This is a genomic window from Vibrio sp. S457-15, from assembly GCF_000960545.1.
GTDB classification, from domain to species: Bacteria; Pseudomonadota; Gammaproteobacteria; order Enterobacterales; family Vibrionaceae; genus Vibrio; species Vibrio parahaemolyticus.
In genome coordinates, this window is sequence record NZ_JYOQ01000065.1 from 1 (window position 1) to 193,698 (window position 193,698).

The following is a 193,698-nucleotide window of genomic DNA, read 5'->3' on the forward strand; positions in this document are numbered from 1 at the left end:
ATGCTTGCTGTCCGTTGTACACTTAAACTTGCGTGCCGCTTTCGGCGTTAAATCCTGACGCTTCATGCTGGCTGCAATGGTTTTCACATTATGGCTATTACCGTTCTCAGCGAGTTCTTTCTGGATAGGCCTTGAACCATCTCGCCCCTTACTGTTGTCAAAAGCATCTTTAACCTTTGCATCAAACTCTTGGCGAGTTGCTTCGCGTTGAATACCCTTGTGGCGATGCTTAATCCAATAATAAAACCCACTTCGAGAAACCTTGAATACCTTAACCATGCGGACAACACTGAAGCACAGCAGGTGTTCAAGCATGAATTCATAGCAATCTACTTTAGATTTTTCGCGAAGTAGGTGGCGGTCTTTTTACGATATCTAGCTCTTCTGCTTGTTCTGCTAACTGCCTTTTGAGCTTGGCTACTTCAGCGGCTAGCTCTTGCTCTCGCTGACTGGTCGTGGTGTCTTTCTTTACAGCCTTACGCCAACCGTAGATCTGAGATTCATGCAAGGAGAGCTGTCTTACTGCCGCAGCCACTCCCACTTTCTCTGCTAGCTTCAGGGCTTCGGCTTTAAATTCAGGAGAATGGATAATACGTTTCTTTTTGTTTGTCATGGTTCACCTCGTTAGTGATTGTACTCACTTAACTCGGTGTCCAAAACTGGTGGTGCGGATCACTGTTCAAATTGCTTTGCTTTATTTAACCCGCATAGGAGAGCTTGATTGACTCGGCAACGCGCGGTTTTGAGTCGAGAGAGTTTATTGGGGACGGTCTAAAGTAATAGTAACCTTGAGTTAATGAGTGGCTTGTCTTTAACATATTATGATGTTCGATGTACTCAGCACCCTCGAAGATCAATCCGTGTAAGCAGAAAGGGGCTAAGAAGTACTCTAGTGCTTGTATAGACTCTTGGTCGGCGTGTTTTAGAAAGCTTTTGTCAATCTTGATACGATCCCAAAGTATTTTGCCAAGTGACATGTTAGCCAGCTTGTTGTTACGGTGATAGTCATCCAGCCAAATCTCGATATTGTTCGCTTGTAACACTGATAAGTTTTCGCGTATTTCTTTTGATTCGGTATAACAATCAAGCTCGCTTATCTCAAGAGCAAACTTAGCACCATTGAAGCTTAAAAGCTCACGGACAAAATCTTCGTCAGCTAAGCAAGAGAGTTTAATATTAAAAGAGTGTAGTTGGTGAGGGTATTTTTCAAGAGAAAATCGAATTTGTTGTAAAGCGAGAGTTTGAATAAACGTGTTGTCTATAATGGAAAAGAATACGTCGTTGTTTATGTTGCTTTGAGCAAAAGTGCTTATCTTAGACAAAGTTTCGTAATATTGAATCTCTTGGCTTCTAGGACAGAGGATAGGTTGTACTAACGTTTTTATGTCAAAGTCAGTCAATTTGAAGCTAGGTAGGTAAGGCATATTCCTTTTCATATTATCCACTTTATCAGTTTACTATTACTATGTTTGACTCACACTTAAACATCGTTTCATATTCTATATCTAAAGTTATTACGTCAGGAAATTAAGAATTATAATACCTTTATAAATAATATTTAATGTTCATTAAGCACCATCGAGAAAACAGGTGCCTAATGAACGATGATAGAAATTTATTTCGCAACAACAGACAGTTCTACGTCGAATTCTTCACGACCACTGATGCTGAAATAGTATTGTCCCATTTTGCTCGACCCGTCTTCATTTTTTGGGATTGAAATCGTTTCGTTACTGCCATGGGTGTAGTTCGACCATTCGTACTCGAAGTAGTGGCATACTTTGTCGTAACAAGCGTATAGATCGGCATCACCAGTGCCGGAGATAGACACTTCTAGTTGATTATAACTTTCTGAAACATCGACAAAGAAGAGCGTTTCAGAGAACTTTTTACCGTTTACTTGGATGCTGGTATTGAGTTCGATTTTCTTTGGCTTCTCTTTCGGTTTTGGTTGAGAAATATCCGAATCGTCAATGTCTTTCGTCACCTCATCCAGCCACGAATGAAACTCAGTATTGTAAGCAGGCCCTAATCGTTCAAGCAGTTTTACCCACTCTTTGTATTGGCCGGTACGCGAGTAACCTAACAGTTCAGTAACGTCTTCAGGATGCTTCTCTATCATGAAGCGCACAGCTAAGTAGCCCCAGCGGTACACACGGTTTAAACCGTCGCTGTAATTCGTACTGAACACGTCTGCTAGTGTGTGCGTCTTTTCTTTGCCGAGTACTAGAGCAGCATTGTAGCCCTCTTTGTAGTACATGTATTCAGCAAAACCTTCCAACCACCACACGATACTGCCTTCGCGCATTGTGTCGTGGAAGTCACCGTATTGGTTGAATCGACCATCTAAATAATGCACATATTCGTGCTCTAAGTTTAGAATCGAAAAGTCGTCGTCCCATCCGTTTTGATAAGCGACGAATCGAGGTACATTTCCTTGTTTTGATGGGTCTCGCTCAAGGAACTGTCCGCCGTTGTCGGTTGTGTTATCAAAAAGGAAGCTGGAGTAGGTCGAGTAGTCACTTTTGGTTTTAAAAACAATAACATCGACACTATCGCTATGATCATCAGCGACAGGCTGATATCCGGTGTTAAAAGTTTGGTGGAAGTCATCTTCTTTGAGGTTTAATGTTTCGCAGCTTGTAATTGCTTGAGCTTCTGTCATCTCTTGAGCAAGAATTCGCGCGGGTCCGCGACAATCATAACTGAATGTCATTATTCGCTGTTTTAATACGGATTTTGAGTTACTTAGCCCTAGCTGCTCAAGATAATCTGATGCATAAGCGTCAACCATTTCGGCGATGCCAACCCAAATTCTGTCTGACTTACCGCCTAGCGGGTAGCGCTTTAACAAAGAATCTAAAGTGTCGACAACGACTTTTTTTGTCTCTGCATCTTCAGTTTTTACCAGCCTAGCGAGCTCTCGTGCGGCATTGCCAAGTAGTTGTTCAGAATCCGTGCCTATCGCCCATTCGTTGTTGGTAATAAAACTACTCAAACGATGGATATAACTTGAGTCAGATTCAATCACATCGTAAAACGCTTTGGTTTGTGAGTGTCCAGCCATAGCGACAAAGATATTGTTGATGGCTTTACGGTAGTAATAGCTGTCGCTTTTATCCGCTGAAAAGCTATCAAGAATCGCGAAAACATCGGGTGCGGCGATGGCGAGTTGTCGAATACTATCAACAACAATCAACATGGATGCGAGCGCTTCTTGCTGTTCGCGACCGTCAGTTAGAGCGTATGGCGAGCGCAAAAATTGTTGAATGGTATTGGCAATATCTGCGCTTAATTCGGATGAGAAAGGTTGTAACTTTTTGGCAAAGGTATCGTGTCGGTTTTTGTAAGCTGCCTTAATGAACTCACCTAAATAGTATATTTGCTGAGCTTGCTCTTTTGTTCCTTTATAAGCTTCAATTGCCTTTTTTAATCCGCCAGTAATTCGACTCACGCTCATGGTACTGAAGACGACGTCTGCTTGCTCTAACGATGGAGAAAACCACGTTCTCATACATTCGTAGTCACTGTTTGCGACTCTTGATTCGATATTGACTCGGTCAACCGTAAAATCTTCAACAGTACATTTTCCTTTGTGTGGGAAAAGCTCAGTTTCGTCATCTACCACGGTGTCATCGTCAGTGGTATCGTCGTCTTTCGTGGAATCATCATCGACGGTACTGTCATCATCTGTATCTGTATCGTCATCCACAGTTGAATCTACGTCAGCGTTGTCATCGTTTTTGTCGCCAGAATCTACGCCAGCGACGGGAACAGTCTTGACTCCACCGGAAGAATCATCACCACCACATCCAGTTAAAACACCAAGCATGGATAATAGAAGACATGCAGTTTTAATATTTTTCATAGAATTAGTATTGTATTTGAAATGGGCGTCAAATATATATTTTTACTGATGCATAGTTAAATAATAGAATTTAATGGCTAGATAAAAATGTATTATGCTCAACACGCCTATTTTTATGTGATATTGAACAAATAACTATTATTTATAAATTCAGTAGAAATGTTAATTGGGAAGGAAAAATTGATTTTGATATACATAACGCTTGGTTTTTATTTTAGTCGACGGGTATATGAAAAAAATATATTTTCCAATCATCAGCACTTTGATGGTTTCCTTTGCTCATGCCAATACGCTGCCTGCGCCAACTTGGCATCAATTTCAGTTAAATGATGGTTCAAAGAAAGAATTAAAACTTTATGGCGATCAAGAATCTTTCTGGTATCAAGATAGAGAAGGCATTATTTATGTCTACGATGAAGAGACAGGGTGGTTTTATGGTAATCATGAAATTGTTGATGGGCGTTTTGTCGTCACTTCTCTTGGGGTTGAAGCCAAATTAGAAATGTCACAAGCAGTGAGAGAGTTGTTAAAAGAGCGCGTCACCCCGACGTCTTCTTTATTGCATTCTGAGCACGTTTATCCAATGAATGAGCCATATCTTGAGCAAACTCCCATTCGAGCACTAAACGCAACAAATGAGCCCACGCACCAACCTTTGCTCGTTGTTCAGGTGAGCTTTAACAACCAAGATTTTGTGAATGACTTCACCAATGTGATTTTTGGTGATAATCAGCAAAGTGTAAAAGACTACTTCAGTAAGAATAGTTACGGACGTTACATCGTAGAGCCTGCGAAAGAAACGGAAGGTACGGCGAACGATGGTGTCATCGACCTTACGTTGGATATCGCTCATCCGAATTGCCACTCAAAAAATGATGCGACTTGTGACAGTAAGTTAAATGAGGCTTTTAAAGCCGCTTACGACAAGTTAGACCGTTATGTGGACTTGTCTACTTACGATTTGAATAACGACGACAAAATCACACCTGACGAATTGTCTGTGATGTTTGTATTTGCGGGGTATGACAAATCTGCCGGTTCGGTAAATACGCCGTACATTTGGCCTCATCGTTATAGTCATAATGCGATTGAGATCGATGGAAAGACCATTCGAGATTACTGCTTGTTTGCTGACTTCCAAGGTGACCATCAATCTACGATGGGCGTGATTGCCCATGAACTTGGACACTTGATGCTTGGTCTACCTGATTTGTACTCCTACAAACATTCCGGCTCTGTTGGCCAATGGGGATTAATGGGTGGCGGAAGCTGGGCAAGTAAACAAGGTGATACATATGCAGGGGAAACGCCGGTCAATATGTTGGCATGGAGTAAGGAAGCTGCTGGTTTCATCAAGCCGAAAGTGATTGAAGCGTCGGGTTCTAGCACGATCGAGACTCGTCAAGGCGAGGGTGTGGTGTATCTCGATCCGTACTTGAAACAGCAAGGTCCAAGAGCTTACTTCGAGAACAGAAGAAAAACGGAATATGACCGTGCGTTGTCAGGTGAAGGTCTTTTGATCACGGCCGTAAGTATCGACAACCGTTTTAATGACACAGGGCCAATGCAAGTTCAGGTATTCCAAGCGGACGGTCTGGATGAACTACAAACTCGTGGCTGGTCAGATCAAGGTGATGTGTTCCCGGGTTCAAGCAATGTGGTAACTATTTCGGATGATACAACTCCTTCTTTGAAACTCATCACCGGTGGCCGGGAAACCAATATCTCGATTAATGACATCGCCAGTACAGATCAAAGCGGCACGTTACGAGCGTCTATTCCGTCATCGACGAATAAATCGGCTTGGATAACGTCACTTTCAAGAACGTACGTGTATGAAGACAGCCGCAACAATACGATAGGGTTTGGGTTAGAAAACAACGACGGTTACCAATCTTTGGTTGGTTTCTACTTATTTGCTAAGCCAATCCTACCAAACTCTGAGATGCGTTATCGCATGTTTAAATATGACCTGACTACAAACCGTTGGGGGAATGCTTCTATTAATGTTGACACTCAAGTTGAAGTGTCATCGGGGGTGATTCCTACGTTTGGTGGTCGAGTTATGTTTGCATCGCCATTTGATATCGATGAAGGTGAGCAGTTGTTGGTCATTGAGCTAGAAAACGCTAAGCCAGAATACAGCTATTCATTCTTGGACGCTTATTTGTCTAACGGAGAGAAAAAGAAGCAGTTCTATGGAAATGCCAGTTCGTACAAGACGAGCGGATTAAGCGAAGGGCGTGGCCGTAACTATCCTTTTGCTGCTTTGTTAGAAAAACCTCAGGCGAAACCTAGTATTACGGTTGAAACGGATTCCGTCACCGTATTAAGCGGTGAAAGTATTACGATTGATGTACTGGCGAATGACCACTCATCGGATGCGAATAGCACATTGAAGCTAGATAAGATTACATCAAAGCCTTCGATTGGTAGCGCTGAAATCTCAGGACAAAAAATCCACTATTCTGTTCCTGTTTCGGACATTCCAGAACAACGAGCAGTAATGAAGTATCAAGTGTCTGACGATTTTGGGACGACAGCAGAAGGTGAGGTGGTCATCACGATCAATTCTCCAGTAATCACCGCCAATAGTCTTCAATACAAAGCGCTAGAAGATACGCCACTGGAACTTAACTTACATCAGCAACAAGGACTAGAGAAAGGGGACACCATCGTCATTAAAAAGCCGCCGATGCACGGCAAGATTGATGGGAATACCTACCAAAGTAAGGAAAACTACTTTGGTAATGACCAGTTTGAGTTTTCTATTGTGAAAGAAAACGGACGTGAATCTAATACAGCTATGGCTGTAATTACGGTCGAAGCGGTTAATGATGAGCCGATCTTCGCTGTTGAAGCGAGTCGTAAAGAAGGCCTATCAAACGAAAAAGTCACACTATCTGTACTTGGCTTAAAAGACGTTGATTCAACGGATCACTCATTCAAATGGCGTCAAGTTTCTGGGACTAAAGCTCAGTTTGCCACCACGGATACGGCAAGTGTAGAAGTGACGTTACCAAAAGTGAGTGAGAAAAGTGAAAAGCTGACGTTTGAAGTGACGGTAAACGACAACGATGGTGCAATTATTACTAAGAGCGTTGTTATGGTCGTTAAGCAAGAAGTCGTTGTGGAAAATGATCCTGGCAAGAGTGAAGAAGGCGGCTCTATGGGGCTGTGGGTCACTCTATGTATGATGCTGATTAGCCTAAGAACAAAGGTTAATAATTTGTATAGATTCGTAATAAGAAATGATATTTGGTAGAAAGATATTATAATTCATCGTCTTATATTCGCAGGATGAATGAAGATTGAAGGAAACCAATAAGAAAAACCTCCGTGTCGTAGCGCTTGCTCCGACAGGGAGGTATTTTGCATCAATAATAAGCTCATTAGAGATCTTGGAAACAGCAGCTGAATTTGCAGAGTTCCAAGGTTTCATGACACACGTCGTTACGCCAAACAATCGGCCGTTAATTGGTCGAGGGGGGATCAGCGTTCAACCCACCGCACAATGGCAATCATTTGATTTTACAAACATATTAATCATTGGCTCAATTGGCGATCCTTTAGAATCGTTAGATAATATCGATCCTGCATTGTTCGATTGGATCAGAGAGTTACACCTAAAAGGCAGCAAAATAGTTGCAATTGACACTGGTATTTTTGTCGTCGCGAAAGCCGGTCTTTTGCAGCAAAACAAAGCTGTAATGCATTCTTACTTCGCCCACCTCTTTGGCGAACTGTTCCCTGAGATAATGCTCATGACTGAGCAGAAAGCACTCATTGACGGAAACGTCTATCTTTCGTCTGGACCTTACTCTCACTCAAGTGTGATGCTGGAAATAGTAGAAGAGTATTTTGGAAAGCACACTCGAAACCTTGGTAACCAGTTTTTAAGTACAATAGAGAGCAGTGGAAACTCTCATTCATACTGTGATGTTTTCCGTTACATGCAACACAGAGATGAGCTGATTCTAAAAATCCAAAAATGGATTCTCACCACGGATCTAGACATCGTATCTATCAGTGATTTAGCGAATGAAGCTTGCTTATCAGAACGGCAGTTAAAACGCCGATTTAAAGAGGCAACATCCATCAGTCCGCTAAAGTTTATTCAGTTAGGGCGTTTATCTTTTGCAAAAGAACTGTTGAGGTCAACAAAGTTGTCAATAGATGAAGTTGCAAGTCGATCTGGTTATGTTGATACACAGTTTTTCAGGCAGATATTCAAACGAGAAAATGATTGTTCTCCGCTTGAATATCGCAAAAGAAACCAAATTAAAGCTTAATGATAAGCAGATCTCATGGCCAGAATCATGAGATATGCAACATTATTAATTGAATAGTCGCATTTACATTCGTTTTAAATCCATATTATGGTTCGAACGAAAATGGCAAACGTTTGCTATTTTCGTTCGAGTATAAATGAGTTAGTCTTGAATTGATTTTTAATAACGGTAACTTATACTTATATATACGTATTCTTATAATTACTTAATTTCTATTAATAATATTGTCGTTCATATAATGTATACTGTTTGTTATGAAATAAAACAATATAAATATTATTAAGTAATTACTTAAAATTAAAGGGGGATTTAGACCTTATAAAGGGGGTGATTAAGACACAATATTATAAAGTTATCTTTTTTTAATTAATTATTTCGCAACATGAAATAATAGTTAAAACAGATATTTACAATGTTTTTTATCTTGTCGGATCAGTGGCAAACTCAATGGGTAAGCAATTGGTTTCTTATACAACTGTTTAATGCTTAGACGTAAAATAAGACACTGAGTTATAGAGGGGAGCTATTTATTAACTGGCTTCATCTGTAGCTTTATGGATTTATAAAAATTATAACTATCGGAAAATTATTGGGTCTTGGTGTTATTTAAATGAAAGCTAATAAACGTACCATCGATGTAAAGTACTTGCGCACTTTTTCACATGTTGCAAGGCATAGAAGTTTTACTGCGGCAGCAGAAAGTCTATATTTAACCCAACCAGCCGTTTCACAACATATTAAAAAACTTGAATGTACTATAGGGGCTGAAGTCTTCGATCGAAAAGATGGATTCAATCTGACTAAACATGGCCAAATATTGCTTAGTTATACAGACAGAACAATGTCTTTATATGACCAATTATTTGACGAATTGGCTCAAGTAGATATGTTTGATCGGTACTCTATTGCGATATCTGATTCATTTGCCCCTGAATTGGTCGCGAAGGTAATTAGCTCTTTTAGAGTGTATAACGACGTCGAGTTGGCTATTACAAGTTATAGCGACATGAACTGTGTTGATAAAGATAACCACGATTTAGTCTTCGCTATTGGTGACACCACTTCCGTGGAAGGTCGCGTTTTCCCCCTAAATAGAGAGCAATACATTTTAGCTTGCGACTGTGCCGTCAAACCTGAGGAGTGCTACCCTGAGCGAATCGTCTTTTGTAATACTTTGACTAGGCGAGATGCCGAGGTATTGCTCGATTCTTCTGGAGTGGATATTTCTAAGGTAAAACATTGGCTTACCACTTCTTCCTCTCGATTGATGATCAATGAACTGCAAGCGGCAAATACTTTTGTTATCTGTCCAAGTTGGACATTAGGTGATTACAAGTGTAGCCAATATCCGTTATCCAAGTATATCGAGATGTACGTATGGTGTAATGACTCTGCTGCGAAGAAAATTGACCAAGAACGTTTGAGAAGTTTGATTACCGAAACATTCCGACTTACTTCTAAAGGCGTGGTTGGTAGACCACCTACGGGTCGCTTGCTAACCAGTTGTGAAGTGATGTAGAGAAACGCCATGGCTATTGAATAAATAGACATGGCGTTTGTTTTAATAATGATTAAATTAATGACATGTAGAAGAAAAAGAACCCACTTATACCAATTGGTATTGTGTAAGGGATACCATTCTCAAAAGGTGTTTTTTTTCGATAAACAGACATTAACCACATAACCAATATTTGAATCCCACCCAGTAATCCTATCGCTACTATTGCCGCTAACATATATTCATCGTTCACTCCTAAGAAAAGTGCGCCAATGAGTTTTACATCTCCGCCGCCTACAATGTTTATCAACCAAAGTATAAAAAAACAAATAAAAACAGAGGAACTCACTGCGAGCTGAGTTAGTGGTTCTGGAGTAAAGAACAAACTAAGTAGAGAAGTAATAAAGATAATAAGAAGAAATCGATGTTTCACAATCCTATATCGAATGTCATCATAAAATATGAGCAAGACATTAACCAGGCAAGTTAGCCATAAAGCAAAATTTATATAATTCATTTTACTATTTTAAATGTGTTACTTCTAAATTCAAATCATTTTGGATAATAAAAAATTATGTAATGGATTTCATTGCTTTTATAACAACATCTTATATGTAAATAAAAAAGCTTAATTGGTGTGATTGTTTCTGTTGATGTAAATTTTCTTCGTTCACGAAATGAGTGATTAATTCAAGGGAAATAGAGGTAAACATGCTTTTAAATATCAATTCTAAACTTCGTAATATCCGCAACAAATTTAAGTCTGACAAACGTGGTGTCACTGCTGTGGAATACGCAATCATCGCTGTAGCAATGTCTTCGATTATTCTATTTGTATTCAAAGATGGCACTTTGAAAACAACGTTAAATGATGCAATGGGTAAGATCTCTACGTCGATGGATAGTGCTAATTCAGCCGGTGGCAGTGGTAGTAAAGGCGGTACTGCCAACGGTAAACAAGGATAAGTTAACCCGTTATAAATTTAGAGAGAGGGGAAACCCTCTCTTTTAAGGTTTTTATTCTATGAGTAGAGCATTAATTTTTGTATTTGTTGCCATCACTATGTTTTTGGCCTTTTTTTACGTCAGTGATTTCTTTGACCAGCCAGAGCCTGTGGCCGTCGTGGAAAATGAAGTGTTTGTACAAGTCGCATTTGTTAATCGAACTGTGAACAAAGCTGATCCCGTCAATATTGATGCAATTGATATTCGAGAGTTTTCAGAGTCAGAAGCAAAACAGCATTCTTATACCCCTTATACGAGTATCAAGATTGAATCTGGCGCTCTATGGGCAAAAGATGTCACCGAAGGAACTCAACTAACGTCAAACTTGGTTTCTAACCCAGGCGAAAAAGATTATATGTATCTTTCGCTTAAAAAAGATCAGGTCCCTTATTACTACCTTTCTCAAGGCAGTAGCATTGTTGAGGCGTTACCAATACAACCTGGCGACCGCGTCAGCTTTGTCGCTACAACCTCATCTCAATCGAATTTATTAGAAAGCGGTTATTCCGATATCGATAGCTTAACAAGCAACGTCATTATTGATGGCGCATTAGTTTTACAGGCGATGAATGTGTCTGAAGATGATGATTCGTCAAACGAAGACTATGGCTTGATCATCGCGTTGACCGTTAAACAAGTACTTAAGCTTGAAATGGCACAAAAGATCGGAGCTATTACGTTGGTTCCTGCAAAGATGGTTCATAAATACTTATCTGTGAAAAGTAGCGATTTAATTGAGCATCGATTTGGCGTTCGACAGCTGAGAGGGAATTAAGGGTGTTCAATAAAAATATACTATTAGTCACATTAGGAGTGGCGCTATTACTCCCAGCTTCAGTCTCCGCAGGGGAGCTATTGAGCTTAGATAAAGGCGCAGCAAAAACCATTAACGTAAAACGTAACATCGACACAGTATTTGTCGCAGACACTCAAATTGCGGATTACAAGGTAATCGCAAATGGGAAGCTCGTGATTTACGGTATCGGTCGTGGTGCAACGTCGATCATTGCTTATGACCGAGCCGGAAACGAAATTTATAACGCAGAAGTGGTAGTCAACAAGAGTCTAAGACTTTTAAAGCAAACCATTATTGCGAGATATCCAGATGAAGACATTAAGCTGACCAATATTGGTGAGCAAATAGTCATTGATGGTGTTGTTAGCAGCGAAGAGATCAAAGACAAAGTTTACCGCCATGTTGGCGAGATGCTGAAAAAGAGTAAGCAAAGAAATACTTTTGAGCTGTCTGGCGCAAATGGAGAATCCGTTGATCCGCTTGACTATACAGCTACTTACGTTTTCGAAGATATCATCAACAACCTAAAAGTGCTCACTACCGATCAAATCAATGTGAAGTTGACGGTTGCAGAGGTTTCGAGCTCATTCTTAACAGAACTCGGCGTGTCATACGCAGAGACGAATGGTAAGTCGATTGGCGGTGCTGGTCAGTTCGTCAACAAAATTCTGGACTTTACGGCAGAAGATATCGTTGCGGTGATCTCGGCGAGTGGCAACGACAGTATCGGCCAAGTGCTGGCTGAGCCAAACTTGTCGGTAATTTCTGGCGAATCGGCGAGCTTTCTTGTCGGTGGTGAAATCCCAATTACCGTCCGAGACAACGATGGTATTTCCGTAACTTATAAAGAATACGGGGTAAAGCTGTCTATGGTTGCTAAGGTGACAGATTCAGAAAACATCCGCCTGTCACTGCTACCAGAAGTGAGCTCGATTGATAAAACCAATGGTGTGAACTCTGGTTTAGTTAGCGTCCCTTCGCTACGAACTCGAAAAGCTCAGACAACGGTTCAACTGAAAGACGGCCAAAGCTTCGTGTTAGCTGGTCTTTTAACGTCTGAAGAGCAGGAGTCATTGGCAAAAATTCCTTATCTAGGCGACATCCCAATTCTTGGTGCGTTATTCAGTAAGACCAATACCGAAAGAAGAAAGACGGAGTTGATCATCGTCGCAACAGTTAATCTTGTTGACCCTGTCAAAGAAACCGACATCAAGCTGCCGAAGTTTGAGCGAACGAGTGACCTTGAGCGCTTGCTGAAGCTCGATCTTTCGAAAGTTGATGACGAAGAATTGGAAAATACGATAAAGGCGGGAGGCTTTAACTAATGAAGGCAAACCTATTATTGGTCGTTTCCGTTTTGCTGACCGGTTGCTCGGTATCGGTAACCCCAAATAAAACGACGGTAGACACCATTGTGGAAACCTTTGAGTTTCGAGTCACCAACAAAGACGTGGCAATGGATAAGTCGGTTAACTTTGTTAATCAAATCAATAGCCAATACCCAAAGTCTACGTTTGCAATCAATTACGACACCGAAGAGAGTCAATTTGTTGATGGTTTTGTAAAAGAAATCAAAGCCAAAGGCGTAAATAAACTGCGATACACACTGAACGCAAACAGTGAGGGCAAAGGTGTAAAAATCGTCGCGAAGTATCACAAGATTCAAGAACAAGCCTGTGGTGCTGTTTCATTCAATACTCTTAAAAATCATCCATTTGGATGCAGCTTGGAATACAACAGACGTTTGAGTATGACGAATCCTGTCGTGGAGTAAAAAATGGATTTAGATAACCTATTCAAAACGACTTCATCGAGTAAAGACAAAAAGAATAACACCATTGATCTGGTTGTTTCAGATGATATGGCTTTTCTGCAAGCGATCGATGAGCTCTATGCGATCGAAGGTTTTGCTTCACCTCTTAAAGTAGATGATATCGATGATGAGAGTTGGCACAAAACAAGCGCAGAAATAAAGCATGTCGTTCTTGATTTGCGAGATTGTGGCGAGCTTGTTTCGGAAGTGGCGGAAATATCTTCAAGATTAGATGTGAGCATCTCTCTGATTGTGTTGAGCAACACGGACTCAATCTTGATGCGTGACAAAGTGCTGTCGTTAGGTGCGAACTACATTCTTTGGGATCCGGAACTTGATGGCTTGTTGGGCGCATTAAAAGAGTCTGGTAAAGACACATTTTCGCCAACGGTGAAGAAAAAGTCGCGAATCGCTAAAAGAGTCTTGATGCTTGGTAGTAAAGGCGGTGTTGGCGTGTCAACCATCAGTGCTTTTTTATCCCATAGCTTGAGCCAGCAAGCGAGCTTAAAAACGTTGCTTGTTGAACACGATACGCTGGCATTAAATTCGGATATTTTCTTGGGTTTAAAAGGACTAAAGGCGCAACAAAATAGTATCGATTTAAACCAATCTGAGCTCGATGCCGCAATTGCTGGGAGTTATGTACACCCGATCAAAGACAAGCTTGATTTCCTTGCCCTTGAAAAGAACATTGCATGCATAAGCGACCATGCAGACTCTCTATTTAGAATTTCTAATGAGCTGGTGGATCAGTACAACTTCATCATAGATTCATTGCCTTTAAATGCGATAAACGAACTGACTTCAGAAGACATTAATGAAAGATACAACCGCATTTTTGTTGTCTGTGAACCTTCTGTTGCCTCGTTGCGCGCTTATCACTCGATAAAGAAAAAATTAGGAAAGGCCGAGCATCGAATCATTTTTTCTATGACTCGATCGCAGAAGGATTACATGATGCCTCTCCAAGGCGCCAAAGAAAAAATTAAAGCGAAAGACACCATTGATTTCGTTTATGAAGCCAATTTGGAAAAGTTGATCATCCAACAGGGCATTCACAACACGGCGAAAATTAAGTTCACCCCAGCTATTGCAAATATGGTGAATTCGCTGACTGGTAAAAAAGTCAAAGTGCAGAAAAAGTTCGCGTGGTTTAAGAAATGAATCACCTAAAAGAAGTTTATATTGACATAAGAGACGAAATCTTTGACGCGCTTGATGCCGCTTCTTTAGTCGATGTCGAGCCATTAGAGCTTGAAAGCCAATTAAAAGATTCCGTCAATATTCTTATCGAGAAAAAGCAACTGCAAATCAGCAGTTTGAAGCGTTTAGATCTCGTCAAAGCACTACTGGATGAACTTAAAGGCTTAGGGCCGCTTCAAGCGTTGGTTGATAACGATGATATCTCGGACATTATGATCAATGGCCCGTCAGATATTTTCATCGAAATCAACGGCAAGGTAGAGAAGTCGCCAATCCAGTTCGTCAATGAAAAGCAGCTCAATACTATCGCCAAACGCATTGCATCCAATGTAGGGCGTCGAATTGATGAATCGAAACCGCTCTGTGATGCGCGTTTAGAAGATGGTAGTCGTGTAAACATCGTAATACCACCTCTTGCGATTGATGGTACTTCAATCTCAATTCGTAAGTTTAAAGAGCAAAAAATCAAGTTGGAAAACTTGGTTCAGTTTGGCGCGCTGTCCGTTGAAATGGCGAAGCTACTTTCCATTGCGAGTCACTGCAAGTGCAACATTCTTATTTCAGGTGGTACTGGTTCTGGTAAGACAACACTACTGAACGCTTTGTCAGGCTTTATCGGCAGTGGTGAACGTATTGTCACCATTGAAGATGCTGCCGAACTTCAATTGCAGCAGCCGCACATTGTGCGTTTGGAAACGCGCCAAGCAAGCGTCGAAGGTACTGGTGAAATTACCGCCCGAGATTTGGTGATTAACGCCCTTCGTATGCGACCAGACAGAATCATCGTCGGTGAGTGTCGTGGCGGTGAGGCATTTGAAATGCTTCAAGCGATGAATACCGGTCACGATGGATCTATGTCAACACTGCACGCGAACACCCCTCGTGATGCAATTGCGCGTGTCGAGAGTATGGTAATGATGGCTACAGCAAGCCTGCCGCTTGAGGCGATTCGTCGCACTATTGTGAGTGCGGTCGATCTGATCGTCCAAGTACGAAGACTGCATGATGGTAGTCGTAAAATATTGTTCATCAGTGAGATCGTTGGCCTCGAAGGGGACAGCGTGGTGATGGAAGATATTTTCCGCTTTGAGAACAATGGCGTAGGTGATGAAGGAAAAATCTCAGGTGAGTTCCGAACGCCAGGTCTTTCTAAACGCTCTGTGATTTATGAGAGAGCTAAGTTCTTCGGCTTAGATGGGGCACTTCAGGAGTTGTTCTCATGATGCTGATCGTCATTTCACTATGGGTTGCTGTCGCGTTATTCCTGTTTATTGGTCATGTGAAAAGACAAAAAGAGATCACATCTATCATTGAACAGTCCAATACATTCGAGGGTGTTACTGGCTCCCGAGCGGTTATCGACTCGGAGAGTTTTGATGTTAGCTATAAAAAGAAAGTAAAGGACAAATTTAAGCAGCTGAAAAAGCTGCTGAGCCCAAATGCGGGACTAAAACTGATCGGCTTTTTCGCTGCGTCTTCGATAGCTGTTTACTGCGTTAATGATTGGTTTTTTATGTTTGAGTACTGGAAAGTGCTGCTGGCGTTAGAACCAATATTATTTGTGATGTTTATCCTCAAATTAAGTGGTATCCAAGCGCAGCGATTCAAGGACAACTTTCCAGATGCACTAAACATATTGTCGGGTGCACTCTCCTCGGGACAAAGTATTGTCCATGCGTTCGAATACGTAGGAACTCAGCTTGATAATGAAGTTGGCGAAGAGTTCAAAAAAATGTCAGAACGACTTCTGATTGGTGAAGACCCAGACGATGTATTGGCACGAAGTGCAGCTTCGTTTCCTTACGTTGAGTACTTTTTCTTTGCCGCAACAATTCGAATCAACTTGAGTCGAGGTGGGCAGCTAAAAGACGTGATTAACCGCATCAACCGAATCATGTTTGAAGCGAGGGCAATCGAGAAAAAGAAAAATGCGTTGACGTCGGAAGCGCGTGCATCAGCAAAAATCATCGCGGCGTTGCCAGTTATCTTTATCATGATTTTGAAAGTGACCAGCCCGGAAAACTATAACTTCGTAATGTTTGAAGAAGGGGGAAAACCCATCTTTTATTACGTCTTGGTTAGTGAAGCTATTGGGTTCTTCTTTATCTACATGATATTAAGAGGAGTTAGGTAATGGTTGATATTAAGTTAATCTTCTTAGCGCTCGGTTTAATTATCTCGTTATCTGCCGCGTATTACTCGTTAAAGGTGTTTGATAAAACCAAAGCAAATATTTCAACAAAAAAGATTATTGATTCAACCCAAGAAAAAACGCCTTTTGTTGACAAATTATCGTTACATCTTTCTCGATTATCTTTTAATAAAGAAGAAACAAAAAATAATCTGGTTAGAGCAGGTATTCATAGCGAGTTTATTGCTCAAGCCTATTATCTATTGAAAATTATACCCTTGGTTTTTTGTTTGGCGTTTATTGGCTACTCCTACATTCAAGGAGAGATGGAGTTTTCATCCGCGTTTATTTCATTCTCGCTTTCTATGCTTGTTTGTTTGATCGCGCCGGATATGTATATCTCATCGCGAGGGAATGCAAACGTGAGACATGTAAGTAGTCGGCTGCCTTTCTTACTGGATTTGATGAACGTTTGTGTACACACGGGGATGACGTTAGAAGCGAGCTTGGATTACTTGTCGAACGAGCTAAAAACGGTCGATGAAAACCTTGCTTATGTCGTTAAGAAAACGTCAGAACGGGCCAAAATTGTTGGGTTAGACCGAGCTCTCACCGAGTTTTACGACTTAGTCCCAACGACGGAAGCACAAAGCTTCGTCATGACGCTTACTCAAAGCTTAAAGTACGGGTCATCCGTGGGTGCAGTGTTAGCCTCTCTTGCTTCTGACATTCGAGAAATAAACATGCTCGAACTGGAAGAAAAAATCGGCAAGATGGGGGCAAAGATGTCGATCCCAATGATCGCTTTTATCATGATTCCTATTGTTGTTCTAATCGCAGCGCCAGGGATAATGAGGATGCTAGGATAATGAATATAAAAAACTATTTCTCTCTTTTGGTGTTACTTTTTTTAAGTGGTTGTTCAACTATTAATCAAGAATTAGTAACAAAAGAAAAATTACTGACTAACTCTGGTCAAACTGAACAGCTTATTGAATTTTATAAAGCGAACTTGGTCGAAGTCCCGAGTTATAAGATAAAACTGATCAATTTATACTTGGATAATAAAGACCAAAAATCCGCTGAGTTATACATAAACACTCTAGAGAAAAAGGATCTTAAAGACCCAGATATTATTTATATCTTAGCTAAGCTCGAATATTTAAAATCCAATTACGATGCGAGTGAACGTTACTTAGAAGAGTATTTAGATAATGGCGGTCCAGAGGGTGATTACTACCTTCTAAAAGGCAAAATACTTGCGCGTAAAAAAGACTACGATGGTGCAATTTCTCACTTCAATGACAGTAAGAAGAATGGCGCATCAGACCGTGAGGCAAACAACAATATTGCAGTAGTGATGATGTTGCAAGGCAGACCAGAGCCCGCGATGGAGCTGCTCTATGGCTTGTTTGCTGCCAATCCAAATGATGAAAAGGTACGTTCAAATCTCCTTTTGGCGTCGACTCGGTCGAATCGTCCGGATGTGGCGTTGGAGGTTTTGAAACACGACAGTAGCGAGCAAGACGCACGAGTCAAACTGAAAAAGCTCATGAAGAGCGTTAAACCTCTGAATAAAAGAATAGATACAAAAGTTCCACCCAAACAGGTCGCGAAGTCAAAGGAAAAGAAAAATATGGAAATGGATACGAAATCTGTCGATTTGAAACCAAAGTACGTAGCGCGCTCAGTATTAGACCCGCAAAACTTACGTCCTAAAGCGCCGTCAATTTATCGAATTCAAGTATTAGCAACCTATAAAGTCATTCCGTCAGATTACCTAAATTATCTGAAAGGCAACTATGGCAAAGTGTATTCCTACACTCACGGCTTATGGAAGCGTTATTGCGTTGGTGAGTTTAGCGATATAGATGATGCAAAGAAGTTTCTTGAAAACATGAATATCAAAGGTGCTTTTGTCGTTGATTACACGAAGAAAAGGTACGTTGAATTATGATCAAGTTTCAAAAAGGAAGTTTGACGGTCGAAGTTGCGATGGGCTTACCCGTTTTGATCATGGTGCTGTTTACCTGGTTTGACTTGTCTGTACTTACGTACTCGATGGGGGTAACCGACCATGCGCTGACGACAGCAGTGATGAGTAGTAAAAAACAAGGTAGTTCTAGCAACTCGGAAAAAGTGGACTATCAAGATGTGGTCAAAACCAAACTAGAATCTAGCGGTGGTGCCTTATGGTCGAAGGTTGTCGACCATTCATCGGTATCGGCATCGGTCTATTACTTTAAAAATTTGTCTGATTTTGTGCAGTGTAACCGTAGCGGCCAAGCCTTAGATGATTGCCCTAATGTCAAAAAAGGCGATGCAGTGGCGAACTCAGTCAATATGCCGATAGCCATCTATCAATTGAGTTTCACTTATCACCCTTTGTTTAACTTTGTTATGCCAAGCATGAGCATTAATCGAGAGATGGTCGCAGTTCAAGAATATGAACGATGCACTTTCAAATTAGGTGAGGAGATCACTTGTGGTGGCTAAGTCGAAACAAACCGGAGCCTTTATCGTTGAACTCGCATTGGTATTACTCTTTTTTGGTTCAATCATTGCCATGCATATCAACTACACGATCGCAGTAAACAAGAAAGGGCAGTTGGATAGAGTGGTTTATTCCATCGTAAGCGTCATAAGCGAGCGTCGACAGTTGTTCGCCAACGAACTTAATATTTGTGGTGAGAACGGTAGACATTGTGAGGCACAAGTAAATAACGCGTTTTACATGGCGAAAGGCATGCTGAAACGTACGTTACCAGATTTTGATGCCAGCGAATTAGGCATGAGAATCACGGAGCTCTCGTTAGAAGAAAAGGACACTAAGCTCGTTACGTTTACCAACTTCAAAGGCAAAACAGAAGATTGTAATTTTCCAGATCTGAAGGAAATCACGGTGGCAGAAGCGAAGAAGCTATTACCACTGACGACACAGAACCGACGTCTTCCGCTTTATCACGTATCTCTATGCTACAAAACACCTTTCAATATCATCGGTGTAATGCGTGGTGAGCCGATCAAGGTTGTGACCAGTTCATACTCATTTGCAAGGATTTAATATGAAGGGCTTCACTAAGCAGAAAGGAGTGGCTGGAATCATATTTGTTTCGTTTCTCCCTATATTAATCATCACTTTCTCATTTTCTGTCGGTTACACACAACGTTTACTTGCGCACTCAAAAATCGAAGAAGCGGCGGAAGTAGCAAGTCTTGCTTTGATCGCAAGCCCTGGTAAAGACAATAAAGACGATCAGGACTATGCGCAGAGAATTGTTGATTTATACATTACTGACAACATCAGCGATATCGAGATCAGCGTATCCACTAAAAAGTGTGAATACAAAGATGGCTGTGTTCAACGGAATAATGAGCTATCACCATTTGCTGACTTCACCGTTGTCGCGACTGCGGAGCATGACTCGTGGATCTCACACAACGAAATTGGTGTAGAACCCAAGTTCAAGGTCTCTGGTGACTCGATTACGAGAAAATACCTACCTCAGCCCGTTGATATCTACTTCATATTGGATACCAGTCAATCGATGAGTAACCCATGGTATGGTGAAAGAAACAAGACTCAAATGCAGGTCGTAAAAGATACGATTACCAGAGTCGTTAAAGAGTTGGAGAACTTCAAAACCGGTCCGGATAAGAAAAGTCGAGTTGCGCTTTTAACTTATAACGCCTACAACGCAAAGTTCGATAAAGGCGCTGGTCGAGTGAAGTTATACGATTATGCAAGTGAGTTTTCTCACACTGAAGCGTCATTTGAAAGCATCGTCGATAAGATGTTTGATAAGTCTGTAGTAGAGCAAAAGCCGCACTATGCTAGTGATTATAATAAGTCGCAGGATATCCCTCTGACTGATAAATATCAGGAATTTATTGATATTCTAAACTCCCACAAAGTGATGCCAGCAAGAGGTGGTGGTACTCAATCATGGCTCGGTTTAATTGCTGCGGCGAAAGAAGCGGATAAAGTTAAAAAGGAAGATCGAAACCCAGAGCAAGTGTTTATTATTCTTTCTGATGGTGCAGATACAGATGTGCAATTTCCGATGGGACTGAATAGAAATAGATATTATAGAGATAAGTATGACGTCGTGACTAAATATTACGTAGACCAGTATGATGGGCGAACTTATTATTATCAGGTTTATGACAAATTCTTAAAGTCATTAGTGGGTGAGCATGGTTTGTGTGAAAGCCTTAAGAAAAGAATATCTAGTAAAGAAAATAAGTTTCAAAGTGAACATGCGAAGCTAGAGGGTGAAAAAACCAAGGTCACCATGGGCGTAATAGGTGTTAACTACAACGTACAAAAAGATGATGGTTTCGGTGAGTGCGTTGGTGAGAAAAACATTTATCATGCGAAAAGTGGTAAAGACGTTTACAAATATATATTAAATCTGATTAACGAAGAAACAGGACGATTAAAAGATTAAAATGAAAAAGTTAATACCATTTGCGATTATTTTTACTTCAAATGTCGCGCTCGCTAATTGTATCAACCACAGTGAAAACTATGTTACTTCAAAAGTTTTGAAAAGCTCTGATACAAAAATTACTCAGGTGGATGGAAAACTCTCATCAGTAATTAATGAGGATCTTTCCATTGTGCAAGATGAAAAAATTGAAAAGGTTGAAGCGACAAACGCCACGGAAAGTTGCACATTTGATAAGAACTCAATGTCGTTAGTTCTACACTATGATACTAATGAGCACTATCTAACAAACGTACATAAACAAGCTATATCAAAGTATTTAGAACTGGTTAACGAAGACAAACGTATTCTCGTTGAAGGGCACACGGATGATGTCGGAAGCCAGGCTTACAACAAAAGTTTATCCCTTCGACGTGCAAGCACTGCCTCAAAGTATTTAAAGAAAGATCTGGGGCTTGGCAACAGAATCGTGGAAAAGGCCTTTGGGGAGTCTGCACCTATATGTAAGGTGAACGAGAATAAGCTGTCAGGCTGTAACCGTCGAGTTGTATTAACTATAGAGTAATGAGCAATCCACTATTTGCTGTTGTAATTTTAATATTCATGTGCTCAATCTTATGTGGTATTTAAAGCTTAGTTTTTACTAAGCTTTTATTTTTGTGAATATTATTTCTGTAATGTATAAATTAGTTGTCTCAATCAATGAAATGTAAACATATTTTCGTGTCGATATTTTTGTTTTTTGGTAACGCTTACCATTCCTATGCTGAAGTAGAAAAACCAGCGATGAGCGCCCAACTAGAGGAGTATGTATATAACCCTCGTATACTCAAAGATGTTTCTGACACTTTATTAGGCATCGACTTAAATAAAAATAATATCAGAGATGATGTCGATAAAGTCGTTAACCACCTAGAAGTAACAGAAGCTGATAAAGAGTTTATGTTACGTTATATCCAATATGCGACAAGTATATTAAGTTATGATTTCGCAAAAGATAGGTTAGAAAATCCGCTGATTGCTAGCGAACTCTACAAAGAACTCAATTATATAAATAGCTGCTATAAAGAGTCAGGTGTTGATGGTAAAGATTTATATGATTCAATAAATGCATTAAACGTATTGATGTTTAATACAGACGCTAGAATCATTGCCTATCTACATTATGAAAAGTACTTGGATATTAGAAATACATACGAGTTGCTAAGCTATGATTGTAAAAACAAAAAATATCATCAAGTTTAATCGCGATATCTTTGCCATTTAAAAAGCTCTGTTATTTAAAAACGAATTTAGCCACCATCGCTTTTGTTCTGTCTATACAATTATTATCAGTACACGAGGTAAAGCCGCTAGATAACCGCGCCTAGCTTACCGATACAACTGTATGGTTCTTGGCATCGGGAATAAGCAAAGAGCTAAGATTTGTAAAATGGTTTTAGCGTTTCTTTGATGTTGTTTCGAATACGCTTGTGGTGCAGGTTGTTTTTTTCTCTTTTGTGATAAATGAAATGGTAGCTGACAAGGTTTGACTCAATGGGCAAGTCAATCACTTGTAAGTCTAGTTGTTCCTTCCATTTCATTGCAAAAGAGTGGGGGATTATCGCGATATTGTCACTCTCAATCACGTTTAACACGACGCCAGAAAGAGAAGATGCCACGGTTTCGACTTGTACGTTATTTAGGTATTGGCTGTGATTGGTCGTTTGACTCACAGTCCATTCATCAGTCAGCACGCAGTGTTTTTCTTTAAAAAACTGCTTGGTATTGATTTGTCCATTTATTCTCGGATGTGTTTTGCGGTATACGACGACATTTGGCTCTTCGTGAATCACCTCATTGACCAGTGTAGAATCATCAGACTTGATTGAATCAATGATTAACGCAATTTTCTGCTGATGAAGCAGTTCCAGTAACAAGTTTTTTGTCGCGACAGCTTCGTGAATAAAAACGTTGTTAATCGACGATAAACTACCCGAAAATACCTCTGAGCAGTAAACCTTAAATTGAGGCGAAATGGACAATGCATTCTCTACCATACACAGTGCTTGCCTTAGTTTGGGGAGCAAGTTCTGCCCTCTAGAAGTCAGGGAAATTGAACGTCCTACCTTGGTGAAGAGTTGGTATTCAATTAGTGCTTCCAAGCGCCTAATTGAAGCGCTTACTGCTGGTTGCGTCACGCCAAGGTGCTCAGCTGCTTTGGTGTATGATTGATATTCTGCAGCAATTAAAAATGTTTGGATTAAGTTTAAATCCAGTTTTTTATTAGTCATCAAAGTTATGGTCTGTTGTTATTTTAATATTGATTGCTTAATCAATATACCTCTAAACCAAAGATCAATTAACTTCGTTGATGTTATACAGAATATATCAAATATTAATATCTCACCGGTAAATGAAACGTTACCATTGAGAAGAATCGAAAGGCTTTAAAAAAACAACTAATTATCGTTAATGGATGAAAGTATGCTTTCAATTATTGGAATCAGCCATTTATAAATAGGACTATTGCGATGGCGATAGTGCATGTATAGGTAAATATCTTGAGACTCGCCTTTGAAGGAGGCTTTTAGTTGTGGAGAGAGTGACAAACTTTTGAGTCCGGAAAGATGCTTTCTTGAAAGAAACGCAGATGTGGGGAATAGAGCATCTGTCTCAGAAATCACTTCTAATAGAGACAAAATGGAACTGGACCTAAAAGCGGTTTTGGTTTCAATGTTTTCACGCTCTGCCCAGCACTCAATAAGCGTTCTGTTCTCATTCCAATCTGGGACGATTGCAGTGACAATTGGATATAGACTTAAGTCATTACAATCGATCGCTTGATCCGATAAAGGGTGTGCATCTCTCGCTAATATCTGAAATTCATCGGTGGCAAGGTGCTTGGTTTGTAGTTCTTTAGGGACATTGTTTAGAGGGTAGTTGATTCCCAAATCTAACTCACCATTAATCAGTTTACTAATGGTATTTGAGCTCCAACTTTCTGTTTCTATTGTGATATTAGGAGCGATATCTAATAACTTTAAATGTAATTTCGCAGGGAAAGATACGCCAAAAAATCCATTAAATGCGATTTTTATATTCGCGGAACTGCTTTCTGGCGAAAATTCATCAAGTTCTAAAATGAGATTCGATAAATCATCCATTATTTTAGGTAAGCTATCGGAGAAAAGTTGTCCTTTGTCCGTCGGCTTCAATCCATACCTCGTTCGCACAAATAGTGGGTCGTATTCCAGGCTTTGGTTAGCGTTACTTAGTAACGTATCAAGATAGTGATGGTAATTGGCTTTCAGGTGAACATACCTACAAACTGCATGTTCCAGCGAATATCCCTGCGTAAAACTTCTGGTCGACGACGGTTTACGATGAAAACAATCGTCTGATGATCATCAACGATGCAGGCTCACCAGACATTTCTTCTCATAAGAATTTAAAAGTTAACTCTGACGGTTCGATTGACGTTTACTACGGCCCAAAGCCACTGAAAGGTTATGAGAGCAACTGGGTACAAACGAACCCAGGAGAAGGTTGGTTTACGTATTTCCGCTTCTACGGCCCAACAGAGAAAATGTTCGATAAGAGCTGGACGATGGGTGATATCGAACTCGTCAAATAAGAACGTTGGTATGAATATAGGGAAACACGCGTCTCCCTGAGTTATAACACGGCACCTCAAAACTGAGATTGTCTGTTGTAAAATTAAGCTCGGCTACAGGACTGTTTTTTCCTGTGGCTGAGCTTTTTACTAAATAAACAAGACTTATCAACTGGCTAAGTCTTGAGAATAATCTGATGGCGCGTTTTCCAACTTTCCAGTTGTTTATTGGCTGAAACACAGAACATTTACTGTTGAGATATTGAACGCAAATATCGTGTAGTCAAAGGTGGAATGTCTTGTCAGAATGTCCTTACTTATTTTCAATTAGTCAATTAAAAACATATAGTTAATTGTCATTTCGTTAAAGTTCGAAATTTGACATTTTTGCTGATCAATTTAGTCTGGCTTTCCAATTAGAGGAAGCATTTATGTTCAGCATTCTAAGAAAAATAATCATACTTACCGCAACCGTAACCAGTCTTGCGGTTTCCTTTAATGCGCTTGCGAAAGAAAATACAAAAGATAGCATCGTAGTCGGCGTTATCACACAAAACGACTCTTCAAATTCCATTGTAGACAGTGTTGGTCCATTTTACGGCATCAACCTCGATTATCTCTCTAACATCGCGAAGGTTCTTGGGTTCAACCTAGAACTGCGCGCTTATCAACACATTCCGCCATTGCTTGACGATGTTGAAAACGGTGTGATTGATGGCGCTGTGGGTTTTAGCAAAACGCCAGAAAGAGAGAAGCGTTTTCTGTTTTCGAAACCCTTTTTCTCCAGCACCATCGCTGCTTGGTATCGCGATGCTAGCTATAAAGATCGTGGTATTCGCGATATCAAATGGGTGTGTGTGGAAGGTAGCGTGTACTGCGACAATCTAACCTCGCAGGGCATCGACAACATTATCTATGTGAAAACGCGTTTAGAAGCCTTTGATGACGTTCGACGTGGTAAAGCTAACGCGTTGATTTACACCTATGTGGGCATTACCGAATACCTTGATGCTAATGATATTGTGAAAGGAATTGTCGATATTCCGAATTGGCTGCAGGAAGAAGAGGTGAGTTTTATCGCCTCACTAGACAACCAGAAACTGATCGACAACATCGACAAAATTCTTGAATGGGAGCAGAGCGGTAAAAACATTCGTTCTGTGGCATCAAAAAACCCGTATCACATCAACGACAAGTTGCTAGTGGCGTACCGTCGTAATCATAAAAGTAACTTGACGATCACGTACAGCAGCAGTGATGAAGCGTATCCATTTCTCTATCGAGATTCGCACACGGGTAAGCTGGACGGATTCTTCCCAGACTTTATCGACTTAATTCAGTCGCGTACGGGTTTGGCCTTTAGTTATGTGAAACCGACGTCGAGTCTTTCTAATGGGTTGACGGCGTTTGATGCCGATATTGTCCCGGTATCTTATGTGGGCCCAGTCCCTAAGTCAGACTGGCTGATCACTAAACCATTCATGCACAGCAATTACGTTTCTATCCAAGCAGAAGAGAGCGAACGCGACAAGTCATCGCCAGAAAAAGCGGGCATTCTACTGAGTTTAAAGAAACAAGGGTTGGTGCACTTAGGTGTGTGGCAACAGGACCGTTTTGACCGTTATGACGATTTAAAACAGTTGCTTGCGGATTTGAAATCAGGCGTTTTGGACGTGGCTTACATTCCTGATGACGTTGTTCATAGCATGATTGCACAAGATCAGGTCGATGGTTTGGTGATCAATGAGCAAGACGTTCTGACGTTCTCGAATGCGTTTGCAGTTGCAAAACACAATACGCAGCTCCAACACATGCTCAACAGCATCATCGAAACCATTGACTCAAATGAGATAGAAAAACTTCTGCGCTCGCACCGAAGCTTCAATCTAGTTTATGGCTACGACGATGAGCAAATGGCAAAATTTTTCTTGGCAGGTGCGGTCGCTTTTTCTCTGATGTTTGCTGCCGCGTATTTCATTCTTGCGCACCTACGTCTAAAGGTGAAATTAGCTGAGCTGAATGCCAATAATGAAGAAGCGGAAAAACAATGGCTGATGGGCATCATTCAAGAAATTAACAGCTTGGTGTTTATTCACGGTGAAGATAACCAGTTGGAAATGAGCAACTGTGCCAACTACAAGAGCAAGCAATGCCAAGAATGTAAGCTGAAAAGCTGCTCGACTAATGCGCCTCTCGTGAACAACTCGGATGAATTGGCCACTGTAGTTGGCGGACAACGCATCTCGGAAGAGGTCGCGTCTGCGGGGTGCGAACTCGGTATTAAACATGTGTATCGTGAGCGAAAAACCATCGCGTCTCCAAGTGGGAAGAAGAAGTTTGTGCTGACTGTGATCCAAGACATTACTCAGCAAAAAGAGCGTGAGCAGGCGTTAATTGATGCGCAAAAAGAAGCACAAACTGCAGTGCGCGCTCGTGAAAACTTTTTAGCGACCATGAGTCATGAGTTAAGAACCCCATTATCGGCGGCGCACGGCATCCTCGATTTGCTGAATCGCCAAGTGACGGCCGATTCAAATCGCGAGCTGATCGCTCAGGCCATGCGATCACTCAATCATTTGAATGTGCTAGTAGACGAAGTGTTGGATTACTCAAAGCTGGAAGCAGGACAGTTAACCGTTGCTCCCGCTAAAACCGACTTACTCAAAACCTTGTGCGATGTGTTTAGAAGCTTTGAGCCAAGAGCGCTTGCGAAAGGTTTGGATTACAAAGTTACGATCAAGCCGTTTTCGGATGCGTTCATTGAAATCGATGCACTGAGATTAGTGCAAATTACCACCAATCTGCTCTCAAATGCCGTGAAATTCACAGCAGAAGGCGAGATCGGAATCAGTGTCATCCTGCACGAAAAGCAGCTTATTTTGAAAGTTGCAGATACGGGCATTGGCATGACGGATGGCCAACTCGAAGGCATTCTCAACCCGTTTGTTCAAGCGGATGACAGCATTACACGCAAATATGGCGGTACGGGGTTAGGGCTGAGCATTGTTGACCGATTGATCGACTGTATGGGCGGCGTGCTCTGCATCGATTCACAATTCGGCTTGGGTACGACGATAACTGTCAAATTGCCAATTGAGCGTTGTGATTCAGAACCAGAAGTGTGTTTGAACTGGACTTACAGCGAGGCATTGCCACTCAGCATTCGTCAGTGGTGTGACGCATGGAAAATGCAGCCAGCAACACTGGCAAGAAGTATGGCGAACCTTTACGCCGCACAAGACAACGAAGCGGGCTTTGATGGTGTGATGCTGCGCGATGATCGAGAAATTCTCGGTAGTCTCACGTTGCGAGAGCTTCAATACCCAGATGCGCTGTTCAACTTGCTTAGCCAAACGCAGCAAGAGACCAAGTTGGACGAACTTAAGTCCGAAGAAGTCTCGTGGATTCTCGGAACGGTATTAGTTGCGGAAGATAACCCAATCAACCAAAGCGTGATTTCAATGCAGCTGCGTGAGCTTGGTATCGAACCTGTGATCGTGAACAACGGCCGTGAGGCTTGGGAGTACATCAACCAAGATGAAAACGTCGTGTTGCTGCTGACCGATTTTCACATGCCAGAAATGGATGGCTATGAACTCATCAAACATGTGAGGGCGTCTGGTTTCAAATCGCTGTCAATCATCGGTGTGACGGCAGAGGATGCTCGCCTTGCCAATGAGCGCACACAAGACATCGGTATTGATGATGTACTTTACAAGCCTTACGACCTCAACAAATTGAAAACCGTTTTGGTGCCATTTATTGGCAAGAAAGAAAAGACCCGATTACCGGATTGGATTAAGCGTTTTAAAACGCAAGACGCAAAAGAAATTGCGCGTGTGTTTAGCCAATCTATGGCAACGGATATTGAAAACCTACAAGCAGCCTCGACTGAGCGAGATAAAAAACGGGTTATCCACGGCATCAAAGGTGCGGTTGGGGCAATTGGAATCAGCATGCTGACTGAGCTTTGCATTGAGGCAGAGCGAGTCACCGCGGCGGAGTTTGACAGGCGAGCAGCGGAGTTAATTTCACGAATCGAGCAGGAGATCGACAATATAGACTATTGGGCAGAGATGAATGAATACACAGCTTAATGTGATGGTGATTGATGACCATCCACTACAAACCACAATACTCACGCAGATATTGAATCGCTATTGCGCGCAAGTAACGTCCTTCAACGGTGTCGATGATGCGATTCAATGTGCGCAACGTCAGCATTTTGATGTAATTTTTTGCGATATCCAGATGCCAGGAAAAGACGGCATCGACATGATGGAAATGCTCGATCAGATTCAATACCAAGGACAAGTTGTGTTAGTCAGTGCGATGGAGCTGACCATCATCTCTGCGGTGCGTGCCATGTGCGAAGAGTTTAGCTTTGAGGTGTTAGGAAAGCTGCCTAAGCCGTATGACGAAAACCAAGTGGTTGAACTGCTGAGCCTAATGAAAGGTGAAAAAACCAAAAAGGCGACGTTTATTCAACCCATTGAAGTGCAGGATCAAGAGTTCTTATTCGCGTTGGGTGAAGGGCGAGTGAAAAACTATTACCAACCGCTAGTGGATGCGCAAAGTGGAGAGGTGCTTGGGTATGAAGCGCTCGCGCGTTGGAGTCATCCGATTTATGGCGTGTTGTCGCCTTACCACTTTCTGCCGATTGTTGAACGTTGTCATCTCTCTGCCGAGTTGTTCCAAGCCGTCTTGAATAACGCGATTTATGACATCAAGCATCGGGGTTTGACGCAAAAAGTATCCATCAATGTTGATCATGAAAACTTGGAAGATCCGGAGTTTTCACATCGCTTTTTGCAGCAATGCCTTGAGAACGAGATTGAACCCTCTCAAATCACCATTGAAATTACAGAGCGCGACACGTTCCAAACCAGTGCATCTCTGTACAAGAACCTACTCAAGCTAAGAATGAACGGCGTCACCGTCTCAATTGATGACTTTGGCACTGGCTCATCGACGTTTGAAAAACTGGCTCAACTGCCGTTCAACGAGCTCAAAATAGATCGCTCGTTTGTGCAAGGCGTCGAGTGCGATATGAAAAAACGCAACATTGTTGTCGCCATCTGTGCGCTGGCGAAAAGTTTGAACATACGGCTCGTCGCGGAAGGAATTGAAGATGAAGTCACGCTTCAAGTGATGCGTGAATACGGAATTGACCTTTGCCAAGGTTTCTACATCGACAAACCCATGCCTTTAGAAGCAATAACCATACTGAATGAAAGATATGAATAAAATGAATTGTTTGATCTTTGATGATCACCCTCTAGTTTGCGTTGCAATCAAATCCTTACTGAAAGAGCTGGGGATGACCAATGAAGTGTTTACCGCAACGTCTGCTAAGTCTGCATTTAAGACATTAAAAGAAAGCAACATTGAACTGCTGATTTTGGATGTGAACTTGGCCGATTGCGACGGCTTTGATTTCTACAAACGCATCAAATCCCACGGTTATGAAGGCAAGGTCATTTTCTTCTCGGCGGAAACCAGCCAAATGTACAGTCAAATGGCGTTTCGATCTGGCGCAGATGGTTATGTGTGCAAATCGGAAAATCACGACATTCTGAAAGACGCTATCGAAGCGGTGGTGAAGGGCTATACCTTCTTTAAATTTAAGCAAGTCGCGAACGAAGTCAGAGAAATGCCGCAACTTTCGAGCAGAGAAAGTGCCGTGATGAAGTATTTGCTGCAAGGCAAGTCCAATCGAGATATCGCATCTGTGTTGTCGATTAGCGATAAAACCGTCAGCACTTATAAACGCCGCGTGCTGGATAAATTTAACGTAAAGAACATTGTCGAGCTAACGAGAGTAGCGGGGACCTAAGGAGACACCATGACATTTAAAAGCATCGCGCTGTCTTTCTTTGTGGCGACGTTACTGTTTGCGACTTCAACAATGATGATAGGCGCTGTGTTGATTTCTTATGAAGTAAAGCAGTTCAACACCTACGCAAATAACCTAGCCAAAATAAAGCAAAAAGTCATTTTAATGGGGCTGCTGACGGAAGCGAAGCTCGAACAATACAAAGGCTTGAGCGTGGATGAAGTAGAAGCTCAAACTGAGTTCAGCTTCCAAGACGCGATTTACTCGCTGTCACCGTACGAAAAGCTGAATTACGTTGAAGCCGTCGCGCGCAAATCGCTGCATCAAGCCGAAGCGTATTTATCGAATGCGTTTAATCGACAAAATGCCATTATGTACTTTCGCTCTTATACTGGGAGCAAGTTGATTTTAGAGCGACCAATCAAAGCGTTAGAAGGTGTGAAGGCCACATTCGATGTCGATTGGTGCAAGAGCAACTACTCTTGCGTTCTGGCTGCGTGGAAAGAACAACTGACTGATCGCGTGTTGTTTTCTCTGCCGTTTAAAACCACCTACTCGGATGACATGGCAATAAGCATCATGAGCCCGGTTTATTTCCAAGGTGAGTTAGTCGGCGAGTTTTCAGAACAGCTCTATCTTTCATCACTTTATAACGAAGGGAAAGCCGTCGACGTACAGATCTCCAATGGTAACAAACAAATGGTGATCTATTTTTCAGGTTATCCGTGGCCATCGTTCGCGTACACTCAATCTTTTGTGGCAGACAACAACAACTTGATTGTCTACATGTACCCGTTTAGTAAAGTGATGGTGGATTACAGCTTTCTGTTTGTTATTTTCTTTTTGGCAACCTTGGCGTATTACAACAAAGCGCATGAATCCAAAGAGAGCAAACTTCGTCTGGCGACGGCACTGACGAATGTGACAAAAGACGATTTAACTGGGTTACTTAACCGCAGGGTCTTTAAAGATAGCGAATTCAAACGCCGCTTGAAAACGGCCCCTTATTCCGTCATTGCCATTGATGGCGACAGGATCAAGCGAATCAATGATCGCTATGGTCATCACGTTGGGGACGAGGTTATCGAGATCATTGCCGATGCGATGCGTAAAGTGTTCAGAACCAGCGATTATCTCGTCCGAACTGGGGGCGATGAGTTTATCGCAATCTTGCCGGGGTGCAGCATCAGTCAGTCTTCGATGTTGGCGAAAAAGTTACGTAGCGTTGTCAAAGACAACCGACTTAAAACGTTAGACATTGAAGTCAGCGTAAGCACTGGCGTTGCGGCAAACGAATCACACGAATCACTGCAAGATGTTATCGTTCGAGCGGATGAAGATCTCTATGAGATGAAAAAACGCAGACAACAATCACAGTAAGTAATAGTTTTATTGATAAAAATGCCAAGTGATTGGACATAACCATGACATAACTGTTTGATTAATTTGACCAAACAGAAAGAGTGGTCTTTTATATTAGAGCAGCCGGCAAACAATGGCTGCTCTAATTATTTTCTGACCTTACATCTGGTGTCGCGTGTGAACAAAGATCTCGACTTAAACCTACTCAAAATTCTTGTCTTATTGGATAAGCACCGCCAACTCAAGCCCGTTGCAAAAGCGATGGGGAAAAGTGAAGCGTCTATCAGTAAATACCTTGCCCGATTACGACTTCAGCTTAACGATGAGCTGTTTATCCGACATCCTCACCACATGGAGCCGACGGACTATTTAAAGCGTCAACTGCCTAAAATTGCCGACGCGTTGGAAAAGCTTGAAACCTGCTTAATTAGTGGCGAGTTTGAGCCAGAAAACTACGAAAAAGACATCACAGTCTGTTTACCGCAAACCGCTCAATACTCATTTGGTCACTTGCTCGCAATGGATTTGATGGAGCTGTTCCCTAAAGCACACATTTCAGTGGCCACCATTACTGAGTACACGGTTGAAGAGATCATCCTAGGCAAGGTGGATGCGCAGCTTCATTACTTTAACGATGACTTACCGAAATCTGTCCATCAGAAATTCATTGGTTATGCACCCGCAGTGGTTGTGGTTCCGGAAGAGTTGGGGATTACAACTCTTGAAGAAGCTGCACAATTACCATTCATCATGTTAGAAATCATCGGCTGGAAAGAGAAAGAGCAGCTTGCCAAGCGCGCAATGGAGAGTCACGGTATGGTGATCAACCGAATTGCAGCGTTAGATAATGTCAGCAGCGTGTTGAAGCTAATTAAGCAAAAGAGTGCGGCAACGGTGTTACTTGAGTATCAAGCGCCAATAGAAGGGTACAACTTTATACGAGTACCGGAATCTTACTACCCGAATGGTTGGCCCAAGATTGTGGTGCAAATGAAGCAAAGTCATCGGCATGATGCAATGCACCAGCTGTTAACTGGCGCCATTGCAAAATACATGAGTGCTTAATTCTCAGTGCTTAGCGGCAAAACTGAATGTTTTCTGACTGAGGGATAGTATGCAGCAGCTCAATCAATGAGTCTGCATGGTACTTCTTCAAGATACGTGTTTTGTAGGTACTGATCGTTTTAGCGCTCAGTGAAAGCTGCTCAGAAATCTTCTTATTTGAGTAGCCTTGCGCTAAGTAATGGAACACCATAGCTTCGCGGTTTGATAGCGTCACATCACCCGATGATGGCGTGTGAGTCGACTTAAACATCGAGTAACCGCGAGACACACTCACAATCGCATCGGCGATAGTTTCTCTTGCTTCATTCTTGTTTAAGAAGCCGTTAGCGCCCATTTCGTAAGCGGCTTTAGAAAGGCTAGAGTAGTCACGTGAAGAGACAAACAACAGTCGTCCACGATAGCCCGTCGCTAAAATGTTTTTGGCTAAACGCATACCATCTCGGTCGCCAAGCACTACGTCTAATATAATCAAATCAATCCTTTGACTTCGAACGAGCTCCATTACTTCCGCACTGTCAGTGGTTTGGATTACTTCAGCTGTGTTGATTGCATTTTCAACAAGAGAAGCAAGCGCTTCGCTGTACAATGGCTGGTCGTCGATAATAAGAACGTTATTCAAAGTGAACCTCATCTAATATTTCAACTAGTACGCTGTCAGGCAACAGCTCGATTGGATGAGTAGGATTGTAGGAAAAACCTTGCTGAGAGGAAGGAAAATGACTCTTTCCAAAAATGAAAATCAGTGTCTTATTTTTTGGAATGTTGGCGGCAGCCATTGAAACACTTAACGATGAGAAAATTGTGTAAAAACACGCTCTGACAGAAAACTAACAAACAGAAAACGTTAATTCATCCACTGCTGACCGTGATGTTCTGTTTCGCATATTGATACATGTTGTTGTATTTAATGGATTGTAATTCTCGGTTATCACACAAGTTTCGTATTACGCGGTCACAATGCTCGAGCTTACGATAAATTGCGTATTCGCCGCGATACTCAAATGGGCGAAGTGAGGCTAACCTCACAATCGCTAAACAGATTTTCTTAGAGTGAGGAAGAAGGTCGTGCAGTTGAAAGTAGCGATCAAAGTGCGGTGTGATTGAGGAGGTAGAAATCGACTTCTGAGCGGTAATTTGTCTTCGGATTTGCTCGATTTTGGTCTGCGATTCTTGCAGGCGCACTTCCAGGCTTTTGAGCATGTGCACTTGGCTTCGGAAAATACTTGGATGTTGCGCCTCGGCAATGGCTCGGCGAGCACGTGGCAACATCGATTTCATTTCACTTAAAAATGAACAACGTTCGAGCAGTACACACAGATGGTAAAGATCATAGAAGTGCGACAGTTGATTGCTGGCTAGTACCGCTCTGACTTGAGAAATAGCGGCTTTTAAATCACCACGAATCAGCGCGATGTGCGCGTCAATCAATGCAAATTGAGCTTTGAATTGTGAGTTCTTCTCTATTTCACCAATCAGTGGGTTTAATCCAAACAGGAGGTTTTCAAAGCATTGATTTGAAGGTGCATTGAGCGCTCTATATAAGTGGCAGCGCACAAAATTCAGTTTGGTGAAGATGCCGCCTCGGAAGGTATTTTCGTAGTAGCGCTTAATGTAAGTGACCGCGTCATCGTAAGATTCGCTGGCTAAAGAGAGGTTGGTGATCACCAGTTCACGCTCAGAACCTGCATCCAACAACATAGTCGATTGCTTAAGGTGTTTGATCGCTTTAGGAATGTCTTCACTGAGCACCGCCATGTTAGACATTTCATCGTGATAGTAGGGGTTCTCTTTTTTACTGCTCAAGCTTTCCAGAACTTCTTGTGCTTTTTCTAAGTCATCGGTCTCAATTAGCGTGTTGGCGAGAGCAGTTTTAATCCAGTCAAAATTGTCTTCTTTGAGTAGCTTTTCGTATTCGCTACGGGCGCTAGAAAACTGTTTGTTTTGCACCATTGCATGCGCACGGTAACGTCTGATCAGTTTTGAATATTCGGGATGAAAGGGAAGAAGGGTATCAGTGGCTTCAATCACGCCTTCAAAGTCCATCTCACGCAGTTTTTCGTAAATCGGTAGTAGCACGCTTCTGCGTTTCATGGCTGACAGCAGTCGGTTGCGAAAAAAGGTGTGATTAAACGGTTTTAGCAAGTAGTCATCAGGGTCGCAGTCCACTATTGAACGAACGATTTTGTGATCATTTTCTCCGGTCAAAAAGACGAACGTTGTATGTGCAGGCAGAATCTGCGCGTGCTTTAACTCTTCTAACAACTGAAAGCCATTGAGCTGAGTTTGAAAGTTGTAGTCACAAATCACCAAATCAAAATGCATTTGTTTACAAAGATTGATGACCTCAAAAGGTTTATAAGCGTAATAGATGTCACTTAAATCGAGTTGTCGAAGTATCGCGGTCACGCTACTCGTAACCAGTCTGGAATCGTCAGCGACCAGAACTTTACACAGATTACGGTCAAAACTCATGGGTCAATCCTTGTGCAGTCAAAGCGTGTAATAAAATTCAATGCAGCGGAAGCTTAAATGCTTCTCTTGAGGTTTTTTTGAGGGAAGAGAATCGCTTTATGTATGTTGAGTAACCCAATGATGGACGTCATTAACGCTTAGCTCTAGATCGGTGATGAGTTTCTCTAACGCCGTTTGATAAAGGGGGGAATGAGATCGGCCCAATTGTTCGGTCAATAAAGCGGATTGATGAATACGCTCTAAGCCTATTTGTGCGAGCCCGCCTTTAATCTTGTGCACGGTCTGGAGTGAATGTTTTGGTTCGTGTAGATGCGCTTTTAACACTTCGAGATCTTCTGTCATGGTTTCCAGATACACCGTTGCCATGTGGTGTTGCATATCGGCTGGAAAGTGAGTTAACCATTGAGTATGTAGAGAAGAGTCTGAATTCATATAAGTGGAGCATCGTTTGTTATTGATTAAGAACAGATAAATAGTTATTAATTTTAAGAAACGGGTCAAGTATAGGGCTGTTTTTAAACTAATTCTAAATTATTGATATCTAATGTTTTGTTGTAGTTGTGAGGCTTTTCTTACATCAAAATAGGAAGCCAATAAGGGAGAGGTTGCTGCACTACACTCGATAGCTGCGTTTCAAATTTCTTCATGTTAGAAATGAGTGGCATTTTATTGCTATCTTCTGCGTTGTAACTTTGCTTGTGGCATAAAGCATTCGCTCAAATTATTCCTAAACTTTTCAGTGTTATGGCCGCTATAGAACGTAACGAAGGTGGGAGAGTAGAATCTCTACCGAAGTCTTGTTCAAAATTGAGACATATTTTCACTGTTTGAGATGGAAGTGTGCAGTAATCGTCCTTTTGAAGGTTTACAAACACAGTCGTAAAGACTAAAAAGGACGCTTGGATTTTTTGCCGTAGGAAGAAGTTCTTTACGGTATTGCATCAAGCCTTTTCTTGACGCGTTTTTTGGATATTGGGTCTATGAGTAACGTAACCAGCACCATTTTGACTGAAAGTGGTACCAATGAGCTCGAAATTATTGAGTTTCACCTAGAAAAACAATTGCCAGATGGCAGCACCAAAACCTGTTATTACGGTATTAACGTTGCCAAAGTACGTGAAGTGATTCGCGTGCCAGAGACGACAGATTATCCGAACGCGCAACCTCATATGATTGGTGTGTTCTCATCTCGCGATGTCCTAACGCCTTTAGTCGATTTGGCTGGTTGGTTAGGTGTACCTACGCGACAAGATCTTGAGCGCAAGTTTGTTATCGTTACCGATTTCAACAAGATGACCAATGGCTTCCTAATCGACAGCATTTCACGTATTCACCGTATTTCATGGAATGATGTGGAATCGCCAAGTCAGTTTTTAGAAGCCGGTGAGCAGGATTGTGTTGTGGCGGTCGTTCGCAAAGATGGCAACCTGATTATGATCCTCGACTTTGAAAAGATCATTGCAGACATTAACCCTGAGCTGAGTATGGAAAAATACGACGTGAAAGTGGATAAATCTGTTGATTTGAACCAGCGCATGGTTGGTAAGCGTAACGCGAAAACCATCATGGTTGTGGACGATTCCGCGTTCATCCGTTCTCTGATTCAAGATACTTTGGCGTCGTCAGGTTACAACGTTATCACCTGTAAAGATGGTGGTGAAGCGCATGAGAAATTGATGAGCCTGATTGAAGTTGCGAAAGAAGAACAGCTACCAGTGCGAGAACTGCTGGATGCGGTTGTGACGGACGTAGAAATGCCTCGAATGGATGGCATGCACTTAGTGAAAAGGTTGCGTGAAACCGAAGCGTTCCGCCAAATGCCAATTATCATGTTCTCGTCACTAATGAGTGAAGATAACCGAGCAAAAGCGCTGTCGCTTGGCGCTAATGACACCATTACTAAGCCAGAAATTGGTCGTATGGTGAATATGATGGATAAATACGTATTCGCTTAATTTGCGTATCGCTCATCAAGCACAGAGTTAAAAGTAATAAGGCTGCCGATTGGCAGCCTTATTTGGTTATGGGCAAGGAAGAATTTCTAATTTATAGCTTTCGTTTGATGTAGTTGGCGGAGCATACAAAATACCGCACTGGGTTAAGCTACTATTTTTGTCGTCTCTAGCGGAAATTACGACTTCAATTTTTTCCTGTGATTGGGTTACTTTCCAATCACTTGTTCCATACTGATTATCTAGCTCAGCAACGAGTACGGCTAAGCTAGTTTCATCCGCATCTGGGTATCCATATCTAAATGTACAGCTCTTAGAACCATTAAGATTGCAACCTGGGAAAGGAAGACTTTCTGGGCCTTTACCTGATCCCGCGTCTGTGTGTTTGTTTGAAATGTATGGATAATGCTCTAATCCTACGATCGCCATTTTTCCATATCCGATCCCCAACGCCGACGCAATTGCGCCTTTCATACCTTCTAAGCGGGCTTCGCGAGCATCGTTTTGTAAGTTTAAAAAACGTGGTGCGGCGGTGACAGCAAGAATGCCGAGTATCACAATCACCACTACTAACTCAATCAGAGTAAATCCAGTCTGTTTTTTCATATTATTTTCACAGCAAGTTAAAGGTAAAAAAGTAAATAACTGTACGCTTTTTTGTTGTGGAAATAAGTACAGTATTGATAAAAGGGTCAGCATTATAGAGCGATGCAAAATAAAGCGCTAGAGCTCGACATCAATCATTTTGATGATTTTATCAACGGCATATGTGTTGTTTTGGTGTACAGTGCATTCAGTTTTCTGTAAGAAAAGCCTTACGTTAGTAGTGAGGTTAGCGAAAATGAATGTTGTCTAAAAACAGACAAATAGATTGTCTTTTCATGGTCATTGAGGAATGCTACGCAAGGCGGGGTTAGGCAACTATCTCGAAATGCGATAAGTCTAGCGCCCTTATTGATCATCTGAACATAAGAACAATCTAGATGGAATTTGATTCGGTTAACTTGCTTGCGATGGGACTGATTTTTCTCGGTTCTTTTGTCCAAACTGCGATTGGTTTTGGCTTAGCCATTGTGGCCGCGCCGTTGCTCATTCTATGGGCGCCCGAATATGTGCCTGCACCTATCTGTTTGGTCGCGTTGTTTATTTCGATCATGAATGCGCTGAAACACCGCAGTAGCGTCGAAATCGGTGGTTTAAAAATGGCATTGATTGGCCGAGTTCCCGGTTCTATTGCTGGTGGCTTCATGCTGTTCTTTGTCTCCACTCAAGCACTGACGTTGTGGATCGGTTTACTCGTTCTATTCGCGGTTATCGTCAGTGTGCTTCCGTTTCGTATTGAACCTACACCTCAGCGTATGACGTTAGCTGGATTTTTCTCCGGTTTGTTTGGTACCAGCTCGGCAATCGGTGGCCCTCCGATGGCCTTGCTATTGCAGCATCAAGAAGCGAACCAGTTACGCGGTAACTTGTCGGCATTTTTCGTATTCAGTTCTATCATCTCTTTGGTGGTTCAAATCCCAGCGGGCTTCTTTACGTTGCACCATCTTGTGATTACGATTCCGTTGCTACCAGCTGCCGGGCTTGGGTATTGGCTTGCGATGAAAACGACGCAATCGCTGCCGAAAGAAAAGATTCGTTTTGGTGCGTTACTGCTGTGTTTTGTTAGTGGCTTTACGGCAGTCGTACAAGGGCTGAATCTGTAACAACTAGGTGCGATGATAATCACTTTACAAACGCCTTTTGCGCTATAAAATCGCGTCACTTTTTCTTCATCTCAATGAGCAATAGCCTATGAATCATCGTCACTACGGCAATTTTATGGCTGCGTTATCCTTCGTTATTTGGGGATTACTGCCGGTTTACTACCGTTTTCTTCCTAATGCTGCAATGGATGAGTTGCTGGCATGGCGCATTATTGGCTCGGTACCCGTAGGGATTCTTATCGTCTACGCGGTGACTCGCCATTGGCCAAATTGGTCACAGGTGTGGCGAGATAAAAAGTCTCTTTGGTATACCTTTGTGGCAAGTAGCCTAATGTGTATTTCTTGGAGTGCATTTACGTGGGCGTTGACTCACCATCGAGTGATTGATGCAAGCTTGGGCTTTTTCATCGGGCCACTTGTGTCTGTCGCTTTAGGTGTATTTGTTTTGGGAGACAAGCTTTCTAAGGGGCAATTAATTGCAATATTGCTCGCAACTTGTGGCGTGTTATACCAAGTGTTTCAATACGGGCAGCTACCGTTTGTTGCCTTAACAATGGGGCTTTTCTTTGCGCTTTATGGACTCTACAAAAAGAAAATCAACTACGATTGGAGCACAACATTGTTTATTGAAGCACTTGTTCTTGCGCCGTTTGCGTTGGGATATTTGCTGTTCAAACAATGGACGACAGGCGAGCTTGCTTCTTCCGTTGATACGACAACCTTATTGCTTTACTTCGGCAGCGCGCCAATCACGATTCTGCCTTTGATCTTCTACTCAATCGCGATTCGTATTACAAACTTATCGACGGTTGGTTTGATGCAATACATAGAGCCGAGCTTGCAGTTTATTCTTGCTGTCGTGTTCTTTGGGGAGCTGTTCGATGACGTTAAAGCGGTTACGTTTGCCTTTATCTGGGTGGGTTTGTTGCTCACGATCTTCGAAGGCGTTGCGAAAGGAATAAAGCGCAAAAGGTTGGCTAATCATTCTGTGTAGGTTGAATCCGGTTTAAACCAAGTTTGGGCCAAACCAAGTTCGTTTTAATTCATCGTGCATCCAAGTAAAACCAAACATAAAAGCGCTCAGTCGAGCGCTTTTTTATCACTGAAATTCAAGTTATGAATAGCGATGTTTTTCATTATTCGGCATCTTGAAGTTACTTAGGTATAGTGGATAGGTATCTGAATAGAAAGGACTCAACATGATCACTGCACTTTATGCTAGTATTCTGGCTCTACTTTTAGTTTGGTTAGCGTTTCAAGTCATCAAACAAAGGCGCCTTAACAAGGTTGCGTACGCAGATGGCGGCGTAGAAGCACTGCAAATTGCCCGCAGCGCACAAAGTAACGCAAGCGAATACATACCCATTACGCTAATTCTTATGGCGTTGTTAGAGTTTAACGGCGCAGCACCCATTTGGATTCATCTTACCGGTATTATCTTTGTAATTGGCCGCATCATTCATGCCAGAGGTATCCTACAAGAGAGTTTTAAAGGAAGAGTGAAGGGCATGCAGCTGACGTTTCTCGTGATTGTGTCTCTTGTGGTTTTGAATATGTTTTACTTCCCTTACGGAAAATTGTGGTAAGTCTAAATAAGTTCCTACAGTGCGAATCTGTTTGCGAATTGCTAAATCGAGTTTGCAAATTGCAATGAAAACTGTGAGCAAATAGTCGCTATTGATGAAGTTTTAATGAAATTGATTAAATATCAGCCTGTTTCTATGCGCTTTAAAGTTGGCACGCCTCATGCTTTAGTACTATTGACCCTTTCTAAGCCGAGGGTCACCTAGCCAACTGACGTTGTTAGTGAACCCAATTGTTCACAAGTATATACAGCCAATCACACACCTTGTGGTTGGCTTTTTTTTATCTTCAGGTTTCCTATCTCTACACGCTATTAGGGTGTTTGCCTTATCGAATAAAACCAACAAGTGTGATAACTTGCGCGCGGTTTAAATGTAATTGGTTGTATTAATGAAGAAAACAATACGTGTAGTAGGTGTGGCATCTTTACTGTGCTGTCAGTCGGTTAATGCGATGAGCGAAAAAGACTGGGACGTTCTAACGGATATTGGCACTTACGGTTTAGTGGCAACCGCTGCCGCTGTGCCAGCTTATAAAGGCGATTGGGAAGGGTTCTGGCAAGCAGGATTGAGCATTGGCACTGCTTCTGGTGTTGGTTTGATTGGTAAAAAGACCATCGATGAAGAACGCCCAGATAAAAGTGACAACGACAGCTTTCCATCCAACCACACGGCAAACGCATTTGCTTCTGCGACCAACCTTTACTTGCGTTATGGATGGGAAGCCGGACTTCCTGCATACAGCATGGCAGCGTTAGTGGGCGTCGGCCGTGTTGAAGCCAAGAAACACTACTGGCGAGACGTGTTGGCAGGCGCGGCTTTAGGCACGTTGAGTGCTTATATTTTTACTGATGCGTATGACGAAAATGTACAGCTTGTACCTTGGGTGACCAGCGAGGATGCGGGTATCTCCATCACTTATCGTTGGTAAGGGTATGAGTTAGATATGTGAATCAAATGAAAAAAGCCTCGGAAATGTCCGAGGCTTTGTTGTTTATGAAGTTACTTAGAACTGCGCTTTAATCCAGATCATGCGGTGGTCAGATGAAACATCTTTACCATTACCGTATTTGCCGATGCGCGAATCGTTAAACAGTTTACGACCTTCTTCATAAGATGCAGACCAGTAAACGCCGGAATCAACCACGTTTAAGTTTGCAGAAGGCAAGGCGTAGTCTACACCTAAACCAAATGTTGAAGTGATACGGTTCGGGTATGGGTGAGTTGAGCTCTTTTCAACGGCGTGTTCAGCTGCGCCAAAGCTTGTTGGGTACAGGTTGCCGTTCATCACGTCTTGGTTAACCAGCGGATCACTATGCAGATCTTGCATGACAGAGCTAATACCATCGCCAGCAACTGGATCGAGGTTTTGGTCGCCCATCATGACGAATTTAGCACCGTTCGCCAAGCCACCTTGTTTACCTGCATCGTCGTAGAAAAATTCTTTTCCTTGGATGTAATGGTGCCAAAATTCCACTTCCGCTGCGTTTTGCGCTTGGTTTTTACCAGGATCGAAAACTGGTGGTGTAGGGTGCGACATCAGAAGATGAACAACCTCATTACCATTGCTGGTCGGGATGATAATTGGTGCATCTACGTGGTTTTTAGAAGAGAGGCGTACTTGAGCCCATTCCTCTGCAGAGTACCACTCATCGCCACACTTCATGTTGTCTGGAATTTTTTGTGAGCCGTCACAGATAGTAATGGTTGGGATTTTCGCGCCTTCTAAATCTTTCCATTTAAACTCTTGGAAGGTTCGTGTATTTGCCGTATCAATTTTGTACTTAGACATTAGGGCAAAGGCGTATTGGCCGTGGTACATGCCAAAGCCCCATGCATCCCCCGGTATTTGGCCGGCAGTGCCGTTGTTGTCGAGGTCAAAATCGCTCAACAAACCTGTGTTGGTAGAGTAAGACTCCGCGTAAGGGTATTCGATAGGTTCGAGGTTTGCTTCTCCGCCCGCGCCATCGAGACTTTGTGCAACAGACAGGTAGTTCTTTTGGAAGCCTTCAAGGGCTGCTTTGTCTTCGCCTGTTCCGTCGTTGTTGTATTCCGCCATCATCAGTACATCAGGGCGATTCTTTTGAATGATCGCAGCAACGTTGCGAATTTGAATGACTTTTTCCGCAGTGGTTTTGTTTTCAGCTGCGATGGAGCCGTCTAAATAGGCTGTAACCAATGCAGCTTGCTGCGCTGGTTCAATTTGCATTTCATTTACTAAAGCTTCGAAGGTCGCGCGGTCAAAAGAGAGGTTGTAGGTGGCAATCTTTACTTCAGTTGGCTGAACGTTTACGTATTTCGTGTCGTCGTCATTGCAGCCAGTCAGTAAAGCGGCACCGATAAGGAGAGCGAGAGAAGTTTTAATTGTTTTCATGGGTACGTCATACCTTATAATTGATTCGGGCAAATATTAATAACATCAGTAATATTTGTAAGCGATATGGGTCACACAAACGTTTGCATAATTACATATACAATCAATTTTTGTGTGATTTGTGCAATAAATGCGACAGTTTCAACATCAAAAGGTTATATGCAAATTGTTAAAAGCATGTGTTGAGAGCGTTGAATTGCCATAAACTCATCCATAAGGTCTATAAATTCCTGTGCTAGACTCAATGAACAGAATGAGATCAATAAGCCTAACGTCCTGTTAAGGGATTATTCGGCGCATAAAATCTGTCAGTTTGGCTTTGCTATTTGTGCAAAATAGGGGACTTACCGATGGATCTAGGATCAAAATATCAGCGCAAGCTCGCAGTTGGCTTGGTGTTGGTGTCACCACTTCTTGTTTCACCTTCTCTCTCTGCCGCTCAGTTGGAGCGATTAGAGCCAAATCATGGACGTGTGGTTTCTCTCGAAAAGCAAAACCTTGCCGCGACCCAAAATGTCGCCAAAGCGCTTGGATTAAAGCCGGACAATAATGTTCAAAAGCTTAAAGCCAACCAAGACAAAAATGGTGATGTCCACGTCCGGTATCAACAAACCTACAAAGGAATTCCGATCTGGGGGAAACAGATCGTTTTACACCGGGATAAACAAGGGAAAATCAAACGCTTTGGCGGTACGTTAGTTCATGATATCGAGCAAGACGTTTCTAACACGACTCCTCAGCTCAGCCTTGAAAGAATAAGAAGCAAAGTACAAAAGCCGTATTTGGATGTTGGCTATCACATCGAAGATCAACAACAGGGATTGCGTATTTATATCGATGACAAAGACGTTGCGCATTTAGCCTATGAGATCCAGTTTTTTGCCGATTCTGAACAAGCGGTAAACCCCACTAGACCAACTTATCTCGTGGATGCTAAATCAGGTGAAGTGCTGTTGCAGTATGAAGGATTAGCTCATGCAGAAGCAGATGGCCCGGGAGGCAATCAAAAGATTGGTTTCTATGAGTATGGTAAGGAATACGACCCGCTACTTGTTCAGCAGTCGGGGAGCACTTGTATCATGGATACGCCTAATATCGTCCAAACCATCAACCTAGATGGCCGAACTTCAGGTAGTGTTCACACCTTTACTTGTCCAACGAATACGGTCAAAGAGATCAATGGCGCGTACAGCCCATTAAACGATGCGCACTACTTTGGCAAAGTGGTATACGACATGTACAAAGATTGGTTGAATACTGCTCCCTTGACGTTTCAGCTGCAAATGCGAGTCCATTACCGCAAGCGATATGAAAATGCCTTCTGGAATGGATCGAGTATGACATTCGGCGACGGAGCGAGTTACTTCTATCCGTTAGTGAGTTTGGATGTCTCCGCGCATGAGGTCAGCCACGGGTTTACAGAGCAAAATTCTAACCTGATTTATTCAGGTCAATCTGGCGGTATTAATGAAGCGTTTTCGGATATGGCTGGCGAAGCAGCAGAGTTCTATTCCCGAGGTTCAAACGATTGGAAAGTCGGATTTGATATTCGTAAGTCTCCAACTGGCGCATTACGTTACATGGACAACCCTCCGTTAGACGGACGCTCGATTGACCACGCGTCTCAATATGTCAGTGGTATGGATGTTCATTACTCTAGTGGTTTGTTTAACAAGGCGTTTTATCTGTTAGCCGTCGATTATGATTGGGGCACTGAAAATACCTTCAAGGTATTTGCCCACGCGAACCAAAACTATTGGACACCAAGCGCGACGTTTGATTCAGCTGCTGCTGGTGTATTGGCGGCGGCGCAAGATTTAAGCTTACCTGCGAGTGATGTGACGGCGGCTTTTGCCCAAGTTGGCGTGTCGACGGATGGTGGTGTAGTTGAACCACCTTCAAGCGCTTGTGATGCTGTGTCGTTGAGTAATGGGACATCAAGCAATATCGAATCTGCTTCGACAGGGCAGTGGCACTGCTTCACTATTGATGTGCCAGCAAACGGTTCAGACTTAACCATCACGACCGCAGGTTCAAATGGGGATGCCGACCTCTACGTTAAGTTGGGCAGTGCGCCAAGTTTGTCAAACTACGATTGTCGCTCTATCAGCTCGAATAGTAACGAAGTGTGCAGTTTTGCTACGCCAAGTGAAGGGACGTGGCATATTGGGGTTTACGCGTATAGCGGTATCAGTAACGTGAGTGTAACCGCGAGTTATACAGAACAAGAAGCCCCACCACCTTCTGGCGGTGTGACAACACAATCCATCAACAATGGCAAAACGTGGACGGCGATTGTCATGGGCTCAGGATTGCTTGGTGGCGTGTGGAACAACAACCCTAGTGATTCATGTGGCAATGATAGCGAGTGTAGTAAATCGGGTATTGATAAAAAAACTGGTTCGGTAAGCTTCACGCTGAGTGATGGGCAAACTTTTGTCATTCTCAAACCATAGCGACTAAGCATATTTCCTAAGGCTCTGAAATTCTCAGAGCCTTATTTTTCTCTTACGAATTTTTGATTATACTCGAGGGCCACACAGAAGTGAGGACGACCTCACCGCTCTATCTTTTCTCGGGGACGACCCCAATCTCGTTGGGAAATATGACATGGCTTGGGGAATTCTCTTCATTGCGGGCTTGTGTGAAATCGCATGGGCTGTCGGTCTTAAATATTCACAAGGGTTTACCAAATTTGGCGCTTCGGCGTTCACCATCGTTTTTATGTTGTTGAGCTTTTGGCTGCTTGGTATCGCGTTAAGAACCTTACCTTTAGGCATCGCTTATGGCGTCTGGGTTGGCATTGGTGCAATAGGCACGGCAATCGTCGGTATCTACTTGTTCAATGAGCCAGCAACGCTAATTAAAGCACTGAGTTTATTGATGATTGTGGCAGGTATTGCAGGGTTAAAAATCTCTGCTTAACGCCGGGTTAAACATAAAAGAAAAGCCAGAGTCGACTCTGGCTTTGTTGCATTTAAATATCTTGCCCGTTTGGTATGGAAGCGTTAAGCACTGCGCTTAATAAAAGGCAACCGTAAATGATGGCCGAACACATTGATCAATGCGCCCGCTACAATTAACGCGCCGCCAATGTATGTCCATAGTGATGGAAGCTCGCCAAAGAACACAATGCCTAACAGTACCGAAAAGACAATCTGCACGTAAGAGTAGGCTGATGCTTTACCTGCTTGTTGAGTTTGCATCGCCTTAGTCAGCCCAAGTTGACCAATTTGAGTGAACACGCCGACCAATACCAACATACACGTCAGGTAAAGATCTGGCATGACAAAGTTATCTCCCATAAACAGGATGGACGTTGGTAGCGCCACAAGTGGGAAGTAGAAAATGATCACCGAGCTGTCTTCGGTTTGGCTGAGCTTTCTTACAATGACATAAGCAATAGAGCTACCAAAAGCACCTAAAATAGCAATCATTACACTGAACATCGGAAGTGTTTGTGCAGATTCTACGCCGGTTTCTGGTCGAACCATGACGTAGACACCGAGCAAACATAGCGCAATACAAATGAAGGTTGTGGGCTGAATTCGTTCTTTCAAAAAAATGACAGCGAGCAGCGCCGTAAATACCGGATGAATGTATTGGAAGATGGTTGCTTCTGCCAAAGGTAACGTGGTCACCGAATAGTAAACACACATCAGCGCGAAGGTGCCCACCGCGCCACGCGCTAAGAGTAGTGGTTTGTTGTTGCCCCAAACAGAGATTCGTTTTCGTTTCACATCTAAATAACTGATCACTAAAGAAACGAGTGCTCTTGCTGCAACGATTTCAAAGACAGGGATACCATGAAGACTGACATGCTTTACCGTGGCCGACATTAGCGCGAACCCGAAAGCGGAGAGCACCATAAAGCGCACACCAATGGGAACCATAGCGTTGAGTGAATTAGACATTTTACTGCTCATTTGTTGCGACAGATCGCACTTTAGCATACTCAACAGACAAAATGATCGGCGGCATTCAAACATCTCTGCCGAGAGAAAGAATAAGCGGTAGACTGTGGGTTCTCAATCAACCTATCTTTCTTTCGCGCATGGAGCGCATCTAGGAAATATCTAGATATTTAAGGAGCATACATGATCCCAATACAAGCGACGCATGTCTCTGGCGTTGTCATCTCTCGAATTGATGGCGTAGATAAAATTCTGTTACTCAAACGCGTTAAAGGCGGGTATTGGTGCCATGTGGCTGGTGGTGTAGAGGCTGGTGAAACAGGATGGCAAACCATTCTGAGAGAGCTAAAAGAAGAGACGCAGATTGACGATGTTGAGTTACATAAGGCGGACTTTTTAGAACAGTTCTACGAAGCGAAGGAGAACCGAATCTTGGTCATCCCATGCTTTGTGTTATTTTGTCCGCCAAACCAACCTGTGGTGCTTAATGAAGAACACACGGAATATCGCTGGTGTTCGCTGGAAGAAGCAAAGCAGCTTACGCCGTTTGCCAATCAACATCATCTCTATGATCATGTTTGGCAATACTATGTTGATGTGGAGTCGCTGACACCGTATACATTGATCGAGCAAAACAGCTAGGAAAGGGCTACAAGGACGTGACTCATAAAATTTCTGTGCGAGCAGCACAAAAAGCAGGATTCTGCAACCATCTTAAGATTTGTTAAAGAGTTAGCTCGTTACGAGCATTTAGAACATGAAGTTAAAGCCAGCGTCGAAGACGTTGATCGAGCGATTTTCGGCGAAGATTCGACGACACACGCAGTGATTTGTTATGTGAACGAAGAACCGATAGGATTCGCCGTCTACTTTTTTAACTACTCAACATGGCTTGGAAAGAACGGACTCTACTTGGAAGATCTATATGTTTCTTCTGAGTACCGAAATGTTGGTGCTGGGAAAGCGTTGTTAAAGCATTTGGCGAATATTGCCGTTGATCGTGGTTGTGGCCGTTTTGAATGGGCTGTATTGGATTGGAACCAACCTGCCATCGATTTCTATCAGTCAATCGGTGCAGAGCCTCAAGATGAATGGAAGATCTATCGACTGGCGGGAGATGCATTGCAGCGCTTTGCTAAAGGATGATGTGAATGGGAGATTCGATGTATCCATACGACTATCAAGGGAATGGCTCGCAAGCGCGCTTTTCCGTCTCGGAAAGGGTCTCTATTGAGCCTCTAACCACCAAGCATGCGACGGTTTTACTGGAAGTGGTGAACACGTATCGAAACAGCCTATCTGGCTATTTACCTTGGACGGACTTTGTGACCAACCGCAGAGAAGCAGTGAACTACATCTCTCAGCGCGTGAACAGCAAAGCGTTAGATGCCCACTGGTGCGCGATTTATTTTGATGAGCAGTTTACGGGTGTTATTGGCATCAAGGGTGTGGATTCGCACACACACGTTACTGAGATTGGCTATTGGTTGGCGAACAATGGGCGAGGACACCGAGTGATTGACCAAGTGCTTGCGGTTCTGATTCCTTTTTTAAAACAGAAAGGGCATGCGCAGTTCATCCAATTCCACTGTATGGAAGATAACATTGCCAGTATCAATATTGCTGAGCGTGCTGGTGCCACATTAAAAGAATACGTTGATCACGAGTTCGAGACGCTTGACCGCTCTCAACGATTAGGCATTTATGAATTGCGTCTGACTTAGCTCCAAACCCACCGATATTTTAATCAGAGTCCGAACTCTAATTTCGCGAGCGCTACAATAGTAACATTGTTGCGCTCGTGTTAATTTGGAGCGTCATTGATCGAAACTAGGCTAGGAGAAGCATCATGAACGCAATCGCAGAGGTTGAAGTGGACAACTCGTTACAGCAAAGCCTCGACCGCTTAAAAGCGGCGTATGCTGCCGAACCTTATCCTAGTTTGGATGAACGTAAGCAGCGCCTTATTATGCTAAAACAAGCGCTTATCGTGAACAAACAAGCATTAGTGGAAGCGCTGAGTGACGATTTTGGCTATCGTTCAGAATTTGATACCGCAATGACCGACGTTTTGCCGACGGTCTCGCACATCAATTACACCCTCAAGCGGCTAAAAAAATGGTGCAAACCTAGTAAACGTGAATCAGGCCTGTTGCTTGCTCCGTCGAAAGTGACCGTTCAATATCAGCCACTCGGCGTTGTCGGGATCATTTCGCCGTGGAACTTTCCTGTCATTTTGAGCCTTGCGCCTTTAGTGACTGCTTTGGCCGCAGGCAACCGTGTGATGATGAAGCTCAGCGAATTTACGCCCAAAACCAATAGAGTCATCGTCAATATTTGTCGCGAGCTGTCGGAATATGTCGAAGTATTTGAAGGTGAAGCAGACGTTGCACAAGCATTCAGCCAACTGCCATTCGATCATCTCTTGTTTACTGGCTCGACAAATGTTGGCCGCGCTGTGGCAAAAGCAGCGGCAGAAAATTTGACTCCAGTGACGTTAGAACTGGGTGGGAAATCTCCGGTGATCATCGCAGAAGATGCAGACATGAAGAAAACCGTTGATGCAATTTTGTTTGGTAAATGCATCAATGCGGGCCAAATTTGTGTGGCGCCTGATTACGCGTTTGTACCGCAAGAACGCGTCGAAGAGTTCATCACGCAGTTCTTAAAACGTTTTGAAAAACTCTATTTGAAATCCAACAAGAATCAAAAGCTGACCCATATTATCAACCAACGACAGTATGAGCGTTTGACTGCGCTGCTTGAGGATGCCAAAACCCAAGGCGCAAATCTCCATACCGTTGAAGCGTCACCTCAACAGGAAAGGCTTTTGTACCCTCATTTGGTCACAAACGTGTCAGCGGATATGCGAATCATGCAAGAGGAAATTTTTGGGCCACTTCTGCCCATCAAGCCATACAAAAGCTTAGAAGAAGCGATTGACTACATTAATCATCACCAGCGACCACTTGCGCTGTATGTTATGTCGGACGACAAATCGACCATCAAACATATCGTGCACAACACACACAGTGGCGGAGTCGGCATTAACGATACGGTATTACACGTTGGCGCTGAAGATGCACCTTTCGGTGGCATTGGGCAATCGGGCATTGGTCATTATCACGGAGTGGAAGGATTCAGAACCTTTAGCCATGCGAAAACCGTACTCCACACGCCGAAATGGCTGCCAAGGACGGGGGCTTTAATGCGTCGCAGAGCAATGGCGATAAAAGCGATTCAAAAGATTTTTGTTCGATAGTAATTGGATTGATAAAAAACCGCCCAAACGGGCGGTTTTTTGGTTTCTATGCGTTCTAAACTGCGGATTACCAAAGGCCGAGAAGCTTCCACCACGCACCGCCAACAAAAACAAAGATTGGAATGACGATGAGTGAGAAGATAAAACCGATTTTCCACCAGTTTTGCAGAGTATGGAAACCAGCACCAAACAAGATTGGCGCAGGGCCAGACGAGTAATGCGTGGTCGACATATACAAGTTACTGAAAATACCAAGAACAATCGCAGCAAGCATCGGAGGCGCGCCAGCAGAGATCGCAATTGCCAAGAACGCGGAGTACATCGCACTGATGTGTGCCATTGCACTAGCCATCAAATAGTGGCTGTAGTAGTAAACCAAAAGAAGCACGACGATGGTTGTCACCCAGCCAAAGCCGGACAGTGATTCGGCCATAGACTCGCTGAACCAGCTGATGAATCCGAGTTTGTTGAGTTGCGCAGCCATCATTACCAATACAGCGAACCAAGTTATGGTGTGCCATGCTTCTTTTTCGCCAAGAACGGCGTCCCATGTGATGGTGTGAGTGAGAAGCAAGAAAACTAACCCTAGTAAAGCCGTAACCGTTGCATGAATGCCTAATGTTGGGCCCAATACCCAAAGTGAAACCATACCGATAAAAGTGATACAAACCATCAGCTCGTCACGCGTCATTTTGCCCATTTCAGCCAGCTTTTGACGCGCAATTTCACGCATTTCTGGTGTCTTCTTCAGCTCTGGTGGAAACACCATGTACATCACGAGTGGGATGAGGAACAAACACAACAAACCAGGGACGATCGCCGCGGTTGCCCAGCCAGCCCATGTAATTTCAACGCCTTGTTCTTTTGCGAAGTTAGCGGCGAGTGGGTTACCTGCCATAGAGGTCAGGAACATCGCACATGTAATCGCGTTACATTGGAAGATACATTGCACCAAAAATGCGCCGATTCGGTTCTCAGTGCCTTTTTCTGGGTCGGAATCATAAGCACTCGCAACCGAGCGAAATAGCGGAGAAATAATACCGCCACAACGTGCTGTGGTACTTGGGGTTGCAGGTGCAAACAGCAAATCAGTCAACACTAAGCCGTAAGCAAGCCCTAATGAATTGTGACCAAGTTTAGAGATAAACCAGTATCCGACGCGTCGACCAAAGCCGGTGGTAATAAAACCGCGAGAGATAAAGAACGCAGCTGCAATCATCCAAATCGTTGGGTGCGCGAAGCCAGTCAGTGCGGTTTTGATTGGCAGTACGCCAAGCAGTGTAGCGAGCGTCAAGCCCATCAAGGCCATCGCGCCAAGAGGAAGTGGGGCGAGGATCAAGCTTAGTACGGTGGTGACGAAAATCGCCATCATTTGCCAAGCTTGATCGGTGAGTCCTTCCGGGGTTGGGATAAACCATAAGATGCAGCCTATCGCGACCAGTAGGAGCATTTTCATTTGGGAACTATTCATACATCCATCTCCAAGTTATTTTTCTTCATCATAGGGTTTGGAAATGGCAAAAAACTGAGAGAAATCAATTTCATCAACGACGTACTTGAGCTCTTTATCAATTTGCATGTCACGACAAAATCTGTTTGAAAAATAATTGAGAATAAACGCATTAAATTAATAAAAGTCATAAAAATCACCACTGAGATCCGCGTCAAAATTCATGGTGAGAGCCCCTAAGTCGAATAAGTAATTGCGGTAAGCTTAGGGCAAGTCATCTCTTGGAATCCTATCGTGCCGTTTGCTTCCTTTTCTTTTACTAAACAACTGGCCGTATTGCTCAGTGGTGTAATGCTATTGGGCATGTTGAGTTGGTGGAGTTACAGTGCTCATCAGTTGGACGACATCCTCACTCATCAAATCAGCCTGCGTGCTCAAGTTCAGTCGCAGCAGCTCTCGCAATTGTCTAGCCTTATTGCCGCTGTTGGGTCTGGTAGCGCAAGCAAAACGTCAGAAATCATCAATGCGGTTCAGGCGGTGAGTGATGCGGACTTTATCACTGTGAGTGATCGCGCAGGAATTCGCCTAGCACATCCTGTCGCTGAACGCGTTGGTCTGCCTGTATTGGGAGGTGACATTGAAAGAGCGCTGGAAAACGGTGAGTCCTACCTTTCTTATGGCGTGGGATCTTTAGGGCCATCGGTTCGTTACATATCTCCCATTTTTTCCAATGAAGGCGATGTGATTGGCATGATCAAAGTTGGCTATTTGATTGATACTTTGGATCTCTGGACAAGCGAACGGTTATTGCCCTTGATATCGTTCGGAATCATTGCCGTCGCTATTTGTATTTGGTTGTCTTGGAAGTTTTCTCGCTATGTTCGAACTCAAATGCAAGAGTTAGAACCTTGGCAGCTTAAGCAGGCATTAAAAACGCATCAAGGCGTGCTGCAAGCGACGTATGAAGGATTGGTCGCGATAAACTCCGAGGGAAATTTGTATCTTATTAATGATTCCGCACGCGCTATGCTCAACTATCATCAAGAGCTTGGCAACGTATTTACCGACGGGATAGATAACCCAGAAAGTTTTTCGCTGAAAGGTGACGATTACATTAATGGATTGATTCGCGTGAATGGCAAAAACTTGGTGATGAACCGAGTTACGCTTCGTACGTCGACAGGTGAACCTTATGGCGCGGTGTTTAGCTTGCGTGACCAAAATGAGATGCACGTACTCTCGGAGAAAATCAGTCAGGTGACACAGTACATGGAGAACATGCGCGTTGCGCGTCACGAGTATCAAAATAAGCTTTCGACTATCTCGGGCCTCTTACAAATGGGGGCTTACGATAACGCGCTTTCAGTTTGTTTGTCGCAAGCGAAAGCCAGTCAATCACAACTGGATTCGCTACATGCGCTCAATAGCAGACCGGCCTTGTCAGCCTTGATTTTGGCAAAGGCGAGCAAAGCCAACGAACTGGGTGTAGCACTGAGCATTGACTGCCAAAGTGATTTGAGCGCGCTGTCTCGCCGTTTGTCAGAAGAACAATTGTGTGGGTTGATTGGCAATTTAGCTCAAAACGCTTTGGAAGCGGTGAAAGGACAAGAGAACGGTCACGTACACATCGGTATTTCAGAGTCGGCTTGTGAGTACACTATTCAGGTTTCGAACAATGGCCCGCTGATCGAGAGTGAATTTGATGTGTTGTGCGAATTGGGCTTTACCACTAAGCAAAACAAAGCCGATCATGGAGTAGGCATGTACCTTGTACGTTCCATCGTTGAGCAAGGCAATGGGCATATGGAGTTGGACAGTGACGAGCAAGAAACCGCGTTTACGATCTATTTCCCCAAGGAGTTAGGATGATAAAAGTAGTCATAGTGGAAGATGATCCCAACATTGCAGAGCTTCATCACCATTTCATTGAGCAAGTGGAACAATATCAAGTCGTCGGTATTGCCGGCAGTATTCACATTGCCCAGCAGCTAGTTACGCATACTAAGCCGGATTTGGTCATCGTCGACAACTACTTGCCAGACGGGCAAGGTGTCGAGCTGGTTTATCAATGGTTAGAGAGCGACCAGAAACCAGAATGCATTTTGGTCACGGCGGCCAATGACGCATCTACGGTTCAAAAAGCTCATCGTTTCGGCGCATTTGATTACCTCGTCAAGCCCGTTGATTACTCAAGACTAACCGAAAGCTTGCTCCGTTTCGCAAAGGTCAAAAACCATATGCGTAGCCAAGAGAGTTTTCGACAATCGCAGCTTGATGACTTGTTCCATCTTGGAAAAGGCACGCCAACGGATTTGGCTGGTTTAGATCCTTTTATGTTCCGTCAGGTGGTGGATCTGTTTACGCATGTGCATGTCGAGCACACCGCATTGAGTGTGTCGGAAAGCTTAACCATCAGTAAGAGCACGGCGCGTCGTTATTTGGATAAAGCCGTTGAACAAGGTGAGTTGGTGGCATTTTTAGAACACGGGAAAGTAGGGCGACCGACTCGGGTTTATCGCAATAAGTTAGTTTCAGAAAGCTAAGTGTTTGAGATAAAGCACAAAGAAAGGCTCTTGTTGAAAGAGCCTTTTTCACGAAATGTCGACATATTTTGGCAAGTTTAATGCAGAACTTCACTGCTGAATCTTAAGTATTTGCAGTCGTTCATCAAATCTTTAAATGCCTTTCTATCCAGCTTAATCAGAGTTTCATGATCGCCGGCTTCGAGATAGACATGTTCCAAATTTGCTAACCTTTCATCGCAAACTGTCGACATGTGGTAAGGGCTACCAATTGGCGGAATAGCGCCGTGTTCGCAATCGGTGAAGAGTCGATAAACCATGCGCTCTTTCACCAAGTGGAAGGTGGCGTTAAATTCGTCGTTTAATCTCGACAAACTGATTTTGTTGTTGGCAGGTAAGACCGCCATCATATGACGCCCTTCATGATCCTCAAGAATCACACCTTTTGCGATATTCATTAAAGGCACACCTGCGGCAACACCACTTTGTAGCGAGCTATGACTGTGGCTGTGATTCACGGTTTGAAAGTGAATGTTATGCTCAGTCAAATATTCATCTAATCGGGTTGCAATCGTCATATAGCCTCCACGTGTATGAGACCCATAAAGAGTATAGGAGAGGACGGTCGCAATCGCGCATTTTACTCCGCTTGCACTGACGCTCTTTGGCTCCTGTTCTACGCTTATTTGAAAGCCAGCGACAAAGCATGGTGAAAAACAATAACTAGGGGGCAACATGAGCAAGCCAATCATCGCCGATAACAAGCCGATCAAAGTCGAATTGAAGGCCGGGCAAGAATACTATTTTTGCCGTTGTGGGCGATCAAAAAAGCAACCTTATTGTGACGGCTCGCATTCTGGAACTGGGATGAAGCCAATGAGCTTTACTGCGGAAAAAGATGAAGATGCTTATCTCTGCCAGTGCAAGCACACCGCCAATGCGCCTTTTTGCGACGGTACGCATAAACGATTTACCGCCGAGCAAGTGGGCAAAGAAGGCCCCGATCAAAAACGAGAGAAAAGTGAAAAGCTCGCCGCTGCCAATACTCAAGAGGAGCCAACTCTAGAGTTTATTCACCAACTTGCCAGAGAAGGGCTCTCTAAGCTCGGTCATCATGGGCCGATGGCTGCAATGGGCGTGCCTAGGCACTTGTTACCACATTGGGATGCAATACAAATCATGGTGGCGCAAATGGCGACACAACCGCTGTTGGAAGACGTTCCCGTGTCTACCGAGTTGATTGTGGGGCCAAACGCACGTAAGCCGCTCAAGCTCGCTATTCCTTTATTGGTGTCGGACATGAGTTTTGGTGCGCTTTCGGAAGAAGCGAAAATCGCGCTGGCAAAAGGTGCGGAGTTAGCTGGAACTGGGATTTGCTCTGGGGAGGGCGGCATGTTACCAGAAGAGCAAGCTGCTAATTCGCGGTATTTTTATGAGCTAGCCAGTGCGAAGTTTGGCTACGACGAATCCAAGCTCCTAAAGGTTCAAGCATTTCACTTTAAAGGCGGACAAGGTGCGAAAACGGGGACAGGAGGCCATCTTCCTGCCAACAAAAACGTTGGTAAGATCTCTCAGGTGAGGGGCATTCCTGAAGGGCAACCTGCAATATCGCCACCAACCTTTACCGATCTTCATACTACTCACGATTTCAGAAAGTTTGCCGACAGAGTTCGTGGCATTACTGGCGGTATTCCGATTGGCTTTAAATTGAGTGCTAACCATATTGAGCAAGACATCCAGTTTGCGCTCGATGCGAGTGCCGATTACATCATTCTCGATGGCCGTGGTGGTGGCACGGGCGCGGCACCAACCATGTTCCGTGATCACATTAGCGTACCGACCATTCCTGCGTTAGCCCGCGCACGTAAATACTTAGATGAAAAAGGTGCAAGTGACCGTGTCACGTTAATCATCACTGGTGGACTTCGCGTTCCTATGGATTTTGTCAAAGCGTTAGCGCTCGGTGCAGACGGCGTGGCGATAGCGAATAGCGCGATGCAATCAATTGGTTGTGTCGCAGCTCGCATCTGCAACACCAATAACTGTCCGGCAGGCATTGCGACGCAAAATGCCGATTTGAGGCAGCGTCTCGATATTGAAAAATCGTCTCAACAACTGAAAAACTTCTTTGAATCATCGGTTGAGCTCATGCAAGTGATGGCAAGGGCGTGCGGTCATCATTCACTCAGCCAATTCAATGTTCGGGATTTAGCGACGTGGGATCAAAACATGGCGAGATTGTCTGGCGTTAAGTATTCAGGGGTAAATCCAATCTGATCTGAATCCATATAAAACGCATATATGTACATGTTTGGTAACAGTAAAAGCTTGTAAACAGCGTGCAAATTTTGAAGAAAAAGACTTCTTTCTAGCGTCAAGTGGACTACGCTGTTTTGGTCAGGTATTCAATGTTTTTCGCATTGAGTAGAGAATGAGTAGCCAAGGAGGCTACAAAATAAAGGAGTACAATATGAGCAATACAAACGGCGGTTCAGTAGGTAAATGTCCAGTTATGCATGGTGGACAAACATCTACAGACAAGTCGGTGATGGATTGGTGGCCGAATGCCTTAAACTTAGACATCCTGCATCAGCACGACTCCAAAACGAATCCATTTGGTCCAGATTTTAATTACAAAGAAGAACTTAAAAAACTGGACGTCGACGCACTCAAGCAAGACTTAAAAGATCTAATGACAAACAGCCAAGATTGGTGGCCAGCAGACTGGGGACACTACGGCGGTTTGATGATTCGTATGGCATGGCACGCGGCTGGTAGCTATCGTATCGCAGACGGACGTGGTGGTGCCGCAACCGGTAACCAACGCTTTGCCCCTCTCAACTCTTGGCCTGATAACGCCAACCTAGACAAAGCACGCCGACTTCTTTGGCCGATCAAGAGAAAGTACGGCAACAAATTAAGCTGGGCCGACCTGATTATTCTCGCAGGTAACATGGCTTATGAATCGATGGGCTTTAAAACCTTTGGCTTTGGTTTTGGTCGCGAAGATATTTGGCATCCAGAAAAAGACACCTATTGGGGTTCTGAGCAAGAGTGGCTTGCGCCAAGTGGCGCGAAAAACAGCCGTTACTCCGGAGAGCGTGATTTAGAGAACCCACTTGCAGCAGTAATGATGGGCTTGATCTATGTGAACCCAGAAGGGGTGGATGGCAACCCAGATCCATTGAAAACGGCGCAAGACATGCGAGTGACATTTGCGCGTATGGCAATGAACGATGAGGAAACTGTTGCACTAACGGCTGGTGGTCATACCGTGGGTAAATGTCACGGTAACGGTGATGCTGCCAACCTTGGTCCAGATCCAGAAGGCGCTGACGTGCATGAACAAGGCCTTGGTTGGATGAACCACAAGACTCGTGGTATTGGTCGTGACACGGTAACAAGCGGTTTGGAAGGGGCTTGGACAACGCATCCGACTCAATGGGATAACGGTTATTTCTATTTGCTCTTCAAATACGATTGGGAACTGAAGAAGAGCCCTGCTGGCGCTTGGCAATGGGAGCCTATCGACATTGAAGAACAAGACAAGCCTGTTGATGTAGAAGATGGCTCTAAGCGCTATAATCCAATCATGACCGATGCCGATATGGCACTCAAAATGGACCCTGAATATCGCAAAATTTCAGAGCGTTTCCAACAAGACCCTGCATACTTTGAAGATATGTTTGCTCGTGCGTGGTTCAAACTGACTCACCGTGATATGGGACCAAAATCGTGCTACCTAGGCCCAGATGTACCTAGCGAAGATCTGATTTGGCAAGACCCAACGCCAGCAGGCAAAACGGACTACAACGTCGATCTTGTGAAAGGCAAAATCGAAGCGAGCGGCTTGTCTATCGCTGATTTGGTCGCCACCGCTTGGGACAGTGCCCGTACTTATCGTGGCTCTGACCGACGTGGCGGCGCAAATGGCGCGAGAATTCGTTTGGCTCCGCAAAAAGATTGGCAAGGTAACGAGCCTGAGCGTCTAAGTCGTGTTCTTGCTGTGCTAGAAAGCATCGCAGCAGAAGAGGGCTGTAGCGTTGCTGATGCTATCGTGCTTGCTGGTAACGTAGGTATTGAACTGGCTGCGCGAGCGGCGGGTCATGATGTGTCTGTGCCTTTCGCACCAGGTAGAGGCGATGCTTCTCAAGATATGACGGATGTGGAATCGTTCGAAGTGCTTGAACCTGTGGCTGACGGTTTCCGAAATTGGTTGAAGAAAGACTATGTGGTGAAGCCGGAAGAGTTGTTGCTCGACCGAGCGCAGCTTATGGGTTTGACAGCACCAGAAATGACGGTACTGATTGGTGGTTTACGCGTTCTGGGTAGCAACTACGGTGGCAGTAAAGATGGCGTCTTTACCGACCGCGTGGGTACGTTATCGAACGATTTCTTCGTAAACCTCACCGATATGGCTTACACATGGAAGCCAACAGGTGAGAACCAATACGAAATTCGTGATCGTAAAACAGACCAAGTGAAATGGACGGCGACTCGAGTGGATCTTGTCTTTGGTTCAAACTCGATTCTACGTTCGTACGCGGAAGTGTATGCGCAAGATGATAATCAGGAAAAATTCATCCATGATTTCGTCGCTGCATGGACGAAAGTCATGAACGCGGATCGTTTTGACTTGCAATAAGTGAAACGATGTTCGTCGATAGATGCGTAAACAAAGTTGTGAATAAGTAAGAGAGGCGGGCGCAATGCTCGCCTTTTTCTTTACGTGGCTTTTTACTTTGTTTGAAAGTTAAGCTCATTTGAGCTATAATTGCCAGACCATATGAACTAAAGGGGCTTGATATGGCAACTGCAGCATTAAAAAGCTTCAAACCTAAACAACCTCATAAAGCCAATTTCTGGTTTATGTTGGGTATTGAAGACGCCGAGACAGGCCGCACTGATGCGGTTCACAAAGGTTTTGAGCCTAAGGTGTATCGCAATATTGTTGAGCGTGTGAAGCTATCTCAAAATGAGTTTCAAAACGTCACATTGATACCTGTCAGCACAATCAAGCGTCGTCTAAAAAACGATGAACGCTTCAATACGCAAGAAAGTGATGCGATTTATCGATTAGCGATGTTATTAAAACTCGCGACAGAGCTGTTTGACAACGAAGAACGCGCGCTCGAATGGATGAAAGAGAATGTTTACGGCTTAGGTGGAAAAAGGCCGCTAGACATGGTCTCGACCACGGTGGATTTTGAAATCGTGAAAGATTTGATCGGCCGTTTAGAGCACGGGGTATTCTCGTAATATGAAGCTCTATCGTCTCACACAAAAGAAATTTGCTGACACGCCGTTTAGCCCCATTGGCGCAAAGTTATTTGGAGGGCGATGGAACTCAAAAGGAACCGAAGCCCTCTACTTCTCTGAATCGGAATCCCTTTGCTCGTTGGAAGTGTTTGTTCACGTAAACAACGATCCTGCCATCACCAAGTTGTACGATTTATATCGTATTGAAATGCCAGAATACCTCATCGCCACCTTAGATGAAGAAGATCTCCCAGTGACGTGGCGAGCAATACCGGCGAGCGAGTCTACGCAATACATTGGTGATCAGTTTCTCAATGATCCTCATCCTGAGTTTGCCGCGCTGCAAGTGCCTTCAACGATTTCACCTCGTGATAAAAACTACGTGGTGAACCCAAATCATCCCAAAATGAAAGAGATCATCAAGAAAGCTGAAAAGCTTGATTTCGCGTTTGACCCGCGCATTTTCAAATAGAGGCGTTGGTTTTCTCTTGCTCTAAAATATTCAGCGCTTACCTGAGATAAGCGCTGAAGCATAAAGCTAATTCCTTGGTTATTGTCGGTCGTAAGTGAACTGTTGAGCTTCATTCGTACCGTTGTGGTAATGCCCCAGCACCAACTCAGCACCTTTGTAAGATAAATGGCTGTCATCGGTATACATGGCGTTGTTCGCACCAACTTTCATTCGACATACACCATTTCTGCAAATGGCATCGGTCAAGTCGACAAACTCAACGTGCTCAAATTGATCAAAGTAGTTCACTAACTTCGCCACGTTTTGAGGGTGATGTCGCTTGGGGGAGAAATCGCATACAGACTCTTCCTGCTCGCCAAACAAACGCGCTTTCCAAAGGCATTCTCCTACCGCAAACGGTGCAGAAGGCGTTGGGCCGAAAACGACCACTTCTTTCCCTTCCAGTTCATTCAACAATCCAGTTAATGATGCCTCATAATCTGCTTGTGAAAGCTCTTTATTGAAGTTGGAAGAGATAACGACGCGACGAATAGAAGGGGTACGCAAAATGGTATCGACTGCCTGTTTGAAGAACTGTCGGCAAGACATTGAGCCAGCAGCTTCGAGGATGTCGACATAACCGACCGCACAGGAATCTTGAGTAAGTTGCACCACGCCAGTTGGTGTGACTTCGGACAGACGCTTTACGTAAACCATGCTGTGACTATTACCTAACACAGCGATGGTAGGCTGCGGCGCAGACGAGCACACATCGTTAACGTCGGTGTTGCCGTTGCAATCTAAACCGTAACCGTTGTTAACGCGCATAGCCTCGAAAAATGCACTTCTTTCTGGAAAACCACCGTTTTGATGACCAATAACGCCGAACGTCAGCAAGGGTAACGTCAACACCACAACAACCGTAGACACAGTGCGCATGCTCATGGCTTTGCGGCTGCGGAACGGCTTTTCAACAAAGCGCCAAGTGAAGTAAGACAGTACAAAAAGAGCGGCAATGTAAAGCGAGATATTGACGTCTTGAGTTGCATCCAGCATGTAGCGGTAAAACACAAATAGCGGAATATGCCACAAGTACAAGCTGTAGCTGATTAAGCCGACGAACACGACCCATTTTAGGCTCAGTAATCTACCGCAGACATTGTCTTTTGAGGCAAACAAAATCACTAACGCGCTACCGATGACTGGCACCAGCAAAGTGATACCCGCGCCATATTGCGATTTTTCAAACAAAAGTGCAGAGGCCAATATCAAAACGATGCCAATGGTTGCCAGCGTATCGTTGGATTGAACTTGGTTTTTTCTCATTACTAATGCGAGTAATGAACCGGTTGCCAGCTCCCAAGCACGAGAAAAGATCATGTAGAAGGCGAAATCAGGATCGTTGCTCGCATAAACAATAGTCATCAAACTCAGCGCAAATACCGCGATGAAAAAAGTCAGGTAAAACGCGTTTTTGCCACGAGCGAGTAGCATGAGTAGCAAAGGAATGACAATGTAGTATTGTTCTTCAACGCCCAAGCTCCAGGTGTGAAATAGCGGATTGGCTTGATCTTCTAAACCGAAGTAATTGTGGCCTTTTAAATACAGAAGAATGTTGGATGAAGAAAGAATAGAAGACACTGCGAACTGACCAACGTCTTTGTGTGCTTGTGGCAAAAATAGCCACCAAGACATCAAATAGCTGACGGCAATCACCACCAGTAGCAGGGGAAGTATGCGGCGAATGCGTCGCTCATAAAAATCACCGAGGCTGAACTTCTGGTTTTCCAAATCGTTAATCACGATGGTGGTGATCAAATAGCCGCTGATAACAAAAAATACGTCGACGCCAATAAAGCCACCAGCGAATTGCTCAACTCCTGCATGAAACAAAATCACTAACGTGACAGCAATCGCCCTTAATCCGTCTACTTCCGCTCTGTAAGTCATATTGTGTCCCTCCAACATTCCGTTTAACGAAGTAGAGCAAAATATGAACCAGAAATAATATTGCTTTAAATCAGTACCTTAAATTGATTGTCAAAATGAAAAGGCTGGGGGAAATAACGAATTCCCAAATTGAATTTCAATATGGAAATCCCAGAAAGAGTGATGTTAAGAAGCGCTAAATCAAAGAACGTAAAGCGCGAGGCTCTTAGACTTCATTGAAAATGATAACGCTAAAGAAACAATGACAGAGAATACGATTCAGGAAAAAATTGCCAGCTTTACTTGTATCGAAGAAGCGTTGGATTACTTCGAAATCGAGTTTGATAGCCGATTTATCGAAAACAATCGAACCGAATTGGTTAAGAGGTTTAACGGCTACTTAATCCTCACTAAACCGGATGATTGGTTTTCATGCCGCCGCGCACTCAAAAACGCCTACTGTAAAGTACAACGCAGTTTACTAAGTAAAACGACGCGCTCTGCGTGTCGAGGTTGTACATCTTGTCAAAGACGTTAATTCTTGGTGGCTTGCCTAAAAAAGAACCCTGCATCTTGGCGTCACAGGGGGAAGAGCAAGGTTCTTTTGGGTTAGCTGTTGGTTTGTCGCGAGTTGCGAATCAGCTTTACGCAGATGAATTAACCCGCGTGATACGCAGGGTAGTCCACTAAGCCTTTTTCATTGCCGCCGAACAATGTCGTAGGGTCATGTTCTGCCAGCGGATAGCCATGCTTGATGCGGCTTGGTAAGTCTGGGTTTGCAACAAACGGACGACCAAAACCGATCATGTCGGCTAAACCACTTTCAATCGCGTGTTGCGCCTTTTCTGCGTTGTAACGACCGGCATAGATCAGTTTGCCTTTATACGCCTCACGAACTGCGGTTTTAAAGTCGTGCGGAGTGTCTGGTGCGTCGTCCCAATCCACTTCTGCAATGTGAATGTAAACCACATTGAGTTTATCAAGCAGCGCAGCAGCAGCGGTGTAGGTGTTGACAGGTGTGCTATCAACGGTGCCGTTTAACGAAGTGAATGGTGCAAGGCGAACACCAACACGCTCTGCGCCAATGGCTTGCGTCATTGCTTCGACCACTTCACCAAGAAAACGCAGACGGTTTTCAATTGAGCCGCCGTATTCATCGGTGCGGTTGTTCGCTTCAGAATCGATAAACTGGTTAACCAAGTAGCCATTTGCTGCATGAAGTTCGACACCATCAAACCCAGCTTTTATCGCGTTTAATGCGGCTTGGCGGTATTCTTCAATAACATTCTTGATGTCTTGTTTGGTCATTTCACGTGGCTCAACCACGTCGACAAAGCCAGGTTCGTCTGTGCCATTGTCGATAAATACTTTCACGTTTTCTGCTTTAAGCGCAGAAGAAGAAATAGGTTGCTCGCCGCCGATGTTGTCAGGATGAGTCACACGACCTACGTGCCATAATTGCGCGAAGATAACGCCGCCTTTCTCGTGCACTGCATCAGTTACTTTTTTCCAGCCAGCAATTTGCTCTGGGCTATAAATACCCGGAGTCCACGCATAGCCTTGACCCATTGGTGAAATTTGCGTGCCTTCAGCAACGATTAATCCCGCTTCGGCGCGTTGAGCGTAGTAGGTCGCCATCATGTCGTTGGCAACATTACCCGGTTGAGAGGCTCGAGAGCGCGTCATCGGAGGCATAACGATGCGGTTTTTTAATGAGAGAGAGCCAAGTTGAATCGGTTGAAATAATGCGTCTGTCATAGGAAACCTCGTTATTGTTTAGTTTGAATCAGTTCGATTGGGTAGCCGTCGGGATCTTTGATGAATGCGATGTGCGTTTCTCCACCTTTCATTGGACCGGGTTCGCGAGTGACGTTGCCGCCAAGCGCTTTGATTTTTTCGCAAGCTGCGTAAATGTCTTCACACCCAAGCGCTATGTGACCGAATGCGTTACCTAAGTCGTAACTGCCGGAATCCCAGTTGTAAGTTAGCTCGATGGTCGCGCCATCTGGTTGATCAGGGCTACCAACAAACACCAGTGAGTAACGGTATTCTTGGTTTTCAAAACGATCCAAAACGCTCATTCCCAGAACGTTTGTATAAAATTCGATAGATTTGTCTAGGTCAACAACACGGATCATCGTGTGGAGAAACTTCATAAGTCGCCTTTCATAACGTTGCGTAATCACGGTGCAAACCTTATCGCTACTCTAAATTAACTGGAAATTATCGTTAATTATGAAAATGATTATTTAACGTTATGGGCAATGAGGTTATTGGCCCTACAACATGCAAACAAAGATTACTCGCCGTTTCTTTTTAATAATTGGCATATGCTAATTACTCCTTTTACAAGCCGAGTACTTATCATGTCCACAAACAGCCACTTTCATTACACTCACGAATCTCATTATCAATGTGCGGTTTGTTCTTCAATCGATGCAAATCCGAACTCTTTGGCTGTGAACTACCAGTGCCTAGCCGATGGTTCTGTTGTCGGAGAGTTTCACGTTTTACCGCGTCATCAAGGTTACACAGACCTGTTGCATGGTGGCATTGCGAGTTCGCTGCTCGATGGTGCAATGACGCACTGTTTGTTATTTAGAGACATTCAAGCCCTTACCGCGCAGTTGGATGTGCGCTACCATGCACCTATTGAGCTAGATGAGCATGTCTCGATTACTGCACACTGTGAAGGTGAACGCCGCGGTATATATCAACTGGTGGCTCAATTACTGGTCAATAATGAAGTTAGAGTGACGGCAAAAGGGAAGTTTATTCGTCCTAAAGAAGCGTAAATAAAAACTCGTTCTACGGAGAGATAATGAAGAAATTTGATGAGCTGTACGCAATTGCGACGAGAAAATCTCAATATGACCAAACCAACACTTGGTTTAAAGGCGTAGAGACTTATCTGGAGGCCATTGGCAAAGAAGTCGATGAAGTCCGTGAAGAGATTCGTGAAGATCGCCTTTGTCATTTGGAAGACGAGTTAGGCGATGTGTTGTGGAACTATCTTAACGTATTAAAAGCGTTGGAAAGAGAAAAGGGCATAGATCCTGAGAAAGTACTCGAAAGAGCCTGCGCCAAATACGAGCAGCGTGTATCTGCCATTGAATCGGGACGCAGTTGGGATGAGGTTAAACAGCAGCAGAAACAAGCCTTGAAAGCGGAACATGAAGCCACGCAGTTAGAGACCATGAAGAGCCAATAACTGCGCGTGATATTATTTAAGATGCGGCAGAATGGGGAAGTCTGATCAACCCTTCGTGCTATTGACCAACAGCAGGTCACAAGGCGGTTGATCAAGTAACGTGTCTACAGTGCTGCCAGACCAAAATTGGGATGACATGCTTCGTTTACACGCGCCCATAATCAGAATTGCCGCTTGTGATTGCTTAACTGCTTTTGGTAACGCCGTTTCAGGGTTTCCTTCTGGCAGCAGTAGTGGTACTCGAGTTAACTTTTGCGCAGTAATAAAGTCCGTAATGCCTGCTTTTTGGTTGCTCAAAATCTCTGCACGATAGCGAGACAGATAAGGCGCAACGTAGCGGCAGTAAACTAACGTCATTTTTCCGCCCAAGGTTTTTTCTAGCTTTGAGCCTCGCGATACGATGGCTTTATCTACGACTGATTTTGCATCTCCGCGATGAAGCGGATCTATCGCGCAAAGCATGTTGGCGTGAGAAGGCCATGAACGCTCACTTAATAGCAATAAATCACAATCGTTTTTTGCTAGCTCGGTGAGTAAGGTTTGAATGTCGTACTTGTTAAAATGCCCCACGAGCAGTAAATCTGTGTGGTCGACAAGCCGTTTCGCGACTTGAGTAATCCAATGACTCCCTTTGAAATGCTCGTAAGAGAGTGTTGGCGTTTCAACTTCCTCTTCTTCACAAAGTTCGATAACGAAGTCTTTAAATTTTGATGTCCAAGCTTCAAACTCAGCTTGTCTCTTTTCTATATGGTCAGAGTTGAAACTAAGGAAATGCGCGAACGCGTGATCTTCACTCCGGCGGTGATCTTCCACCAATACCACGATGGGTTGGGCCAGCGCTGTCGCAAACTGAATCACTTTACGAAGCACCTTACGACTTGGTAAGGCGGCTTGCTGAGTCAGAAAAAATACTGGTGCCATTGATTACTCCATTATCAAACGAGGCAAATGCGCCTAATGCACACTAAAAGTTTATACCATCCCCTTATGCAAAGACGTTCTGTTTCTGCGAGCACAATATAAATTCCGCAATTGTGCGTGCCATTGCCTAGAATTTTAACATCAGGATCTCATGCCTTTAGGTAATAGACATCGTGTTGACACTAACGTGATGCCCAAGGAAATCGGTGACAATGATGATAGATTCCAGCCAATTACAAATTAATCGCAAAGTGCCCCATTTGCTTGCCGAGATCATTAAAGCGATAGAGTCGACCGAAGACCTCAGTTTTTTGAAAGACTATCAGGAAGCGCAAATCGCGAACATTTTGGAGTCGGTCAACATTGCTTATCGTAAACGCGTGATAGAAGCGGTGCCGCCAGAGAAGTACTGGACGGTATTAAATTTGCTGCGATACGATACCGCCAAGCACATTCATCAATCACTCAACAAAGAGCTGCAACATGAACGCTTAGCGTACATCACGGATTCGGAACTGATCATCTTTGCAGACTTTCTACCGACCGAGTTTGTGGATGAGTACCTTATCGACCAAAGTGAAGAGTCGGTCGCGTACATTCAACAAGCGCTGTCGTATGAAGATAACAAAGTGGGGAGATATGCCGAGCCGCATTTTTTAGTCGCAAATCCTAAAAACAGCGTAGGAGGCATCAAAACCGAGTTGTTAAAACGTGGACAAAGCCCGGTGCGATTGATCATCGTGCGTGATGTCGGAGGCGTTATTGGGACGATAGAACCTCAAACCCTGTTGCTGCATGAGAACCATACCAAACTCACAGACTTGACCGTAGTCACGCCAATTCTGGAAGATATCCAAACGATTCAAAGCGTCAGTAAACAGGTCTCGATTGATGGTGGAGCGCATTGGTTTCCTATCATGGCTGGTGGCAAAATTATGGGCGTTTTGTCGATGGCGACCATCGCGATTACCTTGCGTGAACTCAGCCTACAAGCTGTAGTGGCAGAAAACGTACGAAGTGAAGAAGATTTGTTCACACCATTAACTGTGGCGACAAGGCTAAGAGCACTTTGGTTGGTGATTAACTTGCTGACCGCTTTTGTTGCCTCTGCCATCATTGGTATTTTTGATAATGTGGTCGAGCAAGTCGTTGCGCTTGCTATCTTAATGCCCGTTGTGGCGAGTATGGGCGGCATCGCAGGTAGCCAAACCTTAGCGGTGGCCATTCGGGGTATCGCATTGAACCATTTGCACCAAAGTAACTTGAAGCTATTGGTGAATAAGGAATTAAAAATCGCCACCATTAATGGCTTGATCATGGGATTAGTCATCGCGGGTGTCGTTTACATGGTGTTTGACTCTTGGCCATTGGCGCTTATTATCTGTTGTGCAATTTTCCTCAATAGTTTGGCGGCCGCGGCATCGGGGACGTTGATACCATTCACGTTGAAGAAGTTTAACATTGACCCCGCCGTGGCTGGCTCGGTAGTATTAACAACCGTTACCGATGTCGTCGGTTTCTTTGCGTTCTTAGGCTTAGGTGCAATCTTCTTGATATAGAAAGCCAATTGACGCGTTAACCTGATGATCCAATCTCTCCATTTCCCAACCCAATATTTTGGGCAAGTTTGATTCGCTCAAAATTCCTCCGTTTTCATAAACGCTGAACACGTCGTTTAAGCTTTCATTTCATCAATATTTTCCACTGCTCATTTCTATCCCAAAACTTTCCATTGCCGATCTCGCTTAACGCTGGTGTGCCAAATGCCATGCCAATTTTCTTGGCCGTACACGCATTACTTCACTCAAACAAAAAATAAGGAAAAGATTTTGAACAAACTCATCGTATTCACTGGTGGTCCCGGTGCAGGAAAAACCTCGGTTATCGAACAACTAAAAATACAAGGCTTTATCTGCGCGCCAGAAACAGGTCGTCACGTGATACAAATGCAGGTTGCGAATCACGGTTCAGCATTACCTTGGAATGACAAACAAGCCTTTAGAGACGAAATGACAAAAGAAGAAGTGGGCAATTACCGATCTTTCAATGCCCACCAAGGGGACGTATTTTTTGATCGCAGTATTGTGGACGTATATGGCTACAGCAAGTTGGAGCGTTTGCCAATTTCGCATGAGCTCATCACGCATTGCCAAACGCTTCGTTATCATTCTCAAGTATTCATTTTTCCACCGTGGGCATCGATATTCAGCAACGATGAAGAGCGAAAGCAAGATTTTTCTGAAGCGGTCGCCACATATCAACAGATGGTCGATGCATACCACAAGTTTGGTTATCAATTGATCGAAGTGCCCAAAATGTCAGTCGAAGACAGAGTGGCGTTTATTCTCGACTCAGTCATCGAATAAGGCAGACAGGTGAATAATGCAAACAAATGCGTAAGGCGATTGTGACCACGACGACAATATGTGTAAAGGGAGTTATTTATACTGGATAAAATTCAATAACTTAATTGAGTATTATGTCTTTTAAATATCTTACCTTATTGCTCGCAACGACGAGCATAAACAGCTTTGCTGATGTGGACCTGCCTTCGGGGGATGATTGGTTAAACCATGTGACGAATGGTCTAGCGCCATATTGGATGATGGAAAGTGCGCATGGGCAACCTGCGGGGAATTTTCCGACATTTCGTTGTGATAACGGTGTCATTCTCGACCCACAAAAGCCGTGTGAAGAATTAAACAAAGGGTGGATTAGCCCGCACTTCGATCGCGAATACACACGCATGAAATCGCGCCAAACTTACGCTTATGGCGTGCTTTTTCATCTTACGGGTGACAAACAAGCATTAGAGCTAGCCAAGAAAGGGGCTTATTACCTGATTGATCATCTACAAGATGAGAAAAACGGCGGCTTCGTGAGCTTTACGCGTAGTGGAAAACCGGGGATGGAGTGGCAACAGCGAACTTCTCAAGACCAAGCTTACGCCTTGGTGGGCTTGGCGATGTACTACTACTTGACGCAAGATCCAAAGGTTGAACAAGCACTTATCGACCAGCAAGCGTTTATATTTAAACAATACCGACGAAGCGATGATCGCGGTCTGGCGTGGGTTTTGAAAGATGGTGATGGGGAAAGTGAGAAGCAGCAAGAGTTAGTCGCTCAACTTGACCAAATTAATGGCTATCTGTTGCTAACGGCGCCACTTTTACCAGAGCCAGCGCAAGCCAAGTGGAAGCAAGATCTGCAATGGCTGACGCAAGTGATGCTGGATAACTACCACTCCGACAAAGAGCAGCGCTTTTATGGCGCGATACACCACAAAGCGGTAATGATGCCTGATGCAAAACACAATGATTTTGGACACACCATCAAAGCGTATTGGATGACGTATCTCACTGGTCAGTTGTTGGAGAATTCCAATTGGACTGAGTTTGGTTTCAAAGGAATGAAACACACGCTTAAACAAGCGCAATACCAGCAAAACTTTGAGCAAGTCAAAGCGCTCTTCTCTCCAGAATGGCAGAGTAAATGGAGAGAAGAGAGCATTCCTGCTTGGCAATCAAGACCGCACAAGCATTACAGCTCGTCTTGGGAATGGGCAGAACTCGATCAAGCGGCGATGACGGTTTCTCTTGTCGATGGTTCGATGAAAGAAACGCTTCAATATACATTACCCACCTTTATGGACGTGTGGGTGGATCATCAATACGGAGGTGTTGGTCTGAATCCTAAATCAACCAAAGCGTTCCATTGGGGAAATGGTTACCACCAGTTTGAACATGCGTTGGTCGGGTATTTGTACGCGCAACAAATGGCAAAACAGCCTGCCAAGCTTTACTACGCGCGACCAGCCGAGAGTAAAATGCCACTTAATCCATATTACTTTAACGCGGATATAAAAGCGCTTTCGTCGCAAAGTGATGGAGTCACTACTGCAACGTTCACTAATATTCGACCATAACTTGGTCGATGGTGGTGTGGTGGTTAAAGTCTGCGTGCAAACTAACAAAACCCAATGGTAAACTGCGAGTCTGTTTTACATAGTATTTAAAGGTAATTTGATGAACCCGATTCTTGCGATGTTGAAAGAAAACAATATTAGCGACGAGCAAATCAACGAGCTATTTCAGGCGTTAACTCAAAACCCTCTGGCTGCAATGGCAACTATCAGCCAACTAGGTCTGCCACAAGATCAGCTTCAAGCGTTAATGGCGCAGGTAATGCAAAACCCTGTACTGATTAAAGAAGCAGTGGAAGAGCTAGGCCTAGACTTCTCCAAAGTAGTAGAAGCCAAAGCGAAGCTACAGCAGTAATCGAGTTTTCGATAAAAACAATAACGCCAGAGCCAAATGGTTCTGGCGTTATTGTTTTCTCTTCCTTTGTGCCTCTTTGGTCTCAAGCAAAATCGAATGTTTTAGACGAAACGGTCTTCCCACGAAAACTCAACATGTTTATGTCTGCCCAAACGTGTGTATAATTCGCCGGAAATTAGGATTTACAGATAACGAAAGGTAAGTATGGCAGTCCTCGAAATTCTCTCCATTCCAGACCCAAGACTTAAAGTAAAAGCAGAAAAAGTCACTGATGTATCGACAGTACAAACGTTGATCGACGATATGCTAGAAACACTTTACGCAACGGGCAATGGCATCGGTTTAGCTTCAACCCAAGTGGGCAGAAAAGAGGCGGTTGTTGTCATTGATATCTCTGACGAACGCAATGATCCTTTAATCTTAGTCAACCCAGAAGTGGTGAGCGGAGAAAACAAAGCGCTTGGCCAAGAAGGGTGCCTATCTGTTCCCGAATACTACGCCGATGTAGAGCGTTACACATCAGTTGTTGTGTCTGCATTGGACCGTGATGGCAACCCGATTACAATCGAGAGCGATGAGTTCTTGGCGATTGTGATGCAGCATGAAATCGATCACCTATCTGGTAACTTGTTCATTGATTACCTTTCACCGTTAAAGCAAAAAATGGCGATGAAAAAAGTGAAGAAGTACGTAAAAGCGCAAGCTAAGTAAGATGGGAGGAAGTAACTCACAACCGCGAGTTGCTTCCTTTTAAATCAAGGATAAGTAGAGTGGTTTATCTCGGTTTTTTGGGGACATAACGCTTTACGACCTTCATAAGCCTCTGAAATGAAGAGCAGTCCATATGTGACTCATGAGGGCAGGAGGCAACATGGTTTAGGCTGTCTCGCACCGCTTTCAAACGTGTTATTTGCTCATCAATCTCAAGCGCCTTTTTCGCCAGTAAGTCACGATCAATGTATGGTTTTGAACCTTCTGAGTGATTCAACATTTCTGCCATTTCGTTAAGTGATATTCCAGCGATACGCCCTAAACTAATTAAGTTGAGTTTACTGAGTACCTCTGGCGAATATTGACGTCTCAATCCATTCCTTCCTATTGAGCGAATTAACCCCAATTGTTCGTAGTATCTGAGTGTTGAGGTCGGCAATCCTGATTTTATAACCACTTCTGCAATATCCATACTATTCCTCATTGACTTCAAGTTGGCTTTAAGTTGTAGCATGCAACTAAGACCTTAACAAATCAAAAACTTGAGGAGAGAAAAATGCTGTTTTTAATAGGATTACAAGCGGCGCTAATAGGGATTGGTGCGACTTTGATAATGGATTTATGGGCTTGGTTACAAAGGAGAGCGTTTGGTATTCCCTCATTAAATTATGCATTGGTTGCGCGCTGGGTTTTGTGCATGCCAAAAGGGAAGCTTGTGCATGCGCCAATTATGTCAACAGACCCGATGCCGGGAGAAAAAGCACTCGGTTGGTTTTTGCACTATGCCATTGGCGTTGTTTTCGCTTTGGCTCACATTGCTGCTTTTGGTCATCATTGGTTGGTAGAGCCTAGTCTAGCGCCTGGCTTAATTACAGGTGCGGTAACGTTGGTGTTCCCATTTTTGGTCATTCAACCTTGTCTAGGATTTGGTTTTGCTGCCAGTAAAACCCCAACACCTTGGAAAGCTCGTTTTCTTAGCACATTGGCGCATTTGGCTTATGGATTGGGCTTATTCATTACCGCATTCGCTATCAAAGGTGTGAGTCAGTATTTTATGTAGTGAGCATGAGCATCATAAAAACGTGCTGTTTTCGGTTTGGATTTATGATGCTCAACTCTTGGTTGTTTTTTGGCGCTCTGTTCATAGTGAGCAGATATCTTTTAAATCTGTCGTATCAATCCAAGACGTAAAGTCGGCCAACATTTAACATTACCTTAACTCCGTTATGGCAAGTGATTTACCGATAAAAATTAGAATTGTCTGGTTTGACATCAAGATTATTGAGGATTTCAGATGGCTTCAAAAGCGACAGGGATATCGATACTGAGTTTATTAGTAGCTCCGGTGGCGATGGGAGAGACCGCAAGCGCATACGATTTATGTTTGCTAGAAACAATCAAAAAAAGCAATGGCGAAGAAACGATCGAGAGCATTCGCAAGCAGTGTGAGTTAGATACCGTCACGAGCACTGTGTCTGTCGAATCAACAACGAAAGAATCAGAAGAACCGCAGGAAAGCTTGATCGATAAACGTTTGGAATCAGAAAAGCAAACCGCGTTCGAGCCTTTTAGCTTGGTTGCACATCGAATTAACTACATTCTTCCGTTTACTTATAGTGACCGCGTAAACAAACGTGCGTATGCCGACACCAAATACGGCGATGAACTGCGTAAGGAAGAGGCAGAGTTTCAAATCAGCTTTAAAGTACCAATGAACTACGACGATTTGTTGTTTGACGGCGATGGTCTGTTTTTTGGTATGACGCTCAAATCGTTCTGGCAGGTATACACGGGGGATGCGTCGCGTCCGTTTCGCGAAACCAATTATCGCCCTGAGCTGTTTTACTTCACTCCTACAAGTTGGCAGCCGCTTGGTGGCTCAACTTGGCTGGGGTTTGGTATTGAGCATGAATCAAATGGTCAAAGACAAGAGCTATCGCGCAGTTGGAACCGCGTTTATACCAACTTAACCTTTGCGAAAGACAATTTTGTCGCCTCTATCCAGCCTTGGTGGCGCATACCTGAGGACGAAAAAACCTTTCCGAATGATCCTAAAGGTGATGATAACCCAGATATCGAAGATTACATGGGGCATTTTGAGCTAACAAGTGCCTACAAATGGGACGATTACGAGTTGACGTTCTTGGGGCGCGAGAACTTCAAAACGCATAAAGGCTATGCTGAGATAGGTTTGTTGTTTCCAATTTGGGGAAAAGTTAGGGGATATGCTCAATACTCGACTGGATACGGAAAAAGCCTAATTGACTACGACCATAATCAGCAGCGCATTGGTGTTGGTATCGCGATCAACGGTGTTCTGTAGTTTTTCGATAGTCCAATAGAAATAAACGCTGGCAATTGAGATTTCAGTATTTAGAATGCGTGGCTAAAATTGATTTCCAACCTAGAGTGATTTTATGCTTCGTGATTACACCTTCGATTGTCTTGTAACCATGCCTCGCCATGAACTGGAAGAGTTTAGTGCTCGCATGATCAGTAAAATGGTGCCAGAAGACGTGATGAATGAGCTGTTTACTTTTGATCAAGAAGAAGTGGATAGCGAAGACCGTATGTTGTCTGCACGTCTTGATGCAATGCTACGCATGACAGCAATCGCACTGAGTGAAATTCAACAAGCGTTTGATGACTCAGACAATGCAAAGCAAAATAGCGAGCGAATGACGCGATTGGTGCTTTGGCATTTCTATGCGATTTCATTCCATTTGGAAGAGGCAATCACGTTAGAAACACACTGTGAACTAGTGGAAAAACTACTCGAAAATACACCTTCGGATGTTTTTGCTTGGGTGAAAACACTGACAGAGCTTCTGCATACTTACGCTGAAATTAACGCGAAAGAAAACCCTCAAGACTAAGGTTTTTTGTCGTTAATCGTTCAGTAAACAAGGCGAGCTATCTGGTTCGCCTTGTTTTATTTTACGTCTGTAAAATCCGCCGTTTTGGACTTCTGACGTACACCACGATCCTCGCTTCAGGTTCGCTTCTCATTAGCGAATAGGGAGATTCCTTCTTACACTAAAATCAAAGCATTTGTTTTCGAACACTTTAATGCATCATTAAGCCGTGATTTCCAATCCACTTAAATACGGATAATTTATGTCGGATAACGTTCTGGTTTTTAAATTTGAACCGATTTTGAAGCGCATATGCCTTCTCTCTCGCCTACGTTATCGTGGTGGGCGTAAATAATGGACCCGTTAACGCAAGGTTTACTAGGCGCTGCTTTGCCACAGTCTGCAAGTAACAAGCGGCATATTATGGCTGCTGGCGTATTAGGCGTGGCCTCTGGGATGGCTCCGGATTTGGACATACTTATCCGTTCATCAAGTGACCCATTACTGTTTTTGGAATATCACCGACACTTTACCCATTCATTGTTGTTTATCCCTTTTGGCAGTTTTCTCTGTGCTTTAGTGTTGTATCCGTTGTTTGCAAAAAGACGAGAGCTAAACTTTCAACAGAGTTGGTTTTATTGTGCCCTTGGTTATAGCACCCATGCGCTGTTAGATGCTTGCACCAGCTATGGGACTCAGCTTTTTTGGCCGATAAGCAACACACGCTATGCCTGGAATACGATCTCGGTTATCGACCCCGCTTTCTCACTTCCGATTTTGATCCTGCTTTTGTTTGCCGCACTGAAGCGAAATCGAAATTACGCGCGTGTCGCATTTCTATGGTCTCTGGCTTATCTGACACTTGGTGTTATTCAACGAGATAGAGCAGAAGCGGCCGGATGGAAGATTGTCAAAGAGCGACAGCACAGCGCTGTGCAGCTAAAAGCAAAACCAACCTTCGGCAATCTTTTGGTCTGGAAAGTGATTTATGAAACGGAAGATAACTACTATGTGGATGCGGTAAGAGTGGGGCGCTCAATAAAAATCTATCCTGGCGAATCCACACCAAAGCTCAATGTAAAAACACAATTTCCATGGCTCGACCCACAATCTCAGCAAGCGAAAGATATTGAACGTTTCCGTTGGTTTTCAAATGGTTTTGTAGTGCAAGACCCGGATGACGAAATGCGAATTGTTGATGTGCGTTACTCCATCGTGCCAAACCAAATTAATGCGCTGTGGGGCATCAATCTATCCCCGAAAGCCAGCGCGGACGAACACGTCGAATACACTGCTCATCGAGGTAGTACAGCGGAAGACCGCCAAACTTTTCTCAATATGCTTACGGACTTTGACTGAGCGTTTACTTGGGTTACATGGGGAGTGACTCAGTGACTATCAAGCCGATTGAAAGTCCTTCACCAGCGTCGGCTTATTAGCAAAGAAGATCTTGCTAAACAGAGATTTGTACTTCCATCCAAGAGACAACAGTCGTTTTGCTAAGCTTTTGTTTTCAATGATAGCGACTTCAACGCCTTGGTAATGATATGGATGGCTTTTAATGTAGTCGATAAATGCAGTAAGCACACCTTGCCCGCGAACGGAGGGCGCAAAGTTGACTGCAACAATGGAAAAGCGCTGACTGCCTACAGTGCAACGGACAAAGCAGTGTCCAAGCGGATGAGTGATGGTCTCGGAAAACTCAGGAAACGCGCGAGACTCTAAATCTTGAGAGAGCGCATCGTATTGCTGACATAAATGATAAAAAAGTTGTTTCGCTTCGCTGTTCATATCGGTGCCACTTTCTAGTAATTTGGTTTAAAGGCATTGATTTCACAAATATTGTAACCATAGTCAGCAAGACAAAACGCGGTGAACTTTTACAGTGGTGATTTCCTATTTTGAAAACAGATTGGTTACGAGTGAAGTTGTTCGTCTTCTAAGTGGAGTGGTGGAGTAGTGAAATAGTGGAGTGAGGTTTTTTAGATGAGCGAAAGGATGTTTGGATTGCACAAAGTTCACGGAAGTGAATGAACAGAAAAAGGCGAACCGTTTGGTTCGCCTTTGCTTGTTTTAGGGGCTTAACTAGGCGCTACTCTAAGTGCTTAAATTGCAACGCCACAAGTCGCTGATACAACTCACAGCTTTGCATTAATGATTGGTGGTTACCAACATCGACTAACTCACCATTGTCCAGCACCGCAATTTTATCCGCATGTTGGATAGTCGAAAGACGATGAGCAATGATCAGCGTTGTGCGTCCTTTCATCAGTGCTTCAAGTGCTTGCTGAACGTGATGTTCACTTTCACTATCAAGGGCGCTGGTGGCTTCATCCAGCAGTAAGATTTTTGGATCTTTTAGAATCGCGCGAGCAATAGCAATGCGCTGCTTTTGACCGCCTGATAGCCTAACGCCGCGCTCACCTAAAAAGCTGTGATAGCCTTCGGGAAGCTTCTCAATAAACTCATGGGCATGGGCTTTTTTGGCGGCTTCGATGACTTGTTCATCCGTGGCTTCTGGATTGCCGTAACGAATATTGTGAAACACATCATGGCTAAACAGCGCTGGTTGTTGAGGTACGAGTGCCATTTGGCGTCGAAGCTCGTTTGGATCGAACTGTCGAATGTCTTCGCCACCAAACAACACTTGCCCCTGTTGTGGGTCATAAAAGCGTTGCAGCAGTTCGAATAGCGTTGTTTTACCTGCACCGGAAGGGCCAACCAACGCCAATACTTTGCCTTGTTCAGCGGTTAGGTTTAATCCTTTGATAGCAGGTTGATTTGGGCGAGAAGGGTAGTTGAAATTCACCGACTTAAAGCTAACTTCAGCAGACATGTCTGAGCGGACAGGCAAATGGTTGCTTGGTGCTTTAATATCGCTTTCTACTTGAAGGATCTCAATCAGTCGCTCGGTAGCGCCAGCGGCCCTTTGCAGTTCACCCATGACTTCAGAAATGGTTGCAGTCGATGAGGCAACCATAATGGCATAAAACACAAACGCTGCTAGGTCTCCCGCAGACATCTTTCCGTGAATCACATCGCTGCCGCCAACCCAAAGCATGCCCGCAATTGCGCTGAACACAATCACAATAACGCCAGATATCAGGATCGCGCGTTGTTTTACTCTCTGTCTGCCCACTTCATATGCTTTTTCCACCTCGACAGCGAAAGCCGCTCGTTCGTACGGCTCTGAGCTAAAACTTTGCACGGTTTTAATATGTTCTATCGCTTCACCTGCGTAGCTGCCGACATCGGCCATTGAGTCCTGACTTTGGCGAGAGAGCGCACGCACGCGTCGTCCATAAAACAAAATCGGAACCAAAACCAAAGGCACAGAAGCTAGCACAATCAGCGTGAGCTTAACGTTGGTGGCAAACAACATTATGATGGCTCCAAAACACATCAAAGCGCTACGCATCGCCATCGAGAACGATGAACCAATAATGCTTTGCAGCAGCGTGGTATCGGTAGTCAGGCGCGACATAATATCGCCGCTACTGTTGGTCTCAAAATAGCTCGGATGCAGCGTAATCACATGGTTAAACACCGCAAGGCGAATATCCGCACTGACACGCTCACCCACCGAAGATACAAGGTAGAAGCGAAAGAACGTCCCAATGGCAATACACAGTGTGACACCAACAATAAACTGAATCGCATTGGTAAGCTCTTGCAATGATTGCTGTGCAAACCCTTGGTCGATAAGAATACGTATTCCATAACCAACGGATAACGTTAAACTTGCTGTTGCGACAAGTGCAACCAAGGCTGCTGCAACCCGCCATTTATAAGGCGCAATAAAGGTGTTGAGTTTAAGAAGAATGCTGAGATTTTTGTTATTTTTTCGGCTCATGAGTGACTCACAAAGCGTTTTAGGTAACTGGCATAGTAAGCCAGTTTGGTAGGGGAGACCAGTGAACTGCTGTTATCGGAGTAGGAAGTTCACTGGGATGCTCAATATCTTATGTCTATCGAAAATTGCTTAAATGCCTAAGAGACTAGAACCAGATTTTAGTTGGGAGGGAGTTAAGCTCGGCTTTTGGCGAGTAGCAGGTCGACCTTTCCTTTTGCTGTTTTACTAACTGTTTGCATCAACTGAAAACTTGGCTTAACGATACCTGAGTTTTCTAATCCTTCGACCATTAAGAGCCAAAGCTTGGCCGTCATTTGTGCATCGGCTAGTGCGCGGTGGAAAATACCGTCGTTGTCGATATTTTTATAGCGAACAAGTTCACCTAGTTTGTGTGATGGAGCATCTTGAATGAGCCGTCTTGCCACCAGTAAGGAGCAAGCAAACTCACCTGAATAACCACAGTTGATTCGCTCAAGCTCTGCATCTAAAAATCGTTTATCGAATGAAGCGTTATGAGCGATAAGGTTCTCGCCAGCAATGAACTCACTAAATGATGCCATGACCTCTTCGCAGCTTGGTGCCGTTCGTAACATGTTATTGGTAATGCCGGTGTAGTTCTCAATGAAGGAGCTCACTCTGAAACCGGGATTCATGAGTTGCTGAAAACTATCGACAACCTCGCCATCGACTAACTTTACCGCACCAATTTCTATTGCGCGGTCACCCAAAGTAGGAGAGAGACCAGTGGTTTCAAAGTCGAGTACGACCACAGAGTTTGCTTGAGGCATGAAGTTTTCCAGCTGAGTAATATTGCGCAAGAGTATTATTGAAAGCGACAGAAAAAGAAAGGCGAATTCAACGGTGCTCCTTTGTCTATTTGGATTCTACAAAGTCAGCCTTTCTGGTTCACAATGTATGGACAGTAACAGGTAAGTTTACGGCTTTACCCACTTGCTTCGTTATTCGCTTGGCGTTTTAAGTGCTCGATAAACGCCGGGATCTTCTTGGCTAAGTGTTTTCTGGAAGCGTAAAAGGCATACAACACCAAATCTTTTGGTTCATATTCCAGTTCGATCACTTCCAGATCTCCTGATTCGATTTCTTCATGGCAAAACTCGATAGGTAGAATCGCAAAGCCGAATCCTGCTAACGCGCCGGCTTTAGCAAGTTGCCCACTGTTGACCTTAAATGCAGATTTTACTCGTTGAGTTATCTGTTCTCCTTCTGAGTTTTTGAAAACCCAAGGTGTACCTTTCAATGCAGTGAAGCTGCTAATACAAGGAACGTGCTTCAAATCGGTAATTTTGAAAGGCCTCTGACGTGTGTGCAGTAGCTTAGGTGACGCGACCACAACACTCGGCCAACGCTTGATCTCTTTTGCAATCCAATTGCTGTCTTCAAGCTTGCCGCGGTGAAAACTCAAGATAACGTCAAACCCATCGAGCAAGTCCTCTTTAGGGCTTAGGTTCGTCTCGCAATTCAATGAAATAGCAGAGTACTGAGCACAAAAAGAGACGACGGCTTTAGCTAGTTCTGGTGAATCTGGCATGACAACGTTGAGTTGCCCCATGACCTCACGAGAGTGTTGCGTCACTTCTTCAAGCGCATCATTCAGTTTGTCTAACAAAGGCTGTGTGCGTAAATAGAGCTGTTCTCCAGCGTCTGTTGCACAGATTCGTCGAGTCGTTCTGTCGAATAAACGCACATCAAGCTGTTCTTCAAGTAACGCAATGTGGCGACTGACATTTGATGTCGGCAGAGATAAAAACTCGGCGGCTCTTTTGAAGCTATTGTTCTCGTAGACACAATGGAAGCTTTTTAGCCATTGCTGATCAATTTTCTCAAGCATCTCTATTAATCCCATTTTGTTGAACTATAAAACCAATAAGTTGCACTTTATTACTTAAAACGGGTTTATACAATGCAAGTTACTGTTGTTTGGGCATAAAGGTTTTCCAATGAGTTGGCTAGAAAAACTATTAGATAAAAAGAACATCATCAATACGCGTAAAGCGTCGATTCCGGAAGGCGTATGGACTAAGTGTCCGTCTTGTGACCAAGTGCTGTATCGCATCGCGCTCAAGGAAAACTTGGAAGTTTGTCCCAAGTGTCAGCACCATTTGCGAATGTCTGCGCGACATCGTTTAGACAGCTTTTTGGACAAAGGTGAGCGTATAGAGCTTGCTAGCGAATATGAGCCGAAAGATCTGCTCAATTTTAAGGACAAGAAACGCTACAAAGAGCGTCTTGCTCTGGCTCAAAAGAGTACTGGCGAGAAAGATGCGTTGGTCGTAATGAAAGGCGAGCTGTTGGGCTTACCCATCGTGGCTTGCGCGTTCGAGTTCTCTTTCATGGCTGGCTCGATGGGGTCGGTTGTGGGTGCTCGTTTTGTTGATGCCGTGAATACGGCGATAGAGGAAAATTGCGGGTTAGTTTGCTTTTCTGCGTGTGGTGGCGCACGTATGCAAGAGTCGCTGATGGCTTTAATGCAAATGGCCAAAACCAGCGCTGCGTTGGAGCGTTTATCCAATGCGCGCTTGCCTTATATCTCGGTATTGACCGATCAAACCTTTGGCGGCGTCTCGGCAAGCTTGGCAATGCTGGGGGACATCAATATCGGTGAGCCAGCAGCAAGAATCGGGTTTGCAGGACGTCGCGTGATTGAGCAAACTGTACGAGAAAAGCTACCGGATGGCTTTCAACAAAGCGAGTTTCTGCTTGAGCATGGCGCTTTAGATATGATTGTGCAAAGGCACGATATGCGCGCGAGAATAGGTGGGTTGATAGCAAAGCTCACCAATACAAGCATCCGACTAGAAGTTAAGTAATTGCGGTTGGCTCATGCTTTATATGTTCTTTAAGATACTCACCGCTATGCAATCGATTGATTTGGTGGCGTAAAAGGCGGCTTTTCGATTCATTTCAATTAAGCATTAACTTTCGATACAACATACTGATTATAAATTGATTTTATAAATCAACTTCGGCATCATTCACGGCTTGATTTTGAGGATGAATATCATCACGGCAAAAAATTAGAACAACTTATAATGCGAGGCTAGGGAACGATGGAACCAATGGAAAATCACTATTTAGAGATACCTGAAGAAAGAAAATTGCGTATTTTTCGTAAAGAAGACGAACGCTTCTACACCTTTTGGGAAAAAATGCTTGATGAAGAGCAATCCTTTTACCAGCAACCTCTCAAAAGAATGAGTGGCGATGCTTGGCAGTCACTTCATGCATTTTTTATGGCCTCCGAATTCGGACAACATCAGGCTTCGCCAGCTTATATAAAAAGGGCGCTCGAGCTACTGAATAACGTGTACTTGTTGGCCAATCATTCAGACCAAGTGGTTGAATTCTCCGTCGGGCACCGACACTTTTCGGAAGTGGGTAACCGTTCTATTGCAGAAGGAACAATGGATGCATGGTTGGATGAAATCTGTTTAGCGATGGCCGCGAGAGATTGGCGTTGCGTAGAGCTGATGACCATCATGGATGAGTCGTTAGTGCGTTTAAAAGATCCTTTCGATATTGCGCTGGTCGAGTTCGTTAACGGTGTATTTAGCAATTCATCCGCGTTACCTGAGTTATTGCAAACTGTGATGGAGAAATCCTCCCCGCAATATTTAGAATCAACCAGAGTGCCATATGTACATTCTCTGTTTATACCATTTGTGAATGTGTTTGTTGCCATTATCGATGGCGATGAGTCACATTATCAAGAAGCACTGAGGGGGGCGTTAGAGGCGCATTACCAGTTCTATATGAATGAAGATGTTCGTTATTCGCCAAAAGGAAATGTTTCTCTGAAACTGACTGGTCTTGCTGCATTGGCATACGATAAGTATGGCTGGACGATTCCAGAAGCCGCATATTTGCCGAAATGGCTCGTTTACGGTGAGCATGATCTCTGTTCTAAATAAATCATTAATAGAACACCTTATGTAGTGTCTGCGGCAATGGCGTTCGATGAAAGGTTGGCGCAGCTGCGGGCTCTGTTTGAGCGAACAAAGCAGATCTACGAGATCATCGAAGAGTTCCCATCTTTGGCGGTGAGACCAACCCAGCCTCAAGCAAACATGTTGCACCTTATCCTGCCTTTCAGCTGTGAAAAGTTGAAAGAACTCCAACATACTTTTGCTACAGAGAAGGGCATTTGGTTTGGTAATCCGCAAGTCACGGCACATCCACATCAATCCATCGTTGAGTGGTATGTCGGTGACTACCTGCTCAACCTTGGTGACGAAGAATTAAGGTCATTTTTCAACCAGTTACTCGGTGATAAGGCATAAACTTATCAATATGCGAGCTTACTAACACGCCATACGTGACACTTCATGTATTCTTAATTGAAGCGAAGAAGAGGATTTATCAATGTCAAAAAGCTCCAAGCTTCACAATGAAGACAAACTGGTTAAGAAGGCACTAGAGATTGGTGGAAAGATGGCGAAGCTACAAGGTTTTGACCTTCCTCAGTCACTACAGCCTCTAAGAGTAAAAGCGATTTACCTATTCTTGGTCGATGCAAAACAGATCACGCCACTACCGGAAAGCAAGCTAGATGGCGCAAGCATCAAACACCGACTGGCAGTATGGATACACAGTGCGTTGCCAGACAACGACCCTCTAAAGTAAAAACCTCAAGAAGTTACATAGGTCATTAATTCACAAGGCGAGCCAGATGGTTCGCCTTGTCTGATCTTGGCAAGTGCACCGAGGCCTTCTAATGTTTCGTTATCATTGATTTACAAAACAGCATCAAAAGGGCTAAAGATAAAGCCAGAGAAGCGCTACAATGCACGTGTTGCAAGAGTGCAACCAAGAATACTCATTTACAGAAACCTTAAAGTAACCATACATGTCTAAAGATTTCGAATTCACCACAGAATACACACTCGACAAGCCATTTTTTGCTGAGTGTTATGATCAAACTAGCCAGCCAACGAAGTTCCCACAAGCGTATTTGAAAGGGATTCTCTTTCTAATTTTTGGTGTGGTTTTATTGGAGTTTGAACTGCTACCTAACGGTTATGTCGGTTGGTTCTTTATCGTATTGAGTGTGATTGAAGCGTGCAGCGTTTACTTCAAAAGAACCTGGTGGCTATGGCGTCAAACCATCAGTTCAAGCCGTGGCAGCAAAGTGGTGTTTGACGTGAATGCAGACGGAGTGCGCTATAAAAGCGGTAAAATCGATCGCAGCCTCGCTTGGAGTGAAATCGACCAACTTGAACAAACTGATTTGGGCTTTATTCTTCACCTTGGTAAACAACGCCAATACATCAGCAAATCTTGCTTAAACGAAGAAGTCATCACGTTTATGGTAGAGCAGCACGCCGCATCAAAAGCGAGCTAACAAATCTCTATTAACAGAAGAGGCGAGCCAATGGGTTCGCCTTTTTTGATCTTGGCACATAGTTTTAAAAAAGAATCGCTAGGAAGAACCACTACGCTGGCTAATTCGTTTTTGCCCCAAAGCTTGCTAGAAGCAGAGGTGCATGACCCTTATGCTCATCTTTCTGATGACAATAACGCTAAATTCTAGTTAAAAAACTTGGCTGTAGCATAGAACGAAAAAAGGTTGCTATCTGGCAACCCTTTATAAACTGTATCTTCAAGTTGATAAAAATTTATTAGTGTTTGATTCGCACTTTTTCAACTTAAACCAAATTTTCTTTCTACCATTATTTCTCAAAGTAATTCCTCCAAAACAACACCAGTTTGACCATTGGCAATCCTTTGAAGAAGGCTATTCATGTTTACTTTCTCATTGATTGAAGTTTCAGTATTTTGAATAGCTTTATTTTTATTAATTCTATTCTCATTATTAACATTTTGATTAGACATATTATGCCCCTTATAAATTTAAAATTAAGGTGCACTGAACATAGGTATTATTTTTAAGATAGAGAATTAAGGGAGATTACAGAGAGAAACTTGCTAGGGAGTACACTGGAAAACTTTCTTTATATTTTATCTTGAAACAACTCTTTGTCAGAGCAACTACCTTGCCACACATATGACAAGGTAGTTAAAATTCAACTGTAAGACTAAATAGTCGTTACATTTTCAGCTTGAAGACCTTTTGGCCCTTTGCCTACAGTAAAAGAAACCTTATCACCTTCAACAAGCTTCTTAAAACCATCGCCTAAAATGCTTCGGAAATGAACAAATAAATCATCGCCATTTTCTTGAGAAATAAAACCGAAACCTTTAGTTTCGTTAAACCACTTTACTGTACCAATTGCTTGATTAGACATATTATGCCCCTTATAAAATTAAAATCAAAATTAAGGTGCACTGAACATAAGTATTATTTTTAGGATATAGAATTAAGGAGATTACAGAGAGAAACTTGCTAGGGATGACGCTGAAAAACTTTCTTTATATTTTATCTTGAAACAACTCTGTGTCAGAGCAAGGGCCACTATACAGACTTACTTAATTAAAGATACCTTTATTTTCAATTTTTATCCTTACGAGTTTAAAACTGTTGTAACAAAGTGCTAAATTATTCATGATAACAAGCGCTTACTACAAGTGATGTGCCAGTAACCATTCAGATGAAAGACTCATTCAAAATGGTTTTGTTGCTTTAAGCAAGCTTTTGTCCAGAACTTTCACAGTTGGCACTTCGTAACTCAGAAGTGCCCCAAAGTCGTTTAAAGTGACCACTCTATACGACTGAGGCAGTATGTGTTTGCCCTACTAAAAGTTATCCATTGCCCTAATCCTGTTAGCTGAATCCCCGTGATGTATCACGGGGGATATTCGACCAAGCATTCGTCTATAGCTAAACTTGTTCTAAGATCTTGTTCAGCAACAGTAACTCGCTATTAGCTCGCTCAAGGCGGTCTCTGCAATTTTGAACAAGCTTCTGATCAGCATTATCTACAAACCCTTGATTTGCTAATTGACGGATAGTTTGTTCCCTGATTCTTTCATGTTCTGCTTTTTCACTATTCAACTTCTCGACAGTTTGCTCTTGATTTAACTGAGCCTCTAATACCCATAACTTCTCATAGATAGTCTGAACTTCTAAGCTAGTCGTTGCATGAGAAAAGTTATAGTTATACTCATCAAATGCGTGATGTTCTTGATTCTGACCACCCCAGTTTATTAGATCGTTTTTCAGGTAGTTAAAGGTGCTGACATTACCGTTCAATGATTTCGCAAACTCGCGATAAGTTTCCTCTAAGCTGACTTCCAACCAATTGTCTTTTTTGAGTTGTCTGCTAGAAAATGTTGTCGTTATTTCGATTTGATTTCTAACACAATACTCATTGACCATAGTCTCAAACCAAATTCGTGAGTAGACCAGTGCTTGACGAATGTCGTATACCTCAAGTGCTTCTTTAACCTTTTGAGAGTAATTCACACCGAAGTTTTGTATAACTATCCCCTTTGGTGTCGATTTCAATATTTGACTTGAAAATGTGTCCGCATCAGTTGCTCTTTTATGTCTGTTCGAAATCTTCTCCCAGAACATTCTATCATGCGTTGTAATTATTCTTTGAACTGTTTTTAGGTAAACATCATCACTAAACATATCTATAATATTTGACCTATGTTCAGTATCAATTGCATTGACTACATCATCGAAAACAATCACTGGATGACTGTTTTTCTTTGCTACAGATAAGAGTAAGGCAAGTCCTAACCCTCTGAGGTGTCCTTCACTTAACACACAAAACGCGTCATCTTCACTACCATCTTGCATCTTAAGAATAATTCTATATGTTCCGCCTTTTTGCTGAAATTTGACTTCCGACACTAGTTCATTCGGGTTGTCATGTTTATTGATTTGGTTGTAATAGCTCAGTGTTGATAGTTCTATTCCATTTATATTTGTAGACTCTATTCCTTGCTTGTACTCATTAAGTTTTGAAAATAATTTCTTGTAACTATCTTCAAGCTGCTTTGCAAAGTCGTTAAACTTCTCGTCAAGCAGTATTTGACTCGCATGAATTTTACTTTGTTCAAAAAGACGAATTATTTCTTTTTGTGTTTCCAGTAATAGCTCAGATTTCACCTCAATATTTGTCTCAAAAACTGTAGCAGAATCGAGTTTTTTCTCGATGTCGTGAATTTTAGCGTTAAGAGACTCGAGGCGTTTAGCTTGATTTGCTACTCTCTTGTTTCTTGCTCTAATATCATCATTCAGTTTTTCAATTTCAGTTGTGAACCCGTATAGTGCCGATAACTGTTTTAAATACTCGGCTGGATTAGATGTGTCTGATGATAAAACATTGTTGATAGCTGAAACCAAGCCTTTCGTTAGGGTATCTCGGTGTAGCTCTAGGCACGCTTGTATATAAGCAACGGAAACAGCTATTCGTTCTTTTAATTGATGCTCTATCTTTTCGCAGGTTATGGATAATTGTTCTAAGAACGCTAGCTTTGGTAGCTCGTCTTCAACTACTTTTTGTGGATGTTTTCGAACCTCTTTAATAGGGGTTTCACAAGTTGGGCAGATTTCAATTTCGGACATATCACCGAAGTTTTTCATAGCCTTATACAAATCTTTGTAGTTAACTTTACTAGCGTTGTTTGCTAAGACTTTTCTTCTACTTGCTAACAAATCAATTAACCAAGTGATTGACTCGATATATTTAGCTAAGGAGTTTAGCTGAACTTCTTCACTAGTAACTTCAAATTTCTGAGTACTTAGCATTAGGTATTTTTTCAACCTATCGAAGTAATTCTTCCTTGTTACTATATGAGCATGTTCATATCTTTCTAATCCAAATAGTTCAGCTAAGAGCTGCTGCTCTTTTTGGATGTCGTCGTTCTTTGTTTTTCTCAAGCGCCTTTTTTCAGCGAGTTGTTGGGTCACATCTTCATAACTGTCTTGACCAGACGTTCTAAAAAACTCAATCGCTTTGAATGAAGCTGGCTTAACCATTCCATTTACAATGTCGTCAATTTCTTCAAGCTCAAACAATGTAGCCAGAACATCCGCTTGTCTGACGTTCGTATCCTTCGAACCCAATAGCGAGAATTCTTGTAGTCTGTTTCTATCAATAAAGCAGCTATTCCAAAAGGGGGATTGGGAGACGGTTCCATTAACCAATTTGCAGTTAATGCTTGGTGCCCCACCATTCTTTATGTAGCTTTTTAACGGTGTATTTCTTCTACTCGCTTCTTTTACGTTATTAGTAAGGCTATATTCTATAGCTTCACATAATGATGTTTTGCCTCCACCGTTTGGTGCAAAAAAGACATTAACACCCTTGCTAAATGGGATTAACGTCCCTTCATCATTGTCGTTAAGTGAAGAAAACCCTCTAAAGTTTTTGACTTGTATTGATTTCAAAGGTGTCAGGACTAAATTGGAGCCATCACGTGCTAAAGCCATACTTTGGTTTACAATTCGCCTGTACCTTTCTACATTCTTTTTCACTCTTCTCTTTATCTTATCTATGTCACCAAGCTCCGAAAAAATCACTTTTGTCAGTTTCTTGTCTTTTTGATTTTTAATGAGGGACAATAGATATAGATAAGAGACATCATCATCTAGAATCTGACTTTTTAGAAAATTATTTAAATGATAACTCATGAAAGGTACACCAGTGCAACTGGTTGTAAAGGAATGCTACCATTGATAGTAACTGCATGTTACCCAATGTTTTATTCTTAAACCGTTAGATTGATCTATGTAGTTGTCAGAGTGTTTTGAAAAAAAGCGAACTTAATGAGATCGGCTTCTTTCCCCTTGATATGACCAAATCGGAGTAGTTAACGGCTTTCCATATCTGTAGTTATCCATGAATGTCTAATTTAGGAAAGCCACTGACAAGCTTTTGTCCAGAAGTGAGTTAAAAACAAAAAGGCGAACCAAACGGTTCGCCTTTGTCTATTTAGATTCTACAAAAATTAGTCTTCGTAGTTATCGATGCTTGGGCACGAGCAGATTAGGTTACGGTCGCCGTAAACGTTATCTACGCGGTTTACTGTTGGCCAGTATTTCCAAGATTTGGTTGCTTTAGAAGGGAAGCAGCCAACTTCGCGTGAGTATGGGCGATCCCATTCTTCAGCAGAAAGGTCAACTTGCGTGTGTGGCGCATTAACTAGCGGGTTGTTCTCTAGTGGCCATTCGCCGTTTTTCACTTTCGTCATTTCTTCACGAATAGAAATCATCGCATCACAGAAGCGGTTTAGCTCTGCTAGGTCTTCAGATTCCGTTGGCTCAACCATTAGCGTGCCAGCAACTGGGAACGACATGGTTGGCGCGTGGAAACCGTAGTCCATCAGACGCTTCGCGATATCTTCTTCGCTAATGCCTGTTTCTTCTTTCAGCGGACGGATGTCGATAATACATTCGTGCGCTACGCGGCCATTTTTACCACGGTAAAGAACAGGGTAGTGAGGGCGTAGACGTTCCATCACATAGTTAGCGTTTAGAATCGCGACCTTGGTTGCGTTGGATAAGCCTGCTTCACCCATCATTGCGATGTAAGCCCAAGAGATAGGTAGGATAGATGCACTACCAAAATCTGCAGCTGATACTGCGAAGTCTTCGCCTTCTACACCGTTCTCGATGTGACCTGGTAGGAAAGGTGCTAGGTGCGATTTAACACCGATAGGCCCCATACCTGGACCGCCACCACCGTGAGGGATACAGAAGGTTTTGTGTAGGTTTAGGTGAGAAACGTCTGAGCCGATAAAGCCAGGGGACGTTAGACCAACCTGTGCGTTCATGTTCGCGCCGTCTAGGTATACTTGACCGCCTGCGGCATGAACCATTTCACACACTTCTTTCACTTTCTCTTCGTAAACGCCGTGCGTAGAAGGGTAAGTGATCATGATGCTGGATAGGTTGTCTTTGTGCTTCTCGATTTTCGCTGCTAGATCGTCGATGTCGATATTGCCTTCGTCATCACACTTAACAACCACAACTTTCATTGACACCATAGATGCGGTTGCAGGGTTAGTACCGTGCGCAGAACTTGGGATCAAACATACGTTGCGGTGACCTTCGCCACGGCTTTCGTGGTAGCGTTGAATCGCGATAAGACCTGCATACTCACCCGATGCGCCGGAGTTTGGCTGTAGTGAGAATGCGTCGTAGCCTGTGATTTCACAAAGCTTCTCTTTTAGATCTTTCGCTAGCGCTGCATAGCCCGCTGCTTGTTCTGCTGGTGCAAATGGGTGGATAGAACCAAACTCAGGCCAAGTGATTGGGATCATCTCTGCTGCTGCGTTTAGCTTCATCGTACAGCTGCCTAGTGGGATCATGCCGTGCGTTAGCGAGAAGTCTTTGTTTTCAAGCTGTTTTAGGTAACGCATCATTTGTGTTTCACTGTGGTAAGTATTGAACACTGGGTGCGTTAGGTATTCTGAAGTGCGACGTAGCGTTTCTGGAATTGCGGCAAACTCGTTACCAGCAATTTCCGTTGATAGTGCGGCAACGTCTTCTTTTACGCCAAAGACGGCGAACAGTGCTTCGACATCTGCAACGGTTGTTGTTTCATCTAAGCTAATGCCTAGTTTGCCAGGTAGGACGCGTAGGTTGATGTCTGCTGCGAGTGCTTTTGTGTACAGATCTTGCGTTTTCTCACCAGTGTTGATGGTGATGGTGTCGAAGAAGCTGTTATGAGCAAGCTCAAAGCCGGCTTTGGTTAGGCCAGCAGCAAGGATGGCAGTCATGTGGTGCGTACGGCGAGCAATGGTACGCAGACCTTCTGCGCCGTGGTAAACCGCGTAGAAAGACGCCATGTTTGCTAGTAACGCTTGAGCGGTACAGATGTTTGATGTCGCCTTTTCGCGGCGGATGTGCTGCTCGCGAGTTTGCATTGCCATACGAAGTGCTTGGTTGCCTTTTGCATCGATAGAAACACCGATAACACGGCCTGGCATTGTACGTTTATGTTTGTCACGAGTTGCCATAAATGCCGCGTGTGGACCGCCGTAACCCATTGGTACGCCGAAACGCTGAGCTGAACCGATTGCGACGTCTGCGCCCATTTCTCCAGCAGGTTTCAATAGGGTAGAAGCAAGTAGGTCAGTCGCAACAGTAACAAGCGTTTTGTTTGCTTGTGCTTTCGCGATGATGTCCGTTAGATCACGAACTTCACCCGTTGTGCTTGGGTATTGAACCAGCGCGCCGAATACGTCTTGCTCTGGTAGAGATTCTAAAGAGCCAACTAGCACTTCAAAACCGATGAATTTAGCACGCGTTTTTACCACTTCGATGGTTTGTGGATGCACGTCGTCAGCCACAAAGAATACGTTGCTCTTACTCTTACCAGCGCGCTTACAAAGTGTCATTGCTTCTGCCGCTGCCGTTGCTTCATCAAGCAAAGACGCGTTTGCGATTTCCATACCGGTTAGGTCGATAACCATTTGTTGGAAGTTCAGTAGAGATTCCAGACGGCCTTGAGAAATTTCTGGTTGGTATGGTGTGTACGCGGTGTACCAGCCTGGATTTTCTAGCACGTTACGCAGAATGACATTTGGCGTGAACGTGTTGTAGTAACCCTGACCGATGAATGTACGTTTGACTTGGTTTTGTTTTGCGAATTGTTTCATCGTAGCCAGCATGTCCGCTTCGCTTTTTGCTTCTGCCAACGTCATTGGCTGCTCAAGGCGGATGTTTGCTGGTACGGTTTCGCTGATCAGTGCGTCTAGGCTAACTGCGTTGATCGCTTCCAACATTTTTTGTTGGTCAGAAAGTTTTGGTCCGTTGTGGCGTCCAACGAACTCGTTTTGTGTGCTGAGGCTTTGAAGTAATTCAGTCATTGTCCTTTACCTACTCCTTGGCTCGGGTATCGGAAATGGTCTTAATTGACTCATTTAATTATACGTCCGAACCTAGAAAAAAAGCTGCTCTCTAAACAGGCTAGGGAACAGCTTTCGTCACATCCTAATTACTCTTCTTCGATAGAGCTTAGGTATTCTTCCGCATCTTTTAAGTCATCCAACTCAGATGGGTCAGAAAGTTTCACTTTCACGATCCAGCCACCTTCGTATGGTTCTTCGTTGATTAGCTCTGGGCTGTCTTCTAGCTCTTCGTTGATTTCAACTACTTCACCAGTTACTGGTGAGTAGATGTCTGAAGCCGCTTTTACAGACTCAACCAAAGAGAAGCTTTCGCCAGCTTCTACTTCGTCTTCCACGTCTGGTAGGTCAACGAATACTACGTCACCCAACATTTCTTGCGCATGCTCAGAAATACCGATTGTCACTGTGCCGTCACCGTTGTCACGTACCCACTCGTGGCTATCTGTAAACTTCAGTGTTTTGTCCATTGCTTAATCTCCAAATAACTTGTCAGGAATTATTCTGATTTAAAAAGTCGTTTACTGGTAAAGAGGGAAGCGACTGCAAAGCTCTTTTACTTCTTTGCGAACGCGTTTCTCAACGATTGCGTCACCTTCTGGGTTGTTCACCAAACCGTCCAGTACGTCACCAATCCAATTACCGATGAGTTTGAATTCTTCAGCGCCAAAGCCGCGGCTTGTACCCGCAGGCGTTCCTAAACGGATGCCCGATGTAATCATAGGCTTCTCTGTATCGAATGGGATGCCATTTTTGTTACATGTGATCCCAGCACGCTCCAGAGCTTCTTCTGCTTTGTTACCTTTCAAGCCTTTAGGGCGAAGGTCAACCAGCATTAAGTGCGTGTCTGTACCACCGGTTACGATGTCGCAACCGCGAGTTTGCAATACTTCCGCTAGGACTTTTGCGTTATTGATCACCGAATCAATATAAGTTTTAAATTCAGGGCCAAGTGCTTCACCAAATGCGACCGCTTTAGCGGCGATAACGTGCATTAATGGGCCGCCTTGTAGGCCTGGGAATACCGCCGAATTGATCTTCTTAATGATGTCTTCGTGGTTAGTCAGAATCATGCCCCCGCGTGGACCACGCAGTGTTTTGTGCGTTGTCGTGGTCACAACGTGTGCGTGTGGCAATGGGCTAGGGTGTGCGCCTGTTGCGATAAGGCCTGCGATGTGCGCCATATCGACCATTAGGGTTGCGTTCACTTCGTCGGCGATTTCACGGAACTTTGCGAAATCGATAGTACGTGGAATCGCGCTACCGCCTGCGATGATCATCTTTGGTTTGTGTTCTAGTGCCAGAGCGCGCACATCATCGTAGTTGATTTCTAGTGTTTCACGATCAACGCCGTATTGAACTGCATTAAACCACTTGCCAGATAGAGCAGGGCGTGCACCGTGTGTTAGGTGGCCACCTGCGTCCAAAGACATGCCAAGAATGGTGTCGCCAGGTTGAAGTAGTGCCAGTTTCACTGCGCCGTTTGCTTGAGCGCCTGAGTGAGGTTGAACGTTTGCGTATTCGCAATTAAAAAGTTTTTTCGCACGTTCGATAGCAATGGCTTCCACTGTATCTACGTGCTCACAACCACCATAGTAACGGCGACCTGGATAACCTTCAGCGTATTTGTTTGTTAGGCATGTGCCTTGAGCTTGCATTACCGCTTTAGACACGATGTTCTCAGAAGCGATAAGTTCGATTTGTTCGTTTTGGCGAGTGAATTCCGCCTGAATTCCGGCAAAGACAGCGTCATCTGTCGCAGAGAGGTTGGTAGAGAAAAAGTTTTCCAAGCTGTGGTTAGGGTAACTCTTATTCATGGTAGTTGACCTTCCAAATCTGAAAATGAACCCGCAGAAGATTGATTGACTTGCGATGTGGTTCATTTGTCCTCAAAACAGCTGAACTGCGTAGCAGAACAGAGTGAACATCCAGCCCTAAAAAGTGGGCGAAAACTCCGTCGGATTGCGCTTTTTCTTCTTCAATCTCTTACGGAAATTTGCATCTCTACATCTAACAAGTTGGTAACATAGCGCTTGAGGCGAGAACAATCAACCAAAAATTTCCTATAAGAAACAAGATTTCTGGTTTTGTTAACAAGAGCACGCTTTAATTAACGTGGTGCACTTTTATCCACTATAGGGTTCATGCACAATGCTAGTAGGAGAGAAATAAGGATATTTATAGAGGGATTTATGGCAGAAAGTATTTACGATGAATACCCGTCGATGACGTTGGCGAAAGAACAAAATGATCAAAATATCGAGCCGTTAAAGCTTGGTCAGCGCATTAAGGATATCCGTTCTAAGTTGGGCATTACGTTAGAAGAGGCGAGTCAGCGTACTGGACTTGCGCGTTCTACGCTAAGTAAGATTGAAAACGAACAGATTTCTCCTACGTTCCAAGCCATGCAAAAATTGGCGATTGGATTGCAGATTGACATGCCACAACTATTTGAACCTCCAAGAAAAAAAGTGGCAACAGGGCGTAGAGATATCACTAAGAAAAGTGAAGGAAAACCACACCCAACTCAGACCTATGAACATGAACTGCTCGCGACACAACTTTCCAATAAGAAAATGATGCCGTTTAAGAGCCAGATCCGTGCTCGCAGTTTCGACGAATACAAAGATTGGGTTCGTCATGATGGCGAGGAGTTTTTGCTCATCTTATCAGGGGAGGTTATGTTCTATTCTGAGTTTTACGAGCCGGTGGTTTTGAGCGAAGGTGACAGTGTCTATTACGACGCGAACATGGGACACATGTTGACCAGCGTAAGTGAGGAAGATGCTCAAATTTTGTGGGTTACCGCCAAGTAGTGATAAATAGTTGTAAATTTCCTATAGTGAAAGCAAACGATTGCTAACAAGTGTAAATACGTTATGATGGCGCTCTGTTGATGATATATCGGTCAATGAAGCGCTTTTTTTATACGTTTTGTTGTGATTAAAATGTTAAGAGTCACACTTTTGAAAGCCGATCGCTGTCTTGTTCGTGCAAAATAGAATGAGCCATGTTTATTATTGGAAACACATCGAATGCCGATAGCATTCTCGGGTCTATCTAAATGGAGACGAAAATGACTCAAGAACTTCTGAAAACACCACTGCACGCACTTCATGTTGAAGTTGGCGCAAAAATGGTCCCGTTCGCGGGTTACGATATGCCGGTTCAATACCCTCTAGGCGTAAAGAAGGAACACTTACACACTCGTGATGCAGCAGGTTTGTTTGATGTATCTCATATGGGTCAGCTTCGCTTAATTGGTGAAGGCGCGGCAACATTTCTAGAAACATTAGTTCCTGTTGATATTGTGGATCTTGAGTCTGGCAAACAGCGTTATGCGTTCTTCACTAATGAAGAAGGCGGCATTATGGATGACCTAATGGTTGCAAACTTGGGCGATCATCTTTTTGTGGTTGTGAACGCAGCGTGTAAAGAACAAGATATCGCTCACCTAAAAGCGCATCTGCCATCGGGTGTTGAACTAGAAGTCATTGAAGATCGCGCTCTTCTGGCGATTCAAGGCCCTCAAGCGGCGACAGTGTTAGCCCGTTTTGCTCCAGAAGTGGCAGACATGCTGTTCATGGATATTCGTAAAGTGGAAATTCTGGGCGCTGAGTGCATTGTTTCTCGCAGTGGCTACACTGGCGAAGATGGTTACGAAATCTCTGTGCCTGCTGACAAAGCAGAAGAGCTAGCACGCAAACTGACTGCGGAAGAAGAAGTAGAATGGATTGGCCTTGGTGCGCGTGATTCACTTCGTTTAGAGTGTGGTTTGTGTCTATACGGACATGACCTAGACACTACTACAACACCAGTTGAAGCGAGCTTGCTTTGGGGTATCCAAAAAGTGCGCCGTGTTGGCGGTGAACGTGAAGGTGGTTTCCCTGGTGCTGACATCATTCTAAAGCAGATTGAAACCAAAGATGTTGCACGTAAGCGTGTTGGCCTTGTTGGTCAAACAAAAGCGCCAGTTCGTGAAGGTGTTGAGCTGTTTGATGCTGATGGTGCGAAAATTGGTATCGTCACCAGCGGTACAGCCGGTCCAAACGCAGGTAAGCCAGTATCAATGGGTTATGTGCGCGCCGATCTTGCTGCGATTGGTACGGAGCTGTTCGCAGAAGTGCGTGGCAAAATGTTACCAATGACGGTTGAAAAAATGCCGTTTGTGCCGCAACGCTACTACCGCGGTTAAAACTGAATGAAACAAAAATGCCGAGCTGAATAGCTCGGCATTTTTATGTCTTCTTTTCGCTTATTGGCTTTTTAGTTTACCGCTTCATCGATGGTACAACACATGTCGATAACGATGTCTTCAAGCTTGCTAGGGTGGATCATATCTTCTTTCGCGATTCTGAATTGCGTCGCCATGATCGTATTAAACAATTCCCAGTGTTTGATCAGCAGTTGTTCACGATTGTCTGCGATATCTGGCCATGTTTCTTGCATCATTGGAGCAAGGCTGACTGCGCCGTGTGCAAAGATCAACATCTGCCATTTTGATTCCCACTGATCGAATTGTGCTTCTGGGAACTCACTGTTGTACTGCGCGAAAATGCTCGTGAAAATCTCGGCAAACTCGTCTTTTGACTTTAAGAAGTAGTCAAACAGCGCGTTATCATCTTGTCTGATTGAGTCCGCAATCATTTGCACTGGATGAGGGTTCACGAGTGCAAACGCCAACATGCGAACCATAAACAGGTAAATCTTGCGATTTGATGGGGTGTTCTCAGGCATTTCGTTGATTAGGCCTGCCATATAATTTTGCAGGAACTCATCCATCGCGTCACTCACTGCTTGCCAGATTTTCTCTTTGCTGCCGAAGTGATGACGAATCAAACTATGTGATACACCCGCCTTTTCGCTGATGTTTCTTAGCGAGACTCGCTCGTAACCCAGCTCACAAAACATATCTGCAGCGACCTTAAGGATCAGACACTTAGTTTGTTCTGCGGCTTCAGCGCTACGTCGGCCTTGCTTTCTTACATTCATAGTTCGATTTTTCCCGAATATTAATCAACGTGTCTACTTTTACCAGAAACCGAACGCTTTGACTAATTAATTTGCTATCCATGTGGAAAATATGTTGATCAATATTCAATTCTGCCTATACTGCACGACTGTGTAGTAAATTTTAAGTCTATGGAGAAGCCAGTGCGAAAACAAACTATAAAGCACACTTTGATTGGCGCTGTGGTGACGTTAAGTCTCTCTATGTTGCTGACAGGGTGTAATAAAGCCATATCAGAACCGGCAGAGCCTTTAATCAAACCCGTTAAATTACTTGCTGTTAAAGATCTTACGGTTGACGACTCTGACGCTTTTCTTGCGCGTATTGATGCAACGTATCGAGCGCAGTTGTCTTTTCAAGTTGGTGGGGAAGTTGAAAAGCTACTGGTAAGAATGGGACAAGGGGTAGAAAAGGGTGAAGTGCTCGCCACACTAGACCCGAAAGATCTGCAATTGGCTTTAGACGCGGCGCAAGCCCAATATGCACTGGCGAAAACTCAGTGGGAACGAGCAAGAAGTCTGTACAGCAAAAAACTCATCAGCACCGATAGCTACGATCAAAAAGAAACGCAATACAAAGCAGCGTTGGCAAGTTTTGAACAAGCGAAAACCGATTTGAGTTACACCAAAATTCAAGCGCCATTTGACGGTGTGGTGTCGTACACCTACGTGAAGCCGTATCAAGTGGTAGGTGAAAAGCAAGAAATCCTCAATTTGATTGATAACACCACGCTGGATGTTTCTTTCACTTTGCCCGTTAGTTACGCGGAGTCTGTCTCTCTGTCTGCACTAAAAAACGCAGAGATGTGGGTAACGATGGACAGCGAACCAAGCAAACGTATTCCGGGTAAGTTCAAAGAAATCTCAACGCAGCCAAACATCGATACCAACAGCTATGAAGCGATTGTGACGATCACTCGGCCAACCGATCGCAACTTGCTCACTGGGATGACAGGACAAGTACACATTGCTAAGCAAAACAAGTCTAACGCCATGACGTTACCGACATCGGCTTGGGTAAACAAGCAAGAGAGCCAAGGTGAAGTTTGGGTGATGGATAGCTCAACGCAACAAGTGAGCAAGGTGACATTGTCACTAAATGAAAGTGGCGCGATTGAGTCAGGTTTGGACAACAACGACTACGTGGTTATTGCTGGCGTAGAACGATTAGTCGAAGGGCAAGTGGTGAAAGCTTGGATTCGTGAGGAAGGCATTTAATGAAGCATTCTCTATTCGCAGTATCGGCCATCGCCTTGGCCGTTCTTACTGGTTGTCAAAGTGATAGCCAAAACGTAGACGAACAACCGTTGTATGTTTCGACCATTTCAGTTGACGCGCCAGTGAAAAGCCAATATCGCGCGTTTAAAGGGCTAGTCGTTCCTGCTGAACAAACACCCATGGCATTTCGTCGCGCCGGTGAAATTCAACACGTACTAGTGAAAGCTGGTGACGTAGTGAAAGAAGGACAAATGATCGCCAAGCTGGATGACAGTAAAGAAAAGCAAGCGGTAAATGATGCTGAAGCGCAATACACGCTTGCGATTCGCCAGCTTAAACGTGGTGAAGAACTGCACGGTCGCCAAATGATATCCAAAGCAGAACTGGATGAGCTGACCGCAAACAAGGAACTGGCAGAGGCAAACTTCTATAACGCCACCAACCAGTTGAACTATACGCGTTTATTTGCCCCGTTTGCAGGCAAAGTCTCAGACGTTTTCAAAGAGCGTTTTGAGCGCGTGGCGATTGGCGAACCTGTACTGAACTTGTATCAAAACGATGTGGTTTATGTGCGTATCGAATTGTCTGACAACGTGTTAGCGATGGTGAACCCAACCGCACAAAACATGAGTTATAAGCCGCGTGCGACGTTCTCTGGTATTCCAACAACGTATGCGCTGGACTATTTAGAGCACACTAGCGAGCCAAACTCAGAAACACAGACTTATGAGATGTACTTGACCATGCCTCAACCAGAGCAAGAGATTCTTCCGGGCACCAGTGTGAGCGTGATGGTCGATATGATAAAAGCCGGTATCACTTCTATCGATGGTTACAACATCCCAATGACGGCACTTCAAGCAGGCAACGATGATAATGAGTTTTTTGTTTGGAAAATGAACAATGACGCTGTCACTAAAGTGCCTGTGGCGATTTCACAAGTTAACGGTGAAGGGGCGATTGTCTCATCGGGAATCACTCAAGGTGATGTGTTGGTTAATTCAAACCTGCGTAAATTACGCGAAGGTAAGCATGTGGATGTTGTGGAGAAGGAACAATAATGAACATTGCTGAGTATTCCATTAAGAACAAAGTCATCAGTTGGTTGTTCATTGTTATTCTTGCTATCGGTGGGGTGACTTCATTCCTAGAGCTTGGTCGATTAGAAGACCCTGCGTTTACGATTAAGGACGCGATGATTGTCGCGACTTATCCTGGGGCGACCTCCAAAGAAGTGGAAGAAGAATTAACATATCCGCTTGAGAAAGAGATTCGTAAACTGCCGTACATTGATCGAATCACGTCGACCTCTTCGAATGGTATGTCGCAGATCATGGTCAGTATGAAGATGGATTACGGCCCAGACGAACTGCCACAGATTTGGGACGAAATGCGCCGTAAAATCAACGATCTGCAACCAACTTTACCGCAAGGTGTGCAATCTCTGCAGATTATTGATGACTTCGGTGACGTGTACGGTGTCATGTTGATGCTGACGGGCGACGATTACGACTATGTCGAGCTCAAACGCTATGCCGACCACCTACGACGTGAAATCGAACTAGTTGATGGCGTGGGCAAAGTAGACATTGCAGGTGACCAGCAAGAGATGTTGTTCGTTGAAATCTCGCTTGACCGCCTTGCGTCTCTGAATCTCGATATGAACGTTGTTTCTGGCTTGCTTAACCAACAAAACAACGTAGTTTCGGCTGGCGAAGTTATGGTGAATGGTGAAAGCCTCGTTATTCGTCCTAGCGGTACGCTGAATACCGTTCAAGCGTTAGAAAACCTGATCATCCACGGTCGTGATACGGGTAATTTGATTCGCTTAAAAGACGTTGCGACGATCACCCGAAGTATTCAAGAAAAGCCGGGCAACATGATTTTGTTTAACGGCAAGAAAGCAATCAACATCGGTATTTCGTTTGCGTCTGGCGTTAACGTAGTGGAAGTAGGCGAGCGCCTTAACGCTGAGTTAAGCAGTTTAGAGTCCATCAAACCTGCGGGTTTGGACATGAGCTATTTCTACAACCAAGCGCAAGAAGTCGATGATTCTGTCAAAGCGTTTGTGATCAGCTTAGCTGAGGCGGTAGCCATCGTAATTATTGTGCTGTTGTTCACTATGGGCTTACGTAGTGGCGTGATCATTGGTGTGGTTCTTCTGTTGACGGTGTTTGGTACGTTCATATTGATGAATTACAACAACATAGAACTTCATCGAATTTCGCTCGGTGCGTTGATCATCGCATTGGGTATGTTGGTGGACAACGCGATTGTTGTGGTTGAAGGTATTCTGGTTGGCCTGAAGAAAGGGCGCACAAAGGTTCAAGCTGCCGTCGATATCGTGAAACAAACACAGTGGCCTTTGCTTGGCGCGACAGTAATCGCAATTACCGCGTTTGCACCAATCGGCTTATCTCAGGACGCAACTGGCGAATTCATGGGCTCACTCTTCTGGGTGTTGTGTTTTTCATTGTTCTTGAGCTGGGTTACGGCAATTACACTCACGCCTTTCTTAGCAGACCTGCTTCTAAAAGAAGAAGAGAAAGACACGAACGGTGAAGACGAAGACCCTTACAAAGGCTGGTTGTTCGTTGTATTTGGCGCATTGCTTAAATTCTCGTTACGTTTTCGTTGGATGACGGTCGCTGCGATGGTGGCGTTGTTAGTGGGTGCCGTTATTGCGTTTGGCAATGTGAAGCAGCAATTCTTCCCACCTTCGAATACGCCGATGTTCTACGTTGATATGTGGATGCCAGAAGGTACGGATATCCGTCAGACCATTAAGCAAGCGGAAAAAGTAGAAAGCTATATTCGCCAGCAAGATGACATCGATTTTGTCTCGGTTTCGATTGGCCAAGGTCTACAACGTTTTGCATTGACGTACCAACCGGAGAAAAGCTACGAGGCTTACGCTCAGTTCCAAGTGCGAACAACTGACCGTGACAATATGTTCAAGCTGCTTCACAAGCTGGATGACAATTTAGCGAAGGTGTTCGATGAGCCTACGTTCCAGTTCAAACTGATGGAATTTGGCCCGTCTCCAGCGTCTAAAATTGAAGCGCGTATTACTGGCCCAGATCCGAAAGTGTTGCGAGAGCTAGCGGTTCAGGTGGAAGACATTCTTCACACGGATCCAGGTGCGAGAAACATTCGCCACGATTGGCGTGAAAGAACGAAAGAACTTGTGCCCGTCTTCAACGAATCCAAAGCGCGTCGCCTTGGTATTTCGAAAGAAGATCTATCAAGTACGCTGCAAATGGCGTTTGGCGGCAGCACGTTTGGTGTTCTGCGTGACGGAACTCATACGTTACCTATTATGATGCGTCTACCTGAAGCGGAGCGTGTGGACTTTGAATCGCTACAAAACGTGAAGATTTGGAGCCCGTCATTACAAACGTACATTCCTGTCGATCAAATCATTGATGGTGTCGAACTAGATTGGAGTGAGCCTCTGATCCAACGCCGAGACAGAAAACGTACCTTAACGGTGTTGGCTGACCACGATGTATTGAGTGATGATACGGCGGCAAGTTTGTTTGCTCGTGTACAACCAAAAGTGAGGGCTTTACACATCCCTGAAGGGTACGAAATTACTTGGGGTGGGGAATACGAATCATCGAAAGATGCGCAAGAAGGGCTATTTGGTTCTCTGCCGATGGGCTACTTGCTGATGTTCATCATCACCATTTTGCTGTTTAACTCAATCAAAAAACCGTTGGTGATTTGGTTTACGGTTCCGCTTTCCATTATTGGTGTGGCGTTTGGTCTACTGACAACTAACATGCCATTCAGCTTCACTGCATTCCTTGGATTGCTTAGCTTGAGCGGGATGATTTTGAAAAACGGCATTGTGTTACTTGATCAAATTAATTTGGAATTAGAGTCTGGCAAAGATCCGTATCTTGCGATTGTAGATAGCGCGATCAGCCGTGTGCGTCCAGTAAGCATGGCGGCACTGACAACGATTCTAGGGATGATTCCACTCGTGTTTGACGCCTTCTTTGGCTCAATGGCGATTACGATTATGGCAGGTCTTGGTTTTGCAACGGTACTAACATTGATTGTTGTACCAGTAATGTTTGCGATTCTATTTAGGATTAAACCGACCACTGCATAAGGACTCCTGACTTATCTAAGTCAGCTTCCTGCCTAGCCCTGAGGGATTTCCTCAGGGCTTTTTTCGTTTTAGAACTTGTAAGAGACGCCAGCGTAAAGTGAGCCAAGCATGATGGTTAAGTCATCGTAAGTTTCGTCAATTACAAATGTGTCTACTTCATAAGCGATGCGGAAATTCAGATTCTCGATCGCTTTAGGTGAGTATTCGCCACCAACACCTGCACGGAATGACGTTTCTGCTTTTGACGAAGAGCCAAAATCAAGTTCGGTACGACCAAGGCCGACCGTCGCAAACGGACGCCAGCCACTGTCAAAGGTGTAACCTAGGTTCGCCATTAGAGCGATGTTTTCAGGTTTTACCATTGTGCGTGGTGCATCTTCAAACTTGTCAAAAATATCACCGTAGCGTGTGTATTGCGCTTCGATTGCGACGATACGGTTGAACTGGTAACCGCCAAACAGTTTGTATGTGGAGTCGTTAGAATCCAGATTAACCGCATACGGCCAAACACTGTCGTCATAGACAGTTGTAACCCCGATACCACCACCAAGGTAAAAGCCTGATACGTCTTTTTTCTCGACATCAGTTTGATTTGCTTGCGCGAATGCTGAAACAGCAGCTAACAAAAGGACAGCTTTTTTCATGTGTAATTAACTTTATTATTTTGATTAAAACGAAGTGAAATATAAGAGGCTTTATCTGCATTTGGGATTTTTCATCGGCTACTTGAAAAAACACAAGTCACCGAAGCGTTAGTTAAGCAAATAAGTCGCACCTCTCATGCGTGCAGCATAACGAGTCAAAAAATAAAGGTTAAGTATCGAAATGTATGGTTTTGTCAGAAGAGGGGGAAATAAAAAACACCTCCCTTAACCGGAATTTAAGGGAGGTGCTGAATGCCAAATCGAGGGTGGCATTGTTAATTGCTTAAGTGTTAATCGCTTAAGTTTTGCTTATGCAGCAACTTCTTGTTTTGCATCCGCTTTGTTTTTTAGGAATGCATAGGTAAAGCCTGTTACCGCCGTACCTGCAGCAATTGCTACCAAGTACATCAAGACTGGAGAAATTGCGTTAGGGATAAGCAGTACAAATAGACCGCCGTGAGGTGCCATCAGTTTCGCGCCGAATAGCATAGATAGAGCACCTGTTAGAGCGCCACCAGCCATACAAGATGGGATTACACGCATTGGGTCTTTCGCTGCGAATGGGATTGCACCTTCAGAGATAAAGCACAGACCTAGCACGAATGATGCTTTGCCCGCTTCACGCTCGTTTGGTTCAAACTTGTTCTTCGCAAGGAAAGTGGCCAGACCCATACCTAGCGCCGGCACCATACCTGCCGCCATGATTGCAGCCATTGGTGCGTAAGTTTGAGAAGCCAATAGACCTACACCGAATGCGTAAGCTGCTTTGTTTACTGGGCCACCCAAGTCGAAGCACATCATTGCGCCAAGGATAATACCAAGTAGAACGGCGCTGTCTGAACCCATGTTGTTTAGGAAGTCAGTAAGGCCATTCATGATGCCAGAAACCGGACCACCAACGATGTAGATCATCACAAGGCCCGTAAATAGCGTCGCAACAAACGGGATGATCAGAATCGGTTTCAATGCTTCCATTGATTGAGGAAGTTTTACTTTATCTGCTAAGAGCTTCGCTGCGTAACCTGCGATGAAACCAGCCGCGATACCACCAAGGAAACCTGCGCCAGTAGAGCTTGCCAACATACCACCAACAAGACCCGGAGCCAGACCCGGACGGTCAGCAATTGAGAAGGCAATGTAACCAGCAAGCACAGGGATCATCAGCGCAAACGCAGAGCCGCCGCCGATGGTCATTAGTGCGGCTGCCAATGTACCTTCTTCTTTAAACGCTTCAATACCGAATACGAACGATAGGGCGATGATCAAACCACCTGCGACGACGACAGGAAGCATGTGCGAAACACCCGTCATCAAGTGTTTGTATGCGCCTTTCTTCTCGTCTGCTGCCGAAGCAGAACTTGCAGCGCCTGAATGTTGGTAAATCGTGGCTTGTTCGAACGCTTTGTCCATCTCTTCAGCGGTTTTCTTCAGAGCTGGGCCAGTCTTTGTACGGTACATTTTTTTGCCGTTGAAGCGATCAAGTGGCACTTCGATGTCCGCGGCAATGATAACCAAGTCCGCATCTGCGATTTCTTGGTCAGTTAGTTGGTTCTTCGCGCCAACAGAGCCACGAGTTTCCACCTTAATTTGGTGACCACGACGTTTGCCTTCTTCTTCTAAAGCTTCTGCTGCCATGAAGGTATGCGCAACGCCAGTAGGGCACGCCGTAATAGCGACGATTTTCTTGGTTGCAGAAGCACTTTCGACAGGCGCTTCAACTGTGGTTGCTTGTTCAAGTGTTGCTGCACTTTCGACTGCGGTCGTTAAGAATGCGGTAGCGTCTTTTGCCACCGCGCTGATTTCTGCTTGGTAGACTTTTTTACCTACGAAACGAGAAGTATCAACGGCGGTGTTCGCCGCGATTACGATCGCGTCAGCTTGTTCAATGTCAGCGTCTGTCAGCGGCGTTGGAACAATAACACTGGATTGGCATTCAATCTTGGCGTTCCAATCTAGTTTAGCGGCCGCTTGTTCTAATAGACCCGCCGCAAGGATGCTATTAGCAACACCACTAGGGCAGGCAGTAATAATGGCAATATTCATACTGATAACCTTCTGTTCCTTAGTTTTTGTCTAAGTTCGTATTAGGGTAAAGCTCGCTGACTTGTGTTTGCAGCTTAATGTTTTCCAGTTCTTCTTGACTGGTTAGCCCCACGCCAACTTGGCTAACTGCTAAAGCAGAAAGCGCTGTCGCGAAGCGCAATAAATCGTGTTTCGGCATCACTTGCATGTGACCCCAGCATAAGCCTGCCACCAGTGTGTCGCCCGCACCTACGGTGCTCACCACATTCATGCGTGGCGGTTGTGCGCGTAGCCACTCGCCTTGGTTTAGCCACATCACACCGTCAGCGCCCATCGACACAACAATGTTCTCGATGCCTTTGTTACTGAGGGTTTGTGCTGCCACTTGGCACTGTTCTGGCGTTTCTAGATGCTCATCGACAAAGTCACTCAGCTCTTCATCATTTGGTTTAATAAGCCACGGATGAGCATCAATACCTGCACGTAGAGCGGCTTTGCTGCTGTCGAACAATACTTTTTTGCCTTGTTGATGCAGTTTTTCAATCCATGCTGCGCATTGCTCAGCGGTTACACCACCCGGTAAGCTGCCAGCTAGAACGAAGTAGTCGTGAGTGTCTGCAAGGCGGAAAAGTGTCTCTTCAAAACGCGCAATTTCTTCTGCCGTTACTTGAACGCCAGGAAAGTTGATGTCACTCACTTGGCCATCGGCTTCAACCAGTTTTACGTTGATGCGTGTTGCACCTTCAACTTCAACAAACTCGTTTTTTACGCCAATGTCGGTGAAAAGTTGATGGAACAGCTCTGGGTTGTCTTTACCCAAAAAGCCGGTCACCGTAACGTCGGCGCCAAGGTCGCTCAGCACTTTTGCAACGTTAACGCCTTTGCCTGCCGCGTGAAGGCTACTTTGTTCAACAAGGCTGACTGAACCTACCTTTAGCTCGTCGAGCGAGCCTGTTAGATCAAGCGCAGGATTCAGCGTGATGGTCACAACTTTGTTTGTTTTTAATGCTGTCATTTGCGTGCCCCTTAACCTTCACCTAGGCCAGAAGCAATCGCGTTGCCGATAGACTCCAGCGCTTGAGCCGCATCTGGGCCTTCAGCAGAGAACTGCAATTGGTGACCGTGTTTCACACCAAGGGCAATCACTTTCATCAGGCTTTTCGCATTTACTGCTTTACCATCACCATCTAGGTTTGCCACGCGAATGTTTGATTCGAATTTCTTCGCTTCTGCAACCAACATCGCACCCGGACGAGCGTGAAGGCCATGTGCGTTTTTGATCTTAAAGACTGCTACGTTGCCATCTTCGGCTGGCGCAGCCACTTCTTCGCCTTTGAATAGCGCAAGAATCTGTTCTGCAGAGGCATCTAACAGCTTATTGTGTTCGTTGTTGAAAACGATTTTAGACAAGTTGTTCAGAATTGATTGGTGAGCGTTGTTACAAGCAGCAAACGCAACCAAAGCACGCACTTTTTGGCCTTCGTATTCGCAATCGTTGGCCGTCGAGACAAAAGACACACCGGTGCGAGAAACGTGCTTATCGCTACCAACTAGCCATAAACCGTTGCCAAGATGAGTCGGTGCTTTTGTCACGAGATCAGCAACAAATTCAGCGCCAGCACAGCCAGTGTTTTTCAAGAGGCCACCTGCCACAGCGCTCATCTGTACCATATCGCTTGCAGGGAAAAGCAGCTGGATAAGAGACGCATCGAAGTCCGCTTCAAGCTGAACATCACCATGAAGTAGGGCAATGATGTCTTCTTCGTTTTTTGCATCGCGAAGACGCTCTTCCACGCCATCAGCACCTAGCACTTTGGTCAGTTGCTTCAGAATGCCTAAGTGCTCGTCTGATTTTGCCGCGATCCCAATCGCAACGAAGACTTTGTTTCCGTCACCCCAATCCACACCTTCAGGAAAGTGGTGAACAGCGACGCCAGTGGTTTTTACCATCGAGCGAGTGTCGGTTGTGCCGTGAGGGATCGCGATGCCGTTACCCAAAAACGTTGAGTTTTGGTTTTCACGATTTAGCATGCCTTCCACATAACCTTGTTCAACAAGGCCTTTGTCTGTCAGGCTTTGCGCAATATTCTTGATTGCTGCAAACTTATCTGTCGCTGATTGCGAGAGGGTAATGTCGTTCTTGTTTAGCTTAAGCATGGTGCTTCTCCAGCCTTAAGGTATTCGTACCAATCAAATTAAAAATGTATTCAGTCTTGCTCTAGTTTTGTTGTGTCTTAGCTAAATATCCTTTCGATAATGAATCGATTCAGCTAAGTGGCAAATTTTTTAAAAGACTTAGCAAAATGTTTTAAAAATCTGACGCTAAACACCCCTTGAGCAGTATTGCTTAAAGCCTAGACGAAGACTTACTGCATTGCCGGATTTTGGTGATTTTCGTCAATTTTTAGATTTTGCTGAATCCTTTCAGCTTTTATACTGAATCGGTTCAGCTTATAATTCAACTTATCGTAAGATCGTTGATGTATTAATATGATCGCGCGCACAGAATAGGGTTGAGAATATGACACTGGATGAAATAGCCAAATTGGCAGGGGTTTCAAAGACAACTGCAAGCTATGTAATTAACGGAAAAGCGCAGAAATACCGCATCAGCGAAAAGACGCAAAAGAAAGTGATGGCGGTTGTCGACGAGTACAATTACAAGCCGGATCATGCCGCTTCTTCGTTGCGTGCCGGTAACTCGCGTTCGTTTGGACTTATCATCCCAGACTTGGAGAACACCAGTTACGCACGCCTTGCAAAACTGATTGAACAAAACTCGCGTAAGGCGGGTTATCAAATTCTAATTGGCTGCTCAGATGATGATCCGGAAACGGAGAAAAAGGTTGCTGAAGCGCTAATCAGCCGCCGAATTGACGCGCTATTTGTCGCAAGTGGTATGCCATCGGCTAGTGAGTATTATCTCAAGTTACAAAACTCGGGCACTCCGGTTATAGCACTTGACCGTCCAATGGATGATGAGCATTTTTGTTGCGTTATCAGTGAAGATTTTGATGCTGCTTTTGAGCTTACAGAATCGGTACTGTCACCAGAGATCGAAACCATTGGTTTGATTGGTGCGTTGCAAGATCTGCAAGTGTCGAAAGAACGCGAACTGGGTTTTCGGTCTGCCTGCCAAAAAGACGATACGGCAATGACCGTCGGTTATGGTTTGCACTTCTCTCGTGAGGAGGGAAAAAAGGTACTGGATAAATGGGTTCAAGCAGACAGTTTGCCTGATGCGATCGTGACGACTTCCTACACGTTGCTTGAAGGCGTCCTGGACGTAATGCTTGAAAAGCCAGAACTCATGAGTCAAGTTCGTCTGGCGACATTTGGTGATAATCGACTGCTGGACTTCTTGCCAGTGAAAATCAACTCTCTGCCTCAGCAATTTGAGTTAATTGCTGATAGCGCGATGGAGTTGGCACTGAATGCCTCGGCCAAACGTTACAAACCGGGTGTGGAGCTTATTCCTCGCAAAATTGTCAAACGACAATAGTCTCGGCACTTACAATTTCACTTCGACCGTCAGTGACACAAACGCGTGATCGCTGGCGTTTTTGTCGTTCTCATAGGATGGGTTAATCAGGTGTTGTTCTAACACTTGATAATCAATCACTTCCGCTACCGATACATCCGAATGTGTATCAAACTCTTGAGAAAGCAGGATGTAATCCAGCACGTTCCCCGTAGAAAAGTGGTAGTGAGTCGCTGGGCGCACCTCAAGAGACGAGCCCGTTTGCAGATGCCAACCATCCTTTAGTTGCAATTCAGTGACGCTGTCACTAAATGTTTCGATAAGCACATTATTAACGCTTTCTTTTGAGATGGGCTGGTTCATATCACCCATTAACACGGTCGGTATCGGATGTGCTCGATATTGTGCCTGCATCGCGTCTCGCAACATGGCCGCTTCCCAACCGCGTTGCTGTGTAGACAACCAACGAGCCATTACGCGACTTGATGGTTCTGGCGTTTCGGTATCCGCAGGGCGTTGAGATTTGAGGTGAGTGACATATATGGCAATGTGACCAAGGACTGGGTGAACGACTTGCGCATAAATCGGCTTGCGACTGAAATCGGGTGCTTCATTTACCCCAAATGGCGTGAGTGAGTTTGAATCGAACTCTACGCGTTTTACATCCTCAATAGGAAAGCGAGACGCAATCGCGACGACGGGGCGAGAATAAATATACTCGTCTTCTATTTTTGGGGTATCGACCGTTGCGAAATACGGAAAGCCAAGTGACAAAAAGTACGCGCGGGTCTCTTCGATACTGAACACCTCTTGCAGACCGATAATGTCCGGTTCGAGCTTTTCTAATTGGTTTTGCGTCCAAGCAAGTTTGTCTCGCCACTGCTCTTGGGAATAAATATTCTCGAAGTCGTAGTAGGCGTTCGGCGGTGCGACAAAATTAAACAAGTTAGCCGTAACAAAGGTAATTCTGCTTGGTTGAGACAAAGTATTCGCTCTTTTTAACAATAACCTGGAGAGTATATACCTTCGGATTATGGAATTGCAGCCTCGTTTGAAGTTGGCATTGACGTAACAGCTTGCGAATGGTCAGTTAAATAGGTCAAGACGTGCTCAAAAGCCACAAAGAATCTGCGATAGAGCATTGGCTGAGGTTTCTATTTTGGGGCATTGCGTTTAAACTTCAGAGCATCAAATATGAAGAGTAAATAACATGACCCAAGATTACGACCACGAAGAGTATTTAGAAGGCGACGAGATTGAAATCGAAGCGATCGGCATTGATGTTGATGCGCATCCTATCGAACTGTATAAGCTTTTTAAAATCGCAAACTTGGTCAGTGGTGGTGGCGAAGCAAAACATATCATCGAAGAAGGTTATGTTGCGGTGAATGGCGAGCTAGAAACACGTAAACGCCGCAAAATGTACGATGGTGACTTTTTTGAGTTTAACCAAGAATACTATGTGGTGGTTTGTGACGCGCCAGTGACAGAACCAGAAACGGCAGAACAAAAAGCGGAAAATAAAGCGAAGAAAGAAGCGCAATCTACTCGTAAAGAGAAGTCTCGCCAAAGTAAGCCGCCTAAAGCGAAAGGCACAGGACCTAAATCAACGGGTCGTAAAGCGGCACATAAAGAACGCAAAGCACAAAAAGAAGCATTGACTCAATCTGCTAAGAAAGGCAAGAAAGAAGACAAACCACAAGCAACGCGTGACCCGAAGAGTGGACGTAACTCTATCGACTTCTTCTAAGCGATAGAATCATATAAGCGATTGAATCTTAGCGTTCAAACCCATACATACCAAAAGCGCCGACATGTGTTCGGCGCTTTTTTGTTGGGATAGTTTGTGTGGCTTATGCGGCATGACGAGATAAGCTTAATGCACCGTGCATTGGCAGGTTGCGTATTCTGTCCAGTGATGAATTGCACTTGGTTTACCGAGATAAAACCCTTGATAATAATCGAGTTCCAGTTGACGCATGGCTTGCAGCTGGTTGTTCTCTTCAACGCCTTCGATAATCACTTTGGCCCCCATGGTTGCCGCTAGATCTACCGCACTTCGAATGGAAAAGGTATCACCAGCGCAATAATCGAGTAGATAAGAGCGATCAATTTTAATTATGTCAGGACAAAGCTGCTGAACGCGGGCAATGTCGGAATGCTGCGCGCCAAAATCATCGATGGCAAAGATAAAGCCATTCGCCCTCATTAACTGCACGGCTTTGATTAGTAAATCAGTATCACCGCAGGATTCTTCTACAACCTCAAAAACCACATCAGACGGGGTCATACCCAAATCGGCAAGACGTTTGTAAAGCAAGCCGTTGTCTTTAAAGCCCATGTCTTTGGTGAGCGTGAGTAGGGTTTGAGGCATAACATTGAGAAAGAGCTTAATCGGCGTTCCGGCAAAGTGACGAGCGAAGTTTCTGATGTGCATGGCTCGGGATAAAAATTCAACACATAAGCGAAAGTAAGGGTCGATACTTGCGTTGGAGAGAAAAATATCTGGGCGAATTTGAACGCCGTCTGCGCCATGAATACGAAGGAGGGCTTCCATTCCAATAACGCGTTGGTGCTTATCAAAAATCGGCTGATAAACACTGTGAAAAGTGAATTGGTTGATGACTACGTAATATTCCCCAAGACCGTCCTGTCTTATGTACTGTTCGTAGTCAGACTGTTTCTTTAACTCCATGAAAAACGCCGAGAATTTAGCATTGAGTCAATGTAACAGGATGCAGTTCCAATTTGAAGAATCAAATGTGTCTAATTGCATGTGCTATTGAGTTAGTTTGAAATAGATTCCGATTTTTTCTCAATATATCGAAAAATGAGTGACAGACCGAAACAAATCAAGAAGTAAGAAAAGCCAACAATCAGCCAAATTTCAAAGATATATCCTGATGAGTTTGCCATCTCTGTCCCAACGAAAGTCATTTCTTGTATAGAAATTAGCGAAACGATGGAGGTGTCTTTCACCAAAGAGATGGTTTGACCGGCAAGTGCAGGTGTTATTGCTTTAAGCACCTGTGGCGCGATAACGAATCGGTACTTCACCCATCGAGACAAGCCCAATGAATCCGACGCTTCCCACTGACCTTGGTCGATACTTTGTAAACCTGCGCGCACAACTTCTGCTATGTAGGCAGAAGAGAGTAAGCCGACGCATAACACACCAGAGGCAAGATTTTCCCAAAGGTTAGAAGGTCCAAAAAGAAAGCTTTGTAGCGCGTTTGGTTCACCGTTGTAGTTTCGTAGAAGATCTTCTAAACCGAGTAACGGGATCAATTGGTTAGAAATGAAAAAGTAGAAAATAAAAACAAAAACCAACGGTGGGATGTTTCTTACCAACTGAATAAACGCGTTGGCAGGTGTACGCAACCAAACAGAGCGAGAGAAGCGGGCTAAGCCTAACAAAGTGCCAAGCACTAATGCGAAACTGATGCCCCAAATACTGAGCCTTAACGTCGAAATCAAACCTTGGAAGAAGTAGGGCAAACCACCGTCGGATCTTGGTGTGAAAAGTAGTTCAAATGCCTCTTTCCACTGCCACAAATAATGCACACCAACGCTGGAACGATGGTACAGCCAAACACCACCAATACCACAGATAATAAGCAGTACCCAATCGAGCGTGTTGAACCGAACTAGAAAGGAACCTGTGTTGGCCTTGGTGGGTGCTGTGCGAGTGGTGGTTTGTTCGCCCAAAAATTTAACTCCGATAGATGATGGAAAAGTAAAATAGATGATTCAAAAGTATAGGCTCGCGGAGACCACGAGCCTTTTAGATTACTGCCCTTGCGCGACTTGATCTTGCCAATCTAATGTCGAGAACCAGTATTCATAACGCTGTTTTAACCATCCATCTTGGGTTCTTTCTTCAATCCATTTATTGAAAAAGGCTTTTTTATCTTCCTCCCCTAAGCGAACCGCAAAGGCTTCGTTACCTTTTGATAATCGCTCAGAGAATGGAAGGAATAGCTTGTCGCTGTGTTTCACTGTCTCGTGTTCTGGTTTTGGGCTAGAAGCAATAACCGCATGGGCGTTACCATTCAGCACCTCTTGGAACGCCTGCGCATCGTCATCAAATTGCAGAATCTTCGCTTTCGGGAAGGTGTCTCTGGCTACTTGAACGGTGAATGCGCCGCGACGAGCCGCAATTTTTACGCGTCGTGAGTCAAAATCGGAGAATTCGCTAAAACCAGAAGCCAGTTCTTTATTTGCTGCTACTTGAACACCGGAGTGCGAGTAGGGCTCGGTAAACAACACGCTTTTGGAACGCTCAGGCGTGACCGACATACCGCCAATGATCACGTCGAACTTTTTCGCCAGTAGTGCGGGAATAATGCCATCCCATGCAGTCGGTACAAATTCCACTTTCAAACCTGAATCTTGTGCTAAGCGTTTGGCCACATCGATTTCAAAACCGATTAACTCACCTTGCTTATTGCGCATTGCCCAAGGAACAAATGTTGACATACCAACGCGCAAAGTGCCTCGTTCTTTGATTTGATCGACATTGGGAGTGGCAACGTCTTCTTTCGCGAGAGTAGGCATAGCGATGGCTAGCCCTAATAATGCAGTAATGGTCGCTTTGAATAACTTCATGTTATCTCCTTATAATTTGCGCCAACTGGCTCCGAGTTTGTGTTCTAGCCATGCAGACAAGCCAGAAAGTGATAGAGTGAGAGCAAGATAAATTGCTGCCACGGTAAACCAAATTTCGAACGGCATCGCTGTCTCCGAGACGATGTTGCGTGCCTGTGTTGTTAAATCAAAAATCGCCATCACGCTTACAATGGAAGAGTTTTTGATCAAAGAAACCACTTCATTGGTCAATGGCGGTAATGTGCGCTGTAAAACCTGAGGCAAAATCACGTCTTTGTATGTGTAAAACGGTGATAACCCGAGTGTTTGTGCTGCTTCGAATTGCCCTTTAGGAATACTGTTTAAACCTGCGCGGAATATTTCCGCAGTGTAGGCACCTTGGAAAAGGGACAATGCCAAAACGGCGGTACTGAATCGGTCCAAACCAATCACGGGGCCAAACACGAAGTAGAGCAAATAGATTTGCACCAACAACGGCGTGTTACGTATTACCTCGACATAAGTGGTGCCAATAACATTGCCGACTTTCGAATCGCTAAGCCTTAGTAACGCGGTGAACAACCCCAACACTAAGGTGAAGAATAGACTAATGACCGAGATGTTAAGCGTGACCAATAACCCATCGATAAGTTCTGCTGGCCACCATTCGCCATCTTCATAAAAAGCGATGTAATCAGGTACGCGTTCCCATTGCCATTGATAGCCCATAGCATCAGCACCAGAGTCCAACACCCACACAATCGCGATGAAGAGGAGCATCATTTGCAATAAAGCTTGAAGGACGGGTTTGATTACGCGAACTATCATCAGTAACTTAAAATTTGGTTCAAAAATGCTTGGGTTCGTGGATGCTGCGGTGTCTCAAATAAGGCGATCGGTGAGTTCATTTCCACGATTTGGCCTTCATCCATAAATACCACGCGGTTCGCTACTTTTTTGGCAAATCCCATTTCGTGAGTGACGCAAATCATCGTCATTCCGCTTTGTGCCAGTTCAACCATGACATCCAACACTTCGTTGATCATTTCCGGATCAAGCGCCGAAGTCGGTTCGTCAAACAGGAGTAAGTCCGGTTCCATACATAAGGAACGGGCAATCGCGACGCGCTGCTGCTGACCGCCGGAAAGCTGGATGGGGTATTTGCTCGCTTGTTCTTCAATATTGACGCGCTTGAGGTAATGTCGTGCGCGTTTTTCAGCTTCTTGTTTTGACAATTTGAGTGTGCGAATCGGCGCTAAGGTAAGGTTTTCCAGTACAGTCAAATGAGGAAAAAGGTGGAAGTGCTGGAACACCATGCCGATTTTACCGGGCTTGAGGGATTTTGCATGAGAAGGCTGGTCAAACACATAAAGTTGGCCTTCTTGAATCGATTCAAGATGGTTGATGCAACGAATGAGCGTTGATTTTCCTGAACCAGAAGGGCCACACACCACGACGATCTCGCCAGAATGTACGGAGAAGTTGATATCTTTTAGAGCGTGGTAATCGCCATACCACTTGTTTACGTTGCTAAATTCGACGACGGGAGTGTTCTCTTTCAAAGGGGCACGCTTTTAGGGATAACAATCGCTCTACAATAACAAGTTGTGAATGCGATTTCATTAAGTTAACGCTCATATTCCAAGAGTCAGCGAATGGTTGGTTATATCGTGCGCAATAAAAAGGACCTGCCATTTGGCAGGTCAAGTCCCTGTGGAGCAAGTTATGGGGGAGAAATTCAAGGTCGAGCTTGAATAAGGGGGAGGTAAACCTAAGCTGCGATTTCTTCCGCTGGCTTCATGTGATAAGACACATTCAAGCTCAGCAAGCGACACGCGTTGATTTCACCCATGCCTTCGATGGAGTCGAGCTGAGTCATCAAAATGGAGGAAATATGTGCTTCGTTGGCCTTTTGACGTAAGCATTCCACTAACTGCGGCGCGAGATCGACGTGGCTTTCTGCAGCTTTGAAATACAAAGGTTCAACACCGCGTAGAATGGTCATTTGTGCAAGTAAAGCGGGGTTGTCGCTCAGAGCCCAAATCTTAGTTTTACTTTGGCAGCGAGACATCAACAGGGGCGTTTCACCATGTTGGGTTAAAATCGCAACGCCAAGATCTTGATGAACGCGAGAAGCCGAAATCATTGATGAAAGCGCGAAACTTTTGCCTGGGTTAGAACATAAGTGTTGCAGAGTATCCCAGCAGTCATGGTTGCATTCCAGCTCGTGCTCTGCACCTTGGGCGATGCGAACCATGGCTTCGACCGCTTCGATTGGGTATTTGCCCGCCGCCGATTCCGCCGACAGCATTACGGCGTCTGTTCCGTCGATAATCGCGTTTGCCACGTCTAACACTTCAGCTCGAGTTGGGAGAGGATTCTCGATCATCGATTCCAACATCTGGGTCGCGGTAATGACTGGCTTACCCCAATGTTTAGAACGATTGATCAATGATTTTTGCACCATTGGCAGTCGTGCGTCGCCAATCTCTACACCTAAATCGCCGCGAGCAACCATAATGATGTCTGATGCTTTAATGACATCATCCATGGCTTCTTTGGTATCAACTACTTCTGCGCGTTCTACCTTCGCGACAATCTTGGCGTGACAACCTGCTTTTTGCGCCAAGCTGCGAGCGTATTCGATATCTTGTGCATTGCGCGGGAAAGAAATGGCAAGGAAGTCGGCTCGAAGTTTAGCTGCGGTGTCGATGTCTTGAATGTCTTTCGCGGTAAGAGCCGGAGCGGAAAGACCTCCACCTAACAAGTTAATTCCTTTACGGTTAGACAATTTACCGCTGTTCAATACTGTGGTTTTAATCCACTGCTCGTCACGGTGTACTTGGCTTACTTTTAGCTGAATGCGGCCATCATCTAGCAGCAGAATATCGCCTTCGTTCACGTCTTGAATCAGCTCTGGGTAATCAAGCCCAACCATTTCTTGGGTTCCAGATTGTGCGTCAAGTGTGCCGCTCAGGGTGAATACGTCGCCTTGATTGAGTAGAACTGCGCCATTTTCGAAACAAGAAATACGAATCTTAGGGCCTTGTAAATCGACTAACACACCAACATAAGTGTCGAGTTCAGCCGCAATTTCACGAACTAAATTCGCGCGTGCAATATGTTCTTGCGCCGTTCCGTGAGAAAAGTTGAGTCTGACTACGTTCGCGCCTGCTCGAATCAATTTAGTCAGTGTTTCGCGGCTTTCACTTGCTGGGCCTAGCGTAGCCACAATTTTGGTTTTACACATTTGTCACCTCAATCGACACTTAAAAAGGAAAATAGAAATAGGGGGGATTTTCTATCAATCTCGTAAGCACTCTTTGCAAAAGAACTTAAGACATTGGGGGAGTAAGCGGGAGTTGCCTCCCGCTTTAGTCAGGATTAGTGACTAGGGCGAGCTTCTAGCTCTTTTTCTTCAACTGGGTCGATATCAACCACTTTCTTCGCATTCCAAACTGTTAGAGCAAGAAGTAGAGAAATCACACCAGCAGCCAGCCAGAAATATTGCGCTTGAGAGAAGTCGTATTTAGTTACGCCATCAACCTCTGTGATTTTGATTAGAGAAGCTGACGCTAACTCTTGACCAGAAGCGGCGATGTAAGAGAACAGACCGATGAAGCCTTTCACTGCGCCAACTGCGTTCTTAGGCATCAAGTCACAAGCAGTTAGACCTGCAAGGAACACAACCAGACCACCGATAGCGAAACCGATCATACCGAGTGCTACTGCGTCAACGATGCGGTTATCTGGGCCGAAGAACATCAAGCACATGCCACCGATGTTCGCCAATCCGTAAAGTAGAGTCGGGATATGGCGGTTAGAGTTGAACACCTTGTCAGAGATGATGCCTGATAGGATTGCACCTGCTAGACCCGCGATAGGGTATGTAGACATTGCAAAGCCAGCGTCAATCAGTGAGTAACCTTTTGCTTCTTGTAGGTAAAGCACTGCCCAAGAAGACATCGCGTAGCGAGAGATGTACATCGCTGCACACGCTGCTGCAATTAGCCAAACGGTTGGTTGCTTCAGGATGAACATTTGAGCGCGACGAGTTGCTTGCGGATCGTTCTTTTTCTTGATCTCAGGTTCTTCGTCGAATGCTGTTGCTGAATCTGGCAGACCGTAAGTTTGTGGACGGTCTTTTAGGATGAAGAACATACAAATCGCTGCTGCAATCGCTGCAATACCCGCACCGATGAAACCTGCACGCCAACCGAAGTAGCTCACTAGAGACGCCGTTAGGATCCAAGTGATACCTTCACCGATGTTACGTGAGCCACCCCAGATAGAGTAACGGCTACCACGTTGTTTTGGTGAGAACCATTGGAACAGAGACACACAAGACGGTGCTGAACCAACAGATTGGAACCAGCCGTTTAGACCCCAAAGCAGAACAAAGAAGAATGCCGTGGTGTTCAAACCCATGAATACTGCGGTGATACCAGACAGTAGTAGAGAGAACGACATAAATCGGCCAATGTTGGCATAGTCAGAAAGGAAGCCGTTCGAGAACTTACCAAAAGCGTAAGTGAAGAAGAAAGCTGAACCCATGATACCGAGTTCTTCGATGGTTACGATGCCTGCATCCAGCATTGGTTTTTTAACAACACCTAAACTCATACGAACTACGTAGAAGACGGCGTAACCGAAAACCAAGCCTAAAAATACATGCCATTGGTAGCGTTTGAAACGCGCTTGCATTTCCTCTTTCGAGCCATCTGAAAGAGGGAGGTCAGGGCGTGTTTTAAAGAAATTAAACATCTTGCACTCCAAGTTTTAATCACAAATGTTTTGTTGCAGGGCTATCTTGAAGTGACAGATTGCACAGTACAAAGGCATGAATTTGAGACAGAATTGACCCATATTGATATTTAGGTTGAGTCAAAAACGGGAATTTAGAACGTTAGGCTGACACTTGTTACTGATAGAATATGCTTAGTTCTGGTTGAAGTGCGTCAATAGTGACTCAAACATACTCTGTAAGATTTTTTGACAATCTTTCATAGATTTGAGTTACCGCACACTATTTAAGGTTTTTGGTTAATTTGATGGCTGATTTCAAGCAATTTGGGCGTCGTTTACTTCTTGGTGCGGCGCTTTATGCACCACTCACAATGGCAGCAGAAAAAGAGTTGGTGATACTCACGACCTTCTCTCAAGCACCAATCACTGCTTTGGTGGATGACTTTACGCAGCACTATCCTGATGCTGAAGTCCGAGTGGTTCACCGACGCACTCAATCAAGCCTGCAATTGCTCAGCAAAAGCTACATGAAGGATATCGACTTGGTGTTGAGCTCGTCGCCGTTTCTGATGCAAGAGCTGTCTAATGAACATCGTTTGGCTGATATGTCGTCGCGTGTGCAAGTGCCGAAATGGTTGTCGCCTTATCTATTACCTAATAACGATCAAGTCGTGGCGTTTGGATACTCCGGCGCCGGGATTGTTTGGAACAAAGATTATTTGGCCGCGAACCATTTACCAGAACCGAAGCGTTTTCAAGATCTGACCAATCCGCTGTACTTTGGTCACGTCACCATGAGCACGCCAAGCCGCTCTGGAACCACGCAATTGATGGTCGAGAGTGTGCTTAGTCAATATGGTTGGCAAGAGGGCTGGCGGATTTTACTCAATGTGGGAGCGAACCTCGCGACGATCTCTTCTCGCAGTTTTGGAGTGGCGGATTACATCGCCAAAGGTAAGTTTGGTATTGGGCCGACGATCGACAGCTACGCACTGATTGCGCAACGCAAGTTCGACTACGTTGGCTTTGCTTATGACCAAGACTTTACGCTGATGCCTACCTATATTGCACAAATCAATCGGGGTAAGAGTGATAAGTTGGCAGAGTCCTTTATTGCTCATTTGCTTTCGAAAGAAGTACAAGAGCAGATGGAAAGCAGCACCTTCTCCAAAACAGCGCTTGACGATACGGCTCGATACGGTGGAGAAAATCCCGTTCTCGACCTAGAACAGGTAATGCCACGTGAAGCGTTAATCAACTTGATTTTTGATACCGCGATCACCAAGCGCTTACCGGAGCTTCAAGATGCTTGGCTCTCGCTCATTAAATTGAATCGACTCGCCGACGGAAAACCAGAGAAACAACGTTCGCTACAAGCCATTGAAAAACAACTGTTTGAATTGCCACTGAGCAAAGCGCAAGTAACCGAAATTGCGCAAAAGCTGTCGACCATGGATAAAGATTCCGAAGTTGGCATGACGCACTACCAAGCATTATTGGCAGAGTTTTCCCATGAATTGGGGCGTGCGATGTCGGAAAAATTGGACAACGTAAATCAGCAATTGGCTCAATGGCGAGGGAAAGAGAAGTAGTGTTATACCCGAAATACAAAACCATCGGTGCCCGCTTAATTGCCGCTTTTGCTTGCAGCACGCTCTTGCTCACCGTGGTGTGTTTGGTCGCTTGGGCGACATGGAACAGCTTGGATAATCAGGTGCGCCTTTTGTTGGAAGATAGCGTGCCTAAATATAACGCCAGCTATTTTCTCGAAAGTAAAACCAGTGAAATTAACCGCCGCGTAGAAGCGCTGCAAGCGGTAGACAACAAAGTACAGCTGACTGAACAAGCCATGCAGGTCAACGAGCAATTGGCTTCGATTTCGACAGTTCTGAAAAGCAATAAGATGAGCTCGGAGTTTTATCAATTGCTCGAATCGGAAGCTGGCCTTGCCTCGCTACTGGAAAAGTACGTGGATATGATTTCAACTCGCATCGATCAAACTCGCCGCGTCGACCAACTGATGGAGCAGATTAACTGGCTTCACCAAGATATTCGCTCTGAGCTCAAACCGGTTCGACAAGAAGTGCATTGGCAGATTGAGCGGGTAAACGATTCGAAAGAAATTCAAAACTTGCTGGTGCAATTGAGTACTTTGCAACGGGTCATCGATATTGAATCGGCGGTGTACGACATGGCGATTGATGTTGCTGGCGCATCAATGCCGGAGCAGGTCGACAATGGGATGAAGGTGATTCACTTTCGCTTGATGGATCTGCAAGAAAGCAGCACAACCTTAATGAATCAGCCAACCTCAATCGCTTACAAACAGTTATTGCAAGAACTTGTGGTTGTGTTGAGTCCAGAAGGCGCGTTCGATAAACAATTGATGTCATTAGTGACGTTGAACGGCGATATTCAGAAAATACAAGAGCAAATCGCGCTCAGCATGGATGCCATTCATCAACAAATCGGTGAACTGGTTTCTACTGCGGACCAAACGTTCAAACAGGTGAAGAGTGAAACCGCCGAGCGTGTGTCTTACGGCAACCACGTTTTGATTGTCTGCTTTAGTTTGTCGATCATGACGAGCATGTTCTTGACGTATTACTTCATCAACCGCCGCATTGTGGCGCGTTTGATAGGGTTAGGTGACAGTATTGATGCCATAATCAAAAATGACCTGAGCCATCCGGTTGTGGTGGACGGCAATGATGAGATCGGACGCTTGAGTGAAAAGCTCATCGAATATGGTGAAAAGGTACAGGAAATTCAGCGGACTAACGCTTTGAGCTTAATCAACAACACTACGGCGAGTTTGATTACCAGTGACCTCAATGGCGTAGTGGAATCAGCAAACTTAAGCGCGCGTAAGTTGTTGAAACTTGGTGAGGTTAACGAAAGTTATCCGATTTGGGAGTACTTCCCAGAGAGCTGTCGAGATCAACTGAAAAAGGTATTCGATGGTTCTCATTTGTGGATTGAACTCGGTAAAATTCATGTGACATTGTCACTTGGGGACGAGAAACCAAAGTATGTGCGTTTCGATATTCGTCCTTTCGCGCATGGTGCTGAATACAAACTGATCATGACCATTACGGATGTCACTCATCAAGAAATGACCACGCGTACCTTGGAAAGTCGAGTGTTAGAAAAAACGCAAGATTTACTACTGAAAAACCAGCAGTTAGAAAACGAAATCGAAGAGCGCATTCGCACCGAAGACAATCTCAAAAAGACGCAAGATGAGTTGATTCAAGCTGCAAAAATGGCGGTTGTAGGGCAAACCATGACCAGTTTGGCGCATGAACTTAACCAGCCATTAAACGCAATGTCGACGTATTTATACAGCGCGAGAATGTTCCTCGAACAGAAATCTCCAGAAAAGGTTGGTGAATCCATTACCCACATCGAAGGTTTGGCGACTCGGATGAGTAAGATCATCAACAGTTTGCGCCAATTCGCTCGCAAGCCAGAAGGTGAAAGAGAAGTGAAGTCTGTAAGTGTTCATGAGGTGGCGGAGCAAGCATCCACCATTGTAAACACGCGAGCGAAGCGTCAACAGATCATCATAGAAAACCAGTTACCTGATGATGTAAAAGTGCAAGGCGATATGTTGGCGCTAGAACAGGTCTTCATTAACGTCTTAGTAAACAGTTGTGATGCGTTGATGGAAAGCACAAAGGACGAACAAAAACGGATTCAAATGGCGCTGGTGGAACGAACCAGCCAAACCACACTGATTGCGATCAGTGACAACGGCATTGGGTTTGGTGAAGAGATTGTGCAGCGGATTTTTCAACCTTTTGTGTCGACAAAAGAAGTTGGTCTAGGGCTGGGGATGAATATTTGTAAGTCATTAATAGAAAAGCATAAAGGAAGTATCTACCTCGCTTCCTCATTAGAAAAAGGTGCGATGGTTGTGTTGGAGTTACCCAATGAGCAATAACCCATATTCAGTATTATTGGTCGATGATGATCAGGATGTTTTGGACTCTTATTCGTACTTGATGAACATATCATCAATCAAGTCAAAAGCCATTAACGACCCAACACAAGCGCTGCAATATGTCTCCCCAGAGTGGGCGGGCGTTGTTATTCTCGATATGTACATGCCGCAAATGCATGGATTAGAACTGCTTCGGATGATCAAAAACGTCGATGAGCGAATCCCTGTCATTGTGATCACTGGGCACGGCGATATTCCAATGGCGGTTGATGCAGTAAAGCAGGGCGCATGTGAGTTTTTAGAAAAACCGATCAATCCTGCTGAGCTCTTAACACTAGTAAAACAGCAGCTTGAAACTCGAAGCAGCCAGGTGGAATTGCAGCTACAGGCGGAGAAATCTATTTCGCGCTCATTAATTGGTAAGTCTGCGCATATGGAGCAGATCCGCAAGCTTGTTGCCCAATACGCGTTACTGGACACGCACGTGGTGGTTTATGGTGAGTCGGGCACTGGGCGTCACAGCGTCGCGGGGTTAATTAAAGACATGATGTCTAAGAGTGAAGAAACGGAGTATGGCTCTTTTGCTCTCAGTGCTAGCACAACAATGGATAGCATTGATGATGCCATCGACAAACAGCAGTCGTGTTTACTTGTCTTAGAGAACTTACCTGAACTGCCTGAAGAGGGGCAACGGCATCTGGCTCAACTGTTACTGGCGCGAGAACGTTGTGGGAAAAAGAATCTGCGTGTTGTAACGATTTTTGACTCAGAACCGGAAGCGTACATCACCAAAAATCAATTGCTGCCGGAGCTGTACTATCTGCTCAACCAAGGCGTGGTGCACGTACCGCCATTGCGTCAGCGCCCTGACGACATCGTGACGATATTTCATTACTTCTTAAAACTGAGTTGTAAGAAATTAGGCAAAACATTGCCAAATGTCGACTCTAGCTATCTTGCGCTACTGAGAGGCTATCCGTGGCCGGGCAACATCCGTGAGCTAAGAAACATCGCTGAGTTATACGCAATCGGAATTGTTAAATTAACGGGTAAAGAGCGCATCTACTCACAAAATGAGATTCAGCTTCCATTGGATGATTTGGTGGACGATTTTGAAAAGCAGCTAATAGAAGATGCGTTGTTTTTGCACTCCGGGCGAATTACGGATGCGGCAAACCATCTGCAAATACCGCGTAAAAAGCTGTATTTGAGAATGAAAAAGCACGGAATTGAAAAGGGCAATTATAAGTCGCGATAACAAAAAAGCGTTTGAGGTCTACATCAGTAAGCTCAAACGCTTTTTCATCAAAACTCAGAGTGATGAGCACCAATCTGCGGCATAGAAAATTAACTGATCACCGTGAGATACGGATAACGAATCACGATGGCAATTACGGACATCGCCATTAAAGTTTGCGCGGAATAGTACGTGACCATCACCACTTGCCGAGAAAATACCGAGTAACCACCAAAGCGCTCAAAAGCCAGCACCGTGCCGGAAATGATGAAGATAAAACTTCCTAACACCGCAAACGAAGATGACTGCGTTTTCCCACTTAGATAATACTCAATGGCCATCCAACACATGGTCATCAAAACCAAAATGTAGATCGCGACAGGGATTCTTTCTTTGCCGAGGTCAGGTCGAAACAGCCAGTAAAAGCAAATGCCGAGCCCAAACAAAGCAATAGGAAGCCAAGGAGTGAAATGCCATGCCGACATTAAGCTAAAGCCATAGCTGTAGGACAAATGAGCAGAGCAAAATAGGCTTAGACCAATGATGAACTTATCTCGCGGTAACATTAGTAGTAAATCACCGAGTAGTGACAACGATAAACCCACTAATATCCACTGAGTGTAAGGAAGTTGACTCGCGGGAGAATTAAGCAAAATGCCAATCATCACAAGTACAGGCAATGGCTTTGATACGTAGAATAGCCATTTCGGCCCTTTACGGACACTTATGATGTGTATGAATGCTAATACAACGACAACTAGCCACATATATAAACAACTCTCGAACAGACAAACGTGAGTAGCGTAGTGCTACTCCAAACAAAAAAGATCTAACAAATGCGTAAGTTAGACCTTTGATTTCAATTTTATTTTTTGTGTATGTAAAGCTAAACCGTCGCCACTTTACTGACCAACGGGAACACTTAATTTTGCGCATTAATTGTTGTTTTTAGAATGCCCAATATTTGAACGCGTTGAAGCTTACAAAATAGCATAAAAAAACGGTATTGTGACCGTTAAGTCACAATACCGTTAAACCCTAGAAAGGGCAGTGAACAGTTGTTGCTGTTATGAGACAGCTAATTCTAAAATTTCACGGCTGCGTTCAAGAGTAATCGCTTGGTTTTCACCCAGAACCGTCATTCCGTGTTTGTTGAGTTGGTCAATGATGGCATCGATCGCTTGCTCGCGGCTCTCACCGTAGTTGTCTAGTTGAGTTGCTACACCAAGTTGGTGGTAGAACGCTTCGATGGCTTCGATAGTGCGTTCTGCAAGATCATCACCAGACTCCAGACCAAATACATTACGACCCATTTGCTCAAGCTTCGCGCGCTTAAATTGCATCTGGTTACGCAGCAGTGATGGTTGGATGATGGCAAGAGAACGTGCGTGATCGACGCCCCAAAGAGCAGTCAGCTCGTGACCGATCATGTGCGTTGCCCAATCGTGAGGAACGCCGCTACCAATCAAACCATTCAATGCTTGGTTTGCAGACCACATGAGGTTTGCGCGCCATTGGTCGTCATCGCGCTCTGCGAACTGTTCGCCAAGCGTTTTTAGGGTTTTTAGCAGGGTCTCTGCGTACCCGTCTTGAACCATCGCACCAGTAGGCAGTGTAATGTATTGCTCACAAACGTGTACCCACGCATCCACAATGCCGTTAATAAGCTGACGTTCAGGCAGCGTTTTCATTACATCTGGATCTAAGACTGCAAACTTAGGCTGTACAGCAGGAGACATGAACGGCAGCTTGTCTTGAGTTTCTGCTTTTGTAATCACTGCACCCATGTTGGATTCTGAACCAGTTGCAGGTAGCGTTAGGATAGCCGCAAGCGGTGTTGCTTCTGTAACTTGATGCTTACCGATCATAATGTCCCAACCGTCACCATCGTACTTTGATGCTGCCGCAACGTATTTCGAACCGTCGATAACCGAACCACCACCAACAGCAAGAATAAAGTCGATGTTTTGATCTTTTACGATAGCGACCGCTTTATCCAATGTTTCTTTTGTTGGGTTTGGTTCTACACCAGAAAACTCAGACCATTCGTGGCCAGTGAGCGCTTCTGCTACTTGGTCGTATACGCCGTTCTTTTTGATTGAGCCGCCACCGTAAATCACCAAGACCCTTTGATCCGCTGGGATCGCGTCTTTGATTGCTGCGATTTGTTGTTGGCCAAAGAAAATTTTGGTTGGGTTGACATAAGAAAAGTTCATTGCAGACCTCTTGTTTCCAGTTGAGGAGATTGAATACGTGCATATTAGTACGACTTTTTGTCGTGTTGTAGGTCGATTTCTGTAAATTACTTGCCTATTTCTACAAAATTGTTGTTATAGCGCTGGAATCGGAAATAGAAGAGAAAGTATAGTGAGCAAAATGACAACAGAGCGTAGACCGATTGACGGTTTATGGAGCATTACATGAACACATTAGCCGAAACCATGCAGCAGTATGTTGAAAAGCATGATCTGCACAATTTAGAAGGCATCAAGCAAACTGCTATCGAAGGCGTCTGGTTTTATCGCAGTAGCAAAGGCAATAACCGTCAACCATTTGTGTATCAATCAGGGATCATTGTGCTTGGCCAAGGGCATAAAAACATCCATATAGGGCAAACGCCAGTTCAGTATGGTCCGGATGACTATTTGGTGGTGGGCGTACCTATGCCTCTAGAGTGTGAAGCATTTGCCACCAACAATGAGCCTTTGCTCGGTATTTCTATCGACATCTCGCCAACGCTGCTGCACAAACTTGTGAAAAAGCTCGAAGCACAGAAATTTAGTAATATCTGCGAAGATTCTAAACGTTGTGGCCTCAAATCGGTTCGAATGAACGACGCCATGCTCGATGCTTGCAAGCGATTAATGAAGGCGCTTTGCAACGATTTGGATGTGGCGATATTGGGCGAGTCCTTACTAGAAGAAATTGTCTATCGAACGCTTGTAAGTAAAGAAGGGTACGTGTTGTTTGAATTGGCTCACCAAGAAGGTTCCTACGCGAGAGTAGCAAAAGCACTCAATCGTGTTCATGCCGAATATCATGAGCAATTGAATGTTCAAACATTGGCGGAAGAGGCCAACATGAGTATCTCGGCATTTCATCAGGCGTTTCGAAGCGTGACTTTAGAATCACCTTTGCAATACATCAAAAAAGTGCGTCTCAATAAAGCGAGAGATTTGATTCAACTCGAAGGGAAACGAGTCAACGATGCTGCTCGACTTGTAGGCTACAGCAGCCCATCACAGTTTAGTCGCGAGTACAAGCGACATTTCAATGAAACACCAAGGTCAACAAAGGCATAGTGATCTTTATTTCAAAATGACGACTTTTTTCGCCTTTTTTATTAATTTGCGAGTCACTTATTTATTCGAATTATAAAATTAGTTGCCGGTGCCAAATAATAGGTATTTTGTTGCAACCATTTAGTGGATTCTTGAGAGGTGGTGTTGAAAACTCGCAAATACATAGTGTGAAATTTCCAACTTGTACTTAAGTTATTTTACGTCGAAATAAAAGTAAGAACGTGTTGTTTCAAACACGTTTAATATTGTTTTAACAATAACTTAAGGAAGAGCGATTATGCACCTTAAAAACGGGAAAGCAGTGAAAAGTGTCTTTACGCTAAGTACGCTGACTGCATCTTGTCTATTGGCCTTCAACAGCTACGCAGCGGTTGATTGTGCCCCTCTAGAAGTTTGGGATTCGTCAAAAGTTTATAATGGCGGCGACCAAGTTCAGCACGAAGGTAACGCATACAAAGCGCGTTACTGGACGCAAAACAATAACCCTGCACAAGCTGGCCAGTGGGGCGAGTGGGAATCTCTTGGTGCTTGTGATGGAACAGGTCCTGTTGATCCACCACAAAATGAAATCCCGACGGTGACTCTAACCGCTCCTTCTGCGTCGGCATCTATCACCGCTGGTGAAGTGGTTAACCTAGCCGCAGATGCAGCAGACACTGATGGCACAATTAGCAAAGTTGAATTCTTTGTTGATGGTGCTTTAGTTGGTCAGTCTACTTCGGCTCCTTTCACTGCATCTTGGACTGCAACTGAAGGCGTACACGAGTTTTCAACTAAATCTTATGATGACGCTGGCGCGGTAAGTACTGCAAGTTCAGTAACGCTTACGATTGCTTCAGCTCAACCAGGTAATGAAGCGCCTACAGTGGATGTTGCGCTTTCAGCTACTTCAATCGAGTTAGGCGGTACTGTTACGCTTACTGCTAACGCAGCAGACGCGGATGGTAGCGTTGCTAAAGTTGACTTCTACGTTGCTGGCGCATTAGCTGGCACAGCAACAGCTGCTCCTTACACACTAGACGTTACGCCTTCAAAAGCGGGCGCTCTAGCGGTATACGCGAAAGCGACAGATAACGCAGGTGCAAGCACAGACTCTGCAATTGCTACGTTAACTGTAAATGGTGGCGCAGTGGTCTCTAACTGTCGTCCTGACGGTCTTTACCAAACAACAGGCGTGGACGTACCTTACTGTTCAATCTACGACGAAGAAGGTCGTGAGAAAATGGGTGCGGATCACCCACGTCGTGTCATCGGCTACTTCACGAGCTGGCGCGCAGGTGATGACCCACAATCGACTTACCTTGTTAAAGACATTCCTTGGGAACAGCTAACTCACATCAACTACGCGTTTGTGAGCATTGGTTCTGACGGTAAAGTGAACGTTGGCGATGTTAATGATCCAAACAACGCTGCAACTGGCAAAACATGGCCAGGTGTTGAAGTCGATCCTACGCTTGGTTTCAAAGGTCACTTTGGTGCACTAGCAACTTACAAGCAAAAACACGATGTTAAGACGCTAATCTCGATTGGTGGTTGGGCTGAAACCGGCGGTCACTTCGATGCAAATGGCGATCGTGTTGCTGATGGTGGCTTCTACACAATGACGACCAATGCTGATGGTTCTATCAACCATGCTGGCATTGAGAAGTTCGCAGCTTCTGCAGTTGAAATGATGCGTAAGTACAAGTTCGATGGTCTGGATATCGACTACGAATACCCAACATCAATGGCTGGTGCTGGTAACCCTTACGATAAAGACTTCATGGAACCACGCCGTCAATACCTATGGGCTTCTTACCAAGAGCTGATGAAAGTACTTCGTGAAAAACTAGATGCAGCTTCTGCTCAAGATGGTACTCATTACATGCTGACTATTGCAGCGCCATCGTCTGGTTACTTGCTACGCGGTATGGAAACCTTCGATGTAACTAAGTACCTAGACTACGTAAACATCATGTCTTACGACTTGCACGGTGCTTGGAACGATCACGTTGGTCACAACGCGGCATTATTCGATACAGGAAAAGACTCTGAGCTAGCACAGTGGAACGTATACGGTACAGCAGCTTATGGCGGTATTGGTTACTTGAATACTGACTGGGCTTACCATTACTTCCGAGGTTCTATGCCAGCAGGCCGTATCAACATTGGTGTTCCTTACTACACTCGTGGTTGGCAAGGCGTAACTGGTGGTGACAATGGCCTTTGGGGCCGAGCAGCGCTACCTAACCAAGCTGAGTGTCAACCAGGCACTGGTGAAGGTGAGAAGAACAACTGTGGTAACGGTGCTATCGGCATCGATAACATGTGGCACGATTTAGATCCACAAGGTCGTGAAATGGGCGCAGGCTCGAACCCTATGTGGCACGCGAAGAACCTAGAGAAAGGCATTTGGGGTTCTTACGCTCAAGCTTACGGTCTAGATCCCGTGAACGATCCTTCTGACAAATTGGTTGGTACGTACACTCGTAATTACGACAGTGTTGCTGTAGCTCCTTGGTTGTGGAACGCAGAGAAGGGCGTATTCCTGTCTACAGAAGATAAAGCGTCTATCGAAGTGAAAGCGGACTACGTTATCGATAAAGAAATCGGCGGTATCATGTTCTGGGAACTAGCAGGTGACTACAACTGTTACGTACTAGATGCAAATGGCAACCGTACTGCTATCGATGCAACTGAGCAAGCGTGTGCTGCGGGTAATGGTGAATACCACATGGGTAACACTATGACCAAAGCTATCTACGACAAGTTTAAGTCTGCAACGCCTTACGGTAACAAAGTAGCGACTGGTCCAACACCAACTGAAGCTGTAGATATTACTGTTAGTGTTGGCGGCTTCAAAGTTGGCGACCAAAACTACCCAATTAACCCTAAGATCACATTTACGAACAACACAGGTCAAGCAATCCCTGGCGGTACTGAATTCCAATTCGATATCCCAGTATCTGCGCCGGACAACGCGAAAGACCAATCTGGTGGCGGTTTGAAAGTGATTGCTTCTGGACATACTCGTGCAAACAACATCGGTGGTTTGGATGGCGTAATGCACCGCGTATCGTTCTCTCTACCAGCATGGAAAGATCTGCCAGCAGGCGGTACTTACGAGCTTGATATGGTTTACTACCTACCAATCTCTGGTCCTGCGAACTACTCAGTGATTTCTGGTGGTAAAGAGTTTGCGTTCAAGTTTGAGCAACCAGACCTACCAATCGGAGACCTAAACGCAGGTACTGGCGGTGGCGGTACAACTGAACCAGGCTCTTGTGATACTGCTGGTTTGGTAACATACCCAAATCTGCCACAAACTGACTGGGCAGGTAACCCAAGCCACGCAAACCAAGGCGACAAAGTCATCCACAATGGTGTGGTTTACCAAGCAAACTGGTGGACGGCTTCTGAACCAGGTAGCGACGGTAGCTGGGCTACAGTATGTAACATCTAATCATTATTGATTAACTGTTATTACCTAACTTTCATAGGTACTTAAACAAAAGCGCACGGTAATTATCGTGCGCTTTTTCGTTTATGTTGTCGTTTGAATTGAGGACTCTCAGAACTGGTAGCTCTCCGGTATAACAACAATGCCTTTTTCTGAGATCTTGAAGCGTTTGGCGTCTTCAACCTTATTGATGCCGATTTGTGTGTTCGGTGGTATGCGAACGTGTTTATCGACGATGCAATTCACCAGTTGGCTGCCTTCACCGACTTCTACATCATCAAAAATGATGGAATCCACAACGGTCGCGCTATCTTGAATGCGCACATTTGATGAAATGATCGAGTGCTGGACTGAGCCGCCTGAGTTGATAACACCGGTAGCTATGATCGAGTTGATGAAAATACCTTCGTTTCCTGTTGCAGAAGAGACGGTTCTCGCTGGTGGAAATTGAGGTTCGTAAGTGCGGATAGCCCAGTTAGATTGATAAAGGTTCATCGGAGGTACTGGTTCCAATAAATCCATATTTGCTTCATAGAAGGAGTCAATTGTCCCGACATCACGCCAGTAACAATCTTTATCGACACGACCTTTGCTGCCACAAAACTTGTAAGCGTAAACCGATTCGGTGTCGATCAATTTTGGAATAATGTCGTTGCCAAAGTCATGGCTAGACGTTTCCAGTTTCGCATCTTCGGTCAGCGCTTCTTTGAGCACATCCATATCAAAGATGTAGATCCCCATTGATGCAAGGCTCTTGGTTTTATCGTCTGGAAGAGTAGGTGGGTTTTCAGGCTTCTCGACAAAAGACTTAACCAGTCCGTTTTCAGCGATTCCCATTACTCCGAAAGCAGAGGCGTCCTTTACTGGAACATCCATACAAGCAACGGTCAGCTTTGCCCCTTTCTCTTTATGCTCCTCAAGCATCGCTGCGTAATCCATACGATAAATATGGTCACCAGATAACACAACAACGTATTTTGCGTCGTTCCGCGATAGTAACCATAAGTTGTGGTAGATGGCGTCGGCGGTACCTTCATACCATGCACCACCTTTGCGCATTTGAGGCGGAACTGCCGTAATGTACTCACCAAGTTCGGGATTAAAAATCGACCAACCGTCACGAAGGTGCTTTTGTAGTGAGTGAGATTTGTATTGAGTAAGCACTAGAATTTTACGTAAACCTGAATTAAGACAATTGGTTAGCGTAAAATCGATGATTCTGTATTTGCCGCCAAATGGTACCGCAGGTTTGGCTCGATCATCAGTGAGTGGGCTAAGTCGTGAGCCCATCCCGCCTGCTAAAATTACAGCGAGTGCGTCTTGCATAATATTCCCTTTCCCTTGTTCTACATGCGTCTAAACCGTGCTTAACCGGAGGAGGTGTTATACAACGCAACAATTTAGAATGACATGTGCTGGTTTGTTTGTTAGCTACTGCAAACTGTAGTACAAGAATCGCGCCATTGAATATTTCTTTAAAAATCAAAATGATGAATTTTGTGACCGAGAGTTGATGCACTATATTAGTGAATTAAAAAATAGACAGTGCATTATATTGGGGCGGTATAGAATCTGGGGATTTAAAGAGATTATTGATTTACAATGTAAAACCTATTTAAAACAGTAAGATAAAGGGAGCTGTCTAGCTCCCTTTGTGTTTGATTTCATTTAAATGAAGCTCATTATGACAAACCGATGATATTACCATCTTCATCAAGGTCGAGATTCATAAACGCTGGCTTGTCAGGAAGACCGGGCATGGTCATAACGCTACCCGATAATGCGTACACGAAGCCAGCACCGGCACATAAACGCAGTTCACGAATTGGAACAGTAAAGCCAACTGGCGCGCCTTTTACTGAAGAATCGGTGGTGATAGAAAGTGGCGTTTTAGCAATACAAACAGCTAATTCGTTAAACCCTAGTTTTTCAAAATGAGCCAATTGCTGAGTTGCAAGTTCACTCATTTCAACATTTGTCGCACCATATCCAGCTTCACACACAGACATCAGCTTCTCCTGAAGGGATTGATGTTTCTGATATAGAGGTCGGAAATTCGTGGTTTTTTCGCAAGCATCAACGACATGCTGTGCTAGATCTCTCGTACCTTCACCACCTTGGGCAAAAGCAGTGCTGATAGCGACTTTAACATTTGGATCGAATGCGTGAATGAGATCTTGAAGCGCGATGAGTTCTTGTTCGCAATCTTGAGGGAACTGGTTAATCGCAACAACGGCTGGGATTCCATATTTATGGACGTTCTTGATGTGCCACTTTAAGTTTTCAAACCCGGCTACCAATGCCGCTTGGTCAGGCGAGAAAATCGAATCTGGAATTGCCATGCCAGGGCGCAAGTCGTAGTGGTCGGAGTTCGCTTTAAGGCCTCTTAACGTCGCAACAATCACCACACAGTCAGGCGCTTTGTTGGCAGCCGCTGCTTTAATATTACAGGCTTTCTCAAATCCCATGTCAGAGCCAAATCCTGCTTCAGTTACCGTGTAACGCGAAAGTTTTAACGCAATCTCATCAGCGATAATAGAAGAATTGCCATGCGCAATGTTAGCAAAAGGGCCTGCGTGGATCAGAGTAGGGACACCTTCAAGCGTTTGCATCAATGTTGGTGCAATGGCTTCTTTCAACGTTACGGCCATCGCACCTGCTACTTGTAAATCTTCTGTGGTGATAGGCTGACCGTCGAGATCATAAGCAACAACAATTTTGCCAATGCGCTGACGTAAGTCTTTAAGATTTTTTGCCAACGCAATAATGGCCATCAACTCGGATGCGGCTGAAATATCAAAGCCTTCGTTACGCTCAAATCCGTTAATGGTTTTGCCATGTTCGTTCAAACCAATTTTGACCATGCGAAGTGCACGGTCGTTGTGGTCCATCACGCGTTTCCAAGTAATGCTTTCAACGTCAATTTTTAATGCTTTTAAACCAGTTCGAGCTTCAAAGGCGTCATATCCTTCGCGCTGCTCGTGGAATAAGCGCGCATCTAAAGCTGCAGACGCTAAGTTGTGTGCAGCCGTAACGGCGTGAATATCACCCGTCAAATGCAAATTGAGCTCTTCCATTGGCGCAACTTGGGAATATCCGCCACCTGCGGCACCACCTTTGATGCCAAAGACAGGCCCCATTGATGGCTGTCGAATACATGCCATCACGGATTGCTTTAGCTTCGCCAGTCCTTGAGCAAGGCCAATGGTTGTCACGGTTTTGCCTTCACCTAGTGGAGTTGGGGTAATCGCGGTGACCAGAACCAATTTGCCGTTTTGGTTGTCATTCAGGCGGGCTAAACACTTAGGGTGTACTTTGGCTTTGTATTTTCCATGTGTATCAAATTCTTCAGGCAATAGACCTGCTTTTTCAGCGATAACATCGATGGAAGATAACGGTGTGTTTCGGCAAATTTCAATATCAGACTGCATGGATACTCCCAAATATGGCTAACACGCGGCGTTCAACATCAAGCAATCTATGAAGACTGTATTGTTGTTGCGCAAACGTTTGCGCGAGAATAATACTGGTATAAAATTAGGTGTAAAGAAGTTCGTGCGCCTTCGCGTGCTACATAGTAACAAAATCCACTAAATACTGCGCTAGATCAAAACAAAAAGGCCACCAAACGGTGACCTAAGTATATTTTTTGCTCTAAAGCTAACCTTCTTAGCGATCCCAGTAGGTCTCTTCTAAGCTGTCTTCGCGTTCTGGCAGAGCTCGCGATAGGCGAGGAGAGTGCTGAGTTAGCACTTCGTAGCTCACGCGGTTCGCGTATTTACAAATTTGAGAAAGTGATGAATACGTCAGACAGCGTACTTCGTGTTTCTCTGAAGTTGGCACTTCTTTCTGATGGAAAGAGTTTGCAGCCATGTCATGCAGCAGTGCTGACAGTGCGGCATCACCCGCGCCATTAGTGTTCTTAATTTCTAGAGGGCCACCAAGGTATGGACCGATATGTGAATACACTTTCATTGGATTCACACAATCTTCTTTGCGCATTGCGCGGCTGAACTCAAACTTGTTGAATTCCTCAATCGAGCTTTCAAGAATATCGTGTGTAGTTTCACGTTTCACTTTTTCGTCCGTGTAACCTGCCATGTAAAGACCGTTTGGCCCGGCAGTACAAAGAACAAGATCTACCCACTCAAGTGCTTTATCCGCAGCGGCGAGTGGATCGTTTTCGCCTGTCAGCGCCGCGCCCTCTTCTTCATTCATAGCCACAACAGATACGTTTTCACGAATGTACTCTTGCCACCATTCCGCATTGCCTTCAATCACGTACTTTGTACCTAGAGTAAGAACAACAGGTACATCGTGCTTCTTGGCAAAATCAATCGCGCGTTGTACTGCTTTAGGCATTGGGTCTTCTTCTTTACCGCGCATTAGGTACGAAGAAACAACAAGCGCAGACGCTTTCTCAAATACTTCTTCAGGAATGCTTTCTGGAAGAAGTTGATTCATGTGACCTTCGTTAATCGCGAATGTACGTTCACCATCTTGAGAGATAAGGGTGTAGCAACGACCAATCGGGCCATCTACCGTTTGTAGGTGGTTTAGGTTCATGCGTGAAGACGTACGGCAAAGGTAGCGGTAGGCGAAAGAACCCACTTGAATGTTCTTTGACATTACGCCAAGCAATACAGATTTACTGTCTGCTAGAACAGAATAATTGTGCAGCGTGTTACCAATAGTATCGCCAGGATACTGGTGTGTGATCAGTCCTTGCTCTACTAACTCTTCATACAATGCATCTGCTTTGCTCTCTTCAAGAACAAGAGAATGTCCTTTACTTAGGTTGTATTTTTCTAGAAACGCATCATCCACACGAGCTTCGATATCTACGATGGTTTGACCAACACCGACAATGGTTGGGCGGTATAGCTTAGGCGCTTGTCGAATTTGGTTGACTAATGGATCTCGAGCGTGAGTTGGGAAGTAGTGTTTAGATTTACGCTGACCAGGAAACTTCATGCTTGTTCTTGAGTGAGAAAAAAAAGAGGCGGGATTGTATCACAAAAAAATGAAAATCGTGGTGTTTTATTGCAAAGAAATTTGCCCGCTGAAAAATGCAGCGGGCTGACGAATTCGTAAGCGAATTGAGCTTAATTTATCTTAGCTTCAGTCGGTTGGATGTAAGCTTTCGTACCCCAAAGAGGTACAGTTGATAGACTGTGTTTGAAGCTGCCTGATGTCTCTTTAGTTGAGTAAGAAAGGTACATCAAGGTTTGATTTTCTGGATCATAAATACGGCGAATCTTCATCGATTTGAAGAAAACGCTCTTGGACTTTTTAAATACCACTTCACCTGATTTGCTCTTATCAATTTTAGTAATCATCTCCGGTGTAATTTCACCAGTTTGACGGCAAGAAATTGAACTGTCGCTTGGGTCCGCTAAACTGAAGTCCGCTTCGATGCTCGCTACATGGCAAGTAACGCCTGGAACTTCAGGGTCTACGAGCGTATTCAGTTTTATGTCTTTCATAGTAAACATACCCAAAGACACATCACCAACCTCATCGTTGCCACAGCCAGCAAGAATGGTAACCAAACCTAAAGCAAGCAAACGTTTTTTCATTATTCCGTCCTTAATTAGAAAAATATATAGATTCAATCTATCAGACGTTGGCATCTAAAACAAAATTTGGCGCAACCTCAGGACTTTAGCTAGGTTTGTTAAGGGCTTCATGCTAATGTACCGCTTCAAAGCGAGTTCATGTTTAAGAGTCGAGTCAATGCGGTATAGAAAATCCAGTTAGGTTTTCGAAATATTGGCGTGATGGCTCATATACAGCCCTCGTTTTTGACTCGCTACTACTCTGTAGCCTGAGATATTTAAGGTACTCAAATGAATGAACAGCAGTTAGCCAGCATCGAACGCAAAAATGCGTGGCTGCACGATCTCGTCGAAGTTGAATTTCCCACTCCTGAAAGCTTGAAAGGTCGCGAAACCTATTTCCAAGCAATAAATGCTCAAGAATACCAAATCGTTGCTAAAGACTCCTTGTTGGAAGGCGAAGCGAATTTGCAGGCTGATGAAATTTTCCTCGTGGATTTTCATCGATTGACTATTATGTTTTCGATTCTTCAGTCTCAACGTTGGGAAGAACAGTGTGACCAAGAGATGATAGTTGAATACCTTACCCAAATTATCTTAACGCCGGATTTTGAGTTGTACGTTGGTTTTAAAGATGGCAACCCGGTGGGTGCAGCCATTGCAAGTAGCTATGAGGGTAACACGCTGATTTCTGACGTGGCCGTTTCTCAATCTTTAGATAAACAACAGTTTTCAGCGGATATTGCGAAAAGACTTAATAGTGATCACAAATTATGTGACACAATTATAATAGAAAGTTGATCAATATCGGCTTCATTTCAAAATGAAGCGCTACTATATGCAACATTGCATTGGTTCGGCTGGGTAAAAAATGGTTAAGCGTTTAGCGCGTTTTCTCACTCTTTTGTTGTGCATAGGAACGGTTGCCGTACAAGCTGAGGAAACAAATTGGGATCTCAAACGAGTTCTCGTGCTTCACTCCTATGATCCGTCTTATCAATGGACTAATGACATTCAGGCGGGAATCGAAAAGGGGTTCAAGCAAACTGACGGCGAAGTCAAACTATCCATTGAATATTTGGACGCGAAGCGTGTTCATTCCGAAGGCTATTTGCAACAAATGGCGAGTTATCTTCGGTTTAAATATCGAGCTTATGAATTTGATGGTGTGATTATCTCTGACGACGCAGCCATGCGTTTCGTCAGAAATTATTTTCAGAACCCCAAGCGCAATGTTCCTATGGTCGCGATTGGGATTAATGATAAAGGCTCTTCTCTCGATACAGTAAGTACAAATGGCAGTGTGATTTACGAAGAAGATCGCGTGGTCGAAAACATCGCGCTGATCAATCGTTTGCGTCCCCGTATCAAAAATTTGTATTACCTTGCCGATCGCAGTGTGACCTCAGAACTGATATATCAACGCGTGAAAGCAGAGATGAACAAGTTTCCACGTATCAATTTGATTGAAATTAGAGACGCGAGCCTACAAGAGGCGGCAAATCAGCTTTCTACAGTCAGTGCTAATGATGCGGTTTTGTTGACTCACTACAATACGGAAGGGGATTCAGGGAAATATCACACCTACAGAGAAGTGGCTCGAGCTATTGGTGCAAAAAGCCGTGCCCCCGTGTTTGTGATGTGGGAACTCTATTTAGGCGAGCCGGGAATACTGGGTGGCTTTGTGAACCGCTCTGAGCAATTTGGTTATGAAGCTGCGGAGATAATGGCGAGTAAGATGGGGATGTCTCTGACGTCAGCGGCGCATGCGCTGGCTATCACTGAAGCGGTCTTGGACTATAAGGCGCTCACAAAGTATGAAATCAGCCATTATGACATCCCTAAAAATGCTGAAATTCTTAATGCGCCACCGCCACTGTTTAAAGTAAACCTCAAAACACTGTTGTTCACGTGCGGCATTATTGTGCTGCTTTCTCTTGTTGTTGTGATTCAGTTTATGACTATTCGCCAACGCAAAGAGATTGATAAGAAAAATAGAAAAATTGTGTTGCTTCAAAAACGAACGCTAAACGTCCAAAAAGAGATGATTCACGTGTTGGGTGAGGCGATTGAAAGTCGCTCTGGAGAAACTGGCCAACATGTAAAACGTGTCGCTAAACTGTCTCGTCATTTAGCTCAACTTTGCGGGTTGACGCACCGTGAAGTGGAAATGATTGAAATCATTAGCCCTATGCACGATGTAGGTAAAATCTCTGTGCCAGAATCGATTCTCGACAAGCCTGGTGCATTGACAAGTTCAGAGCGTGAAATCATGAAGCAACATACCATTAAAGGTTATAAGTTGCTGAACATGAAAGAGGGCGACATCACCAAATTAGCAGCGGTGGTTGCCCACGAACACCATGAAAAATGGGACGGTACGGGTTATCCAAATAATCTAAAAGGTGAGGAAATTCATCTCTTCGCACGCATCGTCGCAATTGCTGATGTATTTGACGCATTATTAACAGAGCGTTGCTACAAACGGGCTTGGACAATTAATGAAGTCGTCGATTGGTTTAAGTTGGAACAAGGCAAACACTTTGACCCAATATTATGCCAACTGTTGCTAGATAATTTAGATGACTTCATCGAAGTTCGATACATGTATCCTGATGCATAACAAACTGAGCAAGATTACATTCGGTGATCTTGCTTAGAAAAACAGGAATTGCTTTTCCCCATTTCTACGAAATGCCAAGTCTGTCGTTTAAACAAATCTAAACTCAAATATGATTAAGCCATACATTTGTATTAAAAAATAAGTTTGATCAGCGACATCGACAAATGCGTCTAGGGGAAGGCTATGGCAATTACCAATATTAAATGCGTGATTTTTGATTGTGATGGCACGTTGGTCGACAGTGAGCGTTTATGCTGCCAAGCACTAGTGAATGTATTTAATCAACACGGTGCAGAGTTAACGATGGAAGAATGTGTTTCTCACTTTAAAGGTGGAAAACTGGCCGATATTCTTCTTGATACCAAAGAGTTGATGAACATTAATGTTCCAATTGATGTTCTTGAACCCCAATACCGAACAGAAGTTCAAAAGTTGTTTGTTCGTCATTTACAACCAATGGATGGCGCTAAAAGGCTGATCCAATTCCTCGACTCTCACAATATTGAATACTGCGTCGCGTCAAATGGACCCAAAGATAAAATTGAATACGCACTTGAGTTAACCGGTCTGCTTGATGCATTCAAAGGAAAAGTATTCTCTGCGTTTGAAGCAAATAGTTGGAAACCTGAACCTGATTTGATCATGTACAGCGCGATGAGCATGGGCTTTTTGCCTAGCGATTGTTTGTATATCGATGATACACCCAAGGGTGTAGAAGCAGGGTTGAATGCCGGAATTAAGACGGTTCAGCTATTTAATGGTGAGGCCATTAACCGAGTCGACGATGACCGAGTTATTCGCATTCAACATTTGGATGAATTAAAAGAGCAGCTCATGGGCTGCTCTGTTTAACCGTTTAATGACGAGAATGACTTAGGTTATGAATTTGTTTAATTTTCGACTGTAAATATGGCGCTTGGTAAAGGCATTGAATGGATGAGAAATTTTTCGTGTGGAACCCACAAGCAGCACACGTGAATTTTTCACCGTTTGATGAGATTAAGTATTCATCACATTGGCAAATAGGGCAGTTTAGGTTTTCGTTGTCTTTTGTATCGTTGTAATTATTCATATTGTTTTCCAGCAGCAAATTGGAATTGGCAGGTTAAGCATAGCGGAACGCCGTCCGCTTGAACATTATTTCATCAGGTACAAGGAGAACTTGAGATTCACTTCAAAATAAACCGTTTCCCAATCGGTATTTGATCAATGCTATTTTCCTTTCATTCCTCAAATAGACTTGAAGTTATTCAATAAGTTCGGTTTTGTTACACCAGAAAATGAGTACGAGACAAGTACGTAGATAAAGTGAATGCGAGTTATATTCTCGAAACAAATAAGTGAATACAAATGTAGAAAATAAAGGCTCCCAATTAGGAGCCTTTATTTGTTATTACCTTGTTATCAAGCTGTGCGGTAACGCTCTAATACTTCACCGAGTGAAACCGACGCTTTAGTTAAGTTCGCGACACCAACAGTAGACTGCTCCGCCACTTCTCGAATTGTGCTGGACTGAGTACGGATATCAGCAAGCTCAGAGGCAATATCATTCGCAACCGCACTTTGTTCCTCCGCGGAAGTAGAGATTTGAATGCTCATGTCCATCAATGAACGAGCAGAGTCCGCAATCGCTGTGAAATCTTGACCAATTTCATCGATCAACTGGCTGCTTGTTTGAGCTTGCTTGACCGTTCTGCCAGTAATCGAAGCGATGTTTTGGCTTTCCGATTGCAGCTTCTCAATCATGGCTTGGATTTCTACCGTGGCTTGTTGTGTACGACTTGCCAGCGTTCGGACTTCATCGGCTACAACGGCAAAACCGCGGCCTTGTTCGCCTGCGCGAGCCGCTTCGATAGCGGCATTGAGAGCTAACAGGTTGGTCTGCTCAGAAATCGCATTAATGGTCGTGATGACATCATTAATCTGCGTAGTGTTTTCATTTAAGTTGGTGACTGATGAAGAAGCTTGCTCGATGTAGCTCGACAAGGTTTCGATCTCAGCAATAACGTGCTGTACACGGCTATGGCTCGTTTCTATTTTTTGTGCATCTTGATCCGATTGCATGGTCGCTTGTTGAGAGATGCTCGAAACCTCTTTGGCAGAGGCCGTCATTTCTTCCATTGCGGTTGCGACAGAATCAAGTGTTTGGTACTGGTGCGTAATCTGTGTTTCGCTCAGTTTCATGTCTTGTTCAAATGCAGACGACGTTTCACTTAGCGTATTGGCGTTTTCTTTTACGCTATTGACCAGTTCGCTTAATGTATCCATCGACTTATCTAGTGCGCAGCCAATGGTGCCAAACTCGTCACGGCCAGGGTGAAAGCCCAATCGAGAAGTTAAGTCACCGTCACCAATTTTCTCTGTTGTGGTGCATAGCACCCACAAAGCACCTCCGATGAATGTCGCTACCCAATAGCAAAATACTGCAAACGGCAAAACCCATAGAAAACTAAGAAGGAAAGAGGTAAGGGCGTCGGAGCGCAGGGCGTTGTATTGATTGCCAGCGTGCTCGGTCAATCGAACAAGCTCACCCGCAGAGGTTGTGCCATAAACCGTGGTAACACCATCTGCAAACAAGCTTTTTTGTTGATGGTTAGCTTTTGAGATACCAGTAATTTGATAGATATCTGTGGGATTAGCTTCGATGATGCCATCTAGTTTTGCTTGCACGTTGGCGATAGATTGTTGCTCGAACTGATGCAAATCATTTAGGTATCGGCTTCCTGCTACCGAAGTGAGTGCCACCAGAAATAGGAGGAAAATAACCCACATTTTGTCGTTGATAGACATCTTAATAAATAGTCGGTCTATCGTTCTAAACTCAACTTCTCTCATTGATTACTCCATTAGAGATAAAAGATATTGAACAAATCTATGGGTATATCGAAACAAAATATGCGATGCGAATCAGCAAAATATGTAACGAAGGGTGAGTTTATTTTACAAAATGAGATCTAGGGTCGCCTATAACAGTATGTTATGTCTTTTAATGATAGAAATGTCGATGTAATTCCAGCTATCTAAGTGAAGATGGCAGAGAAGAGTAACGACGCTGCAATCGTTTACTTATGATTATGCTCATAGGTTTTTAAATCTTTACTTTTCGCTGTCATGAATGTGTCATATAAAGTCTATAAAAAGGAGTTGCTGTCACCGAATGAAATAGGAAAGGTGGCAGTAAGTTGAAACCGCAATGTTTCATAGTTTCATAAAGGAGGTCACAATGAGCGACCAATACCAAAACGACGAAAGCCTAGAGCTGCTAGATGCGCTTGAAATTGGCATTATTTTGTCGGAATACGTTGGCTATGACAACGAAAACGAATAGTACCGTTTAGTACTCTCTTCACGTTCTTTTAGACGTTATACTAAGTTCATGAAACACCGAGCCAAGAAGGGCGAAAGACGGTAAATGAACTTTTTAGCCCACCTGCATATTGCAGATCACTGTAATAGCCATTTTATGGGAAACTTGCTTGGAGACTTCGTCAAAGGAGATCCAAGCAAGCTATACGATTCTGACATTACTAATGGCATCAAACTCCACCGCTTCGTTGACCGAATTACCGATCATCACCCTATTGTCGAAGAATGTAAGCCACATTTTAAAGGCGTAGCGAGACGCTTCGCACCAATTGCGCTAGACATGTTTTGGGACCATTGTTTAGCCAAGCATTGGAATGATTTTCATCAAGAGTCGTTAGACGACTTTGTCGAGTTCGCATTTAAAAAAGTAGACAAAGATGTTCACGAACCGCTTCCTGCGCGTTTTATGTTATTGCATCAACGCATGTGGCGGGGCGGCTGGCTGCAATCTTATCAAGATCTCTCCAACATCGAGTTTGCACTGCATCGGATGTCTCAGCGAAGCCCGAGAATGGCTGACTTGACGACTACGTTTGAGGTGTTAGATGGTGAATACGCAGCCTTAGAGGCGAATTTCTCAGAGCTTTATCAAGACGTGCTGCGCCAATCACTTGAATTTCACCAACAGCTAAGCAGTTCATAACTTAATCCTTTGGCGTAGAGGTAGTATGGCTATGGCGGCTCTGGTAAACTCTGCGCTCCAAAAATTATGAGGTTTATCATGTCCGTTAATTTTGCTGATCTTGGCATTGAACAACAGTTAGTCGAAACGTTGAACAATATGAATATTGTGACGCCAACGCCAGTCCAAGAAAAATCGATTCCCCACGTACTGGCAGGCAAAGATCTTCTTGCGGCTGCGCAAACGGGTACCGGTAAAACGGCGGCATTTGGTTTGCCGATTATTCAGGCGGTACAGCAAAAGAAACGTAATGGCACACCTCACGCTCTCATCCTAGTTCCGACTCGTGAATTGGCGCAGCAAGTGTTTGACAATTTAACGCAATACGCGGAACACACGGATCTACGTATTGTTTGTGTGTACGGCGGTACAAGTATTGGCGTGCAAAAGAACAAGTTGGAAGAGGGCGCGGATATTCTTATTGCTACGCCGGGCCGATTGTTAGACCACTTGTTTAACGGCAACGTAAACATTTCTAAAACTGGCGTGTTGGTGCTTGATGAAGCTGACCGAATGTTGGACATGGGTTTTTGGCCTGATCTGCAACGCATTCTTCGTCGATTACCGAATGACAAACAAATCATGCTGTTTTCTGCGACGTTTGAAAAACGCATTAAAACCATCGCTTACAAACTGATGGATTCTCCTGTTGAGGTGGAAGTGTCTCCAGCGAATACAACGGCAGAAACGGTTAAGCAGATGGTGTATCCAGTTGATAAAAAGCGTAAGCGTGAGTTGCTAGCGTATTTAATTGGTTCACGAAACTGGCAACAAGTACTTGTTTTCACTAAAACCAAACAAGGTAGCGATGAGCTTGCAAAGGAGCTCAAACTGGATGGTATTAAAGCGGTTTCGATTAATGGTGATAAATCGCAAGGTGCTCGCCAGCGTGCACTTGATGAATTCAAGCAAGGTAAAGTTCGAGCCCTGATTGCGACAGACGTGGCGGCTCGCGGTCTAGATATTCAAGAGCTTGAACAAGTGGTGAACTTTGATATGCCATTTAAAGCCGAAGACTACGTACATCGTATTGGTCGTACTGGCCGCGCGGGTAAATCCGGTTTGGCCGTTTCATTAATGAGCCGAGATGAAGAATATCTGCTTCGTGCGATCGAAACGTTGTTAGACCAGCGTTTGCCTCAAGAGTGGCTAGAAGGATTCGAACCAAGTCTAATCGAAGAGGTAGAACCTGAGCGTGATGGTGGCGGTCGTCGTAAGAGTCGTTCGTCAGAAAAGCGCAAACTAAAAGCAAAACTCGCGATTCATAAAAATCGTGGCAAGCACCGCAAGTAATCCAGGTATTCAAAGGCAGCAGTGCTTAACAAGACGATCTTAGGCCGTTTTGGCCTCTTCGTACATTTCTAGGGTTTGAGGCATCGCAAGCAAGTAGCCTTGGTACATATCGAAACCGAGTTTTTTCATTAAGTTAAGTTGATGCTCGGTTTCAATTCCCTCGATAACGGTTTTTGAACTCAGTTCTTTCGCGAGCGCTAACGCTTCTATTAACGCAGAAAAATCCCCGTCTTCGTATTTCAATAGCAGTGAACGATCCATCTTAATGATGTCTGGTCGAACGCATTTCACTCGCTCGATGGTTGAGGCATTAATGCCGTAGTCGTCAATAGCAAGTTTAAAGCCTCCGTCACTCAGTTCTTTCGTCGCTTTGTACAGAAAGGACTCATCGCCTGCGCTTAATTCAACTAACTCCATCACGATTTGTTCTCGACACAAATCCGCCTCACAAATCACTTGCTTCAGTAAATGGCTGTATGAAAGGTCTTTCGCTAGCATTTCTGCAGCTCTGGGAAGCACATTAAGAAAGAGCTTTTTATTGCGGTAACGAGATTGCCCAAAGTTTTTGATGTGAATAAGGCGACTAAGTCGCTCGACATTAAGTTGAACATGTTCAGAGATGGAAGGAGATTGGAAAAAGAGATCCGGACGTATCATAGAACCATCAGCAGTGCTGATTCGCACTAAGGCTTCCAAGCCGATGATGGAAAGATCCTTTTTATAAATGGGTTGGAAGACACTGCGAAGTGTCAACTCCTCATATTGCGCGATGTACTGCCCATCTACTTGTTTAGAAATGCAGCCAAGAAGCTGCGAGATGCTCATCATTATTACGACAACCTAGATCAATGGTTTTTGATTGGTGTTACATGGACACCAACTTTGATTTCAGTAGTCAGAATCTAATTGGGCTAGGCCATATGAGGCAAGAGGGTTAATACGAGATGATTAGATTTATCGAGCCGTATCAAACAAATGTATGAATAGACTGATAATCTACCTGTTGCAATTTGATACTACCACTGTAATACGGCGTACAACTGCAAGTACTTTCGAACCAGTTGTTGTTTGTTAGAACGACGCAAAGGGTGGCCAAATTTGATGTAACAAGGGCTGATATCAAAGCGTGTATCAAGGGATTGAGTGAGCTGAGATTCACTGGTGTAAAGAGTGATGCCTTGCTCAGTATATTCATTGATTTGATCCGGCAATTCGCCCATCCACCAATGGAGCAGTTCTCGGCTGGTTTTACTGCGACTGATCCAATGATCGCAAACAAGGAAGAGCAGGTCGTTAGGTTGCAGCGCGTAGCCATACTCGCTTTGCCATTCGGTTATTGAAGACAACAAGTTTTCGCGACACGATTTACCGGCACTGACCATGTGATGGCTTAACACCCAAACCGTTCCAATCTCAGAAGAAATGCGATAGTGGTGAGGTAGGTCTGGAGCGTCGAGTACTTCAATCGGTTTTACGATGCTGTTGTAACCAAAATGACGGAAGGTGTGTTCCATACGGCGAGAAAATGCAAGACCAAGATGGTGTTCACTCATACCTTGGTTATGTACCGCAGGATAATGCTTCTCACACAGTTTAAGACAATCGTCCTGAAAATCATTGACACTTTGGATCACTAGGTCGAGTAGCAAAGAATATCCCTTAATGGTTAACAAAACGAACCGCAAAAGGTTAGCATAGTCTTTTCAGAATAGACTAATTTAGATCGGCAACTTCTTGATCTAAACACCAAAATTAGAAGCAATACGAATTTGGGGTGATTAAAGGCTACACAATCGAGACGAAACTCGATTATTTCGTAACGGTTAGCGAAATCCCCATTAAGCCGCACTAAAAGGAACACGCATGATTAAGTTAGAAAGAGCCCAAAAAGAAACATTAGCGTCGGCAATTCAAGATTATATGCAGGATGAACTCAGCATTGAGATTGGCCAGTTTGACAGCGAATTTCTGATAGATTTTATTACCGATAAACTAGGCGCAGTCTATTACAACAAAGGCGTTGAAGATGCGAAGGCCGTGATAGAACGTCGAATGCTTGAAATGTCTGATGAGCTTTACGAGATAGAGCAAGAAGTATCAATTTAAGCTTTTGCGCATTCAATACGCCAAAGTTCCTTCAAAATTTTCGAACAAGTTGATAGATACGGTGCGATTGGCTGGATGTAAAGGATGGTAAATAATCTGTTTCATATAAGGTAAATAGGTTAATGTTGTGTTTCTTGCTCAACATTAACTTAGGAATATATCTAGGAACGTGAGATGGAAACACTGGTAAAAAGCTATAACCTGCCTGCTCGAGTAATGCACTGGCTTTCTGCGCTTTGCATTATTGGTCTGTTTGCTGTGGGTTTGTGGATGGTCGACCTTAGCTATTACAGCGAATGGTATCGAACTGCGCCACATTATCATCGCTCTGTCGGTATTCTTCTGGTCATTCTTACTGTGGGTCGCATCGTGTGGAAGCATGTTACGGCGTCACCAAAAGTAGAAGGCAGTCGATTTGAAGTCGTCGCAGCTAAAGCGGCACACGGTGTGATGTATCTATTACTTCTCACAATCTTTGTTTCAGGTTACCTCATCTCTACATCTGATGGTCGCGGTATTGAAGTATTCAATTGGTTTACTGTACCCGGCGCAGGAGAATTATTTTCTGGTCAATCAGACATCGCAGGTGAAGTTCACTTCTATGCAGCTTGGGCTGTGATCCTAATTGCAGGTTTACACGCTGTCGCTGCGCTCAAACATCACTTTATCGATAAAGACAACACATTAAGAAAAATGTTAGGAGCTTCAAAATGAAAAAGTCACTCTTCGCTACAGGACTAGCAATCGCTATGGCACTGCCTTTAGGTGCTCAGGCTGCAGACTACGTTATCGATACGAAAGGTGCTCACGCGTCTATCAACTTCAAAGTTAGCCACTTAGGTTACAGCTTCATCAAAGGTCGTTTTAATACTTTTTCTGGTGACTTTTCTTTTGATGAAAAAAACATTGCTGACTCAAAAGTAAACGTAGTAGTAGACACCACAAGCTTAGACTCAAACCACGCTGAGCGTGATAAACACATCCGCAGCGGCGATTTTATTGATGCTGGCAAATACAGCGAAGCGACTTTTAAGAGCACGAAAGTGGTTGATAAAGGTAATAGTAAGCTAGACGTAACGGGTGATCTAACGCTACACGGTGTGACTAAGCCTATTACTATCGAAGCAGAGTTTGTTGGCGCAGGTAACGACCCATGGGGTGGTGAGCGTGCTGGTTTTGTTGGCACAACTCGTCTAGAGCTTACTGATTTCGATATCCCAGTAATGGGTTCATCGAGCTACGTTGATATGGAACTGCATATCGAAGGCGTGAAGAAGTAATTAAGCTTTGAATAAATGAAAGCGCTCTTGGTTTCAAGAGCGCTTTTTTATTGGTGCCATGTAACGCTGTTAGTTTCTAACAATTAGCGTTTTGTTATTGTTCGTTCGTTCTTTATTGTTTAAGCAGTTTCTAGTGCTTTATCTTCAACAAGGTTTAGTCGCTCACCGAATACTGGACGTAGGGCTTTAAGGACTTCTTGGCGAGTAACAACACCAACCATTTGACCATTTTCAAGAACCGGCAATACTTGCGGTTTGCTAACCTTCATGCTTTTCGCTCGTTCTTCTAAAGATAGAGAAGTTAGACGAGTTGCAATCCCCATGCTGCTTGTTGGGTATAGTTGCTCTTTGTCGATGCATAGGAACTCGACCACATCCACCAAACGATCGCTAGCATCAATTGCAACGACATCACGACTCATCAGATCAACCACTTTTTGATCTTTCACTGGGATGTAATCTTGACACCACAGTTCAACCATCACGTCGTGTGCAGAGAAGAAACCAACTAAACGATTGTGGAGATCCACCACTGGTGCGCTTGTTAGATTGTTGTCTAATAGAGTATCAAGAGCTGCGGCTACAGGCATTTCCACGCTGAGTGTAACCGGTTTTGGATTCATGATGTCCTTTACGAAAGATGCGTTTTTCATTGTGATTTCCTTAACTGACGATAACTGAGTTGTATTTGTGATAGATGAAACATTGGCTGCTTTTAACTCTGGGCGGCGGTAGATACACCAGTTAGCCAAACCAACGAGTACCGCGCCACCGACGATGTTGCCAAACGTCACTGGAATTAAGTTCGCACTAATAAAGTGTGCGACATTTAAATCCGCATATTGGGAAGCCGGTACACCAACAGATGCCCAAAATGATTCAGGGGCAAAATTGGCAATAACGATGCCTAGTGGGACCATAAACATGTTTGCCACACAGTGCTCAAAGCCACTGCTGACGAACATCGCAACTGGAAGAATGGTCATAAGCGCTTTCGTCATTGCGTTTGCAGAACTAAACGTCAACCAAATTGCAAGACAAACCAGTAGGTTACATAGAACGCCCAAAGCAAAGGCTTGAAGCAATGTATGGTGCAGTTTGTGTTGTGCGATATTAAGAGCATTCAACCCCCATTGGCCTGCATCCATTTGGTACAAACCTGCCGCAGTCACAAGAGCAAGCAAAAACATTGCGCCGATGAAGTTACCCACGTAAACCTTGCCCCAAATCGACAACATTTTGCCGAAAGAGATTTGTTTGTTTGCCCATGAGATGCTGGAAAGCACCGAACTGGTAAACAGCTCACCACCGCAAATAACGATAAGGATTAACCCCATACTGAAGGCGATACCACCGGCTAAGCGGCTTAAACCCCAACCTGTATTCGCACTGCCAGTTGTCACTGTGATGTAAAACAAAAATGCCAAACCGATAAACGCACCAGCCATTATTGCAAGGCCAAGTGTAATGCTGCTGGTTTTGTTTGCTTTACTTAATGCGAATTTCTCCGCCTCAGCCATCATCTCTTTAGGAGAAAAGTCCTGGTGAGTTTGAGAACTGGTCACCGCCATAATGACTCCTTAGTTTGTGGTTCCATAAAAAGCTCCTTGATTTATTAGCTCAAAAATGAATTGTTGTTTTTGTTTTGCGGTGTTCCCGAACCGCATATCCAGAATAGGGCGGTCAGTAGTACAGGTAAAATTGATAATATTTAGAAATCTCATCAAATTATTTGATAAGTTTTTAGCGCGGAGTAAAATGAACTCTATTGCTTATTGGGGCATGTTTTTGAGGTTGTGAGAGTATGGGAATACTCGCCCATGATGGAGGACACTTTGCGCTACTCTCTTAAGCAATTAGCGGTTTTCGACGCAGTTGCAGATACCGGCAGTGTAAGCCAGGCCGCAGACAAACTGGCTCTGACACAATCGGCGACAAGTATGTCGCTCGCGCAGTTAGAAAAAATGCTTGGCAGGCCTTTATTTGAAAGGCAAGGTAAGCAAATGGCCTTAACACATTGGGGGATGTGGTTAAGGCCAAAAGCAAAGCGTTTATTGCAAGATGCCTTGCAGATAGAAATGGGATTCTATGAGCAACATTTGTTAAGCGGAGAGATCCGTCTTGGTGCGAGCCAAACACCAGCAGAACACTTGGTGCCTGACCTTATCAGTATCATTGATAACGATTTTCCTGAGATGCGAATCTCGCTAGGCGTACAAAGTACGAAAGGGGTTATCGATGGAGTATTAGATTACAAATACGATTTAGGCATTATTGAAGGACGTTGTGACGATAACCGTTTACACCAAGAAATCTGGTGTCGTGACCACCTTACTGTAGTCGCAGCTTCTCATCATCCTTTTGCTCGTAACCCTTCAGTCAGTTTAGCTCAATTAGAGCAGGCGAAATGGGTGTTGCGTGAGCATGGCTCAGGTACTCGTAAAACCTTTGATAGCTCCATTCATCATTTGATTGAAGATTTAGATGTATGGCGTGAGTATGAACACGTTCCTGTGTTGCGCAGCTTGGTGGCTAACGGACAATACTTAACTTGTTTGCCATATTTGGATGTTGAACGTTACATTGAGGCTGGACGTTTAGTCGCGCTAAACGTACCAGATCTGAAAATGGAGCGCACATTGTCCTTTATTTGGCGTGCGGATATGGCCGAAAACCCGTTGGTCGATTGCATCAAGCGTGAAGGTTTGCGCATGATGAAGGGCAAACCATCCGTCTTATAGGTACTATCAATTTTAATGGGCTCTGCATTGCAGAGCCTTTTTTATTTCTTTTATTCGTCCATCTCTGTTCTTGTTATTTTCTAAATCTGTTGATTTATCGGTTGCGTCAAATAATTTGTGTAAAACATGAAACAAAAGGTGATATTGTTGTGATCATTATCACCGATAAACTGGCGCGATGTGCCTAGTATTGGTTCTTGATTTCAATGTATGAAGGCAGTTATCAAACCAAAAGGGTGCGATAGTCGCCGAGCAGGTACGAATACCATGACAACACTTTTAGCTATCTCTATTACTACTGGGATTCTGTCCGGCGTTTGGGGTTGGATTGCCATTTCTCTTGGCCTTTTATCTTGGGCAGGCTTTTTAGGCTGTACAAGCTACTTCGCAGCTCCAACGAGTGGATTAAAAGGTTTAGCGACAAGCTTAATTACTAACTTGACCGGTGTATTCTGGGCAATGGTAATTATTTATGGCTCCACTTACGCAGGTTTAGAGATCTTGGGTTATGTGATCACAGCTGTTGTAGCGTTTTTCATGTGTATTCAAGCGAAACAGGCTTGGCTAGCGTACATTCCTGGTACTTTCATTGGTTCTTGCGCGACATTCGCAGCAGATGGCAATTGGCAACTTGTTGTTCCATCGCTTGTATTCGGTGGCGTATTTGGCTACTTAATGAAAGCAACAGGACTTTGGTTACATGCGAAATCAACCGCTACTTCTTCTTCGCTCGCTGAGCAAGCACAGTAGTGAACCCCCGATCTAATTTGTATCCGCTGTGTATTGAGCTTTATCCCTCTCAATACAGTTAATCAAAATTAATGATATTTGATACAAGCACACTAAATTAGTGTGCTTTTTTTTTTGCCTAAATTTTAAGGGGATAGCGCAGTGCTATCCCCAAAGACTATTTAAATGGAAAACGAGTAAATAGATATATAACGCTTAAGTATTCCCGCTTGCCATAGTAACGATGCGTTTTAAAGTCCAACGCAACAGCACAGGGATACATTCCATACCTTTCTCTTCGCAGTGAGACACAATGGCTAGAGCCAAATCGGGCTTCGCATGTTTTTTCAAAACGCGGTTAACCACTTTCTTCGCCGGAATTGGATGGTCGTGAGGGACTTTGATCATGTCCTTAAAGAAAAGCTCGAAACCATGATTATAAAGAAAATGCTCGATGTCCCGATCGGGCAGTTCAGTGAGCCTATGGCGCTCTTGATCATGCCCAAGCTGCGCTCTTACTGTGTGGGCGTATTTTTTACCCGCAGGGTCACCATCGGTAACCACATGCCAATCGATACCGAACTCTTTGGCAACTTTTATTAATGAACGTAAGCCAGATTGTGCAAATTCGACAATCTGAACCCCTTCAGCGGCGAGATCGTATCCACATTGTCTTGCCAATTCATTAAACAACCAAACCTCAGTTTCGCCTTCCACTAATAGCCAGCAGCGCGCAAACAAAGCGCCAGCGCGATGAAAACGAATGTGGAAACCAATTCGTCTTAGCTCGTCACCACCAAACTTAGACGTGTTTAGACTCTTCGCGATAGTTTTGTCGGACAGACGGATAAGCCTACGGATGGAGTAGAGCGGTACGGAACCAAGCAAACTGCCACTGTTCGTGGTTAAGATTTTTTGCATTGGCAAAAGTTGAAGCAACGACCAAGCTCGAGCTAAATGCGTTGGGTGTAAACGACCTTCTGGATCTTCGATGATCAAAATAGGCCGCGCGCAACGTCTTAAATCCGTCGGCCCTTTGGCTTGGAGATATGCATTAAGCAACCCCATTAAGAGCAAGCGACTTTGCTTATCGTTGGTCTCTTTCAGGTATTGGCTCAATCCTTTATCAGAAGATGGGCTAGTGTAGAATAATCCGTCTCTCGGCTTTCTAGGGTTGCCTTTACTGATGCTACGAAACGCAAAATAGTGCTCGACCAACGTTTTCATGGCATCGAGGCTGCTTCGAATTTCTCCTTTGTTTACGTGACCCGGCATCGCCAACAAACGTCGACAGGTGTTGTTGATACGTTTTTCGATACGCGCGTTTTTGCTGTCACCATTAATGTGTGTCGGACGAGGAAAGCGACGAGAGTCCCTTAATCGAATGACAGGGTGCAACGTCATCAACTCAACCGCTAATTTTTCTGAATGGTGAATCTGTTTCGGTTTGCCATCACGGTCAAGAAACGCGTATTTGGTTGTGATGTCATGAGCAACGCGAGAGGCACTGATTCGATAATAAATGACATGTTCACCATCTTCTGTTGTGCACCAAGCGGGTTTGATGCGGCGATAACGACCAGCGTTTGCTTCATGTTTATCTTGTGCTTTGAAGCAGACAATAATTTGGATGTGTTGAGACTGAGGGTGAGAAATGGAGTAGTCGACGTGGAAATCTTTCAGTTCGAACTCATATAGACTTCCGTTGGCTGGTAACGCAATAGATAGGGCGTCGAGCAATGAAGATTTGCCCCACGTATTCTCACCAATGAGGGTAGTGAGTTCATCAAAAGAGAGTGAAAGGCGTTTGATGCCTCTAAACCCGGAGATTTCGATGCGTTCTAGTCTCATCTCAATCCTCCTTGCAATTATTTGAATTATAGAGAGTTATTTTGCTACTCCTAAGCATATATGAATTCGAAATTTTTGAGTTAAGCTCAGTTCACAAAATTACGAGAGCCTCCTATTGAATAGAGACCGCGACAAGCGTAAGTTGCTTTCAATTGAACGACAGACAGCATCATGATCACGTAAACGTGAAATCAAAAATTCACAGTTTCATAAAATTCATGATTCTGTCATGATTCACTTCTTATTATTATAAGGAATGAAAAGAGAGAAGATGAAAATGAATAAAAATCATAAGCCAGTAAGAATCAAACTGGCACACATCAATGACACTCATTCCTACTTTGAGCCAACGTCATTACAGCTAAAACTCAAAATCAACAAAGACCTCATATTAGAACCTTATGTTAGTGCGGGAGGATTCTCACGAATTGCGACTCGAGTTGAACAGCTACGTGATGATGCACAGCGTCAAGGGCAGGGAATGTTGTTCCTTCATGCTGGCGACTGCTTCCAAGGCACGCTCTATTTTTCCTTATTTAAAGGTAAAGCGAACGCCGATTTGTTGAACGCCTTGAATATTGATGCCATGGCATTGGGAAACCACGAGCTCGACATGGGGAACGAACCGGTTGCACTATTTTGTCAGCGTACCAATTTTCCGCTGCTCGCAGGCAACTGGGATCTGTCCAATGAGTCAAAAAACAAAGCGCATCGACTAAGCGACTGTAACAACGTACTGAGCTATCAACCGGATTCACGCAGTGCGCAATACCTTGTGAAAGAGTTTAACGGTGTAAAAGTCGCTATTTTTGGTTTGTCCATCGATAAAATGAGCGATATAGCAAACCCTGACGCCGATACGCCATTTATGACTGCAATTGAAACCGCGAAAGAGACAGTCGCACAAATTCACAACGATGGAATCAAAAACATTATCTTGCTTAGTCATCTTGGTTACGAGGGCGACTTAGAACTTGCAGAGCAAGTAGAAGGCATCGGTATCATCGTGGGTGGTCATAGCCACCGTTTGCAAGGTGACTTTACTGCGATTGGTTTGGGTGAAGATGATCCTTATGGTATCAAAGTAAATGGAACCTACGTTGTGCAAGCCGGTTTTCATGCTCTGACCATGGGCCATTGTGTGCTTGAGTTTGACGAGAATGGCCAAGCAACCATGTTGAATGGTCAAAATGAATTACTGTTAGGGCGCCGTATTTTCTGGGATTCAACATTGAATCAACAATTGGACCAAGGCGTATTTGAAACCGCTTGTGATTTTATTCACGGCCAACCAAATGTTGTGGTCTGTAAGAAACACCCAGAAACTCAAGCTATTTTGAGAGATAAATACATACCTCGCGTGCGTGCCTTGCAATCGCAGGTGATCGCTCATGTGGAAAGCAAAAAGCGTCATGTCCGTATTCCGGATGAGCTAGGCGGAAGTGAACTTGCCGGTGCGGTCGCTCGTTCTTTCCTTCATAGTTTAAATAAACGCGGGCACAACGTTCAATTTGCAATTCATAATGCAGGTGGCGTTCGTACTTCACTCAATCCAGGTGATATTACAGTGGCAGATGTTGCCGGACGATTATTGCCTTTTGCCGTACCGATCGGGTTTTACGATGTGAAAGGTGCGGTTATTCGTCGAGCTCTAGAAGGTGCAATCAATAACGCACTAAACAACGGCGTAGAAGGTACTGGGTCAGGCAGTTACCCATATACGTACAATCTGAACTTTGACTATCAAGCCGATGCGCCAAAAGGTGAGAGAGTCCAACGATTAGAAATATTTGATGGATACCGATGGGTAAAGGTTGATGATGACACTTGGTATCGTGGCAGCTCTTCGGCTTACACGATGAAAGGCAAAGAAGGCTATGAAGCCCTGCTTGATATGAAAGGCGAGGGTTGTGTGAGTAACTTATCAATGGCAGATTGCTTTATTGAACTACTTACAGATGAGCCTAACTGTTTGAACGAAAGTCACAAACTTTACTCTCAACAAAATCGTTAATCATTCTTGGTATTGATTTTGCTGTACTTTCCACACTACATGCGAGTGAGAGGGTGGGTGGAAAGTATGTGGAAAAAAGACTGGGCAGACGCCGCGGTGGTCATTGCGTGGGTAGCCGCTTGGTCCATGCTTGTGTATTTTGTGCCGCTAAATGGGCTATAAAGAACAAAGAGCAATAAGAGGGAGCACTGGTCAGTGCTCCTTTTTCTTTATATTCACATGCTTGATGGACTGCTGGCGATTAAATGCATTGATTTTATTGATAGGGAATTTTTGTTGGAAATCAGAATGATCAGGCGTATGATGGCGGCGTTTGGGGAGTAGTTAGCGCAAGTTTACTTATCGTCATCTCGTTAAGCGATCGCTTATCCGGTAAGTAAAGGTGTCTGATTGAACATTCAATCTTGGCACTTCAACGAGACCAACGCATTCATTGATTAGCAGACACATGGGTAATGTGACTGCTGGTTTGTATTGTTTGCGGAAGGTCACCAAACCCTGCTGTCCTTCCGTGTGGGAGGAAGCATGTCTCTTATCGAAAATACCACCCAGTTAAGCCAATCTGTTCTATTTCAAGAATCACTGACAATGTATGGTGCATTCGGCCTTTTCACACTCGTTTTGGTTGCGCTTGATATCTATCAAACCCGAGGCGGTGCCATTACGATGCAAAAAGCCATCGTTTGGAGCATATTCTGGTTCTTACTCGCGTTTCTTTTTGCAGGTTCCATCTATTTCTTTTGGGACGTTTACGCTCCTCATAGTGCTTACAGCAATGAGAAAGCGACCGTGTCATTCCTAACTGGTTACTTGCTCGAAAAGTCGTTAAGCGTTGATAACTTATTTGTCTTCGCCATCATATTTGCCCAATACAAAGTGCCAGAGCATCTTCGTCCTCGCGCGTTGCTGTGGGGTGTGATTGGCGCGTTGCTTCTGCGTGCAATTATGATTGCTGTCGGCGCGCAGCTTCTCGCCCAATACCATTGGGTACTCTACCTATTTGCGGCGTTCCTAATCTGGACAGGCATTAAGCTTGCTCGCGACAAAGGTGAAGAGGAAGAAGTGAACCCATACCCAGAGCAAGTGATTCGTAAATTGCTGCCTGTAACAGATGATTATCAAGGCAATCATATGTTCTTGAAGCAAGCAGGGAAGTGGGTTGCGACGCCAATGTTAATTGTAGTAGGCGTGATCGCCGTGATGGATGTGATGTTTGCACTCGATTCAATTCCGGCTATTTTTGCGGTCACTCGCGAGCCATTCTTGGTGTTAGCGGCTAACGTATTCGCGTTGTTAGGCTTACGCTCGCTGTACTTCGTGCTGCAAGCGATGCTGGACAAGTTTATCTACTTAAAACCTGCGCTCTCTGTGATCATGATGTTTATCGGTGTGAAGATGCTATTGGTCGGAACGGAATACGAAATCCCAACGATTTGGTCGTTGACGTTCTTGATTCTAGTAATGACTTCCGCGGTAGTTGCGTCGGTGTATAAGAACAAAGAAAACAGTCGTTCTCGAGTTAATATTACTAATCAAAAATATTGATAACCGGATTTTTGAAAAGATATTTTTAGTATTGATTTGTTAAAGATTTGTTACTTAAAAGCTTGGAGTTATCCCTGTAACTCCAAGTTATTCAAGCAAAGTAGGTGGCTTTTGAATTTTTATGCAAAAAGTGGACATTTCTAGCTTGTAGCAATGTGAATGATTTGTTTTATTAGAAAAACTAATTTGGTTGGTCAAATTTTGTCATTTTTTAAACAGTGAGGAAGTGACTACTATACAACCAACAAAACATATTACTGCTTTTAAAGAGAGGCAATCATGGCACAAGCAATGCAAATGACAAATGTAGCTTTACCAACCTCTATGGATAAGAAAACCTACGCGGTTAACTTCAAAGGATTGATTGCTCACTTACTCGACATTCTTTTTGTAGATAACTCTGCTCCTCGCAGCTACTACGCAGAAGATTTGTCAGCTCACATTCAAAAAGATATCGGTATGTACCGTTAATCTGAACACTGTGAAAAAATAATGCCAGCTTAGTCGCTGGCATTTTTGTATTTGCTGTTTCAAATGGACCTGATTCAAACGCATGGGTTAGGGGGCCTTCCGAAGCACAAACAAAAACGGGGTTCCAACTGGAACCCCGTTTTATACAAAAGTAACTAAAATTACTTCTTACGGCAGTACTCTGCGATCACGTACATTGACTGACCACCGTTTGCCTTACCTGAAATCAGTTTAGGGTCATCACCAAGGCTGATACCGCGAATCACAGTACCTTGCTTAATTACTTGGTTTGTACCTTTAACTGGTAGATCTTTGATTACTGTTACATCGTCACCTTTCTTAAGTTCAGTGCCGTTGCAGTCAACAGTTTTGTCATCAGCAGACATACCTGTCATTGCCCAGTTCTTTTGCTCTTCTTCCATGTACATCATGTCAAGAGCGTCTTGAGCCCAGCTTTCAGAGTTTAGGCGAGTTAGTTGGCGCCATGCAGTTACTTGTACCGCAGGAACCTGGCTCCACATGCTTTCGTTCAGACAACGCCAATGGTTAATGTCTTTAGGTTCTTCGATCTCGCTGTGGCATTTGTCACATACCATGATAGCGGTATCAACTGTTACGTTACCGTGTGGTGGTACAGCGTAAGCAGTTAATGGAGATTCAGATGAACACAGTTCACATTTTGACTCGCAGCGTGCAAGCAGAGTAGCTTCGATAGACATAAGGACTCACCTTAGTAATGTTATTTTGTGGCGGTATTATCCACTTTATCCTGAGAAATAAAAGGGTGTTAGCGAATTAAAGCCGAGATTTTACAATATTCCAACCTGATTAGGTGAAAGATGTAAAACAATCGCTAAATAAATAATATTTGGAATATAAAAGAAGTGGTCAATTACCTTGAGTTATGAATTGTTGTGTGAATTATTCAACACTATTTTGAGTGCGAAAAATAAAAAACCCAGCCTAAGCTGGGTTTTTTCGATGGATGAATGGTCGATTATTTCAGTACTGTTGTATCTGAAACATCACTCAATGCGTTGTCCATCAAGAAGTCTGCGTTTTCTTTTTGCATTTCAGCATGATGATTGACATCGGCAAGTGTGCCTGATGGCGACGCAAACGTACTGTGTGAAGCAATAGCGTTGAATTGAACAAAGCTTGACGTCGCAGCGACCGCTGTATTTAAGCTATTAACCTCAGTTAAGCCCAATTTCTTGGCTAACGGCTCTGTACCTGCAAATGGAGCGTTCGCAACGTTATTCGGTACCGTCTTATCACCTTCAACTTCTGTCATCAAGAATGGTGTAGTTAGAGTGCCTGAAGCAACTAGGTCTGCGGCATTAGTAAATGGATCTACAGTATCAAGCGTGGTTTGCGCTGCGTAGATGAACTGTGAGAAACCAGCACTCAGAGCTGCAAGCTGTTCCGGCGTCGCTAAACCTTCAAAGACCTCGTAACATGCTTTGTCATCTAACTGAGCACATTGCGCGTCAGCGTAAGACTTGTAATCCGTTGATGCTGCATAAGCAAGGTTGTGCTTGATTTGCGGACCAAAGTCTGAAGAACCCAACAATAGATTGCCGATTTGGCCACCAGAGTTCTGAATAGAGGCCGCGCTAAATGTATACAATGCATCAGCAGTAGGGCTACCTAGCGTGTTGTTTGCAACAGCAACCGCAGACGTACCAACAATACCGCCTAGTGAGTGACCTAGCATTTTCACTTGAGAGCCCATCATCGGGTTAAAACCTTGAAGAGGGCCTCCAGCCAATAGGCCGCCTTGCTCTGATACTACTAAACTAGCACGTAAGCCCAATACATCCAGCACGCTTTGACGAAGGTTATCACGCGCTACAGCAAGGTTAGAAAGGTTCAAGTAAGCAAGAACGTTCGCATTTGCCGATCGTTGTTCGTCTAGGCTACGTGTACCGTGGATTGGAAGATCGATAGCGATAACAGCTACGCCAGCCTGCACCATATTAAAAGCAAATGCATACGCGTTTTCTTTCGCTGAGGTGATACCGTGTTGGTAGATCACCACGTCTTTCGCTACACCATTTTGAGGAGTAAACAGTAAGAACTCGACATTTTCTAAAGACTTAACCTCAGGAACAGGAGAGTAACGAGTAATAACTCGCTCACTATCCAGCTGTGTGCCGTCGTTTAAGTACAGTTTCGAGCCTACCAGTTTTAGCTGCTCTGTTGGATCTGTTGCCAGCTTGCTAACGTCTACAGGAGAGCTTGCGAAAACGCCAGAAGAAAGTTGCTGAACCATGTTCGCTTGTTCTGCTGGATCGGTAAGTGCTGCGTTTAGCTTCGCTAGGCTTGGCATCGCAGACACCATCGGTTGCATGTTCCAGTTTGCGCCTTTTTCAAGGTAGTGTGGCAGTCTTACTTGACCCTGAGTAACATTCACACTCGCGCCAGATTGCAGGTAAAGACCTTTAATCGCGCTTTTCGCTGCATCTAGGTCACTGACGTATTTATTAAAGTCACTGTCCGAATCTAACGCTGTCATAAAGTCTTGTGTCTCACCAAGCACCATTGTGTACGCAGTAGAAAGGTCGACAGCATTCTCGTTAGTATCATTTTTGTAAATGGCATTTAGCGTGTTCGCGCCAGTAGCAAAACCTGTCGCAGTAACACCTTTAACAGCCGCTAACGTGTCACCTACAGATTGAGTGCTGAACCATGATGAGTAGACAATATCAGCTGGGTTGACTTGCGCTAGACCAAAAATACCTTCGACAGCTTCTGTTACCGCTTGTACGGATGCAAGATCGCCTGATTCGTACTTAACTTGTTTGCTCTTTGCCACCGCGTAGCTTGAAGAGGTGCCAATAGGCTCGCCATTAACGTCGGTTACGTCTTGCGTGACCGCGAAAATGTATTCGCTGGATTCATCAAGAGAATCGGCAAACTGAACATAAAGAGATTTACCATTGGCTTGAACAACGTAATCTTGGTTCTGAACAAGGACTTTTGAAATCGGGTTAGTTTTTCCGTCCCATTCCGTCAAACGCTGGTTGATTTTGATAACTTTAACGCCAGAAGCCAACATGCCAGGAGCGAAGCCATCGCCGTTAAAGTTCAAAACGATAGGCATAGACGTTGACCAACCGTCCATTGTGTTCATTGATGCGCGTGGATTAGTAAGGGCATCATCACCGTTAGTTGGCAGACCAAGCGTACCATCTGACGTATCCATAAGTAGGTAAGAAGGGGCAGGTACGTCTGCGTTTGCACCTTGGATAGTAAAGCTAATTGAAGTGCCACGATCTAGCAATGCTTGAACTTCCGATTCAAACGTTACTTTATCTGTTGTGCCTGAGCTTGATGTGTTGTCGCCACAACCTGCAAGTAGGATCGCAGAACAAAGCAGTGATAGTTTAAACGTATGTTTCATTGGGTTACTCCGAGAATCCTATTATTTGAAGGTGTAGTTCATCTGTACTGCACTGATGTATGCCGTACCTTCTGAATCAAACTTAATTTCTTGACCTGCTGCGTTAGTCTCAGTGAAAGAGCCCGACTCACTTTGTACCAATGCAAAACCAGCATCAAACGATAGGTTGTCATTCATTGCATACGTTAGACCCGCGCTGTACCACATACGGTCACTATCAGGGATACTCAATGTTGCTTCACCCGCTTGCTCGTCATAAGCCAAGCCTGCGCGGAATGTCCACTCTGTGTTTAGCGTGTAAGTTGCACCTACAGAGTAACGGTTGTTGTCTTCATACTTTTCTGGTTTGAAGAAACATACGCCGCCTTTACATTCATTACTGGTCGCTTTTAGTTCTTTAAAAGTGCTCCAGTCAGTTTGTTGCCAACCGTAATGAATCGCCCATTGGTCGTTCAATTGATGGAATGCAGATAGTTCGATAATAGAAGGAAGCGAAATCTTCAAACGACCATCGACTTTTGCTGCGGTTGCGATGCCAGAGTCGTAGCTGCTGAATTCACCATCATCAAAATCTAGATCGACTTTAGAACGGTAGCCAAAGCCAAAACGGTTGTTTTCGTTAAGTTCAAATAGGGCACCGACGTTCCAACCCCATGCGAAAGTCTCACCTTCCATGCCAATTAGGTTATCGGATTTACTGCTACCAGAACCAAATAGCGGCGCCAACGCACCTTTATGACGTGTCAGTTCTGCTTCTGCATAAACTAAGTTGATGCCGCCACCAACACTAAATTTTTCGTTGATGCGGTAAGCAATGTTTGGGTTGATGTTGACCGAAAGTAGCGAGGTGTCGCCAGCCATATCACCCGCAGAAATATCATCTGGATAATCTGTTGCAACACCGTAAGTGGTGAACATACCGATACCCCAAGCCCAGTTGTCATTGATTGGGCTGATGTAATAACCCGCAGGGACCACTTGCAGTGGTGCTACGTCATCAGATTGCTCTTTATGAAGCGTATCGTAAACGTTGACTTCAGGATCAACGATAGAAAGTGCGCCAGAAAACTGAGCTTCTTTGAAAAGAGTCATTGCCGCTGGGTTACGTGCAAGGACGCTGGCATTGTCTGCTACAGCCCCTTCACCTGAGAATGCTCGACCAAGACCAGATGCCGAGTGTTCAGCAACCTGAAAGCCCGCTGAATGGGCATTACACGCAAACAATATTGAAATTGTCAGCAGAGAGCAGTGCTTCTTGTTCATCCTTGACCCTCCTAGGGTGTCATTATGCTGGACCGAAGTCCTTGTAATTGTTGTGTGGTACTAAACAGCAGTTGTGATTGCATTGAAATACAACTGTGATGTAAACGCAATGTTAATTGTATGTTTAATAACTTGTCAAAGTTTGAGCGTATTTGGCGTTTTAAATTTGATGCATACGTCAAACGCCTGCTCGTAAGGGCATGTATTATCGTTATATTTTTTGTAGAAATGGTACGACCAGAATTGTTTTGCAAATCTTATGATTAAATAACCTTCAAATCTTGAGTTCACATGCTTTGATGTCACTTGTTATAAGAGGCATAATTCGACCTTTGTGGTTATCGCATTAGGAATCGCGTTGGAATTACTACACACTGAATTTTTAGGTCGCCCGTTAAGATTAGAAGGTTCGATGGCGGGATGGCAGCAATTGTACTGGGACAACACTCTAGTTTCTCAAATTGATGCGAGCGAAAAGAAAACAGAAACTTACACGCATCAATTTAAGCTGAGTGCTGGAGAAGAGGTTTTGCTTTGCCAATTAGACTGCACATTGGATTGGCAACCTTTTGATCTGACCTATCGCGCCACCGTTAACGGTGAGCTAATTACGGAAGGTTCAAGAAACGAAAAAGATATTGAAAGGCAGGTGCCACAGGTCGCGCCGCCATCAGAAAAGCGCTTGAGTGTCATCGGTATTTTTTCCTTAGGTATGAAAGCCTTAAAAAGCGCGAAAGTGATTAAAGTTGCGCTGGCGTCAGCAAGTTTAGCTGCCTATTCATGGTTGTTTTCTATTGAGTTTGCTCTGGCTCTTATCGCTTGTCTTATGTTCCACGAATATGGGCATATCAAAGCGATGAAGTATTTCGGTATGAAAACCAAGGGCATTTACTTGATCCCGTTTCTAGGTGGCTTGGCTTTAAGTGACGAGAAAATAAACACGCGTTGGCAAGATGTCGTCATTTCTATCATGGGGCCTTTCTTTGGATTGGTTTTAAGCATTGTGTTTACTCTGCTTTATTGGATGACAGGCGAAATGATATTCGCTGGTCTTGCTGTGTTTAACGCGCTGCTAAACCTCTTTAACTTGCTGCCGATCTTACCGTTAGATGGTGGCCATGTTCTAAAGAGTATTACTTTCTCGATGAATACTTGGATTGGGTTGGCGGGCAGCATTGTTACAGCACTACTTGGTATTGCGCTCAGCTATTCATTTGGTTTAACGCTGCTCGGATTCTTACTGATGATGGGGATGCTGGAAGTGGTCATGGAATGGCGTGCAAGACATCACAGCCACTTGCTGCCACTCACTCGCTACGGTCAATTGTTCTCATTGGTTTGGTATTTAGCATCCGTTGGTGGTTTTGTTGGGATTATTTGGTATTTCGCGGGGCTGGGTGACAGCTTACTCAGCTTACCTTTGCAAATTCTTGGAACTTAACGAAAGTTCTCAACACACAAATAACGAAAAAGCTCCTTAAGTAGGAGCTTTTTTGTATCAGACTTTTGTAGGGTTATACGCTTTCTAACCACATTTCGGTGCTTTCACATTGTACTTCGGCAACTTGTTGATGGTTGCCTGTAAGTCTTTGATTCGCGTACTGTGAGAAGGGTGAGTAGAGAAAAATTCCGGCGGCTGCGCTCCACCTGATGCTGCACTCATGTTTTTCCACAGCTCGACGCTTTGATTAGGATTGAATCCAGCTTTCGCCATGTACTCTAAGCCAACGATATCCGCTTCAGACTCTTGCGTTCTTCCATAAGGGAGAATCACGCCGTACTGCACACCAACACCTAACGCGGCCATAGTGAGCTGTTGATATTGTTTGTATTCAGATGCGCCAATTGCCACATTAGCTAACGACAGCCCAGCATTGGCCAATTGGCTTTGAGACAACCGCTCGTTACTGTGTTCTGCTAAAACGTGCGCCACTTCGTGCCCGATAACCGTTGCCAACTGATCTTGGTTTTTCGCTACCTTGAGAAGGCCAGTGTAAACACCAATTTTTCCGCCTGGCAACGCAAACGCATTGACTTGGTCACTATCAAACACCACGACCTCCCAATCTTTGAAACCCGCTTGAGGTGGAATGGCATTGGTGATCTGCTTAGCTACGCATTGTACGTAAGCGTTGGTCTTTTTATCTTTACTGATTGGAATATCCTTCTTCATTTGATCAAAGGATTTTGCACCAAGTGATGACATTTCTTGATCTGAAAACATCAGTATTTGATTTCGACCAGTTGGTGAGGCGCTGCACGCAGTTAAGCCTGCTAAGGTCAAGAGAGCAGAGGCTTTAATCCATACCTTCATAAGTGGCTCCATATTCACTAATTCTTGTTTTGAACCAGTAGTATATACCCAAATGATGACAAGATGCATAGGCGAGGTAAGTGTGATTGTAGAGTTGAGGGCTAGCGCGTTTTGTCTTGAAGTGTCGCAGCAATAGAGACTATGCTAAGCGCTTGGCATAAATATGAATAAGCAGTCTCAACCTGCAAACAGTAAGAGCGAAAAATGAGTATTTGGAAAAAGCCGATCAGTTTGGACATCCTTAACGCTACATCAAGAAATACCATGATGGAGCACCTACAAATCGAGTACACCAACTTCACGGATGATTCATTAAGTGCAACGATGCCAGTGTGCAGTTTTACTCACCAACCGCTAGGTATGTTGCATGGTGGTGCATCCGTCGTGCTAGCAGAAACATTAGGTTCCATTGCCGCAAACTTTTGCGTGAGTGAAGGTAACTACTGCGTAGGTTTAGATATCAACGCAAACCATGTACGAGCAATGCGCAGTGGTTATGTTATCGGTACCGCAAAACCTATTCACCTTGGTGTTTCGACTCAAGTTTGGCAGATTGAAATTACAGACGAACGTGATCGCTTGGTGTGTACTAGCCGTCTAACGATTGCTGTGAAGCAACAAAAAACAAAATTGGCTTAATTCGACGTTCATCAATCAGCAGAGATACACCCAAAGGCAGAACATGGTTATCGAGTTTTCATTAGGTAAAATTATCGCGACGCAGCGTGAAATCGTCATCAAACTAACGGGTGAGGCAATGGTCACATTGCAAGCACAAACCGATGCACTTCAACTTCTTGGTCGTGGCGCAAATGTTGTGTTAGCCCATGGGGCCGAATGCAAATGGTCAATAAAATTGGATAATGAGGAACAACTTATCCAACTCGCACAAGAAATTGGTATCGATATTCAATAATTTACCCCTTCATATTTGCACTTTTTCATAAAAATGAGGAAACTTGACTTATTGACATCAAGACAAGTATTTCCTCTTTATGAGTAGCCCTCGTTTACGTGTTCAGTTCGAAACACTCTTTGAAAAATTTGCCGGTAACGACACAGAAGTTCAGCTAGAAGACATTACCGACGCTCTGTTTTGTACGCGACGAAATGCGCGTATCGTTCTCAATAAGCTCGAAGAAGAAGGGTGGATAGAATGGCACCCGGCTGCTGGCCGAGGAAAACTATCCAAACTGATCTTTAAACGCAATCGTAGTGACGTAAGCGAAAACTTAGCGAGACGCTACCTAGACGAAGGAAAGATTGGACAGGCGCTCGATGCGTTAGACAATGACGCCGCACGTTTAACCCAGGTGATTCAAGGTTATTTGGGATTGCAGCATCGACAAGGCGAGCAAGTCGTGAGATTGCCTTATTACCGACCGTTAGCCATGCTGAATCCGCAAAAGCCGATGCGTCGCTCGGAACAACACATCGCGCGACAAGTTTTTAGCGGTTTAACGCGTCTTGATGAAAACGAACAACTTCAACCGGATCTCGCACATACGTGGGAGGCGCTTTCTGACACTCATTGGCGTTTCTATTTGCGTCGTGGCGTACGCTTCCATAATGGTGAACCACTCACGACAGATTGTGTTGTAGAGAGCATTCTTGCCTTGAGTGGATTGAATTTGTTCTCTCACATTCAGCAAGTTTCGTCACCACAGCCTTGGACCGTTGATATTAAGCTTGTTCGTCCAGATCGCTATTTACCGTTAGCATTGAGCGAGTCTCAAGCCAAAGTCTTATTGCCACAAGCGCTTCGCTCTGAGGATTTTGACCGTAAGCCTATTGGCACAGGTCCGTTCCAAGTGAAAGTGAACGACGACAAACGCCTTATCCTTACTGCTTTCGATGGTTACTTTGGGTTTCGTCCATTGCTGGACCAAGTTGAAGTGTGGGTGATTGATGAAGCCTACTCATCAATGGTGTATCCAAGCCTGTCCAAGCCACAAATGAACAAACAAGCGTCGACCGATGAAGTGGAACTCGATCCGGGCTGTACCTTCTTGCTGCTTAACAAAAACACCGGGATCGCAAAAGACCCACGTTGGGCCGAATTTTTAAGCCAAACACTAAATAGCCATCAAATCTACGCGCACGTTCCCCAAGATAAAGTGATTGAACTGGGTGTACTGCAAGCATTTGGTTTAAAACCGGGGTGGATTGACTTAAGGCCGACATCCGTGGGTGAAGTCCCGCAACAAGGTAAATCGATTACCGTCGCTTATCAGAAAAAACATCCGATGTTTCCTGTCATTGCCAAAGCAATTAAACATTTGCTCAAACCGCACAGTGTCGATGTCGAGTTTATTCGCTACGATACGCAGCCGCCAAACCCAGAAGAAGTCGACGTTTGGGTAAAAGCAATGGGTATTGCGACCAATCGCAACGATGCCTTAGCGGGTTGGCTACTTGATTACAGCGACATCGAAAAATTCAGCGCGGGTTACGATTTTTCAGAATGGGCGACATTAGTCGATCAATGGCGTGCAGGCATTCATGCCGACTTTCCTGCTCGCGAATTAGGAAGGCAGTTAGTGAAAAGCTGTCAGGTTATTCCAATGTTCCATTGCTGGCTAGGGGTAAACAAAGACCACAGCGGTGCGCTTCAAAACGCAAAATGTAATGCGCTGGGGTGGTTCGATTTCAGCAATGTGTGGGTCAAGCCAGAGATAGAAGATAATGGCCAAGCCGAATAAAAAGCAACCGAGTAAAACTGTCGAAATTTATTGTGCGAAATGCAAAGCGCAGCTATATAAATATCGCAAGGGCGGAAAGGGGGCCTTGGTGAAGTGCTTTAAAGAACGTATTGTAGAAGATTACACTCAAACCCCTTGTTTTTGCCCGAGCTGCGGGACGGAGTTTGCACGAGATACGTTAGTCAGAGGTACGCCTGCGTTTAAGATGATTGGCGGAAAAGTGACAATGAAGTAGGAAAAATAATGAGCCAACAAAACGAATGCTGCATGGTGTTAAGTACCACCAATAATGAAAAAAATCGCGATGAAATCATCAAAGGTTTATTAGAAGCTCAATTAGCGGCGTGTATTCAGACGATGCCAATTGAGAGCCATTATGTTTGGAAAGGGGAAGTTTGTACTGATCACGAATGGTTATTGATCATCAAAACACGACGTGAGCTTTACGAGTTAGTGGAAGAAAAAATTGAAAACCTGCACGAATATGAGGTTGCTCAAATCGTACAGGTTCCTATTGTGGATGGTTTTAATCCGTATTTAGAATGGCTTCGCGAATCGACGTTGAGCCGACATTAAAAACAACGACAGTATGGCACCCGTCGTATCACACAACATGTCTTTCTGGGCATCCCAAATGTCTCCTTGGGAACCTAGGAAGGCAATGCCTTCATCGCCACCAGCCAGTTCGGCATACCACCACTCAATGATTTCGTAGCCTGCAGCCAAAGACATAATGGCAAACAACGCAAACCAGCATGAAAAAGTTGGGTTGAATTTTTTGTTGCGAATCAAATACTCAGCGATCGGGTAGGCATATAAACCAATCGCAAAGTGGGCTACGCGATCAAAATTGTTTCTCTCTGATCCAATTAGGTTATTGAACCAATCAAACGGCACTTCAGCGAAGGTGTATTTCGCGCCAATGGTGTGTAGGCACAACCAAATAAACATCAAAAGGTAAGCGGTGTTGCTGAACTGGTAGCGAATCGAAATCGCCCAAATAGCAATGAGAATACCAATCGCCGGAATGATTTCAGCAAACCAGACAGCACGCGAGCTAGGTTCTAATGCTGAAAATAAAAAAACGATGGCGTAAAAAATCGTCAATCCCAATAGTGTAGAAGTGCTTTTCATAGGGTTAGTTGATCCTTCAATTGATTTTTTAGAGCGTACAAGCATCGAGTTAAACCGTTTATATCTCTGTTTGTAATGCGTTAACAATGATTACACTTAATTGAACGGTGTGCAATTGTTTATTTTCATTGGTTAATTATTCACTAAATATGTTGAATTATTAGCGAACTGCTCAACATTAAAACGTTTGCGCGTGCACATTTCATTAAAGTTTGATTTACAACATGCCCATCCATAGAATCCGTGACTCAGTCTAATAAAAAAGAAGTAAAGTCATGAAACTGGAAACTGTCGATTATCTTGCTGACGACGCTGCTCAACAGTTCGTAGCATCACTACGCGAAACAGGATTTGGCGTATTAAAGAATCACCCAATCCCTCAAGAGTTGGTTGAGTCCATTTACAAAAACTGGCACGAGTTTTTCTGCTCAGAAGAAAAAAATGATTTCCAATTTAATGTAGAAACGCAAGATGGTTATTTCCCACCTTCGGTTTCTGAAGTTGCGAAAGGTCACAAAGTAAAAGACATCAAAGAGTACTTTCATGTTTACCCTTGGGGACAAATCCCAGAACAGTTGAAAGCAGAGATTCTTGAGTACTACGAGCGCGCAAACGCTTTTGCACAAGAACTGCTAGGTTGGGTAGAAGAGTACGCACCAAAAGACGTACAAGAGAAGTTCTCTATTGCACTGTCAGAAATGATCAATAACAGCGACAAAACGTTGCTTCGCGTTCTTCATTACCCGCCAATGACAGGCGAAGAAGAGCCAGGTGCAATTCGCGCAGCCGCTCATGAAGACATCAACCTACTGACTGTACTGCCAGCGGCGAATGAGCCTGGTCTGCAAGTTATGAGCAAAGATGGCGAGTGGATCGATGTTCCATGTGACTTTGGTAACTTGATCATTAACATCGGTGACATGCTACAAGAAGCATCAGGTGGTTACTTCCCGTCAACGACACACCGAGTTATCAACCCAACAGGTGCTCGCCAAGAAAAATCGCGCATTTCATTACCGCTTTTCTTGCACCCAAAACCAGATACAGTACTTTCTGAGCGTTACACAGCACACAGCTACTTGATGGAACGCTTACGTGAGCTAGGCGTTATTTAATCAAACGCGATCCTGATTCCAAAGGCCGATGGTTTTTCGCTATCGGCCTTTTTTCGTTTATGGTACAAAAGTAACGACGTTGAGCTTCGAAATTTGCTCAATTTTAATCGCTTATAAATCAAACGAGGGCGCATGGAAGATCAATATGGCGTATGCGATAGCAGTCAGAGTGAAATAGAAAACCCGTTGCTTTGGCCAGTGCTTGAGATTCTCAGAAAGCAATCATCTGGCTGGAAAGTGCACACTTTAGCCAGCAAGCTCAGTGAAAGTGGTTACATCAACCAGCTTGACCCTTCGCCAGATAAAGACTTGTTCAAAAGAAACTTTTTGATAATGAACGCGCTGTATCAATTGCAAGAAACACTCTATCCAGACAGTTGGTTGCAGGTGGAAGCGATGGACATCATATTGATGTCGGCATCAGAAGCGAGTCGAAACAGCGTTGATCCAAATGATCCTCTGCGACAATACTATTTGGATTGGAGCCATTATGAGGCCAACGAAGATGAAGTGCGCCGATTACTCAATGAGTTTTGGACTCGTTATCAACGCTTTGTTGGCGGTGCACCGGAACATAATATTGATAGAACCAAAGCACTTAAACTCTTTGACTTAACGGGCGACGCATCTCGTATTGAAATCCGTCGACAATGGCGAAAGCTGGCGTTACGCTGGCATCCTGATCGAGAAAATGGCGATGCTGAGAGATTTAGAGTGTTGTGCGAAGCATGGAACGTGCTTCGAAATGGATAAAAAGAAATGAAAAAGGCAGCGATTATCGCTGCCTTTGTGTTGTAGTTCACCAACTTAGGTAAGTAGTGATAAGTCAGGTATAGAAATGCTTAGTGTGACGGTTTGAACTGCGATTTACGCATGCGGTTAAGTGCGGCCATCACATCCAAAGTACGTGGTTTAGCCAGGTCGCCTTGTTTAGGCAGTGACGCGTGCCATTCACCCGATAACATCTCTTCAATTTCTTTCGCTGGGTTATTACACCAACCAGGTAATTGTGCAAGTTGGAACCACAACCAACCAATGGCATTCACCTCATCAGCAGACTCAATCTGCTCTAGCGCACTTAGGTCAGTAAACTCTTTGCCAAAACGCAGTGAGTCTTTACCTTTTGCACTTACGCGGAACTTGCCGTCGGTCAAAATGTTCATAAGAGCCATGCGGTTCAGTGCACGAGGTCGGAAAGTCTGTAGACTCTCTTCTGATTCGTTGTGGCGTTGAGTAGGATGCTGCGCGATCACTTGTTTGGCTTTTTCAGTCACGTCGACCGCTTGGTAGTCATGCATCTGAATAACGGTATTCGCCACATCCAGATAATCACCAGAACCGCCCATAACGATGATAGTAGAGATATCAAGTTCAGCACGTAATTGACCGATACGGTCAACCAGTGGTGTGATTGGCTCGTCACCTTTCGCCACGAGTGCCTGCATGCGCTCATCACGAATCATAAAGTTAGTTGCTGATGTATCTTCATCAATCAGCAGTGATGTCGCGCCAGCTTCGATAGATTCTTGTAGCCACGCCGCTTGCGACGTTGAACCTGAGGCATCTTGCGTTGAGAAATCTGCAGTATCTTTACCCATTGGCAAATGGTTGATGTAGTTCGACAGGTTTAAGTGATGCACACAACGACCATCTTCGGCTCGAATCTTCATCGCTTTTGGGTCTGTTACGATGTACTCGCGACCATCGCCAGGAATATGATCGTAAATTGAACGTTCAATGGCGTTCAGTAATGTCGACTTACCATGGAAACCACCACCGACAATCAGAGTGATACCTTTTGGAATGCCAAGACCAGTCACATAACCTTTGTTTGGTGCATGCAAAGTCACTTGTAAAGACTCAGGAGCCGTAAACTCTACTGCATCTTTCATCGGTAAATCGCAATTACCCGCAATACGTGGCAGAACGCTACCGTTTGCTACAAACGCGACAAGATTGTGTGCTTCTAATTGTTCTCTTAGGGCGCTTTGATCTTCTACGACTTGGCAGTGCTTCACCATCGCTTCTTTATCCAATTCTCGCTCAAGCGTCGCACGTCGAATGAACTTAGGCAGGTGGAACGTTAGGATGTTGTTGGCCTTTTTACCAAGCACAGATCGGCCTTCAGCTGGTAGGTTTACACGAAAACGCAGCTCAATCCCTTCTTCTGTGAATAGCACCGCTGTGCTATCTAAAACTGTCTGACCATTTAAAGCAATTGATACAGTATTTTCTTGCTTAGCAAATTGCTCAAAGCTACGAGCAATAAAGTCGCGAGCCGCACGTTGGAACGCAGGAGACTCGTCTTTTAGCCACTCAAGACCAGTTAGTGACCAAGCACGAGTCGCACGAAAACGTGACGCAGAAGCATACGGGTCGCCTTGAACATGATCGATAAACAACGTGAAATCAGTGAAGTCATACTGACCTTTGATTTGTTGGTAAGCACGGTAGTTCTGCTTTTCAATTTTCTTAAGCGTGGCAGTTAACTGATCCATGAAGATATTGGCCTTTTAATTAGAAGCGGGCGGCGATTATAGAAACCACCGCAAGGAGAGTAAAGGACAGCTTAAGAAGAATAGGCGTATTGGCCACCAATTTGACGCTGATTAAACAAACTTTGTTCGAACTCGTTGCAAGGCATCGGTTTTCCGTACAAAAAGCCTTGTCCGATATCGCATCCTTCACCAATCAAAAACTGCTCTTGTTGTGGCGATTCAATCCCTTCAATGACCACTTGCAGCTCAAGTTTTTTCGCAATATGGATGATGGAACAAATGATTGCGCGGTCATCGTCGGACTTTTCCATTTGCTGAACAAAACTCTTGTCGATTTTGATGGCGTCAAAAGGATACTTCTTCAAATAACTGAAAGAGGCGTAGCCCGTACCAAAATCATCAAGTGACAATGTCACGCCAAGTTTGTTCAATTTTTTAAGGGTTGTTCGAGCGACCACTTCATCAGCAATTAACGCACTTTCCGTCACTTCTAACTCAAGAAAACGTGCCGGAAGGTGGAACGCTTCGAGAAGGTGTTCCACTTGCTCGGCAAAATTCACGTTCTGCAGTTGAATAGGAGAGACATTTACCGCAACTTTGAAATTATCGAATAACTCAGACCACTGTTTGGCTTTGTCGATAGCAGTACGCAGAACAAATGAGCCAACTTCAAATATGAGCCCATTTTGCTCAGCCATATGGATTAGCGCTTCGTTAGACACATCGCCTAAAACAGGGTGACGCCAACGTAATAGCGCTTCTGCACCTATCCATTTGTGCGTATGAGGGTTCACTTTCGGTTGGAAATACAACATCAAATCGTCATTGCGTACCGCTTGGAGCAGATAACTTTCGAGCTGATTATGGTTGTTCAACTCATGCGTGTGGCTCTCACAGAAGTAACTGTAAGCTTCACCCGACTCTTTACATAGCAACATCGCGTAACAAGCATTTTGTAGAAGCTGTTTGGCACTGCTCGAGCGATGAGCCTGAACTACGCCAACGTAGGAGTGCAAATGCACTTCTGTGTCGTTGATGTAGAAGTTCCCCACGCTGATATTAGTGATTTTATCGAGCAGATTATGCAGTTTCGAATTAGCATCTTCTCCCCATAACAAAAGCACTAAGTCGTTTGAACTTGGGCGACCAGTAATGAAGTAGTTTGAATCGTTCGTCCCAAGGCGCTTGCGAAATTCTTTGAGGATCTCATCAAACGCTTCAAAGCCGTATCGAGTTTGTATACTACGCGCATTGCTAAAGCCCACATTTATAATAATTAAAGACTGATGCCCGTGTTCTAAGGATTGAAGCGTATCTTCAACCACCGCTTCCAGTGCGGCGCGATTAAGAAATCCGGTACCTTGGTCATGGGTTTTCTGGTAGTTAACTTGTCTTTCAGCGGCTTTGCGGCGGTCAATTTCTTGAGTGAGTGAAAAGCTGAGTTGGGCGAGGTCGGTGGTTCGGTTTTCTACTCGATTTTTAAGTTCGCTGTTAAGTCTCAACAGTTTGTATTGCTGGTAGACAACAGCAAGTTGAGCTTCTATCGAGTCCTTGAACGTATTGAGCAATTGCCGGTAAGTTTCGCTGTACTCATTGGCTTTGGAGTCCAACATACAAATGGTTCCAAACGTTTCGCCATTTGGCCAAAACAACGGCAAACCACAATAGGAGAGCATACCAAGTTTGATGTCCGGGTTATTCGACCATTTTTCATCGGCAAGGGCATCGGGAACAACCAGTTGGCTTTTGGTTTCAATGACATGTTCACAGTACAAACCATGTCCAAGATCTTCTTTGTCACCAGCTTTATATGGATTACCTTGAGTGTCGCTTGAGGTGTTTACTTCGATGTGGTTTTGATGCACTCGCATGATAAGCGTGGTTGGCACGTCTGCAATCTGTGCGAGGAGATTGACAATATCCTGCCAGCTTCGCTGCATGGATTCAGGAATCTCATAATCTAGTGTTTGAAATCTCCCCATAGAGGCCTTCCTTTCCGGTAGTTTCACATCCTGTGAATCGAAGATTTATGCAGTAGTAATTGTTATAACATTAGTCGTTTTACTTAAGTATAGGGTCGCCCACAGACGAAACAAAAAAAAGTCCTGAAAACCTTTCAGGACCCTAAATTGTTGGAAGCCATCTCAAATATGAAACAAATTTGACGAACTTATGGCTTAAGTGACGCCAAGGTTTCTAACGAAATGTCTTGCGAGTAGTCTACATCGTCAAAGTTAAAGCCGTTTAGTTTCATGAACTCGTCTTTAAAGCCTTGGTAATCACCAATCTCTTTAAAGTTCTCCGCATTCATTTGTTCTAATAAATGACTCACTTCAGCCTGCGTTTGCGGATCCAGTTCTAAATCATCAATTCGAATCAATCGCTCGCCATCAACAGGAACTTTAGGCTGATCGTAAAGCTTCGTCGTGAACAGACGTTGCATTTGTTCGATGCAGCGTTCATGCGTGCCTTTCTCTTTCATTACTCGGTACAGAGCTAAAAGGTAAGGGCTCAGAGCAGGGATGAAAACACTGGCTTTCGTTACCAGCGCTTTACACACCGTGGCGTAAGCACCACCGTCGAAGTTAGCCAGTTTCAGATTCAATGCATGGCTGGTTTGGTGCAAATCAATTTTGGCTCGGCCTAAAGTACCATCGAGATAGATTGGGTGAGTAACTTCTGGGCCCATGTATGAGAATGCAATGGTTTTGCAACCTTGAGCAACGGATTCCGTGTTGATGAGAGTATCAATCCAGCTTTCCCAATCTTCACCCCCCATGACCTTAATGGTCGCTTCTGCTTCCTCTTCGGTGGCAGGCTCGAGCGTGGTTTCAACCCATTGATCATTTTCAAGTAAGATGGAAGCGCCAGTAACCGACTCACCAATAGGCTTAATCACACTGCGCCAGAACGTATCTGAATGAGGTTTTGGACGAACGCCCGCTGCAAGGCTGTAAATCACCAAATCGACTTCACCTTCAAAGTAGGTTTCGATCGCTTCGATAACTTCATTACGGACAGAGTCAGAGAATGCATCACCAACAATATTGATTGCAGTGCGTCCTGCATGTGTTGCTTCTTGTTTGAAAAAGATGTTGTTGTACCAGCCTGCGCTGCCAACCCCTTTCTCAGATGGACCTCGTTCAAACGAGACGCCAATGGTGTCTGCTTCAGCGCCGCCAAACGTTAGGGCAATACGTGCTGCTAACCCAAAACCGGAGGAAGCACCAATAATTAAAACTCGTTTAGGGCCGCTTTTGATCTGCGGGGCTTTTTTTACGTATTCAATTTGCTCTTTTATGGATGCATGGCAACCGTGTGGATGCGCAGAGCGAGCAACAACACCTTGAATTAACGGTTCTATTCGCATTGTTGTGATCTAACCTCGGTGAGTGGAATTCTGGTTAGATTAACGTAAAGTTAGGTAAAACTTATTGAGCTAGACCATCAAAATTAGAGATGTTTAACCAATTCTTGAGCAACGAATTCCGCAATCCAAGGTTGAGCTTCAGGTTTCGGATGTAAGCCATCATCCATCATCCACTCTGGTTTGGTGATCACATGCTCTAAGAAGAACGGCATTAACTGAACTTGTTGATGTTCAGCCAATTTGGGATAGATGTCGTAAAACATGTCGCTGTAGCGCTTGCCGTAGTTAGGTGGGACACGAATTTGCATCATGACCACATTGGCACCAGAATCTTTGATCATGCTAATCATTTTCGACAGATTCGACGTAATAACTTTGGGAGGGAAGCCACGCAACCCATCATTGGCGCCCAACTCGATAAGAACTAAGTCGGGTGTATGTTGGTCAAGCAGTTGCGGGAGGCGAGCCAAACCGTTGCCAGTAGTGTCTCCGGAGATGCTGCCATTAATAACTGTTACATCTTGCCCGTGTTCGAGCAGCGCGTCAGGGAGTAAGCTAGGCCAACTCTTCTCAATCGGCATTTGATAGCCCGCACTCAAGCTATCACCAAGAACAAGAAGCTTTTCGCTTGCTTGCGATGCGGCGGAAAGACAAAAAAAGAGAACTAAGGAAAGTAAACGAATCATGCAAACACCTGTACTCAAAGCACCTATTGTTCAAGCGAATTTGGTTTCTAAACAAGTCTCTACTAATCAAGAACAATTAACAATCCTTAAAGATGTAAATGTTGACATCAGAAAGGGCGAGACCATCGCAATTGTCGGCACATCTGGTGCAGGCAAATCCACGCTAATGACATTGTTGGCGGGGCTCGACACTCCAACCTCTGGAGAAATCACGCTTCTAGGACATGAACTTTCGAAGCTAGATGACGAAGCTCGTGCGAAAATCCGAGCCGATTCTCTAGGATTTGTCTTTCAAAGCTTTCTACTTATCCCAAGTTTGAGTGCACTTCGCAATGTGACCTTACCGTGTCTTTTACGCGGAGAAGCCGAAGATGAAGCACGAGCGACAGAATTGTTGACCGCTGTAGGATTGGAAAAGCGACTCGACCACTTACCAAGTCAACTTTCTGGTGGTGAACAACAACGCGTCGCGTTGGCCAGAGCATTTATGACTCAGCCAGAATTGCTGTTTGCTGATGAACCGACAGGGAACCTTGATCACCAAACCGCGGACAAAGTCATCGAGCTGTTGTTCGATCTCAATAGCCAGCACGGTACGACATTAATATTGGTCACTCATGATGTGAACTTAGCAAGCCGATGCGACAGAATTTATCGTATGGAGGCGGGTGAGCTTAAGGAGGAGATGTAATGTCAGCAGTATCTTCAAGTGAAGTAACATCTTCAGATCAACGTGGATTGAAGCAACACTCTCCGAATAAAAGTTTGGTGCGTTGGAGTTTGGGCGAAATTAGGCAAGGAAACCTTTGGCCGATCAGCGTCGCTCTTGTGTTGGTCATCGCGAGTATTTTTGCATTGTCTGCACTTGCATCTCGTATGGAGCAAGTGATTGTCAAGCAGGGCAAGGATGCATTAACTGCGGATGCGGTGTTCGTTTCCGCAAACCCATTATCTGACTCACTATTAAAATCGACAGAGCAACTTGAGCGCTCCGTGATGACCCGATTTTCGACCATGGCTTTTAGCGATAACGGAATGCAGCTTATTTCTGTACGAGGTGTCGATGAAAGTTATCCCTTAATGGGAGAGTTGGTTTTAGATGGGAATGAGTCAGGTCGCGTGAAGCCTAATCAGCTTTGGTTAGACGAACGTATTATGGCTCAATTAGAAGTCACTAAAGGTGACAATGTCACCATTGGTGATGCAGATTTCACCGTTTCAGGTGCAGTGCTGATGGAGCCGGGTTTAAGTTTCAATCCATTCCAACAAATGCCTGCGGCGTATATTCACCAAAGCGACGTAGAAAAAACAGGCGCGATACAAGTCGGCAGTCGAGTGCAATATCGACTGTTTCTAAAAGCAGACAATGCAGCGCTAAAGCAACTCCAAGATAAGACAGAGCTGTCACCAAGTGATCGCTGGCGTACTCAAGATACCGCGAGTCGCAGCAATGAAGTTTTTGATCGCACTACACAGTATTTATCATTGACCGTAGCTATCGTCATAATTATGGCCGCGACAACGTTGGTTCTTACTTGCCAAAACTACGTGAATAGCCGAACTCAAACCATCGCAATGTTGAAAAGCCTTGGCGCGAGCAGACGTTGGATAGAAAAGTGGTTATTGATTCAAGTTGCCATTCTATTGGTAACCGCCAGCATTGTCGGACTCATTCTGGGTAGCGGCTTGGAATATTTGTTACGTATTCCTCTAAAAGATCTCTTGCCAAACCCACTGCCGAGTTACGGCGTCACTCCGTTTATTGTCGCTGTGGTTTCTGCCATTCTCATCACCGTTCCGGCGCTTGGTATCCCGCTACTTGGGTTAATTAAGACACCAGCACTTGAGGTTTTACAGCAGGGCACAGCGCAACGATCTTGGAAGCGACTGCTGCTCGTTCTTGTCCCTGTGCTTCCATTGCTAGCGTTGTACGCAAACAACACTTTGGTTTGGATTGTACTGGCGGGTATTGCAGCCCTATTTGTCGTGTTGGCCGGATTAAGCATCGCACTGACGAAGTTATTCTCCCGCTTTGCCACCAAACCAGCGATGAAGTTGGCACTGAGCCGGATCAACCGCACGCCTATAACCAGCGGTCTGCAGTTTGGTGCGCTGTCGCTTTCTTTGATGCTCCTTTCCATTATTTGGCTTGTCCGTAGTGACATCCTCGCGGATTGGGAACGGACTTTGCCTGCGGATGCGCCTAATGTATTTGCATTAAACATTGCCGATTATGAACTGGCTAACTACCTAGAAACACTGGATAAAAATGGAGTGACGCGGTCACAAGCATTTCCAATTATTCGAGGACGACTCACAGAGATTAATGGCCAAAACGTTAAAGACGTTGAATATGAAGGGGAAGGCTCTGACGCAATCCGTCGAGAGCTTAACTTAACATGGGATGATCAGTTACCAGAATATAATGACGTTCTTTCAGGAAAATGGACGAACGCAAACAGTGTTTCTGTTGAGGCAGATGTCGCGCGCGATTTGGGTATTCAACTGGGAGACAAATTAAGGTTTGTTATCAACAGCCAAAACTTTGATGCGACGGTAGATACCATTCGTCATGTTGAGTGGCGAGATATGAAGCCTAACTTCTATTTCATCTTTTCTTCTGATGTGATGGCAAATGTTCCGGGTTCATATTTGATTAGCTACCGAATCAATGAAGGAAACGAATCGCTGCTTACATCAATGTCGAGAGCGCACCCAACAGTTTCTGTGTTAGACATCCGAACTATGGGAGAGAAAATACAGGCGCTAATACAACAAATCGTTTCTGCGATCACCATTCTTGCTTTGTTAGGCGTAGTTGCAGGGCTATTGCTCATTTTTACATTATTGCGCTTGAGCTTGTCTCAACGTCAGCAAGAAATCCGTCTGTATCGTACGCTTGGCTCAAGCAAAAAACGGATTAATACAACCTTGTGGGCGGAATACGGAATTATGGCGCTTGTCGCAAGTTCTGTCGCCGTTATGGCAGCCGAAGCTTGTGTAGCAGCAGTGATGAAGTATGGGTTTGACCTCAATGCTCAAATTCACCCTGAATTGTGGATAGCTTTACCGTTAGCCACTTTCGTTACACTGGCACTTGTTGTAATGAGTTTGTTGAAAAGATTGCTAACGCCAGTAAACACTTAATACCCATTTATATAACTAACGCGGACTCACTCCATGACATTTTTATTTTAGTTATCCACAAAAACGGTGGATAACTTTTGGGATAACTGGAGAGGTCAAAAATAGGGGTGTTTCCGCAAGCTTTACGCCATGGGTCTTAGAGTGGGATTCTTATATACAACAGGCTAAAAATTCGCTCATCAAACCACTTCGTCAAGCACTTTTTTTGCAATTTTTTTATTCCGTAAAGCAACTTTTAAAGTTATCGCAAACCCATGAACTTTTTGTGATTTTAATCATGCCCAAACCCGAGTAGAATCACGGTTAGTAAAGATTTCTCCTTATAAAATTTTTAGTGAAGCAATGAAGTCTGAGTTTCTAAGTCATAAAGATAAACACATCGCCGTTATAGGTGGTGGTGTAGCCGGTGCCACAGCCGCCATTCATTTTGCAGAGTTGGGATTCAAAGTCTCTGTTATTGAAAAGGGCGTCTCGTTAGTCAACGGCCCACCAATTTGTCACCTTCATGCGGGCGGTAATTTGTATCGTGAAATTTCTGAACAACAATGTTTGGATTTGCTTACGCAATCTATAGATACGATCAGACTGTATCCTCACTCACTGAATATTCGTCCTACCATTATTGCCGTACCTCACTCTGATGGGGGTGACCCATTCACGCTTCTGCCTCGCTTAGAGGTGATTAAAAGTGCTTACCAGGCGTTGGTCGACAAAGACGAACACAACAAAGTACTTGGCGAGCCTGAAGAGTATTTCAAACTGTATTCGAAAGAAGAATTGCAGGAACTGGCAAAACAAAACCAACCAGAACATCCATCCACATTTGATGAATGGAGCATTCCTTTTGCTCAGCACGCTGATTTAGAGCAATTAAAATATCCGGTCGTTGCCGTTCAGGAGTATGGTTGGAGCGTGTTCCGCTTAGCGGCTATTGCTAACTTAACCTTAGCAAAACTGCCTAATTCAAACGTGATTACTCAAGCGACACTGAATCAGGCAGATTGGCTTGGTGATCATTGGCAATTGACTTACGAACACAATGGCGTCAATTGTTTGCTTACTTGTGATTACTTAGTCAACGCATGTGGTTTCGAGACGGGAACTATTGATAACGCAGTTGGTGCTAAGCGTGACCGTTTAGTTGAATTCAAAGCCGCTTACGTGACCAAATGGAACGAATGTAACCAGCAATGGCCAGAAGTCATTTTCCACGGCCCCCGTGGCACAGATAAAGGAATGGCGCAGTTAACGCCTTATGGAGATGGCTATTTCCAGCTGCACGGCATGACGAAAGAGATCACGTTGTTTGAAGATGGCTTAGTTGAAAGCACGGCACTCTCTGCTCAACCTGAGCTACCTGTACCGTTACTCTCTAAAATTCGCAGTGGGTGGCGTGAAGAAATTTTGGGTGAAAGAACGCATAACGCAATACAACACATGGCCCAATTTATCCCTGATTACAAAACAGCGGAAAAAGGTGGCAAAGCGTTGTTTGGTGCTCAACAAATTCCAGGCACAGATCCCGTGCTTCGCGCGGCAGATGTTTCATTCGAACAAAATCACTACGCTCGAATTGAAGTTGTGAAAGCGTCTTCTACGTTGTTGGCTGCTCAAAAAATGCTTCAGTATTGGTTTGATATCACGCCTCAACATAATGTAGAAGCGCAACATCCAGTGACCGTTAATTGGTCTGAAGACGAAATCGAACAATACGCGATTAAACTGACCGAAGAACGAGGCTATCCGCATGCTCTAGCTGAACGCTACGGGATGTAAACAGCCAAAAACTGAATAGGGCTCAGTAGCCAAAAAACTGAGCCCACTGACACCACACATCCTGCAAACCTTGTCTATCACCCTTGATGAAACGCACTTTCTGACCCGGCTTCGCTTGCGCTAATCTAGGCAAATCTATTCTTGCAACACAACCAAGCTTTGGATACCCGCCAATGGTTTGGTGGTCATTGAGTAATACAATCGGATTACCATCATGGGGAATTTGAATGGCGCCTAGTGCGATCCCTTCAGACAAGATTCCATCATAAGGTGGCTTTACCGTATTTCCTTCAAGGCGATAGCCCATTCGATTAGAGTCTGGCGATATCGCAAAGCTTCCCGAATAGAATTTTTCTTTAGCTTCAACACTGAAATCATCACATTGATAACCTTCAATAACGCGTAGTGTAATTGGCAAGTTGTAATCTGGCTTGAAACGAAATGTCATGATTCTTGGTTTATGGTTAGGTAATGAATGCGCGTCAAAAGGGAGAACATCTCCAGCTTTTAGAGCGTTACCATTGCCTTCTAGTCCACCTAATGCTTCACGAAGCACGGTCGATGAGCTCCCAAGGTGCTCAGGCACATTAAAGCCCCCTTTTACAGCGAGATAGGCGCGAAGGCCATTTCTCGCCATTCCGAACTGAAGCTTTTGCCCTTTTTTTATCGAAAAATCCGACCAATTAGCAATAGGGTGACCATCTACTGATGCATTAAGATCGCCGCCACAAATTGCCAGGTGACAGTCTTGTAAGGCGACAAAACAAGCATTGCCTAGCGTAATCTCGATTGCTGAGCAATTCACACGATTTCCAAGTAAATGATTAGCCCAACTGTAGGCGTAATCATCAACAGGGCCACCTTGCGTTATCCCGATGTGAGCAAGACCAAAACGGCCAAAGTCTTGAATCAGTGACAAAGGCCCTGACTTTTCAACTAATAATCCTGATGCGCTCATAACGCTCCCCCTAACTCAAGAAATTCCTGTTTTGATACCGCATAAAACGTGACCTTGTCACCAACTTCAAAAGGAATAAAAGGAGGAGTATCCGAAAAGAGTGAGAGTGGAGAGCGACCTATGATATTCCAACCACCTGGACTGTCTGATGGGTAAACGGCGGTCTTACTATCGGCAATGCCGACACTTCCTGATGGCACAAACGTTCTCGGCGTTTTTAACCTAGGCATGGTGATACTCTCTTCCACATCAGAAAGAAAGGCGAAGCCAGGTGCAAACCCAATCGCAGAAACGGTATATACTGGCTTTGTATGAGCATCAATAAGCGCGCCGAGATCAATGCCTTGTTCTTCAAAACGCTTCAAATCTAAAGCAGTTTCTTCCGAGTAATAAACGGGTATCGAAATTTCGTTAGGCTCAGCCTTGTCGGCTTTATTTGGGTCAAAAGCGACTAAGATATTGTGCAGTATGTCGACTAACTGAAATTCACTGATTCTGAACGGTAAGTAATCAATTAACACGGTTCGATAGGAAGGAACGATATTCATGACAATATGAGACAGATGTTGGTTCATTGCTCGCGCTAACTGTCCAATTGAGTTTTCAGAAATGGTTTCATCAAATCGAATAAAAATGCTGCATTCAGAAACCAAATCAATCGAGAACTTTGTTTGATGCATTAATTTCCTCCGGAGTAGAGGCTTTGACGAATTTTTTGAATCAAAGCGATCGACTCTTCATTGTCTCCATGGACGCATATTGTGTCCGCTTCTAACAAGATATAACTGCCTGAAGCGGTTTTTACTCGGCCTGAATCAGCCAATGTTCTGACTTGTTCTAAAATCGCAAGCTCATCTTTCAAAACGGCATTTGGGTGCGTTCTTGGTGTCAACATCCCATCATCTTGATACAGACGATCGGCAAACGCCTCAAACAACAATGGCACATCATAATCGTCCGCGATTTCTAAATATTTTTCGTTCTCTTGCGATGCAAGGATCATCAACGGCACTTTAAACAGCGCGGCTGCTTTAACGACCGATCGAAAAACCGCATCGCTTTTCATCATATCGTTGTAAAGGGCACCATGAGGCTTGATATAACCGATATCGGTATACTGCGCACGACACAATGCCTGCAACGCGCCGACTTGATAGATCACCATGTTAGTAATTTCATCGCTGCTCATACTGAGGCTGCGTCGACCAAAACCTTGTAAGTCGGGATAACCGGGGTGCGCACCAATATCAACATCGTGAAGATTCGCTAAGGTAATCGTGTCGTGCATCACGTTCGGATCGGAAGCGTGAAAGCCACAAGCAATGTTCGCCATATCGACATGAGGCATCACGCTATCGTCAGCGCCCATCTTCCAAGAACCAAAGCTCTCGCCCATATCGCAATTCAATGTCAGTTGCTGTTTATTCAATGTCATATATTTATAGTTACCTTAGCAATCACATCACGATGCAGGAAAAACCTTTTATCTTCAGTGACTCAGTTCATTCTTCAAACAACCAGAATGAGATTTTTACTTGGAACTCGAGCTGAGAAAGATCATTAGAGTCCAGCACGTCGTTATCGTTCTTTGATTTGATCCGAATTTTAAGGTAATTCGGTCCTTTTCAATCCAATTTTTGAGAATTTAACGTTATTTTGCTTTGCCGTCATGTTAGTCTTACGGCTTCTATTGGGTGATAGCTTGCATAACAACTCTTTTGTCTTCTAGTTGTTGTTGTGCGACAGGAATATATATGTCATTACGAGCAAAGCTTATCTGGCCGATTCTGGTTTTTATTACGGCGATCTTTGTTGCTTCAAAAGGTTATACCTCGTACACCGCATACCAATCGTCAAAACATGAGTTGGTTGAGCAAACTCGCAAGTTAATCAATAACGTGTCTTATTCAATTAAAGATGCGCTCACAACAAAGAACAAGCGAAAAGCACAAACTATTCTGGCCGATCTTATAGAACAGCCCAACGTTTCTAGAGTGAAGTTGTATGATAGGGCCAATGAACCTTTTGTTGTGCTTGAAGGGAGTGGGGAGTCTGCTCCAGTGCCCAATCAAAATGAAAGAAGTAAGCTCGATGCATTAGGGTACGCGTTGTCCGCTAAGTTTTTGTACGTACTTGAGCCTATCATCCATGAAGGGCATGTGATTGGCTCAATTCGAGTGACGTTGTCACATATCCCAATTATAAATGCGCAACATTCATTCTTGAAAGATGCCGGCGTACTTCTGCTGATATTGGCGGCTGGTGGCATTATTTTCTACATTACCATTGATCGTATCATTCTAAGACCGTTGCTCGATCTCAACGGTGCAATTCAAGATGTTACTTTTGGTAATGCCTCTCACGTACAAATTCGTCATCATTCTAAAGACGAACTGGGCGAAGTTATTCACTCATTCAACCGAATGATGACCAAACTCCGAAAAAAGGAAAAACAACGCCAGCATTCGTTAGCTACGCTCGAACAAAAAAGAGCATTTTCAGAAGAAGTCATTGAATCCATTCAGTATGCGTTGGTTATTACCGACAACCTTGGCACCATTATCCACAGTAATGCTGCGACTCAGCATATATTTCAGAAAACACCGGAAGCATTAGAAAATGCGAATATCCGCGATCTGATAAAAACAAAAATGCCGAACGAGCTTAACCAAATTCTTAGTCGATGCTTAGAGTGTGATGATATCCACCTTCAAGACATTGATAACGAACAGCAGCTAAGCCTAACGACTCGTCGTTTGTCTAACCACGGTTATCTTCTCTTCGCCATTCAAGACATCACAGAGATTGAAGAGGCGATGAATCGCCAGCGCGTAGCTGGTCGAGTGTTTGAAGCCAGTCAAGACGGCCTTATTGTGCTTAATCACAAAGGCGTCATCACCATGGTTAACCCAGCAGTCACCAAGCTTGTGGGTTTAGAAATCGACCAGTTAGTTGGTCAGTCTTTCATTCAAACTATTCGTTGGCGAAAATTACAAGAAATGATGCCGAGTATCATTGAGTCCATTGAAAACTATGGCGTGTGGCAAGGGGAAGTGATTGAGCAAAATCACTTAGGCTTACTTGTGCCAATGTTTGCTCGAGTAAATCGCATCGTGAAGTGCGAGGATAACGGTTTCTACGATTTGGTCATTATTCTTACCGATCTCTCCAATGCAAAAGAGATGGAGCGCCTCGAGTATCTCGCACATCATGACGCGCTTACAGGATTAGCAAATCGTTCTAAGTTCCATTTAGAGCTGGAAGATTTAGTCCAAAGATCAGGCTATCAGCGCGATGAATTTGCGGTACTTTATCTTGATCTAGATGGTTTTAAGGAAATCAACGACACATACGGCCATGACGCTGGGGATGAAGTTTTAAAACGTGTCGCAGATCGTTTGACATCGGCGACTAGGCACAGTGACTTAATCGCACGCCTGTCTGGCGATGAGTTTGTTATGCTGGTCAACCCGGCCAATCAAAAAGTCGTAACGCGAATCGCCGAGCAATTGTTAGAGAGCATCTGTGCGCCTATTGAATACAAAGGTAATGAGCTAAAAGTCGGCGTGAGCATTGGGGTGAAATTGGTTGGCGTTAATGAACGAGACGCAACCCGTATTTTAAAGAGTGCGGATACCGCAATGTACCAAGCGAAGAAAGCCGGAAAAGGGCAAGCAATATTAATGGGATGCGAATTGCAAGAGACCGTTTAAATTGTCGCATTAAAGCTTTACACTAACCGGATTCGCGTCAGAAGGATTGATAAAATGAAAGTACTTGTTACGGGTGGTATGGGCTACATTGGCAGTCACACTTGTATTCAAATGATCGAAGCTGGTATGACACCAGTTATTCTCGATAACCTATACAACAGCAAATCCACAGTCTTAGAGCGCATTGAAAAAGTATGTGGCGTAAAGCCAACTTTTATTGAAGCGGATATTCGCGATAAGGCTGCGCTTGTTGAGGCACTAAAAGCACACAATATTGAAGCCGTTATTCACTTTGCTGGCCTAAAAGCAGTCGGAGAATCAGTAGAAAAACCACTTGAGTATTACGATAACAACGTAAATGGCACACTTGTTCTTGTGGACGCAATGCGTGAAGCAGGCGTGAAATCACTGGTATTTAGCTCATCTGCGACAGTTTATGGTGATCCTGCATCAGTGCCTATTACTGAGGACTTCCCAACTAGTGCGACTAATCCATACGGTCGTAGCAAGTTAATGGTAGAAGAGTGCTTAACTGACTTCCAAAAAGCGAACCCAGACTGGAGCATCACACTTCTTCGTTACTTCAATCCTGTTGGTTCGCACCCAACTGGTGAGTTAGGTGAAGACCCGCAAGGTATTCCGAACAACCTAATGCCATTTATTTCTCAAGTAGCAGTTGGTCGTCGCGAGTTTCTATCTGTCTTCGGTAGTGATTACCCAACCAAAGATGGTACTGGTGTTCGTGATTACATTCACGTAATGGATCTATCAGATGGCCACGTTGCTGCGCTAGAAAAAGTCGGTAGTAAAGCTGGTTTGCACATCTACAACCTTGGTACCGGTAATGGTTACAGCGTTCTTGAAATGGTAAAAGCATTTGAAAGCGCATGCGGTAAAAATGTGCCATACCAGCTGGTTGAACGTCGACCTGGTGACATTGCAGAATGTTGGGCAGATCCTTCAAAAGCAATGAATGAACTAGGCTGGAAAGCATCACGTACTCTTGAAGAGATGACAGGGGACACATGGCGCTGGCAATCAAATAACCCACAAGGTTACCCAGATGCATAGTTTCATTTAACACAAAAATAACAAAAAAGGCGCATTCCAGCGCCTTTTTTGATCTAAATCGGAAAAAATCGTAAATTACTGGTTAAAAGGTAGCAACCAAATAGATAAGTGCTAAACTACCCATGACTCTTAATTTAGGTCGTAAATTTTCTTGTAGCTATTGGGGTAGTTCATGGAGCTTGGTCTGATCATCGCATTCATCGTTGCAGCAGCAGTGATGGTGAAGAAAGAGATGGCAAAACAGTAAGCTTTTATTTTTCATACTTTTCTTAACATTTTTGAAATGAAAGCCAATAAAAAAAGCCAGCATTAAGCTGGCTTTTGTGTTTTCGGAGGCTTTAGAACTCGTATTTTGCTGTAATTGACCAGTTCCGCCCAGCTTGAGTCAGATCTTTGTTCTCTGTCTGAAGGTCACGCACATCATTCCAATTGTAGTACTCTTCATCTGTCACGTTGAACAGACCTGCTCGCAACGTAAGATCTTTAATAGGTTTGTAGTACGCGGTGATATCTACAACCGTAGCAGCAGAGATAGGCAACACTTTATCGTCATTTATGTCGCTTTTGTCTTTAGAAGCTGTGTAGTTAATGGTTAACGTGGTTCCCCAGTTTTGTTCTGAATCGTAATTAAAACCAGCGACAAGGTTCCAAGGGTTAACACTGTTTAGTGGATTATTGTTTCCATCTTCACCTTCCGTATACGCCGCTGCTACACGAGAGCTAAAGCCTTCGATTGGCATGAACTTGTTCCACGAAAGTTGGTTTGAAAACTCAATACCTTTAATTGTCGCTTTGCCTATATTCACGTACTGCAGAATCGCAGGGTCAGTCACTGGCGTCCAAGTGCCAGAGACGGTTTTACTTTCGATGAAGTTGTCGTAGTCGCTGTAGAAAACTGACACTTCACTGCTAGAAATGTCATTGTTATGTCGCCAACCAAACTCGTACGAAATGCTGTCTTCTGCTTTTAAATCAGGATTTGGCTTAAAAATGTAGCCATGCATTGGGTTACCGAAAGAGTAGTACAACTCCTGGAAATCTGGAGCACGGAAACCTTGGCTGATTTGCGCGAATAAACGATGTTGCTCATTAAGCTTATAAACAGAACCTAAGCGGCCTGTAAATGCAGAATCAGAGAACTTTTTGTAGTCGCTAGCCGCGTTACCACTTGGGTTGCTGCTTGTGTCTCCTGGATCGGTTTCAAATGCATCCCACCGTACGCCTGGAGTAATCGTAAAGTTACCTACCGTAATCTCGTCTTGTAAAAAGAGCCCGTAACGACGCTCGCTCGCAGAAGGAATATAGAAAATTTCTTTGTTCGCGCTTGCACTGTTGTACTCTTTGTTGACGTTCTTAATGTCTTTATCACTAAAGGATGCACCGTACACAAAGTAATGCTCTGTACTACCAAGCGAGAGATATTTGTCAAACTGTGAGTCAAACTGGTAGCCTTCATCCTCGTAGATGTAGTCTTTACGTTGGATATTCTGGCCTTTAACACGATCAGTAATGCCGTTTTCTTCCTTGCTAAGCCAATCTAGTTGCCAGGTAAGGGAGTCCGCTAGGGCCGTTTGCATCTCCCAAATATGTTTTATACCAACTTGATATTGCTCTTTTACATCTTCACTTGTTGCATTCGTATAACCGTTGTAAGACTGCTTTCCGTTGCCTTTGTTGCGAATATAATTCCCATAGAACTCAACACGATGTGCATCATTGACTTGGTACTGAAGTTTAACCAGTAAGTTGTTCGCTTCAGTACTTGCATCTGCTAGATCTCCAAAGTTATCCAGTTCATTGCCGTCGCGACGCGTATAGGCAACTAAAGATTCCAAATCGCCCGTTTTGTTCGCTAGTGCAACAGATTCACTGAATGTATTGTCTTCGGAAGAGTAGTTGAACTTCGCATGGCCACCAAAGTTACGACCCTTGAGGAAATCAGCCGGATCTTTGGTTTCAAATGCAACAATGCCACCAATTGCGTCAGAACCATGCAGAGACGATGCTGCACCTTTTACAATTTCAACCGCTTTTATTAGGTCGGTATCCACGTTAACGCGAGCAGAGTTAATGAACGTATTCCCTGATTCGAACTGGTTACCTTGAGATACGCCGTCAACAAGAACCTTAATTCGGTTACCTTCGATACCTCGAATATTGATACTCTGGACGCCTTGACGCGAGTTTGTCTTAACCGTGACTCCTGGCGTGTACTCAAAGAGATCATCTAAGCCAGTGACCATACTTTCTTCGATGTTCTTATCAGTAACGACCGCAACAGAAGCAGCAGTGTCTTCGATTTGGCTATTAGTACGAGTCGCAGTCACGACCACTTCATTGAAGGTTGAATGGTCTTCAGCGTAGGCACCTTGGGATAGTGCAATCAGAATAGAGGCGGATAAAATTGATTTATTATACATTGGTTTCAATACCTTAAATCCATAATAGGCAATAACAACGCGCAAATGTTAATGGATACTAAATAGTAATTACTATCATTATCATTTTAATGTTCAGGTTTTGATGTCGTCTATTCTTGAATGCTTGGCATTTCTAGTCTTTATTTATCAGTGTGTTATATTGTTGAAAACGATTTCTGACAAATCTATCCAAATATCACAGCTGTGATTCACATCACACAAAGGGAGTTATCGTGCAGAGCCCTATCACTTTAGAAGCGCTCCATATCTTGGATGCGATAGATCGCAGAGGCAGCTTTGCGGCAGCGGCAAATGAGCTCGATAGAGCACCATCTTCACTGAGTTACCAAATCCAAAAGCTCGAACAAGATCTCGACATCAATATTTTTGACCGTTCAGGACACAAAGCGCTCTTTACGGAGGCGGGTAAGCTCATTTTGGAAAGAGGGCGTGCAATTCTGCAAGCGAGTGAAAAGTTAGTGAATGATGCGACTTTACTTGCTAACGGTTGGGAGTTGGATATTACTGTTGCGTTTGATGGCATCATTCCAATTTCAAACTTCTTTCCGATGGTGGATGCGCTGGCGGAAGTAAGCTCGACACGCATTAGGTTGCAAGAAGAAATTCTTGCAGGAAGCTGGGAATCTCTGAATACAGGAAGAGCTGATCTGCTTGTGTGCCCTTCGTTGGATACGTTACCGCAAGAAGTGAAAGCAGAGAAAATTGGCAAGATGTCCATGATTTGGGTTGCGGCAACCGAGCATTACGTTCACAAACGCAGTGGCGAGTTTGATGATTCAGCAAGAGAGAAATACCGAATTATTGCCATTGCAGACACCGCACGCGAACAGCCAGCACTTTCGATAAACATCATTCAAAAGCAACCTAGACTCACTGTTACTAACTTTACAGCAAAAGTAGAAGCATTAACCGCAGGCTTAGGGATTGGTACCTTACCTAGACAAATCGCGCTACCGTTAATAGAAAAAGGCGTACTTAAACAAATTGAAGACACAGAAGAGCAGCCGATGGATATCATTCTAGCGTGGAGAAGAAACACCATGGGTGAAGCGAAATCTTGGTGCATTCAGTATCTGAAGAAGAATTGGAAACTAAAGTAACAGCGTCACTTTTTACTTCTTAGATTCAGATGAGTTACTGAATCTAAGAAGTTGAGCGGTAGAAAGAGAGCACGCTCCTCACTCATTAATTTAAAGGTAGCACCATATCTGCCGTACCGTCTGCAAACTGGACATCAACTTCAAACCCCAAACGTTGAGCAAGCATCAGCATCCCTCGATTGGTAGGCATCGTCATACCTGACATTTGTTTCGTGCCTTTAATTTTGCAATAGCTGATGATCTTCTCCATCAAGATTTTTCCCAATCCTTTTCCTTTCAAATCTGAGCGAACCAAAATCGCAAATTCAGCATCACTATTGTCTGGCGTGATCAGCGCACGCGCGACACCAATGATCGACGGTCCACTTTTATCGAATGCTACTGCGACAAAGGCCATCTCTCGGTCGTAGTCAATTTGAGTGAAATTAGCTAAAGCTTCGTGGTTAAACTCACCAACCTCTGAGAAGAACCGTTTATAGAGATCTTCTTTGGATACACTATTGATGAACTGAGCGTGGAGTGGCTCATCTTCAGGAAGAATTGGACGAAGAAGGATTGGTTGACCATCACGCAGTGTCACAGTTTCAACAAATTCAGCAGGGAAAGGGCGAATAGCCAGTCGTTTTTGAGCGTCACCTTCATATTTGCAAAGCGTCACATCAGCATCAAGTATGGTTAAGTCATCTCCGGATACCAGTACTGGATGGATATCCAGTCTTTGTATTTCAGGTAACTCAACCGCCATTTGCGAAATACGAACTAAGAATTTTGACAGCTCAGTAATATCGAGCGCATCTTTGTGTTTCTGAAGACGGATCTTCCCGGACTTTAATGCAACCACGACTAAATATCGTGCAAGCGTCATATTCAAAGGAGGCAGGGCGGCCACCGCATCTTGAGCGATGTTCCATTCAGATCCACCTTGACCAAGTAAAATGACAGGCCCAAATACCTTGTCGACCGCGATACTGATTCGCAACTCTTCCGCGCTGCCAAGCTTCGCCATGCCTTGAACTAGCAGGCCGTGTACGTTTGCAGATGGGTAACTGAATTTGACGGTATCTAAAATCGATTGTGCAGCGTTAGAAACTTCTCGACTATTTCTCAAATTAAGCGCCACGCCGTGTACGTCTGATTTGTGAGGAATATCAGGAGAGCGAAGCTTCACGGCGACCGGGTATCCAATATTTTCTGCCATGTGAACAGCTTCGATTTCATCCGATGCTATCCAAGTAGGCAAAACATTAAAGCCAAAGAGCTTAAATAGTGGGCTAGTTTGGTGTGTATCCAGTGCAACTGTATTTTTATCCAGTAGTCGTTCATCTACCCATTTTTTTGCAGAATTTACGCTACCTGAGTGCAGCGGCTCTGCTGTTGTTGGCGTTTCCATCAACTGTTTCTGGTTTCGTCGGTACTCAACGAGGTGCATGTACGCAACGACCGCGCTTTCCGGCGTACGATAGGTAGGTATCCCCGCTTGAGTGAATGCCAGTCGAGCATCTCGAGATGTTTGTTCACCAGACCAGTTAGTTAGGACATTAAAATGTTTATGTCGAGGGTGATTCTTGATGGCTTCAATAACCGCCAAAGCCGTTTCATAAGAATCAGACACGGCAGAAGGACTGTGCATAATCAAAATCGCATCAGCACAATCATTATTCATTACCGCATTGATCGCATCTACGTAGCGTTTTTTCGTTGCATCTCCGGAAAGGTCTATCGGATTAACACCCCGCCAGTTAGACGGTAAAATGGCTCTGAGCTGATCGGTTGTTACTTCGTCCAGAGTCGCTAAATTGCCACCTCGTTCAACTAGTGTATCGACCGCCATGACGGCAGGGCCTCCACCGTTAGTGATGATGGCTAAGCGTTCTCCACGCAACGGAACTGAGTGCGTCAGCGTCTCTACCGCAGCAAATAACTCATGCGTATTGCTAACACGCAGCATACCCGTTCTTCGTATCGCAGAGTCATAAATCACATCGAGCGTATCGCCATCTTGCTGCTCGAACGTATTCATTTCTTTTGAACGACCAGCTTTCAACACCAATATACGACGATTGCGAGAAGCGGCACGGGCTGCGGACATAAATCGTCGTGCATCTTGAATGGAGTCGACATACAGCAATATTGCTTCGGTATTGCCATCCATACTCAAATAATCGAGCAAATCTGCAAAATCAATATCTTGCCCACGGCCAATCGAGATAAATGAAGAAAACCCGATATTTTTGTCGTTGGCCCAATCTAAAACCGTGGTACAAACGGCAGCCGATTGAGAGATAAAAGCAATCTTTCCCGGCTTTGCTGCGACAGGCGAAAACGTACAATTGAAATTATGCCAAGGTAAGATAATTCCAAGACTGTTTGGTCCAAGAACCCGAATATTGAGAGATGACAAATCTAGCGTTTGTGCATCATCAGAAATTACTATCGCGAATGGAGTACCACGTTCATCCAGCTCTTTGAGAAGTTGTTCATTTCGCGAAGCATTAGTACAGAGAATAGCGATATCCGGCGTATAGGGCAGGGAAGCAACATCGCGATAGGCAATGACACCCGATACCGCTTTATACCTTGGGGTAACTGGCATGATTGCACCATCAAACCCACTTTGCAGAAGATTCCGCATAACGACTTGCCCTGCACGGAGTTCTTTTTGAGAGGCGCCAATTACCGCTACGGAACTAGGTTTAAAGAGTTTATGTAGTTTATTCATGTGAACTCCTGCGGCTTGTCGCGACTTACTTGCAATCTGCTACGTTGATATCAACAATCATAAACGAATAAATAGGCCAGAAAACATAAACGAACCGGACATTGAAGCAAATCTATACAGTGCTTGTAGAGTTTGTGTCACTCATCACATCAAATTCGCAGATTATTGTATTTGATGCTTGATAAACGAGCCTGCTATCGGCATGATTTATCGTAATATTTATCCAGAGCGTTTGTTACTTCATGAAAAAAATCGCAATCATTGGCTTATCAGTCCTTCTTTCAGCTTGTGTTTCGGAAACTTACATCACAGATGTCACCTCCGAAAGCTACCGAGAAGACTACAAATCAGACGCAGTCTCTAAGCCTATAATGGCGTCTGAAAGTGCAGTTGTAGAACAAGACGTTAAGCCTGAAGTCGTGAAAATGACGGCAAAGCCTGAAGAGAAAAAAGTGGTGAAACTCACACCAAAAGAGCAGGTAAAACCCGTTAAAATCGTCCCACCGAGCAAGAAGCAAGCAGGTATTCAACGATTCGGTTACACCATCCAGGTAGTCGCCGTAGGTAGCCAAGCTAAAGTTGATCAATTTGCAAACAAACTGCCTCAAAACGGTCAGCCGATTTGGGAGAATTACAAAGTCGTCAACGGCACAAAGTGGTTCTCGGTTCTTTACGGTGACTACGCGACAAGCGCCGAAGCTCAACAAGCGATTTCAACGCTTCCAACTCAATTCCAACAGTTGAAGCCTTTTGTTAAAAGCATTGACGCAATTAAGAACTCATCATTTCCAACGCTTAAGAAACTCAACTAATCAAACCAAAATAAGGGAGCAATACGCTCCCTTATTTTTTTGGTCAAATCCTATTCGAACAGAATTCCTCACACTAAAATAACTGTACGTTACACCTCAAAGGTTTATCATATTAACTAGTATCTTTTGTAGGTCACGGAAAGATTGATTCATGATTAAAAATATTCTTCTATTATGCGGCGGCGGCTCTTCTGAACACGAAATTTCACTGTTGTCGGCTAACTTTGTTGAACAACAACTAAACCTAATTCAGAACGTCAAAGTCACTCGCGTAGAAATAAAAAATGAAGGTTGGGTTACAGATCAAGGCGAATTGGTTTACCTTGATTTAAACACCAAACAATTGTGCTCGAATGAATCCAACCAAACGATCGACTTTATTGTGCCTTGTATTCACGGCTTTCCCGGCGAGACTGGTGACATTCAATCACTATTCGAAATTGCCGGTATCCCATACTTAGGATGTGGACCAGAAGCAAGCAGCAACAGTTTCAATAAAATCACATCAAAACTTTGGTACGACGCTTTAGACATTCCAAATACACCTTACTTATTCCTAACTCGCAATGATGAACACGCTCATAAACAAGCTGAACAAGCCTTTGAAAAGTGGGGGAAACTGTTTATTAAAGCTGCACGCCAAGGCTCGTCTGTTGGGTGTTACAGTGTAACCGAAAAGCAAGCTATCGCTAAAGCAGTAAACGATGCGTTTGGTTATTCAGATCAAGTACTTGTAGAGAAAGCGGTAAAACCTCGTGAGTTAGAAGTCGCAGCTTATGAAATGAACGGTGAACTGCACATCACTAAGCCAGGTGAGGTGATCGCACCCGATGGTGCATTTTACTCATACGATGAAAAATACAGCAGCTCAAGCCATTCATTAACAAAAGTAGAAGCGAAGAACCTGACTCAAGAACAGATCGATAAGATTCGTCATGCGTCAGAAACCGTATTCAAACAAATGAACCTTCGTCATTTGTCTCGCATCGACTTTTTCCTTACGGAAGATAACGAAATTTACTTGAATGAAGTGAATACATTCCCAGGAATGACGCCAATTTCAATGTTCCCTAAAATGCTTCAAAACAATGGTCACAAGTTCCATGAGTTTCTTGAAGATTGTATTAATAGTGCAAAGTGATTAACGTTCACGCGATACGTTTTGTGTTAGAAATAGTTGAATAGAGCACGGTTTGTTCAAGCGATATTTGAATAATGCTCAGTAGCAATTATGATTGTATTAACGCATTAAACAGATGATTCAGTGGTATGGCAATTTCAAATTATAGAGGTTTTAACCTGCAGTCAGGCGGAGCCGATGGCAGTATTTGGAAGGTTAAAATCAAAAACCACGTTTTACAAGGCAGTTTGACGGCGGTGAAAAAGAGCATTGATTGGTGGTGTGACACAGCATCGATCATTGACCCGAAAGAATTCGCGTCTCTTGGACAAAGAGCACACCCAACCGGTGGTGTTCAATCAGAAGTTTTTAACGGCTATACCATTAAAAACGACACTGGTGAACCAAACGGTTGGTACTGTATGTTTAATGGTAAACTCATTAAAGGCGGCAAAGCTGCTATTCAACGACACATCGAAGCTTATTTAGTTGCAAAGCAGAAAGCGATGCAAGCACAGGCACAACAGCAAAAGAAATAACAGAATGACCCTGGTATATTCAACAGAAACCGGACGCATTAAACCGGAAGAAGAAAAAGTAGCTCGTCCTAAAGGCGACGGTATTGTTCGTATTCAGCGCCAAACCAAAGGCCGTAAAGGAAAAGGCGTTTGTATCGTTTCAGGATTAGACCTAGACGATGCGCCTTTGAAACTGCTCGCAGCAGAGCTTAAAAAAGTATGCGGTTGTGGCGGTTCAGTCAAAGATGGCACCATCGAAATTCAAGGTGACGCAAGAGATAAGATCAAAACACACCTTGAAAAGAAAGGCATGACAGTAAAACTAGCCGGTGGCTAAATTCCTGACGTTCAAATCTCAGATAAACTAAAAATGGCGTCTATATGATTAGACGCCATTTTTATTTGCAATAAACAACGAGCTAATTGAAGAACAAGCAATCGCAGATTGATAGATCGATATTAGCTATTTTATGCACCCTAGATGTCATCTTTAGAAATCCGTTTTAGAAAACTAACGTAATTCTAAAATGTACATAAAAGTTAGAAAAATAGTTAGGATAACCTCTTCATGCACTGTATAGTTATACAGTTACTTTAATGAAGAGAAAAATGCTAAGGCTAGTCAAAACCTCACCTACAATTCCGATCTATAAAGATACACAAGCAATCATTGACGAAAATGGTGAGGCTAAGGTATCCACTCATGGCACTCCAGTTAACTATCAAGGGTTGAAACTGTTATACGATGATAATGAGCCAATATTCATCGCTAACGCTTACCTCCTATACCTCAGAATTTCAGTTAATAGAAAAGACATATCTCCTACTGAGCGAGCACTCAAATCTTTCTTCCAAGTCATGCATGAAAATAACTTAAAGTTGGATGAACACTTGCATGTGGATGATGACAAAAACCCTATTTTCTCCTATAGAAATGTGCTGCAAGTAAATGTTGATAACGGGCATTACACTGATGAAACTGCTAGTAACTACTTAGGATGCATTCGAGGTTTTTATAAATTTCTCAAGAAGTTCTTTTACATCGATCAACTTCCCTTCGCAATTACTGGAACCAATGCATACGGCAAAGATATTACTGATTGCACAATCAAGAAGCTAAGCAAAGAAACAAAGTTAAGACCTATTAGTGACAGGCATATTGAGTACTGTTCTGCTCCAGTCAGACTGGACACTTCATTAAGCGACATTTTGCTGTTCAAAGTTAACTGGGCTTAGATACCCAAGAGTACTGTGCCTTCTCGTCTTATTATAATCAACCTCTATGTACTCGAAGACCGTTTGGCGCATCTCATCTCTGGTCATTATTGGTTCGTATTGAATCGCTTCCACTTTCATCGAATGGAAGAAGCTCTCAACACAGGCATTGTCCCAGCAGTTTCCTTTCCTGCTCATACTTTGTTTTA

167 protein-coding genes and 3 pseudogenes are annotated in these 193,698 nt (G+C 44.1%); 101 read left to right on the forward strand and 69 right to left on the reverse strand.

The genetic code is table 11. The features are described 5' to 3' along the window. The 3 genes and pseudogenes from UF05_RS25635 to UF05_RS07695 form a co-directional block, all read right to left on the reverse strand. Positions 1-613 (reverse strand): annotated as a pseudogene (locus tag UF05_RS25635) (IS3 family transposase); the annotation flags it as partial. 85 nt (positions 614-698) lie between these two features. Further along, positions 699-1,436, reverse strand: coding sequence for an EAL domain-containing protein (locus UF05_RS07690; RefSeq protein WP_025633168.1), 738 nt, complete (start codon positions 1,434-1,436; stop codon positions 699-701). 179 nt (positions 1,437-1,615) lie between these two features. Continuing rightward, a complete protein-coding gene (locus UF05_RS07695; protein WP_045545985.1) occupies positions 1,616-3,832 on the reverse strand; it encodes a M9 family metallopeptidase in 2,217 nt (738 codons plus the stop codon). A gap of 265 nt (positions 3,833-4,097) precedes the next feature. Here UF05_RS07695 and UF05_RS07700 point away from each other — a divergent pair, with 265 nt between their 5' ends. From UF05_RS07700 to UF05_RS07710, 3 genes are all read left to right on the forward strand, one after another. Beyond that, entirely contained in the window at positions 4,098-7,133 is a 3,036-nt protein-coding gene (locus tag UF05_RS07700; RefSeq protein ID WP_197065574.1) for a M6 family metalloprotease domain-containing protein, read from the forward strand. A gap of 46 nt (positions 7,134-7,179) precedes the next feature. Beyond that, positions 7,180-8,160 carry a GlxA family transcriptional regulator gene (locus UF05_RS07705; RefSeq protein WP_005498614.1) on the forward strand — a complete coding sequence of 327 codons (981 nt, stop codon included), beginning with the start codon at positions 7,180-7,182 and terminating at the stop codon, positions 8,158-8,160. Positions 8,161-8,770: 610 nt separating this feature from the next. Continuing rightward, positions 8,771-9,679, forward strand: coding sequence for a LysR family transcriptional regulator (locus UF05_RS07710; RefSeq protein WP_005454057.1), 909 nt, complete (start codon positions 8,771-8,773; stop codon positions 9,677-9,679). A gap of 52 nt (positions 9,680-9,731) precedes the next feature. Here UF05_RS07710 and UF05_RS07715 read toward each other — a convergent pair whose 3' ends face one another. Continuing rightward, complete coding sequence (locus UF05_RS07715; protein WP_020842018.1) at positions 9,732-10,175, reverse strand: A24 family peptidase; 444 nt, start codon at positions 10,173-10,175, stop codon at positions 9,732-9,734. 194 nt (positions 10,176-10,369) lie between these two features. On the opposite strand from UF05_RS07715, the gene UF05_RS07720 reads away from it, so the two are divergent. The 14 genes from UF05_RS07720 to UF05_RS07785 all read left to right on the forward strand — a co-directional run bounded on the left by UF05_RS07720 (position 10,370) and on the right by UF05_RS07785 (position 22,302). Then, complete coding sequence (locus UF05_RS07720; RefSeq protein WP_045545987.1) at positions 10,370-10,624, forward strand: Flp family type IVb pilin; 255 nt, start codon at positions 10,370-10,372, stop codon at positions 10,622-10,624. Positions 10,625-10,682: 58 nt separating this feature from the next. Next, positions 10,683-11,438: a hypothetical protein gene (locus UF05_RS07725; RefSeq protein WP_020842019.1), complete on the forward strand. Its 756-nt coding sequence runs from the start codon at positions 10,683-10,685 to the stop codon at positions 11,436-11,438. A gap of 2 nt (positions 11,439-11,440) precedes the next feature. Next, complete coding sequence (locus tag UF05_RS07730; RefSeq protein ID WP_005454128.1) at positions 11,441-12,784, forward strand: type II and III secretion system protein family protein; 1,344 nt, start codon at positions 11,441-11,443, stop codon at positions 12,782-12,784. Beyond that, positions 12,784-13,233: a hypothetical protein gene (locus UF05_RS07735; RefSeq protein ID WP_005454289.1), complete on the forward strand. Its 450-nt coding sequence runs from the start codon at positions 12,784-12,786 to the stop codon at positions 13,231-13,233. Before UF05_RS07730 ends, UF05_RS07735 begins: the two co-directional genes overlap by 1 nt. 3 nt (positions 13,234-13,236) lie before the next feature. Beyond that, on the forward strand, positions 13,237-14,436 hold the full coding sequence (locus UF05_RS07740) for an AAA family ATPase (RefSeq protein WP_005454059.1): 1,200 nt from the start codon (positions 13,237-13,239) through the stop codon (positions 14,434-14,436). Continuing rightward, positions 14,433-15,698: a CpaF family protein gene (locus UF05_RS07745; RefSeq protein ID WP_005454188.1), complete on the forward strand. Its 1,266-nt coding sequence runs from the start codon at positions 14,433-14,435 to the stop codon at positions 15,696-15,698. Before UF05_RS07740 ends, UF05_RS07745 begins: the two co-directional genes overlap by 4 nt. After that, positions 15,695-16,609, forward strand: a complete 915-nt coding sequence (locus tag UF05_RS07750; RefSeq protein WP_015313136.1) for a type II secretion system F family protein — start codon at positions 15,695-15,697, stop codon at positions 16,607-16,609. Before UF05_RS07745 ends, UF05_RS07750 begins: the two co-directional genes overlap by 4 nt. Then, positions 16,609-17,475 carry a type II secretion system F family protein gene (locus tag UF05_RS07755; RefSeq protein ID WP_005481282.1) on the forward strand — a complete coding sequence of 289 codons (867 nt, stop codon included), beginning with the start codon at positions 16,609-16,611 and terminating at the stop codon, positions 17,473-17,475. Before UF05_RS07750 ends, UF05_RS07755 begins: the two co-directional genes overlap by 1 nt. Continuing rightward, positions 17,475-18,563, forward strand: coding sequence for a tetratricopeptide repeat protein (locus UF05_RS07760; protein ID WP_025631318.1), 1,089 nt, complete (start codon positions 17,475-17,477; stop codon positions 18,561-18,563). Before UF05_RS07755 ends, UF05_RS07760 begins: the two co-directional genes overlap by 1 nt. After that, positions 18,560-19,102, forward strand: coding sequence for a TadE family protein (locus UF05_RS07765; RefSeq protein ID WP_005454147.1), 543 nt, complete (start codon positions 18,560-18,562; stop codon positions 19,100-19,102). The genes UF05_RS07760 and UF05_RS07765 overlap by 4 nt, the downstream gene beginning before the upstream one ends. Further along, the gene (gene tadF / locus UF05_RS07770; protein ID WP_005498630.1) at positions 19,092-19,670 is read left to right on the forward strand and encodes a tight adherence pilus pseudopilin TadF; all 579 of its coding nucleotides are present in this window, start codon (positions 19,092-19,094) and stop codon (positions 19,668-19,670) included. Before UF05_RS07765 ends, tadF begins: the two co-directional genes overlap by 11 nt. 1 nt (position 19,671) lies before the next feature. Beyond that, the gene (locus tag UF05_RS07775) at positions 19,672-21,057 is read left to right on the forward strand and encodes a VWA domain-containing protein (RefSeq protein ID WP_020842022.1); all 1,386 of its coding nucleotides are present in this window, start codon (positions 19,672-19,674) and stop codon (positions 21,055-21,057) included. A gap of 1 nt (position 21,058) precedes the next feature. After that, entirely contained in the window at positions 21,059-21,622 is a 564-nt protein-coding gene (locus tag UF05_RS07780) for an OmpA family protein (RefSeq protein WP_020842023.1), read from the forward strand. Between the two features lie 221 nt (positions 21,623-21,843). Beyond that, the gene (locus UF05_RS07785; RefSeq protein WP_015313138.1) at positions 21,844-22,302 is read left to right on the forward strand and encodes a hypothetical protein; all 459 of its coding nucleotides are present in this window, start codon (positions 21,844-21,846) and stop codon (positions 22,300-22,302) included. A gap of 173 nt (positions 22,303-22,475) precedes the next feature. Here the strand turns inward: UF05_RS07785 and UF05_RS07790 are convergent, their stop codons facing one another. Together UF05_RS07790 and UF05_RS07795 are read right to left on the reverse strand one after the other, a co-directional pair. Next, complete coding sequence (locus UF05_RS07790; protein ID WP_045545988.1) at positions 22,476-23,330, reverse strand: LysR family transcriptional regulator; 855 nt, start codon at positions 23,328-23,330, stop codon at positions 22,476-22,478. A 168-nt stretch (positions 23,331-23,498) separates the two neighbouring features. Next, complete coding sequence (locus UF05_RS07795) at positions 23,499-24,254, reverse strand: LysR substrate-binding domain-containing protein (RefSeq protein WP_228764172.1); 756 nt, start codon at positions 24,252-24,254, stop codon at positions 23,499-23,501. Between the two features lie 65 nt (positions 24,255-24,319). Between UF05_RS07795 and UF05_RS24290 the strand changes: the two are divergent. The 6 genes and pseudogenes from UF05_RS24290 to UF05_RS07825 all read left to right on the forward strand — a co-directional run. Continuing rightward, positions 24,320-24,673: pseudogene (locus tag UF05_RS24290) on the forward strand (DUF1214 domain-containing protein); the annotation flags it as partial. A 410-nt stretch (positions 24,674-25,083) separates the two neighbouring features. Further along, positions 25,084-28,749, forward strand: a complete 3,666-nt coding sequence (locus UF05_RS07805) for an ATP-binding protein (RefSeq protein ID WP_045545989.1) — start codon at positions 25,084-25,086, stop codon at positions 28,747-28,749. Next, on the forward strand, positions 28,733-29,899 hold the full coding sequence (locus tag UF05_RS07810) for an EAL domain-containing response regulator (protein ID WP_017447645.1): 1,167 nt from the start codon (positions 28,733-28,735) through the stop codon (positions 29,897-29,899). Before UF05_RS07805 ends, UF05_RS07810 begins: the two co-directional genes overlap by 17 nt. Continuing rightward, positions 29,892-30,488: a response regulator transcription factor gene (locus UF05_RS07815; RefSeq protein ID WP_005481323.1), complete on the forward strand. Its 597-nt coding sequence runs from the start codon at positions 29,892-29,894 to the stop codon at positions 30,486-30,488. The genes UF05_RS07810 and UF05_RS07815 overlap by 8 nt, the downstream gene beginning before the upstream one ends. A gap of 9 nt (positions 30,489-30,497) precedes the next feature. After that, positions 30,498-31,868, forward strand: coding sequence for a GGDEF domain-containing protein (locus UF05_RS07820; RefSeq protein WP_005486479.1), 1,371 nt, complete (start codon positions 30,498-30,500; stop codon positions 31,866-31,868). Between the two features lie 159 nt (positions 31,869-32,027). Beyond that, positions 32,028-32,915, forward strand: coding sequence for a LysR family transcriptional regulator (locus UF05_RS07825; RefSeq protein WP_005486496.1), 888 nt, complete (start codon positions 32,028-32,030; stop codon positions 32,913-32,915). A gap of 10 nt (positions 32,916-32,925) precedes the next feature. On the opposite strand, the gene UF05_RS07830 is transcribed toward UF05_RS07825, so the two are convergent. The 4 genes from UF05_RS07830 to UF05_RS07840 all read right to left on the reverse strand — a co-directional run bounded on the left by UF05_RS07830 (position 32,926) and on the right by UF05_RS07840 (position 35,819). Beyond that, complete coding sequence (locus tag UF05_RS07830) at positions 32,926-33,534, reverse strand: response regulator transcription factor (protein ID WP_005454317.1); 609 nt, start codon at positions 33,532-33,534, stop codon at positions 32,926-32,928. Beyond that, complete coding sequence (locus UF05_RS24295; RefSeq protein WP_005454149.1) at positions 33,527-33,691, reverse strand: hypothetical protein; 165 nt, start codon at positions 33,689-33,691, stop codon at positions 33,527-33,529. Before UF05_RS24295 ends, UF05_RS07830 begins: the two co-directional genes overlap by 8 nt. Before the next feature lie 73 nt (positions 33,692-33,764). Next, positions 33,765-35,387 carry a response regulator gene (locus tag UF05_RS07835; RefSeq protein WP_045545990.1) on the reverse strand — a complete coding sequence of 541 codons (1,623 nt, stop codon included), beginning with the start codon at positions 35,385-35,387 and terminating at the stop codon, positions 33,765-33,767. Positions 35,388-35,483: 96 nt separating this feature from the next. Continuing rightward, on the reverse strand, positions 35,484-35,819 hold the full coding sequence (locus UF05_RS07840; protein ID WP_228068469.1) for an Hpt domain-containing protein: 336 nt from the start codon (positions 35,817-35,819) through the stop codon (positions 35,484-35,486). Between the two features lie 548 nt (positions 35,820-36,367). On the opposite strand from UF05_RS07840, the gene UF05_RS07845 reads away from it, so the two are divergent. Further along, entirely contained in the window at positions 36,368-37,342 is a 975-nt protein-coding gene (locus UF05_RS07845; RefSeq protein ID WP_005481272.1) for a chemotaxis protein CheV, read from the forward strand. 66 nt (positions 37,343-37,408) lie between these two features. On the opposite strand, the gene mshA is transcribed toward UF05_RS07845, so the two are convergent. Next, a complete protein-coding gene (gene mshA / locus UF05_RS07850) occupies positions 37,409-37,945 on the reverse strand; it encodes a type IV pilin MshA (RefSeq protein WP_017447641.1) in 537 nt (178 codons plus the stop codon). A 377-nt stretch (positions 37,946-38,322) separates the two neighbouring features. Between mshA and UF05_RS07855 the strand changes: the two genes are divergently transcribed. The 4 genes from UF05_RS07855 (at position 38,323) to UF05_RS07870 (ending at position 41,559) form a co-directional block, all read left to right on the forward strand. Further along, complete coding sequence (locus tag UF05_RS07855; RefSeq protein ID WP_005486597.1) at positions 38,323-39,045, forward strand: sulfite exporter TauE/SafE family protein; 723 nt, start codon at positions 38,323-38,325, stop codon at positions 39,043-39,045. Positions 39,046-39,133: 88 nt separating this feature from the next. Further along, positions 39,134-40,039, forward strand: coding sequence for an EamA family transporter RarD (gene rarD, locus UF05_RS07860; RefSeq protein ID WP_017447640.1), 906 nt, complete (start codon positions 39,134-39,136; stop codon positions 40,037-40,039). A gap of 205 nt (positions 40,040-40,244) precedes the next feature. Next, positions 40,245-40,631, forward strand: coding sequence for an MAPEG family protein (locus tag UF05_RS07865; RefSeq protein ID WP_005454090.1), 387 nt, complete (start codon positions 40,245-40,247; stop codon positions 40,629-40,631). 388 nt (positions 40,632-41,019) lie between these two features. Beyond that, complete coding sequence (locus UF05_RS07870) at positions 41,020-41,559, forward strand: phosphatase PAP2 family protein (protein ID WP_021485223.1); 540 nt, start codon at positions 41,020-41,022, stop codon at positions 41,557-41,559. A gap of 75 nt (positions 41,560-41,634) precedes the next feature. Here UF05_RS07870 and UF05_RS07875 read toward each other — a convergent pair whose 3' ends face one another. Further along, on the reverse strand, positions 41,635-43,002 hold the full coding sequence (locus UF05_RS07875) for an endonuclease/exonuclease/phosphatase family protein (protein ID WP_045545991.1): 1,368 nt from the start codon (positions 43,000-43,002) through the stop codon (positions 41,635-41,637). 350 nt (positions 43,003-43,352) lie between these two features. Between UF05_RS07875 and UF05_RS07880 the strand changes: the two genes are divergently transcribed. Further along, complete coding sequence (locus tag UF05_RS07880) at positions 43,353-45,458, forward strand: M4 family metallopeptidase (protein WP_045545992.1); 2,106 nt, start codon at positions 43,353-43,355, stop codon at positions 45,456-45,458. Between the two features lie 154 nt (positions 45,459-45,612). Then, positions 45,613-45,927 (forward strand): DMT family transporter, encoded by a 315-nt coding sequence (locus UF05_RS07885; RefSeq protein WP_005454078.1) that lies wholly within the window; start codon positions 45,613-45,615, stop codon positions 45,925-45,927. An 83-nt stretch (positions 45,928-46,010) separates the two neighbouring features. On the opposite strand, the gene UF05_RS07890 is transcribed toward UF05_RS07885, so the two are convergent. Then, positions 46,011-46,916 (reverse strand): DMT family transporter, encoded by a 906-nt coding sequence (locus UF05_RS07890; RefSeq protein WP_025535266.1) that lies wholly within the window; start codon positions 46,914-46,916, stop codon positions 46,011-46,013. A 183-nt stretch (positions 46,917-47,099) separates the two neighbouring features. Between UF05_RS07890 and UF05_RS07895 the strand changes: the two genes are divergently transcribed. The 4 genes from UF05_RS07895 (at position 47,100) to UF05_RS07910 (ending at position 50,178) form a co-directional block, all read left to right on the forward strand. Beyond that, the gene (locus UF05_RS07895; protein WP_015313152.1) at positions 47,100-47,558 is read left to right on the forward strand and encodes an NUDIX hydrolase; all 459 of its coding nucleotides are present in this window, start codon (positions 47,100-47,102) and stop codon (positions 47,556-47,558) included. Positions 47,559-47,753: 195 nt separating this feature from the next. Next, a complete protein-coding gene (locus tag UF05_RS07900) occupies positions 47,754-48,062 on the forward strand; it encodes a GNAT family N-acetyltransferase (protein ID WP_229652870.1) in 309 nt (102 codons plus the stop codon). 5 nt (positions 48,063-48,067) lie between these two features. Continuing rightward, a complete protein-coding gene (locus UF05_RS07905; RefSeq protein WP_045545994.1) occupies positions 48,068-48,640 on the forward strand; it encodes a GNAT family N-acetyltransferase in 573 nt (190 codons plus the stop codon). Between the two features lie 125 nt (positions 48,641-48,765). Then, positions 48,766-50,178 (forward strand): coniferyl aldehyde dehydrogenase, encoded by a 1,413-nt coding sequence (locus UF05_RS07910; protein WP_045545995.1) that lies wholly within the window; start codon positions 48,766-48,768, stop codon positions 50,176-50,178. 67 nt (positions 50,179-50,245) lie between these two features. Here the strand turns inward: UF05_RS07910 and UF05_RS07915 are convergent, their stop codons facing one another. Next, positions 50,246-51,649: an anion permease gene (locus tag UF05_RS07915; protein ID WP_017447632.1), complete on the reverse strand. Its 1,404-nt coding sequence runs from the start codon at positions 51,647-51,649 to the stop codon at positions 50,246-50,248. A 273-nt stretch (positions 51,650-51,922) separates the two neighbouring features. On the opposite strand from UF05_RS07915, the gene UF05_RS07920 reads away from it, so the two are divergent. Continuing rightward, complete coding sequence (locus UF05_RS07920; protein WP_082063982.1) at positions 51,923-53,497, forward strand: ATP-binding protein; 1,575 nt, start codon at positions 51,923-51,925, stop codon at positions 53,495-53,497. Next, the gene (locus UF05_RS07925; protein WP_005395226.1) at positions 53,494-54,171 is read left to right on the forward strand and encodes a response regulator; all 678 of its coding nucleotides are present in this window, start codon (positions 53,494-53,496) and stop codon (positions 54,169-54,171) included. The genes UF05_RS07920 and UF05_RS07925 overlap by 4 nt, the downstream gene beginning before the upstream one ends. Positions 54,172-54,248: 77 nt before the next feature. On the opposite strand, the gene UF05_RS07930 is transcribed toward UF05_RS07925, so the two are convergent. Further along, positions 54,249-54,728: an aminoacyl-tRNA deacylase gene (locus tag UF05_RS07930; RefSeq protein WP_005486498.1), complete on the reverse strand. Its 480-nt coding sequence runs from the start codon at positions 54,726-54,728 to the stop codon at positions 54,249-54,251. A 157-nt stretch (positions 54,729-54,885) separates the two neighbouring features. On the opposite strand from UF05_RS07930, the gene UF05_RS07935 reads away from it, so the two are divergent. The 4 genes from UF05_RS07935 (at position 54,886) to UF05_RS07950 (ending at position 59,881) form a co-directional block, all read left to right on the forward strand. Further along, the gene (locus UF05_RS07935) at positions 54,886-56,427 is read left to right on the forward strand and encodes a glutamate synthase-related protein (RefSeq protein WP_024702908.1); all 1,542 of its coding nucleotides are present in this window, start codon (positions 54,886-54,888) and stop codon (positions 56,425-56,427) included. A gap of 193 nt (positions 56,428-56,620) precedes the next feature. Continuing rightward, positions 56,621-58,795 (forward strand): catalase/peroxidase HPI, encoded by a 2,175-nt coding sequence (gene katG, locus UF05_RS07940; RefSeq protein ID WP_017447628.1) that lies wholly within the window; start codon positions 56,621-56,623, stop codon positions 58,793-58,795. Between the two features lie 161 nt (positions 58,796-58,956). Then, positions 58,957-59,409 carry a type II RES/Xre toxin-antitoxin system antitoxin gene (gene parS / locus UF05_RS07945; RefSeq protein ID WP_005454082.1) on the forward strand — a complete coding sequence of 151 codons (453 nt, stop codon included), beginning with the start codon at positions 58,957-58,959 and terminating at the stop codon, positions 59,407-59,409. A gap of 1 nt (position 59,410) precedes the next feature. Then, positions 59,411-59,881, forward strand: a complete 471-nt coding sequence (locus tag UF05_RS07950) for an RES family NAD+ phosphorylase (protein ID WP_005454240.1) — start codon at positions 59,411-59,413, stop codon at positions 59,879-59,881. Between the two features lie 78 nt (positions 59,882-59,959). Here UF05_RS07950 and UF05_RS07955 read toward each other — a convergent pair whose 3' ends face one another. Further along, positions 59,960-61,810: an acyltransferase family protein gene (locus tag UF05_RS07955; RefSeq protein ID WP_045545996.1), complete on the reverse strand. Its 1,851-nt coding sequence runs from the start codon at positions 61,808-61,810 to the stop codon at positions 59,960-59,962. A gap of 241 nt (positions 61,811-62,051) precedes the next feature. On the opposite strand from UF05_RS07955, the gene UF05_RS07960 reads away from it, so the two are divergent. Continuing rightward, on the forward strand, positions 62,052-62,327 hold the full coding sequence (locus tag UF05_RS07960) for a nitrogenase-stabilizing/protective protein NifW (protein WP_025554548.1): 276 nt from the start codon (positions 62,052-62,054) through the stop codon (positions 62,325-62,327). A 119-nt stretch (positions 62,328-62,446) separates the two neighbouring features. Here UF05_RS07960 and UF05_RS07965 read toward each other — a convergent pair whose 3' ends face one another. Together UF05_RS07965 and gloA are read right to left on the reverse strand one after the other, a co-directional pair. After that, positions 62,447-63,547 (reverse strand): alkene reductase, encoded by a 1,101-nt coding sequence (locus UF05_RS07965; protein WP_045545997.1) that lies wholly within the window; start codon positions 63,545-63,547, stop codon positions 62,447-62,449. Between the two features lie 11 nt (positions 63,548-63,558). Continuing rightward, positions 63,559-63,945 (reverse strand): lactoylglutathione lyase, encoded by a 387-nt coding sequence (gloA, locus tag UF05_RS07970; RefSeq protein ID WP_045545998.1) that lies wholly within the window; start codon positions 63,943-63,945, stop codon positions 63,559-63,561. 210 nt (positions 63,946-64,155) lie between these two features. On the opposite strand from gloA, the gene UF05_RS07975 reads away from it, so the two are divergent. Beyond that, a complete protein-coding gene (locus tag UF05_RS07975; RefSeq protein ID WP_045546049.1) occupies positions 64,156-64,584 on the forward strand; it encodes a PaaI family thioesterase in 429 nt (142 codons plus the stop codon). 26 nt (positions 64,585-64,610) lie between these two features. Continuing rightward, entirely contained in the window at positions 64,611-65,000 is a 390-nt protein-coding gene (locus UF05_RS07980) for a MazG nucleotide pyrophosphohydrolase domain-containing protein (protein ID WP_045545999.1), read from the forward strand. Between the two features lie 45 nt (positions 65,001-65,045). Here the strand turns inward: UF05_RS07980 and UF05_RS07985 are convergent, their stop codons facing one another. Then, positions 65,046-65,921 (reverse strand): universal stress protein, encoded by an 876-nt coding sequence (locus UF05_RS07985; RefSeq protein WP_045546000.1) that lies wholly within the window; start codon positions 65,919-65,921, stop codon positions 65,046-65,048. 212 nt (positions 65,922-66,133) lie between these two features. Here UF05_RS07985 and UF05_RS07990 point away from each other — a divergent pair, with 212 nt between their 5' ends. The 5 genes from UF05_RS07990 to def all read left to right on the forward strand — a co-directional run bounded on the left by UF05_RS07990 (position 66,134) and on the right by def (position 70,909). Beyond that, positions 66,134-67,480, forward strand: coding sequence for a magnesium transporter (locus UF05_RS07990; RefSeq protein ID WP_025631891.1), 1,347 nt, complete (start codon positions 66,134-66,136; stop codon positions 67,478-67,480). Positions 67,481-67,750: 270 nt separating this feature from the next. Then, complete coding sequence (locus UF05_RS07995; RefSeq protein WP_045546050.1) at positions 67,751-68,287, forward strand: AAA family ATPase; 537 nt, start codon at positions 67,751-67,753, stop codon at positions 68,285-68,287. A 113-nt stretch (positions 68,288-68,400) separates the two neighbouring features. After that, entirely contained in the window at positions 68,401-69,846 is a 1,446-nt protein-coding gene (locus tag UF05_RS08000; RefSeq protein WP_045546001.1) for an AGE family epimerase/isomerase, read from the forward strand. A gap of 100 nt (positions 69,847-69,946) precedes the next feature. After that, on the forward strand, positions 69,947-70,198 hold the full coding sequence (locus UF05_RS08005) for a DUF2999 family protein (protein WP_005395194.1): 252 nt from the start codon (positions 69,947-69,949) through the stop codon (positions 70,196-70,198). 204 nt (positions 70,199-70,402) lie between these two features. Next, on the forward strand, positions 70,403-70,909 hold the full coding sequence (def, locus tag UF05_RS08010; protein WP_020842054.1) for a peptide deformylase: 507 nt from the start codon (positions 70,403-70,405) through the stop codon (positions 70,907-70,909). Between the two features lie 64 nt (positions 70,910-70,973). Here def and UF05_RS08015 read toward each other — a convergent pair whose 3' ends face one another. After that, the gene (locus tag UF05_RS08015) at positions 70,974-71,381 is read right to left on the reverse strand and encodes a helix-turn-helix domain-containing protein (protein WP_024702916.1); all 408 of its coding nucleotides are present in this window, start codon (positions 71,379-71,381) and stop codon (positions 70,974-70,976) included. Positions 71,382-71,465: 84 nt separating this feature from the next. On the opposite strand from UF05_RS08015, the gene UF05_RS08020 reads away from it, so the two are divergent. From UF05_RS08020 to UF05_RS08035, 4 genes are all read left to right on the forward strand, one after another. Beyond that, entirely contained in the window at positions 71,466-71,969 is a 504-nt protein-coding gene (locus UF05_RS08020; RefSeq protein WP_045546002.1) for a DUF2938 domain-containing protein, read from the forward strand. Positions 71,970-72,203: 234 nt separating this feature from the next. Beyond that, the gene (locus UF05_RS08025; protein ID WP_045546003.1) at positions 72,204-73,232 is read left to right on the forward strand and encodes a phospholipase A; all 1,029 of its coding nucleotides are present in this window, start codon (positions 72,204-72,206) and stop codon (positions 73,230-73,232) included. A 94-nt stretch (positions 73,233-73,326) separates the two neighbouring features. Further along, positions 73,327-73,785 (forward strand): hypothetical protein, encoded by a 459-nt coding sequence (locus UF05_RS08030; protein ID WP_005454292.1) that lies wholly within the window; start codon positions 73,327-73,329, stop codon positions 73,783-73,785. A gap of 333 nt (positions 73,786-74,118) precedes the next feature. Beyond that, positions 74,119-75,123 carry a metal-dependent hydrolase gene (locus UF05_RS08035; RefSeq protein WP_045546004.1) on the forward strand — a complete coding sequence of 335 codons (1,005 nt, stop codon included), beginning with the start codon at positions 74,119-74,121 and terminating at the stop codon, positions 75,121-75,123. Positions 75,124-75,162: 39 nt separating this feature from the next. On the opposite strand, the gene UF05_RS08040 is transcribed toward UF05_RS08035, so the two are convergent. The 4 genes from UF05_RS08040 to UF05_RS08055 form a co-directional block, all read right to left on the reverse strand. Next, positions 75,163-75,555, reverse strand: a complete 393-nt coding sequence (locus UF05_RS08040) for a hypothetical protein (protein ID WP_017447613.1) — start codon at positions 75,553-75,555, stop codon at positions 75,163-75,165. Between the two features lie 301 nt (positions 75,556-75,856). Further along, positions 75,857-77,617: an ABC transporter ATP-binding protein/permease gene (locus tag UF05_RS08045; protein WP_045546005.1), complete on the reverse strand. Its 1,761-nt coding sequence runs from the start codon at positions 77,615-77,617 to the stop codon at positions 75,857-75,859. A gap of 173 nt (positions 77,618-77,790) precedes the next feature. Next, positions 77,791-78,405: a 3'-5' exonuclease gene (locus UF05_RS08050; RefSeq protein WP_029862361.1), complete on the reverse strand. Its 615-nt coding sequence runs from the start codon at positions 78,403-78,405 to the stop codon at positions 77,791-77,793. A 155-nt stretch (positions 78,406-78,560) separates the two neighbouring features. After that, positions 78,561-79,466 (reverse strand): LysR family transcriptional regulator, encoded by a 906-nt coding sequence (locus UF05_RS08055; protein ID WP_045546006.1) that lies wholly within the window; start codon positions 79,464-79,466, stop codon positions 78,561-78,563. A gap of 109 nt (positions 79,467-79,575) precedes the next feature. Between UF05_RS08055 and accD the strand changes: the two genes are divergently transcribed. The 5 genes and pseudogenes from accD to UF05_RS08080 all read left to right on the forward strand — a co-directional run bounded on the left by accD (position 79,576) and on the right by UF05_RS08080 (position 82,976). Then, entirely contained in the window at positions 79,576-80,445 is an 870-nt protein-coding gene (accD, locus tag UF05_RS08060; protein ID WP_045546007.1) for an acetyl-CoA carboxylase, carboxyltransferase subunit beta, read from the forward strand. A gap of 240 nt (positions 80,446-80,685) precedes the next feature. Then, positions 80,686-81,546, forward strand: coding sequence for an immunity 49 family protein (locus UF05_RS08065; RefSeq protein WP_045546008.1), 861 nt, complete (start codon positions 80,686-80,688; stop codon positions 81,544-81,546). After that, positions 81,547-81,915: pseudogene (locus tag UF05_RS08070) on the forward strand (threonine aldolase); the annotation flags it as partial. Between the two features lie 82 nt (positions 81,916-81,997). Beyond that, positions 81,998-82,258: a DUF5062 family protein gene (locus UF05_RS08075; RefSeq protein ID WP_045546010.1), complete on the forward strand. Its 261-nt coding sequence runs from the start codon at positions 81,998-82,000 to the stop codon at positions 82,256-82,258. 223 nt (positions 82,259-82,481) lie between these two features. Continuing rightward, complete coding sequence (locus tag UF05_RS08080) at positions 82,482-82,976, forward strand: YcxB family protein (RefSeq protein WP_045546011.1); 495 nt, start codon at positions 82,482-82,484, stop codon at positions 82,974-82,976. Positions 82,977-83,311: 335 nt separating this feature from the next. Here the strand turns inward: UF05_RS08080 and UF05_RS26310 are convergent, their stop codons facing one another. From UF05_RS26310 to UF05_RS08105, 6 genes are all read right to left on the reverse strand, one after another. Next, positions 83,312-83,467 (reverse strand): hypothetical protein, encoded by a 156-nt coding sequence (locus tag UF05_RS26310; protein ID WP_162836296.1) that lies wholly within the window; start codon positions 83,465-83,467, stop codon positions 83,312-83,314. A 203-nt stretch (positions 83,468-83,670) separates the two neighbouring features. Next, the gene (locus UF05_RS08085) at positions 83,671-83,880 is read right to left on the reverse strand and encodes a cold-shock protein (RefSeq protein ID WP_031850706.1); all 210 of its coding nucleotides are present in this window, start codon (positions 83,878-83,880) and stop codon (positions 83,671-83,673) included. 533 nt (positions 83,881-84,413) lie between these two features. Continuing rightward, positions 84,414-87,179, reverse strand: a complete 2,766-nt coding sequence (locus UF05_RS08090; RefSeq protein ID WP_045546012.1) for an AAA family ATPase — start codon at positions 87,177-87,179, stop codon at positions 84,414-84,416. A gap of 317 nt (positions 87,180-87,496) precedes the next feature. Next, positions 87,497-90,361 carry an aminomethyl-transferring glycine dehydrogenase gene (gene gcvP, locus UF05_RS08095; RefSeq protein ID WP_045546013.1) on the reverse strand — a complete coding sequence of 955 codons (2,865 nt, stop codon included), beginning with the start codon at positions 90,359-90,361 and terminating at the stop codon, positions 87,497-87,499. Between the two features lie 128 nt (positions 90,362-90,489). Then, positions 90,490-90,870: a glycine cleavage system protein GcvH gene (gene gcvH / locus UF05_RS08100; protein WP_005454126.1), complete on the reverse strand. Its 381-nt coding sequence runs from the start codon at positions 90,868-90,870 to the stop codon at positions 90,490-90,492. 51 nt (positions 90,871-90,921) lie between these two features. Beyond that, a complete protein-coding gene (locus UF05_RS08105; RefSeq protein ID WP_005498726.1) occupies positions 90,922-92,217 on the reverse strand; it encodes a serine hydroxymethyltransferase in 1,296 nt (431 codons plus the stop codon). Positions 92,218-92,592: 375 nt separating this feature from the next. Here UF05_RS08105 and UF05_RS08110 point away from each other — a divergent pair, with 375 nt between their 5' ends. Together UF05_RS08110 and gcvT are read left to right on the forward strand one after the other, a co-directional pair. Beyond that, on the forward strand, positions 92,593-93,216 hold the full coding sequence (locus tag UF05_RS08110) for a helix-turn-helix domain-containing protein (RefSeq protein WP_015313193.1): 624 nt from the start codon (positions 92,593-92,595) through the stop codon (positions 93,214-93,216). 260 nt (positions 93,217-93,476) lie between these two features. Further along, a complete protein-coding gene (gene gcvT / locus UF05_RS08115) occupies positions 93,477-94,595 on the forward strand; it encodes a glycine cleavage system aminomethyltransferase GcvT (protein ID WP_025570353.1) in 1,119 nt (372 codons plus the stop codon). A gap of 71 nt (positions 94,596-94,666) precedes the next feature. On the opposite strand, the gene vdeR is transcribed toward gcvT, so the two are convergent. Further along, the gene (vdeR, locus tag UF05_RS08120) at positions 94,667-95,392 is read right to left on the reverse strand and encodes an efflux transporter transcriptional repressor VdeR (RefSeq protein WP_005478460.1); all 726 of its coding nucleotides are present in this window, start codon (positions 95,390-95,392) and stop codon (positions 94,667-94,669) included. 150 nt (positions 95,393-95,542) lie between these two features. Here vdeR and vmeT point away from each other — a divergent pair, with 150 nt between their 5' ends. Genes vmeT through vmeV form a run of 3 tightly spaced genes read left to right on the forward strand, consistent with a single transcriptional unit; the run spans position 95,543 to position 100,748 of the window. After that, positions 95,543-96,628: a multidrug efflux RND transporter periplasmic adaptor subunit VmeT gene (gene vmeT / locus UF05_RS08125; RefSeq protein ID WP_082063985.1), complete on the forward strand. Its 1,086-nt coding sequence runs from the start codon at positions 95,543-95,545 to the stop codon at positions 96,626-96,628. Continuing rightward, complete coding sequence (gene vmeU, locus UF05_RS08130) at positions 96,628-97,689, forward strand: multidrug efflux RND transporter periplasmic adaptor subunit VmeU (RefSeq protein WP_021448484.1); 1,062 nt, start codon at positions 96,628-96,630, stop codon at positions 97,687-97,689. The genes vmeT and vmeU overlap by 1 nt, the downstream gene beginning before the upstream one ends. Continuing rightward, positions 97,689-100,748 (forward strand): multidrug efflux RND transporter permease subunit VmeV, encoded by a 3,060-nt coding sequence (gene vmeV / locus UF05_RS08135; RefSeq protein ID WP_045546015.1) that lies wholly within the window; start codon positions 97,689-97,691, stop codon positions 100,746-100,748. Before vmeU ends, vmeV begins: the two co-directional genes overlap by 1 nt. 68 nt (positions 100,749-100,816) lie before the next feature. Here the strand turns inward: vmeV and UF05_RS08140 are convergent, their stop codons facing one another. The 4 genes from UF05_RS08140 to fruB form a co-directional block, all read right to left on the reverse strand. Next, entirely contained in the window at positions 100,817-101,392 is a 576-nt protein-coding gene (locus UF05_RS08140) for a porin family protein (protein WP_005454197.1), read from the reverse strand. 309 nt (positions 101,393-101,701) lie between these two features. Next, positions 101,702-103,435, reverse strand: a complete 1,734-nt coding sequence (fruA, locus tag UF05_RS08145; RefSeq protein ID WP_045546016.1) for a PTS fructose transporter subunit IIBC — start codon at positions 103,433-103,435, stop codon at positions 101,702-101,704. Between the two features lie 19 nt (positions 103,436-103,454). After that, entirely contained in the window at positions 103,455-104,429 is a 975-nt protein-coding gene (gene pfkB / locus UF05_RS08150) for a 1-phosphofructokinase (RefSeq protein ID WP_045546017.1), read from the reverse strand. 11 nt (positions 104,430-104,440) lie between these two features. Beyond that, on the reverse strand, positions 104,441-105,571 hold the full coding sequence (fruB, locus tag UF05_RS08155; RefSeq protein ID WP_025535209.1) for a fused PTS fructose transporter subunit IIA/HPr protein: 1,131 nt from the start codon (positions 105,569-105,571) through the stop codon (positions 104,441-104,443). Between the two features lie 364 nt (positions 105,572-105,935). On the opposite strand from fruB, the gene cra reads away from it, so the two are divergent. After that, positions 105,936-106,916: a catabolite repressor/activator gene (gene cra / locus UF05_RS08160; protein WP_031782020.1), complete on the forward strand. Its 981-nt coding sequence runs from the start codon at positions 105,936-105,938 to the stop codon at positions 106,914-106,916. 9 nt (positions 106,917-106,925) lie between these two features. Here cra and UF05_RS08165 read toward each other — a convergent pair whose 3' ends face one another. Continuing rightward, positions 106,926-107,879 (reverse strand): endonuclease/exonuclease/phosphatase family protein, encoded by a 954-nt coding sequence (locus UF05_RS08165; RefSeq protein ID WP_045546018.1) that lies wholly within the window; start codon positions 107,877-107,879, stop codon positions 106,926-106,928. Positions 107,880-108,105: 226 nt separating this feature from the next. On the opposite strand from UF05_RS08165, the gene UF05_RS08170 reads away from it, so the two are divergent. Beyond that, complete coding sequence (locus tag UF05_RS08170; protein ID WP_045546019.1) at positions 108,106-108,645, forward strand: RNA-binding S4 domain-containing protein; 540 nt, start codon at positions 108,106-108,108, stop codon at positions 108,643-108,645. A 126-nt stretch (positions 108,646-108,771) separates the two neighbouring features. Here UF05_RS08170 and UF05_RS08175 read toward each other — a convergent pair whose 3' ends face one another. The 7 genes from UF05_RS08175 to UF05_RS08205 form a co-directional block, all read right to left on the reverse strand. Continuing rightward, complete coding sequence (locus tag UF05_RS08175; RefSeq protein ID WP_005479128.1) at positions 108,772-109,590, reverse strand: EAL domain-containing protein; 819 nt, start codon at positions 109,588-109,590, stop codon at positions 108,772-108,774. Positions 109,591-109,682: 92 nt separating this feature from the next. Next, positions 109,683-110,603 carry an amino acid ABC transporter permease gene (locus UF05_RS08180; RefSeq protein WP_045546020.1) on the reverse strand — a complete coding sequence of 307 codons (921 nt, stop codon included), beginning with the start codon at positions 110,601-110,603 and terminating at the stop codon, positions 109,683-109,685. 81 nt (positions 110,604-110,684) lie between these two features. Continuing rightward, positions 110,685-111,503, reverse strand: a complete 819-nt coding sequence (locus UF05_RS08185) for a transporter substrate-binding domain-containing protein (RefSeq protein WP_045546021.1) — start codon at positions 111,501-111,503, stop codon at positions 110,685-110,687. Positions 111,504-111,512: 9 nt separating this feature from the next. Continuing rightward, positions 111,513-112,310 carry an amino acid ABC transporter permease gene (locus UF05_RS08190; RefSeq protein WP_045546022.1) on the reverse strand — a complete coding sequence of 266 codons (798 nt, stop codon included), beginning with the start codon at positions 112,308-112,310 and terminating at the stop codon, positions 111,513-111,515. Then, on the reverse strand, positions 112,310-113,044 hold the full coding sequence (locus tag UF05_RS08195; RefSeq protein WP_021454503.1) for an amino acid ABC transporter ATP-binding protein: 735 nt from the start codon (positions 113,042-113,044) through the stop codon (positions 112,310-112,312). Before UF05_RS08195 ends, UF05_RS08190 begins: the two co-directional genes overlap by 1 nt. 209 nt (positions 113,045-113,253) lie before the next feature. Then, positions 113,254-114,732: a pyruvate kinase gene (pyk, locus tag UF05_RS08200; protein WP_029864175.1), complete on the reverse strand. Its 1,479-nt coding sequence runs from the start codon at positions 114,730-114,732 to the stop codon at positions 113,254-113,256. A gap of 134 nt (positions 114,733-114,866) precedes the next feature. Beyond that, positions 114,867-116,246: an MFS transporter gene (locus UF05_RS08205; RefSeq protein ID WP_005397635.1), complete on the reverse strand. Its 1,380-nt coding sequence runs from the start codon at positions 116,244-116,246 to the stop codon at positions 114,867-114,869. Positions 116,247-116,533: 287 nt separating this feature from the next. Between UF05_RS08205 and UF05_RS08210 the strand changes: the two genes are divergently transcribed. The 3 genes from UF05_RS08210 to UF05_RS08220 are packed head-to-tail and all read left to right on the forward strand — an operon-like array spanning position 116,534 to position 121,432. Continuing rightward, positions 116,534-117,820: an ABC transporter substrate-binding protein gene (locus UF05_RS08210; RefSeq protein WP_021454501.1), complete on the forward strand. Its 1,287-nt coding sequence runs from the start codon at positions 116,534-116,536 to the stop codon at positions 117,818-117,820. Next, entirely contained in the window at positions 117,820-120,174 is a 2,355-nt protein-coding gene (locus tag UF05_RS08215; RefSeq protein ID WP_025631532.1) for an ATP-binding protein, read from the forward strand. Before UF05_RS08210 ends, UF05_RS08215 begins: the two co-directional genes overlap by 1 nt. Continuing rightward, positions 120,164-121,432 carry a sigma-54-dependent transcriptional regulator gene (locus tag UF05_RS08220; RefSeq protein WP_025500727.1) on the forward strand — a complete coding sequence of 423 codons (1,269 nt, stop codon included), beginning with the start codon at positions 120,164-120,166 and terminating at the stop codon, positions 121,430-121,432. The genes UF05_RS08215 and UF05_RS08220 overlap by 11 nt, the downstream gene beginning before the upstream one ends. Positions 121,433-121,521: 89 nt before the next feature. Here the strand turns inward: UF05_RS08220 and UF05_RS08225 are convergent, their stop codons facing one another. Both UF05_RS08225 and UF05_RS08230 read right to left on the reverse strand, forming a co-directional pair. After that, the gene (locus UF05_RS08225) at positions 121,522-122,178 is read right to left on the reverse strand and encodes a lysoplasmalogenase (RefSeq protein ID WP_005479123.1); all 657 of its coding nucleotides are present in this window, start codon (positions 122,176-122,178) and stop codon (positions 121,522-121,524) included. 300 nt (positions 122,179-122,478) lie between these two features. Then, on the reverse strand, positions 122,479-123,627 hold the full coding sequence (locus UF05_RS08230) for an iron-containing alcohol dehydrogenase (RefSeq protein ID WP_023585206.1): 1,149 nt from the start codon (positions 123,625-123,627) through the stop codon (positions 122,479-122,481). Positions 123,628-123,831: 204 nt separating this feature from the next. Here UF05_RS08230 and UF05_RS08235 point away from each other — a divergent pair, with 204 nt between their 5' ends. Together UF05_RS08235 and UF05_RS08240 are read left to right on the forward strand one after the other, a co-directional pair. Next, positions 123,832-124,713, forward strand: a complete 882-nt coding sequence (locus UF05_RS08235; RefSeq protein ID WP_021483968.1) for an AraC family transcriptional regulator — start codon at positions 123,832-123,834, stop codon at positions 124,711-124,713. A 277-nt stretch (positions 124,714-124,990) separates the two neighbouring features. Continuing rightward, entirely contained in the window at positions 124,991-128,155 is a 3,165-nt protein-coding gene (locus tag UF05_RS08240; RefSeq protein WP_045546023.1) for a chitinase C-terminal domain-containing protein, read from the forward strand. Between the two features lie 108 nt (positions 128,156-128,263). Here UF05_RS08240 and glgC read toward each other — a convergent pair whose 3' ends face one another. The 4 genes from glgC to UF05_RS08260 form a co-directional block, all read right to left on the reverse strand. Beyond that, complete coding sequence (glgC, locus tag UF05_RS08245) at positions 128,264-129,478, reverse strand: glucose-1-phosphate adenylyltransferase (protein WP_005498778.1); 1,215 nt, start codon at positions 129,476-129,478, stop codon at positions 128,264-128,266. A 356-nt stretch (positions 129,479-129,834) separates the two neighbouring features. Next, complete coding sequence (locus UF05_RS08250) at positions 129,835-131,583, reverse strand: formate--tetrahydrofolate ligase (RefSeq protein WP_045546024.1); 1,749 nt, start codon at positions 131,581-131,583, stop codon at positions 129,835-129,837. Between the two features lie 238 nt (positions 131,584-131,821). Continuing rightward, entirely contained in the window at positions 131,822-133,126 is a 1,305-nt protein-coding gene (locus tag UF05_RS08255) for an inosine/guanosine kinase (protein WP_015313213.1), read from the reverse strand. 131 nt (positions 133,127-133,257) lie between these two features. Continuing rightward, the gene (locus tag UF05_RS08260; RefSeq protein WP_005454218.1) at positions 133,258-133,731 is read right to left on the reverse strand and encodes a CreA family protein; all 474 of its coding nucleotides are present in this window, start codon (positions 133,729-133,731) and stop codon (positions 133,258-133,260) included. Between the two features lie 270 nt (positions 133,732-134,001). Between UF05_RS08260 and UF05_RS08265 the strand changes: the two genes are divergently transcribed. The 3 genes from UF05_RS08265 (at position 134,002) to UF05_RS08275 (ending at position 137,185) form a co-directional block, all read left to right on the forward strand. After that, positions 134,002-134,511, forward strand: a complete 510-nt coding sequence (locus tag UF05_RS08265; RefSeq protein WP_029864171.1) for a hypothetical protein — start codon at positions 134,002-134,004, stop codon at positions 134,509-134,511. Between the two features lie 70 nt (positions 134,512-134,581). Then, positions 134,582-136,333: an HD domain-containing phosphohydrolase gene (locus tag UF05_RS08270; RefSeq protein ID WP_029864170.1), complete on the forward strand. Its 1,752-nt coding sequence runs from the start codon at positions 134,582-134,584 to the stop codon at positions 136,331-136,333. 183 nt (positions 136,334-136,516) lie between these two features. After that, on the forward strand, positions 136,517-137,185 hold the full coding sequence (locus tag UF05_RS08275) for an HAD-IA family hydrolase (protein WP_020842100.1): 669 nt from the start codon (positions 136,517-136,519) through the stop codon (positions 137,183-137,185). 552 nt (positions 137,186-137,737) lie between these two features. Here the strand turns inward: UF05_RS08275 and UF05_RS08280 are convergent. Further along, positions 137,738-139,168, reverse strand: a complete 1,431-nt coding sequence (locus tag UF05_RS08280) for a methyl-accepting chemotaxis protein (RefSeq protein WP_045546025.1) — start codon at positions 139,166-139,168, stop codon at positions 137,738-137,740. Positions 139,169-139,745: 577 nt separating this feature from the next. On the opposite strand from UF05_RS08280, the gene UF05_RS08285 reads away from it, so the two are divergent. Beyond that, positions 139,746-140,342, forward strand: a complete 597-nt coding sequence (locus tag UF05_RS08285) for an acyl carrier protein phosphodiesterase (RefSeq protein WP_025633043.1) — start codon at positions 139,746-139,748, stop codon at positions 140,340-140,342. Positions 140,343-140,420: 78 nt separating this feature from the next. Further along, on the forward strand, positions 140,421-141,674 hold the full coding sequence (locus UF05_RS08290) for a DEAD/DEAH box helicase (protein WP_025633045.1): 1,254 nt from the start codon (positions 140,421-140,423) through the stop codon (positions 141,672-141,674). A gap of 39 nt (positions 141,675-141,713) precedes the next feature. On the opposite strand, the gene UF05_RS08295 is transcribed toward UF05_RS08290, so the two are convergent. Both UF05_RS08295 and UF05_RS08300 read right to left on the reverse strand, forming a co-directional pair. Beyond that, positions 141,714-142,502 carry an EAL domain-containing protein gene (locus UF05_RS08295; protein WP_005479139.1) on the reverse strand — a complete coding sequence of 263 codons (789 nt, stop codon included), beginning with the start codon at positions 142,500-142,502 and terminating at the stop codon, positions 141,714-141,716. A gap of 188 nt (positions 142,503-142,690) precedes the next feature. Continuing rightward, positions 142,691-143,323 (reverse strand): hypothetical protein, encoded by a 633-nt coding sequence (locus UF05_RS08300; protein ID WP_025633047.1) that lies wholly within the window; start codon positions 143,321-143,323, stop codon positions 142,691-142,693. Positions 143,324-143,537: 214 nt separating this feature from the next. Between UF05_RS08300 and UF05_RS08305 the strand changes: the two genes are divergently transcribed. The 3 genes from UF05_RS08305 (at position 143,538) to UF05_RS08315 (ending at position 145,060) form a co-directional block, all read left to right on the forward strand. After that, the gene (locus UF05_RS08305; protein WP_005454378.1) at positions 143,538-143,780 is read left to right on the forward strand and encodes a DUF2164 domain-containing protein; all 243 of its coding nucleotides are present in this window, start codon (positions 143,538-143,540) and stop codon (positions 143,778-143,780) included. 174 nt (positions 143,781-143,954) lie between these two features. Beyond that, positions 143,955-144,494 (forward strand): cytochrome b, encoded by a 540-nt coding sequence (locus UF05_RS08310; protein ID WP_045546026.1) that lies wholly within the window; start codon positions 143,955-143,957, stop codon positions 144,492-144,494. Continuing rightward, positions 144,491-145,060, forward strand: a complete 570-nt coding sequence (locus UF05_RS08315) for a YceI family protein (protein ID WP_045546027.1) — start codon at positions 144,491-144,493, stop codon at positions 145,058-145,060. Before UF05_RS08310 ends, UF05_RS08315 begins: the two co-directional genes overlap by 4 nt. Positions 145,061-145,179: 119 nt before the next feature. Here UF05_RS08315 and focA read toward each other — a convergent pair whose 3' ends face one another. Continuing rightward, complete coding sequence (focA, locus tag UF05_RS08320) at positions 145,180-146,631, reverse strand: formate transporter FocA (protein ID WP_045546028.1); 1,452 nt, start codon at positions 146,629-146,631, stop codon at positions 145,180-145,182. Between the two features lie 264 nt (positions 146,632-146,895). Here focA and UF05_RS08325 point away from each other — a divergent pair, with 264 nt between their 5' ends. Together UF05_RS08325 and UF05_RS08330 are read left to right on the forward strand one after the other, a co-directional pair. Continuing rightward, positions 146,896-147,801: a LysR substrate-binding domain-containing protein gene (locus UF05_RS08325; RefSeq protein WP_005498809.1), complete on the forward strand. Its 906-nt coding sequence runs from the start codon at positions 146,896-146,898 to the stop codon at positions 147,799-147,801. A gap of 267 nt (positions 147,802-148,068) precedes the next feature. Further along, a complete protein-coding gene (locus UF05_RS08330) occupies positions 148,069-148,551 on the forward strand; it encodes a DUF1097 domain-containing protein (RefSeq protein ID WP_043036141.1) in 483 nt (160 codons plus the stop codon). A 195-nt stretch (positions 148,552-148,746) separates the two neighbouring features. On the opposite strand, the gene UF05_RS08335 is transcribed toward UF05_RS08330, so the two are convergent. After that, positions 148,747-150,381 carry an ATP-dependent endonuclease gene (locus UF05_RS08335; protein ID WP_025633127.1) on the reverse strand — a complete coding sequence of 545 codons (1,635 nt, stop codon included), beginning with the start codon at positions 150,379-150,381 and terminating at the stop codon, positions 148,747-148,749. A 271-nt stretch (positions 150,382-150,652) separates the two neighbouring features. Here UF05_RS08335 and UF05_RS08340 point away from each other — a divergent pair, with 271 nt between their 5' ends. The 3 genes from UF05_RS08340 to UF05_RS08355 all read left to right on the forward strand — a co-directional run bounded on the left by UF05_RS08340 (position 150,653) and on the right by UF05_RS08355 (position 154,411). Continuing rightward, positions 150,653-152,395 carry a bifunctional metallophosphatase/5'-nucleotidase gene (locus tag UF05_RS08340; RefSeq protein WP_045546029.1) on the forward strand — a complete coding sequence of 581 codons (1,743 nt, stop codon included), beginning with the start codon at positions 150,653-150,655 and terminating at the stop codon, positions 152,393-152,395. A gap of 525 nt (positions 152,396-152,920) precedes the next feature. Beyond that, positions 152,921-153,940: a TerC/Alx family metal homeostasis membrane protein gene (locus UF05_RS08350; RefSeq protein WP_045546030.1), complete on the forward strand. Its 1,020-nt coding sequence runs from the start codon at positions 152,921-152,923 to the stop codon at positions 153,938-153,940. A 279-nt stretch (positions 153,941-154,219) separates the two neighbouring features. Further along, entirely contained in the window at positions 154,220-154,411 is a 192-nt protein-coding gene (locus tag UF05_RS08355) for a hypothetical protein (protein ID WP_005451745.1), read from the forward strand. A gap of 161 nt (positions 154,412-154,572) precedes the next feature. Here UF05_RS08355 and UF05_RS08360 read toward each other — a convergent pair whose 3' ends face one another. From UF05_RS08360 to UF05_RS08370, 3 genes are all read right to left on the reverse strand, one after another. After that, positions 154,573-155,130 (reverse strand): PhnA domain-containing protein, encoded by a 558-nt coding sequence (locus UF05_RS08360; protein WP_005455388.1) that lies wholly within the window; start codon positions 155,128-155,130, stop codon positions 154,573-154,575. A gap of 278 nt (positions 155,131-155,408) precedes the next feature. Beyond that, positions 155,409-157,817, reverse strand: coding sequence for a VolA/Pla-1 family phospholipase (locus UF05_RS08365; RefSeq protein WP_045546031.1), 2,409 nt, complete (start codon positions 157,815-157,817; stop codon positions 155,409-155,411). Positions 157,818-157,838: 21 nt separating this feature from the next. Continuing rightward, a complete protein-coding gene (locus tag UF05_RS08370) occupies positions 157,839-159,080 on the reverse strand; it encodes an outer membrane protein transport protein (RefSeq protein ID WP_045546032.1) in 1,242 nt (413 codons plus the stop codon). Positions 159,081-159,438: 358 nt separating this feature from the next. On the opposite strand from UF05_RS08370, the gene UF05_RS08375 reads away from it, so the two are divergent. Next, the gene (locus UF05_RS08375; protein ID WP_029813420.1) at positions 159,439-160,521 is read left to right on the forward strand and encodes a site-2 protease family protein; all 1,083 of its coding nucleotides are present in this window, start codon (positions 159,439-159,441) and stop codon (positions 160,519-160,521) included. 84 nt (positions 160,522-160,605) lie between these two features. On the opposite strand, the gene UF05_RS08380 is transcribed toward UF05_RS08375, so the two are convergent. After that, a complete protein-coding gene (locus UF05_RS08380; protein WP_079856327.1) occupies positions 160,606-161,394 on the reverse strand; it encodes a M48 family metallopeptidase in 789 nt (262 codons plus the stop codon). 204 nt (positions 161,395-161,598) lie between these two features. Between UF05_RS08380 and UF05_RS08385 the strand changes: the two genes are divergently transcribed. From UF05_RS08385 to cutA, 5 genes are all read left to right on the forward strand, one after another. Beyond that, positions 161,599-162,033 carry a hotdog fold thioesterase gene (locus UF05_RS08385; RefSeq protein WP_015313225.1) on the forward strand — a complete coding sequence of 145 codons (435 nt, stop codon included), beginning with the start codon at positions 161,599-161,601 and terminating at the stop codon, positions 162,031-162,033. A gap of 43 nt (positions 162,034-162,076) precedes the next feature. Next, on the forward strand, positions 162,077-162,310 hold the full coding sequence (locus UF05_RS08390; RefSeq protein ID WP_005455381.1) for a DUF3389 domain-containing protein: 234 nt from the start codon (positions 162,077-162,079) through the stop codon (positions 162,308-162,310). 79 nt (positions 162,311-162,389) lie between these two features. Then, complete coding sequence (locus UF05_RS08395) at positions 162,390-164,096, forward strand: SgrR family transcriptional regulator (RefSeq protein ID WP_020835280.1); 1,707 nt, start codon at positions 162,390-162,392, stop codon at positions 164,094-164,096. Then, a complete protein-coding gene (locus UF05_RS08400) occupies positions 164,080-164,331 on the forward strand; it encodes a hypothetical protein (protein WP_045546034.1) in 252 nt (83 codons plus the stop codon). The genes UF05_RS08395 and UF05_RS08400 overlap by 17 nt, the downstream gene beginning before the upstream one ends. Before the next feature lie 8 nt (positions 164,332-164,339). Beyond that, positions 164,340-164,672 carry a divalent-cation tolerance protein CutA gene (cutA, locus tag UF05_RS08405; RefSeq protein WP_045546035.1) on the forward strand — a complete coding sequence of 111 codons (333 nt, stop codon included), beginning with the start codon at positions 164,340-164,342 and terminating at the stop codon, positions 164,670-164,672. On the opposite strand, the gene UF05_RS08410 is transcribed toward cutA, so the two are convergent. Beyond that, entirely contained in the window at positions 164,634-165,230 is a 597-nt protein-coding gene (locus UF05_RS08410) for a DUF2238 domain-containing protein (protein WP_005455361.1), read from the reverse strand. The two genes, cutA and UF05_RS08410, sit on opposite strands and share 39 nt — an antisense overlap. Before the next feature lie 275 nt (positions 165,231-165,505). On the opposite strand from UF05_RS08410, the gene UF05_RS08415 reads away from it, so the two are divergent. Together UF05_RS08415 and UF05_RS08420 are read left to right on the forward strand one after the other, a co-directional pair. Continuing rightward, on the forward strand, positions 165,506-166,345 hold the full coding sequence (locus tag UF05_RS08415) for an isopenicillin N synthase family dioxygenase (RefSeq protein WP_005455357.1): 840 nt from the start codon (positions 165,506-165,508) through the stop codon (positions 166,343-166,345). Positions 166,346-166,477: 132 nt separating this feature from the next. Further along, a complete protein-coding gene (locus tag UF05_RS08420) occupies positions 166,478-167,098 on the forward strand; it encodes a DNA-J related domain-containing protein (protein WP_045546036.1) in 621 nt (206 codons plus the stop codon). 89 nt (positions 167,099-167,187) lie between these two features. On the opposite strand, the gene UF05_RS08425 is transcribed toward UF05_RS08420, so the two are convergent. The 4 genes from UF05_RS08425 to UF05_RS08440 form a co-directional block, all read right to left on the reverse strand. Next, entirely contained in the window at positions 167,188-168,843 is a 1,656-nt protein-coding gene (locus UF05_RS08425) for an ABC-ATPase domain-containing protein (protein WP_045546037.1), read from the reverse strand. A gap of 71 nt (positions 168,844-168,914) precedes the next feature. Further along, positions 168,915-170,825, reverse strand: coding sequence for a sensor domain-containing phosphodiesterase (locus UF05_RS08430; protein WP_029830694.1), 1,911 nt, complete (start codon positions 170,823-170,825; stop codon positions 168,915-168,917). A gap of 188 nt (positions 170,826-171,013) precedes the next feature. After that, complete coding sequence (gene fabV, locus UF05_RS08435) at positions 171,014-172,213, reverse strand: enoyl-ACP reductase FabV (RefSeq protein ID WP_021484013.1); 1,200 nt, start codon at positions 172,211-172,213, stop codon at positions 171,014-171,016. A gap of 83 nt (positions 172,214-172,296) precedes the next feature. Then, complete coding sequence (locus UF05_RS08440) at positions 172,297-172,899, reverse strand: arylesterase (protein ID WP_005455373.1); 603 nt, start codon at positions 172,897-172,899, stop codon at positions 172,297-172,299. Here UF05_RS08440 and UF05_RS08445 point away from each other — a divergent pair. The 3 genes from UF05_RS08445 to UF05_RS08455 all read left to right on the forward strand — a co-directional run bounded on the left by UF05_RS08445 (position 172,898) and on the right by UF05_RS08455 (position 177,822). Then, positions 172,898-173,590, forward strand: a complete 693-nt coding sequence (locus UF05_RS08445) for an ABC transporter ATP-binding protein (protein ID WP_025442747.1) — start codon at positions 172,898-172,900, stop codon at positions 173,588-173,590. The two genes, UF05_RS08440 and UF05_RS08445, sit on opposite strands and share 2 nt — an antisense overlap. Then, entirely contained in the window at positions 173,590-176,046 is a 2,457-nt protein-coding gene (locus tag UF05_RS08450; RefSeq protein ID WP_045546038.1) for an ABC transporter permease, read from the forward strand. The genes UF05_RS08445 and UF05_RS08450 overlap by 1 nt, the downstream gene beginning before the upstream one ends. A gap of 342 nt (positions 176,047-176,388) precedes the next feature. Continuing rightward, on the forward strand, positions 176,389-177,822 hold the full coding sequence (locus UF05_RS08455) for an FAD-dependent oxidoreductase (RefSeq protein ID WP_031850465.1): 1,434 nt from the start codon (positions 176,389-176,391) through the stop codon (positions 177,820-177,822). 22 nt (positions 177,823-177,844) lie between these two features. On the opposite strand, the gene UF05_RS08460 is transcribed toward UF05_RS08455, so the two are convergent. From UF05_RS08460 to UF05_RS08470, 3 genes are read right to left on the reverse strand one after another with little or no spacing between them, the layout of a single operon-like run. Continuing rightward, positions 177,845-178,780 carry a biotin-dependent carboxyltransferase family protein gene (locus UF05_RS08460; RefSeq protein WP_045546039.1) on the reverse strand — a complete coding sequence of 312 codons (936 nt, stop codon included), beginning with the start codon at positions 178,778-178,780 and terminating at the stop codon, positions 177,845-177,847. Further along, the gene (locus UF05_RS08465) at positions 178,777-179,460 is read right to left on the reverse strand and encodes a 5-oxoprolinase subunit B family protein (RefSeq protein WP_045546040.1); all 684 of its coding nucleotides are present in this window, start codon (positions 179,458-179,460) and stop codon (positions 178,777-178,779) included. The genes UF05_RS08460 and UF05_RS08465 overlap by 4 nt, the downstream gene beginning before the upstream one ends. After that, on the reverse strand, positions 179,460-180,215 hold the full coding sequence (locus tag UF05_RS08470) for a 5-oxoprolinase subunit PxpA (RefSeq protein ID WP_029832365.1): 756 nt from the start codon (positions 180,213-180,215) through the stop codon (positions 179,460-179,462). Before UF05_RS08470 ends, UF05_RS08465 begins: the two co-directional genes overlap by 1 nt. A 319-nt stretch (positions 180,216-180,534) precedes the next feature. On the opposite strand from UF05_RS08470, the gene UF05_RS08475 reads away from it, so the two are divergent. Then, positions 180,535-182,493 carry a diguanylate cyclase domain-containing protein gene (locus UF05_RS08475; RefSeq protein WP_045546041.1) on the forward strand — a complete coding sequence of 653 codons (1,959 nt, stop codon included), beginning with the start codon at positions 180,535-180,537 and terminating at the stop codon, positions 182,491-182,493. A 54-nt stretch (positions 182,494-182,547) separates the two neighbouring features. After that, positions 182,548-183,564, forward strand: a complete 1,017-nt coding sequence (gene galE, locus UF05_RS08480; RefSeq protein WP_005498859.1) for a UDP-glucose 4-epimerase GalE — start codon at positions 182,548-182,550, stop codon at positions 183,562-183,564. A gap of 338 nt (positions 183,565-183,902) precedes the next feature. On the opposite strand, the gene UF05_RS08485 is transcribed toward galE, so the two are convergent. Further along, positions 183,903-185,984: a TonB-dependent hemoglobin/transferrin/lactoferrin family receptor gene (locus UF05_RS08485; RefSeq protein ID WP_045546042.1), complete on the reverse strand. Its 2,082-nt coding sequence runs from the start codon at positions 185,982-185,984 to the stop codon at positions 183,903-183,905. A 233-nt stretch (positions 185,985-186,217) separates the two neighbouring features. Here UF05_RS08485 and UF05_RS08490 point away from each other — a divergent pair, with 233 nt between their 5' ends. Next, a complete protein-coding gene (locus tag UF05_RS08490; RefSeq protein WP_025507255.1) occupies positions 186,218-187,105 on the forward strand; it encodes a LysR family transcriptional regulator in 888 nt (295 codons plus the stop codon). An 85-nt stretch (positions 187,106-187,190) separates the two neighbouring features. Here UF05_RS08490 and UF05_RS08495 read toward each other — a convergent pair whose 3' ends face one another. Further along, on the reverse strand, positions 187,191-189,824 hold the full coding sequence (locus tag UF05_RS08495; RefSeq protein ID WP_045546043.1) for a bifunctional acetate--CoA ligase family protein/GNAT family N-acetyltransferase: 2,634 nt from the start codon (positions 189,822-189,824) through the stop codon (positions 187,191-187,193). 242 nt (positions 189,825-190,066) lie between these two features. Here UF05_RS08495 and UF05_RS08500 point away from each other — a divergent pair, with 242 nt between their 5' ends. From UF05_RS08500 to UF05_RS08520, 5 genes are all read left to right on the forward strand, one after another. Then, positions 190,067-190,636 carry an SPOR domain-containing protein gene (locus tag UF05_RS08500; RefSeq protein ID WP_045546044.1) on the forward strand — a complete coding sequence of 190 codons (570 nt, stop codon included), beginning with the start codon at positions 190,067-190,069 and terminating at the stop codon, positions 190,634-190,636. 151 nt (positions 190,637-190,787) lie between these two features. After that, complete coding sequence (locus UF05_RS08505; protein WP_045546045.1) at positions 190,788-191,777, forward strand: D-alanine--D-alanine ligase; 990 nt, start codon at positions 190,788-190,790, stop codon at positions 191,775-191,777. A gap of 128 nt (positions 191,778-191,905) precedes the next feature. After that, positions 191,906-192,295 carry a DUF3319 domain-containing protein gene (locus UF05_RS08510; RefSeq protein ID WP_045546046.1) on the forward strand — a complete coding sequence of 130 codons (390 nt, stop codon included), beginning with the start codon at positions 191,906-191,908 and terminating at the stop codon, positions 192,293-192,295. Positions 192,296-192,299: 4 nt separating this feature from the next. Continuing rightward, on the forward strand, positions 192,300-192,611 hold the full coding sequence (gene yciH, locus UF05_RS08515; RefSeq protein ID WP_005455336.1) for a stress response translation initiation inhibitor YciH: 312 nt from the start codon (positions 192,300-192,302) through the stop codon (positions 192,609-192,611). Between the two features lie 260 nt (positions 192,612-192,871). Further along, the gene (locus tag UF05_RS08520) at positions 192,872-193,510 is read left to right on the forward strand and encodes a hypothetical protein (protein ID WP_156147369.1); all 639 of its coding nucleotides are present in this window, start codon (positions 192,872-192,874) and stop codon (positions 193,508-193,510) included. Here UF05_RS08520 and UF05_RS24345 read toward each other — a convergent pair. Then, positions 193,472-193,698, reverse strand: a 227-nt coding sequence (locus UF05_RS24345; RefSeq protein ID WP_045545802.1) for an IS3 family transposase, incomplete at its 5' end; no start/stop codon positions are given. The genes UF05_RS08520 and UF05_RS24345 overlap by 39 nt on opposite strands.

What these genes read in the sequence shown, in the direction of transcription:
- UF05_RS07690 (WP_025633168.1), bottom strand. Translation starts at nt 1,436, where the DNA reads ATGAAAAGGAATATGCCTTACCTACCTAGCTTCAAATTGACTGACTTT.
- UF05_RS07695 (WP_045545985.1), bottom strand. Translation starts at nt 3,832, where the DNA reads ATGCTTGGTGTTTTAACTGGATGTGGTGGTGATGATTCTTCCGGTGGA.
- UF05_RS07700 (WP_197065574.1), top strand. Translation starts at nt 4,098, where the DNA reads ATGAAAAAAATATATTTTCCAATCATCAGCACTTTGATGGTTTCCTTT.
- UF05_RS07710 (WP_005454057.1), top strand. Translation starts at nt 8,771, where the DNA reads ATGAAAGCTAATAAACGTACCATCGATGTAAAGTACTTGCGCACTTTT.
- UF05_RS07715 (WP_020842018.1), bottom strand. Translation starts at nt 10,175, where the DNA reads ATGAATTATATAAATTTTGCTTTATGGCTAACTTGCCTGGTTAATGTC.
- UF05_RS07720 (WP_045545987.1), top strand. Translation starts at nt 10,370, where the DNA reads ATGCTTTTAAATATCAATTCTAAACTTCGTAATATCCGCAACAAATTT.
- UF05_RS07725 (WP_020842019.1), top strand. Translation starts at nt 10,683, where the DNA reads ATGAGTAGAGCATTAATTTTTGTATTTGTTGCCATCACTATGTTTTTG.
- UF05_RS07735 (WP_005454289.1), top strand. Translation starts at nt 12,784, where the DNA reads ATGAAGGCAAACCTATTATTGGTCGTTTCCGTTTTGCTGACCGGTTGC.
- UF05_RS07740 (WP_005454059.1), top strand. Translation starts at nt 13,237, where the DNA reads ATGGATTTAGATAACCTATTCAAAACGACTTCATCGAGTAAAGACAAA.
- UF05_RS07745 (WP_005454188.1), top strand. Translation starts at nt 14,433, where the DNA reads ATGAATCACCTAAAAGAAGTTTATATTGACATAAGAGACGAAATCTTT.
- UF05_RS07750 (WP_015313136.1), top strand. Translation starts at nt 15,695, where the DNA reads ATGATGCTGATCGTCATTTCACTATGGGTTGCTGTCGCGTTATTCCTG.
- UF05_RS07755 (WP_005481282.1), top strand. Translation starts at nt 16,609, where the DNA reads ATGGTTGATATTAAGTTAATCTTCTTAGCGCTCGGTTTAATTATCTCG.
- UF05_RS07760 (WP_025631318.1), top strand. Translation starts at nt 17,475, where the DNA reads ATGAATATAAAAAACTATTTCTCTCTTTTGGTGTTACTTTTTTTAAGT.
- UF05_RS07765 (WP_005454147.1), top strand. Translation starts at nt 18,560, where the DNA reads ATGATCAAGTTTCAAAAAGGAAGTTTGACGGTCGAAGTTGCGATGGGC.
- UF05_RS07775 (WP_020842022.1), top strand. Translation starts at nt 19,672, where the DNA reads ATGAAGGGCTTCACTAAGCAGAAAGGAGTGGCTGGAATCATATTTGTT.
- UF05_RS07780 (WP_020842023.1), top strand. Translation starts at nt 21,059, where the DNA reads ATGAAAAAGTTAATACCATTTGCGATTATTTTTACTTCAAATGTCGCG.
- UF05_RS07785 (WP_015313138.1), top strand. Translation starts at nt 21,844, where the DNA reads ATGAGCGCCCAACTAGAGGAGTATGTATATAACCCTCGTATACTCAAA.
- UF05_RS07790 (WP_045545988.1), bottom strand. Translation starts at nt 23,330, where the DNA reads ATGACTAATAAAAAACTGGATTTAAACTTAATCCAAACATTTTTAATT.
- UF05_RS07805 (WP_045545989.1), top strand. Translation starts at nt 25,084, where the DNA reads ATGTTCAGCATTCTAAGAAAAATAATCATACTTACCGCAACCGTAACC.
- UF05_RS07810 (WP_017447645.1), top strand. Translation starts at nt 28,733, where the DNA reads ATGAATACACAGCTTAATGTGATGGTGATTGATGACCATCCACTACAA.
- UF05_RS07815 (WP_005481323.1), top strand. Translation starts at nt 29,892, where the DNA reads ATGAATAAAATGAATTGTTTGATCTTTGATGATCACCCTCTAGTTTGC.
- UF05_RS07820 (WP_005486479.1), top strand. Translation starts at nt 30,498, where the DNA reads ATGACATTTAAAAGCATCGCGCTGTCTTTCTTTGTGGCGACGTTACTG.
- UF05_RS24295 (WP_005454149.1), bottom strand. Translation starts at nt 33,691, where the DNA reads ATGGCTGCCGCCAACATTCCAAAAAATAAGACACTGATTTTCATTTTT.
- UF05_RS07835 (WP_045545990.1), bottom strand. Translation starts at nt 35,387, where the DNA reads ATGAGTTTTGACCGTAATCTGTGTAAAGTTCTGGTCGCTGACGATTCC.
- UF05_RS07840 (WP_228068469.1), bottom strand. Translation starts at nt 35,819, where the DNA reads ATGAATTCAGACTCTTCTCTACATACTCAATGGTTAACTCACTTTCCA.
- UF05_RS07845 (WP_005481272.1), top strand. Translation starts at nt 36,368, where the DNA reads ATGAGTAACGTAACCAGCACCATTTTGACTGAAAGTGGTACCAATGAG.
- mshA (WP_017447641.1), bottom strand. Translation starts at nt 37,945, where the DNA reads ATGAAAAAACAGACTGGATTTACTCTGATTGAGTTAGTAGTGGTGATT.
- UF05_RS07855 (WP_005486597.1), top strand. Translation starts at nt 38,323, where the DNA reads ATGGAATTTGATTCGGTTAACTTGCTTGCGATGGGACTGATTTTTCTC.
- rarD (WP_017447640.1), top strand. Translation starts at nt 39,134, where the DNA reads ATGAATCATCGTCACTACGGCAATTTTATGGCTGCGTTATCCTTCGTT.
- UF05_RS07865 (WP_005454090.1), top strand. Translation starts at nt 40,245, where the DNA reads ATGATCACTGCACTTTATGCTAGTATTCTGGCTCTACTTTTAGTTTGG.
- UF05_RS07870 (WP_021485223.1), top strand. Translation starts at nt 41,020, where the DNA reads ATGAAGAAAACAATACGTGTAGTAGGTGTGGCATCTTTACTGTGCTGT.
- UF05_RS07875 (WP_045545991.1), bottom strand. Translation starts at nt 43,002, where the DNA reads ATGAAAACAATTAAAACTTCTCTCGCTCTCCTTATCGGTGCCGCTTTA.
- UF05_RS07880 (WP_045545992.1), top strand. Translation starts at nt 43,353, where the DNA reads ATGGATCTAGGATCAAAATATCAGCGCAAGCTCGCAGTTGGCTTGGTG.
- UF05_RS07885 (WP_005454078.1), top strand. Translation starts at nt 45,613, where the DNA reads ATGGCTTGGGGAATTCTCTTCATTGCGGGCTTGTGTGAAATCGCATGG.
- UF05_RS07890 (WP_025535266.1), bottom strand. Translation starts at nt 46,916, where the DNA reads ATGTCTAATTCACTCAACGCTATGGTTCCCATTGGTGTGCGCTTTATG.
- UF05_RS07895 (WP_015313152.1), top strand. Translation starts at nt 47,100, where the DNA reads ATGATCCCAATACAAGCGACGCATGTCTCTGGCGTTGTCATCTCTCGA.
- UF05_RS07905 (WP_045545994.1), top strand. Translation starts at nt 48,068, where the DNA reads ATGGGAGATTCGATGTATCCATACGACTATCAAGGGAATGGCTCGCAA.
- UF05_RS07910 (WP_045545995.1), top strand. Translation starts at nt 48,766, where the DNA reads ATGAACGCAATCGCAGAGGTTGAAGTGGACAACTCGTTACAGCAAAGC.
- UF05_RS07915 (WP_017447632.1), bottom strand. Translation starts at nt 51,649, where the DNA reads ATGAATAGTTCCCAAATGAAAATGCTCCTACTGGTCGCGATAGGCTGC.
- UF05_RS07925 (WP_005395226.1), top strand. Translation starts at nt 53,494, where the DNA reads ATGATAAAAGTAGTCATAGTGGAAGATGATCCCAACATTGCAGAGCTT.
- UF05_RS07930 (WP_005486498.1), bottom strand. Translation starts at nt 54,728, where the DNA reads ATGACGATTGCAACCCGATTAGATGAATATTTGACTGAGCATAACATT.
- UF05_RS07935 (WP_024702908.1), top strand. Translation starts at nt 54,886, where the DNA reads ATGAGCAAGCCAATCATCGCCGATAACAAGCCGATCAAAGTCGAATTG.
- katG (WP_017447628.1), top strand. Translation starts at nt 56,621, where the DNA reads ATGAGCAATACAAACGGCGGTTCAGTAGGTAAATGTCCAGTTATGCAT.
- parS (WP_005454082.1), top strand. Translation starts at nt 58,957, where the DNA reads ATGGCAACTGCAGCATTAAAAAGCTTCAAACCTAAACAACCTCATAAA.
- UF05_RS07950 (WP_005454240.1), top strand. Translation starts at nt 59,411, where the DNA reads ATGAAGCTCTATCGTCTCACACAAAAGAAATTTGCTGACACGCCGTTT.
- UF05_RS07955 (WP_045545996.1), bottom strand. Translation starts at nt 61,810, where the DNA reads ATGACTTACAGAGCGGAAGTAGACGGATTAAGGGCGATTGCTGTCACG.
- UF05_RS07960 (WP_025554548.1), top strand. Translation starts at nt 62,052, where the DNA reads ATGACAGAGAATACGATTCAGGAAAAAATTGCCAGCTTTACTTGTATC.
- UF05_RS07965 (WP_045545997.1), bottom strand. Translation starts at nt 63,547, where the DNA reads ATGACAGACGCATTATTTCAACCGATTCAACTTGGCTCTCTCTCATTA.
- gloA (WP_045545998.1), bottom strand. Translation starts at nt 63,945, where the DNA reads ATGAAGTTTCTCCACACGATGATCCGTGTTGTTGACCTAGACAAATCT.
- UF05_RS07975 (WP_045546049.1), top strand. Translation starts at nt 64,156, where the DNA reads ATGTCCACAAACAGCCACTTTCATTACACTCACGAATCTCATTATCAA.
- UF05_RS07980 (WP_045545999.1), top strand. Translation starts at nt 64,611, where the DNA reads ATGAAGAAATTTGATGAGCTGTACGCAATTGCGACGAGAAAATCTCAA.
- UF05_RS07985 (WP_045546000.1), bottom strand. Translation starts at nt 65,921, where the DNA reads ATGGCACCAGTATTTTTTCTGACTCAGCAAGCCGCCTTACCAAGTCGT.
- UF05_RS07990 (WP_025631891.1), top strand. Translation starts at nt 66,134, where the DNA reads ATGATGATAGATTCCAGCCAATTACAAATTAATCGCAAAGTGCCCCAT.
- UF05_RS08000 (WP_045546001.1), top strand. Translation starts at nt 68,401, where the DNA reads ATGTCTTTTAAATATCTTACCTTATTGCTCGCAACGACGAGCATAAAC.
- UF05_RS08005 (WP_005395194.1), top strand. Translation starts at nt 69,947, where the DNA reads ATGAACCCGATTCTTGCGATGTTGAAAGAAAACAATATTAGCGACGAG.
- def (WP_020842054.1), top strand. Translation starts at nt 70,403, where the DNA reads ATGGCAGTCCTCGAAATTCTCTCCATTCCAGACCCAAGACTTAAAGTA.
- UF05_RS08015 (WP_024702916.1), bottom strand. Translation starts at nt 71,381, where the DNA reads ATGGATATTGCAGAAGTGGTTATAAAATCAGGATTGCCGACCTCAACA.
- UF05_RS08020 (WP_045546002.1), top strand. Translation starts at nt 71,466, where the DNA reads ATGCTGTTTTTAATAGGATTACAAGCGGCGCTAATAGGGATTGGTGCG.
- UF05_RS08025 (WP_045546003.1), top strand. Translation starts at nt 72,204, where the DNA reads ATGGCTTCAAAAGCGACAGGGATATCGATACTGAGTTTATTAGTAGCT.
- UF05_RS08030 (WP_005454292.1), top strand. Translation starts at nt 73,327, where the DNA reads ATGCTTCGTGATTACACCTTCGATTGTCTTGTAACCATGCCTCGCCAT.
- UF05_RS08035 (WP_045546004.1), top strand. Translation starts at nt 74,119, where the DNA reads ATGGACCCGTTAACGCAAGGTTTACTAGGCGCTGCTTTGCCACAGTCT.
- UF05_RS08040 (WP_017447613.1), bottom strand. Translation starts at nt 75,555, where the DNA reads ATGAACAGCGAAGCGAAACAACTTTTTTATCATTTATGTCAGCAATAC.
- UF05_RS08045 (WP_045546005.1), bottom strand. Translation starts at nt 77,617, where the DNA reads ATGAGCCGAAAAAATAACAAAAATCTCAGCATTCTTCTTAAACTCAAC.
- UF05_RS08050 (WP_029862361.1), bottom strand. Translation starts at nt 78,405, where the DNA reads ATGCCTCAAGCAAACTCTGTGGTCGTACTCGACTTTGAAACCACTGGT.
- UF05_RS08055 (WP_045546006.1), bottom strand. Translation starts at nt 79,466, where the DNA reads ATGCTTGAGAAAATTGATCAGCAATGGCTAAAAAGCTTCCATTGTGTC.
- accD (WP_045546007.1), top strand. Translation starts at nt 79,576, where the DNA reads ATGAGTTGGCTAGAAAAACTATTAGATAAAAAGAACATCATCAATACG.
- UF05_RS08065 (WP_045546008.1), top strand. Translation starts at nt 80,686, where the DNA reads ATGGAACCAATGGAAAATCACTATTTAGAGATACCTGAAGAAAGAAAA.
- UF05_RS08075 (WP_045546010.1), top strand. Translation starts at nt 81,998, where the DNA reads ATGTCAAAAAGCTCCAAGCTTCACAATGAAGACAAACTGGTTAAGAAG.
- UF05_RS08080 (WP_045546011.1), top strand. Translation starts at nt 82,482, where the DNA reads ATGTCTAAAGATTTCGAATTCACCACAGAATACACACTCGACAAGCCA.
- UF05_RS26310 (WP_162836296.1), bottom strand. Translation starts at nt 83,467, where the DNA reads ATGTCTAATCAAAATGTTAATAATGAGAATAGAATTAATAAAAATAAA.
- UF05_RS08085 (WP_031850706.1), bottom strand. Translation starts at nt 83,880, where the DNA reads ATGTCTAATCAAGCAATTGGTACAGTAAAGTGGTTTAACGAAACTAAA.
- UF05_RS08090 (WP_045546012.1), bottom strand. Translation starts at nt 87,179, where the DNA reads ATGAGTTATCATTTAAATAATTTTCTAAAAAGTCAGATTCTAGATGAT.
- gcvP (WP_045546013.1), bottom strand. Translation starts at nt 90,361, where the DNA reads ATGACTGAATTACTTCAAAGCCTCAGCACACAAAACGAGTTCGTTGGA.
- gcvH (WP_005454126.1), bottom strand. Translation starts at nt 90,870, where the DNA reads ATGGACAAAACACTGAAGTTTACAGATAGCCACGAGTGGGTACGTGAC.
- UF05_RS08105 (WP_005498726.1), bottom strand. Translation starts at nt 92,217, where the DNA reads ATGAATAAGAGTTACCCTAACCACAGCTTGGAAAACTTTTTCTCTACC.
- UF05_RS08110 (WP_015313193.1), top strand. Translation starts at nt 92,593, where the DNA reads ATGGCAGAAAGTATTTACGATGAATACCCGTCGATGACGTTGGCGAAA.
- gcvT (WP_025570353.1), top strand. Translation starts at nt 93,477, where the DNA reads ATGACTCAAGAACTTCTGAAAACACCACTGCACGCACTTCATGTTGAA.
- vdeR (WP_005478460.1), bottom strand. Translation starts at nt 95,392, where the DNA reads ATGAATGTAAGAAAGCAAGGCCGACGTAGCGCTGAAGCCGCAGAACAA.
- vmeT (WP_082063985.1), top strand. Translation starts at nt 95,543, where the DNA reads ATGGAGAAGCCAGTGCGAAAACAAACTATAAAGCACACTTTGATTGGC.
- vmeU (WP_021448484.1), top strand. Translation starts at nt 96,628, where the DNA reads ATGAAGCATTCTCTATTCGCAGTATCGGCCATCGCCTTGGCCGTTCTT.
- vmeV (WP_045546015.1), top strand. Translation starts at nt 97,689, where the DNA reads ATGAACATTGCTGAGTATTCCATTAAGAACAAAGTCATCAGTTGGTTG.
- UF05_RS08140 (WP_005454197.1), bottom strand. Translation starts at nt 101,392, where the DNA reads ATGAAAAAAGCTGTCCTTTTGTTAGCTGCTGTTTCAGCATTCGCGCAA.
- fruA (WP_045546016.1), bottom strand. Translation starts at nt 103,435, where the DNA reads ATGAATATTGCCATTATTACTGCCTGCCCTAGTGGTGTTGCTAATAGC.
- pfkB (WP_045546017.1), bottom strand. Translation starts at nt 104,429, where the DNA reads ATGACAGCATTAAAAACAAACAAAGTTGTGACCATCACGCTGAATCCT.
- fruB (WP_025535209.1), bottom strand. Translation starts at nt 105,571, where the DNA reads ATGCTTAAGCTAAACAAGAACGACATTACCCTCTCGCAATCAGCGACA.
- cra (WP_031782020.1), top strand. Translation starts at nt 105,936, where the DNA reads ATGACACTGGATGAAATAGCCAAATTGGCAGGGGTTTCAAAGACAACT.
- UF05_RS08170 (WP_045546019.1), top strand. Translation starts at nt 108,106, where the DNA reads ATGACCCAAGATTACGACCACGAAGAGTATTTAGAAGGCGACGAGATT.
- UF05_RS08175 (WP_005479128.1), bottom strand. Translation starts at nt 109,590, where the DNA reads ATGGAGTTAAAGAAACAGTCTGACTACGAACAGTACATAAGACAGGAC.
- UF05_RS08185 (WP_045546021.1), bottom strand. Translation starts at nt 111,503, where the DNA reads ATGAAGTTATTCAAAGCGACCATTACTGCATTATTAGGGCTAGCCATC.
- UF05_RS08190 (WP_045546022.1), bottom strand. Translation starts at nt 112,310, where the DNA reads ATGATAGTTCGCGTAATCAAACCCGTCCTTCAAGCTTTATTGCAAATG.
- pyk (WP_029864175.1), bottom strand. Translation starts at nt 114,732, where the DNA reads ATGTGTAAAACCAAAATTGTGGCTACGCTAGGCCCAGCAAGTGAAAGC.
- UF05_RS08205 (WP_005397635.1), bottom strand. Translation starts at nt 116,246, where the DNA reads ATGTTTAATTTCTTTAAAACACGCCCTGACCTCCCTCTTTCAGATGGC.
- UF05_RS08210 (WP_021454501.1), top strand. Translation starts at nt 116,534, where the DNA reads ATGGCTGATTTCAAGCAATTTGGGCGTCGTTTACTTCTTGGTGCGGCG.
- UF05_RS08220 (WP_025500727.1), top strand. Translation starts at nt 120,164, where the DNA reads ATGAGCAATAACCCATATTCAGTATTATTGGTCGATGATGATCAGGAT.
- UF05_RS08225 (WP_005479123.1), bottom strand. Translation starts at nt 122,178, where the DNA reads ATGTGGCTAGTTGTCGTTGTATTAGCATTCATACACATCATAAGTGTC.
- UF05_RS08230 (WP_023585206.1), bottom strand. Translation starts at nt 123,627, where the DNA reads ATGAACTTTTCTTATGTCAACCCAACCAAAATTTTCTTTGGCCAACAA.
- UF05_RS08235 (WP_021483968.1), top strand. Translation starts at nt 123,832, where the DNA reads ATGAACACATTAGCCGAAACCATGCAGCAGTATGTTGAAAAGCATGAT.
- UF05_RS08240 (WP_045546023.1), top strand. Translation starts at nt 124,991, where the DNA reads ATGCACCTTAAAAACGGGAAAGCAGTGAAAAGTGTCTTTACGCTAAGT.
- glgC (WP_005498778.1), bottom strand. Translation starts at nt 129,478, where the DNA reads ATGCAAGACGCACTCGCTGTAATTTTAGCAGGCGGGATGGGCTCACGA.
- UF05_RS08250 (WP_045546024.1), bottom strand. Translation starts at nt 131,583, where the DNA reads ATGCAGTCTGATATTGAAATTTGCCGAAACACACCGTTATCTTCCATC.
- UF05_RS08255 (WP_015313213.1), bottom strand. Translation starts at nt 133,126, where the DNA reads ATGAAGTTTCCTGGTCAGCGTAAATCTAAACACTACTTCCCAACTCAC.
- UF05_RS08260 (WP_005454218.1), bottom strand. Translation starts at nt 133,731, where the DNA reads ATGAAAAAACGTTTGCTTGCTTTAGGTTTGGTTACCATTCTTGCTGGC.
- UF05_RS08265 (WP_029864171.1), top strand. Translation starts at nt 134,002, where the DNA reads ATGAATGAACAGCAGTTAGCCAGCATCGAACGCAAAAATGCGTGGCTG.
- UF05_RS08270 (WP_029864170.1), top strand. Translation starts at nt 134,582, where the DNA reads ATGGTTAAGCGTTTAGCGCGTTTTCTCACTCTTTTGTTGTGCATAGGA.
- UF05_RS08275 (WP_020842100.1), top strand. Translation starts at nt 136,517, where the DNA reads ATGGCAATTACCAATATTAAATGCGTGATTTTTGATTGTGATGGCACG.
- UF05_RS08280 (WP_045546025.1), bottom strand. Translation starts at nt 139,168, where the DNA reads ATGAGAGAAGTTGAGTTTAGAACGATAGACCGACTATTTATTAAGATG.
- UF05_RS08285 (WP_025633043.1), top strand. Translation starts at nt 139,746, where the DNA reads ATGAACTTTTTAGCCCACCTGCATATTGCAGATCACTGTAATAGCCAT.
- UF05_RS08290 (WP_025633045.1), top strand. Translation starts at nt 140,421, where the DNA reads ATGTCCGTTAATTTTGCTGATCTTGGCATTGAACAACAGTTAGTCGAA.
- UF05_RS08295 (WP_005479139.1), bottom strand. Translation starts at nt 142,502, where the DNA reads ATGATGAGCATCTCGCAGCTTCTTGGCTGCATTTCTAAACAAGTAGAT.
- UF05_RS08305 (WP_005454378.1), top strand. Translation starts at nt 143,538, where the DNA reads ATGATTAAGTTAGAAAGAGCCCAAAAAGAAACATTAGCGTCGGCAATT.
- UF05_RS08310 (WP_045546026.1), top strand. Translation starts at nt 143,955, where the DNA reads ATGGAAACACTGGTAAAAAGCTATAACCTGCCTGCTCGAGTAATGCAC.
- UF05_RS08315 (WP_045546027.1), top strand. Translation starts at nt 144,491, where the DNA reads ATGAAAAAGTCACTCTTCGCTACAGGACTAGCAATCGCTATGGCACTG.
- focA (WP_045546028.1), bottom strand. Translation starts at nt 146,631, where the DNA reads ATGGCGGTGACCAGTTCTCAAACTCACCAGGACTTTTCTCCTAAAGAG.
- UF05_RS08330 (WP_043036141.1), top strand. Translation starts at nt 148,069, where the DNA reads ATGACAACACTTTTAGCTATCTCTATTACTACTGGGATTCTGTCCGGC.
- UF05_RS08335 (WP_025633127.1), bottom strand. Translation starts at nt 150,381, where the DNA reads ATGAGACTAGAACGCATCGAAATCTCCGGGTTTAGAGGCATCAAACGC.
- UF05_RS08340 (WP_045546029.1), top strand. Translation starts at nt 150,653, where the DNA reads ATGAAAATGAATAAAAATCATAAGCCAGTAAGAATCAAACTGGCACAC.
- UF05_RS08350 (WP_045546030.1), top strand. Translation starts at nt 152,921, where the DNA reads ATGTCTCTTATCGAAAATACCACCCAGTTAAGCCAATCTGTTCTATTT.
- UF05_RS08355 (WP_005451745.1), top strand. Translation starts at nt 154,220, where the DNA reads ATGGCACAAGCAATGCAAATGACAAATGTAGCTTTACCAACCTCTATG.
- UF05_RS08360 (WP_005455388.1), bottom strand. Translation starts at nt 155,130, where the DNA reads ATGTCTATCGAAGCTACTCTGCTTGCACGCTGCGAGTCAAAATGTGAA.
- UF05_RS08365 (WP_045546031.1), bottom strand. Translation starts at nt 157,817, where the DNA reads ATGAAACATACGTTTAAACTATCACTGCTTTGTTCTGCGATCCTACTT.
- UF05_RS08370 (WP_045546032.1), bottom strand. Translation starts at nt 159,080, where the DNA reads ATGAACAAGAAGCACTGCTCTCTGCTGACAATTTCAATATTGTTTGCG.
- UF05_RS08380 (WP_079856327.1), bottom strand. Translation starts at nt 161,394, where the DNA reads ATGAAGGTATGGATTAAAGCCTCTGCTCTCTTGACCTTAGCAGGCTTA.
- UF05_RS08385 (WP_015313225.1), top strand. Translation starts at nt 161,599, where the DNA reads ATGAGTATTTGGAAAAAGCCGATCAGTTTGGACATCCTTAACGCTACA.
- UF05_RS08390 (WP_005455381.1), top strand. Translation starts at nt 162,077, where the DNA reads ATGGTTATCGAGTTTTCATTAGGTAAAATTATCGCGACGCAGCGTGAA.
- UF05_RS08395 (WP_020835280.1), top strand. Translation starts at nt 162,390, where the DNA reads ATGAGTAGCCCTCGTTTACGTGTTCAGTTCGAAACACTCTTTGAAAAA.
- UF05_RS08400 (WP_045546034.1), top strand. Translation starts at nt 164,080, where the DNA reads ATGGCCAAGCCGAATAAAAAGCAACCGAGTAAAACTGTCGAAATTTAT.
- cutA (WP_045546035.1), top strand. Translation starts at nt 164,340, where the DNA reads ATGAGCCAACAAAACGAATGCTGCATGGTGTTAAGTACCACCAATAAT.
- UF05_RS08410 (WP_005455361.1), bottom strand. Translation starts at nt 165,230, where the DNA reads ATGAAAAGCACTTCTACACTATTGGGATTGACGATTTTTTACGCCATC.
- UF05_RS08415 (WP_005455357.1), top strand. Translation starts at nt 165,506, where the DNA reads ATGAAACTGGAAACTGTCGATTATCTTGCTGACGACGCTGCTCAACAG.
- UF05_RS08420 (WP_045546036.1), top strand. Translation starts at nt 166,478, where the DNA reads ATGGAAGATCAATATGGCGTATGCGATAGCAGTCAGAGTGAAATAGAA.
- UF05_RS08425 (WP_045546037.1), bottom strand. Translation starts at nt 168,843, where the DNA reads ATGGATCAGTTAACTGCCACGCTTAAGAAAATTGAAAAGCAGAACTAC.
- UF05_RS08430 (WP_029830694.1), bottom strand. Translation starts at nt 170,825, where the DNA reads ATGGGGAGATTTCAAACACTAGATTATGAGATTCCTGAATCCATGCAG.
- fabV (WP_021484013.1), bottom strand. Translation starts at nt 172,213, where the DNA reads ATGCGAATAGAACCGTTAATTCAAGGTGTTGTTGCTCGCTCTGCGCAT.
- UF05_RS08445 (WP_025442747.1), top strand. Translation starts at nt 172,898, where the DNA reads ATGCAAACACCTGTACTCAAAGCACCTATTGTTCAAGCGAATTTGGTT.
- UF05_RS08440 (WP_005455373.1), bottom strand. Translation starts at nt 172,899, where the DNA reads ATGATTCGTTTACTTTCCTTAGTTCTCTTTTTTTGTCTTTCCGCCGCA.
- UF05_RS08450 (WP_045546038.1), top strand. Translation starts at nt 173,590, where the DNA reads ATGTCAGCAGTATCTTCAAGTGAAGTAACATCTTCAGATCAACGTGGA.
- UF05_RS08455 (WP_031850465.1), top strand. Translation starts at nt 176,389, where the DNA reads ATGAAGTCTGAGTTTCTAAGTCATAAAGATAAACACATCGCCGTTATA.
- UF05_RS08460 (WP_045546039.1), bottom strand. Translation starts at nt 178,780, where the DNA reads ATGAGCGCATCAGGATTATTAGTTGAAAAGTCAGGGCCTTTGTCACTG.
- UF05_RS08465 (WP_045546040.1), bottom strand. Translation starts at nt 179,460, where the DNA reads ATGCATCAAACAAAGTTCTCGATTGATTTGGTTTCTGAATGCAGCATT.
- UF05_RS08470 (WP_029832365.1), bottom strand. Translation starts at nt 180,215, where the DNA reads ATGACATTGAATAAACAGCAACTGACATTGAATTGCGATATGGGCGAG.
- UF05_RS08475 (WP_045546041.1), top strand. Translation starts at nt 180,535, where the DNA reads ATGTCATTACGAGCAAAGCTTATCTGGCCGATTCTGGTTTTTATTACG.
- galE (WP_005498859.1), top strand. Translation starts at nt 182,548, where the DNA reads ATGAAAGTACTTGTTACGGGTGGTATGGGCTACATTGGCAGTCACACT.
- UF05_RS08485 (WP_045546042.1), bottom strand. Translation starts at nt 185,984, where the DNA reads ATGTATAATAAATCAATTTTATCCGCCTCTATTCTGATTGCACTATCC.
- UF05_RS08495 (WP_045546043.1), bottom strand. Translation starts at nt 189,824, where the DNA reads ATGAATAAACTACATAAACTCTTTAAACCTAGTTCCGTAGCGGTAATT.
- UF05_RS08500 (WP_045546044.1), top strand. Translation starts at nt 190,067, where the DNA reads ATGAAAAAAATCGCAATCATTGGCTTATCAGTCCTTCTTTCAGCTTGT.
- UF05_RS08505 (WP_045546045.1), top strand. Translation starts at nt 190,788, where the DNA reads ATGATTAAAAATATTCTTCTATTATGCGGCGGCGGCTCTTCTGAACAC.
- UF05_RS08510 (WP_045546046.1), top strand. Translation starts at nt 191,906, where the DNA reads ATGGCAATTTCAAATTATAGAGGTTTTAACCTGCAGTCAGGCGGAGCC.
- yciH (WP_005455336.1), top strand. Translation starts at nt 192,300, where the DNA reads ATGACCCTGGTATATTCAACAGAAACCGGACGCATTAAACCGGAAGAA.
- UF05_RS08520 (WP_156147369.1), top strand. Translation starts at nt 192,872, where the DNA reads ATGAAGAGAAAAATGCTAAGGCTAGTCAAAACCTCACCTACAATTCCG.